Origin of the sequence: Nonomuraea sp. NPDC050202 (genome assembly GCF_040656115.1) — a bacterium.
Classification (GTDB): Bacteria; Actinomycetota; Actinomycetes; order Streptosporangiales; family Streptosporangiaceae; genus Nonomuraea.
The window spans coordinates 56,474-245,793 of the sequence record NZ_JBFALF010000018.1; the positions used below are offsets into that span (position 1 = coordinate 56,474).

167 protein-coding genes and 1 pseudogene (1 of these 168 cut by a window edge) are annotated in these 189,320 nt (G+C 73.3%); 91 read left to right on the forward strand and 77 right to left on the reverse strand.

Annotated elements, in window-relative coordinates:
- The 3 genes from AB0I79_RS36690 to AB0I79_RS36700 all read left to right on the forward strand — a co-directional run.
- Positions 1-609: the 3' portion of a helix-turn-helix domain-containing protein gene (locus AB0I79_RS36690; RefSeq protein WP_357883514.1), read on the forward strand. Its footprint begins 411 nt before the window's first position; only the last 609 of its 1,020 coding nucleotides appear in the window; the start codon falls outside the window, past its left edge; the stop codon is at positions 607-609.
- Between the two features lie 606 nt (positions 610-1,215).
- Positions 1,216-1,377, forward strand: a complete 162-nt coding sequence (locus AB0I79_RS36695; RefSeq protein ID WP_357883517.1) for a hypothetical protein — start codon at positions 1,216-1,218, stop codon at positions 1,375-1,377.
- A 147-nt stretch (positions 1,378-1,524) separates the two neighbouring features.
- Positions 1,525-2,478 carry an alpha/beta hydrolase gene (locus AB0I79_RS36700; RefSeq protein ID WP_357883520.1) on the forward strand — a complete coding sequence of 318 codons (954 nt, stop codon included), beginning with the start codon at positions 1,525-1,527 and terminating at the stop codon, positions 2,476-2,478.
- A gap of 86 nt (positions 2,479-2,564) precedes the next feature.
- Here AB0I79_RS36700 and AB0I79_RS36705 read toward each other — a convergent pair whose 3' ends face one another.
- Positions 2,565-3,410, reverse strand: coding sequence for a helix-turn-helix transcriptional regulator (locus AB0I79_RS36705; RefSeq protein WP_357883523.1), 846 nt, complete (start codon positions 3,408-3,410; stop codon positions 2,565-2,567).
- A gap of 88 nt (positions 3,411-3,498) precedes the next feature.
- Between AB0I79_RS36705 and AB0I79_RS36710 the strand changes: the two genes are divergently transcribed.
- Positions 3,499-4,272 (forward strand): glucose 1-dehydrogenase, encoded by a 774-nt coding sequence (locus AB0I79_RS36710; RefSeq protein ID WP_357883526.1) that lies wholly within the window; start codon positions 3,499-3,501, stop codon positions 4,270-4,272.
- Between the two features lie 440 nt (positions 4,273-4,712).
- Positions 4,713-5,585 (forward strand): aldo/keto reductase, encoded by an 873-nt coding sequence (locus AB0I79_RS36715; RefSeq protein WP_357883529.1) that lies wholly within the window; start codon positions 4,713-4,715, stop codon positions 5,583-5,585.
- A gap of 51 nt (positions 5,586-5,636) precedes the next feature.
- Here the strand turns inward: AB0I79_RS36715 and AB0I79_RS36720 are convergent, their stop codons facing one another.
- Positions 5,637-6,866: a serine/threonine-protein kinase gene (locus AB0I79_RS36720; RefSeq protein WP_357883532.1), complete on the reverse strand. Its 1,230-nt coding sequence runs from the start codon at positions 6,864-6,866 to the stop codon at positions 5,637-5,639.
- Positions 6,867-7,088: 222 nt separating this feature from the next.
- On the opposite strand from AB0I79_RS36720, the gene AB0I79_RS36725 reads away from it, so the two are divergent.
- The 5 genes from AB0I79_RS36725 to AB0I79_RS36745 all read left to right on the forward strand — a co-directional run bounded on the left by AB0I79_RS36725 (position 7,089) and on the right by AB0I79_RS36745 (position 11,152).
- Positions 7,089-7,511: a helix-turn-helix domain-containing protein gene (locus AB0I79_RS36725; RefSeq protein WP_357883535.1), complete on the forward strand. Its 423-nt coding sequence runs from the start codon at positions 7,089-7,091 to the stop codon at positions 7,509-7,511.
- 435 nt (positions 7,512-7,946) lie between these two features.
- The gene (locus tag AB0I79_RS36730) at positions 7,947-8,510 is read left to right on the forward strand and encodes an NAD(P)H-dependent oxidoreductase (protein WP_357883538.1); all 564 of its coding nucleotides are present in this window, start codon (positions 7,947-7,949) and stop codon (positions 8,508-8,510) included.
- Between the two features lie 147 nt (positions 8,511-8,657).
- Positions 8,658-9,734 (forward strand): LLM class flavin-dependent oxidoreductase, encoded by a 1,077-nt coding sequence (locus tag AB0I79_RS36735; RefSeq protein ID WP_357883541.1) that lies wholly within the window; start codon positions 8,658-8,660, stop codon positions 9,732-9,734.
- Complete coding sequence (locus AB0I79_RS36740; RefSeq protein WP_357883544.1) at positions 9,731-10,423, forward strand: NAD(P)-binding domain-containing protein; 693 nt, start codon at positions 9,731-9,733, stop codon at positions 10,421-10,423. Before AB0I79_RS36735 ends, AB0I79_RS36740 begins: the two co-directional genes overlap by 4 nt.
- A 42-nt stretch (positions 10,424-10,465) precedes the next feature.
- Positions 10,466-11,152: an SDR family oxidoreductase gene (locus AB0I79_RS36745; RefSeq protein ID WP_357883547.1), complete on the forward strand. Its 687-nt coding sequence runs from the start codon at positions 10,466-10,468 to the stop codon at positions 11,150-11,152.
- 30 nt (positions 11,153-11,182) lie between these two features.
- On the opposite strand, the gene AB0I79_RS36750 is transcribed toward AB0I79_RS36745, so the two are convergent.
- On the reverse strand, positions 11,183-11,770 hold the full coding sequence (locus tag AB0I79_RS36750; protein ID WP_357883550.1) for a TetR/AcrR family transcriptional regulator: 588 nt from the start codon (positions 11,768-11,770) through the stop codon (positions 11,183-11,185).
- 169 nt (positions 11,771-11,939) lie between these two features.
- Here AB0I79_RS36750 and AB0I79_RS36755 point away from each other — a divergent pair, with 169 nt between their 5' ends.
- From AB0I79_RS36755 to AB0I79_RS36770, 4 genes are all read left to right on the forward strand, one after another.
- Positions 11,940-12,569 (forward strand): isochorismatase family cysteine hydrolase, encoded by a 630-nt coding sequence (locus AB0I79_RS36755; RefSeq protein ID WP_357883553.1) that lies wholly within the window; start codon positions 11,940-11,942, stop codon positions 12,567-12,569.
- Positions 12,566-13,549 (forward strand): MBL fold metallo-hydrolase, encoded by a 984-nt coding sequence (locus tag AB0I79_RS36760; RefSeq protein WP_357883556.1) that lies wholly within the window; start codon positions 12,566-12,568, stop codon positions 13,547-13,549. Before AB0I79_RS36755 ends, AB0I79_RS36760 begins: the two co-directional genes overlap by 4 nt.
- A gap of 258 nt (positions 13,550-13,807) precedes the next feature.
- The gene (locus AB0I79_RS36765) at positions 13,808-14,092 is read left to right on the forward strand and encodes a hypothetical protein (protein ID WP_357883559.1); all 285 of its coding nucleotides are present in this window, start codon (positions 13,808-13,810) and stop codon (positions 14,090-14,092) included.
- A gap of 72 nt (positions 14,093-14,164) precedes the next feature.
- Positions 14,165-14,680 (forward strand): DinB family protein, encoded by a 516-nt coding sequence (locus AB0I79_RS36770; RefSeq protein ID WP_357883562.1) that lies wholly within the window; start codon positions 14,165-14,167, stop codon positions 14,678-14,680.
- Positions 14,681-14,756: 76 nt separating this feature from the next.
- Here AB0I79_RS36770 and AB0I79_RS36775 read toward each other — a convergent pair whose 3' ends face one another.
- Positions 14,757-15,251: a phospholipase A2 gene (locus AB0I79_RS36775; protein WP_357883565.1), complete on the reverse strand. Its 495-nt coding sequence runs from the start codon at positions 15,249-15,251 to the stop codon at positions 14,757-14,759.
- Between the two features lie 199 nt (positions 15,252-15,450).
- On the opposite strand from AB0I79_RS36775, the gene AB0I79_RS36780 reads away from it, so the two are divergent.
- Positions 15,451-16,065, forward strand: coding sequence for a TetR/AcrR family transcriptional regulator (locus AB0I79_RS36780; protein WP_357883568.1), 615 nt, complete (start codon positions 15,451-15,453; stop codon positions 16,063-16,065).
- Positions 16,062-17,243 carry an MFS transporter gene (locus AB0I79_RS36785; protein ID WP_357883571.1) on the forward strand — a complete coding sequence of 394 codons (1,182 nt, stop codon included), beginning with the start codon at positions 16,062-16,064 and terminating at the stop codon, positions 17,241-17,243. The genes AB0I79_RS36780 and AB0I79_RS36785 overlap by 4 nt, the downstream gene beginning before the upstream one ends.
- Here the strand turns inward: AB0I79_RS36785 and AB0I79_RS36790 are convergent.
- Positions 17,230-17,958: a MerR family transcriptional regulator gene (locus tag AB0I79_RS36790; protein ID WP_357883574.1), complete on the reverse strand. Its 729-nt coding sequence runs from the start codon at positions 17,956-17,958 to the stop codon at positions 17,230-17,232. The two genes, AB0I79_RS36785 and AB0I79_RS36790, sit on opposite strands and share 14 nt — an antisense overlap.
- 521 nt (positions 17,959-18,479) lie before the next feature.
- Between AB0I79_RS36790 and AB0I79_RS36795 the strand changes: the two genes are divergently transcribed.
- The 9 genes and pseudogenes from AB0I79_RS36795 (at position 18,480) to AB0I79_RS36835 (ending at position 29,326) form a co-directional block, all read left to right on the forward strand.
- A complete protein-coding gene (locus AB0I79_RS36795) occupies positions 18,480-19,835 on the forward strand; it encodes an extracellular solute-binding protein (protein ID WP_357883577.1) in 1,356 nt (451 codons plus the stop codon).
- Complete coding sequence (locus tag AB0I79_RS36800) at positions 19,835-20,776, forward strand: sugar ABC transporter permease (protein WP_357883580.1); 942 nt, start codon at positions 19,835-19,837, stop codon at positions 20,774-20,776. The genes AB0I79_RS36795 and AB0I79_RS36800 overlap by 1 nt, the downstream gene beginning before the upstream one ends.
- Positions 20,773-21,600, forward strand: coding sequence for a carbohydrate ABC transporter permease (locus AB0I79_RS36805; RefSeq protein ID WP_357883583.1), 828 nt, complete (start codon positions 20,773-20,775; stop codon positions 21,598-21,600). The genes AB0I79_RS36800 and AB0I79_RS36805 overlap by 4 nt, the downstream gene beginning before the upstream one ends.
- Positions 21,597-22,859, forward strand: a complete 1,263-nt coding sequence (locus AB0I79_RS36810) for a 6-phospho-beta-glucosidase (RefSeq protein WP_357883586.1) — start codon at positions 21,597-21,599, stop codon at positions 22,857-22,859. The genes AB0I79_RS36805 and AB0I79_RS36810 overlap by 4 nt, the downstream gene beginning before the upstream one ends.
- Entirely contained in the window at positions 22,856-23,824 is a 969-nt protein-coding gene (locus tag AB0I79_RS36815) for a BadF/BadG/BcrA/BcrD ATPase family protein (RefSeq protein ID WP_357883589.1), read from the forward strand. The genes AB0I79_RS36810 and AB0I79_RS36815 overlap by 4 nt, the downstream gene beginning before the upstream one ends.
- Entirely contained in the window at positions 23,821-25,794 is a 1,974-nt protein-coding gene (locus AB0I79_RS36820; RefSeq protein ID WP_357883592.1) for a glycoside hydrolase family 9 protein, read from the forward strand. The genes AB0I79_RS36815 and AB0I79_RS36820 overlap by 4 nt, the downstream gene beginning before the upstream one ends.
- 54 nt (positions 25,795-25,848) lie before the next feature.
- Positions 25,849-25,992 (forward strand): annotated as a pseudogene (locus tag AB0I79_RS36825) (winged helix-turn-helix domain-containing protein); the annotation flags it as partial.
- Between the two features lie 151 nt (positions 25,993-26,143).
- A complete protein-coding gene (locus tag AB0I79_RS36830; RefSeq protein ID WP_357883595.1) occupies positions 26,144-26,890 on the forward strand; it encodes a hypothetical protein in 747 nt (248 codons plus the stop codon).
- A gap of 144 nt (positions 26,891-27,034) precedes the next feature.
- On the forward strand, positions 27,035-29,326 hold the full coding sequence (locus AB0I79_RS36835) for a protein kinase (protein ID WP_357883598.1): 2,292 nt from the start codon (positions 27,035-27,037) through the stop codon (positions 29,324-29,326).
- Between the two features lie 27 nt (positions 29,327-29,353).
- Here the strand turns inward: AB0I79_RS36835 and AB0I79_RS36840 are convergent, their stop codons facing one another.
- The 10 genes from AB0I79_RS36840 to AB0I79_RS36885 form a co-directional block, all read right to left on the reverse strand.
- Entirely contained in the window at positions 29,354-30,469 is a 1,116-nt protein-coding gene (locus AB0I79_RS36840; RefSeq protein ID WP_357883601.1) for a hypothetical protein, read from the reverse strand.
- A gap of 22 nt (positions 30,470-30,491) precedes the next feature.
- The gene (locus tag AB0I79_RS36845) at positions 30,492-31,619 is read right to left on the reverse strand and encodes an ATP-binding protein (protein WP_357883604.1); all 1,128 of its coding nucleotides are present in this window, start codon (positions 31,617-31,619) and stop codon (positions 30,492-30,494) included.
- A gap of 233 nt (positions 31,620-31,852) precedes the next feature.
- Positions 31,853-32,281: a hypothetical protein gene (locus AB0I79_RS36850; RefSeq protein WP_357883607.1), complete on the reverse strand. Its 429-nt coding sequence runs from the start codon at positions 32,279-32,281 to the stop codon at positions 31,853-31,855.
- Positions 32,282-32,564: 283 nt separating this feature from the next.
- Positions 32,565-34,484 (reverse strand): molybdopterin biosynthesis protein, encoded by a 1,920-nt coding sequence (locus AB0I79_RS36855; RefSeq protein ID WP_357883610.1) that lies wholly within the window; start codon positions 34,482-34,484, stop codon positions 32,565-32,567.
- Complete coding sequence (gene glp, locus AB0I79_RS36860; protein ID WP_357883613.1) at positions 34,481-35,701, reverse strand: gephyrin-like molybdotransferase Glp; 1,221 nt, start codon at positions 35,699-35,701, stop codon at positions 34,481-34,483. The genes AB0I79_RS36855 and glp overlap by 4 nt, the downstream gene beginning before the upstream one ends.
- Positions 35,698-37,443, reverse strand: a complete 1,746-nt coding sequence (locus tag AB0I79_RS36865) for an NAD(P)H-dependent oxidoreductase subunit E (protein WP_357883616.1) — start codon at positions 37,441-37,443, stop codon at positions 35,698-35,700. The genes glp and AB0I79_RS36865 overlap by 4 nt, the downstream gene beginning before the upstream one ends.
- Complete coding sequence (fdhF, locus tag AB0I79_RS36870) at positions 37,440-40,370, reverse strand: formate dehydrogenase subunit alpha (protein WP_357883619.1); 2,931 nt, start codon at positions 40,368-40,370, stop codon at positions 37,440-37,442. The genes AB0I79_RS36865 and fdhF overlap by 4 nt, the downstream gene beginning before the upstream one ends.
- Before the next feature lie 94 nt (positions 40,371-40,464).
- Complete coding sequence (locus tag AB0I79_RS36875) at positions 40,465-42,267, reverse strand: aldehyde ferredoxin oxidoreductase C-terminal domain-containing protein (protein WP_357883622.1); 1,803 nt, start codon at positions 42,265-42,267, stop codon at positions 40,465-40,467.
- A 30-nt stretch (positions 42,268-42,297) separates the two neighbouring features.
- A complete protein-coding gene (locus tag AB0I79_RS36880; RefSeq protein ID WP_357883625.1) occupies positions 42,298-43,143 on the reverse strand; it encodes an NTP transferase domain-containing protein in 846 nt (281 codons plus the stop codon).
- An 83-nt stretch (positions 43,144-43,226) separates the two neighbouring features.
- The gene (locus AB0I79_RS36885) at positions 43,227-44,333 is read right to left on the reverse strand and encodes an FAD-dependent oxidoreductase (RefSeq protein ID WP_357883628.1); all 1,107 of its coding nucleotides are present in this window, start codon (positions 44,331-44,333) and stop codon (positions 43,227-43,229) included.
- Positions 44,334-44,542: 209 nt separating this feature from the next.
- On the opposite strand from AB0I79_RS36885, the gene AB0I79_RS36890 reads away from it, so the two are divergent.
- A complete protein-coding gene (locus AB0I79_RS36890; RefSeq protein ID WP_357883631.1) occupies positions 44,543-45,811 on the forward strand; it encodes a cytochrome P450 in 1,269 nt (422 codons plus the stop codon).
- Positions 45,812-45,816: 5 nt separating this feature from the next.
- Here the strand turns inward: AB0I79_RS36890 and AB0I79_RS36895 are convergent, their stop codons facing one another.
- Positions 45,817-46,434: a TetR/AcrR family transcriptional regulator gene (locus AB0I79_RS36895; protein ID WP_357883634.1), complete on the reverse strand. Its 618-nt coding sequence runs from the start codon at positions 46,432-46,434 to the stop codon at positions 45,817-45,819.
- 70 nt (positions 46,435-46,504) lie between these two features.
- Here AB0I79_RS36895 and AB0I79_RS36900 point away from each other — a divergent pair, with 70 nt between their 5' ends.
- The 3 genes from AB0I79_RS36900 to AB0I79_RS36910 all read left to right on the forward strand — a co-directional run bounded on the left by AB0I79_RS36900 (position 46,505) and on the right by AB0I79_RS36910 (position 48,530).
- Positions 46,505-46,816: a 2Fe-2S iron-sulfur cluster binding domain-containing protein gene (locus AB0I79_RS36900; protein ID WP_357883637.1), complete on the forward strand. Its 312-nt coding sequence runs from the start codon at positions 46,505-46,507 to the stop codon at positions 46,814-46,816.
- Positions 46,817-46,864: 48 nt separating this feature from the next.
- Positions 46,865-47,635 carry a siderophore-interacting protein gene (locus AB0I79_RS36905; protein WP_357883990.1) on the forward strand — a complete coding sequence of 257 codons (771 nt, stop codon included), beginning with the start codon at positions 46,865-46,867 and terminating at the stop codon, positions 47,633-47,635.
- A 64-nt stretch (positions 47,636-47,699) separates the two neighbouring features.
- The gene (locus AB0I79_RS36910; RefSeq protein ID WP_357883641.1) at positions 47,700-48,530 is read left to right on the forward strand and encodes a helix-turn-helix transcriptional regulator; all 831 of its coding nucleotides are present in this window, start codon (positions 47,700-47,702) and stop codon (positions 48,528-48,530) included.
- A 6-nt stretch (positions 48,531-48,536) separates the two neighbouring features.
- Here the strand turns inward: AB0I79_RS36910 and AB0I79_RS36915 are convergent, their stop codons facing one another.
- Positions 48,537-49,445, reverse strand: coding sequence for an NADP-dependent oxidoreductase (locus tag AB0I79_RS36915; RefSeq protein ID WP_357883644.1), 909 nt, complete (start codon positions 49,443-49,445; stop codon positions 48,537-48,539).
- Between the two features lie 174 nt (positions 49,446-49,619).
- Positions 49,620-50,225, reverse strand: a complete 606-nt coding sequence (locus tag AB0I79_RS36920) for a TetR/AcrR family transcriptional regulator (RefSeq protein ID WP_357883646.1) — start codon at positions 50,223-50,225, stop codon at positions 49,620-49,622.
- A gap of 64 nt (positions 50,226-50,289) precedes the next feature.
- On the opposite strand from AB0I79_RS36920, the gene AB0I79_RS36925 reads away from it, so the two are divergent.
- Positions 50,290-50,697: a RidA family protein gene (locus tag AB0I79_RS36925; protein WP_357883649.1), complete on the forward strand. Its 408-nt coding sequence runs from the start codon at positions 50,290-50,292 to the stop codon at positions 50,695-50,697.
- 108 nt (positions 50,698-50,805) lie between these two features.
- Here AB0I79_RS36925 and AB0I79_RS36930 read toward each other — a convergent pair whose 3' ends face one another.
- From AB0I79_RS36930 to AB0I79_RS36975, 10 genes are all read right to left on the reverse strand, one after another.
- Entirely contained in the window at positions 50,806-51,987 is a 1,182-nt protein-coding gene (locus AB0I79_RS36930; RefSeq protein ID WP_357883652.1) for a thiopeptide maturation pyridine synthase, read from the reverse strand.
- On the reverse strand, positions 51,975-53,006 hold the full coding sequence (locus AB0I79_RS36935) for a lantibiotic dehydratase C-terminal domain-containing protein (protein WP_357883655.1): 1,032 nt from the start codon (positions 53,004-53,006) through the stop codon (positions 51,975-51,977). Before AB0I79_RS36935 ends, AB0I79_RS36930 begins: the two co-directional genes overlap by 13 nt.
- 8 nt (positions 53,007-53,014) lie before the next feature.
- Complete coding sequence (locus AB0I79_RS36940) at positions 53,015-53,245, reverse strand: hypothetical protein (protein WP_357883658.1); 231 nt, start codon at positions 53,243-53,245, stop codon at positions 53,015-53,017.
- A gap of 69 nt (positions 53,246-53,314) precedes the next feature.
- Positions 53,315-56,101: a lantibiotic dehydratase gene (locus tag AB0I79_RS36945; protein ID WP_357883661.1), complete on the reverse strand. Its 2,787-nt coding sequence runs from the start codon at positions 56,099-56,101 to the stop codon at positions 53,315-53,317.
- 118 nt (positions 56,102-56,219) lie between these two features.
- The gene (locus tag AB0I79_RS36950) at positions 56,220-56,399 is read right to left on the reverse strand and encodes a hypothetical protein (RefSeq protein ID WP_185103968.1); all 180 of its coding nucleotides are present in this window, start codon (positions 56,397-56,399) and stop codon (positions 56,220-56,222) included.
- Positions 56,400-56,444: 45 nt separating this feature from the next.
- The gene (locus AB0I79_RS36955; RefSeq protein ID WP_357883664.1) at positions 56,445-58,310 is read right to left on the reverse strand and encodes a hypothetical protein; all 1,866 of its coding nucleotides are present in this window, start codon (positions 58,308-58,310) and stop codon (positions 56,445-56,447) included.
- 34 nt (positions 58,311-58,344) lie between these two features.
- Positions 58,345-60,312 (reverse strand): TOMM precursor leader peptide-binding protein, encoded by a 1,968-nt coding sequence (locus AB0I79_RS36960; RefSeq protein ID WP_357883668.1) that lies wholly within the window; start codon positions 60,310-60,312, stop codon positions 58,345-58,347.
- Entirely contained in the window at positions 60,305-62,362 is a 2,058-nt protein-coding gene (locus tag AB0I79_RS36965; RefSeq protein ID WP_357883671.1) for a hypothetical protein, read from the reverse strand. The genes AB0I79_RS36960 and AB0I79_RS36965 overlap by 8 nt, the downstream gene beginning before the upstream one ends.
- A 239-nt stretch (positions 62,363-62,601) precedes the next feature.
- Positions 62,602-64,290, reverse strand: a complete 1,689-nt coding sequence (locus AB0I79_RS36970) for a multicopper oxidase family protein (RefSeq protein ID WP_357883674.1) — start codon at positions 64,288-64,290, stop codon at positions 62,602-62,604.
- Positions 64,274-64,741, reverse strand: a complete 468-nt coding sequence (locus tag AB0I79_RS36975) for a hypothetical protein (RefSeq protein WP_357883678.1) — start codon at positions 64,739-64,741, stop codon at positions 64,274-64,276. The genes AB0I79_RS36970 and AB0I79_RS36975 overlap by 17 nt, the downstream gene beginning before the upstream one ends.
- Positions 64,742-64,847: 106 nt before the next feature.
- Here AB0I79_RS36975 and AB0I79_RS36980 point away from each other — a divergent pair, with 106 nt between their 5' ends.
- Positions 64,848-65,759 (forward strand): LysR family transcriptional regulator, encoded by a 912-nt coding sequence (locus AB0I79_RS36980; protein ID WP_357883681.1) that lies wholly within the window; start codon positions 64,848-64,850, stop codon positions 65,757-65,759.
- A gap of 91 nt (positions 65,760-65,850) precedes the next feature.
- On the opposite strand, the gene AB0I79_RS36985 is transcribed toward AB0I79_RS36980, so the two are convergent.
- Complete coding sequence (locus tag AB0I79_RS36985; protein ID WP_357883684.1) at positions 65,851-66,759, reverse strand: aminoglycoside phosphotransferase family protein; 909 nt, start codon at positions 66,757-66,759, stop codon at positions 65,851-65,853.
- A 28-nt stretch (positions 66,760-66,787) separates the two neighbouring features.
- On the opposite strand from AB0I79_RS36985, the gene AB0I79_RS36990 reads away from it, so the two are divergent.
- Positions 66,788-66,994: a hypothetical protein gene (locus AB0I79_RS36990; protein ID WP_357883687.1), complete on the forward strand. Its 207-nt coding sequence runs from the start codon at positions 66,788-66,790 to the stop codon at positions 66,992-66,994.
- Positions 66,995-67,249: 255 nt separating this feature from the next.
- Complete coding sequence (locus tag AB0I79_RS36995) at positions 67,250-70,585, forward strand: family 16 glycoside hydrolase (RefSeq protein ID WP_357883690.1); 3,336 nt, start codon at positions 67,250-67,252, stop codon at positions 70,583-70,585.
- A gap of 81 nt (positions 70,586-70,666) precedes the next feature.
- Here the strand turns inward: AB0I79_RS36995 and AB0I79_RS37000 are convergent, their stop codons facing one another.
- Both AB0I79_RS37000 and AB0I79_RS37005 read right to left on the reverse strand, forming a co-directional pair.
- Positions 70,667-72,088 carry an aminotransferase class V-fold PLP-dependent enzyme gene (locus AB0I79_RS37000; RefSeq protein WP_357883693.1) on the reverse strand — a complete coding sequence of 474 codons (1,422 nt, stop codon included), beginning with the start codon at positions 72,086-72,088 and terminating at the stop codon, positions 70,667-70,669.
- Positions 72,089-72,193: 105 nt separating this feature from the next.
- Entirely contained in the window at positions 72,194-72,976 is a 783-nt protein-coding gene (locus AB0I79_RS37005; RefSeq protein WP_357883696.1) for a glucose 1-dehydrogenase, read from the reverse strand.
- A gap of 86 nt (positions 72,977-73,062) precedes the next feature.
- On the opposite strand from AB0I79_RS37005, the gene AB0I79_RS37010 reads away from it, so the two are divergent.
- Entirely contained in the window at positions 73,063-73,914 is an 852-nt protein-coding gene (locus AB0I79_RS37010; RefSeq protein ID WP_357883699.1) for a helix-turn-helix transcriptional regulator, read from the forward strand.
- Between the two features lie 81 nt (positions 73,915-73,995).
- Here the strand turns inward: AB0I79_RS37010 and AB0I79_RS37015 are convergent, their stop codons facing one another.
- The 7 genes from AB0I79_RS37015 to AB0I79_RS37045 all read right to left on the reverse strand — a co-directional run bounded on the left by AB0I79_RS37015 (position 73,996) and on the right by AB0I79_RS37045 (position 80,364).
- Positions 73,996-74,958, reverse strand: a complete 963-nt coding sequence (locus AB0I79_RS37015; RefSeq protein ID WP_357883702.1) for an RNA polymerase sigma-70 factor — start codon at positions 74,956-74,958, stop codon at positions 73,996-73,998.
- A gap of 43 nt (positions 74,959-75,001) precedes the next feature.
- The gene (locus AB0I79_RS37020) at positions 75,002-75,745 is read right to left on the reverse strand and encodes an SDR family oxidoreductase (protein WP_357883705.1); all 744 of its coding nucleotides are present in this window, start codon (positions 75,743-75,745) and stop codon (positions 75,002-75,004) included.
- An 88-nt stretch (positions 75,746-75,833) separates the two neighbouring features.
- Complete coding sequence (locus AB0I79_RS37025) at positions 75,834-76,040, reverse strand: hypothetical protein (RefSeq protein ID WP_357883708.1); 207 nt, start codon at positions 76,038-76,040, stop codon at positions 75,834-75,836.
- A gap of 280 nt (positions 76,041-76,320) precedes the next feature.
- Positions 76,321-77,538: an MFS transporter gene (locus tag AB0I79_RS37030; protein WP_357883711.1), complete on the reverse strand. Its 1,218-nt coding sequence runs from the start codon at positions 77,536-77,538 to the stop codon at positions 76,321-76,323.
- Positions 77,535-78,515, reverse strand: a complete 981-nt coding sequence (locus AB0I79_RS37035) for an ABC transporter substrate-binding protein (RefSeq protein WP_357883713.1) — start codon at positions 78,513-78,515, stop codon at positions 77,535-77,537. Before AB0I79_RS37035 ends, AB0I79_RS37030 begins: the two co-directional genes overlap by 4 nt.
- Positions 78,512-79,309, reverse strand: coding sequence for an ABC transporter ATP-binding protein (locus AB0I79_RS37040; RefSeq protein WP_357883716.1), 798 nt, complete (start codon positions 79,307-79,309; stop codon positions 78,512-78,514). The genes AB0I79_RS37035 and AB0I79_RS37040 overlap by 4 nt, the downstream gene beginning before the upstream one ends.
- Positions 79,309-80,364, reverse strand: coding sequence for an iron ABC transporter permease (locus AB0I79_RS37045; RefSeq protein ID WP_357883992.1), 1,056 nt, complete (start codon positions 80,362-80,364; stop codon positions 79,309-79,311). Before AB0I79_RS37045 ends, AB0I79_RS37040 begins: the two co-directional genes overlap by 1 nt.
- 138 nt (positions 80,365-80,502) lie before the next feature.
- Between AB0I79_RS37045 and AB0I79_RS37050 the strand changes: the two genes are divergently transcribed.
- From AB0I79_RS37050 to AB0I79_RS37060, 3 genes are read left to right on the forward strand one after another with little or no spacing between them, the layout of a single operon-like run.
- Complete coding sequence (locus AB0I79_RS37050; RefSeq protein ID WP_357883718.1) at positions 80,503-82,050, forward strand: ABC transporter substrate-binding protein; 1,548 nt, start codon at positions 80,503-80,505, stop codon at positions 82,048-82,050.
- Positions 82,047-83,009: an ABC transporter permease gene (locus AB0I79_RS37055; protein WP_357883721.1), complete on the forward strand. Its 963-nt coding sequence runs from the start codon at positions 82,047-82,049 to the stop codon at positions 83,007-83,009. Before AB0I79_RS37050 ends, AB0I79_RS37055 begins: the two co-directional genes overlap by 4 nt.
- Entirely contained in the window at positions 83,006-83,800 is a 795-nt protein-coding gene (locus AB0I79_RS37060; protein ID WP_357883724.1) for an ABC transporter permease, read from the forward strand. The genes AB0I79_RS37055 and AB0I79_RS37060 overlap by 4 nt, the downstream gene beginning before the upstream one ends.
- A gap of 4 nt (positions 83,801-83,804) precedes the next feature.
- Here AB0I79_RS37060 and AB0I79_RS37065 read toward each other — a convergent pair whose 3' ends face one another.
- Positions 83,805-84,458, reverse strand: coding sequence for a TetR family transcriptional regulator (locus tag AB0I79_RS37065; protein ID WP_357883727.1), 654 nt, complete (start codon positions 84,456-84,458; stop codon positions 83,805-83,807).
- Positions 84,459-84,567: 109 nt separating this feature from the next.
- Here AB0I79_RS37065 and AB0I79_RS37070 point away from each other — a divergent pair, with 109 nt between their 5' ends.
- Together AB0I79_RS37070 and AB0I79_RS37075 are read left to right on the forward strand one after the other, a co-directional pair.
- Positions 84,568-85,308 (forward strand): SDR family NAD(P)-dependent oxidoreductase, encoded by a 741-nt coding sequence (locus AB0I79_RS37070; RefSeq protein ID WP_357883730.1) that lies wholly within the window; start codon positions 84,568-84,570, stop codon positions 85,306-85,308.
- 103 nt (positions 85,309-85,411) lie between these two features.
- On the forward strand, positions 85,412-87,247 hold the full coding sequence (locus AB0I79_RS37075) for a protein kinase (protein WP_357883733.1): 1,836 nt from the start codon (positions 85,412-85,414) through the stop codon (positions 87,245-87,247).
- A gap of 9 nt (positions 87,248-87,256) precedes the next feature.
- Here the strand turns inward: AB0I79_RS37075 and AB0I79_RS37080 are convergent, their stop codons facing one another.
- Positions 87,257-88,675, reverse strand: a complete 1,419-nt coding sequence (locus AB0I79_RS37080; RefSeq protein WP_357883736.1) for a PLP-dependent aminotransferase family protein — start codon at positions 88,673-88,675, stop codon at positions 87,257-87,259.
- 47 nt (positions 88,676-88,722) lie between these two features.
- Between AB0I79_RS37080 and AB0I79_RS37085 the strand changes: the two genes are divergently transcribed.
- The 3 genes from AB0I79_RS37085 to AB0I79_RS37095 all read left to right on the forward strand — a co-directional run bounded on the left by AB0I79_RS37085 (position 88,723) and on the right by AB0I79_RS37095 (position 94,460).
- On the forward strand, positions 88,723-90,027 hold the full coding sequence (locus AB0I79_RS37085; protein ID WP_357883739.1) for an FAD-binding protein: 1,305 nt from the start codon (positions 88,723-88,725) through the stop codon (positions 90,025-90,027).
- A gap of 95 nt (positions 90,028-90,122) precedes the next feature.
- The gene (locus tag AB0I79_RS37090; protein ID WP_357883742.1) at positions 90,123-93,239 is read left to right on the forward strand and encodes a BTAD domain-containing putative transcriptional regulator; all 3,117 of its coding nucleotides are present in this window, start codon (positions 90,123-90,125) and stop codon (positions 93,237-93,239) included.
- Positions 93,240-93,263: 24 nt separating this feature from the next.
- Positions 93,264-94,460: an FAD-dependent monooxygenase gene (locus AB0I79_RS37095; RefSeq protein WP_357883745.1), complete on the forward strand. Its 1,197-nt coding sequence runs from the start codon at positions 93,264-93,266 to the stop codon at positions 94,458-94,460.
- Here the strand turns inward: AB0I79_RS37095 and AB0I79_RS37100 are convergent.
- The gene (locus tag AB0I79_RS37100; RefSeq protein WP_357883748.1) at positions 94,453-95,118 is read right to left on the reverse strand and encodes a class I SAM-dependent methyltransferase; all 666 of its coding nucleotides are present in this window, start codon (positions 95,116-95,118) and stop codon (positions 94,453-94,455) included. The two genes, AB0I79_RS37095 and AB0I79_RS37100, sit on opposite strands and share 8 nt — an antisense overlap.
- Positions 95,119-95,180: 62 nt before the next feature.
- Between AB0I79_RS37100 and AB0I79_RS37105 the strand changes: the two genes are divergently transcribed.
- The 5 genes from AB0I79_RS37105 to AB0I79_RS37125 all read left to right on the forward strand — a co-directional run bounded on the left by AB0I79_RS37105 (position 95,181) and on the right by AB0I79_RS37125 (position 98,859).
- Positions 95,181-95,999: an NAD(P)-dependent oxidoreductase gene (locus tag AB0I79_RS37105; RefSeq protein WP_357883751.1), complete on the forward strand. Its 819-nt coding sequence runs from the start codon at positions 95,181-95,183 to the stop codon at positions 95,997-95,999.
- Between the two features lie 90 nt (positions 96,000-96,089).
- Positions 96,090-97,070 (forward strand): patatin-like phospholipase family protein, encoded by a 981-nt coding sequence (locus tag AB0I79_RS37110; RefSeq protein WP_357883754.1) that lies wholly within the window; start codon positions 96,090-96,092, stop codon positions 97,068-97,070.
- Between the two features lie 33 nt (positions 97,071-97,103).
- Positions 97,104-97,895, forward strand: a complete 792-nt coding sequence (locus AB0I79_RS37115; RefSeq protein ID WP_357883757.1) for an SDR family NAD(P)-dependent oxidoreductase — start codon at positions 97,104-97,106, stop codon at positions 97,893-97,895.
- Positions 97,892-98,470, forward strand: coding sequence for a TetR/AcrR family transcriptional regulator (locus AB0I79_RS37120; protein ID WP_357883760.1), 579 nt, complete (start codon positions 97,892-97,894; stop codon positions 98,468-98,470). Before AB0I79_RS37115 ends, AB0I79_RS37120 begins: the two co-directional genes overlap by 4 nt.
- 131 nt (positions 98,471-98,601) lie before the next feature.
- A complete protein-coding gene (locus AB0I79_RS37125; protein WP_357883763.1) occupies positions 98,602-98,859 on the forward strand; it encodes a hypothetical protein in 258 nt (85 codons plus the stop codon).
- 152 nt (positions 98,860-99,011) lie between these two features.
- Here the strand turns inward: AB0I79_RS37125 and AB0I79_RS37130 are convergent, their stop codons facing one another.
- Positions 99,012-100,883 (reverse strand): MFS transporter, encoded by a 1,872-nt coding sequence (locus tag AB0I79_RS37130; protein ID WP_357883766.1) that lies wholly within the window; start codon positions 100,881-100,883, stop codon positions 99,012-99,014.
- A gap of 302 nt (positions 100,884-101,185) precedes the next feature.
- Here AB0I79_RS37130 and rsgA point away from each other — a divergent pair, with 302 nt between their 5' ends.
- Both rsgA and AB0I79_RS37140 read left to right on the forward strand, forming a co-directional pair.
- Positions 101,186-102,268, forward strand: a complete 1,083-nt coding sequence (rsgA, locus tag AB0I79_RS37135) for a ribosome small subunit-dependent GTPase A (RefSeq protein WP_357883769.1) — start codon at positions 101,186-101,188, stop codon at positions 102,266-102,268.
- A 118-nt stretch (positions 102,269-102,386) separates the two neighbouring features.
- Complete coding sequence (locus tag AB0I79_RS37140) at positions 102,387-102,899, forward strand: N-acetyltransferase (protein ID WP_357883771.1); 513 nt, start codon at positions 102,387-102,389, stop codon at positions 102,897-102,899.
- Positions 102,900-103,141: 242 nt separating this feature from the next.
- On the opposite strand, the gene AB0I79_RS37145 is transcribed toward AB0I79_RS37140, so the two are convergent.
- The 7 genes from AB0I79_RS37145 to AB0I79_RS37175 all read right to left on the reverse strand — a co-directional run bounded on the left by AB0I79_RS37145 (position 103,142) and on the right by AB0I79_RS37175 (position 109,863).
- Positions 103,142-104,002: a siderophore-interacting protein gene (locus tag AB0I79_RS37145; RefSeq protein ID WP_357883774.1), complete on the reverse strand. Its 861-nt coding sequence runs from the start codon at positions 104,000-104,002 to the stop codon at positions 103,142-103,144.
- A gap of 50 nt (positions 104,003-104,052) precedes the next feature.
- Entirely contained in the window at positions 104,053-105,471 is a 1,419-nt protein-coding gene (locus AB0I79_RS37150) for a HAMP domain-containing sensor histidine kinase (RefSeq protein WP_357883777.1), read from the reverse strand.
- Between the two features lie 14 nt (positions 105,472-105,485).
- Entirely contained in the window at positions 105,486-106,169 is a 684-nt protein-coding gene (locus AB0I79_RS37155; protein ID WP_357883780.1) for a response regulator transcription factor, read from the reverse strand.
- Positions 106,166-106,738: a hypothetical protein gene (locus tag AB0I79_RS37160; RefSeq protein WP_357883783.1), complete on the reverse strand. Its 573-nt coding sequence runs from the start codon at positions 106,736-106,738 to the stop codon at positions 106,166-106,168. Before AB0I79_RS37160 ends, AB0I79_RS37155 begins: the two co-directional genes overlap by 4 nt.
- Positions 106,739-106,965: 227 nt before the next feature.
- Complete coding sequence (locus AB0I79_RS37165; RefSeq protein ID WP_357883994.1) at positions 106,966-108,276, reverse strand: acyltransferase; 1,311 nt, start codon at positions 108,274-108,276, stop codon at positions 106,966-106,968.
- Complete coding sequence (locus tag AB0I79_RS37170) at positions 108,276-109,040, reverse strand: SGNH/GDSL hydrolase family protein (RefSeq protein ID WP_357883786.1); 765 nt, start codon at positions 109,038-109,040, stop codon at positions 108,276-108,278. The genes AB0I79_RS37165 and AB0I79_RS37170 overlap by 1 nt, the downstream gene beginning before the upstream one ends.
- A 121-nt stretch (positions 109,041-109,161) precedes the next feature.
- On the reverse strand, positions 109,162-109,863 hold the full coding sequence (locus AB0I79_RS37175) for a GntR family transcriptional regulator (RefSeq protein WP_357883789.1): 702 nt from the start codon (positions 109,861-109,863) through the stop codon (positions 109,162-109,164).
- 301 nt (positions 109,864-110,164) lie between these two features.
- Here AB0I79_RS37175 and AB0I79_RS37180 point away from each other — a divergent pair, with 301 nt between their 5' ends.
- From AB0I79_RS37180 to AB0I79_RS37200, 5 genes are all read left to right on the forward strand, one after another.
- Positions 110,165-113,638 carry a serine/threonine-protein kinase gene (locus AB0I79_RS37180; protein WP_357883792.1) on the forward strand — a complete coding sequence of 1,158 codons (3,474 nt, stop codon included), beginning with the start codon at positions 110,165-110,167 and terminating at the stop codon, positions 113,636-113,638.
- 45 nt (positions 113,639-113,683) lie between these two features.
- Positions 113,684-114,256, forward strand: a complete 573-nt coding sequence (locus AB0I79_RS37185) for a dienelactone hydrolase family protein (protein ID WP_357883795.1) — start codon at positions 113,684-113,686, stop codon at positions 114,254-114,256.
- Between the two features lie 105 nt (positions 114,257-114,361).
- Complete coding sequence (locus tag AB0I79_RS37190; RefSeq protein ID WP_357883798.1) at positions 114,362-115,447, forward strand: hypothetical protein; 1,086 nt, start codon at positions 114,362-114,364, stop codon at positions 115,445-115,447.
- Positions 115,448-115,471: 24 nt separating this feature from the next.
- Complete coding sequence (locus AB0I79_RS37195) at positions 115,472-116,431, forward strand: histidine kinase (RefSeq protein WP_357883801.1); 960 nt, start codon at positions 115,472-115,474, stop codon at positions 116,429-116,431.
- A 28-nt stretch (positions 116,432-116,459) separates the two neighbouring features.
- Positions 116,460-117,086, forward strand: a complete 627-nt coding sequence (locus AB0I79_RS37200) for a response regulator transcription factor (protein WP_357883804.1) — start codon at positions 116,460-116,462, stop codon at positions 117,084-117,086.
- Positions 117,087-117,282: 196 nt separating this feature from the next.
- Here the strand turns inward: AB0I79_RS37200 and AB0I79_RS37205 are convergent, their stop codons facing one another.
- Positions 117,283-118,284, reverse strand: coding sequence for a hypothetical protein (locus AB0I79_RS37205; RefSeq protein WP_357883807.1), 1,002 nt, complete (start codon positions 118,282-118,284; stop codon positions 117,283-117,285).
- Positions 118,285-118,427: 143 nt separating this feature from the next.
- Between AB0I79_RS37205 and AB0I79_RS37210 the strand changes: the two genes are divergently transcribed.
- The 6 genes from AB0I79_RS37210 to AB0I79_RS37235 are packed head-to-tail and all read left to right on the forward strand — an operon-like array spanning position 118,428 to position 123,079.
- Positions 118,428-119,015, forward strand: a complete 588-nt coding sequence (locus AB0I79_RS37210; protein ID WP_357883810.1) for a helix-turn-helix domain-containing protein — start codon at positions 118,428-118,430, stop codon at positions 119,013-119,015.
- Positions 119,016-119,019: 4 nt separating this feature from the next.
- Positions 119,020-120,219, forward strand: a complete 1,200-nt coding sequence (locus AB0I79_RS37215; protein ID WP_357883813.1) for a cytochrome P450 — start codon at positions 119,020-119,022, stop codon at positions 120,217-120,219.
- Between the two features lie 13 nt (positions 120,220-120,232).
- Positions 120,233-121,009, forward strand: coding sequence for an SDR family oxidoreductase (locus AB0I79_RS37220; RefSeq protein WP_357883816.1), 777 nt, complete (start codon positions 120,233-120,235; stop codon positions 121,007-121,009).
- Positions 121,006-122,343 carry a cytochrome P450 gene (locus tag AB0I79_RS37225; RefSeq protein ID WP_357883819.1) on the forward strand — a complete coding sequence of 446 codons (1,338 nt, stop codon included), beginning with the start codon at positions 121,006-121,008 and terminating at the stop codon, positions 122,341-122,343. Before AB0I79_RS37220 ends, AB0I79_RS37225 begins: the two co-directional genes overlap by 4 nt.
- On the forward strand, positions 122,340-122,531 hold the full coding sequence (locus tag AB0I79_RS37230; RefSeq protein ID WP_357883822.1) for a ferredoxin: 192 nt from the start codon (positions 122,340-122,342) through the stop codon (positions 122,529-122,531). The genes AB0I79_RS37225 and AB0I79_RS37230 overlap by 4 nt, the downstream gene beginning before the upstream one ends.
- A gap of 2 nt (positions 122,532-122,533) precedes the next feature.
- Complete coding sequence (locus tag AB0I79_RS37235; RefSeq protein ID WP_357883825.1) at positions 122,534-123,079, forward strand: nuclear transport factor 2 family protein; 546 nt, start codon at positions 122,534-122,536, stop codon at positions 123,077-123,079.
- Between the two features lie 88 nt (positions 123,080-123,167).
- On the opposite strand, the gene hemC is transcribed toward AB0I79_RS37235, so the two are convergent.
- Genes hemC through AB0I79_RS37250 form a run of 3 tightly spaced genes read right to left on the reverse strand, consistent with a single transcriptional unit; the run spans position 123,168 to position 125,221 of the window.
- Positions 123,168-124,103 carry a hydroxymethylbilane synthase gene (gene hemC / locus AB0I79_RS37240; protein WP_357883828.1) on the reverse strand — a complete coding sequence of 312 codons (936 nt, stop codon included), beginning with the start codon at positions 124,101-124,103 and terminating at the stop codon, positions 123,168-123,170.
- A gap of 49 nt (positions 124,104-124,152) precedes the next feature.
- Positions 124,153-124,497: a VOC family protein gene (locus AB0I79_RS37245; RefSeq protein WP_357883831.1), complete on the reverse strand. Its 345-nt coding sequence runs from the start codon at positions 124,495-124,497 to the stop codon at positions 124,153-124,155.
- 22 nt (positions 124,498-124,519) lie between these two features.
- Complete coding sequence (locus AB0I79_RS37250) at positions 124,520-125,221, reverse strand: hypothetical protein (RefSeq protein ID WP_357883834.1); 702 nt, start codon at positions 125,219-125,221, stop codon at positions 124,520-124,522.
- A gap of 54 nt (positions 125,222-125,275) precedes the next feature.
- On the opposite strand from AB0I79_RS37250, the gene AB0I79_RS37255 reads away from it, so the two are divergent.
- The 4 genes from AB0I79_RS37255 to AB0I79_RS37270 are packed head-to-tail and all read left to right on the forward strand — an operon-like array spanning position 125,276 to position 128,695.
- Positions 125,276-126,763: an aldehyde dehydrogenase gene (locus AB0I79_RS37255; RefSeq protein ID WP_357883838.1), complete on the forward strand. Its 1,488-nt coding sequence runs from the start codon at positions 125,276-125,278 to the stop codon at positions 126,761-126,763.
- Positions 126,760-127,497, forward strand: a complete 738-nt coding sequence (locus tag AB0I79_RS37260) for an SDR family oxidoreductase (protein ID WP_357883841.1) — start codon at positions 126,760-126,762, stop codon at positions 127,495-127,497. Before AB0I79_RS37255 ends, AB0I79_RS37260 begins: the two co-directional genes overlap by 4 nt.
- On the forward strand, positions 127,494-128,324 hold the full coding sequence (locus AB0I79_RS37265; protein ID WP_357883844.1) for an NAD(P)-dependent oxidoreductase: 831 nt from the start codon (positions 127,494-127,496) through the stop codon (positions 128,322-128,324). Before AB0I79_RS37260 ends, AB0I79_RS37265 begins: the two co-directional genes overlap by 4 nt.
- Entirely contained in the window at positions 128,321-128,695 is a 375-nt protein-coding gene (locus AB0I79_RS37270; protein WP_357883847.1) for a carboxymuconolactone decarboxylase family protein, read from the forward strand. The genes AB0I79_RS37265 and AB0I79_RS37270 overlap by 4 nt, the downstream gene beginning before the upstream one ends.
- Here AB0I79_RS37270 and AB0I79_RS37275 read toward each other — a convergent pair.
- Positions 128,682-129,917: an erythromycin esterase family protein gene (locus tag AB0I79_RS37275; RefSeq protein WP_357883850.1), complete on the reverse strand. Its 1,236-nt coding sequence runs from the start codon at positions 129,915-129,917 to the stop codon at positions 128,682-128,684. The genes AB0I79_RS37270 and AB0I79_RS37275 overlap by 14 nt on opposite strands.
- Before the next feature lie 249 nt (positions 129,918-130,166).
- A complete protein-coding gene (locus tag AB0I79_RS37280) occupies positions 130,167-131,090 on the reverse strand; it encodes a PaaX family transcriptional regulator C-terminal domain-containing protein (protein ID WP_357883853.1) in 924 nt (307 codons plus the stop codon).
- A 752-nt stretch (positions 131,091-131,842) separates the two neighbouring features.
- On the opposite strand from AB0I79_RS37280, the gene AB0I79_RS37285 reads away from it, so the two are divergent.
- The 7 genes from AB0I79_RS37285 to AB0I79_RS37315 all read left to right on the forward strand — a co-directional run bounded on the left by AB0I79_RS37285 (position 131,843) and on the right by AB0I79_RS37315 (position 139,751).
- Positions 131,843-133,582 (forward strand): ABC transporter family substrate-binding protein, encoded by a 1,740-nt coding sequence (locus tag AB0I79_RS37285; protein WP_357883856.1) that lies wholly within the window; start codon positions 131,843-131,845, stop codon positions 133,580-133,582.
- Between the two features lie 96 nt (positions 133,583-133,678).
- On the forward strand, positions 133,679-135,187 hold the full coding sequence (locus AB0I79_RS37290; protein WP_357883859.1) for an ABC transporter permease: 1,509 nt from the start codon (positions 133,679-133,681) through the stop codon (positions 135,185-135,187).
- A gap of 32 nt (positions 135,188-135,219) precedes the next feature.
- The gene (locus AB0I79_RS37295; protein ID WP_357883862.1) at positions 135,220-136,188 is read left to right on the forward strand and encodes an ABC transporter permease; all 969 of its coding nucleotides are present in this window, start codon (positions 135,220-135,222) and stop codon (positions 136,186-136,188) included.
- Between the two features lies 1 nt (position 136,189).
- A complete protein-coding gene (locus tag AB0I79_RS37300; RefSeq protein ID WP_357883865.1) occupies positions 136,190-137,236 on the forward strand; it encodes an ABC transporter ATP-binding protein in 1,047 nt (348 codons plus the stop codon).
- Positions 137,233-138,240: a dipeptide ABC transporter ATP-binding protein gene (locus AB0I79_RS37305; protein WP_357883868.1), complete on the forward strand. Its 1,008-nt coding sequence runs from the start codon at positions 137,233-137,235 to the stop codon at positions 138,238-138,240. Before AB0I79_RS37300 ends, AB0I79_RS37305 begins: the two co-directional genes overlap by 4 nt.
- Before the next feature lie 145 nt (positions 138,241-138,385).
- Positions 138,386-138,610: a hypothetical protein gene (locus tag AB0I79_RS37310; RefSeq protein WP_357883871.1), complete on the forward strand. Its 225-nt coding sequence runs from the start codon at positions 138,386-138,388 to the stop codon at positions 138,608-138,610.
- Between the two features lie 268 nt (positions 138,611-138,878).
- Positions 138,879-139,751: a M23 family metallopeptidase gene (locus AB0I79_RS37315; protein ID WP_357883874.1), complete on the forward strand. Its 873-nt coding sequence runs from the start codon at positions 138,879-138,881 to the stop codon at positions 139,749-139,751.
- Here the strand turns inward: AB0I79_RS37315 and AB0I79_RS37320 are convergent.
- The 6 genes from AB0I79_RS37320 to AB0I79_RS37345 are packed head-to-tail and all read right to left on the reverse strand — an operon-like array spanning position 139,748 to position 145,590.
- A complete protein-coding gene (locus AB0I79_RS37320; RefSeq protein ID WP_357883877.1) occupies positions 139,748-140,686 on the reverse strand; it encodes a fumarylacetoacetate hydrolase family protein in 939 nt (312 codons plus the stop codon). The genes AB0I79_RS37315 and AB0I79_RS37320 overlap by 4 nt on opposite strands.
- The gene (locus tag AB0I79_RS37325) at positions 140,686-141,618 is read right to left on the reverse strand and encodes a VOC family protein (RefSeq protein ID WP_357883880.1); all 933 of its coding nucleotides are present in this window, start codon (positions 141,616-141,618) and stop codon (positions 140,686-140,688) included. The genes AB0I79_RS37320 and AB0I79_RS37325 overlap by 1 nt, the downstream gene beginning before the upstream one ends.
- On the reverse strand, positions 141,615-142,598 hold the full coding sequence (locus AB0I79_RS37330; protein WP_357883884.1) for an amidohydrolase family protein: 984 nt from the start codon (positions 142,596-142,598) through the stop codon (positions 141,615-141,617). The genes AB0I79_RS37325 and AB0I79_RS37330 overlap by 4 nt, the downstream gene beginning before the upstream one ends.
- Positions 142,595-143,707, reverse strand: a complete 1,113-nt coding sequence (locus AB0I79_RS37335) for an FAD-dependent monooxygenase (RefSeq protein WP_357883888.1) — start codon at positions 143,705-143,707, stop codon at positions 142,595-142,597. The genes AB0I79_RS37330 and AB0I79_RS37335 overlap by 4 nt, the downstream gene beginning before the upstream one ends.
- A gap of 7 nt (positions 143,708-143,714) precedes the next feature.
- Positions 143,715-144,653: a cyclase family protein gene (locus tag AB0I79_RS37340; RefSeq protein ID WP_357883891.1), complete on the reverse strand. Its 939-nt coding sequence runs from the start codon at positions 144,651-144,653 to the stop codon at positions 143,715-143,717.
- A complete protein-coding gene (locus tag AB0I79_RS37345; protein WP_357883893.1) occupies positions 144,643-145,590 on the reverse strand; it encodes a fumarylacetoacetate hydrolase family protein in 948 nt (315 codons plus the stop codon). The genes AB0I79_RS37340 and AB0I79_RS37345 overlap by 11 nt, the downstream gene beginning before the upstream one ends.
- Positions 145,591-145,677: 87 nt before the next feature.
- Here AB0I79_RS37345 and AB0I79_RS37350 point away from each other — a divergent pair, with 87 nt between their 5' ends.
- Positions 145,678-146,598, forward strand: a complete 921-nt coding sequence (locus AB0I79_RS37350; RefSeq protein ID WP_357883896.1) for a LysR family transcriptional regulator — start codon at positions 145,678-145,680, stop codon at positions 146,596-146,598.
- 10 nt (positions 146,599-146,608) lie between these two features.
- Here AB0I79_RS37350 and AB0I79_RS37355 read toward each other — a convergent pair whose 3' ends face one another.
- Together AB0I79_RS37355 and paaZ are read right to left on the reverse strand one after the other, a co-directional pair.
- Positions 146,609-147,400 carry an enoyl-CoA hydratase-related protein gene (locus AB0I79_RS37355; protein ID WP_357883899.1) on the reverse strand — a complete coding sequence of 264 codons (792 nt, stop codon included), beginning with the start codon at positions 147,398-147,400 and terminating at the stop codon, positions 146,609-146,611.
- Complete coding sequence (gene paaZ / locus AB0I79_RS37360) at positions 147,397-149,436, reverse strand: phenylacetic acid degradation bifunctional protein PaaZ (RefSeq protein ID WP_357883902.1); 2,040 nt, start codon at positions 149,434-149,436, stop codon at positions 147,397-147,399. Before paaZ ends, AB0I79_RS37355 begins: the two co-directional genes overlap by 4 nt.
- A 104-nt stretch (positions 149,437-149,540) precedes the next feature.
- On the opposite strand from paaZ, the gene paaA reads away from it, so the two are divergent.
- The 8 genes from paaA to AB0I79_RS37400 all read left to right on the forward strand — a co-directional run bounded on the left by paaA (position 149,541) and on the right by AB0I79_RS37400 (position 156,546).
- Positions 149,541-150,599, forward strand: coding sequence for a 1,2-phenylacetyl-CoA epoxidase subunit PaaA (paaA, locus tag AB0I79_RS37365; RefSeq protein WP_357883905.1), 1,059 nt, complete (start codon positions 149,541-149,543; stop codon positions 150,597-150,599).
- Positions 150,596-150,889, forward strand: coding sequence for a 1,2-phenylacetyl-CoA epoxidase subunit PaaB (gene paaB, locus AB0I79_RS37370; protein ID WP_357883908.1), 294 nt, complete (start codon positions 150,596-150,598; stop codon positions 150,887-150,889). The genes paaA and paaB overlap by 4 nt, the downstream gene beginning before the upstream one ends.
- A gap of 17 nt (positions 150,890-150,906) precedes the next feature.
- Positions 150,907-151,824 carry a 1,2-phenylacetyl-CoA epoxidase subunit PaaC gene (gene paaC, locus AB0I79_RS37375; protein WP_357883911.1) on the forward strand — a complete coding sequence of 306 codons (918 nt, stop codon included), beginning with the start codon at positions 150,907-150,909 and terminating at the stop codon, positions 151,822-151,824.
- Between the two features lie 197 nt (positions 151,825-152,021).
- Positions 152,022-152,498 (forward strand): 1,2-phenylacetyl-CoA epoxidase subunit PaaD, encoded by a 477-nt coding sequence (paaD, locus tag AB0I79_RS37380; protein ID WP_357883996.1) that lies wholly within the window; start codon positions 152,022-152,024, stop codon positions 152,496-152,498.
- A 3-nt stretch (positions 152,499-152,501) separates the two neighbouring features.
- Positions 152,502-153,584 (forward strand): 1,2-phenylacetyl-CoA epoxidase subunit PaaE, encoded by a 1,083-nt coding sequence (gene paaE, locus AB0I79_RS37385; RefSeq protein ID WP_357883914.1) that lies wholly within the window; start codon positions 152,502-152,504, stop codon positions 153,582-153,584.
- A gap of 135 nt (positions 153,585-153,719) precedes the next feature.
- Positions 153,720-154,928, forward strand: coding sequence for a thiolase family protein (locus AB0I79_RS37390; RefSeq protein WP_357883916.1), 1,209 nt, complete (start codon positions 153,720-153,722; stop codon positions 154,926-154,928).
- Positions 154,925-155,701, forward strand: coding sequence for an enoyl-CoA hydratase/isomerase family protein (locus AB0I79_RS37395; RefSeq protein ID WP_357883919.1), 777 nt, complete (start codon positions 154,925-154,927; stop codon positions 155,699-155,701). The genes AB0I79_RS37390 and AB0I79_RS37395 overlap by 4 nt, the downstream gene beginning before the upstream one ends.
- Positions 155,698-156,546 (forward strand): 3-hydroxyacyl-CoA dehydrogenase family protein, encoded by an 849-nt coding sequence (locus AB0I79_RS37400; protein WP_357883922.1) that lies wholly within the window; start codon positions 155,698-155,700, stop codon positions 156,544-156,546. The genes AB0I79_RS37395 and AB0I79_RS37400 overlap by 4 nt, the downstream gene beginning before the upstream one ends.
- Before the next feature lie 18 nt (positions 156,547-156,564).
- Here AB0I79_RS37400 and AB0I79_RS37405 read toward each other — a convergent pair whose 3' ends face one another.
- The 5 genes from AB0I79_RS37405 to AB0I79_RS37425 all read right to left on the reverse strand — a co-directional run bounded on the left by AB0I79_RS37405 (position 156,565) and on the right by AB0I79_RS37425 (position 164,050).
- Entirely contained in the window at positions 156,565-157,194 is a 630-nt protein-coding gene (locus tag AB0I79_RS37405; RefSeq protein WP_357883925.1) for a TetR/AcrR family transcriptional regulator, read from the reverse strand.
- A gap of 55 nt (positions 157,195-157,249) precedes the next feature.
- Positions 157,250-157,561: a hypothetical protein gene (locus AB0I79_RS37410; protein ID WP_357883928.1), complete on the reverse strand. Its 312-nt coding sequence runs from the start codon at positions 157,559-157,561 to the stop codon at positions 157,250-157,252.
- Positions 157,562-157,674: 113 nt separating this feature from the next.
- A complete protein-coding gene (locus AB0I79_RS37415; RefSeq protein ID WP_357883931.1) occupies positions 157,675-160,191 on the reverse strand; it encodes a hypothetical protein in 2,517 nt (838 codons plus the stop codon).
- Positions 160,192-160,538: 347 nt separating this feature from the next.
- Positions 160,539-161,813, reverse strand: a complete 1,275-nt coding sequence (locus AB0I79_RS37420; protein ID WP_357883934.1) for a glycosyltransferase family 4 protein — start codon at positions 161,811-161,813, stop codon at positions 160,539-160,541.
- Positions 161,810-164,050 carry a glycoside hydrolase domain-containing protein gene (locus AB0I79_RS37425; protein WP_357883998.1) on the reverse strand — a complete coding sequence of 747 codons (2,241 nt, stop codon included), beginning with the start codon at positions 164,048-164,050 and terminating at the stop codon, positions 161,810-161,812. Before AB0I79_RS37425 ends, AB0I79_RS37420 begins: the two co-directional genes overlap by 4 nt.
- Before the next feature lie 222 nt (positions 164,051-164,272).
- Here AB0I79_RS37425 and AB0I79_RS37430 point away from each other — a divergent pair, with 222 nt between their 5' ends.
- From AB0I79_RS37430 to AB0I79_RS37440, 3 genes are all read left to right on the forward strand, one after another.
- Positions 164,273-165,742 (forward strand): AMP-binding protein, encoded by a 1,470-nt coding sequence (locus AB0I79_RS37430; RefSeq protein ID WP_357883937.1) that lies wholly within the window; start codon positions 164,273-164,275, stop codon positions 165,740-165,742.
- Positions 165,743-165,824: 82 nt separating this feature from the next.
- Positions 165,825-166,427 carry a helix-turn-helix domain-containing protein gene (locus AB0I79_RS37435; protein WP_357883940.1) on the forward strand — a complete coding sequence of 201 codons (603 nt, stop codon included), beginning with the start codon at positions 165,825-165,827 and terminating at the stop codon, positions 166,425-166,427.
- Positions 166,420-167,691: a glycosyltransferase gene (locus AB0I79_RS37440; protein ID WP_357883943.1), complete on the forward strand. Its 1,272-nt coding sequence runs from the start codon at positions 166,420-166,422 to the stop codon at positions 167,689-167,691. Before AB0I79_RS37435 ends, AB0I79_RS37440 begins: the two co-directional genes overlap by 8 nt.
- A gap of 9 nt (positions 167,692-167,700) precedes the next feature.
- Here AB0I79_RS37440 and AB0I79_RS37445 read toward each other — a convergent pair whose 3' ends face one another.
- Positions 167,701-168,378 carry a S1 family peptidase gene (locus AB0I79_RS37445; RefSeq protein WP_357883946.1) on the reverse strand — a complete coding sequence of 226 codons (678 nt, stop codon included), beginning with the start codon at positions 168,376-168,378 and terminating at the stop codon, positions 167,701-167,703.
- Positions 168,379-168,495: 117 nt separating this feature from the next.
- Here AB0I79_RS37445 and AB0I79_RS37450 point away from each other — a divergent pair, with 117 nt between their 5' ends.
- The gene (locus AB0I79_RS37450) at positions 168,496-169,770 is read left to right on the forward strand and encodes a GAF domain-containing SpoIIE family protein phosphatase (protein ID WP_357883949.1); all 1,275 of its coding nucleotides are present in this window, start codon (positions 168,496-168,498) and stop codon (positions 169,768-169,770) included.
- A 57-nt stretch (positions 169,771-169,827) separates the two neighbouring features.
- Here AB0I79_RS37450 and AB0I79_RS37455 read toward each other — a convergent pair whose 3' ends face one another.
- Genes AB0I79_RS37455 through AB0I79_RS37475 form a run of 5 tightly spaced genes read right to left on the reverse strand, consistent with a single transcriptional unit; the run spans position 169,828 to position 177,288 of the window.
- Positions 169,828-170,598, reverse strand: coding sequence for an ABC transporter permease (locus tag AB0I79_RS37455; protein ID WP_357883952.1), 771 nt, complete (start codon positions 170,596-170,598; stop codon positions 169,828-169,830).
- Between the two features lie 48 nt (positions 170,599-170,646).
- The gene (locus tag AB0I79_RS37460; protein WP_357883955.1) at positions 170,647-174,267 is read right to left on the reverse strand and encodes a hypothetical protein; all 3,621 of its coding nucleotides are present in this window, start codon (positions 174,265-174,267) and stop codon (positions 170,647-170,649) included.
- Complete coding sequence (locus tag AB0I79_RS37465; protein ID WP_357883958.1) at positions 174,264-175,076, reverse strand: carbohydrate ABC transporter permease; 813 nt, start codon at positions 175,074-175,076, stop codon at positions 174,264-174,266. The genes AB0I79_RS37460 and AB0I79_RS37465 overlap by 4 nt, the downstream gene beginning before the upstream one ends.
- Positions 175,073-175,984: a sugar ABC transporter permease gene (locus tag AB0I79_RS37470; RefSeq protein ID WP_357883961.1), complete on the reverse strand. Its 912-nt coding sequence runs from the start codon at positions 175,982-175,984 to the stop codon at positions 175,073-175,075. Before AB0I79_RS37470 ends, AB0I79_RS37465 begins: the two co-directional genes overlap by 4 nt.
- Positions 175,981-177,288 (reverse strand): extracellular solute-binding protein, encoded by a 1,308-nt coding sequence (locus tag AB0I79_RS37475; RefSeq protein WP_357883964.1) that lies wholly within the window; start codon positions 177,286-177,288, stop codon positions 175,981-175,983. The genes AB0I79_RS37470 and AB0I79_RS37475 overlap by 4 nt, the downstream gene beginning before the upstream one ends.
- 253 nt (positions 177,289-177,541) lie before the next feature.
- On the opposite strand from AB0I79_RS37475, the gene AB0I79_RS37480 reads away from it, so the two are divergent.
- The 5 genes from AB0I79_RS37480 to AB0I79_RS37500 all read left to right on the forward strand — a co-directional run bounded on the left by AB0I79_RS37480 (position 177,542) and on the right by AB0I79_RS37500 (position 182,861).
- Complete coding sequence (locus AB0I79_RS37480) at positions 177,542-178,279, forward strand: DeoR/GlpR family DNA-binding transcription regulator (protein ID WP_357883967.1); 738 nt, start codon at positions 177,542-177,544, stop codon at positions 178,277-178,279.
- A gap of 92 nt (positions 178,280-178,371) precedes the next feature.
- The gene (locus AB0I79_RS37485; RefSeq protein WP_357883970.1) at positions 178,372-179,943 is read left to right on the forward strand and encodes an alkaline phosphatase D family protein; all 1,572 of its coding nucleotides are present in this window, start codon (positions 178,372-178,374) and stop codon (positions 179,941-179,943) included.
- A 13-nt stretch (positions 179,944-179,956) separates the two neighbouring features.
- On the forward strand, positions 179,957-180,847 hold the full coding sequence (locus AB0I79_RS37490; RefSeq protein WP_357883972.1) for a discoidin domain-containing protein: 891 nt from the start codon (positions 179,957-179,959) through the stop codon (positions 180,845-180,847).
- Between the two features lie 19 nt (positions 180,848-180,866).
- Positions 180,867-182,291, forward strand: coding sequence for an L-fucose/L-arabinose isomerase family protein (locus tag AB0I79_RS37495; protein ID WP_357883974.1), 1,425 nt, complete (start codon positions 180,867-180,869; stop codon positions 182,289-182,291).
- Between the two features lie 78 nt (positions 182,292-182,369).
- On the forward strand, positions 182,370-182,861 hold the full coding sequence (locus AB0I79_RS37500; protein WP_357883976.1) for a carboxymuconolactone decarboxylase family protein: 492 nt from the start codon (positions 182,370-182,372) through the stop codon (positions 182,859-182,861).
- A 135-nt stretch (positions 182,862-182,996) separates the two neighbouring features.
- Here the strand turns inward: AB0I79_RS37500 and AB0I79_RS37505 are convergent, their stop codons facing one another.
- Positions 182,997-184,610 (reverse strand): ADP-ribosyltransferase domain-containing protein, encoded by a 1,614-nt coding sequence (locus AB0I79_RS37505; RefSeq protein WP_357883978.1) that lies wholly within the window; start codon positions 184,608-184,610, stop codon positions 182,997-182,999.
- A 178-nt stretch (positions 184,611-184,788) separates the two neighbouring features.
- On the opposite strand from AB0I79_RS37505, the gene AB0I79_RS37510 reads away from it, so the two are divergent.
- Entirely contained in the window at positions 184,789-185,460 is a 672-nt protein-coding gene (locus tag AB0I79_RS37510) for a macro domain-containing protein (protein WP_357883980.1), read from the forward strand.
- Positions 185,461-185,501: 41 nt separating this feature from the next.
- On the opposite strand, the gene AB0I79_RS37515 is transcribed toward AB0I79_RS37510, so the two are convergent.
- Positions 185,502-186,338, reverse strand: coding sequence for a BTAD domain-containing putative transcriptional regulator (locus AB0I79_RS37515; RefSeq protein WP_357883982.1), 837 nt, complete (start codon positions 186,336-186,338; stop codon positions 185,502-185,504).
- Positions 186,339-186,437: 99 nt separating this feature from the next.
- Here AB0I79_RS37515 and AB0I79_RS37520 point away from each other — a divergent pair, with 99 nt between their 5' ends.
- Positions 186,438-186,671, forward strand: coding sequence for a helix-turn-helix domain-containing protein (locus AB0I79_RS37520; protein ID WP_357883984.1), 234 nt, complete (start codon positions 186,438-186,440; stop codon positions 186,669-186,671).
- A gap of 105 nt (positions 186,672-186,776) precedes the next feature.
- On the opposite strand, the gene AB0I79_RS37525 is transcribed toward AB0I79_RS37520, so the two are convergent.
- Positions 186,777-189,320 (reverse strand): CARDB domain-containing protein (locus tag AB0I79_RS37525; RefSeq protein WP_357883986.1); only part of this gene is annotated, 2,544 nt, incomplete at its 5' end.

Below are 189,320 nucleotides of genomic sequence, written 5' to 3' on the forward strand. Positions count from 1 at the left end.
GAGGCTGACATCCGGCAGGTCACCGGGACCACCATCGGCACAGGGGACGGCCTCGGCTCGATGCTGGTGCCCTTCCTGGCCGCGCTGGCCGCCTCGGCCCACGCCTACTCGCCGGCCGTGGCGAGCCGGTTGGCGGGCAACGTCGTGGACCTGTTCTCCACGCTGGTGGCCGAACGGACCAACCAGGTCGCTCTGGAGGCGGACAACGCCCGCGCCCACCTCGCCCTGCAGGTTCGCGGTCACATCAACGAGAACCTGGGCGATCCCGGTCTGTCGCCGGAGAGCATCGCGCGGGCGCTCCGGATTTCGCTCCGCTACCTGCACCGGGTCTTCGAGGGCGAGGGGATCACGGTCGGTCGGCTCATCCAGTACCGGCGCCTGGAGGAGTGCGGGCGCGAGCTCGCCCGCCGCGGCGGGACGGTGCCCACGGTGTCAGTCGTGGCCCAGCGATGGGGGTTCGTCAATCCCGCCCACTTCAGCCGTGCCTTCCGGGCCGTCTACGGGATGTCCCCTCGTGAATGGCGTGGCTTGCGCGCCGATGAGGTCGAGGGCGGGCCGGCGCCGGACTCCTCCTCGCGGGCCCGCGTGCCCGGCGCCGATCAGCGGTGACCTCCGCGCCCGGCCGGAACCCATTCGCCCTCAGGCCTTCTTGGCAGGAGACCATGTGAGCGACACCACCCCGCCGTCCGATCGGCCCCCCGCGCCGAATTGCAGGGCGGAGACCGTCTTCCCGAGGACGCCGGCACGCGCGGGCGCCTGGTACGCGCGTTCGCTCTCGGCACGGACGCGGCCGCCGTGTTCGTGGAGTGCGAGCGCGCCCCGGAGGCTCGGCATCCGGTCGCTCTCGAGCAGTGCCACGCGGCCGCGAACGGCTCCCCCGGCTCTGGTGGTCACCGGCGAGGCCGACGTGGTCCGCGACGAGGGCGAGGCATGGGCGCATCGACACCCTCCACTCCGTCCTGCACCGCTACCGCGGCTGACCTCACCGCACCCGGGCGCCTCCCCGGTGACACTTCCCGGCAAGAAACAGTGCGCTCGAGGGCAACAGCCGGCCAGGGATCTCCCCTAACGTCATGGACGTCCCGGACCGCACCCGTCATGCAACACCCTGCCCCGGCCACCGGCGGGCCGAGGCGGTCCGCGCAGCGCCCTTCCGTCCCGTGCGTGGTCGTGAGCGCGCACCACCGCCATCATTCGGATCCAAGGAGCAGGTCGATGCCGTACATCACCGTGGGTAAGGAGAACTCCGCCTCCGTCGACCTCTCCTACGAGGATCACCGAACCGGGCAGCCGGTGGAGATCGAGGGCGCTCCGCACGGCCTGCTGTGGACCCACGCCGCCGAGGTCGGCCAGGCCCTGCTCGGCTTCGTCAAGTGATCCGGCAGCGCCCCGCCCCTCCGGCGCCGGGCCCGCTCGCAAGGCCGCCGTACCGGTCTTCCATCCCGACACCGTCGCCCGCCTGATCGAGCGCGCCGTCACCGGCCGCTGGTCCCGCGGGTTCCCTTCTCACCTTTGGAGCGATCCATGAACAAGCCCGTTCTCGAGCCTGCCGCGCGTGCCTTCGCCGAAGCCACCGCACGGCCTCCCTTCCTGTTCCAGCTGCTGCCGGGCGAGGGCCGCAAGGCCGTCGACGACGTGCAGTCCGGCCCGATCGACAAGCCGGCCGTGGACGAGGAGTGGGTGACGATCCCCGGCGGCCCGACCGGCCAGGTCAAGGCCCGCATCGTCCGCCCGGCGGGCAGCACCGGTGACCTGCCCGTCGTCATCTACATCCACGGCGCGGGCTGGGTGTTCGGCAACGCCCACACCCACGACCGGCTGGTCCGCGAGCTCGCGACCGGCGCGGATGCCGCCGTGGTCTTCCCCGAGTACGACCTGTCGCCCGAGCACCGCTACCCGATCGCGATCGAGCAGAACTGGACCGTGGCCCAGTGGATCGTCGCCGAGGGCGCGTCCAAGGGACTGGACGCCTCCAGGATCGCGGTGGCCGGCGACTCGGTCGGCGGCAACATGAGCGCCGCCCTGACGCTGATGGCCAAGCAGCGCGGCGGGCTGGAGCTGCGCCAGCAGGTGCTGTTCTACCCGGTGACCGACGCCTCCTTCGACACCGGCTCCTACCACCAGTTCGCCGAGGGCTACTTCCTGCGGCGCGACGGCATGCAGTGGTTCTGGGACCAGTACACCACCGACGAGGGCCAGCGGGCCGAGATCACCGCCTCCCCGCTGCGTGCCTCGCTGGAGGAGCTGGCCGGGCTGCCCCCGGCGCTGATCATCACCGCGGAGGCGGACGTGCTGCGCGATGAGGGCGAGGCGTACGCCAACAAGCTGCGCTCCGCCGGGGTGCCGGTGACCGCGGTGCGCTACCTGGGCATCATCCACGACTTCGTCATGCTCAACGCACTGCGCGAGACGCACGCCGCCGCCTCCGCGATCGAGCTGGCCACCGGCACGCTGCGCCGCGCCCTGGCCAAGCGCTGAGTCAGCGCGCGCGAGCCATGACCGTCCGGCCGGCGTTCGGCCAGGCGAGGCCGTCGCCGGCCCTCCCCGAAAACCGATCGGCCGGTTCAGCCCGGCACGTTCATCCGCTGGGTGCCGATCACTGAAATCAACCGCAGCGCCTCCTCGGCAGGGGAGCCGGGGTCGGCCGTGTAGATCACCACCTGCTGGTCCCGGTCGGAGATGTCCAGCACGTGGCAGTTCAGGGTGATGGGGCCGACCAGCGGGTGGTGCAGGGTCTTGCGCAGGCTCGGCCCGGGGGACACGTCGTGCGAGGCCCACAGGCGGGCGAACTCGGCGCTGCCGTCCAGCAACTCCGACACCAGCTCCTGCACTTCGCGGGCGCCGGGGTAGCGGGCGGCGGCGGCGCGCAGCCGCCGGGCCGCCTCGTTGGCGAACGCGGCCCGGTCCGCCTCGGCCAGGACGGGCGGCCGGGACCCGTTCAGGAAGGCGTAGCGGATGAGGTTGCGCTCGCGCGGGGACAGCGCGGAGAAGTCCCCCATCAGTGCTGCCGCCAGGTCGTTCCAGGCGATCACCTCGTAGGTCGCGGACAGCACCATCACGGCGGCCTGCGGCAGCCGGTCCAGCAGGTCGAGGATGTCGCGGTGCACCTCGCGGCGCGGGCCGGGCGGCGGGCCCGGCGGTGCGCCGGCCAGGTGGTGCAGGTGCCCGCGTTCGGCCTCCGACAGGCGCAGCGCCCGGGCCAGCCCGGCCAGCACCTCGCGGGACGGGCGCGGGGCGCGGGCCTGTTCGAGGCGGGTGTAGTACTCGGTCGAGATGTAGGCGAGCTGGGCCACCTCCTCGCGGCGCAACCCGGGGGTACGGCGCCGCCGCCCGGCCGGCAGGCCCACGTCGGCGGCGGAGATCCGCTCTCGCCTGCTGCGCAGGAAGGCGGCCAGTTCCTGTCTGTCCACGCTTCCACTATGCGGGGCCTGCGCCGCGCTCAGCCAGGTACCACCGATGCCTGGCTGGGCCCCGCACGCCGGGGCCAGGCTCGATGCCATGACTGATCACACGAACAACGGCCTGCTGGCCGGCAAGGTCGCCTTCGTCACCGGTGCCGGCCGCGGCATCGGCGCCGCCGCGGCGCGGCTGTTCGCGAGGGAGGGCGCCACGGTGCTGCTCGCCGCCCGTACCGAGGACCAGCTCAAGGCGGTGACGGAGGAGATCCGCGCGGCGGGCGGCACCGCCGGCCACGTCGTGTGCGACCTGGCCGACCCGGCCGGCGTCCGCGCCGCGGTGGAGCGGGCGGTGGATCTGTACGGCAGGCTCGACGTCGCCTTCAACAACGGCGCGACGGCGGTGCCTCCGGCGCCGATGGACCGGATGCCGGAGTCCGACTTCGACCTGATGTACACCGTGAACTTCAAGGGACAGTGGGTCGCCATGGCCGCGGAGGTGGCCGCGATCCGGGCCACCGCCGGGACCGGGGCGATCGTCAACACCTCCACCGTCGGCAGCTGGGGGCCGAACCCCTTGCTGCCCGCCTACGGCGCGATGAAGCGGGCGCTCAACAGCCTCACCGAGTCGGCCGCCGCCACGTACGGCCCGGAGGGCATCCGGGTCAACGGGATCGCCCCCGGCACCACGCTGACCGAGATGGTGGACGCCTGGGAGGCCGTCTCGCCCGGGATCGTGGAGCAGCTCAACGCGCGGACCTCGCTGCGCCGCGCCGCCGCGCCCGAGGAGGTCGCCGAGGCCGCCGCCTGGCTGCTCAGCGACCGCTCCTCCTACGTGACCGGGACGGTGCTGCGGGTGGACGGTGGCCTGAGCTGAGCAGGTTGGAGACGGTTCGGGAGGTGTCGCCATGTTCTCGCGGCCAGGGCATCTCTCCCATGTGCGCAGGCGCGCGTACTGATCGCGGCCACCCTGTTCGTGGTGCTCGCCGGCGTCGGGGGCGGCGGTGTCTTCGGCGCCCTGGACACCGGCGGCTGGAGTCGCCCGATGCGGAGTCGTACCGGCCACCGAACTCCTGAAGGACCACTTCGGGCACCGGCCGGCGCGGGCGGCCACCACCTCGGCGGCATGGAACGCGCTGTCGCCGCGCCCAGGTCGCTGACGCCCAGGTCGCTGAACAGCCGAACGCCTCCGAGACATGGCTTTGCCGGCTGTTGAGGTAGGGGGCGGGACCGCTGGGCAGGCGCGGATGAAGTGCACGGAGCCGATGCGCGGCAGCATGCCCCGGCCTCGGCGGCAAGCAGAGAAGGGAAGCCGTGATGACCTCTGTGACGGCCGACGCATCCGGCCAATTCATGATCGACGGCGCTCTCCCCGTCAACCGCCTCGGCTACGGAACGATGCAGCTGACCGGCCCGGGCGTGTGGGGGCCTCCGGCCGATCCGGACGAGGCCGTGCGAGTGCTGCGCCGGGCGGCGGAACTCGGGGTGACGCTCTTCGACACCGCCGACTCCTACGGCCCGTCGGTCGCCGAGCCGCTGCTGCGGCGCGCTCTCGCCCCGTACGATGAGGACATCGTCATCGCCACCAAGGCAGGGCTCACCCGGCAGGGCCCCGATACGTGGACGCCTCTCGGCAGGCCGGCCTACCTGCGGCAGCAGTGCGAGATGAGCCTGCGCATCCTCGGGGTGGAGCGGATCGCGCTGTTCCAGCTGCACCGCGTCGATCCGGACGTGCCCCTCGAAGACCAGGTCGGTGAGCTGAAGGCGCTGAAGGACGAGGGGAAGATCGCGCACATCGGCCTGTCGGAGGTGAGTGTCGAAGAGATCGAACAGGCCCGCGCCGTCGCCTCGATCGCCTCCGTGCAGAACCTGTACAACCTGGCCACCCGCACCGCCGAGAACGTGCTCGACCACTGTGAACGCCACGACATCGCCTTCATCCCGTGGTTTCCGCTGGCCACCGGCGGCCTGGTGCGGTCCGGCGGGCCGCTTGAAGCCATCGCCTCCCGGCTGTCGGCCACGCCGTCACAGCTCGCGCTCGCGTGGCTGCTCCACCGCTCACCGGTCATGCTGCCCATTCCCGGCACCTCGTCGATCGAGCATCTGGAGCAGAACGTGGCCGCCGCGGGCCTGCAGCTGACCGACGAGGACATGACCGAGCTGACCTCGGCCGTCACGGCGCCGAGCTGACCTCCGCGCCGAACCGCCAGCGTGCACCGGGGCGTCCGCCGCTGACGGGGCCTACGTAGTCACGCACGCCGGTGACGTGGCGGAAGCGCGCGTCCCGCGATCCTGCGCGTCCGCCGGACTGCCGAACACCGATGACAACAGCAACGTGCCGACCGTCGCGGCCACCGCCACCACGGCAGCCACGACCGCGACACCGCGCCGACGCCGACCGGCCCTCCAGGACGCGGAAGGGGCCGGCGCCGTCGTCGCGAAGGCCCGCGGGGCCGCCTTCACCGCATGCCTGCCCTGCGCCCGGCCCCGCCCCTGGCCGTCGCCAGGCGCGGCAGCGTGATGCTCACGACAGTCCCCATGACAGTGCTCACGACGGTGCTCACGACGGTGCTCACGAAGGTGGTCACGGCGGTGCCGATGCCGGGTGGCAGGCCGGACATCGCGCGCCGGCGCGGTGCCGCTGACGACGGCCGATGACGGCCCGCGGTCCCCGCCGATGAGATCGCACAGCACCTCCACGGCCGCCGGCCGAGCCGCCGCGTCCTTGGCCAGGCAGGCCGCCACCAGCCGGCGCAGCGCGTCGGGCAAGCCGGACAGATCCGGCTCGGCATACAGGACGGCGTTGAGCGTCGCCGGCACGGTACCGCCGGCGAAGGCCGGCCGGCCGGTCGCCGCGAAGACCATCGTGCCCGCCCACGAGAACATGTCGGAGGCGGGGGTGAGCGGCTGGTCATCGAACTGCTCCGGCGCCATGTACGCCGGCGTGCCCACCGGCTCGGTCGAGCCGGTGGCCGCGTCCAGCGCGAAAGCGATCCCGAAGTCGATCACCACGGGCCCTTCCGGGCCCATGATCACGTTGCTCGGCTTGAAGTCGCGGTGCACGATCCCTGCCGCGTGGACAGAGGTCAGAGCGGTCAGCGTGGTGACCGCCAGCCGCTCCAGCCCGCTGCCGCTGCGCGGCCCGCCCTCCTTGACCAGCCTCTCCAGCGACGGCCCCGGAACGTACTCGCTGATGATGTACGGACGCTCGTCGGTGAAGCCGGTCTCCAGCACGCGGGCCGTGGAGAAGGTGGCCAGCCGCTGCGCGATCTCCGCTTCGCGGCGGAACCGTGCCCTGACATGGGAGTCGGCCGCGAAGCACGGGTGCAGCATCTTGATCGCCACCTGCCGCCCGCCAGGCGACTCGCCGAGGAAGACCGCGCCCTGGCCGCCTTCGCCCAGCCGTCTCACCACGTGGTAGCCGCTGACGCGTGCCGGGTCTCCGGGGCCCGGCGCGGGAAGATCCTGCATGGTTCCTCATCCCTCTCCTGATCGTGCCTCACTGCTGCGTCCCGGGCGGGCACCCGGTCAGCCGTGGCCGCCTGCACCGCGGCCACGCGGCTCGGCCACGTCTCCGGCACGGCCATGGCGGGGCTCTCCGCGAGTTACTTTTGGTTACTGATGTACTCTTCGAGGACGGGTAACAGCAACGTGACCTGGTCACTTTCAGGTGACGGAGGAGGCAGGGGCCGCATGTCGCACCAGGCCGAGGCGGACAGGGTGCTGCGTTCGCTGGACAGGACGTGCCTTGATCACGACCCGGACGTCCTGCGGTCCGTGCTGGACCGGGTCGGCGACAAGTGGAGCCTGATCCTCATCGGGCTGCTCGACAGCGGGCCGATGCGCTTCACCGGGTTGCTGCGGACGGCGCCGGGCATCTCCCGCCGCATGCTGACGCTGACGCTGCGCAATCTGGAGCGGGACGGGCTGGTCAAGCGTGTGATCTTTCCGGAGATCCCGCCCCGGGTCGAGTACGAGGTCACCCCGTTCGGGCGCACCCTGTCCGAGCCCGTCCTGGCGATCGCCCGGTGGGCGGCCGACAACCAGGACACGCTCCGCGCCAACCGCCGCGCCTTCGACCAGGCCGCCGGCCACGACCCCGACGATCTCGGCTGAGACCTGGACGGTTCACTCCATGTGACCACGGTTCCGTTGAAGTGACCGATCACCGGCGTGTATTCAGTACTCGGAAGTCACTGAGGCCGGCGGAAAGCCCTGCTCGAAGCCGTCGGCGCACGTACGGGAGATTATCAGCATGCCCTCGCCCACCCTCTGAGCCGACCGCTCTTCCCTGGCAGGGCGCCCATCACCCACGGAACGGCGCTCTCCACGGACCCCGAGGCACCCCGCCGCCCCCCGTCGCAGTGCCGTGCCCGCACGCCTTGCCGCGTGATGCTCCCCCGCCCCGAACCTGACCCGAGCCTGCCCATGGCCTGCCCATGCCCTGGCCATGGCCTGCCCAGGGCTTCCTTGGCGACCCCGAACCACGGGTCACCCGCCATCCCACACGGGTTCACCTCCGTGAGAAACCTCTGTTGAAAGGACCCCGCAATGACTCGTATCGGCATCATCCTCGGCAGCACCCGCCCCGGTCGCAACGGCGAACAGGTGGCGCAGTGGGTGCTGGAGCACGCCTCCCGGCGCACGGACGCCGTCTTCGAGCTCGTGGACCTGCTGGACTACCCGCTCCCGCACCTGGACGAGCCCCTGCCGCCGGCCTACGGCCAGTACCAGAACGAGCACACCAAGGCGTGGGCCGCCAAGATCGCCTCCTACGACGGTTTCGTCATGGTGACGCCCGAGTACAACCACTCCACCTCGGGTGTGCTGAAGAACGCGATCGACTACCTGTTCGCCGAGTGGAACCACAAGGCCTTCGGCATCGTGTCCTACGGGAGCGTCGGCGGCGCCCGGGCGGCGGAGCACCTGCGGCTGATCGGGGGCGAGCTGAAGCTCGCCGCCGTGCGCACCAACGTGGCCCTGTCGCTGTTCACCGACTTCCGCGACTTCAGCAAGCTCGCCGCCGGTGACCACCAGGTGGCGGCCCTGGCGACCATGTTCGACGAGGTCGTCGCCTGGAGCCGCGCCCTGGCCCCGCTGCGCCAGGCCGCCTGAGCCCCGTGCCGGCCGGACGGTCCCGCACACCCCGGCCGGCACGGCAACCACCGCCCGGAGAGATCCACCGCGACGCCCACGCCGGCGTCGGCATCGGCATCGGCATCGGCATCGATCGCTAGGAACACCACAGAGCAGGAGGAAACCGTGAGCGTCGGCAGGATCGAACACCCGCGCTTCGAGGTGGGGCTCAACTCGTTCGGGGAGGTGGCGACGGATGGCGGGCGGGTGCTCGACGACGCCGAGACGCTGCGCCTGCTCGTGGAGGAGGCCCGGCTGGCCGAGGCGGTGGGGCTGGACGTCTTCAGCGTGGGAGAGCACTACCGCGAGGGGCACAACGACTCGGCGGCCCCGGTGCTGCTCGCCGCGATCGCCACCGCCACCCGGCGCATCGGGCTCGGCACGTCCGTGACGGTGTTGAGCACGAACGACCCGGTCCGGCTGTATCAGGAGTTCTCCACTCTCGACGCGGTGTCCGGCGGCCGTGCGCAGATCGTGCTGGGCCGCGCCTCCGCGGTGGAGTCGTTCGCGCTGTTCGGCTACGACCTGGCCGACTACGAGCGGTTGTTCGAGGAGAAGCTCGACCTGTTCCTGCGGCTGGAGCGGGAGGAGGAGGTGACCTGGTCCGGGACGGTGCGGACGCCGCTCACCGGGCAGCGGCTGCACCCGCGGATGCGGCCGGGCGGCATCCCGACGTGGATCGGCGTGGGCGGCAGCCCGGACTCCGTGCTGCGCGCCGCCCGTCACGGCCTGCCCCTCATGATGGCCATCATCGGCGGGCGGCCTCAGCGGTTCGCCAGGAACGTCCAGTTGTACCTCACGGCGCTGGAGCGTTTCGGCCGGCCCGAGCTGCCGATCGGCCAGCACTCGCTCGGCCTGGTCGCCGACACCGACGAGGAGGCCGTGGAGACCTGGTGGCGGTACTGGCAGCCGGTCGTCGAGGCGCTCGCGGCCGAGCGCGGCTTCTACGCGCCGGACCGGGAACGCTACGAGGCCGAGCTCGCGCACGGCGCGCTGTTCGTCGGCTCGCCCGAGACGGTCGCCCGGAAGATCGTCCAGGTGGCCCGCGATCTGCGGCTGAGCCGCTTCGATCTGAAGTACGACATCATGCACCTGCCGCGCGAGGCCCGGGCTCGCACGATCGAGCTGCTCGGCCGCGAGGTCGCCCCGCGGGTACGCGAGCTGCTCGCCGCCGGGCGCGCCGGCGACCTGGAGCGAGCATGAAGCCCGGCGACGTGCGCACCATCGGCATCCTCGGCGCCGGCAAGGTCGGCACCGTGCTGGCCCGCCTGGCGGTGGAGGCCGGCTACCGCGTCCTGATCGCGGGCTCCGGGGAGGCCGCGCGGATCTCCCTCATCGTCGAGGTCGTCACGCCCGGCGCGGTCGCGGTGAGCGCGGCGGAGGCCGCCGGGGCGGACGTCGTGGTGCTGGCCCTGCCGCTCGGCAGGTATCGCCACGTGCCGGCCGAGGCGCTGCGGGGCAAGCTGGTGATCGACGCGATGAACCACTGGCAGGAGGTGGACGGGGTACGTGACGACCTCACCGACCCGCGGACATCCTCCAGCGAGATCGTCCAGGCGTTCCTGGCCGGTGCCCGGGTCGTCAAGGCCTTCAACCACATGGGCTACCACGACCTGGAAGAGGGCGCCCGGCCCGCCGGCGCGCCCGGCCGCCGCGCGATCGCCGTCGCCGGTGACGACCCGGGCGACGTCGAGGTCGTCGCCTCGATCGTGGACGCGCTCGGCTTCGACCCGGTGATCGCCGGCCCGCTCGCCGAGGGCGTGCGCATGGAGCCGGGCACGGAACCGTTCGGCGCGAACGTGGACGCGGCCGAGCTGCACGCCATGCTCGGCCGGTTCCCCGAGTCGCGGCGCGGCCGGCAGGTGCTCGGCGCGCGGCGGGGAACGCCCTGAGGTGACGGCGCGCTGACATGTGTGCACAGTGAAGGAGGAAACATGGAGATCAAGGGATCGGTCGCCCTGGTGACGGGTGCGAACCGCGGTATCGGGCGCGCGTTCGCCCGAGCGTTGATCGACCACGGCGCGAAGAAGGTCTACGCCGGCGTCCGCGACCCGGCCGGCGTGCCGGACCCCGACGTCGTCCCCGTCCGTCTGGACGTCACCGACGAGGAGAGCGTCGCCTCGGCCGCGTTCATCGCGAGCGACGTCTCCATCGTGGTCAACAATGCCGGGGTCGGCGGCGCGAGCACCAAGCTGCTGGAGGGCGCCTTCGACGGTGCCCGCCAGGCGATGGAGGTCAACTACTTCGGCACCTGGGCGGTGGCGCGGGCCTTCGCTCCCGTCCTGGCCCGCAACGGCGGTGGAGCCCTGGTCAACATGCTGTCGGTGGCGTCCTGGGTCGGCCAGCCCGAGTTCCCCGGGTACGCGGCCTCCAAGGCCGCGCAGTGGTCGCTGACGGACGCCCTGCGCAAGGCGCTGCGCGCGCAGGGAACGCTGGTGGTCGGGGTGCACGCGGGCTTCGTGGACACCGACCTCAGCGCCTGGACCGACGCGCCGAAGATCAGCGCCGGCACAGTGGCCGAGCTGACCATGGACGCCCTGCTCCGTGACCAGGCCGAAGTGCTGGCCGACGAGCAGAGCCGCAGCGTCAAGGCGGCACTGTCGGAGCCGGTCGGGCGCTGACGCGCCGCGTCGGCCGGGACGCCGCTGGGGTCAGCCGGCGGTCACGGTTGCCGGGGCGGGTTCCTTGAGCCGCCGGGCGACTGTCGTGAGCAACTCGTCCGAGAAATCCTCGTCGGCCACGGCCCGGGACATGAGCACGGCGCCGACCAGGGCGCTGAGGGTGAGCATCGCCTCGGCCCTGGCGTCCTCGCTGTCGCCGTCCAGGCCCTCGATCAGCTCCAGGTACGCGCGGACCTGCTTCTCGTAGGCCTGCTTTACCTGCTCGTCGCCCCGTCCCGCGGCGGCTCCGAGGGTGACCAGCGCGCAGCCGGTGGCCGGCCTGTCGCGGTGCCGCTTGGCGAGATAGGCGTCGACGAGGCCGGCCCGCGCGCTCTGCTCGTTCCCGCGCGCGGCCCGCTCCATCTTCGCCGAGCCCTCGGCCAGGGCGACGGCGGCGGCCTGCGCGATCAGATCGTCCCGCGAGGCGAAGTGTTTGTAGAAGCCGCCGTGCGTGAGCCCGGCCTCCTTCATCAGCTCGGCGATGCCGGGACGGGTGACGCCTTCCGCGCGGATCTTGCGGGAGGTGATCCGCAGGACCCGCGCGCGGGTCGCCGCCTTGTCCGCCTGCGAATGGCCCATACCGGCCCTCCCCCTCCTGCGGTGGAATCGCCGCGCCTCGTCGTCTGGATGACGTACATCATACACATCAACAGCAAAGCGCTATTTGACCGTAGTTTTCTTGACTCTGTGGATGATGAGAAACATCCTGTAATTTGGCGCGTCGACTGATCAGCAAGGAGCAAGTGCCATGTCCCAGGCGTATGACCCCCGCCACACGGCCGTGCTGCTGGTCGATCCGTACAACGATTTCCTGTCGGAGGGCGGCAAGATCTGGCCGCGCGTGCAGCCCGTGGCCGAGCAGGTCGGGCTGCTGGACCACCTGCGTTCCGTGATCGCCTGCGCCCGGGAGGCGGGCATCCGTGTGATGATCGTGCCGCACCGCCGCTGGGAACCCGGAGACTACGAGACGTGGGACCATCCCAATCCCACCCAGCGCGGCATCATGGAGCGGCACAGCTTCGCCCGCGGCACCTGGGGCGGGGAGTTCCACCCCGACTTCCAGCCGCGCCCCGGCGACATCGTGGCCCGGGAGCACTGGGCACAGAGCGGGTTCGCCAACACCGACCTCGACTTCCAGCTCAAGCAGCACGGCATCACCCACGTCGTGCTCGTCGGCCTGCTGGCCAACACCTGCATCGAGTCCACCGGCCGGTTCGCCATGGAGCTCGGCTACCACGTCACGCTGGTGCGCGACGCCACCGCGGCGTTCCTGCCCGAGATGATGCACGCCGCCCACGAGCTGAACGGCCCCACCTTCGCCCACGCCATCACCACCACCGGCGACCTCACGGCCGCGTTCAAGGGAGCGCACGCGTGAAACCGCTGATCGGGGCGGCCCAGGTCTCCACCACCCCGGCGACCGCGAAGGCGCTCACCGGCTGCCGCGGCGCCGGCGGGCGCACGCCGGCCTCGGACGACCAGCGAATCCCCCGCTCCCGGGGCAGAGCGCACGAATCCCATCGTGCCGACCCTTTGACAGGAGCGCAGGAGGCGCAGAGCATGGACATGCCCCGGCAGGAATGCGCGATCACCACACTGGGCGGGCCCACGGCCGTCATCGACCTCGGCGGCCTGCGCATCGTCAGTGATCCGACCTTCGACGACGCAGGGCCGCACGGTTACCTGACGAAAACGGCGGGTCCGGCCGTCGCCGAGGACGCCCTGGGCGCGATCGACCTGGTCCTGGTCAGCCACGACGGCCACCCGGACAACCTCGACGAGCGTGGACGCGCATGCGCCAGGAGCGCCCCGATGGTCATCACCGGCCCGCTCTCCGCGGAACGGCTCGGTCCGCCCGCGATCGGCCTCGCTCCCTGGGACAGCTACCACGTGCCCCTGGGCGACGGCGGGGGCCGGCTCACCGTCCTGGCGGTCCCCGCCGTCCACGGCCCCGAGGACGGCGATCGCGACGCCGACGGGCACGTCAACTGCGAGGTCACCGGGTTCGTCCTGTCCGGTCCAGGACTTCCCACGATCTACATCAGCGGCGACAACGCCTCCATCCGTACCGTGGCGGAGATCTCCCGCCGCCTGCCGGACATCGACGTAGCCCTGCTCCACGCCGGAGCGGCCCGCGTACCCGCGAAGTTCGGCGGGCGCCCGCTGACGTTCGACAGCCGACGAGCCGCGGCCGCCGCGGCGGTCCTGGGCGCGGGCCTCGTGATTCCGGCCCACTACGACGGCTGGGCCCACTTCTCCGAAGGGCTGGCCGACCTGGAGCTGGCCTTCCAGGAAGCCGGGCTGTCCTCGCTGCTGCGGACGGCACCGCACGGCACCTGGACACACGTGCACCGCTGACCAACACGGCGGATTTGTCAGGGTGCCGGGATGCCTTCTCAGCGCGCCTTACTGCCGCGGTCGGCCCCTGCCGCTTCGGGAACGTCGTCCCGCGCGGTCGCCGCGCTGCTGGACCGGCTCGAAGCACGATCCGTCGAGTGTCACTCCCTCATGGTCGTACGCCACGGTCACGTCGTCGCCGAAGGCTGATGGGCGCCGTACTCGGCCGGACGCCCGCACCTTCTCCACTCGCTGACCACGTCGTTCACCTCGGTCGCCGTGGGGCTCGCGATCGCCGACGGGCTGCTCTCGCTGGACGACCGGGTGGTGGACGTGTTGCCCGGCCACGTGCCGGCCGGCATCTCGGAGCAGGGCCGCCGCCTCACCGTTCACCACTGGACGGTCGCCGACCTCTACGTCATCACCACCCCGCACCGGGTGCGGCTGGTGGTCGACGCCGGCGCGGGGACAGCGGTGGCGACCTGGAGCACCGTGCCCCTGACCGGCCCCGGCCTGGCGTTGCATCTGCGGGCGCCGCTGATGACCCGTCCCGACGTCGCGTAGGTGTCGCCGGCCGGACCCGCACGGCGGAAAATGTCGTGCGATGTCAGGGTTAGCCCAGTAGCATCCGCCCTCATGAGCATTCCTCGCGTACGGCCGCCCCTGGTCGCCGACGAACGCACCCAGCTCGTCGGCTGGCTCGACACGCAGCGCGCGATCGTCCGGTGGAAGTGCGAAGGGCTGTCGGAGGAGGACGCCTACCGGCCGGTGCTGCCCACCTCGCCGCTCATGACCGTGGCGGGCCTGGTCTCGCACCTGCGCTGGACCGAGCACTGCTGGTTCGAGGTGCTCTTCCTGGGCCTCCCCGCGGACGGCAACCCGCAGTTCGACGAGAGCGTGGAGGACGCCGACATGCGGGTCGAGGGCGTCCCGCTGGCGCAGCTCCTCGACGAGTACGAGCGCCAGTGCAAGATCTCGAACGACATCGTCGCCGCGCACTCGCTGGACGACGTGGGCAAGCATCCCGGCTTCCGCTCGGCCGCGGCGAGCCTGCGCTGGATGCTCATCCACATGGTCGAGGAGACCGGCAGGCACGCCGGCCACCTGGACATCATCAGGGAGCTGGTGGACGGCGAGAAGGGCTACTACTGACCGCCCGCAGGAGGCCGTCCGCTGCCGGGGACGCCGCAGCAGTCGCGGCCGCCTGCGTGCCGCGGCGGGGCGACTCCTAGGTGAGGCCGCCGAGGAGCCTGACGGCGTTGTAGTACTTCATCGCGATGTCGATGCAGTCGTTGATCTTCGAGCGTGACGACTGTTCCGAGCACACCCTCAGCATGTCCGTCCTGAAGGCCTCGTCCACCTTCTTGCGGTGGGTGTTCCTCCAGGACGCGGAGCCGACCAGGTGCTTGACGTTCGCATACCCGAAGTCGTGCCGCGCGCAGGCGTTCTTGAAGTCGAAGCCGCTGGGCTTGTCCGGGCTCTTGTCGCAGTAGTCGGTCCGCCAGTTGAAGTTCATGTTCTTGATGTGGCCCTTCTTGTCGCGGTCGGCCCGCGCACGAAGCCACGCGTCGTAGCCGGCGGCCGTATCTGCCGTGAGCCTGAGCGCCGTGATGAGCTTCACGTTCTTGCTCGCCTTGGGAGGATCGGCGCTCGCCGCGGCGGGAACGCCGAACACGGCGGCGGCCGCGCAAGCCGCCGCTGATAAGGCCAGGAACTTCGCCATGGTGACTCCAGGGGTGAGGAGGATGTCGCGCCCGTTGCCGGGCGGCCAGAGACGATGGTCGCGATCCGGCCCGCCGTACCGCAAGAAACCGCGGTGCGCGGCGGCGCGGAACATACCTGCGGCATACCGGGCAGGACGCCCAGGCGCCTTCCCAGAACCGGCAGTTGCGCCGTTTTACATACATGTCAGCATGTATCCCATGAAGCGCACTGCTGAAGAAGCGGCGGCCACCCGTGCCCGGGTGCTGGAGGCCGCGATCCTCGTGTTCGCCGACAAGGGCTGGAAGGAGGCGACCTTCCACGCCATCGGCGCACGCGCCGGCGTCACCCGCGGAGCCGTCCACCACCACTTCGGGGACAAGAAGCTGCTGCTGGAAGAGGCGCTCGGCGCCGGTTGGCGGCGCCACGCCGCGCCGGCCCTGGAGGAGCTGGTCCGTCCGGAGCACGGCCCCGGCCGGCGACTCACCGGCTTCCTCACCCGCTACCTGCGGCTGCTCGCCGAGAACGAGTCCTTCCGCGCGCTGGCGGTCGCCTCGGTGCTCGTGGCCCCCCAGGTCCTCGACGTCGGGGAGGGAGTCAAGGAGAAGATTGAGGAGACCGACCAGTGGGCCGCCCTCATCCTCCCGCTCCTCGACACCCCCGGGCTGCGCCAGGGACTGCGGGCCGAGGACGCCCTGTTCACGGTGATGGCCATGCTGCACGGGGTCACCGTCACCGCGGCCACGGCCCCCCACGAACTGCCGGCCGCCGAGGCCGCCGCCGGCATCGCCCGCGCCGTCGTGGCGGGCCTGCTTCCCGGCCAGGAGGAGGGGTGAGCTCCCCACGTCCCGCCGGCTCCCCCAGGGTCGCCGTCACCGTGGCCAGTGCGGCGCTGTTCACCGACATGCTGGTCTACGGGCTGGCCGTGCCCGTCCTGCCGCTGCTGCCCTCGGTGGCCGCCGCCGGGCCGGCCTCCGGCGGCGTCCTGTTCGCCGCCTACGCCGTGGCGATGGTCGCCGTGACCCCGCTGGCCGGCCGGCTGACCGACCGCAAGGGGGCGCGGACCCCCATGCTGGCCGGCCTGGCCGGTCTGGCGGCGGCGACGCTGCTGTTCAGCGTGGCCGAGCCGTTCTGGTTGCTGCTGCTCGCCCGCGCTCTGCAAGGAGCCGCCGGGGGCCTGTCCTGGGTGGCGAGCCTGTCGCTGATCGCGGCGTGCACTCCGATGCGCACCCGGGCGCGTTCCATGGGGATCGCGCTGAGCGCCATCTCCCTCGGCACGCTCCTCGGGCCGCCCCTCGCCGGGATCATGGTCGAGCAGGCAGGGGTACGTTCCCCGTTCGTGCTGGCGGCCTGCCTCGCGCTCGCCGACGGCCTGGCCCGGATCCTGCTGGTCAGGAAGACCGGCGAGGTGACCGACGACACGGGCGGGCCACTGACGGTCCTGCGCGTGCGGGGCTCGATCACGATCGTGGTCGTCATCGCGCTGGGAGCGGCGGTGATGGCCGCGGTCGAACCGGTGCTCCCGGCCCGGCTGGCGGGCGCGCTCGGGGTCGGGCCGAGCGGGGTCGGTGCGTTGTTCGCGCTGGCGGTGCTCACCGCTATCGTGGCCAACCCCGTCGTCGGCGGGCTGTCCGCGCAGGTCCCCGCCCGGCGGCTGGTCACCGCCGGAGCCCTGATCGGTGCGGGGTCACTGGCCGGTCTGGGGTGGGCGGTGACGGTGTGGCAGGCGGCGCTGGCCATGGCCGGGCTGGGCGTCACCGTCGCTCTCCTCCTCGCCCCCGTCACCGCGCTGATCGGGGATCAGGGCCGGCGCAGCGACCCGCCGACCCTGGGCGGCACCTACGCGCTGTACAACCTCGCCTATGCGGCAGGGCTGGCGTCGGGGCCGCTGGCGGGCGGCGCGGCCACCGGCACGATGGGCTTCTCCGCGGGAATGGGCGCTGTCGCGCTGCTCGTCGCGGTGACGGGCCTGATCGTGGCCCGAGGCCTTCCGGTGCCTGCTAGCCCTGCATGAGCCGGGCGAGCCGGTCCCAGGCCGGGGACGAGGCTCCGGGCTGGGACTGCTCGGCCAGCCGGGCGATGGCCTCGTTGCGGACGGGTCGGGTCTCGGATCGGCTGTGGTGCCGGGCGTACCAGCCGCGGGTACGGTCCGCCAGGGCAGGCAGGCGGGGATCGTCCGGCGGCCAGTCGTAGGCGGCGTCATGGTCGAGGTAGAGGGCGCGGAACTCGGGGTCGCCGAGGAGCTCGCGTTTCTCGGCGATCCACACGGCGGCGTCGTCGGGTGAGGCCGTCTGCATCAGGATCCAGCCGTCACGTTCCAGGTTCCGCTGGCGTTCGCTCACGCCGAGCCGGCGCAGCTCGTCGAGGTAGTCGGCCACCTCGGGGGAGACGAACAGCCGGTCACCGCCGCGCAGCTCGGCGAGTTGCTCGCGGGTTCGCCGTAGCTGCGTGATGCGGTCGTCGAGGTCGTGGTCGAGCTCGGCGATGGCCGCGGTGAGGGTGTCCGCGTCGGCGTCGAGCAGGTCCTTGATCCGGGCCAGGGGCACGCCCGCCCGTGCCAGGGTCCTGATCTTGACGAGGTCGATCGCGTCCTTGGCGGTGTAGCGGCGGTAGCCGGAGGAGTCGCGGTCGGGCTCGGTGAGCAGGCCGCGCTGGTGGTAGTGGCGGATGGCCTTGGTGGTGACTCCGGCGTAGTGCGCGAGCTGGCCGATCGTGAGCATGCCGGACATCCTCGCACCCTTCGGATGGTCAGGCCTGGCGGGCCAGGCGGCTCGGATGGTCAGACCTGGCGGGCCAGGCGGCCGCCGCAGCTCGTCGGCCCGCGCGGCGAGCACGAGCGCGATCCGCCGGGACCGGCGACTTCACCGATGCGGCCATGGCGGCGGCTCCCCTACCGTCGAGCATCAGATCGCCGCGATGCGGCTCACCGGCGGCGGCCACGTCGTCAGCCTGGCCCTTGGCGCCGGGCGTCGCCGTCGTATCGCTGTGTTCGGGCGCCGGCCCGGCGGAATCAGCTCGCTGAGCGCACCCGACGAGGCATCACGCCTGTCCTCCGCAAAGGTCTGCCTCCAAGCCGAAGGGGGTGCCGCCGTTCCCGGACTTGGTTAACAGTCCTGCCGCCCAATCGTCCGGAAAGCGGCGTCACGAGTTGATTTCGAGGCTTGACCACGCGGGGCCGCACGCCTACCGTCCTTTCCAAGTTAGGAAACCTTACTAACGCTGGCGTCATCCCCGCTCATAGGAGACCCTCGTGCGCTTCGTCCCTCTCGCGGCGGCCGGGTTGCTGGCCCTGTCGCTGACCGCCTGCACCGCGGGCAAGCAGGCGCCGCCGTCGCTCGGCGCCCAGCCCAGACCCACCGCGAGCGGCACCGGCCCGGCCGCCGCCGCGTTGCCCGCCGCCACGCTGGAGCTGTGGCACGGTTTCTCCACGGACGTCGAGACGAAGGCGTTCGAGGAGGCGGTCGCGGGCTTCACGAAGAAGTTCCCGCAGATCAAGGTCACCATGAAGAAGGGCATCCAGGACGACCAGATCACCCAGGCGATCCGCGGCGGCAAGGCTCCCGACGTGGCGGCCTCGTTCACCACCGACAACGTCGCCCAGTGGTGCAAGAGCGGCGCCTTCCAGGATCTGACCCCGGTCATCCAGCAGGACGGCATCGACCTGAGCGTGCTGCCGGCCGCGTCCCGCGCGTACACCGAGTTCGAGGGCAAGCGGTGCACGATGCCGCTGCTCGCGGACGCGTACGGGCTGTACTACAACAAGGCGCTCATGAAGGGTGAGCAGCCGCCGAAGACGCTGTCGGAGCTGACCGAGCTGACCAAGAAGCTCACCGTCCGCGACGCCGACGGGACCATCAAGGTCGCCGGGTTCATCCCGAGCTTCCAGTACTACGAGAACTCCCCCAGCCACCTCGGGCCGATGGTCGGCGCGAAGTGGTACAACGACGACGGCACCTCGGCCATCGGCTCCGACCCGGCGTGGAAGCAGCTCCTGCGCTGGCAGAAGGAGCTGGTCGACTGGTACGGCTACGACAAGCTGGAGAAGTTCCGCAAGGGCCTGGGCGACGAGTGGGGTGCCGAACACCCGTTCTTCGAGGGCAAGGTCGCGATGATCCTCGACGGCGAGTGGCGCAACGCCATGATCGCGGGCGACCCCGACGCCAAGGACATGGACTACGGCACCGCCCCGCTGCCCGTCGCCGACGACAAGCCCGACCTGTACGGCAGCGGCTTCACCGCCGGCACCGTGATCGGCGTGCCGAAGGGCGCCGCGCACCCGCAGCACGCCTGGGAGCTGGTCAAGCACCTGACGACCGACACCGAGTCGCTCGTGACGCTGTCGAACGCGTTGCGCAACGTGCCGACCACCAAGGCCGCCATGGAGCACCCGCGCCTGGCCAGGGACGACAACTTCGCCACCTTCCTCGCCATCTTCTCCCATCCCAAGACCTCGACGCTGCCGGCCAACGTCAACAGCGTCTTCAACCAGGACGCCTTCTCCACCTTCCTCACCCAGTGGGAGAAGGGCGCGGTCAAGGACCTCGACGCCGGGCTGGCCGAGGTGGACAAGCGGATCAACGACAAGCTGAAGCTCTCCGGGGGCTGATGATGGTCTCCACCCACGCGGCGCCGCCCCGCCGGCGGCGCGGCGAGGGCGCGCGCGCCCTCCTGTGGCTGTCGCCGTGGATCATCGGCGTCGCGGTCTTCTTCGTCTACCCGCTGCTGTCCACGGTGTACTTCTCCTTCCACCGCTACGACCTGTTCACCCTGGAGTTCGTCGGCCTGGACAACTACCGCTACGCCTTCTCCGACACCCGCGTGCTGCAGTCGGCCCTGAACACCCTCTGGCTCGTGGTGTTCATGGTCCCGGCCCAGGTCCTGTTCGCACTCGGCGTGGCGCAACTACTGACCAAGGTGAAGAGCGGCGGCGGGATCCTGCGGACGATCTTCTACCTGCCGTCGCTGGTGCCGGCGGTGGCCGGCACGGTCGCCTTCGTGTACCTGCTCAACCCGGCGACCGGCCCGGTCAACCAGATGCTGGCGTGGTTCGGCATCACCGGGCCCGACTGGTTCGGCAGCGCCGCCTGGGCCAAGCCCAGCCTGACGCTGCTCGCCCTGTGGGGCGCGGGCAACCTCATCATGATCTTCCTGGCGGCGCTGCTGGACGTGCCCAGGCACCTGTACGAGGCCGCCGCGATCGACGGGGCGGGCGCCTGGCGGCAGTTCCGCAGCATCACGCTGCCGATGATCTCCCCCGTGCTGATGTTCTCGGCCGTCACCGGCGTGATCTACGCCGTGCAGTACTTCACCCAGGCGATGATCGCCTCCCGGGTGGCCTCCGGCGCGACCGACTCGGCCGGCTCCACGTTCACCCCCGGCTACCCGGACGGCTCGCTGCTCACCCTGCCCCAGCACCTGTTCCACACCGGGTTCCGTGACTGGTCGATGGGGCTGGCCTGTGTGCACGCGCTGCTGCTGTTCGCGGTCGCGATGCTGTTCACGCTGATCCTGCTCCGCCAGTTCAGCAAGTCGGAGGTGGCCTCGTGAGGCGCAGGCGCGGCCTGATGTGGGTCGCCCGGCACGCGCTGGCCATCGCGCTCGCGCTGATGTTCCTGGGCCCGATCGCGTTCGTGGCGCTGACCGCGCTCATGACCGACGAGCAGGCGCTCACCAGCGAGCTGTGGCCCGAGCGGTGGAACTGGGCCAACTTCGCCGACGTCTTCGCCCGCTCGGAGCTGCTCACCTGGACGGTCAACACGTTCGTCTACGCCTCGCTGGCGACGCTGTTCATGCTGGTGTCGTCCATCCCGGCGGGCTACGCGCTGTCCCGTTTCCGCTTCCGGGGGCGCAAGGCGGCGTTCCTCGTCGTGATCGCCACGATGATGCTGCCGCCCCAGGTCGTGGCGGTGCCGATCTACCTGGTGTGGGCGCGGCTGGACCTGACGGACTCGCTGTGGCCGCTGATCCTGCCGATGCTCTTCGGTGACGCATTCTCGATCTTCCTGCTGCGCCAGTTCCTCATCACGATCCCGCGCGACTACACCGACGCGGCCAAGGTGGACGGCTGCTCGGACGTGAAGATCCTGTTCACCGTCATCCTGCCGATGGCCCGCCCCGCGATCGCGGCGGTGGCGCTGTTCTCGTTCTTCTACTGCTGGAACGACTACTACGGGCCGCTGCTGTACGCCGGGGTCGACCAGGAGGGCTGGACCCTGTCGCTGGGGCTGGCCACCTTCAAGGCCTTCCACAGCGTGCAGTGGAACCTCACCATGGCCGCCACCCTGCTGGTGACCGCCCCGGTGATCATCGTTTTCCTCTTCGCCCAGCGGGTCTTCATCGAGGGCGTGACATTGACGGGAGTGAAGGGTTGAAACTCGCCGTGGTCGGGGGCGGCTCGACGTACACGCCTGAGCTGGTCGACGGGTTCGCCCGGTTGCGGGAGGATCTGCCGCTGACCGAGCTCGTCCTGGTGGATCCGGCCGCGGAGCGGCTGGGGCCGGTCGCGGGCATGGCCCGCAGGATGTTGCGGGCGGCCGGGCACCCGGCCACCGTGACCGCGACCGGCGACCTGCGGGAAGGGGTCGCCGGGGCGGCGGTCGTCCTGCTGCAGCTCCGGGTGGGCGGGCAGGCGGCCCGCGAGGTGGACGAGACGCTGCCGCTGCGCTGCGGCTGCGTCGGCCAGGAGACGACGGGCGCGGGCGGCCTGGCCAAGGCGCTGCGGACGGTGCCGGTGGTGCTGGACATCGCCGAGGTGATCGCCGAGCACGCGCCCGAGGCGTGGATCGTCGACTTCACCAACCCGGTCGGCATCGTCACCCGCGCGCTGCTGGACGCCGGGCACCGCGCGATCGGGCTGTGCAACGTGGCGATCGGCTTCCAGCGCCGCTTCGCGGCCATGCTGGGCGTCGCGCCGTCACGGGTGTCGCTCGGTCACGTAGGCCTCAACCACCTCACCTGGGTGCGGTCGGTCGGGCTCGACGGCGTGGACGTGCTGCCCGATCTGATCGGCGAGCACGCCCCGGAGATCGCCGCCGACGTGCGCCTGCCGGTCGAGCTGATCACCCGGCTCGGCGCCGTGCCGTCGTACTACCTGCGCTACTTCTACGCCCACGACCTGGTGGTGGCCGAGCAGCGGGCCGAGCCGTCACGCGCGGCGCAGGTGGCGGACATGGAGCGGCGGCTGCTCGCCATGTACGCCGATCCCGGCGTGACGGTCAAGCCGGACCTGCTGGAACAGCGGGGAGGCGCGTTCTACTCCGAGGCGGCGGTGGCGCTCATCGCCTCGCTGCTCGGCGACCGGGGCGACACCCAGGTCGTCAACGTGCGCAACGGCGGCGTCCTGCCGTTCCTGCCGGACGAGGCGGTCGTCGAGGTCCCGGCCAGGATCACGGCCTCCGGCGCCGCGCCGCTGCCCGTCGCCCCCGTCGAGCCGCTCTACGCGGGGCTCATCGCGCACGTGTCGGCGTACGAGACGCTCGCCGTCGAAGCCGCGCTGCGCGGCGGGCACGAGCGGGTCGCCGACGCGCTGCTCGCCCACCCGCTCGTCGGGCAGGAGCACCTGGCGGGCGAGCTGGCCGCGCTGCTGGTGGAGGCCAACCGCGCGCACCTGCCGTGGGCGGGAACGCGGTGAGGACGATCCTGGCGGTGGACGGCGGCAACAGCAAGACCGATCTCGCGCTGGTGGCCGAGGACGGGACCGTGCTCGCCACGGGCCGGGCCGGCCCGTTCGTGCCGCAGAGCGCCGGGGTGGCCGCCGCCGCCGACGTGGTGGAGCGCGGGGCCAGGGCGCTGCGCGACGGCATGGCCGCGCCGTACGCCGACGTGATGGCGGCCTACCTGGCCGGAGCCGACTTCCCCGCCGAGGAGGAGGCGCTGCGCGCGGAGTTCGAGGCGCGCGGGTGCGCGGGCGAGGTGACGGTGGCCAACGACACCTTCGCGGTGCTGCGCGCGGGCGCCTCCCTGCCGTGGGGCGTCGTCGTGGTGTGCGGGGCGGGCATGAACGCCGCCGGCGTCGCGCCGTCCGGCGAGGTGGCCCGCTTCCCCGCGGTCGGCAGGTGGAGCGGCGACTGGGGCGGCGGCGAGGACCTGGCCGCCTGGGTGCTCTGGCACGCCGCCCGCATGGAGGACGGGCGCGGCCCGGCCACGGCGCTGGCCGAGCTGGTCGTCACGCGGTTCGGCACGGCGAGCGTCGCGGAGGTGGTGCACGCCCTGCACTTCGGCGAGCTGGACCCGGCCCGGCTGCACGAGCTGGTGCCTGACCTGTTCGCGGTCGCGGCCGGCGGCGACGCCGTGGCCAGGGGCCTGGTGGACCGGCAGGCCGAGGAGGTGGCCGTGATGGCCAGGGTGTGCCTGGAGCGGCTCGGCCTGCTGGACACGCCCGCCGAGGTCGTGCTCGGCGGCAGCGTGCTGACCGCGCGGGACCCGTACCTGCACGGCCTGATCGAGGCCGCGATCGGCGCGAGCGCGCCGCTCGCGCGGGTCGTGGTCAGCTCGCTCCCCCCTGTCGCGGGCGCCGCCCTGGCCGGGCTGGACCTGCTCGGCGCGGCCGAGGCCGCGCGAACCGCAGTTCGCGATCATTTCAGGAGGAGCAGATGAGAAGGCTGATCCCCGCCGCGCTCGCGCTGGCGCTGCTGGCGGGCGTGAACACCCCCGCCCAGGCAGCCGCGCGCGGCCACATCCGGGTCGACCAGGTCGGTTTCCTGCCGGACGAGAGCAAGCACGCCTACCTGATGACCAGTGGCCGGGCGGGGCGCTTCACCGTGGTGGACCGCCGCGGCCGGGTGGTGCTCACCGGGCGGGCGGGCCCCGACCGGGGGGCCTGGAACAGCACGTACCCGCACGTCTACGACCTCGACCTGACCCGGCTGCGCACCCCCGGCAGCTACCGCGTCAAGGCTGCCGGGGCGGCGCCGGCCGAGTTCGAGATCGCGCCGTCGCGGAATCCGGCGGCCGGGGTGCTGGGCTTCTTCGGCCTGCAGCGCGACGGCGCCGACGCGCCCCGCACGCCCAGCCACCTCAACGACCGGGCCGCCTCCGTCTACGACTGGCCCGAGTTCACCGGCCCCGACACCGACCAGATCAAGGGCGAGCTGAGGAGGATCGGCGGCCCGGTCGACGTCGAGGGCGGCTGGTTCGACGCGGGCGACTACCTCAAGTTCACCCACATCCTGGCGTACGTGGACACGCTCCTGTGGGCCGCCCAGCGGGACGGGAAGGCCCCCGGCCGCGCCCTGCGCAACGAAGCAGCCCATGGCCTGAAATATCTGGACAAGATGTGGGATGAGGAGTCGAAGACCCTCTACATCCAGGTCGGCATCGGCGCCGGCAACGCCGAGGGCACGTTCGTCGGCGACCACGACATCTGGCGCCTGCCCGAGGCCGACGACGGCGACGACGCCGCAGGGCACCAGTTCATCCGCCATCGCCCGGTCTTCCGCGCCGCCGCCCCCGGCCAGCCGATCAGCCCGAACCTGGCCGGGCGCACCGCCGCCGCCTTCGCCCTGGCCGCGCAGGTCGAACCGTCCCCTCGCCGCGCCGCCCGCCTGCTCGACCAGGCCGCCTCCGTCTACGCGACCGCCAGGACCACCGGCGTAGACCGGCTGGTCACCTCCCTGCCGCACGCGTTCTACCCCGAGAGCGTCTGGCGCGACGACATGCAGCTCGGCGCCGCCGAGCTGGCCCTGGCCGCGCAGCGCCTGCGCGACCCGCGCGCCGGGCGGTGGCTGGCGGACTCGGCCCGCTGGGCGCGCGGCTACCTCGACGAGGATCAGGGCGACACGCTCAACCTGTACGACGTGAGCGCCCTGGCCCACGCCGACCTCCTCAAGGCCATGCGGGCCGCCGAGGCCGGTGGGACAGGCGGTCCCGCCGGCACCCCCGGGACCGGAGCGACCGGCTCAACCGGCTCAACCGGCTCGACCGGCTCGACCGGCTCCACCGGCTCGACCGGCGGCACCCCCCGGACCAGCCCGACCGGGGAGTTGGGCAGGACCGGCGGGGCCAGCGCGACCGGCGGGCTCGCCGTCACCGAGGCGGACCTGATCGCGGGGCTCAAGGCCCAGCTCGACCTCGGCGCCCGCCGCGCCGCCGCGGACCCGTTCCGCGCCGGCGCGCGGTACGACACGTTCGACTCGGTCCCGCACGCATTCGGCCTGGCCGCCACCGCCCGCCTCTACAGGTCGGTGACCGGCGACCGCGCCTACGACGCCCTCGGCACGCAGCAGCGCAACTGGGCGCTCGGCGCGAACCCGTGGGGCGTGTCCTTCGTCGCCGGGGCGGGCAAGAACTCGATCGCCTGCCCGCACCACCAGATCGCCAACATCACCGGCAGAGCCGCCACCGGCGCGGTCGTCAACGGGCCCAACGGCGCGGAGCTGTTCGAGGGCGGCCTGGGCGGGCACTTCGAGGAGATGCCGCCCTGCCCGGCCGGCGGCGTGGACCGCTATGCCGAGTTCACCGGGCACGGCAGCCGCTTCGTCGACGACGTGCGCTCCTGGCAGGCCTCCGAGCCGGCCGACGATTTCGCGGCGATCGCCCTGTACGCTCTCGTGCTGACGTCGACGTGACGCCCCTGACGCGGAGATGACGTGAAGCCCCCTGTCCACGGGACGCCGAGGCTGATGCGCGCGATCAACGACCGCGCCGCGCTGCGCATCCTGCTGGAGAAAGGCCCGCTGACCCGGCCCGAGCTGAGCGAGCTGACCGGCCTGTCCAAGCCGACGGCGTTCCAGCTCCTGGCCCGGTTGCAGGAGGCGGGCCTGGTGGTCGGCGACGGCGTCCCGGCCACCACAGCAGGCCGCTGACCGCGTCCCGGCCACCACGGCGGGCGGCTGACCGCGTCCGCGATCGACGGGTCCGGCGGCGCGTACGTGGCCGTGCTCCGATCGTGATCCGCTTACGGCAAGATCACGGCTTGTGCAGAAGACGACGATCACGGCCCTGGTGGCCTGCGGCTGCCTGCTGGCGGCGGCCACACCCGCCCAGGCCGCCCCCAAGGACCCCGTACGCGCTCTCAAGAGCGAGCTCACCTCCGGGCGCGGCGTACGGTTCACCGAGACGACCGTGCTGTCGGGCGACGGCAAGACCAAGATCCAGAGCCGCAAGGGGACCTTCCAGTTCAACGCCAAGGGCGTGGCGGCCTCCGACATCACCGCCAACCCCGTGGGCCGCCCCCGCGAGCGTACGATCAGCGTCGGCAAGGTCAGCTACACCTCGGGCGGCATGTGGCAGGACCGCCTGCCGGAGGGCAAGTCCTGGGTCAGGAGCAACGCCCTGCTCGGCGGCGGCAGCGGCTTCTACGGCCAGGTGATCAACCCCGCCGAACCGAAGACCCTGGCCGCGCTGGTCAAGAAGGGCAAGCTGAGCGGGAGCACGCTCACCGGGAAGATCACCTTCAAGGAGCTGGAGAGGGTGTCGCGCTGGTTCGGCGCCTCGATCCCGCTGCGCATGCACGACGACACGAAGGTGTCCTACACGCTCACGCTGACCTCGGCCGGGCTGGTGAGCAGGGTGAAGTCGTCGTACGCGGCCACGGGCGTGTTCGACACCAACCAGTTCGAAGGAAAGACGATCACGATCGACAGCCGCTTCACCGGCTGGGGCGCCAAGGTGTCCATCAAGGCGCCGGACCCCGAGACGGTGACCACCGACGTGGGCGACTGACGGCCCCTCCCCCATCGCTCCGGCGGGTCGTCCCGCGCGGCGGCCGGAGGTGCGTCTCGACGGCCGCCGGCACCGCACGATCCCCGAAGACCGGCGAAGGGCTATCGTGTGGATCGCGCGTGGAAGCCCCGGGAAAGGAGCGGGATGCCGGAAATCCGCCCGCTCCGGCCGAGCGACCCCGAACGGGTCGGCCGCTGGCGGCTCATCGGCGTGCTCGGCTCCGGCGGCCAGGGGACGGTCTACAAGGCGGCGGGCGACGACGGGCGCGAGGCCGCCGTCAAGCTGCTGCACAGCCACCTGAGCGGCGACGACACCATCACCCGGGGCTTCCTGCGGGAGGCCGAGGCGGCGCGGCGGGTGGCGGCGTTCTGCACGGCGGCGGTGCTGGACGTCGGGACGGCCGGCGGTCAGCCGTACATCGTGAGCGAGTACATCGCGGGTGAGACGCTGCAGCAGGTCGTCCGGTCGGCGGGGCCGCGCGCGGGCGGGGCGCTGGACCGGCTGGCGATCTCCACGCTGACCGCGCTGGCCGCCATCCACCAGGCCGGCATCGTGCACCGGGACTTCAAGCCGGGCAACGTGCTGATGGGGCCCGAAGGGCCGATCGTCATCGACTTCGGCATCGCCAAGGCGCTGGACGCGACGACGATGACGTCCGGGGTGGTGGGGACGCCGACGTACATGTCACCTGAGCAGTTCGAGGGGTTGCGGGTGGGGCCGGCGTCGGACGTGTTCGGCTGGGCGGGGACCATGGTGTTCGCGGCCACGGGGCGGCCGCCCTTCCCCGGGGAGACGGTCCCGGCCATCCTGAACGCCGTGCTCACCGGCTCTCCCGAGCTGAGCGGGGTGCCCGCGCGGCTCGCGGAGGTGCTGCGGGACTGCTTCGCCAAGGATCCGGCGGCACGGCCGCTGCCCCTCGACCTGATGAAGCGGCTGACGAGCCGTCCTGGTGCGGCCGCCGCCGTACCGCCACCGCACCTGTGGGCCCCTGATCCTGGAGGGACGGCCTCGCCTCCGCCCGACCTCGCACCCACGGGCTCGGCAACCGCGCCGCCCGGTGCAGGCCAGCCCGCAGGCCACGCACCCGGTACAGGTCAGCCCGCGAGCGGCGCACCCGGTACAGGTCAGCCCGCGAGCGGCGCACCCGGTGCAGGTCAGCCCGCAGATGGCAGGCTTGGACCGGCGGCGCCCGGCGGCCCGGGGTACCCGGGCCACCCGGGCGTGGTGTCGCCGCAGCAGGCCGGGATGGGAAACGTCGAGACGTCACCGGGTGGCGGCGGGAAGCGGGTGAGCCGCCGGGCCGTGCTCAGCGCGGGGGCGGCGGCGCTGGCGACGGCGGCGGTGTCGGCGTTCGTCGCGCTCAGGCCGGACGGCGGCACCGGCCGGCAGGGCCTGACGCGGGACCAGCCGCCCTCACCCACCGCCTCCGCGTCGCCCTCTCCCGCGCGGACCCCGGCCGCCGAGCCGTTCGGGACGCTGATCGGGGAGCCGGTGCGGCTGCCCCCCGGTACAGGCACGCCCGCGGCGATGGCCACGAGCGGGTCCGGGGTGGCCTGCGGCACGAGCAACGGGTCCATCCTCATCTGGGATCTCTCCACGGCCACGAGCTCCGAGCCAGGCGACGGCGGTGCGGGCACGACGGCGGTCGCCTACGGGAGACGCGGCGGCACACCGGTGATCGTTTCCGGGCACACCGACGGCAGGATGCGGCTGTGGAGCCCGTCAGGCGAGAGCCTGGGCACGCGGAAGTCCGGCGATCCGATCGTCGCGGTGACGATCGCGGGCGGCCGGGTGGTCGCGGTGTCGCAGAAGTACGACAGCCTGCGAGACCTGCACGGCACCGTACGCCTGTGGGACGCCGGCACCGGCAGGCAGATCGGCCCCACGAGCACCGAGCACTTCCAGGGGATCAACGGCCTGGCCTTCGGCCGCCTGGACGGTGACGACGTGCTGGTGACGGGCGACGGCGCGAACCACGTACGGGTGCGCCGCCTGGCCACGGGCGCGGTGACGCACACGTACAAGACAGGTGAGGTCGGCGGCATCGAGCGGCTGGCGTGCGGCGAGCTGGACGGCAAGCCGGTGCTCGTCTCCACCCATCTGGACGCCACCCTGCGCGTGTACGACCTGGCGACGGGCAGGCGCAGGAAGAAGTGGCAGTTCAGCGACCGCAGCCCGGACGACCGGGGCGCCGCCGCGCTGGTGGCGGGCACGCTGGGCGGCGTGCCGGTCGCGGTCGTGGCGCACGCGCCGCACGGCGCGGACGCGTTCGTGGGGGTGCGGCGGCTGGACGACGGGGCGATCGTCGGCGAGTTCGGGCACGGCGCCGGTGGCGGGATCCGCCTGCTGGCCCTGGCCGAGCAGGCCGGGCGCCCCGTCGTGGTGACGGTGGGCGAGGACCGGCTGCTGCGGGCGTGGAGCCTCGGCCCGTCCTAGGGTACGTCCCCGCAGCGCGCGGCGCTGTCAGCCGGTGGGCTGCCACTGGGCCTCCACCCAGACCGTGTCGCCGTGGGCCAGCGCCTCGACGCGCACGCCCTCCGTGGCCGGCATCGGCACGTCGAGCTCGCCGCAGTCGGCGACCACGCTGACCGACACCAGCGCGTCGCTGCCCACGACCGTGACGCGCGCCCGGGTGGCCGAGGTGGCCAGGGCGGTGAGGACGGCCTCGGTGAGGTCCCGCCTGACCGCCAGCGGCGGCGTCGGCCACCGGCCGCGGGCGTCCAGCTCGACCACGACGCCCTTGCGGTCCGCCACGTCGATGCAGTGGCGCAGCTCGTGCAGCAGGGGGTTGTCAACCGTGTCGGACTCGGCGAACAGCCTGCGCATGCGGGCCGCCTCGATGGCGCAGCTCCGCTGGACCAGCGGGTCCTCCGGGCGGAGCGAGCCGTCGGCGAGGCCCTCCAGCAGCGGCACCGTGGTCGCCGACAGCTCGGCGAAGCGCTGCTGCCTGCGATGGTGCGACTCGGCGGCGACGGCTTCGGCGACGCGTACCCGCTCGATCTCCCTGCGCGCGGCCACCGCCGCCGCGCCGAGGCTGCGCAGCACGGTCGCCACCACCGCCACGCACAGCGGGAAGCCGACCACGGTCACCGACCCGGTGGCGAACCGGGCCAGCGCCCCGCGGCTGGCCCCTTCGAACACGAGCAGGTTGAACAGCGCGGTCAGCTCGTGGCCCAGCAGGAACAGCACCGCGGCACGCAGCGGGCGGTCCAGCACCACGACGAGGCCCGCCCAGTTGGCCGCGCCGAACATCCAGTCCGGGCCGGTCGAGGTGCGGCCGTCCGGCAGCGTGAGGTACGACAGCATGGACGCGCTGAGCACGACGGCGATGGCCACGCCGCGCAGCCGTCCCCACGACCGGTCGCGGACGAGCAGCACGGCCTCACCGATCAGCACGACGCCGACCGCCGCGAAGGCGGCGAACTGCGCGAGCGGCGTCTCGTAGGAGTCGAGGTGGCGCAGCAGGGTGGAGAGCCCGAGCCCGAACACGACCACCAGGGCGACGACCAGCGTCGCGACCCGCAGGCCGCGCCGCAGCTGCGCCCGCGCCGACTCCTCGACGGCGTCAGCGTCCCTCACGGCGGGATCCTTCACCATGGCGTCACCCATCGGCGGCGCGCCATTCGAGCCGGACCCGGGTCCCCTCGCCTGCGACGGAGGTGATCGTGGCCGTGCCGCCGACGCGCTCCATCCTGCCGCGGATGGACTCCCGCACCCCGCGCCGCGTCTCCGGCACCCCGTCCGGCGAGAACCCCCTCCCCCGGTCGGCGACCTCGACCCGGAGCGCCCCGGCGTCGCCGCTGAGCCGGACGGCCGCGCGGGTGGTGCCCGCATGGCGACGCACGTTGGCAAGGGCCTCACCCGCCGCGTCGGTGATCGCCCTGGCGACGCCGAACGGCAGGCGGAGCCGTTCGGGACCGTCGAAGTCCACGCTCAGGTGGGTGACGGCGAGATCGGCCCGCAGCAGGCCGACCAGGTCGGCCTCCTCGGGCGTCCGCCCGCCGCCTGCGCGCAGCTTGTCCAGGTCGCGCCGCGCCTGCGGGGCCAGCCAGCCGGCGTCGGAGCGCACCTGGCCCAGGCCCACCATCAGCAGGGTCGTCGCCGCCGTGTCGTGCAGCGAGTTGACCTGCTCGCGTTCCTCGGCGCGCACGGCCGCGGCCACCTCGGCCTCGCCGCGCGCCCGCAGGGCCTCCGCCGCCATCAGGTCGGCCCGTTTCGCCGCACGCCAGACAAGGATCCAGGCCGCTCTGGAGAGCGCGGCGGCCGGCAGCGCCCACACCGTCCCGGTGACCAGGCTGGCGTCCACCTCCCACGCGCCCGCCGCCAGCAGGAGCGCCACCGCCCCGCCTCCGGCGGCGATCGCGGCCATCGCGCCCACCACCAGCGAGGCGTACCACTGGTAGGTCACGCAGGCGAAGGTCACCAGCAGCCGCAGCCAGCCGGTGTTCCTGGCCTCCACGAGGTCGATCAAGAAGATGGTGCCGAACAGCCCCAGCAGGACGGCCACGTCGACGGCGACGAGCACGTTCCCCCGGCCCGCCCGCAGCCACCACGCGAACCCGCAGGTCCACAGCGCCGCCAGGCCGGCCACGACCACGGTGCCGGCCAGTTGCTCGTCCGGGGCCCGGAACAGGGCGATGGCGCAGCTCGGCACCAGAGTCGCCAGGCGCACCGCAGCGGCGTACCTGCGGCCGAAACGCACCAGCAGCCCCGCGGCCTCCCCTGCCAACCGCCACCTCTCGAAGCGCTCACGCCCTTGCCGTCACGGCAGCCTAACGTCTCCCCCACCAGGGAAGGCCACGACTTAGGAGAATTTGTCGGGCATTCGCCTGACATACCGGCGAGGTCGCGGGTCGAGCAGGCTCGCGCGGGTCCAGGCCCGGAGCAACCCTGCAAATATCCCGGAGCGGGTCCAAATCCGGAGCAACCCTGCGAGATCCCGCAGCGGATCCTGGCCGGGAGCTACTCTCCGAGGTCCCGCAGCGAGCCCTGCTCGTGGTCGCTCGTGCGGCGGGCGGCCCGCCGCTGGCCGTGGCGCGAGTGGATTAACCGGTCCGTCCCGGGCCGGTGCACGAAGTCGTTGATCGAGCGAAGGTTGAGCTGTCTGCCGGTGTTCTGCCCGGGCCCGTTGGCGGTGGCCTCCTTGGGTGCGTGACCGTCGAACGCGATCTCCAGGCGCCAGCCGTCACGCTGCAGGATGACTACGGGGCCGGAGGATCGCGGGACGGTCTGCACGTCCCAGCCTTGTCGGTGTGCCCGGTGGGCAAGTGCGCGCGGATTCACCGAGTCGTACTCCTTGTGTCGAACGGGGGTGGTCCAGCGGAATTCGGCCTGCGGGGTGTCACGGGACGGGTGCGGTAGGTAGGCGGTCGACAGATCCCTTCTATCCAAGGGACGGTCGTAAGTCCGGTTCGGGTTCCATGACGCGCCTTTCTGAGCGTCGCCATCCCGGCCGCGAATCTCTGAACGTGCGATCCAGACGGGCCGCTCGGCCGCCCTCGGCACGAGCCTGGGCTACCGTTCGGGCGGCTCCGGCCCCGCGGTCGCGCTGCCGCACGGCGCGCTGCCGCACGGCGTGGTGCCGCACGGCATGGTGCCGCACGGCGTGGCCCTGCCGTTCCTGGCCGGGGCGTTGGAGCCGCACCGGCGGCCAGGACGCGGCGACGTCAACGGGTCAGCGGATCCGGCGCCCCGTCTCGGCGCAGGAGTAGCCGCCCAGCGCCTCCACCTCGGCGCGGAAGCCGGGCTGTTCCAGGAGCGCCCACAGCGGAGCCAGCAGCTCCTCGGCCTGCGTTCCGGTACGCAGCACCAGGTCGTACGGCTCCTGCGCCACCGGCACGAAGTCGAGCCCGAAGGCGCGGGCGGCGGCGAGGATGCCCAGGCCGCAGTCCGCCCGCCCGGCGGCCACTGCCGCGGCGACCGCCAGGTGGGTGTGCTCCTCGCGGGAGTAGCCCGGCACCTCGGCGGGGTCGATGCCGTGGCCGGCCAGCTCGTGGTCCAGCAGCGCCCGCGTGCCGGCGCCGCGCTGACGGTTCACGTAGCGCAGGCCGGGATGGGTCAGGTCCTTGATGCCGGTCAGGCCGAGCGGGTTGCCGGGGGCGACGATGAGGCCCTGGTCCCGGTGGACGAGCCTGATCACGGCGAGGTCGGCGTCCGCGCCCATCAGCCGGTCCACGTAGGGCAGCGTGTACTCGCCGGTGGCGGGGTCCAGCAGGTGGGAGCCGGCCAGGTGGCACAGGCCGTCGCGCAGCGCCACGAGGCCGCCGAGCGAGCCGACGTTCGACGAGGCCAGGGTGACGAGCGGGTCGGCGGCGCGCAGGGCGGAGGCCGCCAGGTCGAGCACCAGGTCGTGCGAGCCGATGGCGACGATGGTCCGGCCGATCTCCGACAGGCCGCGCAGCAGCTCGACCCGGACCTGCTCCCCGGCGTGGTGGCCCTCCACCCCCGCGGGGACGACGAGCAGGCCGTCGGCGCGGACCAGCGAGGTGAGCACGCCGGCGCCGCGGGGCAGCGGGGTGGCGACGAGCCGGTCCCGCACCCGGCCCAGGCGCACGCGTACCCAGTCGTCCATGCCGAGGGCGGACGGCAGCTTCCTGGCCAGGTGCGCGGTGGCCGCCGGGCGTTCGCGCGGCGCGGCGCCCTCCAGCTCGGCGAGCATCGGGGCCGCGAAGATGTCGAACGTCAGCGCCGCCGACACCGGGTACCCGGGCACGCCGATCACGGGCGTCCGCGCGACCGCGCCGAGCACGACGGGATGGCCGGGCCGCACGGCGACCCCGTGGACCGCGACGACGCCGGCCTCGGCGACCACGCGGGCGGTGTAGTCGTCCCGGCCGGCGCTGGAGCCGGCGATGAGCAGGACCAGATCGGCGTCGCGGGTGGCCGCCGCGAGCGCCGCGGCGAGGGCCTCGGGGTCGTCGGGGACGATCTCCGTCACCCGGGCCTCGCAGCCGGCCTCCCGCGCCTGCGCGGCCAGCATCAGCGAGTTCGTGTCGAGGATGTCGCCGGGGGCGAGGTCGGCGCCGATCGGGCGGATCTCGTCGCCGGTCGGCACGATCACCACGCGCGGCGCGCGCCGCAGGCCGAGCTCGGCGACTCCCGCCGCGGCGCAGGCCGCGACGTCGACGGGGCGCAGCCGGTGGCCCTCGGGCAGCAGCAGCTCGCCGGCGCTGATGTCCTCCCCGATGGAGCGGACGTGCTGGTAGGGCGGGACGGCCGCGCGGAGCTCGGCCTCGCCTGCCGCGGTGCGGTGCACGTGCTCCCGCATGACCACGGCGTCGTACCCGTCGGGCAGCGGGTCGCCGGTGTCCACGACGGCGAAGTCGCCGGGGGCCAGGAGCACCGGGCTGGTCTCGGCCGCGCCGACGGTGTCGGCGGCGCGTACGGCGATGCCGTCCATGGCCGCGGAGTCGAAGGCGGGCGAGGACCGCACGGCCCAGACGGGCTCGGCCGTGACCCGCCCCACGGCGGCGGCGACCGGCGCCCGGAGCAGGCCGACCCGGGCGGGGCAGCCCGCCGCGGCGCGCGCCTCGCGCCAGACGGCGAGGGCCTGCGCCGCAGGGACGTCGGAGACAAAAGGACTATCTGCGCTCATCGGTACAGGACGACCTCTACTTCGGTGCCCGCGTCCAGCCCGGTGGCCGGTTCCGGCACGATCACGTAGCCGTCGGCGCGGGTCAGCACCGACAGCAGCGCCGACGGGCCGAAGATCGGCTCGGCCAGGCCGTCCCGCACGACGACCTGGACCACGTCGAGGCGGCCCGCCGCCGAGGCCAGGTCGCGTGACAGCCGCGCGCGCGTGCTCGGCTGCGGCGGCGGGGTCCGGCAACCGGCCAGGCGCCACAGCAGCGGCACGCCCACCTGCCCGAAGACGACCAGCGCCGACAGGGGGTTGCCGGGCAGCCCGATGAGCGGGATGCCCGAGCACTCGGCCAGCAGCGTGGGCTTGCCCGGCTTGATGGCGATCCCGTGGCACCAGACCTCGCCGACGGCGGCCACCGCGCCCGCCGTCTCGTCCCTCGTGCCGACGGACGAGCCCGCCGACACGACGACCAGGTCGGATTCGGGCAGCAGCGCGGTCAGCCGGTCCTTGAGCGCGCCGGGCTCGTCCGGGACGATGCCGGCGATCACCGGCTCGCCGCCCGCGTCGGCGACCAGCCCCGCCAGCGCGGAGGCGGTGGCGTCGCGTACCTGCCCGGGACCGAGCCGCGCGGTGCCGGGCGGCACCACCTCGTCGCCGGTGGAGACGATCGCCACCCGGGGGCGGCGGTGCACTTCGACCTCGGTCACGCCCGCGGCGGCGAGGAAGCCGAGGTCGGGGGCGCGCAGCGGCCGGCCGCCCGGCGCCAGCACGCCGCCCTGCGCGACGTCCTCGTCGGCACGGACGATGCCGCCGCCCGGCGCGACGGGCCGGGTCACCTCGATCGTGCCCGGCATCGTCTCTGCGGTGTACTCCACCATGACGACAGCGTCGGCGCCGGGCGGGAGCACGCCTCCGGTCGGCATGGCGACGCATCCGCCGGCCCGGACCGCCACGTCGGGTTCGGCGCCCATGCGTACCGCGCCGAGCAGGTCGAGGTAGGACGGGAGGGCGTCGGAGGCGCCGTAGGTGTCCATCGCGCGGACCGCGAAGCCGTCCACGGTGGACCGGGCGAAGCCGGGCAGGGCGGCGGGCGCGGTGATGTCGGCGGCGGGCACCCGGTGCAGCGCCTCGGACAGCGGGACACGTTCGGTCGGCGTGCGGTGCGCGGGCCGGAATCCGGCGCGGACCTCGGCGAGGGTCCGCGCCGTGAAGAACTCTCTGCCGCTCAACGGTCCGGCTGCTCCTTCGATCCTTCGGGGCGGGGCTGCGGGCGGGCCGCCGCGGCGCCCTTGTTCAGCCCGAGCACCGACACCACCGGCCCGAGCGCCACCTGCCCGAGCCCGCAGATGGAAGTCTTGCGCATGGTCTCCTCGAGCTGAAGGATCCGGCCCTGCTGCGTGTCGTCGAGGGTGGCGGACCCGGAGTCCAGCACCCCGCGCAGCACCTCGTGGGCCTTGGTCGAGCCGACCCGGCAGGGCACGCACTTGCCGCACGACTCGTTGCGGAAGAAGCGCAGCACGTTGGTGGCGGCGGCCAGCAGGTCGGTGCCCTCGGCGAGCACCACCAGGGCGCCGGAGCCGAGCATGGTCCCGGCCTCGGCGAGCGGGCCGAAGTCCAGCGGCAGGTCCAGCTGGTCGGGGCCGATGAAGTTGGACGAGGCGCCGCCCGGCTGCACGGCGCCGATCCGGGCGCCGCCGAGCACGCCGCCGGCCAGGTCGATCAGGGCGCGCACCGTGGTGCCCATGGGCACGCAGTACACGCCGGGGTTCTCGACGTGCCCGGAGACGGCGAAGAACTTCCAGCCTGCGCTGTCGCCCTCGCCCTGCCCGGCCCACCATTCGGCGCCGCGTTGCAGGATCACCGGCACGTCGGCGAAGGTCTCCACCGAGTTGATCAGCGTGGGGCGGCCGTGCAGGCCGTAGTTCCCGGGGAAGGGCGGCTTGTTGCGCGGCTCGCCGCGGTGGCCCTCCATGCACTCCAGCAGCGCGGTCTCCTCGCCGAGGATGTAGCCGCCCGGCGAGACGAAGATGTCGACGTCGAGGCGGCGGCCGCTGCCGCAGGCGTCCTCGCCGATCACGCCGGCCTCGCGCAGCGCCGCGAGCTCCGCGCGCAGCACGCGCTCCTCGGGGCCGTACTCGTGCCGGATGAAGATCCAGCCCTGCTCGGCGCCGACCACGGCCATGCCGAGCAGGAGGCCCTCGATCACCAGGTGCGGCTGGTCGGTCAGGATCTGCCGGTCCTTGAACGTGCCGGGCTCGGACTCGTCGGCGTTGCAGATCGCGTACTTGACGCCGCCCGGCTCGGTGGCGGCGACCAGGCCCCACTTCCGGCCCGTGGGGAACCCGGCACCGCCCATGCCGCGCAGCCCGGACGCCTCCAGCGTGGCCACCACGCTCTCGGCGCTCATCCGGCCGGCCAGCAACGCGCGCAGGCTCGCGTACCGGGCCCTGACGTCCGAGCCGGCCGGGTACGGGTCGTTCGGCCAGGGTTCGGCGCGTCCCGTCACGGTGGCCTCGGCCAGCTCCTCCTCCCGGGCGGCGGCCACGAGCGCGTCGAGGCCGGCGACCGGCGCCGGGTGCTCGTTGACGGCCAGGGCCGGGGCGCTGTCGCAGCGGCCCAGGCAGGACACCTCGGTGAGCTCGATCTCGGTGTCGTCGCCGTACCGGGCGCGGACCTCGGCGATGCGGTCGTCGGCCGAGCGCAGCCAGCACGACAGGTCGTGGCACACGCTGACGCTCACCTTGGCGGGCGGCGTCGTGCGGAAGTGCGGGTAGAACGAGATGAGCCCCTCGATCTCGTACAGCGGGCGCCGCATGGTGCGGCCCAGCTCCTCGAGCTCCTCCCGCGGCAGCCAGCCCACCCGCGCCTGGATGGCGTTGAGCGCCGGGATCAGCGACGGGCCGGGGAACTTGCCGGCTCGCGCCTCGACACCTGGAACCCGGCCGCGTCCCACATCGAAACTCAGGGTCATTCGGACACACTCCACGTGGGCTCGGCGCTCAGCGCCTCGACCTGGATCGCACAGAACTTGAACTCGGGGATCTTGCCGTAGGGGTCGATCTCGTCGATGGTCAGCAGGTTCGCCGCCGCCTCCCGGAAGTGGAACGGGATGAAGCAGTTGCCGAGCTGCTCGCGGTGGGAGATGCGGACCTGCAGCTCGATGGCGCCGCGCCGGGAGCGCACCCGGACCGGCTGGCCGTGCGACAGGCCGCGGTCGGCGGCGTCCTTGGGGTGCATGTACACCTCGGCGACCGGGGAGATCGTGTCCAGCGCGTACGACCGCCGCGTCATCGACCCGGTGTGCCAGTGTTCGAGCAGCCTGCCGGTGTTGAGCACCAGCGGGTACTCGGCGTCCGGCAGCTCCTTGGCCGGCAGCCACTGCGCGGGGACGAGGTGGGCGAGGCCGTCGTCGGTGTTGAACCGCTCGTCGAACAGGACCACGGTCCCGTCGGAGTGCTCGGGGTCGGCGTTGGGGTAGAGCTTCCCGGTCAGCCCCAGGTTGTCGTGGCGCAGGTTCGCGTACGACGGCATGAGCTCGACCATCTCGTCGAACACCTCGCTGGGCGAGGCGTACGACCAGTCCAGCCCGATCCGCCGGGCGAGGTCCTGGATGATCTCCCAGTCGACCCGGGCCTGGCCCGGCGGGTCCATCACCTTGCGGCCGAGTTGCACGCGCCGGTCGGTGTTGGTGTAGGTGCCGTCCTTCTCCAGGTACGACGACGCCGGGAGGATGACGTCGGCGAACTCGGCGGTCTCGGTCAGGAAGATGTCCTGCACGACCAGGAAGTCAAGCTGCGAGAGCGCCTTGCGCACCTTGTTGATGTTGGGGTCGGACAGGAACGGGTTCTCGCCGAGCATGTACATGCCGCGCACGCCGCCCGGCTTCAGCACCGACCCGATGATCTCGGTGACGGTGAGCCCGCGGTCGGGGTCGAGCTCGGTGCCCCAGGCCTGCTCGAACCGCCTGCGGGTGGCCTCCCGGTCGACGCCCTGGTAGTCGGGGTAGAACATGGGGATCAGCCCGGCGTCGGAGGCGCCCTGCACGTTGTTCTGCCCGCGCAGCGGGTGCAGGCCCGTGCCCGGCCTGCCCACGTTGCCGGTGATCGAGCAGAGCGCGATCAGGCAGCGGGCGTTGTCGGTGCCGGTGGTGTGCTGGGAGATGCCCATGCCCCAGTAGATGACGCCGGCCTTGGCCTCGCCCCAGACCCGCGCGACCTGGCGGATCAGGTCGGCGTCCACGCCGGTGATCTGGGCGGCGCGCTCGGGCGGGTAGTCGTTGACCGTGCGCACCAGCTCCTCGAAGCCGGAGACGCGGGCCTTGATGAACTCCCTGTCGATCAGGCCGAGCCGGATCACCTCGTGCATGATCGCGTTGTAGAACGCCACGTCGGTGCCGGGCTTGACCTGGCAGTAGTAGTCGGCGTGCTCGGCCACGGTGCTGGCGCGCGGATCGACATAGACGATCTTCGTGCCGCGGCGGCGGGCCTGCTTGAAGAAGGAGCTGGCGACGGGGTGGTTCGCCGTCGGGTTCGAGCCGGTGATGATCACGACCTCGGCGTTGGCGACGTCGCCGTACGTGGTCGAGACGGCGCCGGAGCCGACGCCCTCGAACAGCGCGGCCACCGACGAGGCGTGGCACAGCCGGGTGCAGTGGTCGACGTTGTTGGTGCCGAATCCGGCCCTGATCAGCTTCTGGAAGAGGTAGGCCTCCTCGTTGGAGCACTTCGCGGAGCCGAAACCGGCGATGGCGCCGGGGCCCAGCTCCGCGTGGATCTCCTTCAGCCGCCGGGCGACGAGGTCGAGCGCCTCCTCCCAGGTGGCCTCGCGGAAGTGCGGCAGCACCTCGTCGTAGTCGACGAGCCCGCCGGGCTTGCGCCGGCCGTCCTTGCCGTTCTTGCTCAGCCTGGCGCCGCGGTCGCCGCCGCCCGCGCGTCCCCTGCCGTTGCCGGTGTCGCCGCGCACGTCGGCCGACAGCGGGCCTTTGGGGTAGGACGATTCCTTCCTGATCAGGGGCATGGTCAGGCGTTGCGGGGAGGCCGCGTAGTCCCAGCCGTACCGGCCCTTGACGCACAGCCGGCTCTTCGAGCCCGGCTGCTCGCGCCCCTCGGCGAAGGCGATCGCGCCGCGCGACCGGTCGACGTAGTAGGTGAGGGCGCAGCCGACGCCGCAGTACGGGCACACGGTGTCGACCGCGTCCAGCTCCTCGCGGGGCCGGATGGGGACGTCGTTGATCGCCTTGTTGGTCAGGGCACCGGTGGGGCAGGCCTGCACGCACTCGCCGCAGGTCACGCAGGAGCTGGCGCCCATCGGGTCGTCGAGGTCGAAGGCGATCCTGGTCGAGTAGCCCTTGCCGGAGCGGCCGATGACGTCGTTGCCCTGGATGTCGTCGCACGCGCGGACGCAGCGGTCGCACAGGATGCACGCGTCGTGGTTCACCGCGATCACCGGGTTGGAGATGTCCAGGCCGCGCCCCGAGCCGCACGGCAGGTCCGTCGTCTCCTTGGCCACGTCGAACCGGTCGGCGAGGTCGAGGAGCAGGTTGTCGCCGGTGGTGGTCTGCTTCGGGTCCTCCGCGCGCGCCGGCTGGTCGGACAGCAGCAGCTCGGTCAGCATGGCGCGGTTGCGCTCCACCTCCAGCGTGCTGGTCTTGACCTGCATGCCCTCCTCGCAGGGGCGCACGCAGGCGGCGGCGAAGGCCCGCCCGCCGGTGTCCACCACGCACATGCGGCACACCCCGACGGGGTCGTAACGCTCGTTGTGGCACAACACCGGAATGTCGATGTCCAGCAGTTTCGCGGCATCGTAAATGCTGGTGCCTTCCGGCACGGTCACGGCACGGCCGTCGATCTCGACGGTCACGGTCCGTACAGCGGTCGCCGGCTCCTCGAGCGTCGTCATCTCAACTCCAAGCTGGCATACAGAATACGGCATACACCATGCGAGCAATCTACCCTCACGTGCGTCCGGTCTTCTACCCCCTACCCGCGATCTTCTACCCGTTCAGCAGGAGATCCGGGAGGTCAGCCGCCGCGACGCGCCCCTCGGCGTCCAGGCCGCGCGCGGCGTAGTAGCCGGCGACCATCGCCCGCAGGCGGCCCGCGTCCAGCGCCGCGCGGCGGCCGGAGCCGAGCTCCAGCGGCGTTTCCAGCATGCGCGCCGGCAGCGTGTCGTCGGCCGCGGTGGCGCCCTCGCGCAGGTTGTACGCGCGCTTGGCCCGGACGATCCGCCTGGCGGTCTCCCGCAGCTCGGTGGCGTCCAGCCGCCATCCGGTGACCAGCGCGAGCAGCGCGGCCCACTCCGCGAAGGGGTCGTCGAAGACGCCGCGCAGGAACTTGCAGAGGATCATCGAGTCCATGACCGCGGCGCGGTCCTCGGTGTCGACGGCGGCCGCGACGTGGGCCGCGCCGCCGGCCAGCCGGTCGAGCTCGCCCGACAGGTCGGCCTCGTAGGCACCGGACCGGTTGTGATCGGCTCCCCTGGCGTTCACCGCGAGGCCGAGCGCCATGGCCTGGAGGCTGCGCGGCTCGTAACCGGGCAGCTCCAGGCCCTTGACCTGCGGAGCGAAGTCGATCGAGGAGTGCCCCAGCACGCCGGCCGCGTGGCGCGAGCCCTGCGCGAGCAGCTCGCCCAGGCCCGGCGAGCGCTCCCCGATCGCGTCCAGCGCGCGCAGCAGGGCCGCGCCGTCGCCGAACCGCAGCCACGGCTCGTCGAGCAGGCCGCGTTCGACGCACTCCATGGCCCACGCGATCGTGCCGCCCGCCGAGATGGTGTCGATGCCCAGCTCGTCGCAGCGGGCGCTGGCGGCGAACACCTCGTCGGGGTCGGACACGCCGCACAGGGGGCCGAGCGCGAAGACGTTCTCGTACTCCATCCGCTGCTTGCCGCCGCCCTTGCGCGAGTAGATGTGCTCGCAGCCGATGGAGCAGGACGCGCAGCTGTTGCGCGCCACCCCGCGCAGCTCGTGCAGCTCCTCGGCGGCCAGCCGGGGCGCGCCCTCGAACGTGGCGGCGGTGAAGTTGCGGGTGGGCAGGGTGCTGACGGCGTTGAACGCCAGGAGGTTGGCCAGCGTGCCCAGCTCCCGGTACTTCGCGGTGGCCGGGCCGAAGCTGCGCCGGCGCAGGTCGCGGGCGGCGGCGAGCACCCCGGCCTGGTCCGCCACCGACACCTTGGTCGCCGCCCTGACCAGCACGGCCTTGAGGTTCTTGGCGCCCATCACGGCGCCCAGGCCGCCCCGGCCGGCGTGGCGGCCGTCATGGCTGATGGTCGCGTACCGCACCTGGCGCTCGCCCGCCGGGCCGATGGCCGCGGTGCGCCAGGCGCGGCCGAACCGCGCCCGCGCCGCGCGCTCCGCCTCGGCCGCGGGCAGCCCGGCGAGCTCCGGCGCCGCTTCGAGCCGCACGCCGTCGCCGTCGATCAGCAGCACCGACAGCTCGTCGGCCCGGCCGCGGATCACGATCGCGTCGTGACCGGTCAGCTTGCCGGCGATGGCGAACTGGCTGGAGGCCAGGGCGTCGGTCAGCAGGCCGGTCAGCGGGGACTTGGCCACCACCGCGAACTTCGCGCTGGTGGTCAGCGGGGTGCCGACCAGCGAGGAGAAGACGAAGGCCAGCGGCGCCGCCGGAGCGAGCGGATCGACCCCGGCGGGCGCCAGCCGATGCAGCAGCCACGTGCCGAGGCCCACCCCCCCGAGGTAGGCGCGCAGCACCCGCTCGTCCAGCTCGTAGGGGACACCGCTCGCCGTACTGCCCGCGACGTCCACCAGCAACGCCCGTCCGAAGAACCCGCCAGGAGCCATGCCCCCGACTCTACGACGGAGCGGGACCTCTCAGCCGCCGGCGTCCGCCGAGAGGAAGGCGACGGTGTCCCCGGCCGCCAGGGGCAGGGCCGTGTCGCGGGTGACCTGGTCGCCGTTGAGCGCGGCCACCACGTGCCGGTCCAGCGCCAGCCCCACCGCGGCGGCCGCGGCTCCCAGCGTGGCGGCCCGGACGGCGTGCGGCCGGTGGCCGCCGTTCCTGGCGAGCGCGCCGAAACGCTCCACCACGACCTCCGGCGGCTGCCGGCCCCTGGCCTCCGCGTAGTCCTCCGGGGAGTTGACGTTCACCACGGACTCCAGCGCCGGGTCGTGCCGGGCGAGCTGCGCGTCCGCCAGCAGCTCCGCATCGCTGAGCTGGGTCACCTCGCAGTGCTTGAACAGCATGCCCGGCCGCAGGTCCCCCTCGGCCAGCAGGTCCGCGACCAGCCCGGCCAGGGCGGTCCGGTAGCCGGCGGCCAGCGGCTGCCGGAAGCCCCTGGCCACCGGCAGCGCGACGTCCGTGCCGGGGGTCAGCGCGCGCAGGACCCGCCGTACGAAGGCCGGGTGCAGGAACGGCATGTCGGTGGAGCACACGAACGCCGTCTCGGCCCGGTCGGCCACCGCCGCGAGCCCCACGGCCAGCCCCTGCATGGGCCCCAGCCCCTCGACGGGGTCCTCGGCCACCGAGACCCCCGAGGGCAACGGGGGCAGCTCCTGCCCGGGCGCGGCGACCACGACGACCGGGCCGTCGACCGTCCTGGCGAGGACCGCGGCGGCCCGGTAGAGCAGTGTCGAGCCGTGCCATTCCAGCCAGGCCTTCGGCCGTCCCATCCGGGTGGAGCGCCCACCCGCGAGCACCACGCCCGCAGCAGTCTGCATGCCCGCATGCTAGGCCACGCCGCCGATCGCGCACACGAGGCCCCACCGCGGGCGGCCTCCGGGCCACGATCGCGCCGCCCGGGTCAGGCCCGGTCGGCGGCGTCGAAGTGCCCGGTGCTGTGCTCGACCAGCATCGCCCGGCCCTTGATCTCGGCCGTGGCCTCGGCGCCGATGACGCCCTGCCCGGGGAGCTGGCCCGCGCCGCCGTCGGGGCCGAGCGGCACGAGGATCAGCGCGGGGCGGCGCTCGTAGGCCACCATGTCGCCCTCGCCCGTGATCTGCGCGCGCAGGTTCGCGGCCAGCAGCTCGCCCTGCTGCCCGGCGAACCCGGCCATGTTCCGGTCGGCGTCGGAGATGTCGCCGATGGCGAAGACCCGCTCCTGCCCGAGCACCCGCAGGGAAGAGTCGACCCTGACGTATCCCTGCCCGTCCCGGGCCTCGGCGAGCTCTCCGCGCAGGTAGTCGGTGCGGGGCACGACCCCGAAGCAGCGGAACCAGACGTCGGCGGTCAGCTTCTCGCCCGCCTCCGTCGCGATCGCGATCGGGGCCGCCGTGGCAGGCGGCGCGCCGGGCAGTTCCCGCAGCGGGCTGCCGAGTTTGAGCTCGACGCCGAGCTCGTCGAGCTGCCTGCGCAGCTCGTCGCGCAGCTCCTGCTCGAACGGTCCCGGCAGGATGTCGGGGGCGACGTCGGCGAGCGTGACGTGCTTGCCGGGGAACGCGGCCTTGATCTCCCCCGCCAGCTCCAGCCCCACGGGACCCGCGCCGACCAGGAGCACCCGCTCGGCACCGGCCAGCGCCTCGTGCGCGGCGCGCGCCTCGGCCTTGGCGAGCTCGGCGTCCGGCTTGCCGGCCTTGGCCGGGAACGGGTACGCCGAGCCCGTCGCCAGCACCAGGTAGTCCGGCTCCAGCGTGGCACCGGAGGCGAGCGTCACCCGCGTGCCGTCCACGGCCACGGCGCGGTCGCGCACGAAACGCCCGTGCGTGAGCAGCCGCCGGTAGGGCACGAAGATCCGGTCCAGCCACTCCGGCTCGACCAGCGCCCGCCACGCGGCCACGTTGTGCATGAACGCGTCGGACGGATCGACCAGGGTCACCTCCGCCACGTCGTCGAGCAGCCTGGCCACCCTCGAGCCGCCGTATCCGCCGCCCAGCACCACGACGCTGGGACGCACGCGCGCATTCTCACCCATCACAGTCTCCCTGCTAGTCATCGAGATGCGCCTAGGATATTCATGTCTACTAGTAAATTCAAAGTGACCTTGTTTCTACTAGTTCTGAGGCGTGGCACATCCGGCCGGGAGCGCCTTCGCTTGAGAATCGGTTGCGTATCTTATTTCGGTGATCTACGGTGTCCTTCGTTAGATACGGGTCCGTACCCTAAGAGATCGAGGACACCCTGATGACCGACAGCAGCCCCACCGGGAAGTCCGCGGGCGTGAGCACCGCCGGGATGCGGCGGATCCTGCCGCCGGACGTGGTGGAGCGGGGCCGCAACCCGTTCGACCCGCCGCCCGGCCTGCGGGGAGGCAGCCCGGTCCGGCCGCTGGATCTGCTGAACGGCGCCAGGGCGTGGCTGGTGACCGGGTTCGAGGAGGCCCGTACGGTGCTGTCGGACGCGCGGTTCAGCGCCGACAAGCTGCGCCATCACGACGCCACGTCGCCGCGGCCCCCACAGACGCAGACGCAGGCGCAGGCGCAGGCGCAGGTGGCGGAGCGCGAGGACGGGGCCTTCGTCTTCATGGATCCGCCGGAGCACACCCGGTTGCGGCGGGCGCTGACGGGCCAGTTCACGGTGCGGCGGATGCGGCAGCTCGAGTCGCGGGTGCGGGAGATCGCGGTCGAGCACATCGAGGCGATGCGGGCGGCGGGCACGCATGCCGACCTGGTGCCGGCGTTCGCGTTGCCGCTCCCGTCGCTGGTCATCTGCGAGCTGCTGGGCGTGGACTACGCCGACCGCGCGGAGTTCCAGGAGCGCACGGCGGTCGGGCTGAGCGCGAGCTCCGCCCCGCAGGAGCAGGCCGCGGCGCGCGCCGAGCTGCACGCGTTCATGAGGCGGCTGGTGTCGGCCAAGCGCTCGGACCCCGCCGACGACCTGCTGTCAGGGCTCGTCCACGACGCCGACCCGCCCCTGACGGACGCGCAGCTCGTCGATGTCGCCCTCCTCCTGCTCACGGCGGGCCACGAGACCACGGCGAACATGCTGGGCCTGGGGACGTTCGCGCTGCTGGAGCATCCCGGCCAGCTCGCGGCGCTGCGGGCGGAGCCGGGCCTGATCGACGGCGCGGTGGAGGAGCTGCTGCGGTTCCTGTCGATCATCCAGCTCGGGGTCAGCCGGGTCGCCACGGAGCCGGTGACGCTGGGCGGGGTGGACCTGCCGGCCGGCGCGACCGTCGTGATCGCCACGCCCGAGGTGAACCGGGACCCGAGGCACTGGCCCGACCCCGACGTGCTCGACGTGCGCCGCGCGCGCACGCCGCACCTGGCCTTCGGGCACGGCGTGCACCAGTGCCTGGGCCAGCAGCTCGCCCGGATCGAGCTGCGGATCGGGCTGGGCGAGCTGCTCTCCCGCCTGCCGGGCCTGCGCCTGGCGGTGCCGGCCGAGCAGGTGCCGGTACGCGACGAGATGCTGGTCTTCGGCGTGCGCTCGCTGCCGGTCACCTGGTCCTGAGCCGGTCAGCCCGCCGTCAGGTAGCGGGTGAACATCGCGACGAGCTCGTCCTCCAGGCGCTTCAGGTCGACGGGCTCGTGCTCGGCGACGACCTGGTGGACGACCAGCTCGATCGTGGCGTTGATGATCCGGGCGGCGGTGTGCACGTCCTGGACCCGCACCTCGGGGTAGCTGCGCAGCAGCTCGCGGGTGCGGGCGGTGCGCTCCTCCGTGTACCGGTGGACCTTGTCCAGCAGCTCCTGCGAGCGCGGCGTCCTCTCCAGCATGACCCGCAGCAGTTGCGGGTCCTCCAGGTGGTTGGCGATGGAGGCCTGGACGAAGGCGCGCATGACGCCCTCGACGGTGCCGGGCGGCTCTCCGGCCTGGCGGCGGTCGGCCTCGGCGGCGCCGCTCTCGAGGTGCCCGGCCGTCAGCTCCAGCAGGATCGCGTCCTTGTTCGGGTAGTACTGATACAACGATCCGATCGACACGCCGGCCCGCTCGGCGATCCGGTTGGTGGTGCCGGCGGCGTAGCCGTACTCGGCGAAAACCTGAGCAGCGGCCCTGAGGATGCGCCGGCGGGTGAGCTCGGCGCGGACCTGGCGGGGCTGTTTGCGCGGGTGGATCCGTGGGTCCCTCGGCACCGCCGACCTCCTGCTGAAGAGCGCTGAAAGCGAGTAGCGCCAGAACTGAATAATTGCTCATAATAGTGCCATGAGCAGGCAAAACACGCCACTCGCTGATCGTCCGCCGACCCTTCGGCGGCCTCGCGAGGTCTCCGTCGAACAGGTCCTCGCCGGGAAACGACGGGATCGGGCCGCTGTTCCTCATCCCCGGCTGCCGGCCGCCCTGACCCACGCCGGCCTGCCCGTGCCCGCCGGATGCCGGGAAGGCGTCTGCGGCAGCTGCGAGCTGACCGTCCTGGAGGGCGAGCCCGAGCACCGCGACGACCCCGGCGCCGCGCCCGGCCGCATGCACGCGTGCGTGTCCCGCTCGCTGTCATCCCGCCTTGTCATCGACCTGTGAGGAGAACACCAGGTGCTGCCGAAGGTACGCCTGCCGGAATCGCGGCACATGATCACCCTGGAGGTCGTCAGGAACACCAGGCTGAGCCCTCATTTCACGACCGTCACCCTCGGCGGCCCCGAGCTGGAGCGGCTGCGCCCGATGGGCTTCGACCAGACGGTACGGCTGTTCTTCCCCCGCGAGGGCCAGGCGGGGCTCAGGATGCCGACGCTGTCGAACGAGGCCTGGATGGCGCAGGTGCTCCTGCTGCCGAAGTCGCGCCGCCCCTGGGTGCGCAACTACACGATCCGGCGGATCCGCCCCGAGGCGAACGAGGTGGACATCGAGTTCGCCCTGCACGGCGACGAGAGCCCGGCCTCGGCGTGGGCCCTGCGGGCGCGTCCCGGCGAGCCGGCGGGCATCTTCGACATGGGCATCAGCTTCCTGCCACCGCCGGACGTCTCCTGGCATCTGCTCGTCGGCGACGAGAGCGCGCTGCCCGCCATCCTGGCGATCCTGGACAGCGCGCCCGCCTCGCTCGTCGCCGAGGTCTTCCTGGAGGTGCCCGAGAGTGCGGACATCCGTACGGACGTGACGCCTGGCGCGGGCGTGCGGATCCACTGGCTGCCCCGCGACGGCGCCGGTGGCACCCCCGGCGAGCTGGCACTGGAGACCGTCAGGCGGGCGGACCTGCCCGGCGGCCGCTTCTACACCTGGGTCGCGGGCGAGTCCCGCCTGCCCACCGGGCTGCGCCGGCACCTGGTGAACGAGCGCGGCACGCCCAAGGGCGACATCGCGTTCCTCGGCTACTGGCGGCGCGGCCGGTCCAGCCCCGGCTGATCCGGCCAGGGTGGTGACGGCGTCGCCTGCCTCCCGCGTGCGCGGCCGGTACACAATGGTAACCATGCAGCTACGCGAGTTCGGCGAGTTCCTCAGGTCCCGCAGGGACCGCATCCGGCCCGGCGAGGTCGGGGTGCCGGTGGGCGCGCGGCGCCGGGTTCCCGGGCTGCGGCGGGACGAGGTGGCCGGGCTGGCCGGGCTGTCGGTCGACTACTACAACCAGCTCGAGCAGGGCCGCGGCGCGCAGCCGTCGGAGCAGATGGTGGCGGCGCTGGCCCGCGCGCTGCGGCTGACCGAGGACGAACGGTCGCACCTGTACTTCCTGGCCGGCCGCCCCGTCCCGCCGCGGCACGGCCTCGCCGCGCACGTGCACCCCGGCATGCTGGACCTCCTGGAGCGGCTGCCCGCGACCCCCGCGGCGGTGATCACCGACCTGCACGCCACGCTCGTCCAGAACCGCCTGGCCACCGCGCTGCTCGGGCCGATCAGCACGGCGCGGGGCCGGGAGGCGAGCTTCGTGTACCGCTGGTTCACCGATCCGGACGCCCGCTCCCGCTACCACCCGGACGAGCACGAGCACCAGTCCCGCGTCTTCGTCGCCGACCTGCGTGCCGTGGCGGCGCGGCGCGGCGGCGACGCGGAGGTGGCCGGCCTCGTCGGCGCGTTGCTGTCGTCCAGCGCCGAGTTCGCCGGCCTGTGGGCGCGCCAGGAGGTCGCCGTACGCCGGTCCGACCGCAAGCGGATCATGCATCCGGAGCTCGGCGCCATCGAGCTCGACTGCCTGAGCCTGCTCAGCGAGGACGGCACGCAGCGGCTGCTGTGGTTCACCGCACCGGCCGGGGGCGACGCGGCGGAGCAGCTCGCGCTGCTCGGGGTCCTGGGCGGGCATCGTTGAGCGCCGTCACGGCCGGACGATGACCTTGCCCTTGGCATGGCCGCCGGCGAGGTGGCGGAAGGCCTCGGCGGCCCGCGCCAGCGGGACCGTACGGTCGGTCACGATCTCCAGCCCCGCGGCGGCGACCTTCGCGAGCCGGCCGGCGTCGGTGCGGTGGAACACGAACTCGGCGCGCACCCCGCGATCGGCGGCCCGCCCGAGGTCCGGCGGGGTGTTGAGGCTCACCAGCAGCCCGCCAGGACGGAGCACGTCCAGCGACGCCGCCTCGGTGTCGCCTCCGATCGGGTCGATCACCACGTCCGCGTGGCCGGCTTCGGCCCGGAAATCGGCCGTGGTGTAGTCGATCACCTGGGAGGCGCCGAGCTTCGTGGCGATCCCGGCGCCCGCCGGCGAGACGGTGGTGATCACGCGGGCGCCGGCCTGGCGCGCCAGCTGGACGGCGAAGCCGCCGACCCCGCCGGCGCCGCCGTGCACCAGCACCGTCTGGCCGGCCCGCAGCTCCGCCACCTCGACCACCGCCTGCCACGCCGTCGCGGCGGCGGTCGCCAGCGCGGCGGCGAGGTGCAGCGGGACCGCGGCCGGAGCCGCGGCGAGGTTCGGGACGGGGACGGCGGCGTACTCGGCGACGGCTCCGCCGGAGATCGGATCGGTACGGGCGATCACCTGGTCCCCCGGGTTCCAGCCCGTGACGCCGGGCCCGATCCGCGCGACGGTGCCGGCGAGGTCGGTGCCCACCACGGAGGGGAAGATGATCGGGAAGTGGTCCCGGACGTGGCCTGCGCCGATCTTGACGTCGAGCGGGTTCAGCGCCGCCCCGGCGACCCGGACCAGGACCTCGCCCGGACCGGGGGCCGGCTCCGGGATCTCCTCGACGACCGGGTGCTCGCCGTACGCGGTGTGCCGCAGTGCCTTCATGGCTGTGCCTCTCTGTGCTCTCGGACCTTCCGGCAACCAACGATCGCCGGGGCCGATCGGCGCGGGAAGGCGGAGCTCACGCTGGTGACGGCGACACCCCGCTGAGCCGTGCCGGAAGAGGCGCCAGCCACGTTCGACCGATCGGCGGCACCCCGCTGAGCCGTGCCGGGGCGGTCAGAGGCGCCAGCCGCGTTCGACCGATCGGCGGCACCGTCCCGGCTCGTCGCCGGCGCTGGTGAACAGGGCGGTCAGGAGCGGCACGCCATGGGCCAGCGCCGGCTGCGGCAGGGGGCCGGTGGCGACCAGTGACGCCAGCCCGTGCCCGATGATCCAGCTCTGGGTGGCCAGCTCCAGCGGGTCGACGTCGTCGCGGAAGCGGCCGGCCGCGGTGGCCCGTTCGACGGTCCGTACCAGGTGGTGCAGCGTGTCGTCCGCGGCAGCGGCGTCCTCCAGCTCGAAGCCGGCGTCGAACATCACCCGGTAGAGGTCGGGGCCCGCCATGGCGTTGGCCAGGTAGGCGGCGCCGAGCGCGGCCAGATCCCGCACCGGATCGCGCGTCGGCGAGACCGTTGCGAGGCGGGCGGCCAGGCGGGTGAAGCCTTCCTGCCGCATCGCCGTCCACAGGCCGTCCATGCCGCCGAAGTAGGTGTAGACGGCCATGGTCGACACCCCTGTCCCGGCCACCAGCGAGCGGAGCGTGACCGGCTCCCGGGCCGCGAGCAGCTGCGCGGCGCGGTCGATGAGCAGGGAGCGGATCGCCGGGTCCTTCGTCCTCACCATGGCACCACAATACATAGCTTTGCTATGTTTACAGGAGATGCCGGACTTGCTGTGAGGAGCGAACATGACCGTGACGCTGGTCAACCCCGACGGGCTGCCGAAGCCCGAGGTCTACCGCCAGATGTCGATCGCCACCGGATCGAAGATGGTGTTCCTGGCGGGCCAGGTGGCCCGCGACGCCCAGGGCCGCCCGGTGGGCGAGGGGGACCTGGCCGCCCAGGTCGAGCAGGCCTACCTCAACATCGGCACCGCCCTCGCCGCGGCGGGCGGATCCTTCGACGACGTGGCCAAGCTGACCGTCTACGTCGTCGACTGGACGCCGGACAAGATGCCGCTGCTCGGCGAGGGGGTCGCGCGGGCGGCGGCGAAGCTGGGGGTCGACCCGGTCAAGCCGATCACGCTGCTGGGTGTCGCCGCGCTGGGAGAGCCGGACCTGCTGGTCGAGGTCGAGGCCACCGCCGTGCTCGACTGAGCGGGAACGTCCGCCCAGCTCACGTCCCCGAACGCCGAGCATGATCACGCTTGCTTGCAGTGACACGGTGCCCTCCGGTCGCGGTTGCGGCTCCTGCGCTTTCGGAGGTCACGCCAGGGGCTGGGCGCTCCGGTCCGCTTCTTCGATCCTGATCGGTCGCGCAGAGCTGAAGCGGCGCAGCGCGTCGAGCCCCGACAGGCCGTAGACGTCCTCCACCGCGTCGGCCAGCAGGTGGCAGGTCCTGAACCGGTCGAGCGGGGTGAGGCCGAGCCGGGTCAGGTGCAGGTACGTGTAGTTGAGCAGCACCCGGTAACGCCGGAAGGCCGGGTTCGCGAAGATCGCCGCGTGGTAGGCGGGGTTGTCGAAGACGAGGCGTTGCAGCTCGCTGGGCTCGCGGTGCGGCGCGGGCGGGTCGCCCGGCCGCGGCTGGAAGGCCTCTCCCGGCTCGATCGTCGGCTGGATCAGGCGGCCGTCGGCCATCATCTCCGCGATCCGCGGGCGGTACCGCTCCAGCAGGGCCGCCCACTCCCGGACGAACGGCACGGGCGGGGCGGTGACGTCGTCCAGGCAGGCGACGACGTCCCGCACGCGCTGCGTCAGGGCCGCGCGCCGCTCCCCGAAGTCGCGCTCGAAGGAGGCGCGGGCCTGCTCCGGGTCGGCCGCCCAGGTGAGGTAGCCCTCCGCGTGCATGCGGAACGACAGGTAGCTGCGGTCGATGCGCTGGGAGGTGTGCGCGATCGTCAGCATGAGGCTCAGCGCCAGCCCGAGCCTGCCGTCGCGGCCCGCGCGCAGGTGCTCCAGCATGCCGAACAGCAGCGGGGTGGCGTCGGTGTAGAACGCGGCGAGCAGGTCGGCCTCGTCGTCGCTGCCGAGCACGTGGCGGCGCGAGTCGTACGGCGCGTCGCGGATGGAGTTGTCCGGCGGCCACGGGGTGAGCGGGCCGCGCTCCTGCTCGCGCAGGGCGAGCAGGCGGTGCCTGTCCAGGCTGGCGGCCGGGTCGAGCGCGGCCGTCGAGGGGTGCTCGCGCAGGTAGGCGCCGACGATCTCGGTCACGCGGGGGCGCACGACCTGCTCCCAGACGGCCGGGGACGCCTTGACGTTGATCCGCAGGTGCGGGCCCTGCCGCCAGTGACGCAGCACGTACGCCGCCGCCACCTGGCCGCGCAACCCGTCGAACAGCGGGCGGACGGCGTCCAGAAGCAGGCCGTCCTTGTCGGGGGCGTGGTAGTAGACGTGCACGCAGTGCCAGGTGGGGGTGTCGGATGCGGGCGAGCGGGTCAGGGGGACCACCTCCGGGGGTCGGCGAGGCCGGCGACGGCGCGGGCCGCCAGGAAGGACGTGTGCTGCTCGGCTCCGGCGCGCAGTCCCAGCCGGTTGTGGAACAGGTGGACGCAGCGCATCAGGATCAGGGAGACCGTGCGGCGCTCGGGCGGCGCGGCCAGGGCGAGGAACGCGTGCGGGGAGCCCGGGTCGAGGGGGGCGCAGCGGCCTGCGGCGTGCAGGGCGTCGAGGTCGGCCCGTAGCGCGCGGATCGAGGACGCCCACGTGGCCAGCAGGCCGGTGCCGGTGTCGGGCGCCTCCCAGAGGGTGCGGGTCTGGGCGAGCAGGGCGGTTTCGCGGCGCCGCCAGTCTTCCTCCATGGCGGAGCGCGTCCCGGTGGACGCCGCCGCTGGAGGCACCGTCCCGGTGGACGCCGTCCCGAGAGACGGCGCCCCGAGAGACGCAGTCCCGGGAGACGCAGTCCCGGAGGGGGCGCCGGGAGACGCCGTACCGGACGGTGGTGCGTTCGTCTGGCGGGCGGCGGTGGCCAGGCGGTGGGCGGCGGCGGGCAGGTCCGGCTCGCACGCGGCGATCGCGATCGTGAGCGCGGCCAGGCCGATAGCCGTGCGGCGGCCCATGTCCGTACCGGCGCGCAGCACGTCCAGCGCGAGCCGGCTCGACACCGCGAAGTGCCGTTCGGCGGCGGCCACGCAGGCGGCGTCGCCGTACGCCTCGTGCTCGGGCCGGTAGCCGATGAACGCCACCGAGCCGGCCGGGTGGAGTTGCTCGTCGTAGCTGGTACGCCGCTCGCCCCTGGCCATGGCGGCGGCGAAGGCGCGGTAGGTCGCCGCGTCGACCTGAGGGGACGGGTGCTCGGCGAAGTGAGCCGCCGCCCGCTCGCGGATCAGGTCGCGGACGCGCGGCCGCCGGGCGGGGTCCGGCACCTCCAGCCGGAGCCGCACGTGCTGGCCGCCCTCCCAGTAGCGCAGGAAGAAGGCGCCGCGGGCCGTGCCGTCCGCCGCCAGCTCCCGCGTCACCGGGTCCACCACGCCGGTGATCAGCGGGTCGAGGTCGCCGAAATGGAACAGGTGCGCACCGACCCAAAGTCCCTCGGCATCGTCCTGGGTATCGGCGGCACCTGCCAGGCGCTCCTCAGCACCGCCCCGAGCACCGGCGGCGCCAGCCGGACGCTCCTCGGCACCACCCCGAGCACCGGCGGCGCCAGCCAGGCGCTCCTCGGCACCACCCCGAGCACCAGCGGCCGGGCCGGGCAGGCGTTCCCCTCCATCGCCCCACACAGTCCTGGCGTCAGAGCGGCGGGGGTGGGCGTCGCCGCTCGTGTCCGTACGGGCCGCTGTCATGGGCGGCCCGGCTTCGCGGAGAGCTGCACGACGTACTCGGTGACGCGGGCGTCAGCGCCGTACCGGGGTGCCTGGTAGGGGTCGGGCAGGGCCTCTTCGAGGACGAGCAGCGCGCCGGGGTCGCGCAGCGCGCGAACGAAGCCGCTCAGCAGCAGCAGGTCGGTGACGTCCACGTACATGGGCTTGCGGTCCTTGCTCAGCAGCCCCGCCAGCAGGCCGTTCCCCAGGTCCACCACCCGGGCGAAGAAGCGGCGGGGCACCCCGTGCAGCGCCAGCCACCCGGCCAGCCTGGGCAGGTACGCCGCCTCGCTCTCGCCCTTGGCCGGCACCGGGAACGCGCCGGCCCGCAGCCGCCAGACCGCCCGCGCGACCGTCACCCGTCCGACGTCCATCCGCGGCCAGCGCTCCACCACGCCCTCGGCAGGCGGCTCGCTCCGGGTGCGGAACACCCAGCCGGGCACCATCGCCGTGGACGGCTCGCCGAACGCCCGCACCAGGAACTGCAGCCAGGGCGGCAGCCAGTACTGGGCGGTCATGCCCAGATGGACCGGCCTGACCTGGCGGCCCGCGCGGTCGAACAGGGCCAGCCGTTCGCAGCCCGGGTCGTAGCCGACGGTGAGGTCCGCCGGGGCGACGCTCGGGAGGTGCGCGTCGGGGGCGGTGAAGGGGTGGTCGAGGGCCAGATCGGCCGTGGCGGGGCGGACGTTGAGGCCGCCGCCGACGAGGCCGCGGCACTCGGCCACCATGACGTCCCCCTGCGCCGCCCGCAGGCCGTCGGCGGGTGGCGCGTCGCCGCCGGCCAGGGTGACCAGGCGGTGCAGCCGCGACAGGCCGCGCCCGTACCCGGCGGAGATCGAGTTGACGACCGCGCGCACACCGCCGGGCCCCGGCACGGCCTGCAGATAGCAGCAGATCGACCCCGGCGGACGGACGAAGCTCGGCCACTCCTGCGCCAGCGCCTTCAGCCGGGCCGCGGTGAGATCCACCGACTCCCGGGTTCCGAGGTCCGCGCTGTGCGTACCAGGACCCGCGCTGTGAGTTCCGGGGCTCGTGTTGTGAGTTCCTGGACCGGCGCCGATCCGTTCCCAGAAGCCTCGCCGCAGCTCTGTGAGCCGGGTGAGGCCCGGCGGCGGCTCGGCGTCCGGCAGCGCGCGGACGCCCGCGACCGGGTCGCGCAGCATGGCGCGCAGCAGCGCTCCGCCCGCGCCCGGCGCCTCGCGGTGGATCTCGCGGTAGAGGTCCACCGCGGGGATCCGGGCGCCGGGGCCGTGACGGTCCAGGAAGAACGCGGTGGCGGCGATCTTGACGGGCAGGTCGGGGTCGAACAGGCCGAGCAGCCCGCGCAGCGCGTCGAGGTCGTCGCAGACCCCGCGCCAGGCCGTCGCGTTCAGCCGTCCCGCGACGCCGGGTATGACGGCGCTGTGCCACAGCAGGTTCTTGTCGGGCAGTGACGGCCCGGGCGGCAGCACCTCCCGCAACGCCGACCGGATGACCGCGGCCGCCTCAGCGCCGTCCCCGGCGACGCCGTCACGCCGCAGCACCGCATGAACGGCTCCGGCGGCCTCGTCGCCGTCACGCGACACCGCAAGTACGTCCCCGGCCGCCTCGTCGCCGTTACGTGACTGCACAGGTACGTCCCCGGCAGCCTCGCCGCGGTCACGCAGTGCCTCGGCGACCCGGCCCACGGCCCGCGCGTACGGGGTAGGGCCGTCCGCCGCGAGCCATGCCGCCAGCTCCCCCACCGGGTCGGGGCCCTGCTCGTCGTACGGCGGGACGTACTCCAGCAGCCCCGCCTCCGCCAGCGGCTCGATCCCGGGGGCCGCGGCGAGGGTGGCGGTCTCCCGCCCGCGCACCCAGTCGAGGGCCTGCCGGACGTCGGGGCTCGCCGGCACGCCGGCCAGCGGCTCGCCGTGCCCGGGGCTGAGGAACCAGATCCGGTTCCCGTCGTCGGCGGCGGACGGGTTGACGCGCAGCCGGGCCCGCTCCCGTACCCGCCGGTGCCGGGTGAGCACCGCCCACAGCGGGCGCAGGACCGCCCGGTCGAGCTCGGCCATGAGCTGCCAGGACGGCTCGCCGCCCGTCCGCACCGCCGGCCCGTCCGGCTCCCACCGGCCCAGGCCGCTGAGCGTGAACGTGGCGTACGGGCTGGTCTTGACGCTCGCGCGGGCGAGGTAGCGGGCCAGCCGCAGCAGCTCCTGCCGTTCGGGCGGGCGGTCGGCGGGGCCGGCGAGCCAGGCTTCGAGCCTGCCGGCCAGCACCGCGCTGCCCTGCGCGAGGCCGTGGCGGAAGCCGGCGTCGGACACCGCCTCGCGCAGCACCGCCGTCTTCTCCCGCGACTCCGCCGCCAGCACGGCGGGCAGCGCCGCGCGCAGCTCCTCCGCCCGGCGCCACAGGGCGGTCCACGCGCCGATCCTGGCGGCCAGGCCCGCGGGCAGAGCCGCCAGCACCTCGGCGGACGCGGCCCGGCCGCTCGGGCGGCGTCCCGCGAACACCGCGCGCCGCAGCGCCACCAGGCCCGCCTTCAGCGGGCCCGCCGCCACGCCGCCGATCACCTCGTGCAGCGGATCGGACAGCTCCGCGCCCTCCCGCCGCAGCCGGGCCGAGACGTCCGCCAGCTCGTCCACCAGCCGCCACGTACGGGTGCAGCGCATCCGGTCCAGCCCGGCCACCGGCAGCCCCGCGACGCGGACGGCGAGGACGGGCGAGAGTGCATAATCGGGATCAGCGAGCCTTGCAGAGTCGCCGTCCCCCGCGACGGGGACGGCGTGCGCTACCTGGGTCAATGGAACGCGCTCCTCGAAGGGTTCGTCAGGGGCCGAGGGCGCCCACTGCACGGGCGCCCTCGGCCTTGCTCGTCATCCCGGTGGCCGCGCGCGGCTCACCGGAGGGCCGACGCTGGCTCTACAGCTCCGGAGCCCAGCAGCTCATGGCCGTCAGGTACGACGAGCAGTAGCCGGGGGAGGAGGAGGCACCGGTCTCGATGGTGCCGTGGCCCTCCGCCACGATGGAGTCGGCCGAAACGACGTCGATCGAGTCGACCTCCAGGCCGCGCAGGTCGAGCTTGAGGTTCTCACTGGACATCTGTGTCTCCTTCTGAAGTGTTCTGTACGAAAAGGTCGAACAGGGTCACGTTGTCGTCGGGGCGGGCCTCACCTCCTCGTTGACCGGGGCAGGGATGGGGCGGGTCACCAGGGGCCCGCCGGTCGGTGGGGTTCCCATCGCCAGGAAGGACAGGCTCCGCAGCGGGGTTCCGGCGAGGCCGAGCGCCTCGTCGGTGGTCTCGTTCGCGCCGTCGGAGTGGATGCGGGCGGCCAGGCCCAGCGCGGTGGCGGCCAGCGCGGCCCGCTGGGCGATCAGGCCCGCCTCCATCTGCTGCATGCGGTACCAGCGGTCGCCGAACGTTCCCGCGCCCGCGACCGGGTCACCCACGGGGATCAGCACGGCGGCGGCGCCGCGCAGCGCCACCCGCGTGTTGGCCAGCAGCGGGCCCGCGGTCACGGCCTCGATCCGGACGGTGCCGGACAGCTCGTGAAGGGTGTGCCGGGCGGGGTCGTACCAGTAGGCGCCGCGCGGCAGGCCGGCCACCCGCAGGGACAGCAGGCACAGCGCGGTCGCGGCGGGTCCCGTCGCGGCGCCGGGCAGGTCGGCCGGGTAGCCGCCGCCGGCCGCCGCCAGCACAGCGCCGAGCGCTCCTCCGGGGAGCGGCACCGGGCGGTAGCCGGCCGTGGGGGACGCGCGGCGCGCCACCGCCTCGGCCGGGTTCGCGCCGGTGGTGGGTTCGGGAGCCGGAAGGGTCCGCCCCGCTCGCACGGGCAGCCGCTGCCGCAGCGCACGGTCCCTTGAGCCGACCCTGTCCGCAGAGCCGGTTTCGTACGCGGAGCCGGCCCCGTCCGCGGAGCCGGTTTCGTACGCGGAGCCGGTTTCGTACGGGGCGGTTTCACCCGAGGACCCGGCCGCGTACGGAGCGCCCCCGTCCGGGGGCGAGCCGGGGAGAGCGAGCGCGCAGGCCCGGTGCAGGGCGGCTGCGGGGCCGTCCGGCATGGGCCTGGGCAGCGGCCTGCTCTCCCCCGCCACCGGCCGCGACATCAGCTCCCCCGCCAGGGACGGCGTCGGCGGCTCATCGGCGAGCAACGCGGCAGGCCGCATCGGCGGAACGCCGGAGGAAGGGGCGGGCTGCGACCGCGGCTCGCCGGAACGGGACGAGGGCCGCGCGCCGCTGGGCGGCAGGGTGAGGGTGAGCACGGCGAGCGTGGCTTCGCGGGTGCCGTCGAGTCCGAGCAGCCGGTCCACCTCGCCGTCCGGGAACCGCAGGCCGGCCCGGGCCGCCAGGCCCAGCCGCTCGCCCACGGCCAGCACCTGGGCGATGAGCACGCCGGTCTCCTGGCAGATCAGGCGGTAGCCGAAGTCGCCGTACTTGAACATCGACCGCCAGAACACCGCGGACAGGACGATCGCCAGGTCCGCTGGGGGAGCATCGGTGAGCAGGCCGGTCAGCGCCGGGACGTGGTCGCCGTCGCGAAGGCGCTCCAGCACGTGGTGCACCGGGTCGTAGTGGTACAGCGCGGCAGGCAGGTGCGGCTCCCCGACGGGCAGGTATGGTTCCCCGACGGGCAGGCGCGACTCGCCTGCGTGCAGGAGCGGCTCGCCGATGGCCACGTACGCCTCGATGGGGTAGAGCCCGCCGCCCGACGGCGCGGGTCGGCCGGTGAGCAGCATGGGAGGCCGCCCCGAAGGCTCGCCGCCGTCGTCGAGGTGGTGGGACCACACGATCCTGGTCATGCCGAGCAGGTCCCGCAGCAGCTCGCCGAGCAGGCCGGCGCCCTGGTGCCGGCCGGCGGTCCAGGGCAGCCGGACACGTTCGGCGCCGGGATAACGCTTGTGCCGGGTCGGCGCGGCCGACCAGTCGATGGACAGCGGGCCGCGGTCGCGCATGGCGGCCAGGTAGCGGCTCGTGGCCGCGCCGGGCGCGCTCGTCGCCGGGGTCGTGTGCACGCGGGGTCTGCCTCCTTCCTACGGCGGGGACCGGTCAGGGGAACGGGTGCGGGTACGGGTTCAGCTCCTCGGGCCGCAGGTCGCGGTCGCGGTGGCCGAGGATCCTCGGCAGGCTCGGCAGCCGGGGCAGGCCGTGCACGCGCCGGTAGCGGTGCCCGAACGTCATGGACAGGGTCCCCGGCACGATGACCTTCGCGGCGTGCATGCCGCACGCCCGCGCCTCGGGCGAGGTGATGTCGACGGCGATGACGTCGAGCCCGCCGGCCAGGTAGCGGCCCGCCAGCTCGGCCACGTCCGCGCAGAGGTCGTCGTGCTCCGGCCACGCCGTCCGGGCCGTCACCTCGGCCAACGTCAGCGCGGGCCCCTCCAGCGGCAGGAAGCCCAGCCTGCCGAACGCGTCCGGGTGGGCGTAGGTGAGGGGATGGTGCTCCAGCAGGCGCACCTGGTCGGAGTCCGCCACGAGCCGCGCCGAGGACGCCGGGTCGTAGCGTTCGAGGTGGCTGGCCAGCATGGGGCCGAGGTCCTCCAGCGCCCTGCGCAGCGCGCGTTCCGGATCGAGGTGCGAGGCGGAGCCGCACAGCGCCCGCGGCCGGTCCGGCCGGTCCAGGGCGTCGACGGCCATCACCCAGAACACCGGCACCCGCTGCTCCAGCAGCGCGGCGAACGCGTGCACCTCGTAGCCGAGCCGGTCCCGCACCCGCTGGGCGAGCATCGGGATGCGGCGGTCGGCCGCCGAGCCGAGGTCCACCCGCGGGATGGGCAGGCGGGCGTACCAGGTGGCCAGGGCCGCGTCCCGCTCGGCCACCTCCAGCAGGCCGTACAGGATCGCCTCCGCCGGGTGGCCGCCCAGGGCGCAGCCGTTGGAGCACTCGTAGGCATAGCCGAGGTCGTCGCGGGGGCGGGGGCCGAAGAAGGCGTAGCTCTCCGGCACCAGGACCGGGGCGTCGCGGCCGAACGAGTACGCCCACACCCAGGTCGTGGGGCGTTCTGGGGCGAAGCGGGTGAACAGGAAGCCGGGTTGGTCGTACCAGTCGTCGGGGTAGAGGCCCAGCGTGCGCGGGTCGAGGGCATGGTCGGCGACGTCCGCGTACGCGGCGCGGACGGTGGTCCGCCGGCTGCGGGGGTGGATGCCGGCGATGCGCTCCAGGGCCTCGGCGACGGCGGTGGCGCGGGCCGAGGCGAAGTCGTCGCTGCGGCCGTAGCCGTGGTGGCTCTCGTGCTCGGTGCGGGCCGGGCTGAGCCGGGCGACCGCCATCGGGCCACCGCCGCGTTCCTGTGCGACCAGGGCCTGCACGATGCCGGTCTCCGCGTCGACGAACCGCTGCTCCAGCTCCGCCTCCCGGCCGGTGATCCGCCCGACCCGGTACGTCCAGGGGTCCGGCTTGGGGGCCGGGCGCGGGACGTAGCGGCCTGCGTGCGGGCCGTCGTCCTGGCGGGCGCCGCAGTCGGGGCAGAGCGGGTCGGGCAGGAACGCGTGGCGGCGCACCGCGGCGGTGGGCAGGAGGACCTTCAGCAGCGCGCCGGCGGTACGGGCGGAGCCGGGGTCGTGCCGCAGCCGGCGCACCTCGTCGGCGACGAGCGCGGCCACCGTACGCGAGACGAGCGGGGTGAGCAGGGCGCTGGGCCGCGAGTCCAGGTCTTCGGCCCACTTTGCGCGCAGCGCGTCACGGGCCTGCGCGTCCGGGCGGTTGCCCGCGCGCCTGCGCGCCACGCAGGTCGGGCAGCCGGGACGGGACGGGCGGACGGCCGGGCCCACCAGCGCCCAGCCGGCCTCGACGCGCACCGGCAGCCACGGCACGTCCCGCTCGGCCGCACGTCGCGCCACCGCGGGGTACGGCCGCATGTCGTCGGCGTCGCTCGCGACGACGATCGCACCGCCTCCCGGTCCGGCGGCGGTGGCGAGGGCCGCGCGGATGGCGGCGTGCAGGCGGCCCTCGCCGAGGACGGTCACCCGGTCGGGGTCCGCGCCGGACGGGACCGGGGTGATGGTGGCCTCAGTCATCGAGCAGGACGACTCGGATGACGAACGGCAGCAGCCGGGCCGCCTCTGGATCGCCGTCGAGCGGCACCGCCACCGGCACCTTGCCCGCGCGGCGCAGCGCGCCGGCCATCGTCCGCACGGCCTCGGAGGGGTCGCCGTCCGGTGGCCAGAGCGGACATCTGGCGGCGTACGCGGGTTGCCCGGCGGTGCGGGACTGCCAGCGGAGCAGCAGCCGTTCCAGGCCGTCGCGCAGCGCGTCGGGGACGGTGGCGGCCACCGACACGACCGTCCCCAGTCCGGGGGTCGTCAGGGTGACGGCCGGCGCGCCGAAGGCCGCCGTGTGGTCGCGGACGCACGGTGTCTCGCCGGCCAGGACGAGCTGTCGCAGCAACGCCTCCGCGGCCGGGTCGTCCCGGGGTTCCACCGGCGCGCTCGGTGCGGCGTGGCCGGCGGGGGCGGCTGCCAGGCGGGTGGCCAGCAGGTGCTCGCAGTGGGCCCGCAACCCGGCGGCCAGCGCCTCCAGCCAGCTCAGCCCGGCACCGGTGCCGACCGGCGGCTGCATCGCGCCCGTGCCGGTGGCGGCGGCGGTGGCCGTGGCGGCGGCGGTGGCGGTGGCGGTGGCGGCGGTGGTGAGCCGGAGGTCGGCCTTGGGTAGGTGGCGTGGCCGCCCGTCCGGCAGTTCCACGCCCCAGGCCGGGCCCTCCTCGCCCAGGTCGGATGCGAGCAGGCCGTACGTGGCGAGGGCGGCGAGCAGGCAGCGCAGCCGGGCCGTCCGCTGATCGGGGCCCCAGCCGAACGCCTGCGGTCTCGGCGCCCAGCCGGGCAGCAGGCAGAGCGGGTCGGAGACGACCGCCTGGCACACCGCCAGCGGGGACTGCACCAGCGCCTGCTCGTCCAGCATGCCGAGCACGCCCGACCGGGAGTCGACCAGTTCGGCGGTGAGAGCGAGCAGCCCGTCCGCGTGCCGGGAGGCCGCCTCCGCCACCACGACCGGCCCCGAAGCCGCCGCCTCCGGTCCGGGCGTCGCCAGCGCCTTCGTCAGGCCCTCGACCGCTTCGGGGCCTCCGCCGGGGCGGGCGGCCGCACGCGGATGGGGCAGGAACCGGTGCGGGAGCGTGTCGAGAGTGCGCAGGTCGATCCGGGTGAGCGCGCGTTCAGGGGTCGTGTCGAGCCCGGTCACGTGGGAGAAGCAGGCGAGCGCCAGTACGGCGGCGACCACCGTGGGCACCGGCCCCGCCAGCAGGTCCTCGTCCGCAGTGACCGGAGCCGAGGCGGGCAGCCCGGCCAGGCGATGCCAGCCCGACTCCCCCGCGGTCTGCGCGGGCCGTCCCACCTGGCTGAGCCAGACCTCCGCCGGGCCGACCAGCGCCTGTCCCAGCACGACCCCGGCCGCCTCGCAGGCGCGGGCCGTCGCCACCAGGTCATCGAGGTCCGCGCTGACCTGGAGCACGACGTCGGCGTCCCCGGCGATCGTCCGGCCGAGCACCTCCGCATCACCGGCGGAGGAGCCGCCCGGGCCGGAGGAGCCTGCCATGTCGGAGGGGAGCGTGTGGATCTCCTGGGCGGGGTCGCGGCGGGCGGCTTCGGCGGCCTGGACGACCCGCCCGGGATCGGGGCAGATCACCGTGACCCGCCGCCATCCCGCGCCGACGCACGCCCCCGCCAGCGCCTCCAGCAGCGGGCCTGAGCCGGTCAGCACCAGGTGGGCGCGGCGGATGCGTTCGAAGCGCGACTCCGGCGAGTCCAGCGCGTACCCGATGAAGGCGATCTCCTCCGCGTACGCCCGCAGCTCCGCCCCGCTGAGCCCGTGTGCCCGCGCCTGCCGGGCGTCCACCACGAACCGCTGCTCGGCGAGCCGCCCCACCAGTTGCTCGACCATGTCCCGCCGGTCGCCGGGAAGGTGCGCGGTGAGCTCGGCCAGCGTGTGGCGGCCGGTCAGCGCGGGCGCCAGCCTGGCGAGCCAGGCGTACGCCTGCCGCCCGCGCAGCGTGCACGCACCGTAGTCGCTGTGGACGTAGGCGCCGTCGGGGCTCTCGACGAACCGTACGTCATCCCGTAGCTGCGGTCTCATAGCCGGATCGGCTTTTGGGAGCGCTCCCATGAGTGGGATGTTACGAACGAGAAGCGTTTATGTAAACCCCAAATCACCCCTTTTAAGTGCATCCACTGACGGTTATAATCATGAAATTCCACATTTAATTACGGAATGTCACTTTCCCGATGAATGACATTTTGCTGCGCAGCACGCAGAACTCGTTCCCCACCCCAAGGCCACCTCGGCACCGGCCCAGGTGGCCGTCGCGGGCCTCGTCAGGTGATCTCGAGGTTGGCCATCATGCCCATGTCCTCGTGCTCGGCATTGTGGCAGTGGAAGAGGTAGCGGCCCCGGTAGCCGTCGAAGCGGGTGATGATCTCCACCGATTCGCCTGGGCTCAGGGAGACGGTGTCCTTGAGGCCGGCGTCGTGGGGCAGGGGCGGCCGTCCGCTGCGCGAGAGCACGCGGAAACCGACCAGGTGCAGGTGGACGGGATGGTGGACGTCCGCGATCAGCCGCCACACCTCGACGTCCCCGAGGCGGGCGGTGACGTCGGTGCGGGCCGGGTCGAACGGCAGCCCGCCGATCAGCCAGCCATGCCCGCTGTGCATCCGCCCGGTGCGGAAGGCGAAGTCGCGCACCCTGACGGCGTCCGGCCGGCGCCAGGACGGCAGATCGGTGGACAGCGTGCCGGGGACGCGGCTGTCGTCGGCCGCTTTGCGCGCCACGCGGAAGGCCATGACGTCACGCGTACGGCCGGAGCCCAGCCGGTTGAGCAGCCTGACGCGGCTCCCGACCGGGACACCCGAGAAGTCGATGATCAGATCGTAGCGTTCGGCCGGGGCGATCGGCAGCAGCCTGTGCGTGACCGGCGCCGCGAGCAGCCCCTGGTCGGCGCCGATCTGGACGAGGTCCAGCCGCCGCCCGTCGTCGCCGACCGCTTCGAGCTCGTAGTGGCGGGCGTTGGAGGCGTTCAGGACGCGCAGCCGGTAGCGGGCCGCGTCCACCTCGTGCACGGGCCACGGGGCGCCGTTGACCAGGATCACGTCGCCGAGCACCCCGGCCAGGTACGGCTCGCGCACGCCCGGCCGCTCCCGCAGGGCAGGGTCGAGGGCGGGATAGGCGAGGCCGCCGTCGGCGGCGAAGGCCCGGTCGGCGATCATGAGGGGCAGCTCGCGCGGCCCCGCGGGCAGGCCGAGCGCGTCCTCGGCGTCGTCGCGGACGATGTGCAGCCCGGCCAGGCCGCGCCAGATCGCGGGGGCGGTGAAGTCCATCCGGTGGTCGTGGTACCACAGCAGCGCCGGCCGCTGGTCGAGCGGGAAGGTGTAGTCGCGCGTCAGCTCGGTCACCACCGCCCGGGGGTCGTGCATGCCGTGCCCCGCCCCGCTCCCCGAGCCCTGCCCCGCCCCGTGCCCAGAGCTCTGCCCCGTCCCGTGCCCTGACCCGTGCCCCGAGCCGTATCCCGCCCCGTTCCCCGAACCGTGCCCGGCGTGCGTGGCGGCCCGCGCCCAGCCCCGGGGCAGGACGAGGTCGGTGGGGTACCCGTCGGAGGCCGCCGGCGTCCGGCCGCCGTGCAGGTGCACGACGGTCGGCACGGGCAGCTCGTTGCGGTGCGTCACGGTGACCTGGCGGCCGCGGCGCGACTCGATCGTGGGCCCGGGGAAGGTGCCCTCGTACGTCCACAGCGTCGTCCTGACACCGGGCAGGATCTCCGCGACGGCCTCCCGCTGGACGATCTCGTACCGGTCGGCGCCGGCCGGCTCCAGCGTGCGCGGGATCGGCAGCGGCACCTGGTACGCAGGCGGCAGCGGCACGGCGCTGCGCAGCTCGGCACCGGTGATCGCCGGCCGGCGGGCCAGCGCGGCCGAGGTGGACAGGCCGGTGGCCGCCACCAGCCCGAGCGCCCCGCCGATGCCCAGCGCCCGCCGCCGGCTCAGGCCGCGGCCCTCATCGTGCGCGCGCATCGCGAACCTCCCGCCGCAGGAGGGGCCGGCGCCAGACGGCGATGAACTGCACCACCAGCGCCACGACGGTCATCACGCCCAGCGGGATGTGCAGCCACAGCGCGCCTTCCAGCCCCGCGAAGTACTGCACCGTCTCGGCGGCCACCACCGCCGCCGTGGCCAGGAACGGCCCGGCCTGGCGCAGCCGTACCCATACCACGATCGCCGCGATGACCTGCAGGTAGCCGATGGACGTGAGCACGTCGGCGCCGATCGCGTGCCAGCGCAGGCTGTCGTAGTCGCCGGTCAGATACACCCCGGCGAACACCGGCTGCCCGGCGATCGCCACGACGTGCGCGCTGACGACGACCCGCAGCGCCCACCCCGTCCATCCCATCGACGCCGTCGTCGCCGGCGTCCTCGGTGGCGTCGTCGCCGGCGCCGGATGCGCCATGTCGGCCGCGGTGGCCATGAGGGCCCCTCCTCTTCGTTCCCGATTCACGAGCACCACCGACGATATGAAGGATGGGTTATCTTGTCTAAGATCAATATTGCTATGGTGTTATGTATCGGGAGTCATGATGGACCTGAACATGCTCAGGCAGTTCGTGGTGGTGGCCCGGCTGGAGCACCTCAGCCGTGCGGCCGACGAGCTCCGCGTCGCCCAGCCGTCGCTGAGCCGTACCATCAGCCGGTTGGAGAGCGAGCTGGGCGCCCCGCTGTTCGACCGGGCCGACCGGCTGCGGCTGAACGACACGGGCGTGCTCTTCCTGGGGTACGCCGAGCGCTGCCTCGGCGAGCTCGACGCCGGGCGGCGGGCCGTCGCCGACGCCGTCAGCCAGGGGGTGGGAAGCGTGCGGCTGGCCTCGGAGACGTTCCTCACCCTCACCGGGCCGCTGGCGGCCTTCAAGCGCGATCATCCTGGCGTCGAGTTCGTTCTGAACTGGACGGCGGCCGAGGAGATGGCCCGCCGCCTGCGGGCCCAGGACGTCGACCTGTGCGTCGCCTCGCAGCCCGTCCACGCCGAAGGCCTGGCGTCCGAGCGGCTGTTCGACGAGGCTGTGGGGGTGGGCACGCCACTCGATCACCCGCTGGCGGGCCGCGCCCGCGTGAGCATCGGCGAGCTCGCCGGCCAGCCCTTCATCACCGCCCGCAAGGGGCACTGGATCCGCCGGCTGCTCGATCGCCTCTTCGCCGCACGCGGCCTCACCCCGAGGATCGTCTGCGAGAGCGACGAGCCCAGCGCCATCGCGGAGCTGATCAGCGCGGGGCTCGGCATCGGGCTCGTTCCCGCGTTCGCCCGCCGCGTCGCCACCCGCACCCCAGGCGCCTGGATCGCCGTCGACGAGCCCGACTGCCGCCGCACGGTCACCCTGTACTGGGGCGCCGACAGCCACCTGTCGGCCGCGGCCCGCCTGATGCGCGCCACGATCACCGGCTGGGACTGGAGCGCCGGCGAGCCGCAGGGGCTCGGGGCCGCTCGCCCATGACGGGCTCATCCAGGCGAGCGCGCCGGCCAGACTACGGCCACGGCCCGGCCGCCCTCCACGCCGGCGACCCGACCTGCCGAAAGGCCGCCGGTCAGGGAGCCAGGAGCGGGGCGAAGTGTCCGCCGTCCCCTTCGGCGAATGCCGCGAGCATGGCGGCGGCGTTGGCGCGGTCGGCCTCGTCGGGGTCGTCGGCGGCCAGCTCGTGCGCCAGCACCCACATCTCCAGCATGATGGAGTACCCGACGAGCACGTCGGGGCCGCCCGCGGCGTCCAGCGCGGCGGCGGCCACGCGCCGGACGGCGGCCTGCAGCGGGGCGCGCCCGGCGGGGTCGCCAGGGCCGAAGGCCAGCTTGACGACCTCGTTGAGGTCGATCGCGATGGGGGCGATCACGGCGAACTCGAAGTCGAGCAGCGCGACGACCTCGCCGTCGTGCCACAGGGTGTTCGGGGTGCAGAGGTCGCCGTGGTTCAGCGCCACGGGCGCCCCGGGCAGCGCGGCCCAGAAGCGGTCGAGCGCCTGGCCGAGCCCCTTGGCCTGGGCGGGGGCGAGCCCTCCCGCGGACACGAGCCGGTCCAGGGCCGCCGCCGCCTCCGCCGGGCTCCCGGGGAAGAAGGGCGAGCGGGAGCGGGCGTGCGGCGCGGCGGCGGCCACGTCGACGCGGTGCACGTGGCGGGCCCGTTCCCACATCTGCTCGACGGCCCGGGCGCGGGCGGCGGCGTCCAGCGACGGCCACACCTCCTCGAGGTTCTCCCCGGTCACCCGGCGGGACAGCACCCACTCGTGGCCCTGCCGGACGCCCGCGTCGACGACGGGGGGATAGCCGACCTCCACCGGGAGCAGCTCCGCCAGCCGCCGCTCGCGGAGCAGGTCCGCCGGTCCGGGCGTGGAGGCGACGCGGATGACCAGGTCGTCGGTCAGCCACGTGGCGTTGGTCCAGCCCCGGCCGCGCCGGGCCCCGCCGAGATCCGCCCCATGGTCACGCAGGACCGCTTCGGCCACACGCCGAGGGTCAGAGGTGTTCGTCACGGTGGCACGCTACAAGGCCGAGGTCGCGAAGATCGCCCCGATCGAGGCGGGATTCGCGGGGAGGTGCGCGGGATGCCCGTACGCGGACGCCAGCGCGGTCATCACGTTGCCGCGGCGAACAGCACCAGCCCGGGCGGGGACGAGGGCCGCCGCGATCACGGAGGCCGGTCAGGCAGGGACGGGAGCGCCGCCGCGGGCGGCCGGCTGATCACGACAGGCGTTCGACCTGGGAGTCGGCAGCCGGAGGCACCCTTCTGCCCCGACATGTCAGGGCTTTCTTCGATATTCGGCGGAAGCCTATGGGCAAGACGAAGATCTCGTCTTATATTACGGCGCAGAGCAGCGTTATCCCCTTCACGTTCCAGCGTATGAGCCCCGGCATCCGCCGACGGATCTCCGCCTCCGGCGATGCCGCACCCCCACCCACGCCGAACGCGGCGCCCTCTCCGAGATGGGACAGGTCATGCGGACGTCACCCCTGTTATCCCTCTTACTGATCATCACCTGCCTGGTCGTGCCCGCCCCGGCACACGCCGAGGTTCCGCCGCAGGAGCCCGGCATCACCCTGCGCACCTACGACGTGCAGGTCGAGCTGTCCAAGCTGTGCACGCTCAAGCCCGGCCAGACCCCGAACGTGGACAAGCTGATGCCCACGATCGACTGGACCACCGACGCGGACTTCGGCCTGACCGACATGTTCGTCACCGAGGCCGTGGGCAACATCGCCATCCCCGCCGCCGGCACCTACGAGTTCCGCCTCACCAGCGACGACGGCTCCCGGCTGCGCATCGGCGACACCGTCGTGATCACCAACGACGGGCGGCACGGGCCGATCGCCGTGGACGGCACGATCACGCTGGCCGCCGGCTACCACGCGCTGCGCGTCGACCACTTCGAGCACCTGTACGGCCAGCAGCTCAAGCTGGAGTGGAAACCGCCAGGGGCCGCCGCGTTCTCCCTGGTGCCGGCCTCGGTGCTGAGCACGGACGCGGACGTGGTGAGGGTCACCGCCCCGGGGCGCAAGGAGTGCGAGAGCGGCGCCGACTCCCCCGGCGACGGGCTGCCCCTGGCGTCCGTGCACCCGGATCTCACGCTCACCGACCTGCGCCCGGCCGGTTTCGAGCCGCAGGTGAGCGCGATGGACTGGCTGCCCGACGGCCGGCTGGCGATCGCCACGTGGGGCGGCTCGGAGACCAGGCTCGGCGAGGTCTACCTGCTCGGCAACGTCACCGGCCAGACCTCGCCCGAGCGGGTGACCACCAAGAAGATCGCCGGCGGGCTGCAGGAGCCCATGGGCATCAAGTACGTGGACGGCAAGCTCTACGTCTCGGAGAAGTCCCGGCTGGTGGAGCTGAACGACACCGACGGCGACGAGGTCGCCGACGACCTCAGGACCGTGGCGACCTGGCCGTTCGGCGGCAACTTCCACGAGTTCGCCTTCGGCCTGCTCTACCGCGACGGCCACTTCTACATCAACCTGTCCGTCGCCATCGACTACGGCGGCGCCACCACCGACCCGCAGCCCGCGCGGGACAGGGGCACGGCCATCAAGGTCAGCAAGGCCACCGGCAAGGTCGAGTACGTCGCCGGCGGCCTGCGCACGCCCAACGGCCTCGGCTGGGGCCCGGAGGGTGAGCTGTTCGCCATGGACAATCAGGGCGGCTGGCTGCCCGCCTCGAAACTCGTGCACGTCAAGCAGGACCGGTTCTTCAACCACTACACCAACCCGGACGGCCCGTTCGACGGCAACCCGGTCAGCCCGCCCGTGTTGTGGCTGCCGCACAACGAGATAGCCAACTCCCCCAGCAACCCGCTGGTCATGAAGCGGGGCAGGTTCGCGGGGCAGGTGCTGTTTGGCGACGTCACGTACGGCGGGATCCAGCGGGCCTACCTGGAGAAGGTCAACGGCGAGTACCAGGGCGCGGTCTTCCGCTTCACGCAGGGGCTGGAGGCGGGGGTCAACCGGATCAGCCTGGGCCCCGACGGCGCCATCTACGCCGGCGGCCTGGGCGCGGGCGGGAACTGGGGCCAGCCCGGCAAGCTCACCCACGGCCTGCAGAAGCTGACGCCGGGCGAGGGCAAGGCGTTCGACATCCTGCGGATGCGCGCGGTGGAGGGCGGCTTCGAACTGGAGTACACCGAGCCGCTGTCGGCGGAGACCGCCGCGTCGCTGGCGGCCAGGTACCAGGCCACCCAGTGGCGGTACGTCGCGGCCTCCACCTACGGCGGCCCCAAGGTGGACGAGGAGCCGCTGACCGTCACCTCCGCGAGGCTTACGGCCGGCGGCAGGAAGGTCACGCTCAAGCTCGCCGGGCTGAAGCCTGGACGGGTGGTGCACCTGCGCTCACCGCGCCCGTTCGCCTCGGCCTCGGGGCGGCCGCTGTGGAGCACGGAAGCCTGGTACACCCTCAACTCGCTGGTCGGCGGCCGTCCGGCGGACACCACCTACGAGGCGGAGAGCGCCTCGCCCGGCGGCGGCGCGAAGCTGAACACCGACCACCTGAGCTACTCGGGCAGCGGCTTCGTCGACGGCTTCTGGACGGCGGGGGCGTCCACGCGGTTCGCCGTGCGGGTCGCCGAGGCCGGCACGTACCACGTGGGGCTGCGCTACTCCAACGGCCCGCACCCCGCGCCCGGCGCCAAGTCGCTGAGCGTGTACGTCAACGGGACCAAGGTCAGGCAGGTGCCGCTGCCCACGACGGAGACGTGGGACCAGTGGGCCACCCGGATCGAGCCGCTCGCGCTGAAGGCGGGCGCCAACACCATCGCCTACACCTACGACAGCGGCGACGCCGGCAACGTCAACCTGGACTCCATCACCGTGGCCGCGCGCCCGGTGCTCGAGGCGGAGCACGCCGCGCTGCGCGGTGGCGCGGCGGTGAGCACGGAGCATCAGGGCTACACCGGCAAGGGCTTCGTCGGCGGCTACACGGCCGTGGGCGCGAGCACGTCGTTCTCCGTACGGGCGGACTCGCCCGGCCCGCACAACGTCGGGCTCCGCTACGCGGCGCCGGCCGGCACGTCGGTGAGCGTGTACGTCAACGGGACCAGGGTCAGGCAGGTCCGGCTGGCGGCCACCGGCGGCTGGGACGACTGGGCCGTCCAGACCGAGACGCTCGGCCTCAAGCGGGGCTCGAACAGGATCGCCTACAGCTACGACTCCGGCGACGCGGGACAGCTCAGCCTCGACCATCTCACGGTGTCGCAGGCCGAGCGGATCACGCTGTTCGACGGGTCGAGCCTGGCGGCGTGGGAGAAGCGGGCGGGCGGGGCGGCGACCTGGCCGGTCGCGAACGGCTCCATGGAGTCGTACGGCGGCGACATCCGCACCCGGCGGACGTTCGGCGACTTCAGGCTCCACGTCGAGTGGTACGAGCCGGACTACCCGCCGGACGTGACCGGCCAGCGGCGCGGCAACAGCGGCGTCTTCCTGCAGGAACGCTACGAGGTGCAGGTCCTGGAGTCGTACGGTGACACCACGCCGGCCGCCGACGAGGCGGGCGCCATCTACTCCAAGCGCGCGCCCGACCGCAACATGGCCACCGCCCCGGGCACGTGGCAGACCTACGACATCACCTTCCGCGCGGCCCGCCACACCAGCGCGGGAGTGAAGGTCGACGACGCGAGAGTGACAGTCGTCTGGAACGGGGTGGTGGTACACGACGACGTGCCCGTCGACGGCGGCACGGGCGACAACATCCCGGAGAGCGCGGCAGCGGGCGGGATCCGCCTGCAGGATCACGGCGATGCCGGCGAGAACCCGCGCTTCCGCAACGTGTGGATCGAACCCGTCTCCTGACCGCCCGAGGCAGGCCGTCCCCTCCCGCGAGGGGGCGGCCTGCCGTCACCAGGCGGCCGGGCGGTGCCTGCCCGGTGCGCCTTAATCCAGCTCCGCCCGCAGCTCGGCGCAGGCCTCGCGGATGTCGTCGAGGACCTCCTCGACCCGGTCCCGGTGGGTGCGGTGGCTGACGACGCACACCCGGATCATGTACCGGCCGCCGACGCGCGTGCTGGACAGCAGGGCGCGGCCGCGGGCCGTCACGCGGCGCAGCAGCTCGGCGTTGAAGGCGTCGGCGTCGCCGCGCCCGGGCACCCAGCGGAAGGCCACGGCGGTCAGGGTGGGCCGCCACGGCACCTCGAAGCCGTGCGCGCGCAGCGTCTCGTACGTCAGCTCGGCCAGGTCCAGCTTCTCGTCGAGGGCCTGGCGGAAGGCGGCGAGGCCGTGCAGCTTGATCGGCAGCCACAGCCGCAGGCCGCGGAACTCGCGGGTCAGCTCGGGCGAGTACTCGGTGAAGTTCGGGATGTCTTCCTCCTCGCCGAGGTCCTGCAGGTAGGCGGCGCCCACGTGGTGGGCCTGGCGCAGCCGGGCGCCGTCGCGCACCAGCAGCGCGCCGGTCCCGTACGGCAGGAACATGGCCTTGTGCGGGTCGATGGTGATCGAGTCGGCCAGTTCGATGCCGCGCAGCCGGGCCCGGCCGCGTTCGGTGAGCTGGAACGGGCCGCCGTAGGCGGCGTCGACGTGGAACCACGCGCCGGCGTCGCGGGCGACGGCGGCGAGCTCGGGCAGCGGGTCGACGGCTCCGGTGTTCGTCGTCCCCGCGCTGCCGATCACGAGGAAGGGCCGCAGCCCGGCGCGCCGGTCGTCCTCGATCATCGCGGCCAGCGCGTGCGGGTCCATCGCCAGGCTGTCCTGCGCCGGCACGACGCGTACGCGGTCGCGCGGGACGCCGGCCAGCAGGGCGGCCTTGGCGCAGGAGGCGTGGGTCTGGTCGGTGACGTACGCGGTGCCGTCGAGGAAGCTCTCGCCGAGCAGGGTGGTGCGGGCGGTGACGACGGCCGAGAAGTTGGCCATCGAGCCGCCGGAGGTGAGGATGCCGCGCGCCTGCTCCGGGTAGCCGAACAGGTCGCGGAGCCAGCCGATGACCGTGGCCTCGATCTGGGCGCAGGCGGGGGCCAGCTGCCACACGGTGACGTACTTGTTCAGCGCGGCGGCCAGGAAGTCGGCGAGCGCGGCCGCGTACAGGCCGCCGCCCGGCACGTACGCGAGATAGCCGGGCCCGGCGCTGATGGCGCCGCTGCGGGCCGCCGCGTGCACCGTGGACAGCAGGCCGGGTAAGGAGCTGCCGTGCTCGGGCGCCGGCTCGCGCAGCGCCGCGGCCAGGGGCGCGGCGCCGTCGAGGTCGAAGGCGGGCAGCTCGGGCAACTCGTCCAGGAAACGCTGGACCAGGGCCAGCACGGCCTCCCCCATGGCGCGCGTCTGCGCGGGGCCCGGCTCCAGGGGGTACTGCTTGGCATCGGACATGATCCGTATCCTGGCACCGCGCGCCCGCGCTCCGGCACGCGCCACTACGGCGGGTGTGCGGATGCGTGCCGGGTCAGCGCCCTGGACATGGGCGGGGGCGGCGGGTCAGGCGCGGGCGCCACCGTCCACCCTGAGCACGGCGCCGGTCACGTACGAGGCGCGGTCGCTGAGCAGCCAGGCGGCGGCCTGCGCGATCTCCTCGGGGTCGGCGGTGCGGCCCAGCGGGATGCGGGTCGTGAGCCGCTCGACGAGGCCGGGCGAGTGCTCCTCCCACGTGCGGATCATCTCGGTCAGCGTGCCGCCGGGGGCGATCGCGTTGACGCGGATCCCCTCCGGCCCGTACGTGATGGCGGCCGACTCCGTGAGGCTGTTGACGGCCCGCTTCATCGCCCCGTAGGCGGGCAGCTCGGGGTTGCCCATCAGGCTGCCGACGCTGGAGTTGTTGACGATGGCCCCCGTGCCGGCGGTGGCCCGGATGGCGGCGATCTCGGCGGTCATGGCCAGCCACGGGCCCCTCAGGTTGACGGTGTAGAGGTGGTCGAAGTCGTCCTCGGTCACCTCGTCGACCGGGCCGGGCGGCGTGATGGTGGCGCCGTTGTTGAAGGCGACGTCGAGCCGGCCGTACAGCTCCACGACGCGATCGACGGCGGCGCGCACGGAACGCGCGTCGGCCAGGTCGCAGACCGTGTAGTCCGCAGTGCCGCCCGCCGCCCGCACCTCCTCGGTCACCGTCTTGAGCTGCTCCTCCGTACGGGCCGCGAGCAGCACCCTGGCGCCCTCCCTGGCGAACAGCCGCGCCGCGGCGGCGCCGATGCCGCGCCCGGCGCCGGTGATGAAGGCGACCTTGCCTGCCAGCAGGCCCATGGACATGTCATCGGTGTTGTGCATGAGATCGAGCCTGCGGCAGGCCCCCGTGCTCATCCAGGTATCAGCAGTACATGCCTGTCCTTTCCTGACTCGTGCAAGCTGGAGGTATGGACAGACGAGAACTGGCGGCCTTCCTGCGCAGCAGGCGCGAGCGGATCACCCCCGCCGACGTGGGGCTGCCTGCCGGGCCGCGCCGCCGTACGCCCGGGCTGCGCCGCGAGGAGGCGGCGCAGCTGGCCTACATCTCGACCGAGTACTACACGCGGCTGGAGCAGGCCCGCGGGCCGCGCCCGTCGCACGAGGTGCTGGCCGGGCTGGCCAGGGCCCTTCGCCTGTCGGACGCCGAGCGCGCCCACCTCCACCACCTGGCCGGCGCGCCGCCCGCCCCGGCGCCCGGTCCCTCGCGTGAGGTCCGCCAGAGCATCCTCGACCTGCTGCGACGGCTGCCGCAGGCCGCCGCGATCGTGACGTCCGCGACGATCGAGGTGATCGCCTGGAACGATCTGGCGGCGGCCCTCATGGAGGACTTCTCCGCCCTGCCGCGGCGCGAGCGCAACCTGGTGCGCCGCGCCTTCCTCGGCCCGCACCCGCAGGGACGGCGGCTGTACGGGGTGTCGGACGCCGACGAGTTCGCCCGCATGTCGGCCGGCCGCCTGCGCGCCGCCGCCGCCCGTTACCCCGGCGACCCGGAGGTGGCCGGGCTGGTGCGCGAGCTGCGCGAGGGCAGCGAGGAGTTCGCCCGGCTGTGGGACTCGCACGACGTGGCCGCCGCGCCCGTCATGACCAAGACCTTCCAGCATCCGCTGGTCGGCCCGGTCACCGTCAACTGCGACGTGCTCGACATCAGCGACCGGGACCAGCAGGTCGTCATCTACACCGCCGTCCCCGGCTCGCCGTCCGAGCAGGCGCTGCGCCTGCTGTCGGTCGTCGGCACGCAGCGCATGGACGTCCCGACCTGAGCCGCGCCGGCCCGGCGGCAGGCCGGGTCGCCGGTGGGTGGCATGCCCGCCTCGCGCAGCCGCCGCACCGGACCGTGCGTGTCAGCTCCGCGGCAGGCGCGCCACATCGGACACCTCTCCGAGATGGCGAAGCTTGTCGGGATTGACCACCGAGTGGATCGCCTTGATCACGCCGCCGGCGATGTCGAGCCCGACCACGCCGGCCACGCGGCCCTCCGCGTCGTACATGACGGCGCCCGGCCGGCCGTTGACCCGGGCCGGCCGGTAGGAGACGCCGAGCTCGGCGACCCGGCGGAGTCCTGCGACGAGCAGCCGCGCGACGCGCTGCGCGTCGGTCGCCGGTCTCGCGATCGCCTGCGCCTTGCCCCCGCCGTCCCCGTGGAGGACGACGTCGGGCGCGAGCATGCCGAGCAGCGCGTCCAGGTCGCCGCCCGCGGCGGCGTCGAAGAACCTGCGGGCCAGTTCCTCGCCGCGGGCGCGCCGGGCCGGGGGCGGCGGGCCGGCGGGCTCCCGCCCTCCCGCGGCGACGCGCTGCCGGGCGCGGGCGAAGATCTGCCGGCAGTTCACCTCGGTCTTGCCGGTGAGGCGCGCCACGTCCGGGTAGCCGTATCCGAACACCTCACGCAGCATGAACACCGCCCGCTCGACCGGCGAGAGGGACTCCAGCAGCACCAGGAACGCCATCGACAGCGAGTCGGCCAGCTCGGCGTGCTCGGCCGGCCCGGGCCCGCCGGCAGGCGCGACGACCGGCTCGGGCAGCCAGTCCCCCACGTACGTCTCCCGCCGCACCCTCGCCGACCTCAGGTGGTCGATGCCGAGCCTCGTCACCGCCGTCGTCAGGTACGCCTTCTGGTCGGCGATCACGGTGCCCGCCTGGCGCGCCCTGGTCAGGCCGAGGAACGCGTCCTGCACGATGTCCTCGGCGTCGCCCACGGATCCCGTCATCCCGTACGCGATGGAGAACAGCAGCGGCCGGTACGCGTTCGCGCCCGTCTCATCCCCCGCTCCGGACACGGGCTTCCACTCCTCGACTCGCGTGCTCATCGGAGGGCGCCAGAGTATCGAAGGCGCCTCAGCCCCTCGCCGGTCACCAGGCGATGGGGCCGAGGCGGTCGACGAAGATCCCGGTCGGCCCGTCGGGGCCGAGCGTCGCGAGCCTGACGATCGAGTCGGTGCCCTCGGTGACCGTCAGCTCGCCGGTGTGGTTGTTCATGTCGGTGGCGGCGAACTTGTGGTTGGCGACCTCGCCGGGGGTGGCGAGGTTGAACTTGATGTCCGGGAGCGCCTGGGCGTACCGGAGGGTGATCATGTTCAGCGCCGTCTTCGAGGAGGTGTAGGCGAGCTCGTGGAACTTCGAGGCGGCCTGCTCGGGGTCGGTCACGACGGAGAAGGCGCCGACGGCGCTGGACACCATCACCACCCGCGGGTGGTCCGAGGCCCGCAGCAGGGGCAGGAACGCGTGCGTGACCCTGATCGGCCCGTACACGTTGGTGTCGTAGACGGCGTGGATCTCCTCGACCGTCGCCTGCGCGGGCGTGACGGCCCTGCCGGGCGCTCCGGCGTTGTTGATCAGCACGTCCAGCCGGTCGGTGTGCTCGCGGACGAGCCGTTCCGCGGCGGCCACCGACTCGTCGGAGGTCACGTCGAGCGGGACCATGACCACGTTCGCGCCATCGGCGGCCAGCTTGCCCGCGGCCGCCCGCCCGCGGCCCTCGTCCCGCGAGCCGAGAAAGATCGTCCAGCCCAGCTCGCCGAGCCGCCGGGCCGCCTCGAGGCCGAGACCCTTGTTGCCTCCGGTGATCAGCACCGAGGTCCGTTCCGTGTTCGTCATGCCCTCTGAAGACGGAACGCTCCCCCGGGCTGTGACACGGTGTGACCGACGACACACCACCGGCCGGTCGCCGCGGCTGCGGCACCGGTCAGCGCCTCGACGCGATCCGCTCCACCGGCCGCACCCGTCCGTCAGGCAGTGTCATGCGCAAGCTGGTCGAGGCCGGGTCCGCGCACCCGGACAGCCTCACGGTCAGCTCCACCGGCATGCAGACCCACTTCCACAACAGCACGGTCGCCTCGGTGCAGGACGGCTTCGGCGCGATGGCGCTGACCACCCTCATCAAGATCGACATGCGGTTCGCGCTCGACCTCGGCTACCCGTACGGCCCGGCCGCCACGCCCTGGCAGGGCCCCGGCATCTTCGGCCACGTCACCTTCAACAAGGCCGCGCCCGAGCCGATCAAGATGCTGCCGCGCATCAGCGACTACCTCAGCGCCCCGTTCGGCACGAAGGAGTACGAGCCGGCCGACTACGGATTTCGAGCACCTGCACGGCTCCTACTCTTGGCAGGGCAGGCGCTGAGGAGCCGGGCGACCCATCGCGCGTCCGGCGTCCCACAGGCGGGAAGTGTCTCATCGGCGCGAGAAGCCGCGGCTGCTGGGCACCAGGGCCGCCGCGGCCGGGGCGAGGAAGCACACCAGCGCGCACCCGGCCAGGACCGGCTGCAGGCCGAAGGCGTCGATGGCCGGGGCGAGGAGGGCGAGGCCGACAGGGGCCAGGCCGTAGGAGACCAGGAAGTCGAGCGAGGAGACGCGGGCGAGCAGGCGCGGCTCCACCTCGCGCTGCGTGGCGGTGAACCAGGGCACGTTGAACAGCTCGATGCCCAGCCCGGCCAGCGCGTAGGCGGCGAACACCAGGGCGGGGTGCGCCGGCAGCAGCAGGCTGAGCGGCGCGAAGCCGTACAGGGCGAGGCCCGCCAGGGCGGCCCAGCCCTGAGCGCGCGGCGTCCAGCGGGCCACGAGCAGCGCGCCGGCCAGCGCGCCGAGGGTGTAGGCGGTGAGCGCCGCCGCGAGCACCGCCTCGGTGCCGTAGCGGTCGCGGCTGACCAGCGGGAGCGCCACGCCGGTGGCCGAGTAGCCGGTGAAGATGACGGCGGCCAGCGCGCCCAGGCCGGCCAGGAACCACGGGTGCCTGCGCGCTTCACGCACGCCCTCGCCGAACTCCCCGAAGAACCGCGCGCCCGCCGCCGCCCGCGCCGGGGCGCGCAGGCCCCGGGGCGGCAGCAGCGCCGCGACCACCCACAACACCCCGGTGCCGACCAGCAACCACCAGGTGTCCAGGACGGCCGCCAGCAACGCCGTGCCCGCCGGCGCCACCAGCGTGGTGACGCGCACGGCCAGCGTCATGGCGGCGTTGGCCCGCCGGCGGCGGCCGGCGTCGACCACCTCCGCGGTGAGTGCCTGGAACGCGGGCCGGCACGCCCCCTGACCGGCCCCGACCACCGCCGCCGCCACGGCCATGAGCGGCACCGAGCGGCCGAGCCCGAGCGCGATGAACGGGGTGGCGAGCGCGGCGGCCAGCCCGGCCCACAACACCACGGCCCGGCGCGAGTACCGGTCGGCCAGGACCCCGCTGATCGGCACCGCGGCGAGGAAGCCGATGGTGCGGGTGGCCAGCACGATGCCGAGGCCGGCGGTGGTGAGGGTGCGGTCCAGCACGGCGAGCCCCAGCACGAAGGGCAGCGCCCAGGTCGCCAGGCCCGAGGCGGTGGTGCCGCACCACAGCCGGACGAACCGCCTGTCGCGCAGGATCGGCCGCGCCCCGGCCGGCGACGTCTCCCTGCCGGTCATTTCTTCAGTTCACGCAGGTATTTCGCGAACCCTTCCAGGCCGTCGATGTTGCGCGGGCCGCTGATGCCCTCGTTGTAGTCGAGGATGTGGAAGCGGTCGTTGACGACGGCCGGCAGCTTGCTGGTGGTGGGGAACTCCTTCAGAAACTTGATCTTCTCCTCGGCGGGCTTGTCGCCGTAGTCGAGGATGATGATGACCTCCGGCTTGGCCTGCACGACGGCCTCCCAGGTGACCTCGCTCCAGCGGGCGTCCAGGTCACCGAAGATGTTGCGGCCGCCGGCGAAGCGGATGATGTCGCTGGGCGGCACCTGGCTGCCCGCGGTGAACGGCTTGTCCGTGCCCGAGTCGTAGAGGAAGACGGGGGTCGGGTCGCCCTTCGGGGCCTGGGCCTGGACCGCCTCGACGCGCTTGCGGTAGCCGGCGATCAGGGCCCGGGCCCTGTCCTCGACGCCGAAGATCCTGCCGAGGCGTTCGAGGTCGGTGTAGAGGGCTTCGAACGGTGTGACGCGTTCGGGAAAGCCGGGGTAGTTGAAGCACGACTCGGTGTGCATGAAGCTCTGGATCTTCAGGCCGTCGAGGATGGCCGGGGTGATGCCGCGCTGGTCGCTGAAGCCGGAGCGCCAGCCGGCGACCACGAAGTCGGCCTTGGCGTCCACGACCAGCTCCCGGTTGAGCAGGTCGTCGCTGAGGAACTTGACCTTGGCATACTCGGCTGCCCAGGGGGATTCCTCGACCGGGGGGTTGGCCGGCGGCATGACGTAGCCGTGCACGTGCTGGGTGAGGCCGAGGGCGAACAGCTTGTCGGCGCTGCCGCCCTCGTAGACGACCGCGCGGCGGGGCGTGGTGTACCGGACGTCCTCGCCGCATCTCTTGACCGTCACCGTGCGCGCGGCGGCGCCGCCGCCCTCCACCTGCGCGCCGCATCCGGCGAGCAGGAGCGTGCCCGCCAGGAGCACGGCGAGGGTAGGTGTCTTCACTCGGGGGTTCCTTTCGACGTCGTGACCGTGCCCAGGCCGTAGAGCACCTGCGGAGTTCCGGTCAGCGGATGGGGGACGACGCTCGCCTCGACGCCGAACGCCTCGCGCAGCAGCTCCTCGGTGAGGACCTGCGCGGGCGGGCCGCACGCGACGAGGGTGCCGTGCGACAGCACCGCCAGCCGGTCGCAGGCGGAGGCGGCGAGGTTGAGGTCGTGCAGGGTGACCAGCACGCTCAGCCCGGAGCCTTTGAGCATCGACAGCAGGCGGATCTGGTGGTGCAGGTCGAGATGGTTGGTCGGCTCGTCGAGCACCAGTACCTGCGGCTCCTGGACGAGCGCCCGGGCGACCAGGACGCGCTGGCGTTCCCCGCCGGACAACGACAGCACGCCGCGCCCGGCCAGGTGCAGCACCTCCATCTGCGCCATGGCCTGACGGCACAGCTCGCGCTCGCGGGCGCTGAGCGCCTGGTTGCCGCGCAGGTGCGGGGCGCGGCCGAGGGCGACGACCTCCTCGACCGTGAAGTCCAGGTCCGCCCTCCCCTCCTGGGTGAGGGCGGCGATCCTGCGGGCGCTGTCGCGCAGCGGCATCCGCGACAGGTCCTCGCCGTCGATCCAGACCGCGCCGCCCGTCGGCCGCAGCGCCCGGTACACGCACCGCAGGGCCGTGGTCTTGCCGGAGCCGTTGGGCCCGATCAGCCCCACCACCTGTCCCGCCTCGACCGCGAGCGCCAGATCCTTGACGATCGGGGCGCCGCCGATGGACACCGACACCTCCTCCAGCAGCAGCCGGGCCATCAGCGTCCTCCGAACAGGTAGCCGCGGCGGCGCAGCAGGACGACGAAGACCGGCACGCCCACCAGCGCGGTGATCACGCCCAGCGGCAGCTCGCGCGGCGCCACCAGGGTCCTGGCCACCAGGTCGGCCCACACCATGAAGATCGCCCCGGCCAGGGGCGCGATCGTCAGCACGCGTACGTGCGCCGCCCCCGTCCACAGCCGCACCAGGTGCGGCATCACCAGACCGACGAAGCCGATCGCGCCGCTGACCGCGACCATCGCGCCGGTGGCCAGCGACGTCAGCACGAACAGGCCCTTGCGGAGCCTGACCGTGTCCACGCCCAGGCTCACCGACGTCTCGTCGCCCAGGGCGAGCACGTCCAGGTTGCGCGCGAAGCGGCGCAGCGCCACGACGGTGACGGCGGTGACGACCGCCACGACGGGCAGCGCTCCCCACGTGGCCGCGCCGAAGCCGCCCATCGACCAGAACAGCACCGTGCTCGTCGACTCGCCGTCCGGGACGAAGTACACGATCAGGCTCATCACCGCCTGGAAACCGAAGGCCATCGCCACGCCGGTGAGCACCAGCCGCAGCGGCGTCAGGCCACCGGCGCCGCGCGAGGCCAGGTAGACCAGGGCGGAGACGAGCAGCGCGCCGAGGAACGCGCCGGCCGAGACCGCGTAGATCCCCAGGGCGGTCAGCGCGCCCGTGACGCTGACCAGCACCGCCCCGGCCGACGCCCCCGACGACACGCCCAGGACGTACGGATCGGCCAGCGCGTTGCGCACCATCGCCTGGATCGCCACGCCGACGACGCTGAGCCCGGCCCCCACCAGGACCGCCAGCAGCACGCGCGGCGTCCGCACCTGCCAGATGATCTGGTAGGCGGTGACCTCCTCGGCCGTGATCGAGCCGCCGGTCACGGCCGCCCACAGGAAGCGCAGCGTCTCCCCCGGCGGCACGGCGGCGGCGCCCAGGCCGATCGCCAGCAGCACCGACAGCGCGAGGACGCCGGCCAGCAGGGTGACGATCAGCGGCATCGCGAACGTCGTGGCGGGCGGCGGCTCGGGCATCGTTCTCAAGGACCCTCCAGAAAATGAGAATCATTTCCGAAGGCAGACCGTATCACCACAAAAGCCCCATGATCTCCCCGAACGGCATGAAGACGGTTATCGTTTGCGTACGAGATCTGGATGTCGGCAGGAGATCAGGTGCGAAGACGAGCCGCGATGATCGTGATGGCACTTCTGGCGGCGGCCCTGTGGGGATGCGGCGGCCAGGAGCCCGGCGGGCAGGGCGGGAGCCGGCTCACCCTGGCCGCCCCGCGCGACCTCGTCGCGGGCCCCGAGGACCCGTACTACGCCCACCAGACGTTACGGATCTGGGAGCCGCTGGTGACCGTGGACGACAAGCTGCGGCCCGTCCCGGCCCTGGCCGCGTCCTGGGCCGCCGCCGACGAGGGGCGGCGCTGGACGTTCACGCTGCGCGAGGGCGTGCGGTTCAGCGACGGCACGCCGCTGACCGCCGAGTCGGTGGTGGCTGGCGTCGAGCGGTTCCTGCGGATCGCGCCCCGGCAGTCGGCCTTCTTCAGCCTCGACGCGGGGATGGAGGCGGCGTACGGCAAGCTCGGCGACGTCCGCGCCGAGGGCGGCAAGGTGGTGTTCGTGCTGAAGGAGGGCGTGGCCGACCTGCCGGGCAGGCTGGCCGGCTTCTACAGCATGGTCCAGTCGCCGAAGGCCTTCGCCGCCTCGGGCGCCTTCGCCGGCAAGCCGATCGGCACGGGGCCGTACACGCTGGCGAGCTGGACCAAGGGGCAGCAGGCCGTGCTCGCCGCCAACCCGCACTACCACGGCGCCGCCCCCGCCTACGACACGATCGTGGTCAGGGTGATCCCGGACGCCAACGCCCGCGTCGCCGCGTTACGGGCCGGCGAGGTGGACGGGCTGATCGACAAGGGCGCGCTGCTGCCGGGCCAGGTCGCCGCGGTCGCCGCCGACAGCCGCTTCCAGGTGGTGCGCAGCCCTTCGGTGCTGACGCACTACCTGACCTTCAACGCCTCCCGCGAGCCGTTCTCCGACCCGCGCCTGCGCGAGGCGGCCGACCTGGCCGTCGACCGGCGGGCCATCGCCGGCACGCTGCTCGCCGGCACGGCCACGCCGGGCGCGGGCTTCCTGTCTCCGGTCTTCGGCGACCTCGCCGACCCGGGCATCGCCGCCGCGTACGACCCCGGCAGGGCCCGCGAGCTGGTGGCCGCCGCGGGGCCGCCGTCGGAGCCCGTCACCGTCCTGATCTCCTCGGCCGAGACCGGCCAGTTCCCCTACACCGACGTCGCCGAGGTGCTGCGCGCCTCCTTCGAGCAGGCGGGCCTGCCGGCGAGGGTGAGGGTGGCCGAGGCCACGAAGTCCGTGATGGAGGCCGGGGACTACGACGTCTTCCTCAGCGCGTACAGCCTGCCGAACGCCGACGCCGACTACCTGTTCCGCCGGTTCCTGCGCTCGGACGCGTCCTGGAACGTCGAGCGCCGGCTCGGCTACCGCAGCGCCGGGTTCGACGAGCTGGTGGACCGGGCCGCGACGCGAACGGACCCGGCCGCCCGCCGCGACCTCTACCGCCGGATCCAGCGGCTGCTGGCGGCCGACCGGCCGATGATCGCGCTGGCCTACCAGGACAACCCCGTCGTCACGACCACCGAGGTCAGCGGCGTGACGCAGAACGTAGCCCACGTGACCGATCTGGGCAGGCTGGCGCCCAGGAAGTGACCGTCATCGTCCTGCGGCGCGTCGCTGAGCTCCTGCTCGTGCTCCTGGTGCTGTCGGTGCTCGTCTTCCTGCTGACCTCGCTCGCGCCCGGCGACCCCGCCGAGGAGATCCTGCGCCGCGGCGGCATCCAGCCGACGGCGGCCGGGGTCGCGGCGCTCCGCGCGGAGCTGGGGCTCGACCAGCCGCTGTTCAGCCGGTACCTGCGGTGGCTGCTGGGCGCGCTGCGCGGCGACCTGGGCCGGTCCTACGTCGACCGCTCCCCCGTGGCGGCCGAGATCCTGGCGCGGTTGCCGGCCACGCTGCGGCTGGCGGTCGCGGCGGCGGCGGTCGCGGCGGGGCTCGCGTTGCTCGCCGCCCTCATGGCCGCGTTCCGGCCGCGGGCCCTCGACAGCCGCGTCCTGGCGCTCGTGACGGTGGCGATCGGCGGCGTTCCTCCCTACATCGTGGGGATCCTGCTGATCAGCGTGGTGGCGGTGGGCCTGCGCCTGCTCCCCACGGGCGGCGACGGCGGCCCGGGCGCGGTGGTGCTGCCCGCGCTCACCCTCGGCCTGGCCGGCGCCGCCACGCTGCTGCGGCTGCTGCGGGCCGACCTGGCGCGGGCGCTGCGGCTGCCGTTCGCCAGGCTCGCCACCGTCAAGGGGCTGCGGCGCCGGCGTACGGTCGTCGTGCACGCGCTGCGCGTGGCCGCGCCGAACGCGGTCACCGCCGTGAGCCTGGTGCTGGCGGAGCTGCTGGCCGGCGCCGTGGTGGTGGAGACGCTGTTCGCCTGGCCCGGCGTGGGGCAGCTCGCCGTGGCGGCGATCAGGCAGCGGGACGTGCCGGTCGTGCAGGCGTACGTGCTGGTCGTCGCGGTCGCGACGGTCCTGCTCCTGGCGGTGACCGAGCTGTGCCTGTCGGCCCTTGACCCGCGGCTGGGCGCGCGTGGCCGGCCCGCCACCTCGCCTGGGGGCCGCCGATGACGGGCCGTGCCGGTGCCGGCGTCCTCGTGCTGGTCGTGCTGTTCTGCCTGTTCGCGCCGATGCTGACCGGGTACGACCCGTACCTGCCGGATCTGGGGCGCGCCCTGCTGCCGCCCGGCCCCGAGCACTGGCTGGGCACCGACCAGCTCGGCCGGGACCTCCTCACCAGGACGGCCATGGCGGGCCGCACCTCCCTGCTGGTCGCGTTCGTTATCACCGCGGTCACCACGGCGCTCGGCACGGTCGCCGGGGCGGTGGCCGGGCTGGCGGGCGGGGTGACCGGCCGGCTGCTGCGCTTCGCCGCCACCGTGGCCCTCGCCCTGCCCGGGCTCACGCTGGCGCTCGCGCTGGCAGGCGTGCTGCGGCCCGGGTACGTCACCGTGCTGGCCGCGCTCGTGCCGCTCGGCTGGGTGAGCTGCGGTCTGGTCGCCCACACGGCGACCCGGCGGGTGGCCGGCGCCGATCACGTGCTGGCCGTACGGGCCATCGGCGCGTCCCCGCTCTACCTGCTGCGCCGCACCATCGGCCCGCACCTGGCCGGGCCCGTCCTGACCGTCGCCACCGCGGACTTCGCCCGGACGCTGATCGCCGTCACCTCGCTCGGCTTCCTCGGTGTCGGGCTGCCGCCCGGCGCCGACTGGGGCGGCATGGTGAGCGAGGCCACCGCCCTGCTGGTCACCGCGCCCCGCCTCGCGGTCGTGCCCGCCCTCGCCCTCGCCGTCACCGGGCTGGCCGCCGCGCTCGTGGCGGACCACCGCCAGGGCCTGGAGCGCCAGGGAGTGGAGCCATAGTGCCTCAGGCTTCCGCCCCGGCTCCCTCACCGCCCTCGGCCAGGGGGAGGTGGCGTGGAGGCGGGTGCGGGAGCGCCCGCCCCGTGCCGGCGGTGATGCCGTCGATGGCCAGCTCCAGGTAGCGGCGCCACGCCTCGGGCTCGGCGCCGAGCAGCGGCTCGGCCGTGTGCTGGATGCCGCTCACCAGCAGGACGACGTCGATGCCGGTGATGTCAGGACGGACGGCGCCCTCCTGGCGGGCGCGGGCGGTGAGCGCCTCCGCGACCTCGCAGAGGCGATGGATGGCCTGCCGCACCTGCGCGTGCTGCAAGGACGGGCGCCCGACGGTCTCGCAGAACGCCCGGTCCCGGACGAAGGTCTCCACGCAGGCGGTCATGAACCGGCGCAGCGCCAAGCCGGCGTCGTCGGCCGCGAGCAGCGCGCCGCCGGTGTCGGCGAGCTCGCCGAGCAGGCCGAGCATGATCGCCGCCAGCAGCTCGTCCTTGGAGGAGAAGTGCCGGAAGACCGTGCCCTTCCCCACCCCTGCCCGCTGCGCGATCTCACCGATGGACACCTCGACGCCGCGCTCGGCGAACATCGCCGCCGCGGCGTCCAGCAGCAGCCGGCGGTTGCGCACCGCGTCGCTGCGCGACGAGGCTCCGGACGTCGTCCCAGCCATGCGTCTCCCTTCCGCCCTCAGCTTAGCGCAACATGACCGAGCGGTCCGCTTCGTGCGATACGCTGAAGGTGACCGACCGGTCCGCTTAGTTGCTAGGGAGAACACACTCGTGAACACCACGTTGAAGGGCAAGGTCGCCCTCGTCACCGGAGCGTCCTCGGGCATCGGGGAGGCCACCGCGCTGGCCCTGTCTGAGGCGGGGGCCCGCGTCGCGATCGGCGCCCGGCGCGCCGACCGGCTGAAGCTCCTGGCGGACCAGGCGCCCGGCGAGATGCTCGCCCTCGATCTCGACGTGACCGACCAGGAGTCGGTACGGGCCGCCGTCGCGCAGACCACCGAGCGCTTCGGCGCCCTGGACATCCTGGTGAACAACGCCGGGGTGATGCTCAGCGGCCCGATCGCGGGCGCGGACACCACGGAGTGGACGCGCATGGTGGAGACCAACCTGCTCGGGTCGATGTACACCGTCCACGCGGCCCTGCCGCACCTGCTGGAGAGCAGGGGCATCGTCCTGCAGGTCTCCTCGACCTCGGGCCGGACCGCCTCGGCCTACAGCGGCGTCTACGCCGCGACGAAGTTCGGCATCACCGCCTTCTCCGAGGCGCTGCGGCAGGAGGTGACCGCGCAGGGCGTGCGCGTCGTGGTCGTCGAGCCCGGCTTCGTCGCCACCGAGCTGGCCGGACACAGCACCGATCCCACGATGCGCGCCGCCGCGCGGGAGATGGCCGACTCCATGCGCACCCTGCGGCCCGAGGACATCGCCGCCGCCGTCCTGTACGCGGTCACCCAGCCGGAGCACGTCGCGGTCAACGAACTGCTCATCCGGCCGACGGACCAGACCCGGGCCTGAACGCGAACGGCCGGGACGACCGGCTCGCCACTCGCGATCTTCCTGCCGTCCGGCCTGCCTGGCTATTGTTGATCTCCACATGGCGGAGGGGGGATCACCACTGATGGCTCAGGGCGGGTCCGAGTCGGCTCTGGGCAGCCGGTACGTGCTGCTGGAGGAGATCGGCGGCGGCGCGATGGGGACGGTGTGGCGGGCGCGGCAGCGCGACACGGGGGAGATCGTGGCGGTCAAGCTGCTGCGCGACGGGCTGGCCGGGGACCCCGACCTGGTCCTGCGGTTCGTGCAGGAGCGCAACGTGATGCGCACCCTGCGCCACCCCCACATCGTCACGGTCCGCGACTTCGTCATCGAGGGAGAGCGCCTCGCCCTGGTCATGGACCTCGTCGAGGGCGGGGACCTGCGCGGCCTGCTGCGGCAGCGCGGCACGCTGCCTGCCGGGGAGGCGGCCGGGCTGATGAGCCAGGTCGCCGACGCGCTGGCGGTCGCGCACGCGATCGGCGTCGTGCACCGGGACGTCAAGCCGGGCAACGTCCTGCTCGACGGGGTCACGGGCCAGGCGCGGCTGACCGACTTCGGCGTCGCCCGCATCGTCCACGGCCCCGGCCTCACCCAGACCAGCGCGGTCATCGGCACCCCCGCCTACCTGGCCCCCGAGGTGGCCGACGGCGCCGCCGCCGGCGCGGCCGTGGACGTGTACGCCCTCGGCCTGATCCTGTACGAGCTGCTCGCCGGGCGTCCCCCGTTCGTCGGCGACCACCCGATGGCGCTGCTGCGCCAGCACGCCGCGGCCGCGCCCCGCCGGCTCCCCGGCATGCCCGACTCCTTGTGGGCGCTCATCGCGGCCTGCGCCGCCAAGGACCCGGCCGTACGCCCCGGCGCCCCTGCGGTGGCGGCGGCGCTGAAGGAGGCGGCCCCGTCGCTGGCCGGCCTGCCCGCCCTGCCGCCGGTCCCCCGGTCCGAAGCCGTCTCCGCCACCTCCGAGCCCCTGCCCGCCGCGAACCCGCACCCCGCCTCGCCGTCACCCGCCTCGCCGTCACCCGCCTCGCCGTCGCACCCAGCCCCGCCGTCGCCCGCCCCGCCGTCACCCGCCTCGCCGTCACCCGCCTCGCCGTCGCACCCTGTCCCTCCGCCGCCGCCCGCCCGGCCGCAGGGGACGGGCGCGGTTGCGTCCGACGGCGACGAGACGCAGACCTCGGCCAGGCGCGGCCGGTCGCGGCAGCGCCTGGTCATCGCCGCGACCGCCGCCGCGGCGCTGGTCCTCACCGGCACGGCGGTGGCCGTCGGCGCCCCGTGGCGGACACCGGACGCGGACGCGGCACCCGCCGCCGCGTCGACGCAACCCTCCGGTGAGGCGGCGGACCGGCCGGTCGTGACCCCCACCCCGGCCACCAGCACCCCGTCACCGAAGGACCTCGAGAAACGCGACGAGCCGGCGGACAAGCCGAAGACGGTCGTCCCGGCCCCGTCCACCCCTCCGGTCTCGACCGCCCCGCCCACGCGCCGGGTTCGCACGCCCAAGCCGGTGAAGTCGTCCCCCACGGTGGAGACGCCGGACGACGGCGAGGAGCCGTCGTCCGAGGAGCCGGCGCCGGTCTGGCGCTGCCGGGACTGGCTCGCCGTGGCCGGCGGCGTCGAGATGTCGCCCTGCATGGCCGTGGCCGGCGACACCATCCACCTCAAGGGCCAGATCAGGGGGTCCGCCTCCGTACGGTCCGACATCCACGTGCAGCTCTACGACACCGACGCCGACACGAACCTCTCCCAGCCGTTCATCTGCACCGGCGTCGCCCCGCCGAGCACAGGAGGCGTGGCGGTGTGCGGCCCGTTCACGATGTCGCCCCCGCGCACCGGCGCCAAGACCGACGTCCGCCAGCGGTGGCGGGCGGCGGGCGGCTCGACCTGGGGCGGCGGCGCCGAGAGCCCCTGGGTCCGCTGGTGAGCGCCGCGCTCAGGCGGGCGGGAGGACGCGGCACAGCGCTTCGAGCGCGGGCCCGTACCCGTGGCCGGGCGGGGTGGCGTAGCCGACGACCAGCCCGTCGAAGGCGGGCATGACGGCGGCCGGGTGGCGGTAGCCGGCGAGGCCGTCCAGGGCGATCGACTGCCGGGCCGCGGCCTCGACGGCGGACCGCTCGGTCCCGGGCGGCAGATGCAGCACCGCGTGCAGCCCGGCGGCGATGCCGGTCGTGGCGATGTGCGGGGCCCTGGCGGCGAGGGTGGCGACCAGGCGGTCGCGTCGGGCGCGGTAGCGCTGGCGCATGCGGCGGACGTGCCTGTCGTAGTGGCCGGAGTCGATGAAGTCGGCGAGCGTGAGCTGGTCCGTCACGCTCGCCCAGGCCTCCCGCTCGCCCTTGGCCGCGAGGACGGGGGCGAGCAGGCGCTCGGGCAGCACCATCCAGCCCAGCCGCAGCCCCGGTGAGATGCTCTTGCTGGTCGAGCCGAGGTAGACGACCCGCTCGGGGTCGAGGCCCTGGACCGCGCCGACGGGCTCGCGGTCGTAGCGGAACTCGCCGTCGTAGTCGTCCTCCAGGATCAGGCCGCCGCAGGAGCGGGCCCAGTCCACCGCGGCGACGCGGCGCTCCGGGTGCAGGGGTCCCCCGGTCGGGAACTGGTGTGCCGGGGTAAGCAGTGCCGCCCGGACTCCCTGGAGGCCGCCCAGCTCGGCCGTACGGGCGCCGTGCTCGTCGAGCGTGAGCGGGACCGTGCGGACGGAGGCCGCCGCCAGGACGGAGCGGTGGAAGGCGAGCCCGTAGGACTCCACCGCCAGCGGGCCGCGCAGCACCCGGCCGCCGAAGAGCAGCCGCAGCGCGTGCGCGAAGCCGGAGCAGATCACGATCCGGTCCGGCGTGGCACGCACGCCGCGGGCCCGCGCCAGGTACTCGGCCAGCGCCCGGCGCAGCTCGGGGCGGCCTTGCGGGTCGCCGGGGCCGAAGGCCTCGTGGGGTGCGGCGTTCAGCGCGCGGCGGGCGGCGGCCAGCCAGTCCGAGCGGGGGAAGGAGGCGGCGTCGGGCTGGCCCTGCCTGAGGTCGTGGGCCGGCGGGGCCGGGCGCGCGGGGCGCTTCCCCGGCACGCGCGGCTGCCGGGCCGGCTCGGCACGGGACGCCACCCGGGTGCCGGAGCCCTGCTTGGCGACCAGCCAGCCCTCGGCGACCAGGTCCGCGTAGGCTTCGGCGACGGTGTTGCGGGCAAGGCCGAGGTCGGCTGCCAGGGAGCGGTAGGGCGGCAGCCGGGTGCCGGGGGCCAGCCTCCCGTCCCGTACGGCCTCGCGCAGCGCGCGGGTGAGCACGGCGCGCCGGCTGCCAGGACCCGCCAGCTCCAGGTGCAGGTCACTGCCGAGCCGCTCCGCCAGATTGACCCACGAATCCGCCACGGAAATGCACCCTATATCTGGTCTTTCACCGCCATACCGTTGGGGTCATGAACGCTATGAACACCTTGCGCTCCGCCGTCCGCGGCCGTGTCCTGCTGCCGGGCGACGCCGGCTTCGACACCGCCCACCGCCCCTGGAACCTGGCCGTCGAGCAGCCCGTCGCGGCCGTGGTCGAGGCCGCCGACGCCGGCGACGTGGCCGCGCTCGTCCGTTACGCCCGCTCGGCCGGCCTGGGCGTCGCCGTCCAGCCGAACGGGCACGGCGCCTCCGGCCGCGCCGCCGGCACGATCCTGCTGCGCACCGGCCGGCTGGACACCTTGGAGATCGATGCGGCGGCCCGCCGGGCCAGGGTCGGCGCGGGCGTGCCGTCCGGACGCGTGCAGGCGGCCGCCGCCGCGCACGGCCTGACCGGGCTGCCTGGAAGCTCCCCGGTGGTCAGCGTGGCGGGGGTGGCGCTCGGCGGCGGGCTGAGCTGGTTCGGCCGCGCCCACGGCTGGGTGGCCGACGCGGTCACCGCGTTCGACGTGGTGGACGCGGAAGGGCGGCAGCGGCACGTCACCGCGGGCTCCGACCCCGACCTGTTCTGGGCGCTGCGCGGAGGAGGCGGCGACTTCGCCGTCGTCACCGGGCTCGAGCTGACCCTGCATCCCGCGCCGCGCCTGTTCGGCGGCCGGGTCCTGTGGCAGGCGGAGCACGCCCCCGCGGTCATGGACGCCTACCGGCAGATCACCGCCGCCGCGCCTGAGGAGCTGACGGTCTGGCTGGACCTGCTGCACTTCCCCGGCTCGGCCCCCATGGTGGCTGTGGACGCCACGTACCTCGGCGGTCAGGACGCGGCCCGCGACCTGCTGTCCCCGCTGGACGGGCTGGCCCGGCCGCTGTCCGACAGCAGGCGGGTCATGGCGGTCTCCGAGCTCGGCGGCATCACCGCCGAGCCCACCGATCCCGGCCCCGGCCTCTCGCGGGCCGAGCTGCTGACCGAGCTGGACGACGCGGCGGCCAAGACCCTGCTCGCCGACCCTATCGCCCCGCTGCTCAGCGTGCAGGTCCGGCACCTGGGCGGCGCGTTCACCCGGCCGTCCGACACCCCGCAGGGACCGCTGACCGAGCCGTACGCGCTCTACCTGTTCGGCATCCCCGCCGACCCGCGTACCGCCGCGGCCGTCGCCGTCAGGCAGCGCGGCCTCGCCGAGGCCCTGCCCGTCAGCGGGCGCAAGCCGTTCACCTTCCTCAACCCCGCCGAGACGGCGGCCGACGCCTTCGCCCCCGCCGCCCTGGCCCGGCTGCGCGCGATCAAGCACCGCTGTGACCCGCACAACGTCTTCCGCTCCAACTTTCCCGTGAACGGCTGAAGGCGATCCTCCCGGCTCGACGCACCTCGGCGATCCTCCGGCTGGGCGCACCTCGGCGATCCTCCGGCTCGGCGCGCCGCGAGATAATCACCGGCATGCGGTTCGGGATCCTCGGTGAGACCAGGGCGTGGCGCGACGACGGGGCCGAAGTTCCGCTGGGCGGGCCGTCCCGCCGCGCGCTGCTCGCGCTGCTGCTGCTCCGCCCCGGCGAGGCCGTGCCGGCCGACCGGCTGGCGGGCGAGCTCGGCCCGGACGGGGCGCCGTCGGCGCACGCGCTGCAGTCGCAGGTGTCCAGGCTGCGCGCGGCCCTGGGCGCGGCGGCCGTGATCGAGCGGACCGGCACCGGTTACCGGATCGTGGTCGCGCACGACGACGTGGACGCCTGCCGGTTCGAGCGGCTCGCCGCCGAGGGGCGGGCCGCGCTGGGCGAGGGCGATGCCCGGCGGGCGATGACGCTGCTGCGCGCGGCGCTCCGGCTGTGGCGCGGGCCTGCGCTGGCCGAGCTGCCCGAGAGCGAGACGGCGCGGGCCGCCGCCGTACGGCTGGAGGAGCTGCGGCTCGCCGCGCAGGAAGATCGGATCGAGGCGGAGCTGCGGCTCGGCGAGCACCACGCGGCTGTGCCCGAGCCGGCGCTCGAACCGCACGAGCCGCACGAGCTGGCACCCGAACTGCCCGAGCCGCACGAGCCGCACGAGCTGCCCGAGCTGGCACCCGAACTGCCCGAGCCGCACGAGTCGGTGCCCGAGCCGCGGGAGCTGGTGCCTGAGCTGCGTGAGCTGGTGGGCCGCCACCCGCTGCGGGAGCGGCCGGCGGCGCTGCTGATGCGGGCGCTGGCCGCCTGCGGCGAGCAGGCCGAGGCGCTGGTGGCGTTCGAGGAGACGAGGCGGCGGCTGGCCGAGGAGCTGGGGGCCGATCCGTCGGCCGAGCTGGCGGGGCTGCACCGGGAGTTGCTGAGCGCCGGCCCGTCCCCGTCGCCCGCCGCCCCGCCCGCGCAGCTCACCTCGTTCGTGGGCCGCGGCGCGGAGCTGGCCGAGGTCGGCGAGCTGCTGCGGACGGCGAGGCTGGTCACGCTGACCGGGCCGGGCGGGGTCGGCAAGACCCGGTTGTCGGTGGAGGCCGCCGCCGCCGAAACCGGTGAGGTGTGTTTCGCGGAGCTGGCCGCGCTGCGCGACGGCGCCGGTCTGGCTCAGGCGTTGCTGGGCGCCCTCGGCCTGCGCCAGAACGGGCTCCAGCTCGCGGGGGGCCCGCGCACGCCGGTCGAGCGCCTGGTCACGGCGCTGTCGGACCGGGCGCTCCTGCTCGTCCTCGACAACTGCGAGCACCTGGTCGAGGAGGTGGCCGCGCTGGTGGCGCGGCTCCTGGCGGCCTGCCCGCGGCTGCGGGTCCTGGCCACCAGCCGGGAGCCGCTCGGCATCGGCGGCGAGCACGTCCGGCAGGTGCGCCCGCTGGACGGCGAGTCGGCGGTACGCCTGTTCACCGACCGGGCGCGCGCCGCCCGGCGCGGCTTCGCCGCCGGCCCCGCGCTCGTCCGGCGGATCTGCGCGGCCCTCGACGACCTGCCGCTGGCCATCGAGCTGGCCGCGGCCCGGCTGCGCACCCTGGACGTGGACGACCTGGCGGGACGGCTGGACGACCTGCTCGCCGTCACCGCCCGCGGCAACCGAACCCCCGACCGGCGGCACCGGACGCTGCGCTCGGTGGTCGCCTGGAGCTGGGCCCTGCTGTCGGAGAACGAGCAGCGGGCCGCCCGCCGGTTCACGGTCTTCGCCGGCGGGGCGACGACCCGGGCCGCGCTGCGGGTGTGCGACACCGACGAGGACACGCTGGAGTCGCTGGTCGACAAGTCGCTCCTGGAGAGCGTGGGCGGCGGCCGACTGCGGATGCTGGAGACGGTCCGCGCGTACGGCGCCGAGCGGCTCGCGGCGGCCGGCGAGCGTGCCGACGCCCGGCGTGCCCACGCCCGGTACTTCCTGGACCTGGCCTTGACCGCCGACCCGCGGCTGCGGCGGGCCGAGCAGCTCGCCTGGCTGCCGGTCCTCGTGGCCGAGCACGACAACGTGCTGGCGGCGCTGCGCCGGTCGGTCGAGGCGCGGGAGGTGGACACGGCCCTGCGCCTGGTCGCGGCGGCCTCGGCGTACCTGTGGATCCGCGGCGTGGCCGCCTCGGCCGCGCCGCAGGCGATCGCGCTGCTCGACGCGATCGGCGACGCTCCCCCGCCCGGACTCGGCGAGGAGTACGCGACGTGCGTGCTCGTCGCCGCCTCCACCGCCGCCGGACGGCCGGCCTGGCAGCGGCACCGCGCGGCGGCGGGCGAGGCGCTGGCCGCCGCCTGGCCTGGCACCCTGGCCGGCAGGTATCCGGCCGCCCTGCTGCTGTGGATGATGCGCAACGCGAGCGAGGCCGAGCCGCACGGCGCGTACGAGCTCGTCCGCGCCCAGCGCGACAGCCCGGAGCCGTGGGCGCGTGCGGCCGCCCTGTACGTGTCGGGCTTCGGCGAGCTCGGCAAGGGTGACACCGCGGCGGCCGAGCGCGCCTTCGGCCGGGCCGCCGACGGGTTCCGCGCGCTCGGCGACCGCTGGGGCGCCGCGCTCACCCTCGACGTCCTGGCCGGTCTCGCGGCGGGGCGCGGCGAGCGCGCGCGGGCCGTCGAGCTGACCGACCGGGCACTCTCGCTCACCGACGAGCTCGGCGCCCTGGACGACTGCGCCGACCTGCTGGTCAACCGGGGCGACCAGCTCGCCGCCTGCGATCCCGAGGCGGCCCGAGCCGACTACGCCAGGGCCGCCGGCCTGGCCCGCCGCGCGGGCAGCCCCGCCGGCCTGGCCGCGGCCCTGCGCGGGCTCGGCGACCTCGCCCTCCTGGACGACGACCTGGCCGAGGCCGAACGGCTCTACACCGACGCGCTGGAACGCATCGACCCGCACTGGGTCAAGAGCGTCGGCAACCGGGTACGCACCCTGGCCGGGCTGGGCCGTGTCGCCGAGGCACGCGGGGACCACGCCACCGCCCGCGCCCGCTACCGGCAGAGCGCCGCGTCCGCGTCCGCCATCGGCTCCTCCGTCCCGGACGCGCTGCGCATGCTCGGCCTGCCCGAGCCCGTCGTCGAGGCGGTGAGCGCGGGGGGACTCTCGAACCCGTCGTCGAGGCGGGCAGCCCGCGGTGAGCCTCCAACCGGTCGTCGAGGCGGTGAGCGCGCGGTGAGCCTCCGGTGAGCCCCGCCCGGCAGGCTCACCGGCATGACCGACCGCGACGTCCTGATCTCCGGCGCCTCTGTCGCCGGCCCCGCCCTCGCGTACTGGCTGCACCGGTACGGCTTCCGCCCCACCGTCGTGGAGCGCGCCCCGGCGCTGCGCGACGGCGGCTACGCCGTCGACTTCCGCGGCGAGGCGCACCTGACGGTGCTGCGCCGCATGGGCGTGCTGCCCGCCGTCGAACGCGCCCGCACCGGCATGGGCGCGACGTGGTACGTCAACAGCGCGGGCAAGCCCCAGGCCAAGCTGCCGGCCGACCTGTTCGCCGGGGACATCGAGATCCTCCGCGGCGACCTGGCCCGCATCCTCCACGACGCCACCAGGCAGGGCACCGAGTACGTCTTCGGCGACTCCATCACCTCGCTCACCGAGGACGCCGACGGGGTGCGCGTCACGTTCGAACGAGCCGCGCCCCGCCGCTTCGGCCTGGTCATCGGCGCCGACGGCCTGCACTCCAACACCCGCCGCCTCGTGTTCGGCCCCGAGGAGCGCCACGTCAAGCACCTCGGCGTCCACTGCGCCATCTTCACCACGGCCAACCATCTCGGCCTCGACCACGCCGGCCACGCCTACCGCACCGCGGGCAGGCTCGTCGCGCTGTACAGCGCCCGCGGAAACACCGAGGCCAGGGCCGCGTTCTACTTCGCCTCGCCGCTGCTGGACCTCGACCGCCGCGACGTGGCCGGGCAGCAGTCCGTCCTCGCCGAGCACTTCGCGGGCAACGGCTGGGAGAGCGACCGCCTGCTGCGCGAGATGCGGCACGCGCCCGACTTCTTCTTCGACTCGGTCGGCCAGGTGCGCATGGAGACCTGGACACGCGGGCGGGTCGCCCTGGTCGGTGACGCCGCGTACAGTCCGTCCTCCCTGTCGGGCATGGGGACGGGGCTGGCCCTGGTGGGCGCGTACGTGCTGGCGGGCGAGCTGGCCGCCGCCCGCGGCGACCACCGCGTCGCGTTCGCCCGCTACGAGGAGGAGATGCGGGAGTACGCGGCGGGCTGCGTGAAGATGGGCGACGGCGTCGCCGGGTTCATGGTCCCCGGCAGCCGCTTCATGGCCGCGTTCCTCAACCGCTACTACAAGATCTTGCCGTACCTGCCGGGCAAGAACCTGATGGCGAACATGGCCCGCAGGACCGCCGAGAACGTCACGTTGCGCGACTACGGGGACCTCGTCGTCAGGTGACGCGCGCCGATCCGCCGGGCGAGCGCGCGAAGAGGATCGCCCCCGGTACGCGTTCGCCGGGGTCGATCAGCAGCTGGGCCTCGACGGCGAACCCGGCGTCGCGCAGCCAGGCCGCCATCCGGTCGGGCCGGCGACGGTGGACGTGCACCCGCATGGGATGGCCGCCGTACCCCTGCGTCTTCAGGGACGACTCGTCGTCGCCCGCGTGGAAGCCGACCAGCAGCGTCCCGCCGGGCCGCAGCACCCTGCGGAAGTGGCCGAGGACGGCGGGGATCTCGTCGTCGGGGACGTGGATCAACGACCAGAAGGCGAGCACGGCGGCGACCGAGGCGTCGGGGAGGTCGAGTTCGGTCATCGAGCCCACCTCGAACCGCAGCCGCGGGTGGTCGCGCCGGGCCACGTCGATCATCGCTGGGGAGAGGTCGATGCCGAAGGCGTCGAGGCCCAGCTCGTGCAGGTGGGCCGTGACATGACCCGGCCCGCAGCCCACGTCGGCCACCGGTCCGCCCCCGGCGGACCGGACCAGGTCCGCGAGCAGGGCCAGGGCCGCCCGGAGGTACGGGCGCTCGCCCAGCGCCTCGCGCAGCTGGGCGGCGTAGCTGTCGGCGACCGTGTCGTAGGAGGTCCGGGTGTCCTCCAGCCAGTTGTCCGTGTCCATGCGCCGACACCCTAGTCCGGTCGCGATCGGGAGTGTCGGTGGCCGCTGCCATACTGCGGCCCATGACGATGGAGACGGTCGTGCTCACCGGCGCCGCGGGGAGCGTCGGGTCCGTGCTGCGCGAGCCGCTGCGGCGCCGGCTGCGCCGGTTGATCTCGGTCGACCGGATGCCGCTGGCCGCGGCGGGGCCGGGTGAGGAGGTGCGCCAGGCCGAGCTGGGCGGCGTCGGCGACGTGCGGCCTCTCATCGAGGGCGCCGACGCGGTCGTGCACCTGGCCGGGGTGCCGGACGAGGCGCCGCTGCCCGACCTCCTGGAGGGCAACGTCCTGGGCACGCACCACGTGCTGGAGGCGGCGCGGCTGGCGGGGGTCAGGCGCGTGGTGCTGGCCAGCAGCAACCGGCTGACCGGCTGCTACCCGGCCGCGCGGATGGTCTCGGCGGACCTGCCGCCCAGGCCCGACGGCGTGTACGGCGTCAGCAAGGTCGCCGTGGAGGCGCTGGGGCGGCTGTACGCCGACAAGTTCGGCGTGCAGGTGGTGTGCCTGCGCATCGGGAGCCTGGAGCCGGAGCCGAGCGAGCCGCGGCACCTGGCCACCTGGCTGAGCCCGCGCGACTGCGCCGGGTTCGTCTGGGCCGCGCTGACCCGGCCGGGCGTCACCTTCACGGCCGCGTACGCGGTGTCGGCCAACACCCGCCGCTTCTGGGAGCTCGACGGCCTGCTCGGCTACCAGCCCCTCGACGACGCGGAGGCCTACGCCGGCCGCATCCCCGGCGCGGCGGAGTTCTTCTCCGCCGACCAGCTCCAGGGTGGTGACTACGCCACCGCCGGCTACACGCTGCGGCACGCCCTGGGCGGGCAGCCGGGCGGGAGATCGTCCTGATCCCGGTGACGGCGCACCCTCGCACGAGCGCGGGCCGGCCGCGGCGTAATCTGTCGTGGTCCTGTTGATCGCGCGCCCGAGGAGACCGTTGTGGACGACGTCAGGAGCCGGCATCGGATGCTGGCGGTGCTCGCGCGCCGCGCCGCCGAGGGGAGCCGGCCGGGCGAGCGGACCGACGGTCACCGGGTGGCGCTGGCCATCGAGGGCGGCGGGATGCGCGGCACGGTGTCGGCGGGCATGGCCCTGGCGATCCAGCAGCTCGGTCTGCTGCCGCTGTTCGACGCCGTCTACGGCGCCTCCGCCGGGGCGATCTCGGGGGCCTGGCTGCTGAGCACGCGTCCGGAGGGGCTGCGCGGCTGGACCGACCCGGTGTTCGCCAAGGCGCTGATCCGCCGCGGCAACGTGCTGCGCGCCCGCCCCGTCGTGGACGTGCGCGGCCTGATCGAGACCGTCTACGTCCGCGACTTCCCGCTCGACTTCGCCTCCGTGCTGGCCTCCCCGATCGAGTTCCACCCCCTGGCCACCGACGTACTGACGGGCGAGGCGGTGGACCTGCACCCGACGCTGACCTGCGAGCGTGACCTGCAGCTCGCCCTGCGGGCGAGCGCCGCCCTGCCGATGCTGGCCGGCCCGCCCGTGGCCATCGGCGACCGGCTCCTGTACGACGCGGGCGTGGCCGAGTCGATCCCGTTCCGCCGGGCGCTGCGCGACGGCGCCAGCCACGTGCTCGTCCTGCGCTCCCGCCGCCTGGTCGACCGGGCCTCCGCCCGTACGGCGCCGTCGTGGGGGGCGCGGCTCGTCACCGGCGTCGGCCTGCGCCGCCACCCCCCGGCGCTGCGGACGGCGTTCCTGTCGCGGGACGCCCGGCTGGCCGCCGACGACCGCCTCCTGGCCGAGCACGACCTCGACGGCCCCTCCCTGAGCGGTGGCCCCGCGGTGCTGTCCATCAGGCCGCCGGACACCTCGCCGGGGATCGGCCGCCTGGAGAGCGACGCGGCGCTGCTGCACGCCGCCTTCGAGGTGGGTCACGCAGCCGCGACCGCGGTGCTGAAGGGTGTCCCCACCCATTGAAATTAGAGCAATTCTTTAGAAAAATGCTCTGCCATGGCCTCTGTGATGGTGGTGACCGGCGGGAACCGCGGCATCGGGCACGCGGTGTGCGAGCGGCTGGCCGGCGACGGGCACAGGGTGTTGCTCGTGGCGCGGGATCAGGAACGCGGGCGGCGGGCCGCCGCGGAGGTCCGGGGGGACGTCGAGTTCGTGGCGGGCGACCTGACCACCACGGCGTCGGTGCGGCGGCTGGCCGATGAGCTGCGGGCCCGGTGCCCGCGCGTGGACGTGCTGGTGCACAACGCCGGCGTCTGGCCCACCCGCCGGGTGCTGACGAGCGACGGGGTGGAGGAGTCGTTCGCGGTCAACCATCTGGCGCCTTTCCTGCTCAACCACCTGCTGGAGGATCGGCTCGGGCGGGTGGTGCAGGTCAGCGCGGGCCTGTACGTCAAGGGCAGGGCCGAGCCCGGGCGCACGTGCGTGGGGGCGGACTTCTCCTCGCTGCGGACGTACGCGGACACGAAGCTGTGCAACCTGCTGACCGTGCCGCTGTTCGCCGAGCGCTGGCGGGAGGCGGGCATCACGATCGACGCGGTGCACCCGGGCGTGATCCGCACCGGGCTCGGCGACCGCGGCGGCCCGCTGGGCTGGCTGCTGAAGGCCGTGAAACGCAGGTGGGCGACGGCCGAGGAGGGTGCCGCGCCGGTCGTGGCCCTGGCGGGCGGCACCGGCACCGGACGCTACTTCGACCAGGCCGAGGAGGTCCCGTTGCAGGGGCCCGCCCTGGACGGGGAGCTGGCCCGGCGGATCTGGGACGAGGCCGAGGCGCTGACGGCGGTGCGATGACCCGGCACAAGCGCAGCGAGGAGACGGTCAGGAAGCTTCTCGACACGGCCCTGGAGATCTACCCGGACGACTTCACGCTCAGGGCCCTGACCACGCGCAGCGGCGTCAGCATGGGCAGCGTATACCACCACTTCGGCAGCCTGGAGGGGCTGGCCGCCGCGCTCTACAGCCGGTGCATGGGGGCGCTGCTCGACGCGCTGGTGGCGGCCGTCGAGGAAGCGGCGGACGCCCGCGACGGCGTGCGCCGCGTGGTGACGGCCTACCTGGGCTTCACTGCCGGCCACGCCGACCAGGCCCGGTTCATCCACGCGGCGCCGTACGCGATCGACCTCGGCCCGTACGCCGAGCGGATCGCGGCGGACAAGGCGCCGCGGCTGGCGCGGCTGAACGGCTGGATCCTCGGCCACATGGACGCCGGCACGGTCGCCCGGCTGCCCGTGGCGCAGGTGGAGATGCTGCTGGTCGGGCCGGTCGCCGAGGTGACCAGGAGGTGGCTGGCGGGGGCGCCGGAGATCGACCTGGCGGAGGCGGCGCGGGTCCTGCCCGAGCGCATCTGGCGGTCCCTGAGCGCATGACGGTGGTGAATGCATTTATTGATCAGCACATTAATCGGTCCGGACAATTGTCACCGAGAACGTAATAGTGCATGGAGCGGAATCAATGACCTTCTTATCGTGAGAATCAGTCTCACGGAAAGGAAGGGATCATGCGTAAGCTCCTCGCGAGCGGCGTCCTCGCCGCCTCGTTGGCCCTTACCGGAATCGCCGCCACGGCTCCCGCCCAGGCGAGCGTCGCCACCGGCGTGACCGCGGCCGGTGCCACCGCCAAGTGCCCGCACGGCTACTACTGGCACAAGCACTCGTACAAGAAGTGGCACAAGGCCGGGCACCGGTGGAAGGGCCACTACCACAAGAAGGGCCACTATCACTACTACTACAAGTGGCACTGTCACAAGAAGGGCTGATCTGATAAAAGGGCCCGCCGGCATTCTGGTCGGCGGGCCTTTTCATGCGGGGCGGCATTCATGAAAAAACAAGGGTCGTCACCGTGGCCGGCGGCACGTAGCCGGGACGCGATCGACTCCCGGCCCGACCCCCGGTGGGGGAAGAGACCGGGTCAGCCCGTCCGGCCGGCCAGGTTCTGGACCCAGGCCGACAGGCCCTGCATGAGCACGTCAAGCTCTTTGCGCAGCTCGTCGTTCTCGGCTCGCAGTTCGTCGTTGGCGGTGCGCAGCTCGGCGTTCTCCTCGCGCAGTGTGTTGTTCTCGGCGCGCAGCTCGGCGACCTCGGAGCGCGGGCTCGCCGGGTGCGCGGGCTCGTCCTCCGCCCGGTCGTTCCAGGCGGGTGCGGGCGGGCGGAACGCGTCCCGCCACGGGCCCAGCTCCTCGTGCCCGATCCGCACCGGAGCCGGCGGCCAGACCTGCGTGGCAGGTGGCTCGGCGGGTGAGGCGGGCGCGGGCGGTGGGGGCGACGCGGGCGCGGACGCTGCGGGAGAAGACAGCGCGGAAGAGGACAGTGCGGCGGGCGGCCGTGGCCGCTCGTTGCGCGCCGCGTCCGATGTGACGGTCGTGGCCGCCGGGGAGGGCGCGGGCGCAGTGGCGTGCCGGGGCTTGGGCAGGGCCAGGGTCACCAGCGCGGCCACCAGGGCGACGCCGCAACCGACCAGCAGCGCCGTACGGAACCCCGACTCGGACGGCAGCGCGTGCCCGCCCATCGTCACCGTCATCTGCGACAGGATCACGCCGACCACCGCGGCCGACACCGAGGTGCCGATGGAGCGCATCAGCGTGTTGAAGCTGTTGGCGGAGGCGGTCTCGCTCTGCGGCACGGCGCTCATGATCAGCGCGGGCATCGCGCCGTAGGCCAGGCCGACGCCGATGTTTCCGACGCTGCTGGCGACCATCAGTCCCCACGACCACCCCATCAGGCCGAACGCGGCTCCGTACCCGAGCGCGATGATCAGCGCGCCGACGAACAGGCTCGTCCTGGGCCCTCGGGCGGCCGACAGCCGCGCGCCCAGCGAGGAGACCGCCATCATCATCAGCCCGGACGGCGCCAGCCACAGCCCCGCAGCGAGCATCGACTGGCCCAGGCCGTAGCCGGTCGCCTCGGGAAGCTGGAGGATCTGCATGACGACCAGCGACTGGGCGTACATGGCGAAGCCGACCAGGACGGAGGCGACGTTGGTGAGCAGGACCTGAGGCCGGGCGGTGGTGCGCAGGTCCACCAGCGGGTCACGGACGCGCAGCTCCCACAGTCCCCACAGCAGCAGCACCACGACGGCCGCGCCGAGGAGCCCGAGCGTAGTGCCGCTCCCCCAGCCCCAGTCGGCGCCCTTGGACACGCCCAGCAGCAGGCAGACCAGCGCGATCCCGAGGCCGACGGCGCCGGCGGCGTCGAGGCGGCCGCGGCCGTGGGCGGGCGTGGCCGGGACGAGCAGCCAGATCAGGACGGCGACCAGCACGCTCAGCACGGCCGAGCCCCAGAACAGCATCCGCCAGTCGGCGTACTCGGCGACGGCCGCGGAGATCGGCAGGCCGAGCGCGCCGCCGATGCCCATGGACGAGCTCATCAGCGCGATCGCCGGGCCGACCCGCTGCGGCGGGAGCAGGTCGCGCAGCGCGCTGACGCCCAGCGGGATCATGCCGACGCCCAGCCCCTGCAGGCCGCGCCCGGCGATCATCGGGATCAGCGATCCGGCGAGGGCGCACACCACCGATCCGGCGATCAGCGGCACGGCGCAGGCGAGCATCATGCGGCGCTTGCCGTACAGGTCGCCGAGCTTGCCGACCACCGGGGTGGCGACCGCGCCGACCAGCAGGGTCACGGTGATCACCCAGGAGGTGTCGGCCGCGTCGGCGTCGAGCAGCCGGGGCAGCTCGCCGATCAGCGGCACCACCAGGGTCTGCATGAGGGAGCCGACGATGCCGGCCACGGCGAGCACGCTGACGATCCCGCCGCCGGAGCGCGAGGTAGGCGCGGAATGCACGTTATATCACCTTATTTCCCGTTAAGTCCGTTTGGACTATACACAGGATGTGTAGAGTGCACATTCACCGGCCCTTCTCCGAACGTGCTAGGCTGCCGGTCGTTCGGTGTTGGATCTCGGATGGAGAGGGAGGTGAGGTTGGATGACCGCGGTGAAGACCGCTGCCGTGTGCAGCGCCCGGACATTCCTCACGTCCCGGGCCCCGGTCTGACCCATTTCTCCCCGCCCGCCGCAGCCGGAAGGCTCAAGGCGAGGCTGGTGGCTGCGTCTCGTCGGGGCCCCTTCCCGCAAGGTGTCTCACGTTGTCCAACCTCTTCACGGATCCTTCCGACACTCTGTCCCGGTACGGATGGACGGAATCACTCGACCACGCCTTCGCCGAACACCGCGAGGCCGGGCTCGAACCGGCCCGGATCGCCCGGGTCGATCGCGGCCTGTGCGAGGCGATCACCGGGTCCGGCCCTGTACGGGCCGCCTTCGCGGTGCCGCACGCGTCCGACCCGCTCCTGATGCCCTGCACCGGCGACTGGGCCGCGCTGCGCCCCGGGCGCGAGCCGCGGCTGGTGGCCCTGCTGCCACGCCGGGGCACGATCGTGCGCTCGTCGGCGTCACGCACCTCCCACGGGCAGGTGCTGGCCGCCAACGTCGACACCGTCGTCGTCGCCGTCTCGCTGGCCGCTCCCCTGGACGCGGCCCGGCTGGAGCGGCTGCTGGCCCTGGCGTGGGACAGCTCCGCCCGGCCGCTGGTCGTCCTGACCAAGGCGGACCTGGCCACCGACGCCGCCGCCGTGCACGCCGAGGCGAGCACGCTCGCTCCCGGCGTGGACGTCCTGGTCACCAGCGTCACCACCGGCGAGAACATCGACGTGCTGACCGCCCTGCTGGGCGGCGGCACCACGGTCCTGCTCGGGTCCTCGGGCGCGGGCAAGTCCAGCCTCGGCAACGCGCTGCTCGGGGACGAGCGGCTGGCCGTCGGCGAGGTACGGGCGCAGGACGGCAAGGGCCGCCACACCACCGTCCGCCGCGAGCTGGTGCCCCTGCCCGGCGGGGGCGTCCTCATCGACACGCCCGGACTGCGCGCGATCAGCCTGTACGACGCCGCCGACGGCCTGGAACAGGTCTTCGCCGAGATCGAGGAGCTGGCCCGGAACTGCCGGTTCGGCGACTGCGCGCACGGCACCGAGCCCGGCTGCGCCGTCCAGGCGGCCATCCAGGCGGGCGAGCTGGCCGAGCGCCGCCTCGACAGCTACCGCAAGCTGCAACGGGAGAACGCGTGGGCGGCCGCGCGCACGGACGCCCGGCTACGCGGCGAGCGTACCGACCGGCAGAAGGCCATCACCAGGCATCTGCGCGCCACCTACAGGTTCCGGGACCAGCAATCGTGAGCGCGGACTCCCGCGCCCAGGTCGCCGCCGCGCGCGCACGGACGCCCGGCTCCGGCGAACCCCTCCATCAGCCATGCCCTGCCACCGCAGGCGAGCACAGAACGGACACCCACCAGCGATGACCAGTTCCTGGATCACCCGCCCCGAGACCGCCGCCGACCTCGCCCCGATCCGCGAGGTCAACCTCGCGGCCTTCCCCACCCCGCACGAGGCCGACCTGGTCGAGGCGCTGCGCGCCGACCCGGCGGCGTGGCTGCCCGGCCTTTCGTGGGTGGCGCAGCAGCCCGGCGGCCCCATCGCCGGGTTCTCGCTGCTCACCCGCTGCCACGTCGACGGCGTTCCGGCTCTCACGCTGGGGCCGTGCGCCGTACGGCCCGAGGCGCAGCGGCGCGGCGCCGGTTCGGCGGCCATCCGCGCCGGGCTGGACGCCGCCAGGCAGCAGGGCGAGAACCTCGTCCTGGTGCTCGGTCACGCCACGTACTACCCGCGCTTCGGCTTCGTCCCCGCTTCTCGCTATGGCATCAAGGCGCCCTTCGACGTCGAGGACCAGTACATGATGGCGCTCGTCTTCGACCCGGCGCGGCCGGTGCCGTCCGGCACCATCCGCTACCCGGCGGCGTTCGGCGTCTGAGCCGGGCCGCGTCCAGCCCTTGAGCGGGCCCGCGTCCAGCGTCTGACCCGCGCGGCCAGCGTCTGAGCCGGACAAGGCCGGTCACGGAGGCGGCGTGCCGGAGAGGCGTCCTGCCGCCGGCGGAGAAACACCTTCGCCGGCGGCGGGACGTCCCTGTCATGCCGCCCGCTCCGATCGTGAACGGGCCGGGCGGGAGGTGACCGCCCGGCCCGCCGGAGGAGAGCGGCCGGACGGTCACCGGCTCATCCCGCGGGCGAGTCGCTCAGGACCTTCGCCTCTTCAGCCTCGATCTGCTGGTTCCACTCCCGCTTGGAGGACTGCCAGCCGTCCTCGTCCCGCCCCAGCCGCCAGTAGCCGGAGATGGAGAGCTGCTCCAGCGGCACGCCCCGCTCCACGCGCAGGTACCGCCGCAGCTCCTTGACGAACGCCGCCTCGCCGTGCACGAAGGCGTGCAGGGTGCCGTCCAGGAACTTGGCCTCCCGCACCGCCCGCACCAGGGCCTCGCCGACCTGGCCGCCCTCGCGGTGCAGCCACACGACCTCGGCGTCGCAGGCGGTCGGCAGCTCCTGCTCCTCGGCGGGGTCCGCCACCTCGACGAAGACCTTGGCGGGCGCTCCGGCGGGCACCCGCTCCAGCGCGGCGCCGATGGCCGGCAGGGCGCTCTCGTCGCCGGCGAGCAGATGCCAGCCGGCCTCGGGGCTGGGCGCGTACGCCCCGCCGGGCCCCATGAAGCGGATCACGTCGCCCGGCTTCGCCTGCATCGCCCATGGCCCCGCGAGGCCCTGCGCGCCGTGGCAGACGAAGTCGATGGCCAGCTCCCGTGCCTGCGGGTCCCAGGAGCGCACGGTGTAGGTCCGCATGACGGGCCACTGCTCGCGGGGCAGCTCGGCGCGGATCACCCCCATGTCGAACGGCTCCGGATACGTCACTCCCGGCACCGGGAACAGCAGCTTCACATAATGGTCGGTGAACTCTCCCGCACTGAACCCGGCGAGCCCCTCGCCGCCCAGCACCACGCGGATCATGTGCGGGGTCAACTGCTCGGTACGCAGCACCACACCGGTGGTGCACCGAGGCGCACGCCGTGCCGATTCCGTCGCCATCGGACTCCTCCTCGCTAGATTAGGCAAGCCTAACTTAACTGGGCGAGCACTCATGGCGGATCCGCAGGCAGGGTGAGGGTGAGGACGGCTCCCCCGTGAGGGGCGTTGCGCGCGGTGAGGGTGCCGCCGTGCAGGTGCGCGTTCTCGGTGGCGATGGCCAGGCCGAGGCCGCTGCCATCGGACCGGGCGCGGGCGCCGTCGGCCTTGGTGAAGCGGTCGAAGACATGGGGCAGCAGGTCGGCGGGGATGCCGGGCCCGTCGTCGGAGACGGTGACGGTGAGGCGGCCGGCCTCGGCCCGCACCTGGACGAGCACCGACACCTCCGGGCCGCCGTGCCGCAGCGCGTTGCCGACGAGGTTGGCGAGGATGACGTCGGCGCGGCGCGGGTCGAGGCGGGCGCGCAGCCCCGGCGGGAGGTCGGTGCGAACCCGGTCCTGCCAGTGCCGCAGCGCGAGCGTCTTGGCGACGAACTGGGCCACGTCCACCTCGTCGAGGTTCAGCACGGCGGCGCCGGCGTCGAAGCGTGACACCTCCATCAGGTCCTCGACCAGGCGGGTGAGCTTGCGGGTCTCGCCGGAGACCAGGTGCAGGGCCTCGGCGGTGAGCGGCGCGAGGCGGCCTGAGGCGGCGTCGGCGTCCAGGACCTCGGTCACGGCGCTCATGGCCGCCAGCGGGGTGCGCAGCTCGTGGGAGACGTCGGCGGCGAACCGCCGTGCCCGCGCCTCCATGGCGCGCAGGGCCGCCGCGTCCGCCTGGAGCGTGGCCGCCATCGTGTTGAAGGTGCGGCCGAGGTCGGCCAGCTCGTCGTCGCCGGTGACGGTCACCCGCGTGTCCAGGCCGCCGCCCGCCATCCGCTCGGCGGCCGTACGGAGCCTGCGTACCGGCCGGAGCAACCGGCGCGCGGCCAGCAGCGCGACGACGACGGAGGCCAGGACGACGGGCAGGGCGCCGGCGCGGGCCGCGGCGGCCAGGGCGTCCACGTCCTGCTGCTGGGAGGCCAGCGAGAAGGAGGCGTAGACGACGAGCGGCGGCGGGCCGTCCGGGGAGGCGGCGGCCGTGACGGGCAGCGCCACGGCCAGCCAGGGCGTCTCGCCGTGATGGAAGCGCTGGGCCAGCGCGGTCGTCGCCGAGGCCGCCTCGGCACGCAGGCCCGCGGGCACCGGCGGCGCCTGCGTCCCCGCGGCGACGAGCGGGCCGCCGCGGTAGGACAGCGCGGTGTGCCGGCCGCGCGTGCCCGCCGCCCGGTCCAGCTGCAGCGCCAGCGTACGCAGGTCCGCCTCGCCGGGATCGGCGGGCAGGTCGGGGGCCAGGGAGGCGAGGTGGGCGCGCAGCTCCTGGAGGGCGTCGGCCTGGGCGCGGGACACGATCGCGCTCTGGCCCTGGCGGAACGTGAACGCGGCGGCGGTCAGCGCGCTCAGCGCGGAGACCACCAGGAACACCAGGACGAGCTGGGCCCGCAGCCCCCTCACCAGCGACGGCCGGATCACAGCGGGCCGAACCGGTAGCCGAAGCCCCGCACGGTCTGGATGTAGCGGGGGTTGCGGGAGTCGTCCTCGATCTTGGCCCGCAGCCGCATCACGCACGCGTCGACCAGCCGGTAGTCGCCGTGGAAGCTGTGCTCCCACACCTGCTCCAGGAGTTGCTGGCGGCTGAAGGTGTGCTCGGGCGCGGCCGACAGGAACAGCAGCAGCTTCAGCTCCGCCGGCGCCAGCGCGAGCTGCGTGCCGTGCTTGAGCACGCGCAGGGAGACCCGGTCGACGAGCAGGTCGCCGTGGGTGGTGCGGGCCTGGGCGGAGGAGGCGGGGGCGGCGGTGCGGCGCAGCACGGCGCGCATACGGGCCTCGATGACCTCGCTGCTGGCCGGTTTGATCACGTAGTCGTCGGCGCCCGCCTCCAGGCCCACGACGATGTCCACGTCGTCGTCGCGGGCGGACAGGATCACGATGGGCACCTGGCTGAACGCGCGGATGCGGCGGCAGGTCTCCAGGCCGCTCATGCCGGGCAGCATCAGATCGAGCAGCACGATGTCGGGGGCGCTCGCGACGAGCTCGGCCAGCCCGTCCTCGCCGGTCGCGACGAGCAGCGTCTCGTGGCCGCGGTGGCGCAGGCCGAGGCTCACGCCCCGGCGCACGGCGGGGTCGTCCTCGATCACCAGCACCCGGGTCATGAGGAGCCTGCCGGAGCGGCGGGGACGGCCGATCCGCTCGCGTCACATCTGACCGGCCAGGGGTGGTCTGTCATGCCGGGCTCGAACACCTCGATGACGGTGGCGTCGCCGGTGCCCGCGGCGGCCGTGGGGGCCGTGGGGGCGTCGCCGGCGTCCGTGGCGGCCCCGGGAGTGTCGCCGGCGCCTGCCGCGGCCGTGCAGACGAGCTGGCTCACCGCCACCGGCCGCAGGTCGCGCACCAGCCACGGGAGACGGAGCTCGACCCGGCCGCCCGCCGTCCGCGCCCGCACCCGCCGGGACGCCGGGGGCAGCTCGGTGACCAGCCCTCGCCCGCGTTCGGCCGCCGTGGGGCCGGCCAGCAGCGCGTCCATGGCGTGTTGCAGGCGGTCTCCGGCCGGCGCGGGGCGGGACACCGGCCAGGTGCCCTCAGGGGTGACGAAGTAGACCCGCAGCAGGCTGCTGCTGTCCGTGGTCAGGCCACCCCGGGCCGGCTCGCCCGCGGGCAGCACGCCGGTGTCGGCGATCCCGCAACCCGCCAGCGCCGCCACCGCGACCAGTACGGCCACCACGCGACGCCGCGCTGCCGGGCCGCCCCCCGCTCGACCCGGCACGGCCAAGGCGACCTCCCCTCGGCCTGACGCGGAGGCGGCCGGGGCGGCGGGGGCCTTCGCCGTGTGGCACGGAGCGGCGGAGGCGGCCGGGGCGGCGGCTTTCGCCGTGTGGCGCGGAGCGGACAGGGCGGGCCGTGGCGTCCCTGGCATGTGCTCGTTTCTCCTGTTCGGCATGATGTCTCCGGTCACGGCTGGCCGAGCCTGCTCACGTCGACCGTCCCCGCGCCCGGCTCCGGCCGGGGGATCGCGGCCCACAACCCGGCCGCCGTCACGGCGGTGACGGTCAGGGCCGCCCAGCCGCGCCGGCCGGTGGCCCAGCGGGCGCGCAGCCGTACCGAGTCTTCGACGGCGGCCTTCGAGACTACCGCAGCGAGCAGCGACAGCCCGATCGTGGCGGACGTCCATCCCCAGGAGCCGGTCGCCGGCCGGGGCAGCAGCAGGTAGACGGGCCAGTGCCACAGGTACAGGCCGTACGACAGCTCGCCCAGCCGGCGGGGTACGGCGCTGCCGATCACCCGGCCCGCGAGCCCGTCCGGCCGGTGGGCCAGGAGCGCGATCAGCGCCGCGCAGGCCAGGGAGTGCGCGAACATCCCGCCCTGGAACAGGCCGGGCGCCTCGTCCCCGCCGGTCAGCAGCCACGCGCCCGACAGCCCGCACAGCAGCAGGGCGCAGAGCGTTTCCACGGCCGTGCGCGGCAGGGCGGCCACGGCGTCCCGGACGGGCGCGGTGGCGGCGGCCGCGCCGAGGAGCAGGGAGAAGGCCCGCGTGTCGGTGCCCTCGTAGGCGCGGGTCGTGTCCACGGCAGCACCCAGCTTGATCATGAGCAGGAGCGAGACGACCGCCCCGGCGACCGCGACGAGCGCGACCCGCCGCTGCCCGCCAGGCCCCCGCCCGGCGAGCGCCACGATCAGGGGCCAGGCCAGGTAGAACTGCCATTCGACGCCGATGCTCCACAGGTGGGCGAACAGGCGGGTGCCCGAGGCGTTCCAGTATCCGATCCGCTCGCCGATGTAGTGCCAGTTCACGCTCTGGGCGGCGACCCACGGCGCGTCCCTCAGGGCGGGGCCGAGCAGGTCCGGCCTGGCGCACGCCCAGGCCAGCAGCAGCGCCGACAGGACCATGACGGTCAGCGCGGGCAGGAGCCGGCGGGCCCGGCGACCCCAGAAGGCCGCCAGGTCGGGACGGCCCCGCCCGCCGAGCTCCGCCAGCAGCAGGCCGGTGATCAGGAATCCGGACAGCACGAAGAACAGGTCGACGCCCAGGAACCCGCCGCGCAGGTGCCCGGCGTGGAACAGCAGGACCGCGGCGACGGCGAACCCGCGCAACCCGTCGAGCGACCCGATGCGGACCTGACGGGAGGCCGGTTCCCGCGACCCGATCCGGGCCTGATGAGAGGCGGGATCCCCCGACCCGATCCGGACCGGACGGGAGGCCGGCTCCAGCGGCCCGTCGAGGGCGGCGTCGTCGGGCGTGCGGCGAGGGGAGGCGGGCTGCATCAGCCGCAACCGAGCTTGACGTAGCGTTCGTCGCCGGTCCACGGACCGGTGGCCCAGGTGGCGGGGGCGGCCGGGGTGAAGCCGGTCAGCTCGCCGAGCCGCTTGGCGAACCAGGTGGCGAAGGCCGCCGCCCCCTGCTGGCAGGAGTGGATGCCGTCCTTGGCGCGCTGGGCCTTGGCGGCGGCGTGATCATCCCCCCACAGCTCGGCGGCGTCCAGGTAGCGGGCGTGAGCGGCTGCGGCGGCCTTGGCGGCCATCACGGGGGCGCTCCTGATGGCCTTCTCGTGCGGCTCGAAGAACTCGTCGATCTTGAACGGCGGCGCGGACACCAGCACGAGCCGGGCGCCGGCGTCCTCGGCCGACCGGGCGAGCTTCCGGTAGGCCGACCGTTGCTGGGCGGGGGTGCCCCAGTCGTAGCCGGTGATCTGGTAGGCGACCACCGTCGGGCGGAAGGTGGTGAGGTTCTCGCGCAGCGCCTTCCAGGTGTCCTCGGCCGCCATGGCCGTCACCTCGTGGTCGCCCGCGACGACGTTGCCGCCGCCGTCGGACGTGGCGTTCCTGAACGCCACGCCGCCGGCCTCCAGCGCCGCCTCCAGGGCCGGGGCCTGCGCGCCCGCGATGGAGTCGCCCATCCACAACACCCTGACGCCGGTCCCGGGCACCTCTTCCCGGTCCGCTGCAGAGGTGGGGGCGCCGCAGCCCGCGAGCGCGGCCACGGCCAGGATGGCCAGGAGGGTGCGGGGAGAGAGGTTCGTCGGTTGCATGGCACTCAGGCAATCAGGCGGATCACCGGCTCGGCCGCGTCGTCATCGTTTCATCACATGATGCGGGAGCGGCCGTCACGAACGGGCCTCCTCCTCGGAGTGCCTGTGAGGGCGGCGGCCGTCAGGGCTCGCCGTCGGTGTCCGGTCCGGGGTGCTGCTTGCGCAGGCGCGAGGCGGCCTGGGCGCCGAGGCTGGTGTCGATGTGCTCGCGCATGACGGCGGCGGCCGAGTCGGCCTCGCCCGCGATGACGTACTCCAGCAGGGCCTCGTGCTCGGCGGCCTTGCGGTCGCGGGCCGCCTGGCCGCGCTCGGCCTCCAGGGCCAGGCGGCGGTAGCGGTCGGCCTTGTCCCACAGCCCGTCGAGGGTCTGGATGAGCAGGTCGTTGTGCGAGGCGGTGTACAGGGCCCGGTGGAACGTGCGGTGCGCGACGAGCTGCTCGTACGTGGGGTTGCCCGGCAGCGGTTCGAGGCCGTCGAGGGCGGCGCGCATGGCGGCGATGTCGGCCTTGGTGCGGCGCTCGGCGGCCAGCGCGACGGCGAGCGGATCGAGGGAGCGGCGCAGCTCCAGCAGGTCGCGGGCCTCCTCTGCGGCCAGGGGCGCGACGCGGGCGTCGCGGTGGGCGTCGAGCTCGACCAGGCCCTCGCTCTTGAGCCGGCGCAGCGCCTCGCGCAGCGGGGTGGTGCTGATGCCGATCTCGCGGGCCAGCTGGGCCTGCGCGATGACGGAGCCGGGGCGCAGGGTGCCGGACAGGATCAGCTCCTTGACCCTGAGGTAGGCGTAGTCCGCCTTGGTCGTGTAGAGCTCGGCCGCTGATCCGCTCATCACTGTCCTGTCCCGTCGTCAGTTCATAGACTATAACGATCTTCAACTTGCGCCGCGCTGTCCGGCAACCGGAGCTTCGGGGGCCGCGCTGGAGGTCCGCTCCGACCACCTGGCCTCGCCGCCGGCGCCGGCGCTCCTGCGCCTGCGCGCCTCGCCCCGCGCGATGCCGGACGCGCTGGGACGCGCTGGGACGCGGTGCCGGACGCGTTTTGCCGGACGCGGTGCCCAACGCGGTGCCGGACGTCGGCCGTCGCCGAGGGTCTTCGGCAACTTCGTGCGATCGAGCGGCGTCTAACCTCCCGTGGACCCCTTGCTGGCGGGTGACCCGCCCCGGATCGGAGGCTACTGGCTGGCCGGGCGGCTGGGCTCGGGCGGTCAAGGCGTCGTCTACGAGGCCTACGACGAGGCGGGGACACGGGTCGCCGTCAAGGTGCTGCACGCCGAGGCGCGCGATCGTTTCGCCAAGGAGGCCCAGGCGGCGCGCCGGGTGGCGTCGTTCTGCACGACCAGGGTGCTGGACGCCGATCTCGACGGGGACAGGCCCTACCTCGTCAGCGAGTTCGTGCCGGGGCCGAGCCTGCGCCGTGCCGTACAGGACGGGCGCAGGTTCACCGGGGACGACCTGCACCGGCTCGCGACCGCGGTGGCGACGGCGCTGACCGCGATCCACGATGCCGGCGTGATCCACCGCGATCTCAAGCCGGACAACGTCCTGCTCGGCCCGGACGGGCCGCGGGTGATCGACTTCGGCATCGCGCGGACCGCGGACATGTCGCTGACCAGGACCGGCGAGGTGGCGGGCACGCCCAGTTACATGGCCCCCGAGGTGTTCACCGGGCAGCGGGCGGGGACGGCGGCGGACGTGTTCGCCTGGGGCGCGGTGCTGGTGTTCGCGGCGACGGGCGAGGATCCGTTCCGCGCCGACAACCTGGGCGGCGTCATGCACCGGGTGCTGTCGGCGCAGCCGGACCTGAGCGTGCTGCCGGACCGGCTGGCCACGCTGGTGACGGCGGCGCTGGAGAAGGACCCCGCCTCCCGGCCCACCGCGCGTGAGCTGCTGCTGGCGCTGGTGTCGGGCGACGGCTCCGACGTGCGGGACCTGCTCGCGGCGGGCAGCCGTTCGGCGGCGGGCCTGGACGCGCCGCAGACGTCCGACCCGGAGCTCGGCGCCATCGCCGAGGACGTCTACGCCTCCCTCGCGCCCGAGGAGCGCGACCTGGCGGCCGAGGTGTTCCTGCGCCTGGTGACCGTCACCGAGGACGGGCACGAGACGGTCCGCTGGGCGGCCCTCGACGAGCTGGCCGACGGCCGGCCCGGGATCGAGCGGATCCTGGAGCGCTTCGCCTACCTGCTGACCCGGCGGAACGGCGCGGTCGCGCTGTCGCGTCCCGCGCTGCTGCGCGCCTGGCTGCGCCTGCGCCTGTGGGTGGACGCCGACCGCGCGGGGCTGGCTACGCTCGCCCAGCTGTCGGCCGCCACCCGCCACTGGATCGAGCACGGCCGCAAGGACGGCGACCTGCTGCAGGGCAGCCGCCTGGAGCAGGTGCTCACCTGGGCGGCGGCCGGACGCACGCACGTCCGGCTGACCAGCGCCGAGCGTTCCTTCCTGCAAGCGGCCACCGCGCTGACCCGCAGGCGCACCACGCAGCGCCGCGCGATCACGGCGGCGCTGGCCGGGCTGCTGGCTATCACGGTGGTGGCCGCGGGCGCGGCCTTCGTGCAGGCCCAGCGGGCCTCCGAGCAGAGCAGGGCCGTCGCCCTGCAACGTGACCAGGCCGTCGGCCGCCAGGTCGCGGCCGAGGCGGACCGGCTGCGGACCACCGACCCGACCGTGGCGATGCTGCTCAGCGTGACCGGCTGGCGGCTCGCGCCCGGCCCCGACACCCGGCAGAGCCTGATGGGCTCGCTGACCATGCCGGAGCGGGCGGCCTTCCGCGATCCCGCCGTCAAGGGCGTCTCGGCGAGCGCGGCGGCCGGCTCCGGCCGGATCAGGGCCGTGGCCGGAGAGGACGGCGTACGCGTCTACGACGTGCCCGGCAGGCGGCTGCGCACGTCCTGGACGTGGCCGCGCGGGTTCACCTCGCTGCCCGCCACGGCGGCGCTCAGCCCCAGCGGCGCGACCCTCGTCGTCCTCAACGGGTTCACGATGTCCGCCTGGGACACGATGACGGGCAGGAAGCTGCGCGAGCAGCCGGTGGCCGAGGGCACGCCGCGCCCCAACCTGGCGTTCGGCGACAACGAGGACCTGGTGAGCGTGACGCGGTCGGGCTCGGTGGAGCTCGTCTGGAACGTCAGGACGGGCCGCACCTACCGGCCGGACATGGAGGCGGGCCTGTCCCCGGCCATCTCGGCCTCCGGCGAGTACATCGCGGGCATGGGGCTCAACGAGGGGATGAAGGTGATCCGCCTGTCCGACCTGTCCGTGCGGCCGTGGACGCCGAAGGAGTGCCACGCGGTCGCCTTCTCGCCGGACAGCACCCGCATGTACTGCGCGAACGGGGGCATCCAGGCCTGGGACACGCGCACCGGCCGCCGGCTCGCCGGCGCCGACGAGCCGTTCTGGAACGCCTCCGACCACGGCGCCCGCCTGTGGGTGTCGGCGGACGGGACCCGCCTGCTCGGCCTGTACCAGAACACGATCAGGGTGTGGACCACAGGCGGCGGCCAGGAGCTGTTCACCTACCACGCCGAGGGCGAGCCCGAGCACGCGTGGATCGACGGCGCGAACACCGTGCGGTACCTGCTCGGCAGCTCGGTCGTCACGCTCGACGCCGGCTCCCGCGGCATGACCGCCAGGCTCCCCGGCCGTGCCAGAGTGATCAGCCTCGGCGACGGCCCTTCGATGATCACCGCCGCGCCGGACGACCTGCTGCGCGCCTGGGACGGCAGGCGCCTCGGCCCGGCCCTGCCCGACTCGCGGGACGCGGGCCCCATCGAGCTCGACTCCCAGGGCAGGCGGCTGGTGGGGGTGACGGAGGAGACCCGGCTCGTGCGGGCGTGGGACGTGAGCACCAGGCGGACGCTGTGGACGTGGCCGGTCCCGCCGATGCAGAGCGTGGTCACCATGGCATTCACCCCGGACGGAGACAAGCTGGTGCTCTCGCTGGCCGAGACCAGCCAGCGGAACGCGCGCAACGAGCTGCTCGTCCTGGACGCCGCAGGCGGCTCGGTGCTCAAGCGGCACCGGCTCGGCACCGCCACCGGCCACCTCGCCGTGGTGCACTCCGGCACGGCCGTGGTGACCAGCGTCGGCAGGATGCTCGACCTGGACACCGGGCGGCTCACAGGATCCGGCTTCAACAGCGGGGACAGCGTCGCCATCGCGGCGAGCCGCACCAAGCCGCTGGTCGCCTTCGGCTCGTCCGCCGTGCAGCTCTGGGACCACGCGCAGGGCATCGAACTGTCGCCCCTGCTGCGCCCGGCGGGCGCCACCGATATCTCCGACATCGCCTTCAGCCATGACAGCACGCTGGTCGCCGCGGTGAGCGTCTCGCGGCAGGAGGAGTACTTCGTGCACGTCTGGGACGTGGCCACCAGGCAGGAGCTGGCCGCCGTGCCGATCGGGTTCGGCGACGAGCTGCGCTTCAGCGCCGACGACAGCGTGCTGCAGGTCGGCGTGCGGAACTACCGGACCGTCACCACGATCCCGGTCCAGGGCGACGCGGTGGCGGCACTGGTGTGCGAGCACGCGGGGCGCACGCTGTCCGCGCGGGAGTGGTCCCGGTACCTGAGCGGCGTCCCCTACCGCGACCCCTGCGCGCAGCCGTACCGGTAGCACCTGACCCCGCAACGACTCGGCTCCACTGGCTAAGCTGCGCGCATGGCACGTGTTCTCCTCTTGCACTCGATGTACGGTCTCCGGCCCGCCGTCCACCAGGCGGCCGACAGGTTGCGGGCGGCCGGTCACGAGGTGCACGTCCCTGACCTGTACGACGGCCGGGTCGTGGACACCCCCGAGGAGGGGATCGCGATCAAGGAGGAGATCGGCCGGGACGAGCTGCTGAGGCGGGCCGTGGCCGCGGCGGCCCCGCTGTCGGACGAGCGCCTGGTCTACGCGGGCTTCTCGCTCGGCGCGGCGATCGCGCAGAACCTCGCCCTGGGCGACGAGCGTTCCCTCGGCCTGCTGCTCATGCACGGCACCTCCGACATGGCCGAGGGTGTCTCGGCCGACGACCTGCCCGTTCAGTTGCACGTCGCCGACCCCGACACCTACGAGCCCGCCGACTGGCTGAACAGCTGGTACCTCGCCATGCGCAAGGCCAGGGCCGACGTGGAGGTCTTCCGCTATCCCGGCGTGGGGCACCTGTTCACCGATCCGGACCTGCCCGACCACGACGCCGAGGCGGCCGAGCGCGCCTGGGCGATCGCCCTGGACTTCCTCGCCGGCCTGTGATCCGTCCTTCGGCCGAGGGACGGCGGCCCGCACCGGGCGAGATCTGCCGAACGGCGGATGGGCACGGCTCCTGCCTGGTCCGAGGCTTGAGCCATGAAGACAATCATGGCGAGATGGCCCCGATGGGCCGGGTACGCGGCAGCCGCGTGGTCGCTGGGTTACGGGGCGCTCGGGCTGTTCTGGGCGCTCGGCGGCAGCGGGTTCCCCTTCGGCAGGACCGACCCCGACTGGGAACCCGGGCTGTCGATGCTCGGGGAGGCGACCAGGCAGGTGGCGGCGCCGCTGATCGCGGTGCTGGGCGCGCTGGGTGCGGTCGCCGGGCTGGCGACCGCGCGAGGGGTGCGGCGGGGCAGGCCGCTGCTGCTCGGGTTCGCGTGGGCGGCGGCGGCCGGGCTGACCGTGGTGGTGCCCGACAACCGGGTGCTGATGCTGGTGGCGTACGCGCCGCTGCTCGCGGTGTTCGCCTTCACCGGCGTGCCGGGCGGGCAGCCGATGGCGGAGCTGGTGCCGTGGTCGCGGGTCAACCTGTTCATCGTGCTGGCGGGCGGGCTGCTGTGGGCGCTGGCGGCCCTGGCCTACCAGCGGCGCACGGCGGGCAGGTGCGTGGCCTGCGGGCGGGGCGGGCACCGTACGGCGCGGTGGGCCACACCGGTGGCGGCGCGGCGCTGGGGGCTGTGGGCGGTGGTGGTCGCGGCGGCCATCCCCGCCGCGTACGACGCCAGCCGCTTCGCCTGGGCGGCGGGCATCCCGCTGGGGATCACCGAGGAGTTCTGGCAGTGGCTGGACGAGTCGGGGCTGCGCTGGGCCGGGCTGTTCCTCAGCCTGATGGGGCTGGGAGGGGCGATACTCACGCTCGGGCTCGTGCAGCGCTGGGGCGAGATCTACCCGCGGTGGATCTGGTTCAGGGCGGGCCGGCCGGTGCCGCCCATGCTGGCCGTCGTCCCGGCCTCGATCGTGTCGGTGATCGTGCTGTCGGGAGGGCTGACGTTCTGGCGGCTGCGCATGGTGCACGACTACGACTGGGACATGTGGGCGACGTGGGCGCCGTCGCTGGTGTGGCCGCTGTGGGGGGTGGCGCTGGCCGCCGCGACCCTGGCGTACCACTTGCGGCGCCGGGGCGCGTGCCGGTCGTGCGGGCGCGGCGGGCCGCTGGAGGCGCATCCGGTGGCCGTGCGCGGCCATGCCGGGTAGGCGTACGTGGCTAGGCTCGCGACCGTGAAGCGGAACGGCGGGGCGAGGGTCCGGGTGGCCGGGGTGGCGGGGGCTGCCGGGGCGGCGTCCCTCGCCGTCACGCTGGCGCATCCGGCGGCCGGATGGGCGAGCGCCGACGCCGTGGCGCTGGTGGCCGAGGTGTCGGTGCTCCTGATCCTCACCGTCCTCACCGTCCGGCGCTCCCCCGCGCGCCGGGCGGCCGTCTCCGCGGTGCTGAGCGGCTCGGCGGTGGCGCTCATCCTGCTGCGCGCCGTGTGGCAGGGTCCGCCGCAGCTGGTGGTGGGCGCGTGCTCGGCCTGGGCGCTCGGCGCGGTGGCGGCCACCGGGATCGGGCTCTACCTGCGCAGGCTGGACGACGGCCGGCGGCGCGCGGTCGAGGAGGCCGCCCGGGCGCAGCGGCTCGGGCTGGCCCGCGACCTGCACGACTTCGTCGCCCACGACGTCAACGGCATGCTGGTGCAGGCTCAGGCCGCCCAGGTGGTGGCGGGCTCGCTGCCGGAGCCGGTCGCCGACGCGCTGCGGCGCATCGAGGACGCCGGGCAGCGGGCGCTGGCCTCGCTCGACCGCACGGTGCACGCGCTGGGCGAGCGGGGGCCGGGGATCGAGGGGCTGGAGCGGCTGGCCGACGCGTTCTCGCCCGGCGTGCGGGTCGATCTGGCGGTCGAGCCGGGGCTGGCGCCGCGGCCCGAGGTGTCGTCCCTGGCCTACCGTGTGGTGACCGAGGCGCTCACGAACGTGCGCCGGCACGCGCCGCGGGCCACGACCGTGGCGGTGGAGGTCCGTGAGAAGGGCGGTGTCCTGCGGGTGCGGGTGGCGGACGACGGCGGCGGCAGCTCGCCGAGCACCAGGATCGGCGGTTTCGGGCTCGCGGGCCTGGGCGACCTGCTGGAGGCGCGCGGCGGACGGCTGGCGGCGGGCCCGCACGGGAGCGGCTGGCGGGTCGACGCGGAGATCCCCGCATGACCGCCCGCGGACTCCCGGGGGATCCCGCATGACGACACGGATCCTGCTCGCCGACGACCAGGAGGACGTGCGGATCGGCTTCCGGCTGATCCTCGACGCGCAGCCGGACATGACCGTGGTGGGCGAGGCGGCCGACGGCACGCGGGCCGTCGAGCTGGCCCGCCACCTGCGCCCGGACGTGGTCCTCGCCGACGTCCGCATGCCGGGCCTGGACGGGCTGGAGGTCACCAGGCGGCTCGCGGCCGAGACCCGCGTGATCGTCGTGACGACGTTCGACCTGGACGAGTACGTCCACACCGCCCTGCGCGCGGGCGCCTGCGGCTTCCTGCTGAAACGGTCGGGCCCCGCCCTGCTGGTGGAGGCCGTCCGCGCGGCGATGGCGGGCGACACCCTGATCAGCCCCCAGGTGACCGTACGCCTCCTCCAGGGCTTGACCCGCCGGCCACCGCCGCCGCTGGAGGACCCGCTCACCGCCCGCGAGCTGGAGATCGCCCGCCTGGTGGCGCGCGGGCACACCAACGCCCGCATCGCCGGCGAGCTGACCATCAGCCCGGGCACCGTGAAGACGCACATCGCCCACATCCAGCGCAAGGTGGGCGCCGCCAACCGGGTCGGCATCGCCGCCTGGGCCTGGAGCAGCGGCCAGGTGACCTGACGAGAGAGGACCCGCAGATGATCGAGACGGCCGGCCACGGCGGTGCGTGCCGGCCGCCGCCTGCGACGTCCGGCTGATGTCGGGCGGCACCATCGGCCTGACCGAGCTGGCGGCAGCGTGCCCTTCCCCACGGTGCCCCTGGAGGTCATGCGCCACGCGGTCGGCCCGGCGCCGGACACGATGGGCCTTAACCGGCTCAGTACGCGATGAACCCGTACAGCGCCAGGTGGTTCGACTTGGTGCCGCTCACCGTGTGGTCGACGCTCGACGGCCGCACGGCGCCCTTGACGAACAGGTAGTCGATCTTCCTGGAGCCCATGGTCGCCTTCGCCCCGTAGCCGGTCATGCCGAAGCCGGCGAGGGCGGCGGGGGCGATGCCGGTGCGGTTCGCGTCGACGCCGATCACGCGGATCGCCGAGGCGTTCATCAGGCTCGTGGCGTCGGCGCCGACGTGGATGCCGGAGCCGGCGATGCCGGTGTCACCCGCGCCCGCGCAGGCGTGCTGCCCGTTCTGCTCGGGCAGGTGCATGGTCGCGGCGAAGACCGACGTGCCCGTTCCCTTGATCGTGAACCTGGCGGCGATGGCGCTGGTGCGCTTCCACTTGTACGCGTACGCGGCGCCGTCGTCGTTGCTCGGCGGCTTGTACAGCGTGCACCCGGCCCCGCCGTTGTAGGCGGCGCCCGGCTTCAGCCAGCCCGCGCTCCAGTACTTCGAGGTGTCCGCGAGGCTGAGCGTCCTGGTGTTGTAGACGATCGCGTTGGTCTGCTTCTTCTTCAGGTCGCCGAGCGACTGCTGGCTGCAGTGGTGGGAGCCGCCCCACGGCTCGGGGTCGTCCCAGGCCACGATCGCCCGGTAGGTGCCGGCCGGGTGGCCGAACTTGGCGGAGAGCTGGTCGGCGTAGGCCGTGGCCTGCCCGGTGCCGCGTACCTGCTGCACGATGAGGAGGTCGGGGGCCTGCACGCCGGAGGTGCCGGTCGCGCCGTTGTCGTCGACCAGCATCGAGCGGAGGTGGTCGGGGCCCGAGATCCGGGTGCAGGTGCCGTCGGCGTTGTTCCGCACCAGGTTCTCGATGTTGTTGCTGTAGACCCTTAAGACGCGGTCCGCGGCGGCAGCGGGGGCCGCCTGCGTGATGGTGGTCGTGGCGAGCGCGGCGGCGGCGAGCGCCACCGCACCGGACGATCGAAGACTGAGTGACATTCTGGCAGGGTAACCATCATTCCGGCGCGGCCACAGGGACAACGTGCGCCATCTGGGCTCGCGCACCGGGCTCAGCGAGACCGCACGGCGACCCCTCGCGGCCCTCTTGCGCCGGGCACCTACCTGAACTAGCGTCTGGACACATGTCCGGCGAAGCGATGACGGAGCCGACCCGCCGCCGGCTGTCCGGCCGGCAGGCCGACACGGTGCGCAGGCTCACCGACGCGGCCGTCGAGGAGGTCCGGGCGACCGGGTTCGACGGGTTCACCGTGCGCAACGTGGCGCGCCGCGCGGGGGTCGCGCCCGCCACCGCGTACACGTACTTCACCTCCAAGAACCACCTGATCACGGAGGTGTTCTGGCGGCGGCTGCGCGCCCTGCCGCCGATCCCGCCGTCGCCGCGGGAGCCGCGCGAGCGGGTGATCGCGGTGCTGCGGGAGATCGCGCTGCTGGTCTCCGACGAGCCGGAGCTCGCCGCCGCCTGCACGTCCGCGCTGCTCGGCACCGACCCGGACGTGCGGGAGCTGCGGCTGCGCATCGGCAGGACCATCCACCGCCGCCTGCTGGCGGCGCTCGACCCCGGCGCCGAACGCCCGGCGCCGGAGCAGGCGCGCGTGCTCAACGCGCTGGAGTTCGCGTACGCGGGCGCGCTGGTGCACGCGGGCATGGGTTACAGCTCTTACGCCGAGATGGCCGACCGGCTCGCCGAGGTGGCCGAGCTGCTCTTCTGAGGGGGTGGTCGCCGTGCAGGGCAGCCCGTCCTACGACCCGTACGACTACGCGATCCACGAGGACCCGTACCCCGCCTACCGGCGGCTGCGCGACCAGGCGCCGCTCTACCGCAACGACGAGCTCGACTTCTGGGCGATCTCGCGGCACGCCGACGTGTCGGCCGCCTTCCGCGACCACGAGCGGTACTCCAGCGCCAACGGCGTCTCCCTCGACCCGAGCGCGTGGGGCCCGGCCGCGCACCGGACCATGTCGTTCCTGGCCATGGACCCGCCCTCGCACACCAGGATGCGCACGCTGGTCTCGAAGGGCTTCACGCCGCGGCGGGTGCGCGAGCTGGAGGGCGACATCCTGCGGCTGGCCCGCCGGCACCTGGAGCCGGCCGTGGCCGCGGGCGGGTTCGACGTGATCGCCGACTTCGCGGGCAAGCTGCCGATGGACGTCGTCTCCGAGCTGGTGGGCGTGCCGGAGGCCGACCGCGACGAGGTGCGGCGGCTCGCGGACCTCGTCGTGCACCGCGAGGAGGGGCTGAACGACATCCCGCGGGCCGGCATGGAGGCGGCGCTCGTGCTGGCCGGCTACTACCAGGACCTGGTCGCCGAGCGGCGCCGCAGGCCGGGCCCCGACCTCACCTCCGCGCTGCTCGCCGCCGGGGAGGGGCGGGACCGCATGACCGGCGAGGAGATCGTCGCCTTCCTGTTCCTCATGGTCGTGGCCGGCAACGAGACCACCACCAAGCTGCTGGCCAACGCCCTGTACTGGGGCTGGCGCCATCCGGAGCAGCTCGCCAAGGCGCTGGCCGATCCCGGCCGGGTGCCCGCGTGGGTGGAGGAGACGCTGCGCTACGACACCTCCAGCCAGCAGATCGCCCGTACCGTCACCCGGGACAGCGAGCTGCACGGCACGCTCGTCCCCGCGGGCGCGCGCATGCTGCTGCTGGTCGGGTCGGCCAACCGCGACGAGCGGGTGTTCGCCGAGCCCGACCGCTACGACCTCGATCGCGACACCGCGCCGCTGATCAGCTTCGGCGGCGGCCGGCACTTCTGCCTCGGGGCGGGCCTGGCCCGCCTGGAGGCGCGGCTGGCCCTGACCGAGTTCGTCCGCCGGGTCCGGGCCTACGACGTGGACGCGGACAAGGCCGTACGCGTGCACTCCGTCAACGTCCGCGGCTTCGCCGCCTTACCCATGACCGTCATCCCCCGATAGGAGGTCCGCCTCCATGCCCCGATTCGCCCCCCACCCCGGACGCCGCCCCGCGCTCGTCACCGGGGCCTCGTCCGGGATCGGCGCGGCCACCGCCACCCTGCTCGCCGCCGCGGGCCATCCCGTGGCCCTCGGCGCCCGCCGCGCGGACCGTTGCGAGCAGGTCGCCGCGACCATCCGCGAGCGCGGCGGGCAGGCGGTCGCCCTCCCGCTGGACGTCTCCGACTCCGACTCGGTCAAGGCCTTCGTGGCGGCGGCCACCGACGCGCACGGCGATCCGGAGATCGTCGTCTCGGGTGCCGGTGACCTGGCCGCCGCGCGCGTTCACGAGCTGGACCCCGAGGCCTTCGCCGCGCAGCTCCAGGTGCACCTGGTGGGCGCGCACCGGGTGGTCTCGCAGGTGGTGCCCGGCATGGTGGCCAGGGCGCGCGGCGACGTCGTCCTCGTCTCCTCCGACGTGGTGCCGTCGCCCCGGCCCCGGATGGGCGCGTACGTCGCGGCGAAGCACGGCGTCGAGGGTATGGCCCGTGCCATGCGGATGGAGCTGGAGGGCAGCGGCGTGCGGACGTCGCTGGTCAGGCCGGGCCCGACGCTGACGGGGATGGGCATGACGTGGGACGCGGAGACGACCGCCACGGTGCTGGAGGAGTGGGTGCACTGGGGGCTGGCGCGCCATCCGTACTTCCTGCGGCCGGAGCAGGTCGCCGCGGTGATCGTGACGGTGGCGACCGCGCCGCGCGGCGTGCACCTCACGCTGGTGGAGGTCCAGCCGGAACGGGCGGTCGAGTCGTGAGGGAGCCCGCCGTCGTCTCCGGCGGCCCCGACCACCTGGAAGAGCTGCGCGCCGACCCCATCGGGCTGATGCGCCGCGTGCGCGCGGAGTGCGGGGACGTCGGGCGGTTCCTGCTGGCCGGGCGGCCGGTCGTGCTGCTGTCGGGGGCCGAGGCGAACGAGTTCTTCTTCCGCGCCCCGGACGAGGACCTCGACCAGGCGGAGGCGTACCCGTTCATGACCCCGATCTTCGGGACCGGCGTGGTCTTCGACGCCACTCCCGAGCAGCGCCGGGAGGCCCTGCACAACCAGGCGCTGAAGGGCTCGTTCCTCAAGGGGCACGCGGCCACGATCGCCGCCGAGGTGGACCGGATGGTCGCGGGGTGGGGCGAGGAGGGCGAGCTCGACCTGCTCGACTGGTTCGCCGAGCTGACCATCTACACCTCCTCGGCCTGCCTGATCGGCAAGCGCTTCCGCGACCAGCTCGACCGCCGCTTCGCCGAGCTCTACCACGACCTGGAGCGGGGCACCGACGCGATCGCCTACGTCGACCCCTACGCCGACATCGAGAGCTTCCGCCGCCGCGACGCCGCCAGGGCGCGGCTCGTGGCGCTGGTGGAGGCCATCATGGACGGCCGGGCCGCCGCGCCCCGCCCGCCCCGGGAGGAGCGGGACCTGCTGGACGTGCTCATGTCGATCCGGGCGGACGACGGCACCCCGCGCTTCTCCGCGGACCAGATCACCGGCATGTTCATCTCGATGATGTTCGCCGGGCACCACACCAGCTCGGGCACGGCCGCCTGGACCCTGATCGAGCTGCTGCGCCACCCCGGCGTCCTGGACGGGGTGGTGGCGGAGCTGGACGAGCTGTACGCCGACGGCTCCGAGGTCAGCTTCCAGGCGCTGCGCGAGATCCCGCTGCTGGAGTCGGCGATCAAGGAGGCGCTGCGCCTGCACCCGCCGCTGATCCTGCTGCTGCGGGTGGCCAGGACGGAGCAGCGGGTGCTCGGTTACCGCATCCCGCCGCGGACCCTGGTCGGGTGCAGCCTGGCGGTCTCGAACCGGATCCCGGAGGACTTCCCGCGGCCCGACGCCTTCGACCCGTCCCGGTACGCCAAGCCGCGCGAGGAGGACCTGCTCAACCGGTGGACCTGGGTGCCGTTCGGCGCGGGCCGGCATCGCTGCGTGGGCGCGAACTTCGCGATGATCCAGCTCAAGGCGATCTTCTCGGTGCTGCTGCGGGACTGGGAGTTCGAGCCGGCCCAGCCGCCGGACTCCTACCGTGACGACCATTCCAAGATGGTCGTCCAGCTCGCCCGGCCGTGCCGGGTCCGCTACCGGAGGCGCGGATCGTGAGAGTGGAAGCCGACCTGGACCTCTGCCAGGGGCACGCGATGTGCGAGCTGGAGGCGCCGGACGTCTTCGAGGTCCCGCGCAAGGGCAAGGTCCGCGTGCTCGTCGAGGAGCCGGAGGAGTCGATGCGCGCCCAGGTGGAGGCCGCCGTCCGTTACTGCCCGACCCGGGCGCTGAAGTGGGGAGGCTGATCGTGTTCCCTCGTGACGAGCTGGAGGAGATGGTCCAGCGCTGGCTGGAGGCGAACCGGCGGTGCGAGGAACGGGGCGACTGGCGCCCACTGGCGGAGCTCTACACCGAGGACGCCACGTACGGCTGGAACGTCGGCCCCGGCCAGGACTTCATGGCCGTCGGCAGGGACGAGATCCGCGAGCTCGCCCTCGGCTCGGAGATGGGCGGCCTGGACGGCTGGTCGTACCCCTACCAGAGCATCCTCATCGACGAGCGCCAGGGGCAGGTGGTCGGCTTCTGGAAGCAGGTCGCCGACGCCCGCCGCCCGGACGGCAGCCCGTACGAGGTGCCGGGGATCGGCGGGAGCTGGTTCCGGTACGGCGGCGGCTTCCGGTGGCGCTGGCAGCGTGACTGGTTCGACCTGGGCAACGTGACCGCGGTGTTCGTCGAGATGATGAAGGCGGGGGTGCTGTCGGACGGCATGCGGCGGCGCCTGGACCGCGCCGCGTCCGGCGCCCAGGTCCCCGGCTACTACCCGAGAGCGGAGACTCCCGTGCCGCTGTGGTGAGGGCCGCTGTGGTGACGGCTGGTGTGGTTGCGGCTGGTGTGGTTGCGGCTGGTGTGGTTGCGGCTGGTGTGGTTGCGGCTGGTGACGGCTAGTGCGGGATGGCGTCGATGAGCTGGCGGGCGCCCTGCCGCAGCAGCGCGACGGCCACCGACGTGCCCAGCGTGGCCGGGTCCAGCGGGCCTGCCCACTCGTGGGCGTCCAGGACCGTCTTGCCGTCGGGGCTGAAGATGCGGGCGCGCAGCGACAGGCGCCCGTCGCGTTCGGCGCGGCCGTACCCGGCGATCGGGCTGTTGCAGTGGCCCTGCAGGACGTGCAGCAGCATGCGCTCGGCCGTCACCTCGCGCCACGTGTCGGGATCACCCAGGCCCGCCACGGCCTCGATGGTCTGCGCGTCGTCCTCCCGGCACTGCAGGGCGAGCACGCCCGCGCCGATCGGCGGGCACATCGTCTCCAGCGACAGCGCCTCGGAGATGCGGTCGCGCATGCCGATGCGTTCCAGGCCCGACACGGCCAGCAGCAGCGCGTCGGCCTCGCCGGCGTCGAGTTTCTCCAGCCGCCGGTTGGCGTTGCCGCGCATCGGCACGCAGCGCAGGTGCGGGTGGGTGGAGGCGAGCTGCGCGATCCGCCGTACCGACGACGTGCCGATGCGGGTGCCCGGCGGCAGCTCGTCCAGGGTGCGGCCGCCCGGGTCCACGAGGGCGTCGCGCAGGTCGTCGCGCTTCAGGAAGGCGGCCCAGGTGGTGCCCGCGGGCAGCGGCCGGTCGGCCGGGACGTCCTTCACGCAGTGCACCGCGAGGTCGGCCTGCCCTGCCAGCAGGAGCGCGTCCACCTCCTTGGTGAACGCGCCCTTGCCGCCGAGCGCCGACAGCGCGCCCTGCCACCTGTCGCCCGACGTGGTGACCGGCACGACCTCCGTGCGGACATCCGGGTGCAGCGCGGCCAGCTCGTGGCGGACCCGCTCGACCTGGGCGAGCGCCATGGGTGATGAGCGGGTGGCGATGCGGATCAGCTGAGGGACGGCCATCCGTCGATGGTAGCCGCCACGGCCGCCCGGTACGGCCGTCTTCTGGCCCTCACCCGGCGGGGGCCTGCGCGAGGGAGAGGCTGTTGCCGTCCGGGTCGAGGATCTCCACGTGGCGCACGCCGTTGCCGTAGGTCTCCACGGGCTCGTGCTCGATGCCGTGCGCGGCGAGCCGGGCCAGGATGTCGTCGAGGCCGGTGACGCCGAACGTGATCATGGTGCCGCCCACCCGGGAGGCCCGCACGTCCCGGTCGTCGAGGACGACCCAGGCGTTCTCACCGATCTGCCACAGGAGCTCCTCGCCGATGATCTCGTCAGCCGGCCGCCCGAAGAACACCTCGTACCACTTCTGCGAGATTGCCAGGTCACGCACGCACACCACGCTGTGCAGGTCCATGGGAGCCGCTCCTTCCGTCGTTTCAAGGATGAGACCGCTCCCGCGGCGTGAACTCATCGGGCGGCACGTGCGGCGTGCCGTCGCTCATCGGCGGGAAGCGGAAGCGGGCCGCGGTGGTGGCGCGGGTCATCGCGGTGATCGGGGCCTCGCCGACCGGCTCGGTGCCGTCGTCGATGACGACCTCCCAGCGGCAGTGCGGCACCCTGCCGCCCGGGACGCGCGGCGGCCGGTGCACCGGGCGGATGCGCGCCCTGGGGTTGACCGCCTGGGCCGTCCAGTCGAACGTGCCGTCCTCGATGTGGTGGCACATGCCGCGCACCGCCCGCTCGCCGAACGGCTCCACGTCGAGCAGCGCCCCGCAGGTGCGGAGCTGGAAGAAGCCGTGCGACTCGTCGATCAGCTCGTACTCGACGTCCATGTAGTGCTGGGCGAAGCCGGGGTCGAGCTGCAGGCACTTGAAGATGGCCGAGACCCCGTCGCCCTCGATCCGCATGATCTCGCGGATCCGCTGGGTGTAGATCGGGCTGGCGCCGCGCCACTCCTGGACGGCGATCTCCTCCACGGCCTCCTGGCCGTACTTCATCCCGACCGCGATCAGCGAGGAGCGGTCGAGCAGGTGGACGATGAGCGCGTACTCCCTGACCAGGCGCACCAGCGCCGCCTTCGACAGGTCCTCGAAGCGGAAGCCGGGGTCGAACGCGCCGGAGTAGTCGTCACGGGACACTGGCCCTCCCTCGATCCCCCTTGCACGGTGACACGTGAACTGTAGTCTGGACACGTGTCCATAACAACCGGTCGCTTGCTCGACGGCTGGGCGGAGCAGGGCTCTCCCCTCCTGATCGACGGCAGGCTGGTCACGGGCGATCGGCACTTCGAGACGATCGACCCGGCCACCGAGGAGGTCATCGGCCCGGCGGCCGACGCCGCTCCCGGCCTGCTCGACACGGCGATCGCCGCCGCCCGCCGCGCGTTCGACGACTCCGGCTGGGCCGCCGACCTCGCCCTGCGCGTCCGCTGCCTGCGCCAGCTCCGGCAGGCCCTGGTACGGCACGGCGACGAGCTGCGCGCGCTCACCGTCAGGGAGGCCGGCGCGCCCCGGTTCCTGACGTTCGGCGCGCAGCTCGACGCGCCCGTGGCCGGTCTCGGCTGGGTCGCCGACCTCGCCGAGACCTACGCGTGGACGCGCGACCTGGGCCGGGCCGCCCCGATGGGGATCCCCAGCGACCGGCGCGTGCTGCGCGAGCCGGTGGGCGTGGTCGGCGCGATCACCCCGGGGAACTTCCCGCACCAGATCAACCTGGCCAAGCTGGGCCCCGCGCTGGCCGCCGGCAACACGGTGGTGCTCAAGCCCGCCCCCGACACCCCCTGGTGCGCGGCGGCGCTCGGCCGGCTGGTCGCCGAGGAGACCGACATCCCGCCGGGCGTCGTCAACGTCGTCACCGGCCGCGATCACGCCCTCGGCGCGCGGCTGGCCGCCGATCCGCGCGTGGACCTGGTCTCCTTCACCGGCTCGACGGCGACGGGCCGCGCGGTGATGCACGCTGCCGCGCAGACGCTCAAGCGGGTGTTCCTGGAGCTGGGCGGCAAGTCGGCGTGCGTCGTGCTGGACGACGCCGACCTCGCCAGGGCGTGCGGGTACGCCGCCTTCGCCGCGATCTCCCACGCCGGGCAGGGCTGCGCGCTCACCACCCGGCTGCTGGTCCCCCGCGCCCGCCACGACGAGGCGGTCGAGATCACCGCCAGGACGATGGCGCGGATCGGCACCGGAGACCCGTCCGACGACCGCACCGTCTGCGGCCCGGTCATCTCCGCGCGCCAGCGCGACCGCGTCGAGAGGTACCTGAAGCTCGCGGTCGCGGAGGGCGGCTCGTTCGCCACCGGAGGGCGCCGGCCCGACCGGGACAGGGGCTTCTGGATCGAGCCCACGCTGATCACCGGCCTGTCCAACCAGGCCAGGGCCGCCCGCGAGGAGATCTTCGGCCCGGTGCTGGTGGTGCTCCCCCACGACGGCGACGACGACGCCGTGCGGATCGCCAACGACTCGCCCTACGGCCTGTCCGGCGCCGTGCACGCCGGCGACCCCGAGCGGGCGCGCGCGGTCGCGCGGCGGCTGCGCACCGGCACGGTCAGCGTGAACGGCGGCATCTGGTACGGCCCCGACGTGCCGTTCGGCGGCTACAAGCAGTCGGGCATCGGCCGCGAGATGGGCGTGGCCGGCTTCGAGGAGTACCTCGAGACCAAGTCGATCGCGGAGGGAGCCGGATGAAGCGCTTCGCCGGGAAGGTGGCGATCGTCACGGGCGCCGCCCAGGGCATCGGAGAGGCGTACGCGCGGGCGCTGGCCGCCGAGGGCGCGAGCGTCGACGTGGCGGACGTGGACGAGCAGGGCGCGAAGGTCGCCGACGACATCGAGGGCCTGTTCGTCAGGACCGACGTGGCCGATCCCGCGGCCACCGAGGCCATGGCGGCCGCGGCTGTGACGGCCTTCGGCGGGATCGACTACCTGGTCAACAACGCCGCCGTCTTCGGCACCATGAAGCTGGACTTCCTGTTCACCGTGGACTGGGACTACTACCGCAGGTTCATGTCCGTGAACCTGGACGGCGCGCTGCTGTGCGCCCGCGCCTGCCACGCCCGCATGGCCGAGCGCGGCGGCGGCGCGATCGTCAACCAGTCGTCCACCGCCGCCTGGCAGTACTCCGGCTACTACGGCCTGGCCAAGGCCGGGGTGAACAGCCTCACCCAGCAGCTCGCGCAGGAACTCGGCTCGCTGGGCATCCGCGTCAACGCCATCGCGCCGGGCCCGATCGACACCGCCGCACACCGGGCGGTCGTGCCCGCCGGCATGTCCGCCAGGATCGTGCGCGACAAGCTCGCGCTGAAGCGGCTCGGCACGCCGGACGACCTCGTCGGGATGTGCCTGTTCCTGCTGTCGGACGAGGCGTCGTGGGTCACGGGACAGATCTTCAACGTGGACGGGGGCGAGGTGTTCCGCGCATGATGTACGGATTCGTCGGGCTCGGTCAGATAGGCGCCCCCATGGCGGGACGCCTGGCGGGGCCCGGCCTGATCGTCTACGACGTCCGGGCCGAGGCGATGGCGCCCCTGGTCGAGCGGGGCGCGCTGCCCGCCGCCGACCTGGCGGACGTGGCCCGCGCCGAGCTCATCTCGCTCATGGTCCGCGACGACGCGCAGGTCAACGAGGTCGCCGCCACGCTGATCCCGGCGAGCGCCGCCGGGACGGTCATCGCCGTGCACTCCACGATCCGCGCCGGCACCGCGGTCGAGCTGGCCGAGGCCGCGCGGCCGTACGGGGTCGAGGTCGTCGACGCCCCTGTCAGCGGCGGGTTCATGGGCGCCGCGGCGGGCACCCTCGCGGTCATGGTCGGCGCGAGCGAGGCGGCGTTCGCGCGGGTGAAGGAGGCGTTCGCCGCCTGGGCCGGGCTCGTCCTGCACATGGGCCCCGTCGGGGCCGGCACCCGCGCCAAGCTCGCCCGCAACCTGCTGCACTTCGTCTCCTTCGCCGCCGCGGCCGAGGCGCAGCGGCTGGCCGAGGCGGCCGGGGTCCCGCTCGGCGACCTCGGCCGGATCGTCCGCCACTCCGACGCCGTCACCGGCGGCCCCGGCGCTCTCATGCTCCGCGACACCACGGCGCCCCTGCCTCCCGGCGACCCGCTGCGCGAGATCATGGCGCACGTGCTCGCGCTCGGCGACAAGGACCTGTCGCTGGCCCTCGGCCTGGCCGGCGAGCTCGGCGTCGACACCCCGCTCGCCCGGCTCGCCCACCAGCGGCTGGCCGCCGACCTCGGCCTGGAGGAGCTCTCATGACCGACGACAGGCGGCGGCGCGGGCTGGAGATGATGGGGCAGGTCTACGGGTGGGAGATGCGCGACGGTCCCGGCGACTTCTTCGGGATCACCGTGGACCACCTGTTCGCCGAGATCTGGTCCCGGCCGGGGCTGTCCATGCGTGACCGGCGGCTCCTCCTGATCGGCGTCCTGGCCGCCAAGGGCATGAACGACGTGCTCGACATCCAGCTCCCGGCGGCGCTGCGCAACTGCGAGCTCACCGCCGGCGAGCTGCGCGAGATCGCCATCTTCCTCACCCACTACGTCGGCTGGCCCCTGGGGGCCAGGCTCAGCGTGCAGATCGACACGATCATCGCCCAGCACGAGAAGCGGCCCGTCACAGAGGAGTGACCGGGGTGGCCCGCGGCACGTACACCAGCGCGTCGTACGCCTTCGCCGGCACCATGGCCACCGTGTAGGTCCAGCTCAGGGCGCTGAAGAGGGACCGGTAGCCGTCGCCGACGCTGCCCATGCGCAGCTCCGAGCCGAGCAGCCGGCGGTTGGCGGGCGTGGCCGACGCCTGCGCGAGGTTCACGTAGCCCAGGGGCTCGGCGCCGAACAGCCCGGCCAGGGGCGTGTCGTGGCTCACGGTGAACCGCGCGCGCTCGCCGGAGGAGTCGTCACGGCTGAGGAAGGTGCTGGTGCCGAACTCGGTGCCGATGGCGAAGTAGTCGTCCCCGTACGTCCTGGCCAGGCGCCGCCCCATCGACTCGAAGGGGAACGCGGCCCCGCTCTTGTCGAGGTGCCCGTTGTGACCGGCCACGATGAGCTTCTGACGGCCGCGCCCGGCGATCCACTCGACGGCCTCGGCCATCCAGGCGTCCCGCTTGCGGGCGTAGCCGGCCCCGGAGAGCCGCAGCCGCGCGCCGCGGCCGATCGTCTCCGCGTGGTGCAGCGCGAGGGCGAACGACTCCGGGGAGCTGCGCTTGACGTAGGCGCCCTGGTGGTCGCGCATGCGGGCGGCGATCCGCTCGGCGGCGGTGGCGCCGGCCTCGATCGTGGCCTCGTCCTGCCCGGACCTGGTGGCGTCGGTGAGGCCCGCCAGCGCCCGTTCGGCCGGCGCGGCCTGGGCCGGCTCGACCGTGGCGAGGTAGCGCAGCAGCCGCTCCTTGTTGCGATCGTAGCGCTGCATGTCGAAGCCGTAGAGGCGCACCTTGTCGGCGTCGGCGGCCGTCGCGTTGTGGTCGTGGATCCAGCGCAGCAGGTTCGCCGTCTCGCGGGTGCGGTAGATGTCGAAGCCGAGGGCGGTGGCCGCCTGCTCCGCGGTGCCCTGGCCCTTGACGACGTAGTCGTCGGCGACGGCCGTGCCGCCGAAGTCGGCCTCCAGGGCGACGGTGCGGAAGCCGTGCTCCCGTACCAGCCGCTGGATGATCAACGTGCGGGCCTGGACGAACTCCTTGTTGCCGTGCGTGGCCTCGCCGATGCCGACCACCCGCTTCCCTGCGGCGTCGGCGAGCGGGGCCCGGTCGAGCGGGACCACGGCGCCGGACGTCACCCCCGCGGTGTCCACGCCCCCGCACGCGGTCGCGAGCAGCGCGAGGCCCGCGAGGGCACGGGCGAGCCCGTGCCGCATGTCAGCTCACGTCCTTGTCGAACTCGATCATGGGTCCAGTTCACCGGACCCTCGGGTCGCCCGTCATCGGAGCCAGGTCGAGCGTGACGGGGCTCAGGGCCGGTGCGCCGGCCGCCGGTTGTAGACCTTGGGCCGCCCGGATGTGGACCTGGGGCGCCGGTCCGGGCCACAGATGACGCTCTGGTGACCCGTCAACGAAGCCGAGGTCGGCGGAGGGAGGATCGGGCTGGTGCGGTGACGGGCCACCGGCTAGCGAGGGGAAAGGATCAAGCTGGTGCGGTGGTGGGCCACCAGCTCGGCCAGCCCGGGGTCGAACTCGGCGACGATCTGCTTGACGCGGAACTCGGCGAGCGCGCCCAGGGTGTCGTAGATCTCCACGAACACGTCCCTGGCCGCGCCCCTGGGCCAGCCGTCGGGCAGCAGCTCGGCGGGCAGGTCGGGGTCATGGTTGGGGAACGTGCGCCAGGTGTCCATGATCCCCGTACGCGCCACCAGGGCCTCGGACGCGCCCACGGTCCCGTTGCGCACGCGGGTCAGCAGCGGCGAGTACTGCGCCACGAACCCCTCGTAGGTGCGGCGGAGCCGGCCGAAGTCCCATGCCTCCTGCGGCGCCCGCATGCCGGCCAGGTCGAGGGCCTGGGCGCGGAAGATCGTGGCCGTGGGCACGTCCAGCTCGCGGAGCACGGCCGCGGCGTCGTCGGCGTCCGCCCGCGGGGAGACCCAGAGCCCGTCGTACAGCGGGGCGAAGCCGAGCCAGCGCAGCCGGGAACGCAGCGCGTGCCGCAGGTCGCGCTGCTCCTCCGAGATCGAGAACGCGGCGAGCACCCAGGTCCCGTCCCAGGCGCCCTGCTCCAGCCCGAAGGACATGATCCGTTGCCGGCCGTCGAGCAGCACGGCGGCGGCCCGGTCGGTGAGCCGGTAGTAGGTGCGCCGCCCCACCTTGGACGACTCCAGCAGGTCCCGCCGCGCCAGCCGCGACAGCGCCGCGCGGGCCGCCACCGCCGACACGCCGAACTCCTCGGCCAGCCGCACCAGCGCCGCCGACGGGAGCTGCTCGGACCGGCTGATCCAGTAGTCGCCGAGCAACGTGGTGATCAGATGCTGCGGAGGCGCGCCCACCTGGAAACGCGGGAGATCGACGCCGCCTGCCTCGGTCCATGCACCGTCAGTCACCGTAGGAGTATATGGATAACGCTTACGCCTACGCACGCAATCGATTCGTCGTACATCTCGGGCCGGGCGGAGCCGCACAGGGACGGGCGCCGCTCGCAGGCCCAGCGGAGACTTCTTGAACCTGGACATTTGTCATTACGGGCGTCACGATCCCGCGCCACGCCGCGCTCGCCTGGCAGCCGGACCGTCAGGTGACAACCAGGCGCTTCGGCGGCCCTGGCGGTCAGGCCGTCACGGGTGGCCAAGAAAGGGCCGCTCAATTACGGAGCGGCACCGTCTGAATTCCTCAATAGTGATCTTTTCTGGACGGCGCCGAAAGGGCCGGTCCGGAAGTGTACGAGGAGTGGGTCACGGCACCGGCGCGCGGATCGCAGTCGCGCACCCGGGACGCGAATGGCGGGCGGGCACAAGATGGCCCCACCGGCGCCGCGCACGGAAAAGCCGCCTTATCAGGGCATGAAAGACCACGTTTCGCCCTATCCCTTTCAGGGATAAAAGCCCACGCTCTCAGGGGTTTCAGCCCTGCGACGGCTTTTGCGCAAACCCTGGCACAGAGGGCCCCCTCCTGTCTACAGTGTGGACACCGGAAAGTGGACTTCTCTGACATCTGATTACAGATCGGGCAGACGTCGATCTCAAGTTCGCAACAGTATGGACGCGGCTATTTGTCCGAAACGTTGGCCGATGATCCTGTTGCGCATTAACCAGCAGCCCTGCAGCGCTGACTAGTTCGGACACAAAGGAGAGCTGTCGTGACCCATAGGCGGAGACTTGGGACATTCCTCACGGCGGTGACAGCAGGCGCGCTTCTGCTGTCCGCTTGCGGGCAGAGCGGAAACGAGGCGAGCAAACCGACGGCGTCGAACACCGGAGGCGCCGCCTCGGGGCAGACCATCACCTACGCCGGTGAGCAGGAGTTCAACTCCTACAACAGCATCGCCGTGAACAACCTGGTCAACAGCACGGCCATGCAGCGGGTGCTGCTCGGCTTCTGGTACTACGGCGAGAAGGGCGTGGTGACCCCCGACAAGGACTTCGGCACCTACACGAAGACCTCGGACGACCCGCTGACCGTCGAGTACGAGTTCAACGCCAAGGGCGTCTGGTCCGACGGGAACCCGATCGACTGTGACGACGCCCTGCTGTACTGGGCGGCCAAGTCGGGCAAGATCAAGGGCTTCCAGGTCGACGGCACCACCGGTGTCGAGCTCGTCAAGGCCCCGGCGTGCAAGGCGGGCGAGAAGAAGTTCACCTTCGAGTACTCGGAGCCGTTCGCCGACTGGGAGAGCAACGGCCCCGGCGCCGCCGACGTGCTGCCGGCCCACGTGGCCTACAAGGCCGCGGGCATGAGCGAGGCGGACTTCATCGCCGCGGTGCAGGCGGCGGACGCCAAGAAGCTCGAAGCGGTGATCAAGTTCTACAACGAGGGCTGGGTCATCGAGGGCGGCATCAAGGACATGTCGCTCTTCCCCGCCTCGGGCCCCTACAAGATCTCCGCCATGGAGCCGGGCCAGTCGCTGACGCTCAGCACCAACGACAAGTGGTGGGGCGCCAAGCCGGCCACGCCGACCGTCGTCATGCGGGTGATCTCGCAGGAGGAGCAGGCCCAGGCGCTGCAGAACCGCGAGGTCAACCTGATCGAGCCGCAGCCGAACCCGGACCTGCTCGCCCAGCTCGAGGGCATGCAGGGCGTGACCGTGAAGACCGGTGACGCCTACACCTACGAGCACCTGGACTTCAACTTCGACTCCAGCGAGTTCAAGGACAGGACGCTGCGCGAGGCGTTCGCCAAGTGCGTGCCCCGGCAGCTCATCGTGGACAACCTGATCAAGCCGCTCGCGCCGCAGGCGCAGGTGCTGCAGGTCCGTAACACGCTGCCGTTCGAGGCGTCCTACGCCACCGTCTCCCAGGGCAGCGGGTCGGAGGCCTACGCCCAGCCCGACATCGAGGGCGCCAAGGCGCTGCTGGAGAAGGCCGGCAAGGTCGGCATGGAAGTGAAGATCGGCCACAACCTGCCCAACCCGCGCCGTACGCAGGAAGTGCAGCTCATCGCGGACTCCTGCAACAAGGCGGGCTTCAAGATCACTGACGCCGGGGACGAGAAGTTCTTCGAGGCCGGCGGCCCCCTCGCCACCAACACCTACGACGTGGCGCTGTTCGCCTGGACCGGCTCGGCCGAGGTGAGCGGCTGGAGCTCGACGTACACCACGGTCAAGGAGTGCAGCGAGGCCGGCAAGGAGAACAACAACGGCTGCTACTCCAGCAAGGAGACCGACGACCTCATCAAGAAGCTCAACGCCGAGATCGACAAGACCAAGCACCCCGCCATCATCGCCCAGATCGAGAAGGTGCTCTGGCAGGACCTGGCCACGATCCCGCTGTTCGCCCACCCGAACATGCTGGCCTGGGACGAGAAGCTGCAGAACATCGTGCCCAACCCGGCGCAGTCGTCGGTGACCTGGAACATGGACAAGTGGGCCCTGGCCCAGTAGCCGTCCGATCACTCTGAACCACCCGGCGCGGAGCGGAGGACTCCCCGAGTCCTCCGCTCCGTGTCAGCACCACTCTCGAACCAAGGGGGATTACGAGTGATCGCCTTCATCGCGCGAAGACTGATCGTCTCCTTCTTCGTGCTCCTGGCGGCCACCATGGTCATCTACGGGCTGACGGCGCTCGCGGGCGACCCGCTGGAAGACCTCAGAGAGCTCCCGGGCCCGGACCGGGACAGGAAGATCGCCGACCGCGTCGAGCGGATGAACCTCGACGCTCCCCTCCCGCTCAGGTACCTGACCTGGCTCGGCAACCTGTTCCGCGGCGACCTCGGCGTCAACCGCGACGGCCAGGACGTGGCCGTGCTGCTCGGCAACGCCCTGTCGGCCACGCTCCAGCTCGTCGTGGCCGCCACCGTGCTCGCGGTCGTCATCGGCGTCATCGTGGGCATCGTCTCGGCGCTGCGGCAGTACAGCGCCTTCGACTACTCGGTCACCTTCACCGCCTTCGTCTGCTTCTCGCTCCCGCTCTTCTGGGTGGCGGTGATGCTCAAGCAGTACATCGCGATCGAGTTCAACGACTGGCTGCGCGATCCCGTCATCCCGCCCACCGTCATCGGCGTGGTCGCCCTGATCGGCGGGCTGCTCTGGGGCGCGCTCTGGGTCGGCGGCCGGCAGGCGCGGCTCGCCGCGTTCGGCCTCGGCGCCGCCGCCACCGCCCTGACGCTGACGCTGCTGTCGGCGACCCGCTGGTTCGCCGATCCGGGCATCGGCGTCGCCCTCCTGGCGGTCCTCGCGGGAGGCACGGCGGTCGGCATCACCGCGCTGGTCTCCGGGCTGCGTTACCGCGACCCTCTCTACGCCGCCCTCTCGGCCGCGGGGATCGGCGTGGTCCTGTCGCAGCTCCTGGATCCCGTCCTGGCCGATCCGAGTTGGCTGGAGATCTTCGGCCTGGCGCTGCTGACCGTGGCCGTCTGCGTGGGGCTCGGCTACGGCCTCGGCGGGCTGCTGCGCCGCCAGGCGATCATCGCCTCCGTCCTGACGGGGCTGATCACCGCCGGGCTGGTCTTCCTCGATCGCATGCTGCGCGGCTTCGCCGACTACAGCGAGTACGTACGCGGCCGCCCGATCGCCACGATCGGCTCCAGCACCCCGAACTTCCAGGGCGACTTCTGGCAGACCAACCTGGACGTGGCGGGCCACCTCCTGCTGCCGACCATGGCGCTGATCCTGATCTCGCTGGCCACCTACACGCGCTACAGCCGCTCCAGCATGCTCGAGGTGATGAACCTGGACTACGTGCGCACCGCGCGGGCCAAGGGGCTGCCCGAGCGCACGGTGGTCACCAAGCACGCCTTCCGCAACGGGATGATCCCGATCACCACGCTGATGGCCTTCGACTTCGCGGGCGTGATCGGCGGCGCGATCGTGACCGAGAACGTCTTCGGCTGGCAGGGCATGGGCAGCCTCTTCCTCAGAGGGCTGCAGCAGGTCGACCCGGCCCCGGTCATGGCGTTCTTCATCGTCTCCGGGAGCGCGATCGTGCTGTTCAACATGCTGGCCGACATCATCTACGCCTACCTCGACCCACGGATCAGGCTGTCATGAGCGGGCAGTACACACCCACAGGAGAACCACCCATGGCGATCAGCGCGCAGGTCCCGGGGGCCGCGCAGGGCATGACCGTCGTCGCCCGCACCCAGAGCCAGCTCGTCCGCCGCCGGTTCTTCCGGCATCGCGCGGCGCTGATCGGCATGCTGGTCTTCGGCTCCGTCGTGCTGCTCGCGTTCAGCTCCATCGGGTTCGGGCCCGTCCCCGGCTGGTGGGACAAGAGCTACCTGGCCACCGGGTCGGTGCTCGACCAGGGCAGGCCGACGCTCAGCCTGGTGCCGCAGTTCCTGGGCGGCGAGGGCATCCGCTGGGGCGAGCATCCGTTCGGGCAGGACAACATCGGCATCGACTACTTCGCGCTCACCATGCGCGGCACCCAGCAGTCGATCATCGTCGCGTTCATCGTCGGCATCGTGGCCACGACGGTCGGCACGCTGGCCGGCGCCTTCGCCGGATATTTCAGGAAAAAGGTTGAAGCGATCCTCATGCGGCTCACCGACGTGATGATCACCATCCCGGTCCTGATCATCGCCGCCATCGTCGGCCGGTCGTTCGGCGACTCGGGCATCGTGATCCTGGCCGTCTGCATCGGCCTGGTGACCTGGCCCACGCTGAGCCGGCTGATCCGCGGCGAGTTCCTGTCACTGCGCGAGAAGGAGTTCGTCGAGGCCGCGCGGGCGCTGGGCACCTCCTCCCGCCGCATCATCTTCCGGCACATCCTGCCGAACACGGTCGGCGTCATCATCGTCAGCGCGACCCTGGCGATCGCCAACGCGGTGCTGCTGGAGTCGGCGCTGTCCTTCCTCGGCGTCGGCGTGCAGCCGCCCGACGTCTCGCTCGGCCAGCTCATCGACACCTACCGCAGCGCGATGACGACCCGCCCGTGGCTGTTCTGGTGGCCCGGCGTGTTCATCATCGCCATCGCGCTGTCCATCAACTTCATCGGTGACGGTCTGCGCGACGCGTTCGACCCCCGACAGACCAGGGTGCGTGCCTGACATGACGGATTACCCCACCGAGATCCCCGGCGAGATCCTGCGCGTGGAGGACCTGGCCGTCGAGTTCCCCACCGAGGACGGCGTCGTCCAGGCGGTCCGCGGAGTCTCCTACTCCCTGCACGAGCGCGAGGTGCTCGGGATCGTCGGCGAGTCAGGCTCGGGCAAGTCGGTCTCGTCGCTGGCCGTGATGGGGCTGCTCCCCCGCGGCGCGCGCGTCCGGGGCAGGATCCTCTACCGCGGCGACGACGTGCTGAAGCTGCCCGCCCGCAGGCGGCGCGGCCTGCGCGGGCGCAAGATCGCCATGATCTTCCAGGACCCGATGACCGCGCTGAACCCCGTGCACACCATCGGCGACCAGCTCGCCGAGGCCGTGCTCGCCCACGACCTCGTGCCGCACAAGCAGGCGCTCGCCCGCGCCAAGGAGATGCTCGACCTGGTCGGCATCCCGCAGGCCGAGCAGCGGCTGCGCAGCTACCCGCACGAGTTCTCCGGCGGCATGCGGCAGCGCGCGATGATCGCCATGGCGGTCATCAACAACCCGGACGTCATCATCGCCGACGAGCCGACCACGGCGCTCGACGTGACCGTCCAGGCGCAGATCCTGGAGAAGCTCCTGGAGGTCAAGGACGCCGTCAACGCCGCGATCGTGCTCATCACGCACGACCTCGGCGTCGTCGCGGGCATCGCGCACCGGGTGCTCGTCATGTACGCCGGCAAGCCGGTCGAGGTCGGCGACACCGACACGATCTTCTACCGGCCGCGCATGCCGTACACCGCGGGGCTGCTCGGCTCGATGCCGTCCCTGGAGACCTCGGGCGGGCGGCTGCGCCCCATCAAGGGCGCTCCGCCCTCCCTGATCAACCTGCCGTCCGGCTGCCCGTTCTCGCCGCGCTGCCCGCTGGCCGACACCCGCTGCCATGGCGAGGAGCCCGCGCTCGTGGAGGTCGACGAGGGCGGGCACTACGCCGCCTGTCATCACTGGGACCAGCTGGCCGCGGTGGCCGATCCCACCGCGCTGTTCCGTACGGAGAGTGAGCCCGTCACATGAGCGTTCAGGTCACGCAGGAGCACCTCCTCGAGGTGGAGGACCTGGTGATGAGCTTCCCCGTACGCGGCGCGGGGTTCCTGCGCAAGGTGGCGGGCCACATCCAGGCGGTGAGCGGCGTGTCCATGCACGTCGACCAGGGCGAGACCCTCGGCGTCGTGGGCGAGTCGGGGTGCGGCAAGTCGACGACGGGCCGGGCCATCCTCCAGCTCCACAAGCCCACGTCGGGCTCGGTGCGCTTCGAGGGCACGGAGCTGACGACGCTGAACCCCAAGCGGCTGCGCGCCGTGCGGCGGGACATCCAGATCGTCTTCCAGGACCCCTACGCCTCGCTCAACCCGAAGCTGCCGGTGAACGACATCATCGCCGAGCCGCTGAAGGTCCACGACCGGTGGAAGGGCACCGGTTCCAAGAGGGTCGCGGAGCTGCTGGAGCTGGTCGGGCTCAACCCCGAGCACGGCAACCGGTACCCGCACGAGTTCTCCGGCGGCCAGCGCCAGCGCGTCGGCATCGCCCGCGCGCTCGCGCTGGAGCCCAAGCTGCTCGTGCTGGACGAGCCGGTGTCGGCGCTGGACGTGTCGGTGCAGGCCGGGGTGATCAACCTGCTCGAGGACCTGCAGGACACCTTCGGCCTGTCCTACATCTTCATCGCGCACGACCTCTCCGTGGTCAGGCACATCTCCGACCGCGTCGCGGTGATGTACCTGGGCAAGATCGTGGAGACCGGCCCGCGTGACGACGTCTACGACCGTCCTGTCCACCCCTACACCCAGGCGCTGCTGTCGGCGGCGCCGACGGCCAATCCAGAGGAGGAGCGCCGCAGGCAGCGGATCATCCTCACCGGCGAGGTGCCGAGCCCGCTGGATCCGCCGAGCGGTTGCCGGTTCCGCACGCGCTGCTGGAAGGCGCAGGAGATCTGCGCCACCGAGGAGCCCGCGCTGATCGACCGGGGCACCGGGCATCCGGCCGCCTGCCACTTCCCGGAGGTGAACACCAAGGTGGTGTGAGCCGGGCCGGCGGCCGCCGCCGCCTGCCCGTCGGAATCCACGCCCGCGCCGCCCAGCAGAAGGAGCAAAACCCTTCTGGAGCCAGGTGCCGTGTCTACCGTGAACAGGGCAAGGCGGTTTCTGGGACTTCCGGGGGGATGATCCTGTGACGTTCTCGACGATTCTGGCGGCGTTCTTCGTGGTCGCGCTCGTGGTCATCATCGTGAGCATGCTCCGCTCGCTGCTGACCGGCCGGCCCTCCATGCGGCGGGGATCCGGCCGCCCCGGCATGCCGTACTCCGGCGGTTCCGGCTGGGGCGGCGGCGACAGCAGCAGCAGCGACAGCGGCGGCTTCTCGGGGGGCGACGGCGGCGGGGGTGGAGGCGACTGAGCCGGGGCCTGGCGGATCTGCCGGCTACGCCTGCCGGGGTGACGGGCGAGGGGGGTGACGGCACCGAGGGCGGCGGTCACGCAGAGGTGGCGGGGCCACCCTGGCGCGTCATCCTCCGGACATCAAGGAAGCCGGAAATTTTCACGTAATCAGGATTGATGAAGAGAACTTTCGAGGATATCTTCACGATCAAGCCGTCCCTCCTCCGGGGCGGAGAGATTGGGCGTTCGACCGTACCCCCCTCCACCCCCTGTTTCACGAGGTGAGCATGCCCAAGATCGGAAAATTCGTCCTGCCCACGGCCCTCGCCCTCGCGGCCGCGCTGTTCCCCCAGCCCGCGTCCGCGGACCCCGTCGAGGCCCTGGCCACCACCCACAAGAGCCCGTTCACCTGCGGCAAGACGTTCAACGCGAACAACTGGACCCCCGGCCACAGCCCTTCGGGCTCGCTCGACTGGCAGGACTACGGGGGCGACGACATCAACGGTGAGACCGTCCGTGCCACCGCCGCCGGCACCGCGTACTTCTACGACGCGGGCAACACCAGCTACGGCAAGTGGATCGAGATCCGTCACGGTGACGGCAGCAGGACCCGCTACGCCCATCTCGCCACCATGGCGCGGGCGGCCGGCGGCTCGATGAGCGTCGGCCAGGGCACCGTGATCGGCACGGTCGGCTCGACGGGCGGCTCCACCGCCCCGCACCTGCACTACGAGCAGCGGACCTCGACCGGAGCGGTGGACACCAGCCCCACCGTGGACGGCGTGACCGTGTCCCTGGGCCAGAAGAAGGCCATCACCAGCACGAACGCGTGCGGCGGCAACCCGTACACGCCCGAGGAGGTCTGCGGCGGCGGCTACGCGGTCATCGACTCGGCCGCGCTCGTGGGCGGCCGCACCTACCTGCTCTACAACTCGGGCAACGGCAACAACTGCGTCGTGACGCTGAAGACCACGAACGTCGGCTCGCCCTCGTCGATGTCTGCCTTCCTCGAACCGGAGGGCGCCAGCAGGACGACGAACGCGGGCAGCTTCGGCTACTACGCGGGGCCAGTCGTACGGTCCGCTCCCGGGCAGTGCGTCAAGTGGGGCGGCTCCATCGGGAGCAGCACGTACACCAGCCCCTTCGAGCACTGCGGCTAGGCGGAGCGTCGTGGACGGTGCCGCGGGCGGGGGCGGGCCCTCGGCAGCGGCACCGGGTCCCCGCCGGCCACGACGGTGTTGCGGACGGCGCCGATGCCCTCGACCACGATCTCGACCACGTCGCCCGGCTCCAGCGGAGGCGGGTCCTGCCTGCCGCGGTTGCCCCACAGCTCGGCCAGGCAGCCGCCGTTGCCGCAGGTGCCGGAGCCGAGCACGTCACCCGGGCGGACCCAGGTGCCGCGCGAGGCGTAGGCGACGAGTTCCTCGAACGGCCAGCCCATGTTGGACAGCAGGTCCCGGCCGATCTCCGTGCCGTTGACGCTGACGGTGAGCGCCAGGCGCAGGAAACCGTCGGCGTCCCGGTACGGCTCCAGCTCGTCCGCGGTGACCAGCCACGGGCCGAGCGTGGTCGCGGTGTCCTTGCCCTTGGCCGGGCCCAGGTTGACCTGCATCTCGCGGCCCTGCAGGTCGCGGGCGGACCAGTCGTTCATGATCAGGTATCCGGCGATGTGGTCGCGGGCCTGATCGGGGGTGAGGTCACGGCCGGCCTCGCCGATGACGGCGGCGACCTCCAGCTCGAAGTCGAAGACCCGGCAGCCGGGCGGGATCGGCACGTCGTCGTGGGGGCCGATGACGGCGTAGGGGTTGGTGAAGTAGAAGGCGGGGGCGTCGTACCAGGCCTCGGGCACTCCGGCGCGGCCGTCGATGCTCTTGCGCACCCCCTCGACGTGCTCCTCGAAGGCGACGAAGTCGCGGACGGTGGGCGGCTGGAACGGCGCCAGCAGCCGCACCTCCGCCAGCAGGACCGGCTCGCCGGTCCGCACGTCCCGGGGCACGTCCAGGGGGCCGATCCCGTCCGGCAGCGGCCTGATCGTGTCGCCGTCCACGAGGCCGGAGCGGGTACGGCCGTCGTGGAGGTAGGTGGCGATGCGCATCAGACCGGCGGGGCGACGAACACGCCGCGGTCGACGTCGTTGAACGACTCCTTGGCGACCAGCTCGTTCATGGGGTTGGCGGTGCCCCACTGGTCGGTGACCTCGGGCCGGGAGAAGTCGTGGACGTGCGGGTGCCAGGCGTCCTCGTCCAGCTCCTCCAGCTCGGTGGTGTACTCGACGGTGTTGCCGTGCGGGTCCATGAAGTACGAGAAGGTGTTGTCGCCGGCCAGGTGGCGGCCCGGGCCCCAGATCATGCGGACGCCGGCGCGCAGCAGCCTGCCGGTGCCGTACATGTACTCGTCCAGGCCGCGCAGCTCGAAGCTGATGTGGTGCAGGCTGGCGTGCGGGCCGCGGGCGATGGCCATGCTGTGGTGCTGGGGGTTGCAGCGCATGAAGTGCATGACCTGGCCCATGCGCGGGTGGGCGAGGGTGTCGGACAGGGCGAAGCCGAGATGGGTCTCGTACCAGACGCGGGTGGCGTCGATGTCGGGGGCGTTGAGGACGACGTGCGACAGGCGCACCGGGACGGATTCCTTGGCCTCCAGCTTGCGGTGCCTGCGGACGGCCACGTCGGCGGAGACCTCGACGGTGCGGCCGTCGAGGTCGAAGAAGCGGAAGCCGTAGCCGCCGCCGGGGGTGTCGAGCTTGCCGGGCTCGGAGATGAGCCGGACCTCGGCGGCGCGCAGCCGCTCGGCCAGCGCGTCCACGTCCTGCGGTGTCGCCGCGCCGAAGGAGACCAGGTCCAGCCGCTTCTCGGCCGCCTTGCGCAGCCGGATGACGTACTGCTCGGGAGAGCCCTCGGCGGCCAGGAACGAGATCCCGCTGTCGCCGGCGACCTCGGTCAGGCCCCAGACGCCGGAGTAGAAGTCGCGCTGCTTGTCGTAGTCGGGCACGGCCAGATCGACGTGCCGCAGGTGCGTGATGAGTCTCATGAGGGATCCTTCAGGTCGAACAGTCGGACGGCGTTACCGCCGCGGATGGCGGCGTCCTCCAGCCCGGCCGCGCGCAGGGCGGCGAGCGGGTCGGGGTCGCCCATGTCGAAGGGGAAGTCGGAGCCGAGCAGCACGCGCTCGGCCCCGGCCACCCGGACCAGCTCGCGCAGCGCGGCCGGGTCGTGGGTGAGGGAGTCGAAGTGCAGCTCGCGCAGGTAGGAGCTGGGCCGGCGGGCGCAGGTGCGGGCGTCGGGCCGCACCCGCCAGCCGTGGTCGGAGCGGCCCAGGTAGTACGGCAGGTAGCCGCCGCCGTGCGCGGCCAGCAGCTTCAGCCCGGGATGCCGGTCGAGCACGCCCGAGAAGATCAGGTGCGACAGCGCGACCGCGTTCTCCACCGGCTGGCCGACGAGGTTGGACAGGTACCAGCGGTCCAGGCGCTCGTCCAGCGTGCAGCCGAACGGGTGCAGGAACACCACCGCGCCGGTCTCGGCGGCGTGCGCCCAGAACGGCTCGTAGGCGGGGTCGGACAGCTCACGGCCGGGGGCGTGCGAGGAGATCTCCACGCCCTTCAGTCCCAGGCCGAGCGCGTGGTCGAGGGCCTCGGGCAGCAGGTCGGGGTGCTGGAGCGGGGCCAGCCCGAGCCCGTGGAGCCGCTCGGAGGCGCAGTGGGCGGCCACGCCCTCGTTCGCCAGCCGCCACACCGTGCGCGCCAGGCGCGGGCCGGCCCAGTAGTGGTAGTGGGAGGGGGACGGGCTGACGATCTGCGTGTCCACCCCGGCCGCGTCCATCGCCGCCAGCCGGTCGGCGGGCCGCGTGAGCAGGCCGATCCGCTCGCCGATCATCGCGCCGGACGCGGCGAGGGCGTCGGGGCCGTTGCGGCGGGCGTCCAGCTCCCGGTGGGCGGCCAGTCCCGGCTGTCCGGCCACGGCCTGGTCGATCTCGGGCAGCAGGACGTGCGCGTGCACGTCGACGGTGATCATGGGCGCTCGGTCACCATCCCCGCGATCGCGCCCATCAGGCCGGGCACGTCCGCGTCGCGTACCCCGTCGAGCTGCCAGCGGGCGAGCCGCACCGACGCCTCGACGACGGCCTTGACCCGGCCGTGGCGGCGGTCCATGAACGCGTCGAACACGTCCTGGCCGAGCCGGTCGGCGGCGAGCAGCAGCTCGGCGAGGACGGCGGCGTCCTCCAGGCACTGGGCGGCGCCCTGGGCGAGGGTGGGCGGGCAGGCGTGCGCGGCGTCACCGATGAGCACGACCCGGCCGCGGTTCCACGGGCGGTCCACGAGCAGCGACTCGAACCAGGTGTAGTTGATGCGGTCGGGGTCGGTGATGTCGGCGCGGATCTCGTCCCAGGCGCCGCCGTAGCCTTCGGCGAGCGCGCGCATGTGCGCGGCCTTGTCGCCGACGGCCTCCCTCGGCCTGGCCTGCTCGACCAGGTACGCGTACATGGTGTCGGCGCTGGTCGGGCAGTAGCCGGCGATGAAGCAGGGGCCCCCGTAGATGAGGTCGGTGCGCTCGACGTCCTTGGGGCGGCGGGTGTGGATGCGCCAGATGCCCATGCCGACGGGCTCGGGCGCCGCGTCGATGCCGATCAGGCCGCGGACGTGCGAGCGGATGCCGTCCGCCCCGACGACCAGGTCGAACCGTCCGGTGGCGCCGTCGGAGAAGGTGACCTCGCCGGTGTCCGACACGGCGTCCACCGTCAGGCCGTACCTGATGCGCGCTCCGGCGTCGCGCACGGCGGCGGCCAGGATCGCGGCCAGTTCGGGGCGGTTCATGCCGAGCGTGGCAGGCAGGCCGGGGCCGCCGGTGCGGGCGTCGGGGATCTCGGCGAGCAGGTCGCCGCCGGGCGTGCGCAGCCCGAGCGAGTCGAACGCGAACCCGGCCGCGCTCACCTGCTCCCACACGCCGAGGTCGCGCAGCACCCGCAGCGCGTTGCCCTGCAGGGTGATGCCCGACCCGAGCGTCGTCGGGCCCGGTTCGATCTCCGCGAGGTCCACGGCGACGCCGGCGCGGGCGAGCAGGACGGCCAGGGCGGAGCCGGCGGTGCCGCCCCCGACGATCAGGACGTTCTCGACTGCGGGCATGATCGCCTCACTTGATGGCCAGGGGGTTGACGGGGGATCCCACCGCGCCGGTGACCGGCAGCGGCGGGGCGGTGAGGAAGAACTCGTACACACCGTCGGCAGCGCAGTCGGCGGCCAGTGCGTCCAGGTCCCACATCTCGCCGACGAGCAGGCCGAGGTGCGGGATGACGACCTGGTGCAGCGGCTGGAACGCGTTGTCGAACTCGTTGGGCCGCACCTCGAAGCCCCACGTGTCGGTGGCGACGGCGGCGATCTCGGTGCGGTGCAGCCAGCCCGCGCTCCAGAACGACAGGCCGGGCGCCGGGCCGCCCGCGTAGTCGCCCCACCCTTCCCGCCTGGCCCTGGCCAGCCGGCCGGTGCGCACGCACACCAGGTCGCCGCGCCCGACGCGGACGCCGTGCGCCTCGGCGGTGGCGGTCAGATGCTCCTCGGTGACGGCGAAACCGTCGGGCAGCTCGCCGTACACGGCCGCGACGTCCAGCAGCACGCCGCGGCCGGCCACCGGGGCGGCCAGGTGCTCGATGCCGGTGACCAGGTCGCCCTCGCTGGTGACGACCTTGTCGGCGGGGCGGCCGTTCCAGGCCCGGCCGTGGTCGAAGATGTGGCCGAGGCCGTCCCACTGGGTGGAGCACTGCAGCGGCATGGCGATCACGTCGTCCGCGCCGCCGAACCCGTGCGGGAAGCCCTGGTCTCCGTGCACGGCGTCGAGGCCGGTGTCGGTCATGGTGTGCACCGGGTTGGTGCGGCGGCGCCAGCCCTTCTGCGGGCCTTCGGCGTCGAAGCGCTGGGACAGCGAGAACGTCTCGCCCCGCCGGACCAGCGCGGCGGCGGCGCGGCGCTCGGCCGGGCCGATGAAGTTGACCGTGCCCAGCACGTCGTCCTCGCCCCAGCGGCCCCAGTTGGAGTACGTCGCCGCCGCCTCGGCGATGGCCTGCTCAGCGTTCATCGCGGCACCTGTTCCGCTGGGTGCCCAGGCCGGTGATCGTGCCCTCCATGACGTCGCCGTCGCGCAGCAGGCGGCCGTGGTGCAGGCCGTTGCCCGCCGGGCTGCCGGTCAGCACCAGGTCGCCGGGCAGCAGCTCGACGGTCTGGGAGGCGTAGGACACCAGGCGCGCCACGTCGAAGATCATGTCCTTGGTGGACTCGTCCTGCATGACCTCGCCGTTCAGCTTGAGCGTCACCTGCAGGTCGCCGGGGTCGAGGAAGGCGGCCGGCACCAGGTACGGGCCGAGCGGGGTGAAGGTGGGGGCGTTCTTGGCGCGCAGCCAGTCGGTGCCGATCTCCGGCATGTCGCGGCGGAACACCAGCTCGCGGGCGGTGACGTCGTTGGCGATCGTGTAGGCGGCCACGTGGGTGAGCGCCGCGTCCTGGCTGACGCGGAAGGCCGGGCGGCCGATCACCGCGGCCAGCTCCAGCTCCCAGTCCGGCTTCGTGCACCAGGACGGGATGACCACGTCGTCGTACGGGCCGGTGACCGAGGACGGCAGGCCGATGAACACGTACGGCTGGTCCTCGGCCACGCGCCGGTCCATCATCGCCGCGACCTCGGCGCGCACCTGCTCGGCCGGGCGGCCGTTCGCGGGCTCGTGCGCCACGGCCAGGTCGATGACGTGGGTGCGGTAGTTGGCGCCGGACTGCAGGATCTGGCGCGGCTCGACGGGGGCGTGCACGCGCAGCTCGTCCAGCGGGCGCCACTCCCCCGCCGCCTCGTGCAGCAGCGGCAGGACGTCGTCCCAGCGCTCCAGCAGCGCGCGCGTGGTGGGGGCGTGAGCGCTCAGGTCGAGGACCCGGTCGCCGGCGACCAGGCCGGGAAAGCGCGGGCCGGCGCCGGCCGAGAAGGTGCCGAGCGCGAAGGGGCCGGCGAGGTACGGGGATGTTTCCACGAGGTTTCCTCCGGATGCGGTGCCTTAACCTTGAGCCATCCGGAAGGATCTGGGAAATCGATTCTTTGGATCCCTATCATCGATGACATGGATAGGCGCGTGAACCTCGCCAACCTCGACCTCAACCTCGTGGTCGCCCTGCGTGCCCTGCTGGAGGAGCGCAACGTCACCCGGGCGGGCCTGCGTGTCGGGCTGAGCCAGCCCGCGATGAGCGCCGCCCTGGCCAGGTTGCGCCGCCACTTCTCCGACGAGCTCCTCGTCAGGCAGGGCAACCGCTACGAGCCGACCCCGCTCGGCACCGCGCTGCGCGACCCCGTCGCCAACGCCTGCGCGGTGCTGGAACGGCTCTTCACCAGCCGCGCCGGCTTCCAGCCCGGCGTCGAGCAGCGCGACTTCACGCTGCTCTCCTCCGACTACGCGATCGCCGTCTTCGGGGCACGACTGGCGCGCGTGCTGCACGAGGAGGCGCCGGGCGTGCGGCTGCACTTCCGGCACGTGCCGCGCGACCTCGTGGAGAATCCCGATGCCCTGCTGTCCGGCGTGGACGGCATGCTCATGCCGCACGGCGTGATCTCCGACATGCCCGCGGTCGAGCTCTACCGCGACGAGTGGGTGTGCCTGGTCTCCGACGACCACCCCGGCGACGTCACCATGGACGACCTGGCGCGGCTGCCGTGGGTGGTCTACCAGCGCACCTTCGACGCCCCCGTCACCCGGCAGCTCACCATGCTGGGGCTGGAGCCGAACGTGGAGGTGTCGGTGCAGAGCTTCCAGCTCCTGCCCGCGCTGGTGGCGGGCACGCGGCGGGTCGCGCTCGTGCAGCGGCGGCTGGCCGGGCTGCTGCGCGGGCTGGCTCCCGTACGTGCGCTGCCGTGCCCCTTCGAGGCCGTGCCGCTGCAGGAGGCGTTGTGGTGGCACCCGGTGCACAGCCACGACGCCGCCCACATCTGGCTACGCGAGACGGCCGCCCGCGTGGCCGCCGAGCTCGACGACCTGCCCGCCGGATGACGTGCCGCGTTCAGCGGCCCTCGAAGACGGGTCTGCGCTTGGCCAGGAACGCCTCCACCGCGGCGGCGTGGTCGGCGGTCAGGCCCAGGCGCGCCTGGGCCCGGGCCTCGGCCGCCAGCGTGGCTGCGAGGTCCCGCTCCCACGCCTGCGCGATGAGCCGCTTGGACTCGGCGTAGGCGGCGGTCGGCCCGGCCGCGAGCCTGGCCGCCAGCGCCCGGCCCTCCGCGCCGACCTCGTCGCGCGGCACCACGCGCCCCGAGATGCCCCACGCGACCGCCTGCTGCGCGCCGAACGGCTCGGCGAGCAGGACGAGCTCCCTGGCCCGCGCCTCGCCGACCGCCCGCGTGAGCGTCGCCGACAGCCCGGAGTCGCAGGTCAGGCCGATCGCGCTGAACGCCGTGCCGAGGACGGCGTCCTCGGCGAGCACCCGCAGGTCGCAGGCCAGCGCGAGGGCCAGCCCCGCGCCCACGCAGGTGCCGCCGACGGCCGCGACGACCGGCTTGCCCATCGTGGCCAGCAGCCGGACGACGGGCGCGTAGTCCTCCTCGACGGTGTCGAACGCGTGCGCGGGATCGCCGCGCAGCGCCGCCGCGTGCTCCGCCAGGTCCTGCCCGGCGCAGAACGCGCCGCCCGCCCCGGTCAGCAGCACGGCCCGGACGGCGGCGTCGGCGGCGACGTCCTCCAGCGCGCCGCGCAGCGCCGCCTTGGTCTTGCCGTCCAGCGCGTTGCGCCGCTCGGGACGGTTCAGCGTCACGACCGCCACGGCGCCGTCGCGTTCGACGACGACCGGAGCCCCGTTCACGGCGCGTCCCAGGTCTTGGCCACCAGGGTGAGCACGTCGTAGGTGGCGACCGGCTGGTCCTCCTGGTTGGTCACGACGGCGTCCCAGCGGACCTCGCCGTAGTCGGCGTTGCTGCGCGGGGTGATCTGCTTGACGGTCAGCGTCACGGCGATGGTGTCGCCGGCCTTGACCGGGGTGAGGAAGCGCAGCGAGTCGACGCCGAAGTTCGCCAGCACGGGCCCGGGCGCCGGATCGACGAAGAGCCCGGCGGCCAGCGACACGACCAGGTAGCCGTGCGCGACGATGCCGCCGAACAGCGGGTTGCGCGCGGCGGCCTCGGGATCGGTGTGCGCGTAGAACGTGTCGCCGGTGAACTCGGCGAAGTGGTCGATGTCGGCGAGCGACACCGTGCGCGGCGCGGAGGCGATCGTGTCGCCGATCCGCAGCTCGGCCAGCGACTTGCGGAACGGATGCACGCCGGACTCGGCGCGCGCCGAACCCGTCGTCCACCGCCCCGTGATGGCGGTGAGCTGGTCCGGCGACGCCTGGACGGCGGTGCGCTGCATGTGGTGCAGCACCCCGCGGATCCCGCCGAGCTCCTCGCCGCCGCCGGCCCTGCCGGGGCCGCCGTGCACGAGGACGGGCAGCGGGGAGCCGTGCCCGGTGGACTCCTTGGCGTCGTCCCTGTCGAGGACGAGCACGCGGCCGTGCCACGGCGCGAGCCCGAGCACGACGGAGCGGGCCACGCCGGGGTCATGGGTGGCGACGGAGGCCACGAGGCTGCCCTTGCCTCTGGCGGCGAGCGCGATCGCCTCGCCGAGGCCGTCGTAGCCGATCACCGTGCTGACCGGCCCGAACGGCTCCACGTCGTGCGGCTCGACGGCTCCCGGCCGCGCGCGCAGTACGAGCGGGGTCATGAACGCGCCGCGCTCGGGGTCGCCGTCGAGCAGGCCCGTGCCCTGGGGGTCGCCGAAGACCACCTCGGCGTTCGCGAGCAGCGCCTCGACGGCCTTGCGTACCTCCTCACGCTGGCCGAGGCTGGCCAGCGCGCCCATCCGCACGTCGGGGTTGCGCGGATCGCCGACGCTCACCTTGCCGAGGCGGTCGGCGAGCGCGTCGATCACCTGGCCGGCCATCGCCGCGGGGACGAGCACCCGGCGGATGGCCGTGCACTTCTGCCCGGCCTTGACCGTCATCTCGGTGACGACGCCCTTGACGAACAGGTCGAACTCGGGATCGTCCGGCCGCACGTCGGGGCCGAGGATCGAGCAGTTGAGGGAGTCGGCCTCGACGTTGAGCGCCACGCCGTCGTCGAGCACGTTGGGGTGGCGGCGCAGGATGCCCGCCGTGTGCGCCGAGCCGGTGAAGGCCACGGAGTCCTGGATCGTCAGCTCGTCGAGCAGCCCGCCCGCCGAGCCGGCGAGGAGCTGCAGCGTGCCCTCGGGCAGGATCCCCGACTCGATGATCTGCCGGACGGCCAGCTCGGTGAGGTAGGCGGTCTGGCTCGCGGGCTTGACGATCGTGGGCAGGCCGGCGAGGAAGGCGGGCGCGAGCTTCTCCAGCATGCCCCAGACGGGGAAGTTGAAGGCGTTGATCTGGACGGCCACGCCCGGCCGGGAGGTGTAGAGGTGCTGGCCGACGAACGTACCGCCCTTGCCCAGGCGCTCCAGGCCGCCGTCGAGGACGACGGTGTCGTTCGGCAGCTCCCTGACGCCCTTGCTCCCGTAGCTGAACAGGGTGCCGATGCCGCCGTCGACGTCGACCGCGGTGTCACGGGCGGTGGCGCCGGTGCGCACGGACAGCGCGTACAGCTCCTCCTTGCGCTCCAGCAGGTGCTTGGCCAGGGCCTTGAGCAGGGCCGCCCGCTCGTGGAAGGTCAGGGCTCGCAGCGCCGGCCCGCCGGTGTCCCTGGCGTGCCTGACCATGGCCGCGACGTCCAGCCCCCGGCTCGAGATCCGCGCGACCTCCTCGCCCGTGGCGGCGTCGAGCAGCGGTTCACCGTCGTCTGCCGCGCGGAACCATCGTCCGGCGGCGTAACTCTCCAGCAGCGCGCTCACGCTGTCTCCTTTCCCCAGGACCTGTTGCGCGAAGACCCCGACCCGTGTCACGGTATTACTGACCGAGCGATAAGTAAATAAGAGCGATGTGTCTCGGAGGGAAGATGACGACGATCCCGGCGGAGCCGGAGCTGCAGGCCGCGTTCGACGCGACCATCGACCGCCATGACCGGATCGAGCCCCGGGACTGGATGCCGGACGCCTACCGCAGGACGCTCATCCGCCAGATCGCCCAGCACGCGCACTCCGAGATCATCGGCATGCAGCCCGAGGGCCACTGGATCGGCCGCGCGCCGTCGCTGCGGCGCAAGGCGATCCTGCTGGCCAAGGTGCAGGACGAGGCGGGGCACGGGCTCTATCTGTACTCGGCGTGCGAGACCCTGGGCGTCTCCCGCGCCGAGCTGACCGAGCTGCTGCTCACCGGCAGGCAGAAATATTCCTCGATCTTCAACTATCCGACGCTGTCGTACGCCGACGTCGGCACGATCGGGTGGCTCGTGGACGGGGCCGCGATCTGCAACCAGGTGCCGCTCTGCCGCACCTCCTACGGCCCGTACGGCCGCGCCATGATCCGTATCTGCAAGGAGGAGTCCTTCCACCAGCGACAGGGGTACGAGCTGCTCATGACCATGATGCGCGGGACCGGCGAGCAGCGGGCCATGGTGCAGGAGTCCGTCGACAGGTTCTGGTGGCCGGCGCTGATGATGTTCGGGCCGCCGGACGCGCAGTCGCCCAACAGCGAGCGGTCGATGGCGTGGGGCATCAAGCGCAACTCCAACGACGAGCTGCGCCAGAAGTTCGTGGACATGACCGTCCCGCAGGCGGAGGCGCTCGGCGTGACGCTGCCGGACCCCGGTCTGCGCTGGAACGAGGAGCGCGGGCACTACGACTTCGGCGAGCCCGACTGGCAGGAGCTCGCCGCCGTCATCCGGGGTGACGGGCCGTGCAACGCGCAGCGGCTGGCGCACCGCAGGGCCGCCCACGAGGAGGGCGCCTGGGTCCGCGAGGCCGCCACCGCCTTCGCCGCCCGCGAAGCCGCGGCGCGCGAGGACGCCGCTCGCCAAGACGCTGCCCGTGAAGACGCCGCTCGTGAAGACGCCGGGCGTGAAGACGCCGGGCGTGAAGACGCCGGCGCCTCCGTCGCGCGCGGAGGTCGCCGATGAGGACCGACCGGCGGGAATGGCCGCTCTACGAGGTGTTCGTCCGCGGCAAGCGCGGCCTCAACCACGTGCACGTCGGGTCTCTGCACGCCCCGGACGACACGATGGCCCTGCGGCACGCCCGCGACGTCTACACCCGCCGCAACGAGGGCGTCAGCATCTGGGTCGTCCGCGCCGACGCCATCACCGCCTCCAGCCCGGACGAGAAGGACCCGCTGTTCGGGCCGAACGGCGACAAGGTCTACCGGCACCCCACGTTCTACGACATCCCCGCCGACGTCCCGCACATGTGAGAAACGGATCGAACACCATGAGCGACGAACACGGCAGCGTCTTCGACGGCCTGCTCGGCGGCGACTCCTCCCAGTGGGCCTTCGGCACCGACTTCGAGGACCCGCTGGCCGGCGTCGACACCACGACGCCCGGCGGCGTGGACCCCGCCGAGCTGGCCGCGTACTGCCTGATGCTCGGCGACGACGCGCTGATCATGTCGCAGCGCCTGTCGGAGTGGTGCAGCCGCGCGCCCGACCTGGAAGAGGACATCGCGCTGGCGAACATGGCCCTCGACCTGCTCGGTCAGGCCCGCCTGCTCCTGGCCCGCGCGGCCGCCGCCGATCCCGGCGTCGTGCCCGCCCTGCCCGAGGGCTCGCCGGTGCCGCCGGAGGACGCGCTCGCCTTCTTCCGCGACGACCGCGACTTCAGGAACGTGCGGCTGGCCGAGGTGGCCAACGGGGACTTCGCGCACGTCGTGGTCCGGCTTCTGCTGTTCTCCACGGCCCGGCTGGCGTTGCTGGAGCGGTTGCGGACGAGCCGGGACCAGGTGCTGGCGGCGGTGGCGGCCAAGGGCGTCAAGGAGGTCGCCTACCACCGGGACTGGGCCGGGCGCTGGTTCCTCACGCTGGCGCGCGGCACCGAGGAGTCGCACCGCAGGCTCCTCGCCGCCCTCGACGCCCTGTGGCCGCTGCAGGGCGAGTTGGTCGCCGCGCACCCGCTCGAACGCTCCCTGGCGGGGGCGGGCGTCGGCGTGGATCCCGCGTCGCTGCGCGAGGAGGTGGAGGCCGTCCTCGACCAGGTGCTCACCGTCAGCGGCGTCCCCCGCCCCGAGCGCGCGCCCCTGGCGGGCGTCGGCGGGCGGACGGGCCGCGACGGCCTGCACACCGAGGCCATGAGCCGCCTGCTCGCCGAGATGCAGGTGGTGGCCCGTGCCCACCCGAGGGGGCGCTGGTGAACGCCGACCGGCGCGCCACCGAGGTTCCCAGGCAGGCCCGCAGCCCCGAGGCGGCCGACACCGGCCCGCACGCCACCGGAGCTCCCGGGCAGGCCCGCAGCCCCGAGGCGGCGGACGCCGGGCAGCACACCGCTTCCCAGGCGAGCGACGCCGGGAGGTCGGACGCCAGGCGGCGGGCGGCCGAGGCCGCCGGGCAGGTGCGCGATCCCGAGATGCCGATGCTCACCCTCGCCGACCTGGGCGTGCTGCGCGGGGTCGAGGTGGAGCGGGACGCGGCCGGCGGCGAGGTCGTCATCGCCTCGATCACGCCGACCTACACCGGCTGCCCCGCCATGGCGACCATGCGCGACGACCTCGTCCACCGGCTCAACGACGCCGGGTTCGGCCGGGTCGAGGTGCGGGTCGTGCTGGACCCGCCCTGGTCCAGCGACTGGATCTCCGAACGGGGCCGCGCCGCCTTGCGGGCCGCCGGGCTCTCGGCGCCCGGCCCCGCCCCCAGGCGGGAAGGACCGGTGCTGCTCACGCTGAGCGGCCCGCCCCGGCCCGCCCCGGCCTGCCCCCGGTGCGGCTCGGCGGCCACCCGCCTCACCTCGGAGTTCGGCGCCACCGCCTGCAAGGCCCTCTACCGCTGCACCGACTGCCTCGAACCGTTCGAGCACGTCAAGGAGATCTGATCGATGACCACGCTCGCGCCCGCCCCGTCCAGGGCCGCCGTCTTCCACCCGCTGACCGTGGCGGCCGTGGACCGGCTGTGCGAGGACGCCGCCGCGATCACCTTCGCCGTCCCCGACGAGCTGCGCGACGCGTACGCCTTCAGGGCCGGCCAGTCGCTCACCCTGCGCCGCGTCATCGACGGCCGCGAGCACCGCCGCTCGTACTCGATCTGCGCCCCGGCCGGCGCCGCGCCGCGCATCGGCGTCAGGGAGATCCCCGGCGGCCTGTTCTCCTCCTGGCTCGTGCACGAGGTGCGGCCCGGCGCCCGGATCGAGGTGCAACCGCCCACCGGCTCCTGGCGCGCCGATCCCGAGCTGGGCGAGCGGCACCTGTGCGTCGCCGCCGGCTCCGGCATCACGCCGATGTTGTCGGTCGCCTCGACGGTGCTCACCCACCCCGGCGCCCAGGTCTCGCTCCTGTACGGCAACCGCACGAGCCGCACCGTCATGTTCGCCGAGGAGCTCGGCGACCTGAAGAACCGCTACGGCCCGCGGCTGCAGGTCGTGCACACGCTCTCGCGGGAGCCGCGCGACGTCGAGCTGCTGTCGGGGCGGCTCGACGGTGGCCGGCTGCGCCGGCTGCTGACCGGTCTCGTCCCGGTGGAGGTGTTCGACCACGTCTGGTTGTGCGGGCCGCTCCAGATGGTCGAGGAGGCTCTCACGGTGCTCGCCGGGCTGGGCGTGCCGCGGGACCGGGTGCACGTCGAGCTCTTCTACGCCGACGTCCCTCCCCCGCCGCCCCGCCGCGCCGGGAACGAGCTCACCGGCGCCACGACAGAGCTGACCACCGTGCTCGACGGCCTGCGGACCACCTCCACGGTCTCCCGCGAGACGACGCTGCTCGACGGCGCCCAGGCCGGTCGCGGTGACCTGCCGTTCGCCTGCAAGGGCGGGGTCTGCGGGACGTGCCGCGCCGTCGTGCGGGAAGGAGAGGTGGACATGCGCCGCAACTACGCACTCGAACCGGCCGAGGTCGCCGCCGGGTTCGTGCTGACCTGCCAGACGTACCCGGTCGGCGAACAGGTGACCGTCGACTACGACGCCTGACCCGTCCGACGCCCTGACCTCTACGACGCCCTGACCTCTACGACGCTCGACCTGTACGACACCTGACCTGGACGACGCCGCCCATCCGCCTGACCCACGACCACCGCACCGTTCATTGATCACAGGGAGCTGCACGTGCCCGAATCCTTCGTCGTCTCCGGCTTGCGGACGCCGATAGGCCGTTACGGCGGCGCGCTCGCCCACGTCCGCCCCGACGACCTGGCCGCCCTCGTCGTGCGGGAGGCCGTGGCCCGCGCCGGGATCGCGCCCGACCTGGTGGACGAGGTGGTGCTGGGCGCGGCCAACCAGGCCGGCGAGGACAACCGCAACGTGGCCCGCATGGCCGCCCTCCTGGCCGGCCTGCCCGACTCGGTGCCCGGCTTCACCGTCAACCGGCTCTGCGCCTCCGGGCTCACCGCGGTCACCACCGCGCGTGCCCTCATCGCCGCCGGGGACGCCGACGTCGTCGTCGCGGGCGGCGTGGAGTCGATGACCCGGGCGCCGTGGGTGACGGAGAAGCCGGCCAAGGCGTTCGCCAAGCCGGGCGCGTCCTTCGACACCTCCATCGGCTGGCGTTTCACCAACCCGCGCTTCGACGCCGCCACGACCGCCTCGATGCCGCAGACCGCCGAGACCGTGGCCGAGCGGTGGGGGCTGACCCGTGACGAGCTGGACGCGTTCGCGCTCCGCTCCCACCAGCGGGCGGTCGCGGCGGCCAAGGAGGGCCGGTTCGCGGACGAGATCGTCGCGGTGCCGGTCGGCACGGGCGCCGCCGGGAGGGGCCCGGCCGGCGAGGACGTGGTCGAGGCCGACGAGGGGCCCCGGGCGGACACGAGCATGGAGCGACTGGCCCGCCTGCGCCCGATCCACGGCCCCGGCGGCGTCATCACCGCCGGCAACTCCAGCTCGCTCAACGACGGCGCCGCGGCCGTCGTCGTGGTGAGCGAGCGCGTCCTGGAGCGACACGGCCTGACGCCGCGGGCGCGGCTCGTGGCCGCCGCGCACGCCGGGGTGCCGCCCGAGATCATGGGGATCGGTCCCGTCCCCGCGACCCGCAAGGTGCTCGAACGCGCCGGCTGGCACGTCGGCGACCTGGACGCCGTCGAGCTCAACGAGGCGTTCGCCGCCCAGTCGCTGGCCTGCGTCCGCGACCTCGGGCTCGACCTCGAACGGGTCAACGCCGACGGCGGCGCCATCGCCCTCGGCCACCCGCTCGGCGCCTCCGGCGCCCGCATCCTCGTCACCCTGCTCGGCCGGCTGGAGCGCACCGGCGGCCGGCGCGGGCTGGCCACCCTGTGCGTGGGCGTCGGACAGGGCAGCGCGCTCCTGGTGGAGCGGCCATGAGCGGCGGGCAGGAGACGAACGGCTGGCCGGGCCTGCGCGTCGAGGAGGGCGAGGACCGGGTCGTGTGGCGGCTCAACCGCCCCGAGGTCCGCAACGCGATCGACCACGAGCTGGTACGCGCCCTGCACGACGCGTGCGCCGCCGTCGAACACGAGCCGAAGATCGTCCTGATCATCGGCGAGGGCACCACCTTCGCCGCCGGCGCGGACATCGCCCAGCTCCGCGAGCGCGGCCGCGACGACGCGCTGCGCGGCATCAACTCCAAGATCTTCGACCGGATCCACAAGCTGCCGATGCCCACCATCGGCCTGCTCGACGGTTACGCCCTCGGCGGCGGCGCCGAGCTCGCCTACGCCTGCGACTTCAGGATCGGCACCCCGCGCACCCGCATCGGCAACCCCGAGACGGGCCTGGGCATCCTCGCCGCCGCCGGCGCCGCCTGGCGGCTCGCCGAGCTGGTCGGGGAGCCGCTGGCCAAGGAGATCCTGCTCGCGGGCCGCGTGCTGACGGCCGAGGAGGCGCAGTCCGTACACCTGCTCAACGAGATCGTGCAGCCGGACGACCTGCTCGCCACCGGCCACCTGCTGGCCGACCGGATCGCGGCGCAGGCGCCGCTGGCGACGCGGCTGATGAAGGCCGTCTTCCACGCCCCGCGCGGCGCTCACCCGTTCGTGGACGACGTGGCGCAGGCGGTGCTGTTCGAGACCGAGGAGAAGCAGGCGCGCATGACGGCGTTCCTGGAGCGACGCAACCGGAAGGAAGGCAATCGATGAACGCTGACCTGCCCAGGGCCGTGGGAGTCGTCGGTGGCGGGCGGATGGGGGCCGGCATCGCGCACGCGTTCCTCGTCGCGGGCGGCCACGTGGTCATCGTGGAGAGCTCCGCCGAGACGGCCGCCGCGGCGCGCGACAGGGTCGGTGACAGCCTGGCCAAGGCCGCCGCGAAGGGCACGCTCGCCGAGCCGGCGCAGGCGGCGGCCTCCCGGCTGCGGACCACCGCCGATCCTGCCGGGCTGGCCGGCTGCGAGCTGGTGATCGAGGCCGTCCCCGAGGACGCGGCGCTGAAGGCCGGGGTGCTGGCCGTCGCCGAGAAGCAGGCTCCCGGCGCGGTGCTCGCCACCAACACCAGCAGCCTGTCCCTGGCCGGGCTCGCCGCCGGGCTGTCGGCGCCCGGACGCTTCCTCGGCCTGCACTTCTTCAACCCCGTCCCGGTGAGCGACCTGGTGGAGATCGTCGCGGGGCCGCGTACGGAGACCGAGCTGCTGACGCGGGCGCAGGGCTGGGTGGCGGCGCTCGGCAAGACGCCGATCACCGTGACGGACTCGCCGGGGTTCGCCAGCAGCCGGCTCGGGGTGTGCCTGGCGCTGGAGGCGATGCGGATGCTGGAGGAGGGGGTCGCCGGCGCGGCCGACATCGACACCGCGATGACGCTCGGCTACCGCCACCCGGTCGGGCCGCTGCGCACCACGGACATCGTCGGCCTGGACGTGCGCCTGGCCATCGCCGAGCATCTGGCCCGCGAGCTCGGCCCCCGCTTCGAACCGCCGCGCATCCTGCGCGACCTCGTCGCCGCCGGTCACCTGGGCCGCAAGACGGGGCAGGGCTTCTACACCTGGTGAGCGCCAGGCCCTGGCGGGTCAGGGCTCGTGGCGGGCGAGGCCGTCGAAGGCGATGGAGGTGATCGCGTCGGCCACCATCGCCTGGTCGTACGCGCCGTCCGGCCGGTACCACTCCACCAGCGAGTTCACCATGCCGAACAGCAGCCGGCTCACCAGCGCGGGCGGCACGTCGTCGCGCAGCGCGCCCTCGGCGACGGCGTCCGCCACGAGCGCGGCCAGCCGGTCGTCGAGCCAGCGCCGCCGCTCCAGCGCGGCCAGCTCGATCTCGCTGTTGCCACGCACCCGCAGCAGGAGCGTGACGGACGGCTGGTGCGCGACCAGCACCTCCACGCTGCGCCGCACCACCTCGCGCAGCCGCTGGTAGGCGCCGGCCCCGGGCTGCTCGCGCGACGCCTCGGTCACGACGGTGGTGAGCTCGTCGAGCGCGTCGTCGAGCGCCTGGCCGAGCAGTTGCTCCTTGCTGGTGACGTGGTGGTAGATGGCCGGCTTGGTCAGCCCGAGCTCCTTGGCCAGGTCGCCCATGCTCGTGGCGTCGTACCCACGCCGGTTGAACAGCTCGACAGCGGCGCGCAGGATCGCCGACTGGTCATGGCCTGGACGGCCCCGCCTGCGGCGGGGGGCCGGTTCGGCATGTTCAGTCGTGGTCATCCTCGCAGCATCTCACGCGCGCCGGACCGCCCCGACCGCGCGGGTGGCGGTCAGCTCAGGCTCCGGTGGCCGTGAGGACGTCGTGGTGCGTGACGGTGGTGTCGTAGGTCAGCAGGACGGCCCGGGCCTCCGGCTCGACGACCGCCGTGCCGGGGTCGTCCCCGGCGAAACCCCTGATCGAGTCGAGGGAGTCCCAGAGGGTGATGACCTGCAGCTCGACGTGGTCATCAGTGACCCGCTGGAGCACGTAGGCCCCTCGATGCCCGTCGGTCCTGCGCAGCTCCGGGAGGACGGCGCCGGTGAAGTGACGCCGGTAGGCGTCGGCGCCGTCCTGGGTGGCGGTCGCGTGCCAGATCCTGGCGATCATCGTGACTCCCTGCGGGCTCGGAGGTGTGCCAACAGGATGGCGATCGACCACGCCGGCGCGCCAGGGGGCGGCCCGCCGGGGGGAGCGGTTCCCCGCGGCGGGCCGCGCCAGGCTCAGGCCTGGTTGTCCACTTCGAGCACGAACCGGGCGAGCTCCAGCCGGTCGATGTTGGGGCCGAAGGCGCCGGCGTTGCCGAGGACGAGGGCGCCGTTCGCGGTGGTGAGGGTGAGCGGGGTGGCCTGGGGCCAGAAGTTGTCCCAGGCGTAGTTGTGCCGGAACACGCCGCGGGTCGTCGCGCCGCCGGTCTCGGTGATGTCGAGGAAGCGGCTGATGACGTCGGTGTTGTAGGCGTGCCCGGTGTTCCTGTCGGCGTTGGCGTAGTGCGTCACCAGGACGTACTGGCCGGGGCCGAACCCGGCCGGCCGGGTGAGGGTGAGCGTGTTGGCCGCGCCGTTGCCGAGGTCGCCCACGTACGCGCCGGCGGAGGCGTTCGAGCCGCCGCCCGCGCCGACCACGCGGGCCGTGCCGGCCAGGCGGGCCTGTTCGGCCTCGACCCGGTGCACCGCCGCGTCCGCCTGCTCGGCCCGTACGGTGACCAGCTCGCGCAGGTGCAGCCCCGCCGGGCCGCCGACCTCGACCTTCGAGATCCCGGCCGGCAGGTGGACCCGAAGGCGCGAGGCGCCGTCACCGGGCCGTGCCGCCCGCACGCCGGGGACCGCGCGCCCGTCGACGCGCACGTCGAGGTCGCCGGCCCTGTCAGAGCGGTACGACAGGGTCAGGTCGTGGTAGCCGTCCTCGCCGGCGGCGACGAAGAACGTGGCGCGGGCGCCGCCGCCGAGGGCGATGGCGGGGCCGGCGCCGGAGCGGGTGAGGCTCGCGCCGCCGGTGAGCCTGGCCTCGTCGGCCGGGTAGGCCGCCCGCTCGGGCCCGGTGACCTCGGTGAGGTCGAACCTGTCGAGGGTGATGTCGCTGCCGGGCAGCAGGGTCGTGCCGTCGGCGCTGGTGCGCAGCGAGAGCCGGTGGGTGCCGGCGGTCAGCTCGAGCTCGACGTCGGTGCGGCCGCGGTAGGTCCAGCCGAGGGTGGCCGAGTACTGCACGAGCTGGTCGAGGGCGCCGTCCACGAACAGCGCGTGCCTGCCGGGCGCCTTGTTCGCGCCGTGGTAGACGCCGAGGCGGTAGCGGCCGTCGCGCGGGACGGTGACGGGGAACGTCACGGCCGAGTCCGGCCGGTTCATGGAGCCGACGTCGCGCTTGCCGGAGGTGGCGTACTTCTGGGGGTCCGCCGTGGTGTCCTGGTCGTAGGCCTGGGCCGAGGTGAGGGTGGCGGACTCGGCCTCGACCGACGCCGTCCACGGCGCGTCGGCGGCGGGGGCCCGGCCGCTCGACGGGACGATGGTCACCCGGTAGGCGGCCATGACGTCGCCGCCGGGCAGGTCGATGCGCAGTTTACCGCCGGGCGTGGTGGTGCGGCGCGCCGCGACGACGGACGGCTTGAGCGCGTCGCCCTCGTACCCCGTCCAGGTCGTCCTCGACACGACGACGTCGACCTGCCCGCCGAAGAGGGCCGGGTCCAGCCCGGTGACGTCGAGGCGGACGGGCTGGGCGCCGCCGCCGACCAGGACGGTGCCGCGCCGCGCGGACGCGTCGATGGCCGCGACGGCCTGCACGGTGTCGGGGACGTTCAGTCGCGGCGGGGTCGCCTTGACGGTCTCCCCGGTCAGGTCGGCGTACCACTTGAGCAGCCACCAGCCGCCGTTGGCCTGGCGGGTGCGCACGGCGTGGTCGTCGAGGTTGCCGGCGTAGGTCCAGTACGCCATGTCGGCGTCGACCTTGGTGTCCTCGAACATGGAGATCCACTGGATCAGCTGGCCGGGGACGGACATGTCGCGCCGGTTGCCGTACTCGTCGATGTTGACGGGCAGCGGGCCGATGCCCAGCTCGCGCTCCAGGGCGCGGTAGTGCTCGTGGTGGCCGCGGTAGCCGGCCAGGCTGTCGCGCGACAGCTCGTGCCAGGCCATGATGTCGGGCAGGCAGTCGCCGCCGCCGCAGGTGGCGTCCCTGGCCCAGGTGAGGAAGTCGCGCAGGCGGCCGGGGTTGTACCGGGCCTCGTTCGGGCCGACGATCCTGGCCTGGGGGTCGATGGACCGGATGCGCTCGACGACCGCCTTCCAGTCGCTGAAGAACTTCTCCTTGAGCGTGTCCCAGTCCTGGTACCAGATGTAGTCGGGCTCGTTGAACGGTACCCAGACGAACCTGTCCTTGTCCGACGGCCGCTCGCGGACGACCTTGCGCACCATCGTGTCGACCTTGGCGAGGTAGTCGTCGATGCCCAGGTTCTCGTACGGCCAGCGGCTGTAGACGTCCTGCATGTAGACGACGATCTCCTCGCCGCCGGCGGCCAGGAAGCCGTCCGCGATCACGAGCGCGTCGCCGTTGGGATGCTGGTCGCCGTCCGGGGCCTTCTGCGCGACGGTACGGGGGCGGGCGCCGGCGAGCAGCGCGTCTCCCGGCACGCCCGGGTCGGACAGGCCGTACAGCATGCCGGTCGCGCCGCCGTGGACGGGGCCCGTGCGCTGGGCGAAGTCCACGGTGACCACGTCGGGGGCGGCTGTGGCACGGGCCGGGGTCATGGTCAGGGAGGCTAGCGCCAGGACGGCCACCGCGGTGATGGCTCGCCCGGTTAAGCGGTGTCGGTGCATGGGTGTCCTCTCGGCGGGTGTGACCGGTCACACGCCTGCCACTGTGACCGGTCACACAGTGGCGCGGAAGCCCTCGTCACCGGATCGTTACGCGAGCCTGCGCGAATGCGGACACAGCCGCTGCTCACGAGAGGCTCGATGTCCGCCCCTGGCGGGCTGCGAGGACTCCGATCAGCCGTCATCGACGCGCCCGGCCTGCGCGGCTGACCCGCCGGTCCGCCCGCTCCCCCGTGAGGAGCCCGCCGAGGACGGCAAGCGGGGACAGCCGCGGCCGGGGGTCAGGCGGCGCCGAGCGCGGTCGGTTCCTGGGGGAACAGCCCGTCGAACACCGCCGCCCGGTCGAAGGCCATCGCCCGGGTGCAGGCCCGCAGCTCCAGGTCGTGACGCTCGGCGGCGGACAGCTCCATGACCACCCGGTCCACAGCCTGCGCCAGGGCGGCGGCGTCGCCGGGCGGGACGATGACGGCGGTGTCGCCGACCGCCTCCAGCGTGCCGCCCGTCGGGGTGGTGACGATGGGCCCGCCGCCTGCCAGCATCTTCTCTGCCAGGGCGATGCCGAACGTCTCGACGAAGTCGGGCTCGGGCTTGGTGGGCAGCACGTACGCCGCGCAGCCCCGCATGAGCGGCGCCTTCTCGCGGTCGTCGACGTCGGTGAGGAAGGTCACCCGATCGTCCTGGCCGGCCATGGCCCGCGCCTGCTCCAGCATGGGCCCGGTGCCGGCGACGACCAGCCTCACCCGCGACCGGCAGCGCATCCGGCGGTAGGCGGCGAGCAGGTCGTCGATCCCCTTGGCCCTGGTCACCCGCGACAGGAACAGGATGTACCCGTCACGCTCCAGGCCGCGCCGGGCGAGCGCGGCCCGCGTCGACTCCGGGTCCAGGTCGAGGAAGGCGGAGGAGTCGATCGGCGGGTAGCTGACGCTGACGCGGCGCCGGCACTGCTCGGCGAAGGCGGTGCCGCAGCGGTCGTCCACCTGCTCGGCCGAGGCGACGATCTCCTGCCTGGTGTACTCGGAGACGGCGACGACCTCGTCGTTGGCCAGGAACGTGGTGAACAGCACGGTCGCCGCGCCGAACCGGCCCTCGCGCAGGCAGGATTTGATCACGTTGGTCACGTCGGAGCCGACCGCCTTGGCGACGGTGCGCACGCCGGGCGCGAACCCGGCCGCGCGGGCGGCGGCGACCGCGTCCACGACGACCGGCGTGTGCGGGGCCAGGTACATGGACAGGCAGGTGGTGGAGTACGGCTCGGCCAGCAGCTCGACGAGCCGGCCGGTGAGCCCGGCCTGGTAGCGCCCGTCGGGCACCCGGTAGTCGCCGACCGGCTCCGGCCGCTCCACGGTGATGCCCTCGCTGTACGGCAGCAGCCGGTCCAGCGGCTTGAGCGGCAGCCCCGCCGCCCGCAGCGCCGGGATGGGCCAGGTCAGCAGCCGTACGTCGGCGAACCCGCGGGTCAGCGCGACCTCGGCGAGGTTGCGCGCCTCGCCGGAATGGCCGCAGATGACCGGGTCGGCCCTGACCACGATGACGAGACGGCGGGGGAGGTGAGTCATCGCGTTTCCTCCGGTGTCGGGAGCGGATCGGACAGGGACGGCGGGCGGAGGCCGCGCCCCCACGCGGACGGCTCCGGGCCCAGCCGCAGGCGCAGCAGCCCGCCCTGGTGCACGGTGGTGGCGCTGAGGTGCGCCGCGTGCAGGGGTTTGCCGTTGAGCGTGGCCTCCTGGACGTACTGCGCCGGCGGGTCACGGTCGAGGCCCTCGGCGCCGATGGGGGTCTCGCGGTGCCCGCTGGTCTCGATGACGAACTCGTTGCCGCCCGCCCTGAGCACGGCGCGGGCGAAGGCGGGCGTGTCGAGGAGGAACAGGTTCTGTCCCGCGACGGGGAACAGCCCCAGCGACGCCCAGACGTACCAGGAGCTGAGGCCGCCGGAGTCGTCGTTGCCGGGCAGGCCGCCGGGGCCGGTGCCGAACTGCCAGGTCAGCGCGGCGTGCACCACCTCGGCCGTGCGGTCGGGCCGGCCGGCGTAGTGGTAGGCCCACGGCGCCTCCATGTCGGGCTCGTTGTTGAGTCCCTCGAAGCGGTTGAGCGCGTAGCCGGCGGCCATCTCCGCCGGCCGCGGGCGGCGGCCGGGCCGGTCCACCGGTTCGGCGCCGTAGCCGAAGAACCGGTCGAGCCTGCCGACGAAGGCGCTGTCGCCACCGGCCAGGGCGATGCGCGCGGCCATGTCGTGCAGCAGCCGGAAGGAGTAGTTCCACTTGCCGCCCTCGTAGAACTCCGAGTCGCGCAGCAGCCCGGTGCCGGGGTCGAAGGCGTTGCGCCACTGCCGGCCGCGTTCCTCCAGGTCGTCGGCCAGCCCGCCGTCGTTGAGCGCGCGGGCGACCTGGGCGGTGCAGTGGTGGGCGTAGGCGAGGTCGAGGGTGTGGGTGATCGGGTGCACCACGCCGCGCTCGTAGAAGTCCTCGCCGTACCCGCGGCGCAGGTCGCCGACCATGTGCACGAGCGCCCAGCTCCAGTCGAGGTCCGCCGTGCCGAGCGCGTGGGCGTCGGCGAGCGCGGTGTGCGCGAGCGCGCTGGCCTGGCGGAAGAACCGGTCGGCGCCGCGCGACATGCGGTAGCCGATGGGGAAGTTGCCCTCCTCCTCGCAGACCCTGATCAGCGACTCCAGCAGGTCCGCGGCCCGGTCGGGGGCGATGGCGGCCAGCAGCGGGAGCTGGGTCTTGTAGATGTCCCACATGGTGCACACGTCGAACGCGAACGGGCCCGGGGTCGGCCAGAACGGGCTCTCGTCGTCGGCGAAGCACGGCTTGATCAGCGCGTGGTAGAGGGACGTGGCCAGCACCGTACGGCGGGCGGGCGTGCCGCCCTCGACCTGGACGCGGCCGAGGTGGTCGGCCCAGCGGGAGCGGGTGCGGGCGAGCACCTCGTCGAAGGCCTGCCCGCTGTGCCCGCACTCGCGCTCCAGGTTCCGGCGGGCCTGGTCGCAGCCGCGCAGCGAGAACCCCATCCGCACCTCGACGGCCTGTCCGGGCGCCGCGGGGCCCATGAAGAGCATGCCGAAGGGCCGCAGCGTGGTGTGCCGGATGCTGTCGAAGTCGAGCCGGGTGCCGCCGTCGATGAGGCGGCGGTCGTACCAGAGCATCTGCCGCCAGCCGGGGCTGTCGACCTCGACGTAGACCGACAGCGGGACGCCCTCCATCACCACCGTGCCCTGGACGCGGCCGTGCCCCATGCTCTCGACCTGGGCGCGCACCGGCACGGTCCGGCCGAGCTCGATGGCCAGGCCGCCGCAGGACAGGTCGATCACCACGCGGGCGCTGCTGTGCTCGGGGAAGGTGTAGCGGTGCACGGCGACCTTGGTGCCGACCGTGAGCTCGCAACGGATCCCGGTGTCGAGGGTGGCGGCGTAGTAGCCGGCCCTGGCGACCTCGTCGTACAGCGGCCAGGACTCGCCGAGCACGTCGAGCGGCTGCACCATCGGGGTGACGCGGACGTAGTTGTAGTACTTGCGGATGGCGCCGGTGCCGGACTGCTGGAAGTGGGTGAAGCCGGAGGCCTGCAGCCGCTCGAACATCTCCTCGGGCACGCCCTCGGTGTTCTTGGCGTACCGGCCGTACCCCGTGGGGTACGCGCCGGAGTAGGCGCAGGCGGACACCATGCCGAGCGGCGACGTGGCGCCCGGGTGGGTGTTGCCCACCTGCGGTTTCGGCCACCACCAAGTGGCGGCCAGACCGCGCGCGCGTGGCAGGTCCGTCGCCGCCGTACCGATGAAGGGATCAACGTTGTCGAGGATGGCGGGACTCTACCCAGCGCGCCACCCTCGTAGGTTTCGGCGAGGTGAACTCCTTGCACGGCGAGCCCGTCCCTTGACCGTTTCCATGGGTTGACCGGGGCAAGGGGGTGTGCTGTCATGTGCCTGTCGATGTGGATCTCTGCCGCGGTCGGGGGGACCTTTCGCGAATCACCAGGTCGATCGACGTGGCGGCACGCATTCTCGCCTTGGGGGCTTTGACGGATGCCCAGGAAGATCGCGCTGTGGGATGACTACGACGAGGTGGCCTTCCAGGTTGTGATCAACGCCCGCGGGCGGCAGTCCACCTGGCCGGTGACCGCGCCGCTGCCGCCCGGCTGGACCGCGAAGGGCTTCACGGGGTCGCGGCGCGCGTGCCTGGAGGAGATCGGCGCCAGGTGGCAGGACCCGCCGCTCGACGACGGGTGGCAGGGCGGCTCGGGCGGAGGCAGGGCGACGGGCGCCAGCGCGCTGCGCGGGCCCCTGCGCGCGGTGCCCGACACGTCCGTCACCGCGCTGATCAGGGCGCAGGACCTGCCGCGCGACCGGCTGGCGGCGCGGTGCGGCACCGTGCGGGTGACGCGGGGGGAGCTGCTGGACGCCGCCGCCGCGTGGGCGCGCGTCCTGGTGGAGGCCGGGTGCGGGCCGGAGGCGCCGGTCGCGGTGCTCCTGCCGCGCGGGGTCGAGGCGCTGGTCGCGATCCTGGCCGTGCTGGAGGCGGGCGGCGCGTACGTCCCGCTCTCGTGCGACGACCCGCCGCGGCTCCTCCAGGCGATCCTGGCCGACTGCGGCGCCGCCGTCACCGTCACCACCGACGAGCTGGCGGAGCGGGTACGCGGGCACGGCGGCACCGTGCTGACGCTGTCGGCCCTGAGGAAGCGGGCCGGCTCCGCCACGGCGACGCCGCACGGGGCGTCGGCCGGGAGCCTCGCCTACGTCCTCTACCCCTCCGGCGCGGCCGGTGAGCCGAGGGGCGTCGAGGGCACGCACCGGCAGCTCGTCAACTACGCCCTCTGGTGCCGTACGGCCTTCGCCCACCACCCGGGCGAGGTCACCTTCCTCAGCACCTCGCTGTTCCTCCCCGGCTCCCTGACCACGATCTTCACCCCGCTGCTGGCCGGCTGGCCCATCGTCATCGCCCCGGACGGCGCGACGGCCGACGCGCTGCTGGAGCTGTCGGGCACGGCAGCGGGCGGGCTGCTCGACCTGACGCCCGCGCACGTGCGCCTGATGGCAGCACGCGGCGTCCCGGGCGGCGGCCTGGCCCGGCAGCTCATGGTGGGCAGCGAGCCGCTGGCCTTCGGCCCCGAGCTGCGCGAGTGGATGCGGGCCGACCCCGAGCGCGTGGTGGTCAACCACTACGGGCCGGCCGGGACGCACGGCTGCTTCTGCCACTGGCTGACGGGCGGCGAGGAGCTGGGCAGCAACGTTCCGGTCGGCAGGCCGATCGACAACGTCGAGGCCTACATCGTGGACCGTGACTGCGCGCTCGTCGGCGTGGGCGAGGTGGGCGAGCTGCTCGTCGGCGGGCCGTCGATCGGGCGCGGCTACCGCGGCAGGCCGAGGCTGACGGCCGAGCGCTGGATCCCGCACCCGTGGGGCGACGGGGCCGTGCTGCTGCGGACCGGCGACCTGGCGCGCCTGGAGCCCGACGGTGTCGTGACCGTGCTGGGCCGCGCCGGCCGGCAGGGGTAGCTGCGCGCACTTGTCGGCGCCATGGGCCAGGGGGCCTCCATTTACTTTGACCAAGGAATCAATTGAATGTAGACATGACTCCATGGAAAATGAGGCAAGGCGCCCGTACCGCATGGGGGCGCGCGCCGCGGCCGTGGAGGTGACCCGCGCCCGCGTGCTGGAGGCGGCGGCGGGGCTGTGGACGCGCCGGTGGTACGACGACGTCACGCTGCAGGACATCGCCGACGAGGCCGGCGTGTCGGTGCAGACGATCGTCAACCACTTCGGCGGCAAGGAGGGGGTCGCCGACGCCGCCGCCGAAGTGGCGGCGGCTCAGGCGGAACTCGCCCGCCAGGCGCCGGCCGGTGACGTCGAGGCCATCGTGGGCGTGCTCTTCGAGGAGTACGAGCGTCAGGGCGACGCCAACGTGTTGTGGACCGCGCAGATCGACCGGGTCCCGGCGATCGCCCGCGCCGCCGCCCACGCCCGCGGCCAGCACCGGGCGTGGCTGGAGCGGGTCTTCGCCGACCGCCTGCCGGCTTCCGGGCCCGCCCGCGAGCATGCGCTGAACCTGCACTACGCCGCCACGGACGTGTACCTGTGGAAGCTGTGGCGGCGCGACCTGGGCCTGTCCCGCGAGGACGCCGAGCGTGCCATGCATGACCTGGTGACCTCGATCGACCCGCGAAGGGGGCACGATGCCTAGGACGTTCCTGTTCGCCACCTGGAACGGCGGCGGAGCCGTGCCGCCCGTCCTGTCGGTCGCCCGCGCCCTGCGCGAGCGCGGCCACAGCGTCCGGGTGCTGGCCGACAGCTCGCTGCACGCGGAGGTCGCCGCCCTGGGCCTGGAACCGGTCGCCTGGACCACCGCGCCCCAGGGCGACCCCGCCGATCCGGCCAAGGACGTCATCAGGGATTTCGAGGCCCGCACGCCGATCGGCGCGTTCGCGCGGCTGCGGGACCGCATCGTCTGCGGTCCCGCGGCCGACTACGCCAGGGACACGGCGGCCGAGCTGCGCGCCCGCCCCGCCGACGTGCTGGTCGCCGAGTTCATGCTGCTCGGCGCGCTCATCGCCGGTGAGGGGGCCGGCATCCCCGTGGCCTCGTTGGCCACCACCATCTACACCTTCCCCACTCCCGGGGCGCCGCCGCCCGGTCTGGGCCTCAGCCCCGCGTCGGGAGCGCTGGGGCGCCTGCGCGACCGGTTACTGACCCGGATGATGCTGAAGCCCTGGGACAAAGGGCTCCCGCCGCTGAACGCCGCCCGCGCCGCGCACGGCCTGCCGCCGGTGGGCTCGGTGGTCGACGCGTTCGCCCAGGTCGACCGGCTGCTCGTGCTGTCCCCGCGCGCGCTGGACCACCCGAGCCGCAGATTCCCCGGCTACGTGCGGCACGTCGGGCCGCGGCTGGACGACCCGGCCTGGGCCGAGGAGCTGAAACTGCCGGAAGGCGACGCGCCACTGGTGCTGGCCGGCATGAGCTCGTCGTTCATGAAGCAGCACCGGCAACTCGAGCGCATCGCCGAGGCCCTCGGCACCCTGCCGGTGCGCGGGCTGCTGACCACCGGCCCGGCCGTGGACCCCGCGACGGTCCGCGCGCCGGGCAACGTCCTGGTCACCGCCGCCGCCCCGCACACCGCGGCGCTGCGCCACGCCGCCGTGACGATCACGCACGCCGGACACGGGACGGCCGTCAAATCCCTGGCCGCCGCCGTGCCCCTGGTCTGCATGCCCCAGGGCCGGGACCAGCCCGAGGTGGCCCGGCACGTCGAGCTCGCCGGCGCCGGGATCACGGTGGGCAAGAACGCCTCGGCCCGCACGATCGCCCGTGCGGTCGAACGGATCCTCCAGGAGCCCTCCTACCAGCGTGAAGCGCAGCGGATGGCCGCCGAGATCGCCGCCGAGAGGGCCACCGACCGGGCCGTGGCCGAGCTGGAAGCCCTCGCGGACCGGACCACCGGCGGGCGGTAGCCCCGCGGCTCAGCCCGTGACCAGCGTGAGCCCGTAGGCGGACAGCGCCTCCCCCACCGGCTGGAAGTAGGTGGACCCGCCGGTGGCGCAGTTGCCCGTGCCGCCGGACGTGATGCCCTGCGCCTGGTCGCCGGAGAGGAACGGCGCGCCCCACGTGCCGGGCTCCGCGCACACGCTGGTGCGGACCAGGCCGGTGACGGTGCCGTCGGGATAGGTGACGGTGACGTTGCGCTGCTGGACAGTGCCGCAGTGCCAGCCGGTGACCGGGCTCGCCAGGCAGACGGGCGAGCCGACGGCGGCGGGCGCCGAGCCGCGCACGGGGCGTTCGCCGCCTTGGGCGGCCACGGTGCCGCGCGGTGTCCAGCCGGGGTGGAGCGACACCCAGGCGTAGTCGTCGCCCGGGTAGGAGGAGGCCTCGAAGACGCCGATCGGCGTGCCGCCGTAACCGGTCAGGGCGATGTCCCCACGCTCACCGCAGCGCCCGGCGGTGAGGAACCCGCCGGTGGTGCCGCGCCGCACGGTGAACGCGACGGTGCAGCGTCCCTTGCCCTGCACCACGAAGGTGTCGCCGCCGCGGATGTCGCCGTACGCGGGGGGCGAGGGGTCGGCCCGCACGGCGCCGGGCGGCGTACCGAGGACGAGGGCGGCGGTCAGGGCGAGCGCGGCGGCAGGACGGACGAACCTCATGAGAACCTCCCGCGACCACCGTAACCGCCCAGGGGCCGTCGCCGCCCCTACTACTTGAGCCGGGGGCACGGCGATATGACCGTACGGGTGACGACCTCGGAACGTTACGTTAGGTACATGACCGCTCACGATTGCGGCTCGGCGGCGGCGCGTGCGGCGATGTTCGGCGCGCTGATCTCCGCGAGCCACACGTCCACGCTGGAGCAGATCCCGGACCTGGTGGCCGAGCAGGCCGCCCGGGTGGGGCTGTCCGGCGTGGTGATCTATCTGGCGGATCTGCAGCAGGAGGTGCTGTCGCCGCTGATCTCCAGGCCGGCACCGGCCGGGGCGCGCGAGAGCGGGGAGATCTGTATCGAGGGGACGGTGGCCGGCCGCGCGTTCCAGCACGGCCGGATCCTGCCGGTCTCGGTACGCGACCCGCGCCAGTGGTGGGTGCCGCTGGTGGACGGCACCGACCGGCTCGGCGTCCTGCGGATCGGCGCCCCGGAAGCCGACGCCGAGACCCTGCGGGACATGGAACGCCTGGCCGGGCTGGTGGCCCTGCTCGTGGTCTCCAAGCGGCCCCTCAGCGACACCTACGCCAGGCTGGTGCGGCGCAGGCGGATGAGCGTGTCGGCGGAGATGGAGTGGCGGCTCATGCCGCAGCGCACGTTCGCCACCGACCGGTTCGTGATCAGCGCGGTGATGGAGCCCGCGTACGACGTCAGCGGCGACGTGTACGACTACGCCCTCGAGGGCAGTATCGCCCATCTGGCCATCTTCGACGCGATGGGGCACGACACGGCCGCCGGACTGACCGCCAACCTCGCCCTGACGACCCTGCGCAACAGCCGTCACGAGGGCGAGGGGCTGGTCCGGGCGGCGAAGAGGATCGACGAGGCGCTCATGGGGCAGTTCGGCGGCGAACGGTTCGCCACCGGCATCCTGGCCACGCTGGACATCCCCAGCGGCGAGCTGGCCTGGGTCAGCTGCGGCCACCACCCGCCCGTGATCGTCCGCAGGCGCGCCACCATCGAGCTCGGCTGCGACCCCGCGCCGCCGGCGGGCACGGGCCTGCACCTGCCGGTGGCGGCGTGTCACACCCAGCTCCAGCCCGGGGACCGGCTCCTGCTCTACACCGACGGCATCACCGAGGCGCGCAACCGCCACGGCGAGGAGTTCGGCATGGAGCGGTTCGCCGACTTCCTCATCCGGCACCAGGCGGACGAACTGCCGGTGCCCGAGACGTTGCGGCGGCTGATCCACCATCACCTCGACTACCACGAGCGCCGGCTCCACGACGACGCCACCGTCCTGCTCGTCGAATGGCCCGGCACCCCCTACACCAGGAAGGAGGCCGAAGCCCTGACCGGCGTGCCCGAGGGATCCGGCACCCCGCTCCCCGGTTCCTGAACCGGCAGCGTCACTGCTGCCGCCCGGCCGGCGGGGTAAGCGCGAGGGCGGACGGCGTCACTGCTGCTGCCCGGCCGGCGGGGTGAAGCGGCCGCGGGCGACGAGCTCGACCGTGACCACGGTCGCGACGGCCTCGGCGGCCAGCAGCGCCACCAGCACCACGAGCTGCACGACGCCCGCCTCGATCGGGCTGGCCCCGCCGAGCAGCACCCCCACGAACGCCCCGGGCAGCGTGACCAGCCCCACGGTCCTCGTCTGGTCCAGGGCCGGCACCAGCGCCCCCGCGGCGGACGGCCGGCAGATCTCCATGGCCGCGTCCCGTGGCATGAAGCCCAGCGCCAGGGCCGCCTCCACCTCTCCCCTGCGCTGCCGCAACTCCTCCACGGCGCGCCGGCCCGCGAGCGCGGTGGCGGTCAGGCAGCCGCCCAGCAGGATCCCCGCGATCGGGATGATCACGATCCCGGACACGGGCGTCACGCCGCTGCCGGCCAGGATCGCCAGCACGGGGGCGGTGCCCGCCGCGATCGGCAGGCCCGCCCACCACCATCCAGGTCCGCCGCCGGTGATGCGACGGCCCGCGGTGAAGGCGGCGACGCCGTACATGAGCAGGATGAAGCCCGTCACCGCCGCGGAGTACGCGACGACCCAGGCGATCACCACGGACACGACGCCGAGCTGCAGCGCGGCCCGCAGGCACGCCGTCACCACGGCCCTGCCGTGCCCCAGCCGCCCCAGCCACGCCACCGTGCCGCCCAGCGCGGTCAGCAGGAGGACGATCACGGGCAGCAGCGGGGTGACGGCGATCATGGACGAGGAGGACGAAGACACGGCAGCAGTCTGGCGGAATGCCCCGGGGCCACGCGGCCCCGGGGCCCGCTAACCGATCATCCGCAGGCGGACGGGGCCGAACAGGCCGGTGGTGCGCTGGCCGGGGAAGACGAAGTGGGTGGGGCTGACCTCGTCCAGGTAGGGGGCCAGGGTGCCGAGGACGAGGATCTCGACGAGGTTGTCGCCGTCGTCCAGCTCGACGTCGAACACGTACGGGGAGCAGACGCGCACGCCGCAGTGCCGGCCGTTGACGCTCACCTCGGCGCTGCCCCTGACCCGGCCCAGGTCGAGCAGGCTCGGCCCGGCGGCGGCGGTCACCGTGGTCCGGTAGCGCACGCCGCCGCTGTACCCGGCCAGTCCCTGCTCCTCCCAGTCGCCCAGCCGCATCCGGCCGGGCCCACAGGTGAACCGGACGGGCCCGGCGAGGGCCGCGCCGCCCTGCGCGCCTGGCGTGGTGTGCACGACGAGCTCGACCGGCGCGGTGCGCGGCGTGGACCCGACCGGCGCCGTGCGCGCCACGGGCTCGACGAGCGCGGGCCCGGTCGGCGCGGGCTCGGCCGGCGCCGTGCGCGCCACGGGCTCGGCCGGCCACCTCAGGTCGTACCGGGCCAGGGCGTTCACCTCGACGCCGGTCGCTCCGGGTGGCGGGTCGAGCAGGAACCGTTCGGTGCGCGGGCGGGCGCCGGGGACCGCGAACCCGGCGGGCAGGGCGACGGGGCCGCCGTCCAGCCAGTCCGCCTCCGGCAGCGGATGCGGGCGGGGCAGCAGCCACAGGGCGGCGGGGTCCCCGTGCTGGCGCCGCCGTACGCGAGGCGCCGGCGACCAGCCGGGACCGGAGACCGCCAGGCCGTCCACCAGGACCCACCCGCCGGACTCGACGCGTACGGTGTTGGGCCCCTCGCGCAGGAGGTGGGTGACGTCGTAGCGGCGCACGCGCGGGATGTCCGCCTCCGCGTACGGGTCGAAACCACCCTGCCTGCCCGCTTCGACGCCGTTCACCAGCACCCGGCAGAACGCGGTGGACGCCACCTGCAGCAACGCGGGCTGTCCCGCCTCACGCGGGTGAACGCCCGGCCGGGCGCTCTCGCTCACGTGGACGACCGTCTCCAGCGGCGTGCCCGCGATCCATTCCGGGCGGATCGCGTCGGCCGGGTCTGCCACCAGGCACGCGTACGCCCGCAGGTCGAGCTCCTCGTCCGGCACCAGCAGCAGCTCCAGCAGGTGCTCGCCGGGCGGGACGGGCGAGCGCGCGACGGCGCAGTAGCCGCGGTCGTCGAGCGGTTGTTCCGCCCCGCCGATCCAGAGCGTCTTGGCCGCGCCCGCGCCGAGGGCGAGCCAGGCGCCGCCCGGCGGGACGGTGATCACCGTGCGGAAGCAGGCCTCCGCCCCCGCCGCGACCCGCCCGAACGCCAGGAACTCGACCGGCACCCGCCCCTTGGGCCCGAGCGTCTCCCGGTGCACGGCGTCCTTGCGCAGCCCGCGCGAGGCCGACCAGACGGAAGGCGTCCACGGCCCGTCGCCGACCCGCTGCTCGCCGCGCGGCCCGAACGTCACGTCCACCGGTTCCCCGTCCGGTGTGCGCAACGTCCAGCACTCGACGCCACCGCCACCGGTCCCGAAGTCGGACCAGGTGTCGTCCAGGGTGGGGACCAGCTCGGCGTCCCACGCGTCGCCGAGGTCCCGCTCCACCGGGTACGCGGGCCGCGGCACGGGCTCGGCCTCGGTTCCGTCGAACACCAGCAGCGCGGCGGGCCCGTCGTCGAACGGCACGATCACCCGTACGGCGTCGCCCTCCCGGGTGTGCGGCAGCGGCACGGGGTCGCCACCAGCGAAGGGGCGCAGCAGCAGCGGCGTGCCGGTGACGCCTCTCACGGTGACCGGCATCTCGCGGGCGTACCGGGTGGGCTCGAAGTCGATGACCGCGTCCAGCCAGCCCAGGTCCACGCCGCGCTCCTCGGGCCGGCCGACGCGGATGCGGCTGGCCATGGGGAAGGCCGCGGGCAGGAACACCAGCGTGGTCTCGCCGACCTCCCGCACCAGCGCGGGCACGGGCGCCTCGACCCGCCGCTCCAGCCCCTCCAGCGCCTCCCCCACCTGATCGGCGGAGGCCACGAAGCGGCCACCCCACGCGGCAACGACCGCACCCGGTTCCGGCGCACCGGACGTCACATCCGCACCCAGCACCGGAACGCCGGACGACACAGCCGCGCCCGGTTCCGGCGCGCCGACCGCGACGAGCAGCCCGCCGTGCCCGGCGAACTCCGCGAGCCGGGCGGCGACGTCCTCGTCCAGGGTCGTGACGGCGGGCAGGATGATCGCCCGGTAGGCCTCGGTGGCGACCGTCAGCCGCCCGTCCTTGACGACCGCGCGCCGCACCGAGTCCTCGTCGATGACGTCCGCGTCGAGCCCGAGCCGGTCCAGCACCCCGGGCGAGGTGTCGAACCAGGCCATGTCGCCCACGAGCTCCCGGTACACCTCCTGGGCGCGCACCGCCGCCGCATCGGCCGCCCCGTCGGGCCCGACGCCGGCCTGGGCGGTGGCGGTGGGCAGGAGGACGGCCACGTCGCAGGCGTGCCGGCCGAGCGACAGCGCCGCGCACAGCCGCGTGACCGCAGCGGCGAAGACCTGGTAGTGCTGCCAGTACGGCTGCCGCCAGTCGGTGGACGGCGGCGCCCACTCCCACCAGCCGCGCTTGGTCGTGTAGTAGACCGCGTGCGGGTTGTAGAGGGTGGCCCCGGCCCGCAGCCACGGCAGCAGCCAGTCGAACGTCTCCTCCAGGGTGCCGCCCCACCCGCTGGAGTGGAACGCCTCGATCCAGGTGCGCGGGCGCCCGTAGAGGTGGGCGAGGGAGGAGTGCAGGCGGGCGTCGCCGTGGTGGTCGGAGCCGGGCGCGCCGAACCAGCGGTGGGTACGCGGGTAGTCGGCGTACAGCCGCACCCCGTCCACGGGATGCCCGCCACGGGCCGGATCCTGCTGGTCGCAGCCGTGCACCAGCCCGTGGCGTTCGTGCCACTCGGCCAGCGGCCGGAAGAACGCCTCCTCGGCGAGCTCGGCCCGGGTGAGCTGGTACGCCCGCCGGTCCTCCGGCGAGTACGGCCGTCCCCTGCGGGCCAGGTGCTCCTCGGCGAAGCGGGCGGACCAGGTGGGCAGCGTCGGCAGCTCGTCCTGGAACGACCCGGCGATCACCTTGCCGAACCAGTGCCCGGCCCGCCGTTCGAACTCGCCGTGCACGCGGTCGAGCAGCACCGCGCACGCCTCGCGGGACAGGTAGTCGAACCCCCGGGTGGTGACGGTCCCGTCAGGGGACAGCCACTGCCCGGCGAATTCCGGCCGCTCCTGCACCAGCCGCGCCTGCAGGTCGGCGCCGGAGAAGCCGAGCTGGTCGTAGAACCACAGGTACGCGCCCAGCTCGTACGCGTCGGCGCACACCCCGTCCAGCAGCTCCCACCACGCCTCGGACAGGAAGGGCGGGTCGTCGGCGCCGGCCCCGAACATCGGCCCGGAGGGGGCGAGGTTGAGGATGACCAGGTTGTGCACTCCCCCGGCGACCAGCCGCTCCATCTGCCAGCGCAGCCGGTCGCGGCGCAGCGGCTCGCCGCTCCACCACCAGATGGCGGCCGGGGAGAACGTCCGCGGTGGCACGCGGAAGACGTCGAAGATCTCGCTCATCCCTTGAGTCCGCTCGCGAAGCCCTTGATGACGTAGCGCTGCAGCACCAGGAACACCAGCACGATGGGCAGCGCGCCGAGCACGAGCCCGGCGAAGACCAGGCCGTGCTGCGAGACGTACTGGCCGACGTAGGCGAACACGCTGACCGGGACCGTCTCGTAGCCGGACCCGCCGAGGTAGACCAGCGGGGTGAAGAAGTCGTTCCAGATGAAGACGGCGTTGAGGATCAGCACGGTGCCGGTGATGGGCCGCAGCAGCGGGAAGACCACGCGGGTGAACGCCGTCAGGTGCGAGGCGCCGTCGATCTGGGCGGCGCTGGCGTACTCGCGGGGCAGCGCCCGGATGAAGCCGGTGTAGAGGAAGACGGTGAACGGGAGCTGGATGCCGGTGTAGAAGAGGATCATCCCGGCGTGGGTGCCGATCAGGCCCAGGTCGTTGACCAGCTCGTACAGGGGGATCATGCCGAGCTGGAAGGGCAGCACGATGCCGAGCAGGAACAGCACGTACAGGCCGTAGCCGAGGCGGGTCTGGACGCGGGCCAGGAAGTAGGCGGCGAACGAGCCGAGCGCGATGAGCGCCACCAGGCTGGCCGCGGTGATCACCGTGCTGTTGACCAGCGAGGGGCCGAGCGCCGCCGCCGACCAGGCGCTGGCGAAGTTGTCGAAGGTGGGCGGGTCCGGCGGGGCGAGCGGCGAGCGCGCGATCTGCCCGGGGTCCTTGAGCGCGAGCGAGATCAGCGTGTAGACGGGGAACAGGAACGCCACCGCCACCGCGATCATGACGATCTCGAGCACGAACGTCCTTCTCATACCGCCACCTCCCGACTGCGCAGGTAGTAGACCTGGACGAGGGACACCGCGGCCACGAACAGCGCCAGCACCAGGGCGACGGCGGTGCTGTAGCCGAACTTGCCGAAGACGAACGCCTGCTTGTACAGCACCGTGGACAGCGTCTCGGTGGCGTATCCGGGGCCGCCGTTGGTGGCGGCGAAGACCTGGTCGAACAGCTTCAGGCCGCCGATCGTGGAGAGCATCAGGTTGATCGTCAGGGCGGGGGCCAGCAGCGGCCAGGTGACGTAGCGGAAGCGCTGCCCGGTGCCCGCGCCGTCGATCATGGCGGCCTCGTGCAGCTCGCGCGGCACGCCTTCGAGCCCGGCCAGGAAGATGACCATGGAGTAGCCGGCGTTCTGCCACACGACCATGCCGGCGATCGACCACAGCGCGATCGACGGGTCGCCGAGCCAGTCCACCTCCAGGCCCAGCAGCCCGTTGAGGCCGGCCGACGGGTCGGGGTTGTAGATGTACTTCCACAGGAAGGCCACCATGACGGGGCTGACGACGACGGGCGCGAAGAAGACGACGCGCAGCACGGCGCGGCTCTTGAGCTTGACGTGCACGCCGAGCGCGAGCAGCAGGCCGACGCCGTTCTGCACCACCACGATGGCCACGGTGAGCAGCAGCGTGTTGCCGATCGAGCCCATGGCCTGCTCGTCGCCCAGCAGGGTGCGGAAGTTCTCCAGGCCGACGAACGACATGTCGCGGCCGATGCCGCTCCAGTCGGTGAAGGCGTAGATCACGCCGGCCACGGCCGGGTACAGCACGATCAGCGCGTACACGGCCAGGGCGGGCGCGGCGAACAGCCAGGAGGGGGAGGCCGCGGAGAAGCGCCGCCGCCGGACGGGCGCGGGCCGGGCTCGGCCCGCGGTTACGGGAGTCACTTGCGGTATGCCTCGTCCATCTTCTTCAGCGCCTCGTCGATCGTGGAGTCGCCGGCCAGCAGCTCCTGGACGACCGCGAAGTGCACGGGCTGGACCTCGGCGTTCGGCCAGCGCTGGTCCATGAACGGCACGGCGCGGTCCTTGGTGAAGGGCAGGAACGACTGGACGGCCGGGTCGATCGTCGAGCCGGCGTCCTGGGTGAGCGGGATGGCGGCGATGGCCTTGGCCCAGGCGTTGAGGTTCTCCTGGCGGCCGAGAAAGTCGATGAACGCCTTGGCCTGCTCGACGTTGCGGCCCTTGGCCGCCGCGCCGAGCCCGACGACGACACCGGCCGGGATCCACACCTGGGCGGCGTCGTCGGCGCCGGGCAGGGGGAACATCGACAGGTCGTCGGGCGAGGAGGCGGCCTTGCGGAAGTCGGGCAGGACGGCGGAGACCTGGATGGCCATGGCCGCCTTGCCGGTGGCCACCATGGAGGTCTGCTGCTCGAACGTGGTGCCGTTCGGCTTGTCGTTGAAGTAGCCGCGTTTCTGCAGCTCCAGGTACATCTCCATCGCCTGGCGCCAGCCGGAGTCGGCGAAGCTGGCCTGCCCGGCGAGCTGCTTGTCGTCGAAGGTGGGGTCCTTGGCGTACACGGTGGAGGGCACCAGCGCGTACGTGATGAGCTGGGTGACCCACGGCGTCTGGGCACCCAGCGCGATCGGCGTCACCCCGGCCTTCTTCAGCTTGTCGCACACCGCGAGGAACTCGCTCCACGTGGTGGGCGGCGCGTCGATCCCGGCCTGCTGGAAGACCTTCTTGTTGTAGACGGCGCCGATGACGGACGAGCCGGCCGAGAACAGGTAGGTCTTGCCGTCGAGCTGGAAGGCGGGCTTGAACCCGGCGGGGATCGTCTGCGTCCACGACTGCGCCGACAGGTCGGTCAGCAGCCCGGCCTGGGCGATCTGGGTCATCGACATCGCGCTGCCGTTGCCGGGGTAGACGACGTGCAGGTCGGGGGCGTTGCCGGCGCCGAGCTGGGTGCGCAGGGAGGTCTGCACCTGGTCGGTGGGCGCGTAGGACGCGGTGATGCGGACGGTGGGCGTGGCCTTGGCGTAGGCGGCGGCCAGCTCGTCCATCGGCGTCTTCTGGTCGGCCACGCCGATGAACTTGAGCTCGGTGGTGGCCCCGCCGCCGCCGGTGGAGGCGGTGGTCTCCGGTCTGGTGGAGCAGGCCGTGGTGGCGAGGGTGGCCGCGGCCAGACCGCCCATCATGCGCAGGAACTGGCCGCGGCTGACCCTGGCGTGGTGCAGCAGGTCGGTCATGTCGCTGTCTCCTCGGTCGTGCGAAGTGCTGAGATCCCCCGAGAGCGCCCGGCGATCACGGGGCCGGGCGGCAATGCGAACGTTTTAATGATTGTTAAATTAACAGTCAATCGTGTTAAAACTAGCGGTGGGTGGAGGGTACGAGTCGCCCGAGCGGGGTGTCAAGGGTAGGATGCGCAGCCGTCCGAACAGGGTGGAGACATTGGTGAATTCGCGTCAGCACACCTCCAGCAGGTCCACACGATGGCAGGGCATGGCCGAGCACATCGTGCGCCAGGGCTCCGCCTCCGTGACCGAGCTCGCCGAGAGCTTCGGCGTGAGCCTGATGACCGTCCACCGCGACCTCGACGAGCTGGAGCGCCAGGGCATGGTGCGCAAGGTCAGGGGCGGTGCGACCGCCCAGGCCAGCAACGTCTGGGAGAGCAACATCGCCTATCGGCTCAAGGCCCACACGGCGGAGAAGGACGCGATCGCCAGGGTCGTGGCCGGCCTGATCGAGCCGGGCAGCTCGGTGATGCTCGACGACTCGACGACGGCCCTGGCCGTCGCCCGCCACCTGGGCGAGCTGGCCCCGCTGACCGTCGTGACGAACTTCCTGGAGGCGATCAGGCTGCTGGCCGCCGAGCGCGACATCCGTCTCATCGCGCTGGGCGGTGAATATCACGCCACCCATGACTCGTTCCTCGGGCTCGGCTGCGTGGACGCGGTCGAGGCGATGAACGTCGACCTGGTGGTGGTGTCGACCTCGGCGGTCACCGAGCAGTACGCCTACCACCAGGAGCAAGAGATCGTGCTGGTCAAGCGGGCGATGCTGCGCTCGGGATCCCGGCGGGTGCTGGCCGTGGACGGCTCCAAGCTGGCCCGCGTGGCGCTGCACCGGGTGGCGCCGCTGGACGACTTCGACGTGGTGGTGGTGGACGCCAACGCCCCCGCGGAGCTCCTCCAGCGGCTGCGCGACCACCACGAGGACGTCCGGGTGGCAGCGATGTAACGCCCAGATGCGTTATTTGTAACTTGTATCTTGTTAAGAGCGTGCCTGCTTGCTAGAAAGTGAGGGCTTCGTCCCCCAGCTTAGGAAGCAGCATGCCGCACCCTTCACGCCGGGGCTTCCTCGGTTTAGGCAGCGCCGCCTTCGCCCTGGCCTTCACGACCGACCTGGCCGATCCGTGGACCGCGCCGGCCGCGGCCAGGACGGCCGACTACCCCTTCCAGCTCGGCGTCGCCTCCGGTGACCCGCTCCCCGACCGGGTGATCCTCTGGACGCGCCTGGCGCCCAAGCCGCTGGAGCCGCTCGGCGGGCTGCCGTTCAACAGGATCCGGGTCGACTGGGAGGTCGCCGAGGACGAGGGCTTCACGCGCCGCGTCCGCTCCGGCTCGGCCTGGGCCACGCCCGAGTACGGCCACTCGGTGCACGTGGACGCCAAGGGCCTGCGCCCCGGCCGCGAGTACTTCTACCGTTTCCGCTCCGGGGGCGAGCTCAGCCCCGTCGGGCGCACCAAGACGGCGCCGGCGCCGCGCAGCAGCCCGGAGGCGCTGCGCCTGGCGTTCGCGTCGTGCGCCTCCTGGCAGGACGGCTACTACACCGCCTACCGCCACCTCGCCGACGAGAACCCCGACGTGGTCTTCCACCTGGGCGACTACATCTACGAGTACGGCATCGTGCCGATGGGCGGCAACCGGAACACCCCGGTCCCCGAGCAGTTCCGGGTGCAGTGCGACACCCTCGACCGCTACCGCGTGCAGTACGGCCTCTACAAGAGCGATCCCGACCTGCAGGCCGCACACCAGCGCGCGCCGTGGATCGTCACCTGGGACGACCACGAGGTGCTCGACAACTGGGCCGGCCGCTTCGGCCCCGGCGGGGAGGTGACCGAGCAGGACTACCTGGTGATCCGCGCCAACGCCTTCCGCGCCTTCTGGGAGAACATGCCGGTCCGCGTCCCTTCGATGGAAGGCCCCGACGCGCGCATCTACCGCCGGTTCACCTTCGGCGACCTGGCCGAGTTCAACGTGCTCGACACCCGGCAGTACCGCGACGACCAGGTCTGCGGCGACGGCCAGCAGGTGGACTGCGCCGACCGGCTGGACCCGGCGCGGCAGATGCTCGGCGCCGAGCAGGAGGCGTGGCTGCTCGACGGCCTCGGCGCCTCCCGCGCCAAGTGGAACGTGCTGGCCCAGCAGATCGCCATGATGCAGCTCGACTACGACCCCGGCCCGGCGCAGCGGCTCAGCATGGACCTGTGGGACGGCTACAAGTCCGCCAAGGACCGCCTGCTCACCGGCATGGTCGAGCGCCAGGTGAGCAACCCCGTGGTGCTGACCGGCGACATCCACTACAACCTCGCCGGCGACCTCAGGACGAACTTCGACGACCCCGCCTCCCCCGCCGTCGGCGTCGAGTTCGTCTGCACCTCGATCAGCAGCGGCGGCAACGGCAATCCCAGCACGGGCGTGCCGCCGGGCGGCTCCGACCCGGTCAACCCGCACCTGCGCTTCTCCAGCTACCAGCGCGGCTACGTCTCCTGCGAGGTCACCCGCGGCCAGTGGCGCTCGGACTTCAAGGTCGTCCCGTACGTGGACCGTCCCGGCGCTCCCGTCTCCACCCGCGCCAGCCTGGTCGCCCTCGACGGCGCGCCCGGCCTCCAGGTGCTCTAGGAAGGAGCCGATCATGCGTGTACTCGCCGCCGCCCTGGCCGTCGCCGCCACCGTGACCACCACAGCCGGCGCCTACGACCCCGAGCCGCCCCCGCAGACGGCGTCGGTCAAGGTCGAGCCGGGCGTCTCCAAGGGCACCGGCAAGCTCACCCCGGTCGCCGGCGCGGACAAGCTCGTCGCGCCGCTCGGGGTGGACCCGGCCTGCCCCGCCAAGCTCAGGATCGGCATGCGCAGCGACGCCCGCAAGGCCGCGTACGCCACGATGCGGGTGGAGCTGGACCCGCCGCTGACGGCCTCCCGCCCGATGCTGACCAGCTACCTCCCGCCCGGCTACCAGGTCGGCGCGAACCTGCTGGTCGCCGTCCCGCCCGGCACCCCGCAGGGCACGTACGGCCTGCGCCTGCGCACGCCGGACCGCACGCTGGAGGTGCCGGTCGAGGTGGTGCCCGTGGACGGCCTCGACAACGGCGGCAACCTCGCGCTGCGCCGTCCCGTCACCGCCTCCTCCCAGCACGTCAACGCAAACTACCCGCCGTGCAGCGTCGCCGACGGCGACCGCTCCTCCAACGGCTGGGCCGGTGGCAACGGCTGGAACGACGCGACCGCCAGGGCCTGGCCCGACACGCTGGCCATCGCGCTGGGCGGAGCGCGGCAGGTCTCCCGCGTGGACCTCTACACGCTGGACACCGAGCGTTATCCCGCCTCCAGGTACGGGCTGCGCGACTGGGACGTGCAGGCGCAGGTGGGCGGGCAGTGGCAGACGGTCGCGCAGGTGCGCGGCAACACCGCGGGAACGGCCCGCTCGGACTTCGCCCCGGTCACCGCAGACGCCGTCCGCATCGTCGCGCTGGCCTCGAACGGCGCGAACGACTACACGCGCGTCATCGAGGTCGAAGTGCGCTGAAACTGATGAGGAGAAACCCGTGAACACCTTGCCCCGCATCACCCCGCCCCGCGTCAAGGTGGGCCTGGTCGCCGGCGGGCTGGGCGCCTACTGGCCGCAGTTCCCCGACCTGCTGCCCCAGCTCCAGCGGTCCGCGGAGCGGGTCTCGGAGCGCATGCGCGGCTTCGACGCGGAGATCGTGGACGTCGGCTTCATCTCCGACGCCCGCGAGGGGGACGAGGCGGCCGAGAAGCTGCGGGCCGCCGGCTGCGACCTGATCGTCGGGTTCCTGACGACGTACATGACGGCCACCATGCTCGTCCCGATCGCCCAGCGCAGCGGCGCGCCCGTGCTGCTGATCAACCTGCAGCCCACGGAGTCGATGGACCACGCCACCTTCGACACCGGCCAGTGGCTGGCCTACTGCGGCGCCTGCCCGCTGCCCGAGATGGCCAACGCCTTCGCCCGCTGCGGCATCCCGTTCCGCTCGGTCTCCGGCTACCTGGAGGACGAGCGGGCGTGGGAGCGGATCGGCCGCTGGATCCGGGCGGCGGGCGTGCGCGCGGCGCTGCGCCACGGGCGGCACGGCCTGATGGGGCACCTCTACCCCGGCATGCTGGACGTGGCCACCGACCTGACGCTGGTCAGCGCCAACTTCGGCGGTCACGTGGAGGTGCTGGAGTTCGACGACCTGCGCGTGCGCACGGAGAAGGTCACCGACGCCGAGGCCGGCGAGCGGGTGGCGCTGGCGCGGGAGGTGTTCGAGCTGGCCGACTCGGTGAACGAGGAGGACCTGGCGTGGGCGGCCCGCGTGTCGGTGGGCCTGGACCGGCTGGTCGAGGACTTCGGGCTGGACAGCCTGGCCTACTACCACCGCGGCCTGGACGGCGAGGTGCACGAGCGCCTGGGCGCGGGCATGATCCTCGGCGCGTCCCTGCTCACGGCCCGGGGTGTGCCGGCCGCCGGGGAGTACGAGCTGCGCACGTCGCTGGCCATGCTCATCATGGACCGGCTGGGCGGCGGCGGCTCGTTCACCGAGCTGCAGGCGCTCGACTTCGCCCGCGGCCACGTGGAGATGGGTCACGACGGCCCCGCCCACCTGGCGATCAGCTCCCACCGGCCGCTGCTGCGCGGGCTGGGCGTCTACCACGGCAAGCGCGGCTGGGGCGTGTCGGTGGAGTTCGACGTCAAGCGCGGCCCGGTGACCGCGTTCGGGCTGCGGCAGGCCAGGGACGGGAGCTTCGGCTTCGTCGTGTCGGAGGGCGAGGTCGTGGCGGGGCCGCTGCTGCAAATCGGGAACACGACGTCCCGGGTGGACTTCGGCTGCGACCCCGGCGAGTGGACGGACGCGTGGAGCGCCAGCGGCATCTCCCACCACTGGGCCCTGGGCACCGGGCACCGCCTGGCCGACCTGCGGGCGGTGGCCGACCTGCTGGGGGCCGAGGTGACGCACGTCCAGCCCTAGAACCGCGGTCACCTTCCTTCCGCGCGATCCGTCAGTGAGACGACACACCGACGGAGAAACCGGAAGGGAACCCCCGATATGACCACGACGACCAGCAACCAGTCGCGCCTGCCCAACCCCGGCAAGCTCGTGCCCGAGCTCGGCCAGGTGGGCGCGGCGCTGTTCAAGGCCGCCGGCAACGGCTCGATCCCGCAGACCACGATCAGCCTCGTGCAACTGCGCGCCGGTCAGATCGTCGCCAACACGTACCTGACCGTGCTGCACACCGGCAACCTGCGCAAGGCCGGGGAGCCGGAGGAGCGCATCACCGCCGTGGCGTCCTGGCGCGACGCGCCGTACTTCACCGGCGCGGAGCGGGCCGCGCTGGCGCTGGTGGACGCCGTCCTGACGCCGAGCACGTCCGGCGAGCGCGTCCCGGACGAGCTGTACGCCGAGGCGTCCGCGCACTACGACGACAAGGCGCTCGCCACCCTCTGCATGGCGATCGGCCAGGTCTGCTTCTTCATCCCCCTGGCCCTCATCGGCAGGCCGCTCCCCGGCGTGGCGCCCACCGAGCAGTGGCGCGACTGAACGCCCGAGTGACGCCGCGGGCCCCGTCCGGGACGAACCGGACGGGGCCCGCGCCGGACGGGACCCGCGCCGGACGGGACCCGAGCCGGACGGGACCCGAGCCGGACGGGGCCCGCGCCGGACGGGGCTGGGCGTTCACGCCACCAGGGGCTGCTCGTCCAGCTCCGCCAGCGTCACGGTGCACAGCCCGCCGCGCTCGGCCCGCACGTCGGTCACCTCGAGCTGCGTGCCGGGCGCGAGGATGAACTCCTCCTCGCCGGTGAACGCGGAGAACCTGCGGATCCCCACGGCCCTCCTCGGACGCACCTCGAACAGCGTCCGCTTGCCGCGCCGCCCGAGGAACGCCTGCGCCACGCTCAGCTTCGACGTGCACGAGGACACGCCCCACCACGTCACCGTCCGGCCGGGCGGGTACTGCGCCCGCAGGTCCAGCGACACCCCGCGCCACAGCGGCTCCGTACGGGCCGGCAGGTGCGACACGGCCGAGAACAGCAGCCGCAGGTACGGCAGGTAGGGCACGATCCGGCTGCGGTCGGGGCTGCGCAGGGTGGCGTTGATCTGGCGGTAGAAGGCCGACTCGCAGGTGTAGAGGTACAGGGCCGCGATCTCGTCGGCGGACAGGCCGGAGGTCTCGGCGGCGGGCAGGTTCTCGCCGAACCGGTACGACTGCTCCACGTGCCAGTCGAGCCCCGACAGCAGCTTGGCCACCGGGGCGACGGACTCGCGGAAGGGCATGAGCGGGCTGCCGAACACGCCGCTGATCGCCGGCAGCTCCAGGCCCTCGTCCTTGACGCCGGCGAGCCGTTCCAGGTAGAGCTTGTGCAGCTCCATCGTGGAGGCGATGAACGCGCCCATGCGGTCGGCCGTGCCGGCGTCCGCGCCGCCGTCCCGGCCGGCGTCGTTCCAGCCCTTGCTGGGCAGCCAGTCGATCCCGTCGGCGCCGAGCGCGTTCAGCGCCGCGTTCACCTGGGCGAAGTGGTCGCCGTCGCAGAAGATGTCGCCCTGCGCCGCGGGGTTGGGGTGGTCGATGTGCCGGACCTCGACCTCGGGATACTTGCGCTGGAGCCGGAGCACGACCTCCTTGAGGCTGCGCGCGTGCACGCCCCACCACGCGAACACCACGCCGCGGTCCTGCTCGTCGGCGCCCTGCTTGGCCCGCAGGATCTCCTCGACGATCCGCTCGACGACCGGCCGCCAGAACGCCGTGTGCTGGTCGGTGGCCATGGCCCTGTCGCTGCTGGCGGTGAGCGCCGCGTTCAGGAGCAGCACGCCCTGCGTGAGCATCGCCTGGAACCACTCCGGCGGCTGCACGGTGTCGTGCTGCTTCAGCAGCGCGCGGATGTCGGCGATCGGCGTCTTCTTCGGGATGCCGTGCTTCCACATCGCCGCCGCCTTGATGATGCAGCGGATCGACACGGTCTTGCCGAACTGGCTGTCGGCCCAGTCGTGGAAGGTGTTGTCGAACATCGCGATGCCGGTCGCGCTCTCGGCCCGCGGGTACGGGTTCTGGCCGAAGACGACGACCTTCCACTTGTGCGGCGGGTTGGGCTTGAGCGCCTGGAAGGTCAGCTCCCGCACGGGCACGACGTTCGGCCCGCGGTTCGCGCCGATGAACGTGGCCGCGGCCGGGTGCGCCTCGATGACCGGCTTCAGCAGCGGCAGCCAGGGCTCCCCGCCGCCGTTGAAGAGCTCGGCCAGGGCCAGCGGGTCGTCCGGGTCGGCGGGGGTGGGGGCGTTGTCGTCGCTCATGGTCGGCTTTCGGGTCGGGCACAAGATCGGATTGGGGGGAATTGTGCCGCATGTGATCCGCGGATGCGACGTCGCCGGGGTAGCTCGTCCGGGCGTCCTGGCAAGATCCGGAATTGTCGGCGCGGCGCGGTATCTTCGTGGCCTCTTGGAAGATCCGTACCACGCCCGGAGTGAGTTCATGACCGTCAAGCATGCGCAGCCGCCTCTCAAGGTCGTCCTGGTCGACGTCAACCCGAAGGTGGTGCAGGAGTGGCTGGCGGCCTTCGCCGACACCCCCGAGGTCGAGATCCACAAGGGTTCGCTCCTCGACCAGCGCGTCGACGCCTGGGTCAGCCCCACCAACGCGCGCGGCCGGATGGACGGCGGGGTCGATGCGGCCATCAAGCGCCACCTCGGGGCGGGCATCCAGCTCCGCGTCCAGCGGGCGATCCGTGATCAGTTCGGCGGGTCGCTGCCGGTGGGCAGCGCCGTGTGCGTGCCGTCGGGGGCGACCAACCCGCGGTTCCTGATCTCCACGCCGACCATGGTGCAGTCGGCGCAGGACGTCAGCGAGACGCTGAACGTGGCGATGGCGTGCGCCGCCGCGTTCCAGGCCATCCACATGCAGAACGAGCGGGAGGCGGGCAGCATCGGGTCGGTCGCGCTGGTGGGCATGGGCGCGGCGACGGGCAAGGTGCCGCCGCGGGTGTGCGCCAACCTGATGTGGACCGGCTACACGCTGTTCAACGACTACTCCTTCGGCGACTACGACGAGCTGCGCGCCACGATCCGCGAGCAGCTCGACGACATCGACGACCGCCCGCAGGAGCGCGTCCGCATCAAGCCCCCGGCCACCCGCGCCCGCGCCTGACGGCACGAGTCCGAGCTGCCGCACGACACCGGCGACGCGCGCTACCTGCTGGGCCGGCCGAACGAGTTCGGCCTGTTCAGCTCGTACTGGCCTGGCCGGTGGCGCCACCAGCCCTGCCTGGTGGCGGGGGTGGCGCCAGGAAGGTCGAGCGGGCGGCCGGCGAGCAGGTCCGCGTGTGCCCGCCGCAGGTCGCGATTCGGCTCCACGCCCAGCTCGCGGGCGATGACGGCGCGGACGCGGCCGTACCAGCGCAGCTCCTCGGCCTGGCGCCCGCACCGGTCGAGCGCGACGAGCAGGCGCAGGCACAGGGATTCGCGCAGCAGGTGACGGGTGACCTGCTCGCCCAGCTCCGCCACCGCCTCGCCCGCGGCCGGCGAGGATGTCCAGCTCGGCGCGCCGTTCCAGGGCGTGAGGTGACGCTCGGTCAGGCGGGGCGCCTGGATCTCCTCCAGCCGGCGGGAGCTCACGCCGTCGAACGGCCGGCCCCGCCACAGTGCCAGGGCATCCTGGATCAGCTCGCGCTCGCGCGGGGAGCCCCGCCCGGCGGCGGCGCGGTCCAGCGCCCGCTCGAAGCGCGGCGCGTCGACGGCGGCGGGGGCTGCGCGGAGCAGGAGCCCGTCCTGGCGGGTCTCGATCCACTCCCGCCCGAGCGCCTCGCGCAGCCGGGCCGCGTAGATATGCAGGCAGCGGCGGCTGTAGCGGGGCTGCGCGTCCGACCAGACCGCCTCGGCCAGCCGTTTCATCGACACGGTGGCCGAGGCGGACATGGCCGGCACGACCAGCAGCGTCCGCAGCTTGCCGGTGGTCAGCGGCACCGGCCGCCCGTCCACGGCCACCTCCAGCACCCCGAGCACCCCCACCGTCAGCCCTCGGCGCACGGCAGCCTCCTGCTCCGGCACCGGCCCACGCCACCCCGCAGCCTCCTGATCCGGCACCGGTCCGCGTCCGGCCGGCGTCTGCTGCTCCCGCGGCGACCCGTGCCCGGCCGGTTTCGCCGGTTCCCCGGCGGGTCGCTCGCCTGGGCCGGTCATCGCGTCACCGGGCGGCCGGGGCGGGCCGTGACGGGCACGGCCGCCGCCGCGGCCAGGACGAGCGAGCCGCTCGCCGCCATCGCGCGCCGCTGCGGCTTCGCCTCCGCCGAGACCTTCCGCCAGGCGTTCGTGGCCTGGGCCGGCGTCCCGCCGTCGCGGTTCCGCGCGGCCGAACGATGAAAGCGCGTGCAGGGCTACGGCCGAGCGTTGAAAACGCGCGCGAGGCTACGGCCGAGCGTTCGAGAGGGCGTGCGGCTCCGGGGCCCGGAGCCGCACGCGCGGAGCTCAGTCTCCTGTGATCACGAAGGTCGAGCCCGGCTCCCTGACGATGTCGCCGGTGGCCGAGTTCGTGATGGTGACGCCGGTCAGGGTCGCGCTGCCGCGGGCGCTGCCCTGGGCCAGGATGCCGGCGCCGTTGTTGGACCTGTCGATGCGGACGTTGGTGATGGCGACGTTCGGCATGTTGCCGCCACCGCCCTTGAACTGGATGCCGTCGTAGGTCGAGTCGTGGATGTCGGTGTCACGGATGGTCACGCCGGTGATGTCCCGGTTCTGGGCGAAGAGCGTGATGGCGCCGAACTTCTGCGCCTCGCCCCAGAAGACGCCGCCGCAGCGGTACAGCGCGTTGCCCGCGATCAGCGTCTGGCCGGAGAACGGCAGGGGGTTGTGGTCGGTGGCGAGCATGATGCCGGGGTAGTTCATCGTGTCGTAGATCAGGTTGTTCTCGATCTTGTTGTTGTAGCCGCCGTAGATCGCGATGCCGTTGGCCCGCCACGGAAGCTGCACGGTGTTGTTGACGAACTGGTTGTCGTGGGCGATGTCCACCGACGGGTCCTTCACGTACGGGTTCGCCCAGACGGCCAGCGAGTCGTCACCCGTCGTGCGGAAGGAGGAGTTGAAGACGCGCGAGTTCCGGGTGCCGTTGCTGAAGTTGATGCCGTCGGCGTAGGTGTTGCGGATGCGCATGCCGCTGAACTGCAACCCGTCGGCCGGCCCCCACAGCTCGGGGATGTTGTCGTAGTCGCGGCCGACCCAGACGCCCACGTTGGCGTGCTCGATCCAGACGTTCGAGATCTTCGTGTTCTGGCCGAAGCGCCCGTTCAGCCCGACCCCGCCCTCGGCGCCGCCGGGGCCGCCGCGGATGCGGCCGGAGCCGAAGATGGCCAGGTCGGAGATCTGCACGTTGTCGTCGATGTCGAAGCCGAAGTTGCCCTCGTGCGGGTGGTTGATGCCGCCCGTCGCCAGGTGCGGCTCGGTCAGGGTGTAGAGCTGGGAGTGCCACATGCCCGCGCCGCGGATCGTGACGTCGCTGATGCCGACCTGGTTGTACGGGCCGCGGTTCAGCGGGTCGTCGGTCAGGATCTTCTTCTCCTGCCGCCACTGGCCCGGCGGGATCCACACGCAGTCGATGACGCCGTTCTGGTCGTCGGTGACCGCCCGCTGGATGGCGGCCGTGTCGTCGTTCGCGTCGCCGGGCACGGCGCCGTACTCGGTGATCGAGGTGCACGCGGCCGGTTTGGCGGCCGGTGGCGCCACGTCCTCCAGGTCGATCAGGTCGATGATGTAGAAGGCGGCGCTGTCGCCGGCGTCCCGCTGGAGGCGGAACTTCGTGCCGGCCGGGTACGAACGCGACAGCAGCGCGTGCGACTCGTCGAACAGCCTCCTGGCGTCGGCCTGCGGCGTGTTGGTCAGCGCCTCCGGGTCGTCGCTGGTGCCGTACAGCCAGCTGTGCTTGGAGGAGAGGGTGAGTTTGCGGGCGAAGGTCCCGTCGATGTAGAGGCTGATCGTGGCGTCGATGCCGCCGCCGCCCGGCGCGTCCGGGATCGAGTTGCGCACGACGATCGAGTTGGCGGGGTTGGTCGAGGTGAACTCGACGTACTGGCCGGTACTGTCGAGCCGCACCGACTTCCTGCCCGAGGACTCGGTGGCGAAGTTCGTGTGGCCGAACGTGCGCAGCGGGTCCGTCTGGAGCAGGGTGCCCTGGTAGGCGGCGGATTCGGCCTCGTACTCGACGTACGGCACCGAGGCGCCGCGGCCGACGGTGATCGCCTGCGAGAGCGTGTTGTTGCTCTCGTCGGTCTCGGTGACGGCGCCGGTCGCGTCGGCGGTGGCGGTGATCGTGGCGCCGCCGGTGGTGGCGGTCCAGCCGCCGGTGACGGCCACATTGGCCGTCGCGCCCGCGGCGATCGGCGCCGTGCCGGTGTCGAGCGTGGTGCCGCCCACCGCCACGCGGGTGACCGTGGTCGCGCCGGTCGTGGTCGTGCCGCGGTTCTTCACGGCCACGGTGAACGTGACCCGCGTGCCGGCGGCGGGGTTCGGCGGGGTGGCGCTGATGCTCAGCACCTGGAGGTCGGGGCCGGGGGCTTCGGCGATCTCCAGGGAGGTGGGCGCGGTGTAGGCGTTGTTGGCCTCGTTCTGCTCGGGGACCTCTCCCTCCTCGTCCACCTTGGCCGAGACCTGGTACGTCCCCGCCTTCCTTGTCCCGATATTTGCGGACACGGTGGTGGATGCTCCGGCGGCCAGCGCGCCCACGCCGGCGCTGCCCGCCTTGGTGGTGCCCGCGTAGAGGTTCACCGAGGTCGCGGTGGAGGCGGCGGTGCCGGCGTTCCTTACCGTGGCCGACAGCGTGATCGCGGTCGTCGCGGTGGGTGAGGCAGGCGTCCAGGTGAGGCCGGTGACGACGAGGTCGGGGTTGGGTGCGGGGGTGCCGAAGATCTGGAACTCGGCGACCTGGCCGCTGGGGGCGCCGGAGTTGGCGGTGAACTGCAGCCGCACGTCGGCGGCCCTGCCGGTGACCGGGATGGTCACGGTGTTGCCCGTGGCCGGGTC

What these genes read in the sequence shown, in the direction of transcription:
- AB0I79_RS37190 (WP_357883798.1), top strand. Translation starts at nt 114,362, where the DNA reads ATGGCGAGATGGCCCCGATGGGCCGGGTACGCGGCAGCCGCGTGGTCG.
- AB0I79_RS37490 (WP_357883972.1), top strand. Translation starts at nt 179,957, where the DNA reads ATGCGTGTACTCGCCGCCGCCCTGGCCGTCGCCGCCACCGTGACCACC.
- paaA (WP_357883905.1), top strand. Translation starts at nt 149,541, where the DNA reads ATGACGACGATCCCGGCGGAGCCGGAGCTGCAGGCCGCGTTCGACGCG.
- AB0I79_RS37270 (WP_357883847.1), top strand. Translation starts at nt 128,321, where the DNA reads ATGACCGACGACAGGCGGCGGCGCGGGCTGGAGATGATGGGGCAGGTC.
- AB0I79_RS37300 (WP_357883865.1), top strand. Translation starts at nt 136,190, where the DNA reads ATGACGGATTACCCCACCGAGATCCCCGGCGAGATCCTGCGCGTGGAG.
- AB0I79_RS36975 (WP_357883678.1), bottom strand. Translation starts at nt 64,741, where the DNA reads ATGGCCACCGCGGCCGACATGGCGCATCCGGCGCCGGCGACGACGCCA.
- AB0I79_RS36740 (WP_357883544.1), top strand. Translation starts at nt 9,731, where the DNA reads ATGAAGCCCGGCGACGTGCGCACCATCGGCATCCTCGGCGCCGGCAAG.
- AB0I79_RS36770 (WP_357883562.1), top strand. Translation starts at nt 14,165, where the DNA reads ATGAGCATTCCTCGCGTACGGCCGCCCCTGGTCGCCGACGAACGCACC.
- AB0I79_RS37170 (WP_357883786.1), bottom strand. Translation starts at nt 109,040, where the DNA reads ATGCAACCGACGAACCTCTCTCCCCGCACCCTCCTGGCCATCCTGGCC.
- AB0I79_RS37485 (WP_357883970.1), top strand. Translation starts at nt 178,372, where the DNA reads ATGCCGCACCCTTCACGCCGGGGCTTCCTCGGTTTAGGCAGCGCCGCC.
- AB0I79_RS37395 (WP_357883919.1), top strand. Translation starts at nt 154,925, where the DNA reads ATGAGCGGCGGGCAGGAGACGAACGGCTGGCCGGGCCTGCGCGTCGAG.
- AB0I79_RS36800 (WP_357883580.1), top strand. Translation starts at nt 19,835, where the DNA reads ATGATGGTCTCCACCCACGCGGCGCCGCCCCGCCGGCGGCGCGGCGAG.
- AB0I79_RS37265 (WP_357883844.1), top strand. Translation starts at nt 127,494, where the DNA reads ATGATGTACGGATTCGTCGGGCTCGGTCAGATAGGCGCCCCCATGGCG.
- AB0I79_RS36835 (WP_357883598.1), top strand. Translation starts at nt 27,035, where the DNA reads ATGCCGGAAATCCGCCCGCTCCGGCCGAGCGACCCCGAACGGGTCGGC.
- AB0I79_RS37140 (WP_357883771.1), top strand. Translation starts at nt 102,387, where the DNA reads ATGACCAGTTCCTGGATCACCCGCCCCGAGACCGCCGCCGACCTCGCC.
- AB0I79_RS37200 (WP_357883804.1), top strand. Translation starts at nt 116,460, where the DNA reads ATGACGACACGGATCCTGCTCGCCGACGACCAGGAGGACGTGCGGATC.
- AB0I79_RS37305 (WP_357883868.1), top strand. Translation starts at nt 137,233, where the DNA reads ATGAGCGTTCAGGTCACGCAGGAGCACCTCCTCGAGGTGGAGGACCTG.
- AB0I79_RS36775 (WP_357883565.1), bottom strand. Translation starts at nt 15,251, where the DNA reads ATGGCGAAGTTCCTGGCCTTATCAGCGGCGGCTTGCGCGGCCGCCGCC.
- AB0I79_RS37400 (WP_357883922.1), top strand. Translation starts at nt 155,698, where the DNA reads ATGAACGCTGACCTGCCCAGGGCCGTGGGAGTCGTCGGTGGCGGGCGG.
- AB0I79_RS37205 (WP_357883807.1), bottom strand. Translation starts at nt 118,284, where the DNA reads ATGTCACTCAGTCTTCGATCGTCCGGTGCGGTGGCGCTCGCCGCCGCC.
- AB0I79_RS36940 (WP_357883658.1), bottom strand. Translation starts at nt 53,245, where the DNA reads ATGGAGGGGAACGCCTGCCCGGCCCGGCCGCTGGTGCTCGGGGTGGTG.
- AB0I79_RS37450 (WP_357883949.1), top strand. Translation starts at nt 168,496, where the DNA reads ATGACCGCTCACGATTGCGGCTCGGCGGCGGCGCGTGCGGCGATGTTC.
- AB0I79_RS37410 (WP_357883928.1), bottom strand. Translation starts at nt 157,561, where the DNA reads ATGATCGCCAGGATCTGGCACGCGACCGCCACCCAGGACGGCGCCGAC.
- AB0I79_RS37155 (WP_357883780.1), bottom strand. Translation starts at nt 106,169, where the DNA reads ATGACCCGGGTGCTGGTGATCGAGGACGACCCCGCCGTGCGCCGGGGC.
- paaE (WP_357883914.1), top strand. Translation starts at nt 152,502, where the DNA reads ATGACCACGCTCGCGCCCGCCCCGTCCAGGGCCGCCGTCTTCCACCCG.
- AB0I79_RS37120 (WP_357883760.1), top strand. Translation starts at nt 97,892, where the DNA reads ATGACCCGGCACAAGCGCAGCGAGGAGACGGTCAGGAAGCTTCTCGAC.
- AB0I79_RS37480 (WP_357883967.1), top strand. Translation starts at nt 177,542, where the DNA reads ATGGCCGAGCACATCGTGCGCCAGGGCTCCGCCTCCGTGACCGAGCTC.
- AB0I79_RS36730 (WP_357883538.1), top strand. Translation starts at nt 7,947, where the DNA reads ATGACTCGTATCGGCATCATCCTCGGCAGCACCCGCCCCGGTCGCAAC.
- AB0I79_RS37325 (WP_357883880.1), bottom strand. Translation starts at nt 141,618, where the DNA reads ATGAGACTCATCACGCACCTGCGGCACGTCGATCTGGCCGTGCCCGAC.
- AB0I79_RS36710 (WP_357883526.1), top strand. Translation starts at nt 3,499, where the DNA reads ATGACTGATCACACGAACAACGGCCTGCTGGCCGGCAAGGTCGCCTTC.
- AB0I79_RS36875 (WP_357883622.1), bottom strand. Translation starts at nt 42,267, where the DNA reads ATGGCTCCTGGCGGGTTCTTCGGACGGGCGTTGCTGGTGGACGTCGCG.
- AB0I79_RS36970 (WP_357883674.1), bottom strand. Translation starts at nt 64,290, where the DNA reads ATGCGCGCGCACGATGAGGGCCGCGGCCTGAGCCGGCGGCGGGCGCTG.
- AB0I79_RS36905 (WP_357883990.1), top strand. Translation starts at nt 46,865, where the DNA reads ATGATCACCCTGGAGGTCGTCAGGAACACCAGGCTGAGCCCTCATTTC.
- AB0I79_RS36960 (WP_357883668.1), bottom strand. Translation starts at nt 60,312, where the DNA reads ATGACTGAGGCCACCATCACCCCGGTCCCGTCCGGCGCGGACCCCGAC.
- fdhF (WP_357883619.1), bottom strand. Translation starts at nt 40,370, where the DNA reads ATGACGACGCTCGAGGAGCCGGCGACCGCTGTACGGACCGTGACCGTC.
- AB0I79_RS37260 (WP_357883841.1), top strand. Translation starts at nt 126,760, where the DNA reads ATGAAGCGCTTCGCCGGGAAGGTGGCGATCGTCACGGGCGCCGCCCAG.
- AB0I79_RS37210 (WP_357883810.1), top strand. Translation starts at nt 118,428, where the DNA reads ATGTCCGGCGAAGCGATGACGGAGCCGACCCGCCGCCGGCTGTCCGGC.
- AB0I79_RS37500 (WP_357883976.1), top strand. Translation starts at nt 182,370, where the DNA reads ATGACCACGACGACCAGCAACCAGTCGCGCCTGCCCAACCCCGGCAAG.
- AB0I79_RS37295 (WP_357883862.1), top strand. Translation starts at nt 135,220, where the DNA reads ATGGCGATCAGCGCGCAGGTCCCGGGGGCCGCGCAGGGCATGACCGTC.
- AB0I79_RS37405 (WP_357883925.1), bottom strand. Translation starts at nt 157,194, where the DNA reads ATGACCACGACTGAACATGCCGAACCGGCCCCCCGCCGCAGGCGGGGC.
- AB0I79_RS37040 (WP_357883716.1), bottom strand. Translation starts at nt 79,309, where the DNA reads ATGGCCCGGCTGCTGCTGGAGGAGGTGTCGGTGTCCATCGGCGGCGCC.
- AB0I79_RS36755 (WP_357883553.1), top strand. Translation starts at nt 11,940, where the DNA reads ATGTCCCAGGCGTATGACCCCCGCCACACGGCCGTGCTGCTGGTCGAT.
- AB0I79_RS37060 (WP_357883724.1), top strand. Translation starts at nt 83,006, where the DNA reads ATGACGGGCCGTGCCGGTGCCGGCGTCCTCGTGCTGGTCGTGCTGTTC.
- AB0I79_RS36700 (WP_357883520.1), top strand. Translation starts at nt 1,525, where the DNA reads ATGAACAAGCCCGTTCTCGAGCCTGCCGCGCGTGCCTTCGCCGAAGCC.
- AB0I79_RS37005 (WP_357883696.1), bottom strand. Translation starts at nt 72,976, where the DNA reads ATGCACAACACCGATGACATGTCCATGGGCCTGCTGGCAGGCAAGGTC.
- AB0I79_RS37475 (WP_357883964.1), bottom strand. Translation starts at nt 177,288, where the DNA reads ATGACCGACCTGCTGCACCACGCCAGGGTCAGCCGCGGCCAGTTCCTG.
- AB0I79_RS37030 (WP_357883711.1), bottom strand. Translation starts at nt 77,538, where the DNA reads ATGACCGGCAGGGAGACGTCGCCGGCCGGGGCGCGGCCGATCCTGCGC.
- hemC (WP_357883828.1), bottom strand. Translation starts at nt 124,103, where the DNA reads ATGGCCGTCCCTCAGCTGATCCGCATCGCCACCCGCTCATCACCCATG.
- AB0I79_RS37025 (WP_357883708.1), bottom strand. Translation starts at nt 76,040, where the DNA reads ATGTCGATCTTGATGAGGGTGGTCAGCGCCATCGCGCCGAAGCCGTCC.
- AB0I79_RS37095 (WP_357883745.1), top strand. Translation starts at nt 93,264, where the DNA reads ATGACCGACCGCGACGTCCTGATCTCCGGCGCCTCTGTCGCCGGCCCC.
- AB0I79_RS36865 (WP_357883616.1), bottom strand. Translation starts at nt 37,443, where the DNA reads ATGACCCTGAGTTTCGATGTGGGACGCGGCCGGGTTCCAGGTGTCGAG.
- AB0I79_RS37175 (WP_357883789.1), bottom strand. Translation starts at nt 109,863, where the DNA reads ATGAGCGGATCAGCGGCCGAGCTCTACACGACCAAGGCGGACTACGCC.
- AB0I79_RS36780 (WP_357883568.1), top strand. Translation starts at nt 15,451, where the DNA reads ATGAAGCGCACTGCTGAAGAAGCGGCGGCCACCCGTGCCCGGGTGCTG.
- AB0I79_RS36750 (WP_357883550.1), bottom strand. Translation starts at nt 11,770, where the DNA reads ATGGGCCATTCGCAGGCGGACAAGGCGGCGACCCGCGCGCGGGTCCTG.
- AB0I79_RS37505 (WP_357883978.1), bottom strand. Translation starts at nt 184,610, where the DNA reads ATGAGCGACGACAACGCCCCCACCCCCGCCGACCCGGACGACCCGCTG.
- AB0I79_RS36950 (WP_185103968.1), bottom strand. Translation starts at nt 56,399, where the DNA reads ATGTCCAGTGAGAACCTCAAGCTCGACCTGCGCGGCCTGGAGGTCGAC.
- AB0I79_RS37000 (WP_357883693.1), bottom strand. Translation starts at nt 72,088, where the DNA reads ATGTCCGATGCCAAGCAGTACCCCCTGGAGCCGGGCCCCGCGCAGACG.
- AB0I79_RS37430 (WP_357883937.1), top strand. Translation starts at nt 164,273, where the DNA reads ATGCCCAGGAAGATCGCGCTGTGGGATGACTACGACGAGGTGGCCTTC.
- AB0I79_RS37020 (WP_357883705.1), bottom strand. Translation starts at nt 75,745, where the DNA reads ATGACGAACACGGAACGGACCTCGGTGCTGATCACCGGAGGCAACAAG.
- AB0I79_RS37320 (WP_357883877.1), bottom strand. Translation starts at nt 140,686, where the DNA reads ATGCGCATCGCCACCTACCTCCACGACGGCCGTACCCGCTCCGGCCTC.
- paaC (WP_357883911.1), top strand. Translation starts at nt 150,907, where the DNA reads ATGAGCGACGAACACGGCAGCGTCTTCGACGGCCTGCTCGGCGGCGAC.
- AB0I79_RS37440 (WP_357883943.1), top strand. Translation starts at nt 166,420, where the DNA reads ATGCCTAGGACGTTCCTGTTCGCCACCTGGAACGGCGGCGGAGCCGTG.
- AB0I79_RS37165 (WP_357883994.1), bottom strand. Translation starts at nt 108,276, where the DNA reads ATGCAGCCCGCCTCCCCTCGCCGCACGCCCGACGACGCCGCCCTCGAC.
- AB0I79_RS37510 (WP_357883980.1), top strand. Translation starts at nt 184,789, where the DNA reads ATGACCGTCAAGCATGCGCAGCCGCCTCTCAAGGTCGTCCTGGTCGAC.
- paaB (WP_357883908.1), top strand. Translation starts at nt 150,596, where the DNA reads ATGAGGACCGACCGGCGGGAATGGCCGCTCTACGAGGTGTTCGTCCGC.
- AB0I79_RS37465 (WP_357883958.1), bottom strand. Translation starts at nt 175,076, where the DNA reads ATGAGAAGGACGTTCGTGCTCGAGATCGTCATGATCGCGGTGGCGGTG.
- AB0I79_RS36980 (WP_357883681.1), top strand. Translation starts at nt 64,848, where the DNA reads ATGATGGACCTGAACATGCTCAGGCAGTTCGTGGTGGTGGCCCGGCTG.
- AB0I79_RS36925 (WP_357883649.1), top strand. Translation starts at nt 50,290, where the DNA reads ATGACCGTGACGCTGGTCAACCCCGACGGGCTGCCGAAGCCCGAGGTC.
- AB0I79_RS37010 (WP_357883699.1), top strand. Translation starts at nt 73,063, where the DNA reads ATGGACAGACGAGAACTGGCGGCCTTCCTGCGCAGCAGGCGCGAGCGG.
- AB0I79_RS36695 (WP_357883517.1), top strand. Translation starts at nt 1,216, where the DNA reads ATGCCGTACATCACCGTGGGTAAGGAGAACTCCGCCTCCGTCGACCTC.
- AB0I79_RS37220 (WP_357883816.1), top strand. Translation starts at nt 120,233, where the DNA reads ATGCCCCGATTCGCCCCCCACCCCGGACGCCGCCCCGCGCTCGTCACC.
- AB0I79_RS37065 (WP_357883727.1), bottom strand. Translation starts at nt 84,458, where the DNA reads ATGGCTGGGACGACGTCCGGAGCCTCGTCGCGCAGCGACGCGGTGCGC.
- AB0I79_RS37100 (WP_357883748.1), bottom strand. Translation starts at nt 95,118, where the DNA reads ATGGACACGGACAACTGGCTGGAGGACACCCGGACCTCCTACGACACG.
- AB0I79_RS37445 (WP_357883946.1), bottom strand. Translation starts at nt 168,378, where the DNA reads ATGAGGTTCGTCCGTCCTGCCGCCGCGCTCGCCCTGACCGCCGCCCTC.
- AB0I79_RS36790 (WP_357883574.1), bottom strand. Translation starts at nt 17,958, where the DNA reads ATGTCCGGCATGCTCACGATCGGCCAGCTCGCGCACTACGCCGGAGTC.
- AB0I79_RS37435 (WP_357883940.1), top strand. Translation starts at nt 165,825, where the DNA reads ATGGAAAATGAGGCAAGGCGCCCGTACCGCATGGGGGCGCGCGCCGCG.
- AB0I79_RS37125 (WP_357883763.1), top strand. Translation starts at nt 98,602, where the DNA reads ATGCGTAAGCTCCTCGCGAGCGGCGTCCTCGCCGCCTCGTTGGCCCTT.
- AB0I79_RS36820 (WP_357883592.1), top strand. Translation starts at nt 23,821, where the DNA reads ATGAGAAGGCTGATCCCCGCCGCGCTCGCGCTGGCGCTGCTGGCGGGC.
- AB0I79_RS36995 (WP_357883690.1), top strand. Translation starts at nt 67,250, where the DNA reads ATGCGGACGTCACCCCTGTTATCCCTCTTACTGATCATCACCTGCCTG.
- AB0I79_RS37460 (WP_357883955.1), bottom strand. Translation starts at nt 174,267, where the DNA reads ATGAGCGAGATCTTCGACGTCTTCCGCGTGCCACCGCGGACGTTCTCC.
- AB0I79_RS37330 (WP_357883884.1), bottom strand. Translation starts at nt 142,598, where the DNA reads ATGATCACCGTCGACGTGCACGCGCACGTCCTGCTGCCCGAGATCGAC.
- AB0I79_RS36880 (WP_357883625.1), bottom strand. Translation starts at nt 43,143, where the DNA reads ATGCAGACTGCTGCGGGCGTGGTGCTCGCGGGTGGGCGCTCCACCCGG.
- AB0I79_RS37115 (WP_357883757.1), top strand. Translation starts at nt 97,104, where the DNA reads ATGGCCTCTGTGATGGTGGTGACCGGCGGGAACCGCGGCATCGGGCAC.
- AB0I79_RS36885 (WP_357883628.1), bottom strand. Translation starts at nt 44,333, where the DNA reads ATGGGTGAGAATGCGCGCGTGCGTCCCAGCGTCGTGGTGCTGGGCGGC.
- AB0I79_RS36890 (WP_357883631.1), top strand. Translation starts at nt 44,543, where the DNA reads ATGACCGACAGCAGCCCCACCGGGAAGTCCGCGGGCGTGAGCACCGCC.
- AB0I79_RS37145 (WP_357883774.1), bottom strand. Translation starts at nt 104,002, where the DNA reads ATGGCGACGGAATCGGCACGGCGTGCGCCTCGGTGCACCACCGGTGTG.
- AB0I79_RS36745 (WP_357883547.1), top strand. Translation starts at nt 10,466, where the DNA reads ATGGAGATCAAGGGATCGGTCGCCCTGGTGACGGGTGCGAACCGCGGT.
- AB0I79_RS37245 (WP_357883831.1), bottom strand. Translation starts at nt 124,497, where the DNA reads ATGGACCTGCACAGCGTGGTGTGCGTGCGTGACCTGGCAATCTCGCAG.
- AB0I79_RS37015 (WP_357883702.1), bottom strand. Translation starts at nt 74,958, where the DNA reads ATGAGCACGCGAGTCGAGGAGTGGAAGCCCGTGTCCGGAGCGGGGGAT.
- AB0I79_RS37185 (WP_357883795.1), top strand. Translation starts at nt 113,684, where the DNA reads ATGGCACGTGTTCTCCTCTTGCACTCGATGTACGGTCTCCGGCCCGCC.
- AB0I79_RS36720 (WP_357883532.1), bottom strand. Translation starts at nt 6,866, where the DNA reads ATGCAGGATCTTCCCGCGCCGGGCCCCGGAGACCCGGCACGCGTCAGC.
- AB0I79_RS37335 (WP_357883888.1), bottom strand. Translation starts at nt 143,707, where the DNA reads ATGCCCGCAGTCGAGAACGTCCTGATCGTCGGGGGCGGCACCGCCGGC.
- AB0I79_RS36910 (WP_357883641.1), top strand. Translation starts at nt 47,700, where the DNA reads ATGCAGCTACGCGAGTTCGGCGAGTTCCTCAGGTCCCGCAGGGACCGC.
- AB0I79_RS37420 (WP_357883934.1), bottom strand. Translation starts at nt 161,813, where the DNA reads ATGACTCACCTCCCCCGCCGTCTCGTCATCGTGGTCAGGGCCGACCCG.
- AB0I79_RS37275 (WP_357883850.1), bottom strand. Translation starts at nt 129,917, where the DNA reads ATGCGGCACGGGCTCGCCCGTGCCCTCGCGGGCCTCGCGCTGCTCGCG.
- AB0I79_RS37350 (WP_357883896.1), top strand. Translation starts at nt 145,678, where the DNA reads ATGGATAGGCGCGTGAACCTCGCCAACCTCGACCTCAACCTCGTGGTC.
- AB0I79_RS36715 (WP_357883529.1), top strand. Translation starts at nt 4,713, where the DNA reads ATGACCTCTGTGACGGCCGACGCATCCGGCCAATTCATGATCGACGGC.
- AB0I79_RS36965 (WP_357883671.1), bottom strand. Translation starts at nt 62,362, where the DNA reads ATGAGACCGCAGCTACGGGATGACGTACGGTTCGTCGAGAGCCCCGAC.
- AB0I79_RS36920 (WP_357883646.1), bottom strand. Translation starts at nt 50,225, where the DNA reads ATGGTGAGGACGAAGGACCCGGCGATCCGCTCCCTGCTCATCGACCGC.
- AB0I79_RS37415 (WP_357883931.1), bottom strand. Translation starts at nt 160,191, where the DNA reads ATGACCCCGGCCCGTGCCACAGCCGCCCCCGACGTGGTCACCGTGGAC.
- AB0I79_RS36725 (WP_357883535.1), top strand. Translation starts at nt 7,089, where the DNA reads ATGTCGCACCAGGCCGAGGCGGACAGGGTGCTGCGTTCGCTGGACAGG.
- AB0I79_RS37340 (WP_357883891.1), bottom strand. Translation starts at nt 144,653, where the DNA reads ATGAACGCTGAGCAGGCCATCGCCGAGGCGGCGGCGACGTACTCCAAC.
- AB0I79_RS36855 (WP_357883610.1), bottom strand. Translation starts at nt 34,484, where the DNA reads ATGAGCGCAGATAGTCCTTTTGTCTCCGACGTCCCTGCGGCGCAGGCC.
- AB0I79_RS37105 (WP_357883751.1), top strand. Translation starts at nt 95,181, where the DNA reads ATGACGATGGAGACGGTCGTGCTCACCGGCGCCGCGGGGAGCGTCGGG.
- AB0I79_RS37090 (WP_357883742.1), top strand. Translation starts at nt 90,123, where the DNA reads ATGCGGTTCGGGATCCTCGGTGAGACCAGGGCGTGGCGCGACGACGGG.
- AB0I79_RS37075 (WP_357883733.1), top strand. Translation starts at nt 85,412, where the DNA reads ATGGCTCAGGGCGGGTCCGAGTCGGCTCTGGGCAGCCGGTACGTGCTG.
- AB0I79_RS37315 (WP_357883874.1), top strand. Translation starts at nt 138,879, where the DNA reads ATGCCCAAGATCGGAAAATTCGTCCTGCCCACGGCCCTCGCCCTCGCG.
- AB0I79_RS37045 (WP_357883992.1), bottom strand. Translation starts at nt 80,364, where the DNA reads ATGCCCGAGCCGCCGCCCGCCACGACGTTCGCGATGCCGCTGATCGTC.
- AB0I79_RS36900 (WP_357883637.1), top strand. Translation starts at nt 46,505, where the DNA reads ATGAGCAGGCAAAACACGCCACTCGCTGATCGTCCGCCGACCCTTCGG.
- AB0I79_RS36915 (WP_357883644.1), bottom strand. Translation starts at nt 49,445, where the DNA reads ATGAAGGCACTGCGGCACACCGCGTACGGCGAGCACCCGGTCGTCGAG.
- AB0I79_RS37085 (WP_357883739.1), top strand. Translation starts at nt 88,723, where the DNA reads ATGAACGCTATGAACACCTTGCGCTCCGCCGTCCGCGGCCGTGTCCTG.